At 55.0% G+C, this 230686-nt stretch carries 211 protein-coding genes (2 of these 211 only partly in view); 119 read left to right on the top strand and 92 right to left on the bottom strand.

The window, feature by feature from the left end:
• The 4 genes from ACP7IZ_RS02140 to ACP7IZ_RS02125 all read left to right on the top strand — a co-directional run.
• A protein-coding gene (locus tag ACP7IZ_RS02140) for a shikimate dehydrogenase (RefSeq protein ID WP_426847638.1) crosses the window boundary here: on the top strand, positions 1-100 show its 3' portion. Its footprint begins 767 nt before the window's first position; the window shows 100 of its 867 coding nt (coding positions 768-867); its start codon lies off the left edge, out of view; it ends in the stop codon at positions 98-100.
• 16 nt (positions 101-116) lie between these two features.
• The gene (gene coaE / locus ACP7IZ_RS02135; RefSeq protein ID WP_426847637.1) at positions 117-704 is read left to right on the top strand and encodes a dephospho-CoA kinase; all 588 of its coding nucleotides are present in this window, start codon (positions 117-119) and stop codon (positions 702-704) included.
• The gene (dnaQ, locus tag ACP7IZ_RS02130) at positions 701-1375 is read left to right on the top strand and encodes a DNA polymerase III subunit epsilon (protein ID WP_426847636.1); all 675 of its coding nucleotides are present in this window, start codon (positions 701-703) and stop codon (positions 1373-1375) included. The genes coaE and dnaQ overlap by 4 nt, the downstream gene beginning before the upstream one ends.
• A gap of 159 nt (positions 1376-1534) precedes the next feature.
• Positions 1535-2053, top strand: coding sequence for a hypothetical protein (locus ACP7IZ_RS02125; RefSeq protein WP_426847635.1), 519 nt, complete (start codon positions 1535-1537; stop codon positions 2051-2053).
• A gap of 26 nt (positions 2054-2079) precedes the next feature.
• On the opposite strand, the gene ACP7IZ_RS02120 is transcribed toward ACP7IZ_RS02125, so the two are convergent.
• The 6 genes from ACP7IZ_RS02120 to purM form a co-directional block, all read right to left on the bottom strand.
• Positions 2080-3189: a glycosyltransferase family 4 protein gene (locus tag ACP7IZ_RS02120; RefSeq protein ID WP_426847634.1), complete on the bottom strand. Its 1110-nt coding sequence runs from the start codon at positions 3187-3189 to the stop codon at positions 2080-2082.
• Positions 3190-3198: 9 nt separating this feature from the next.
• Positions 3199-4986 (bottom strand): heparinase II/III family protein, encoded by a 1788-nt coding sequence (locus ACP7IZ_RS02115; protein WP_426847633.1) that lies wholly within the window; start codon positions 4984-4986, stop codon positions 3199-3201.
• A 101-nt stretch (positions 4987-5087) separates the two neighbouring features.
• Positions 5088-5765, bottom strand: coding sequence for a ribulose-phosphate 3-epimerase (rpe, locus tag ACP7IZ_RS02110; protein ID WP_426847632.1), 678 nt, complete (start codon positions 5763-5765; stop codon positions 5088-5090).
• Between the two features lie 73 nt (positions 5766-5838).
• Positions 5839-7161: an RsmB/NOP family class I SAM-dependent RNA methyltransferase gene (locus ACP7IZ_RS02105; protein WP_426847631.1), complete on the bottom strand. Its 1323-nt coding sequence runs from the start codon at positions 7159-7161 to the stop codon at positions 5839-5841.
• Positions 7162-7206: 45 nt separating this feature from the next.
• Positions 7207-7830 carry a phosphoribosylglycinamide formyltransferase gene (purN, locus tag ACP7IZ_RS02100; RefSeq protein WP_426847630.1) on the bottom strand — a complete coding sequence of 208 codons (624 nt, stop codon included), beginning with the start codon at positions 7828-7830 and terminating at the stop codon, positions 7207-7209.
• Entirely contained in the window at positions 7827-8909 is a 1083-nt protein-coding gene (gene purM / locus ACP7IZ_RS02095; RefSeq protein ID WP_426847629.1) for a phosphoribosylformylglycinamidine cyclo-ligase, read from the bottom strand. Before purM ends, purN begins: the two co-directional genes overlap by 4 nt.
• A gap of 111 nt (positions 8910-9020) precedes the next feature.
• On the opposite strand from purM, the gene ACP7IZ_RS02090 reads away from it, so the two are divergent.
• From ACP7IZ_RS02090 to ACP7IZ_RS02045, 10 genes are all read left to right on the top strand, one after another.
• Positions 9021-9788, top strand: a complete 768-nt coding sequence (locus tag ACP7IZ_RS02090; protein ID WP_063353830.1) for a hypothetical protein — start codon at positions 9021-9023, stop codon at positions 9786-9788.
• Positions 9789-9949: 161 nt separating this feature from the next.
• Complete coding sequence (locus ACP7IZ_RS02085; protein WP_426847628.1) at positions 9950-12235, top strand: RNA degradosome polyphosphate kinase; 2286 nt, start codon at positions 9950-9952, stop codon at positions 12233-12235.
• A gap of 97 nt (positions 12236-12332) precedes the next feature.
• On the top strand, positions 12333-13823 hold the full coding sequence (locus ACP7IZ_RS02080) for a Ppx/GppA family phosphatase (protein WP_426847627.1): 1491 nt from the start codon (positions 12333-12335) through the stop codon (positions 13821-13823).
• Positions 13824-13993: 170 nt separating this feature from the next.
• Complete coding sequence (locus ACP7IZ_RS02075; protein WP_426847626.1) at positions 13994-16312, top strand: adenylate/guanylate cyclase domain-containing protein; 2319 nt, start codon at positions 13994-13996, stop codon at positions 16310-16312.
• On the top strand, positions 16309-17205 hold the full coding sequence (locus tag ACP7IZ_RS02070) for an MlaE family ABC transporter permease (RefSeq protein WP_426847625.1): 897 nt from the start codon (positions 16309-16311) through the stop codon (positions 17203-17205). The genes ACP7IZ_RS02075 and ACP7IZ_RS02070 overlap by 4 nt, the downstream gene beginning before the upstream one ends.
• A 1-nt stretch (position 17206) precedes the next feature.
• A complete protein-coding gene (locus tag ACP7IZ_RS02065; protein ID WP_426847624.1) occupies positions 17207-17908 on the top strand; it encodes an ABC transporter ATP-binding protein in 702 nt (233 codons plus the stop codon).
• The gene (locus ACP7IZ_RS02060; protein WP_426847623.1) at positions 17908-18858 is read left to right on the top strand and encodes an MlaD family protein; all 951 of its coding nucleotides are present in this window, start codon (positions 17908-17910) and stop codon (positions 18856-18858) included. The genes ACP7IZ_RS02065 and ACP7IZ_RS02060 overlap by 1 nt, the downstream gene beginning before the upstream one ends.
• On the top strand, positions 18855-19793 hold the full coding sequence (locus ACP7IZ_RS02055) for a hypothetical protein (protein ID WP_426847622.1): 939 nt from the start codon (positions 18855-18857) through the stop codon (positions 19791-19793). The genes ACP7IZ_RS02060 and ACP7IZ_RS02055 overlap by 4 nt, the downstream gene beginning before the upstream one ends.
• Positions 19794-19821: 28 nt before the next feature.
• Positions 19822-21198 carry a discoidin domain-containing protein gene (locus ACP7IZ_RS02050; RefSeq protein WP_426847621.1) on the top strand — a complete coding sequence of 459 codons (1377 nt, stop codon included), beginning with the start codon at positions 19822-19824 and terminating at the stop codon, positions 21196-21198.
• A 122-nt stretch (positions 21199-21320) separates the two neighbouring features.
• Positions 21321-22355: an ion channel gene (locus ACP7IZ_RS02045; protein WP_426847619.1), complete on the top strand. Its 1035-nt coding sequence runs from the start codon at positions 21321-21323 to the stop codon at positions 22353-22355.
• Between the two features lie 5 nt (positions 22356-22360).
• Here ACP7IZ_RS02045 and ACP7IZ_RS02040 read toward each other — a convergent pair whose 3' ends face one another.
• Together ACP7IZ_RS02040 and ACP7IZ_RS02035 are read right to left on the bottom strand one after the other, a co-directional pair.
• The gene (locus ACP7IZ_RS02040; RefSeq protein WP_426847618.1) at positions 22361-24565 is read right to left on the bottom strand and encodes an FUSC family protein; all 2205 of its coding nucleotides are present in this window, start codon (positions 24563-24565) and stop codon (positions 22361-22363) included.
• A 111-nt stretch (positions 24566-24676) separates the two neighbouring features.
• Positions 24677-26863 carry an FUSC family protein gene (locus ACP7IZ_RS02035; RefSeq protein ID WP_426847617.1) on the bottom strand — a complete coding sequence of 729 codons (2187 nt, stop codon included), beginning with the start codon at positions 26861-26863 and terminating at the stop codon, positions 24677-24679.
• A 241-nt stretch (positions 26864-27104) separates the two neighbouring features.
• Here ACP7IZ_RS02035 and ACP7IZ_RS02030 point away from each other — a divergent pair, with 241 nt between their 5' ends.
• Positions 27105-27479 carry a YidB family protein gene (locus tag ACP7IZ_RS02030; protein WP_426847616.1) on the top strand — a complete coding sequence of 125 codons (375 nt, stop codon included), beginning with the start codon at positions 27105-27107 and terminating at the stop codon, positions 27477-27479.
• 73 nt (positions 27480-27552) lie between these two features.
• On the top strand, positions 27553-28080 hold the full coding sequence (locus ACP7IZ_RS02025; RefSeq protein WP_019090011.1) for a hypothetical protein: 528 nt from the start codon (positions 27553-27555) through the stop codon (positions 28078-28080).
• A gap of 27 nt (positions 28081-28107) precedes the next feature.
• On the opposite strand, the gene ccmI is transcribed toward ACP7IZ_RS02025, so the two are convergent.
• The 7 genes from ccmI to ACP7IZ_RS01990 are packed head-to-tail and all read right to left on the bottom strand — an operon-like array spanning position 28108 to position 33382.
• Positions 28108-28839, bottom strand: a complete 732-nt coding sequence (gene ccmI / locus ACP7IZ_RS02020) for a c-type cytochrome biogenesis protein CcmI (RefSeq protein WP_006116090.1) — start codon at positions 28837-28839, stop codon at positions 28108-28110.
• Positions 28836-29327: a cytochrome c-type biogenesis protein gene (locus ACP7IZ_RS02015; protein ID WP_006116089.1), complete on the bottom strand. Its 492-nt coding sequence runs from the start codon at positions 29325-29327 to the stop codon at positions 28836-28838. The genes ccmI and ACP7IZ_RS02015 overlap by 4 nt, the downstream gene beginning before the upstream one ends.
• Positions 29324-29905 (bottom strand): DsbE family thiol:disulfide interchange protein, encoded by a 582-nt coding sequence (locus ACP7IZ_RS02010; protein ID WP_063353840.1) that lies wholly within the window; start codon positions 29903-29905, stop codon positions 29324-29326. The genes ACP7IZ_RS02015 and ACP7IZ_RS02010 overlap by 4 nt, the downstream gene beginning before the upstream one ends.
• Complete coding sequence (locus ACP7IZ_RS02005) at positions 29902-31887, bottom strand: heme lyase CcmF/NrfE family subunit (RefSeq protein WP_426847615.1); 1986 nt, start codon at positions 31885-31887, stop codon at positions 29902-29904. The genes ACP7IZ_RS02010 and ACP7IZ_RS02005 overlap by 4 nt, the downstream gene beginning before the upstream one ends.
• A gap of 36 nt (positions 31888-31923) precedes the next feature.
• Entirely contained in the window at positions 31924-32454 is a 531-nt protein-coding gene (ccmE, locus tag ACP7IZ_RS02000) for a cytochrome c maturation protein CcmE (RefSeq protein ID WP_426847614.1), read from the bottom strand.
• The gene (locus tag ACP7IZ_RS01995) at positions 32451-32612 is read right to left on the bottom strand and encodes a hypothetical protein (RefSeq protein WP_162853386.1); all 162 of its coding nucleotides are present in this window, start codon (positions 32610-32612) and stop codon (positions 32451-32453) included. Before ACP7IZ_RS01995 ends, ccmE begins: the two co-directional genes overlap by 4 nt.
• The gene (locus ACP7IZ_RS01990; protein ID WP_006116085.1) at positions 32609-33382 is read right to left on the bottom strand and encodes a heme ABC transporter permease; all 774 of its coding nucleotides are present in this window, start codon (positions 33380-33382) and stop codon (positions 32609-32611) included. The genes ACP7IZ_RS01995 and ACP7IZ_RS01990 overlap by 4 nt, the downstream gene beginning before the upstream one ends.
• Positions 33383-33553: 171 nt before the next feature.
• Here ACP7IZ_RS01990 and ACP7IZ_RS01985 point away from each other — a divergent pair, with 171 nt between their 5' ends.
• Both ACP7IZ_RS01985 and ACP7IZ_RS01980 read left to right on the top strand, forming a co-directional pair.
• Positions 33554-33847 (top strand): YciI family protein, encoded by a 294-nt coding sequence (locus ACP7IZ_RS01985; RefSeq protein ID WP_035351641.1) that lies wholly within the window; start codon positions 33554-33556, stop codon positions 33845-33847.
• Positions 33848-33849: 2 nt separating this feature from the next.
• Complete coding sequence (locus tag ACP7IZ_RS01980) at positions 33850-34269, top strand: EVE domain-containing protein (protein WP_426847613.1); 420 nt, start codon at positions 33850-33852, stop codon at positions 34267-34269.
• 107 nt (positions 34270-34376) lie between these two features.
• Here ACP7IZ_RS01980 and ACP7IZ_RS01975 read toward each other — a convergent pair whose 3' ends face one another.
• Positions 34377-34712 (bottom strand): TIGR01244 family sulfur transferase, encoded by a 336-nt coding sequence (locus ACP7IZ_RS01975; protein WP_006116082.1) that lies wholly within the window; start codon positions 34710-34712, stop codon positions 34377-34379.
• Positions 34713-34822: 110 nt separating this feature from the next.
• Positions 34823-35500 (bottom strand): hypothetical protein, encoded by a 678-nt coding sequence (locus tag ACP7IZ_RS01970; RefSeq protein ID WP_426847612.1) that lies wholly within the window; start codon positions 35498-35500, stop codon positions 34823-34825.
• 226 nt (positions 35501-35726) lie between these two features.
• Between ACP7IZ_RS01970 and ACP7IZ_RS01965 the strand changes: the two genes are divergently transcribed.
• Positions 35727-36584: an EcsC family protein gene (locus ACP7IZ_RS01965; RefSeq protein WP_426847611.1), complete on the top strand. Its 858-nt coding sequence runs from the start codon at positions 35727-35729 to the stop codon at positions 36582-36584.
• Between the two features lie 69 nt (positions 36585-36653).
• Here the strand turns inward: ACP7IZ_RS01965 and ACP7IZ_RS01960 are convergent, their stop codons facing one another.
• Together ACP7IZ_RS01960 and ACP7IZ_RS01955 are read right to left on the bottom strand one after the other, a co-directional pair.
• A complete protein-coding gene (locus ACP7IZ_RS01960) occupies positions 36654-36830 on the bottom strand; it encodes a hypothetical protein (protein WP_426847610.1) in 177 nt (58 codons plus the stop codon).
• A 15-nt stretch (positions 36831-36845) separates the two neighbouring features.
• Positions 36846-37820 (bottom strand): 2-hydroxyacid dehydrogenase, encoded by a 975-nt coding sequence (locus tag ACP7IZ_RS01955; protein WP_426847609.1) that lies wholly within the window; start codon positions 37818-37820, stop codon positions 36846-36848.
• A gap of 177 nt (positions 37821-37997) precedes the next feature.
• Between ACP7IZ_RS01955 and aat the strand changes: the two genes are divergently transcribed.
• From aat to ACP7IZ_RS01935, 4 genes are all read left to right on the top strand, one after another.
• Positions 37998-38639 (top strand): leucyl/phenylalanyl-tRNA--protein transferase, encoded by a 642-nt coding sequence (gene aat, locus ACP7IZ_RS01950; protein ID WP_426847659.1) that lies wholly within the window; start codon positions 37998-38000, stop codon positions 38637-38639.
• Between the two features lie 92 nt (positions 38640-38731).
• Positions 38732-39547: a DUF4412 domain-containing protein gene (locus tag ACP7IZ_RS01945; protein ID WP_006116074.1), complete on the top strand. Its 816-nt coding sequence runs from the start codon at positions 38732-38734 to the stop codon at positions 39545-39547.
• Between the two features lies 1 nt (position 39548).
• Positions 39549-40178, top strand: a complete 630-nt coding sequence (locus tag ACP7IZ_RS01940; protein ID WP_150177999.1) for a hypothetical protein — start codon at positions 39549-39551, stop codon at positions 40176-40178.
• A gap of 46 nt (positions 40179-40224) precedes the next feature.
• Complete coding sequence (locus ACP7IZ_RS01935) at positions 40225-40776, top strand: hypothetical protein (protein WP_426847608.1); 552 nt, start codon at positions 40225-40227, stop codon at positions 40774-40776.
• Positions 40777-40806: 30 nt separating this feature from the next.
• Here the strand turns inward: ACP7IZ_RS01935 and ACP7IZ_RS01930 are convergent, their stop codons facing one another.
• Positions 40807-43992, bottom strand: a complete 3186-nt coding sequence (locus tag ACP7IZ_RS01930; protein ID WP_426847658.1) for an AsmA-like C-terminal region-containing protein — start codon at positions 43990-43992, stop codon at positions 40807-40809.
• 116 nt (positions 43993-44108) lie between these two features.
• Between ACP7IZ_RS01930 and ACP7IZ_RS01925 the strand changes: the two genes are divergently transcribed.
• On the top strand, positions 44109-47186 hold the full coding sequence (locus tag ACP7IZ_RS01925; protein WP_426847607.1) for a bifunctional [glutamine synthetase] adenylyltransferase/[glutamine synthetase]-adenylyl-L-tyrosine phosphorylase: 3078 nt from the start codon (positions 44109-44111) through the stop codon (positions 47184-47186).
• Positions 47187-47266: 80 nt separating this feature from the next.
• Positions 47267-47755: a thioredoxin-dependent thiol peroxidase gene (gene bcp, locus ACP7IZ_RS01920; RefSeq protein ID WP_063353849.1), complete on the top strand. Its 489-nt coding sequence runs from the start codon at positions 47267-47269 to the stop codon at positions 47753-47755.
• Positions 47756-47782: 27 nt separating this feature from the next.
• Here bcp and ACP7IZ_RS01915 read toward each other — a convergent pair whose 3' ends face one another.
• From ACP7IZ_RS01915 to ACP7IZ_RS01905, 3 genes are all read right to left on the bottom strand, one after another.
• Positions 47783-48187, bottom strand: coding sequence for a hypothetical protein (locus ACP7IZ_RS01915; protein ID WP_426847606.1), 405 nt, complete (start codon positions 48185-48187; stop codon positions 47783-47785).
• Positions 48188-48387: 200 nt separating this feature from the next.
• A complete protein-coding gene (locus ACP7IZ_RS01910) occupies positions 48388-49671 on the bottom strand; it encodes an MFS transporter (protein ID WP_426847605.1) in 1284 nt (427 codons plus the stop codon).
• Between the two features lie 65 nt (positions 49672-49736).
• A complete protein-coding gene (locus ACP7IZ_RS01905) occupies positions 49737-49898 on the bottom strand; it encodes a hypothetical protein (RefSeq protein ID WP_426847604.1) in 162 nt (53 codons plus the stop codon).
• Positions 49899-49906: 8 nt separating this feature from the next.
• Here ACP7IZ_RS01905 and ACP7IZ_RS01900 point away from each other — a divergent pair, with 8 nt between their 5' ends.
• From ACP7IZ_RS01900 to ACP7IZ_RS01670, 47 genes are all read left to right on the top strand, one after another.
• Complete coding sequence (locus ACP7IZ_RS01900; protein WP_426847602.1) at positions 49907-51178, top strand: DNA recombination protein RmuC; 1272 nt, start codon at positions 49907-49909, stop codon at positions 51176-51178.
• A 3-nt stretch (positions 51179-51181) separates the two neighbouring features.
• Positions 51182-51913, top strand: coding sequence for a response regulator transcription factor (locus tag ACP7IZ_RS01895; protein ID WP_019090033.1), 732 nt, complete (start codon positions 51182-51184; stop codon positions 51911-51913).
• Positions 51900-53291: an ATP-binding protein gene (locus ACP7IZ_RS01890; RefSeq protein ID WP_426847600.1), complete on the top strand. Its 1392-nt coding sequence runs from the start codon at positions 51900-51902 to the stop codon at positions 53289-53291. The genes ACP7IZ_RS01895 and ACP7IZ_RS01890 overlap by 14 nt, the downstream gene beginning before the upstream one ends.
• Before the next feature lie 97 nt (positions 53292-53388).
• Entirely contained in the window at positions 53389-56562 is a 3174-nt protein-coding gene (locus ACP7IZ_RS01885; RefSeq protein ID WP_426847599.1) for an efflux RND transporter permease subunit, read from the top strand.
• The gene (locus ACP7IZ_RS01880; RefSeq protein WP_426847598.1) at positions 56559-57911 is read left to right on the top strand and encodes an efflux RND transporter periplasmic adaptor subunit; all 1353 of its coding nucleotides are present in this window, start codon (positions 56559-56561) and stop codon (positions 57909-57911) included. The genes ACP7IZ_RS01885 and ACP7IZ_RS01880 overlap by 4 nt, the downstream gene beginning before the upstream one ends.
• The gene (locus tag ACP7IZ_RS01875) at positions 57908-59518 is read left to right on the top strand and encodes an efflux transporter outer membrane subunit (RefSeq protein WP_426847597.1); all 1611 of its coding nucleotides are present in this window, start codon (positions 57908-57910) and stop codon (positions 59516-59518) included. The genes ACP7IZ_RS01880 and ACP7IZ_RS01875 overlap by 4 nt, the downstream gene beginning before the upstream one ends.
• A 104-nt stretch (positions 59519-59622) precedes the next feature.
• The gene (rplK, locus tag ACP7IZ_RS01870; protein WP_003622680.1) at positions 59623-60057 is read left to right on the top strand and encodes a 50S ribosomal protein L11; all 435 of its coding nucleotides are present in this window, start codon (positions 59623-59625) and stop codon (positions 60055-60057) included.
• Positions 60058-60061: 4 nt separating this feature from the next.
• A complete protein-coding gene (gene rplA, locus ACP7IZ_RS01865; protein ID WP_426847596.1) occupies positions 60062-60754 on the top strand; it encodes a 50S ribosomal protein L1 in 693 nt (230 codons plus the stop codon).
• Between the two features lie 279 nt (positions 60755-61033).
• Positions 61034-61552, top strand: a complete 519-nt coding sequence (gene rplJ / locus ACP7IZ_RS01860) for a 50S ribosomal protein L10 (protein ID WP_003622686.1) — start codon at positions 61034-61036, stop codon at positions 61550-61552.
• A gap of 100 nt (positions 61553-61652) precedes the next feature.
• Positions 61653-62027 carry a 50S ribosomal protein L7/L12 gene (rplL, locus tag ACP7IZ_RS01855; protein WP_070325242.1) on the top strand — a complete coding sequence of 125 codons (375 nt, stop codon included), beginning with the start codon at positions 61653-61655 and terminating at the stop codon, positions 62025-62027.
• Between the two features lie 219 nt (positions 62028-62246).
• Positions 62247-66419: a DNA-directed RNA polymerase subunit beta gene (rpoB, locus tag ACP7IZ_RS01850; protein ID WP_035351617.1), complete on the top strand. Its 4173-nt coding sequence runs from the start codon at positions 62247-62249 to the stop codon at positions 66417-66419.
• A 93-nt stretch (positions 66420-66512) separates the two neighbouring features.
• Positions 66513-70688 (top strand): DNA-directed RNA polymerase subunit beta', encoded by a 4176-nt coding sequence (gene rpoC, locus ACP7IZ_RS01845; protein ID WP_426847595.1) that lies wholly within the window; start codon positions 66513-66515, stop codon positions 70686-70688.
• A gap of 338 nt (positions 70689-71026) precedes the next feature.
• On the top strand, positions 71027-71398 hold the full coding sequence (gene rpsL, locus ACP7IZ_RS01840; RefSeq protein ID WP_003622698.1) for a 30S ribosomal protein S12: 372 nt from the start codon (positions 71027-71029) through the stop codon (positions 71396-71398).
• 14 nt (positions 71399-71412) lie between these two features.
• A complete protein-coding gene (gene rpsG, locus ACP7IZ_RS01835) occupies positions 71413-71889 on the top strand; it encodes a 30S ribosomal protein S7 (protein WP_006116053.1) in 477 nt (158 codons plus the stop codon).
• A 90-nt stretch (positions 71890-71979) separates the two neighbouring features.
• Positions 71980-73170 carry an elongation factor Tu gene (gene tuf, locus ACP7IZ_RS01830; protein ID WP_426847594.1) on the top strand — a complete coding sequence of 397 codons (1191 nt, stop codon included), beginning with the start codon at positions 71980-71982 and terminating at the stop codon, positions 73168-73170.
• Between the two features lie 107 nt (positions 73171-73277).
• A complete protein-coding gene (gene rpsJ / locus ACP7IZ_RS01825) occupies positions 73278-73586 on the top strand; it encodes a 30S ribosomal protein S10 (RefSeq protein WP_007282720.1) in 309 nt (102 codons plus the stop codon).
• Between the two features lie 10 nt (positions 73587-73596).
• Positions 73597-74280 carry a 50S ribosomal protein L3 gene (gene rplC / locus ACP7IZ_RS01820; protein ID WP_003622704.1) on the top strand — a complete coding sequence of 228 codons (684 nt, stop codon included), beginning with the start codon at positions 73597-73599 and terminating at the stop codon, positions 74278-74280.
• 4 nt (positions 74281-74284) lie between these two features.
• The gene (gene rplD / locus ACP7IZ_RS01815) at positions 74285-74899 is read left to right on the top strand and encodes a 50S ribosomal protein L4 (RefSeq protein WP_003622706.1); all 615 of its coding nucleotides are present in this window, start codon (positions 74285-74287) and stop codon (positions 74897-74899) included.
• Entirely contained in the window at positions 74896-75231 is a 336-nt protein-coding gene (locus tag ACP7IZ_RS01810; protein WP_003622708.1) for a 50S ribosomal protein L23, read from the top strand. The genes rplD and ACP7IZ_RS01810 overlap by 4 nt, the downstream gene beginning before the upstream one ends.
• A gap of 16 nt (positions 75232-75247) precedes the next feature.
• Positions 75248-76078, top strand: coding sequence for a 50S ribosomal protein L2 (rplB, locus tag ACP7IZ_RS01805; protein ID WP_003628218.1), 831 nt, complete (start codon positions 75248-75250; stop codon positions 76076-76078).
• Between the two features lie 13 nt (positions 76079-76091).
• Complete coding sequence (gene rpsS, locus ACP7IZ_RS01800) at positions 76092-76370, top strand: 30S ribosomal protein S19 (RefSeq protein ID WP_012812769.1); 279 nt, start codon at positions 76092-76094, stop codon at positions 76368-76370.
• A 6-nt stretch (positions 76371-76376) separates the two neighbouring features.
• Positions 76377-76787, top strand: coding sequence for a 50S ribosomal protein L22 (rplV, locus tag ACP7IZ_RS01795; RefSeq protein ID WP_003622713.1), 411 nt, complete (start codon positions 76377-76379; stop codon positions 76785-76787).
• Positions 76788-76790: 3 nt separating this feature from the next.
• A complete protein-coding gene (rpsC, locus tag ACP7IZ_RS01790; protein ID WP_003622715.1) occupies positions 76791-77468 on the top strand; it encodes a 30S ribosomal protein S3 in 678 nt (225 codons plus the stop codon).
• Between the two features lie 18 nt (positions 77469-77486).
• Positions 77487-77903: a 50S ribosomal protein L16 gene (gene rplP / locus ACP7IZ_RS01785; RefSeq protein WP_035351612.1), complete on the top strand. Its 417-nt coding sequence runs from the start codon at positions 77487-77489 to the stop codon at positions 77901-77903.
• Position 77904: 1 nt separating this feature from the next.
• Positions 77905-78141: a 50S ribosomal protein L29 gene (gene rpmC / locus ACP7IZ_RS01780; protein ID WP_003622719.1), complete on the top strand. Its 237-nt coding sequence runs from the start codon at positions 77905-77907 to the stop codon at positions 78139-78141.
• A 13-nt stretch (positions 78142-78154) separates the two neighbouring features.
• Complete coding sequence (gene rpsQ, locus ACP7IZ_RS01775; protein ID WP_006116046.1) at positions 78155-78424, top strand: 30S ribosomal protein S17; 270 nt, start codon at positions 78155-78157, stop codon at positions 78422-78424.
• Between the two features lie 18 nt (positions 78425-78442).
• Positions 78443-78811 (top strand): 50S ribosomal protein L14, encoded by a 369-nt coding sequence (gene rplN, locus ACP7IZ_RS01770; protein ID WP_012812770.1) that lies wholly within the window; start codon positions 78443-78445, stop codon positions 78809-78811.
• On the top strand, positions 78811-79131 hold the full coding sequence (gene rplX / locus ACP7IZ_RS01765; RefSeq protein WP_003622726.1) for a 50S ribosomal protein L24: 321 nt from the start codon (positions 78811-78813) through the stop codon (positions 79129-79131). Before rplN ends, rplX begins: the two co-directional genes overlap by 1 nt.
• 10 nt (positions 79132-79141) lie before the next feature.
• Entirely contained in the window at positions 79142-79711 is a 570-nt protein-coding gene (rplE, locus tag ACP7IZ_RS01760; RefSeq protein ID WP_003622727.1) for a 50S ribosomal protein L5, read from the top strand.
• A gap of 79 nt (positions 79712-79790) precedes the next feature.
• Complete coding sequence (gene rpsN / locus ACP7IZ_RS01755) at positions 79791-80096, top strand: 30S ribosomal protein S14 (protein WP_003622728.1); 306 nt, start codon at positions 79791-79793, stop codon at positions 80094-80096.
• Positions 80097-80105: 9 nt separating this feature from the next.
• Complete coding sequence (rpsH, locus tag ACP7IZ_RS01750; RefSeq protein WP_003622730.1) at positions 80106-80504, top strand: 30S ribosomal protein S8; 399 nt, start codon at positions 80106-80108, stop codon at positions 80502-80504.
• Between the two features lie 10 nt (positions 80505-80514).
• The gene (gene rplF / locus ACP7IZ_RS01745; protein WP_003622732.1) at positions 80515-81048 is read left to right on the top strand and encodes a 50S ribosomal protein L6; all 534 of its coding nucleotides are present in this window, start codon (positions 80515-80517) and stop codon (positions 81046-81048) included.
• Entirely contained in the window at positions 81048-81410 is a 363-nt protein-coding gene (rplR, locus tag ACP7IZ_RS01740) for a 50S ribosomal protein L18 (protein ID WP_019090051.1), read from the top strand. Before rplF ends, rplR begins: the two co-directional genes overlap by 1 nt.
• 15 nt (positions 81411-81425) lie before the next feature.
• A complete protein-coding gene (gene rpsE, locus ACP7IZ_RS01735) occupies positions 81426-82001 on the top strand; it encodes a 30S ribosomal protein S5 (RefSeq protein WP_006116042.1) in 576 nt (191 codons plus the stop codon).
• Positions 81994-82179 carry a 50S ribosomal protein L30 gene (gene rpmD / locus ACP7IZ_RS01730; RefSeq protein ID WP_003622738.1) on the top strand — a complete coding sequence of 62 codons (186 nt, stop codon included), beginning with the start codon at positions 81994-81996 and terminating at the stop codon, positions 82177-82179. Before rpsE ends, rpmD begins: the two co-directional genes overlap by 8 nt.
• Position 82180: 1 nt before the next feature.
• Positions 82181-82669: a 50S ribosomal protein L15 gene (rplO, locus tag ACP7IZ_RS01725; RefSeq protein WP_006116040.1), complete on the top strand. Its 489-nt coding sequence runs from the start codon at positions 82181-82183 to the stop codon at positions 82667-82669.
• 135 nt (positions 82670-82804) lie between these two features.
• Positions 82805-84163: a preprotein translocase subunit SecY gene (gene secY, locus ACP7IZ_RS01720; RefSeq protein WP_003628215.1), complete on the top strand. Its 1359-nt coding sequence runs from the start codon at positions 82805-82807 to the stop codon at positions 84161-84163.
• The gene (locus tag ACP7IZ_RS01715; protein ID WP_063353862.1) at positions 84160-84828 is read left to right on the top strand and encodes an adenylate kinase; all 669 of its coding nucleotides are present in this window, start codon (positions 84160-84162) and stop codon (positions 84826-84828) included. Before secY ends, ACP7IZ_RS01715 begins: the two co-directional genes overlap by 4 nt.
• A gap of 113 nt (positions 84829-84941) precedes the next feature.
• Positions 84942-85319: a 30S ribosomal protein S13 gene (gene rpsM, locus ACP7IZ_RS01710; RefSeq protein WP_006116037.1), complete on the top strand. Its 378-nt coding sequence runs from the start codon at positions 84942-84944 to the stop codon at positions 85317-85319.
• A 66-nt stretch (positions 85320-85385) separates the two neighbouring features.
• Positions 85386-85778, top strand: a complete 393-nt coding sequence (gene rpsK, locus ACP7IZ_RS01705) for a 30S ribosomal protein S11 (RefSeq protein WP_003622750.1) — start codon at positions 85386-85388, stop codon at positions 85776-85778.
• Positions 85779-85888: 110 nt separating this feature from the next.
• Positions 85889-86908, top strand: coding sequence for a DNA-directed RNA polymerase subunit alpha (locus ACP7IZ_RS01700; protein WP_003622752.1), 1020 nt, complete (start codon positions 85889-85891; stop codon positions 86906-86908).
• A gap of 34 nt (positions 86909-86942) precedes the next feature.
• On the top strand, positions 86943-87368 hold the full coding sequence (rplQ, locus tag ACP7IZ_RS01695; protein WP_006116036.1) for a 50S ribosomal protein L17: 426 nt from the start codon (positions 86943-86945) through the stop codon (positions 87366-87368).
• Between the two features lie 177 nt (positions 87369-87545).
• Positions 87546-88607: an ABC transporter substrate-binding protein gene (locus ACP7IZ_RS01690; RefSeq protein ID WP_426847657.1), complete on the top strand. Its 1062-nt coding sequence runs from the start codon at positions 87546-87548 to the stop codon at positions 88605-88607.
• Positions 88604-89368, top strand: coding sequence for an ABC transporter permease (locus ACP7IZ_RS01685; RefSeq protein WP_426847591.1), 765 nt, complete (start codon positions 88604-88606; stop codon positions 89366-89368). Before ACP7IZ_RS01690 ends, ACP7IZ_RS01685 begins: the two co-directional genes overlap by 4 nt.
• Positions 89356-90174, top strand: a complete 819-nt coding sequence (locus ACP7IZ_RS01680; protein ID WP_124295264.1) for an ABC transporter ATP-binding protein — start codon at positions 89356-89358, stop codon at positions 90172-90174. Before ACP7IZ_RS01685 ends, ACP7IZ_RS01680 begins: the two co-directional genes overlap by 13 nt.
• An 82-nt stretch (positions 90175-90256) precedes the next feature.
• Positions 90257-90490 (top strand): hypothetical protein, encoded by a 234-nt coding sequence (locus tag ACP7IZ_RS01675; RefSeq protein WP_035351594.1) that lies wholly within the window; start codon positions 90257-90259, stop codon positions 90488-90490.
• Positions 90491-90548: 58 nt separating this feature from the next.
• The gene (locus tag ACP7IZ_RS01670) at positions 90549-90725 is read left to right on the top strand and encodes a DUF1328 domain-containing protein (protein WP_006116031.1); all 177 of its coding nucleotides are present in this window, start codon (positions 90549-90551) and stop codon (positions 90723-90725) included.
• A gap of 87 nt (positions 90726-90812) precedes the next feature.
• Here ACP7IZ_RS01670 and ACP7IZ_RS01665 read toward each other — a convergent pair whose 3' ends face one another.
• The 5 genes from ACP7IZ_RS01665 to ACP7IZ_RS01645 form a co-directional block, all read right to left on the bottom strand.
• Positions 90813-92378, bottom strand: a complete 1566-nt coding sequence (locus ACP7IZ_RS01665) for an efflux transporter outer membrane subunit (RefSeq protein WP_019090060.1) — start codon at positions 92376-92378, stop codon at positions 90813-90815.
• Positions 92378-95686, bottom strand: a complete 3309-nt coding sequence (locus ACP7IZ_RS01660) for an efflux RND transporter permease subunit (RefSeq protein ID WP_426847590.1) — start codon at positions 95684-95686, stop codon at positions 92378-92380. Before ACP7IZ_RS01660 ends, ACP7IZ_RS01665 begins: the two co-directional genes overlap by 1 nt.
• The gene (locus ACP7IZ_RS01655; RefSeq protein ID WP_426847588.1) at positions 95683-98874 is read right to left on the bottom strand and encodes an efflux RND transporter permease subunit; all 3192 of its coding nucleotides are present in this window, start codon (positions 98872-98874) and stop codon (positions 95683-95685) included. The genes ACP7IZ_RS01660 and ACP7IZ_RS01655 overlap by 4 nt, the downstream gene beginning before the upstream one ends.
• Complete coding sequence (locus ACP7IZ_RS01650) at positions 98871-100106, bottom strand: efflux RND transporter periplasmic adaptor subunit (RefSeq protein ID WP_426847587.1); 1236 nt, start codon at positions 100104-100106, stop codon at positions 98871-98873. Before ACP7IZ_RS01650 ends, ACP7IZ_RS01655 begins: the two co-directional genes overlap by 4 nt.
• 173 nt (positions 100107-100279) lie before the next feature.
• Entirely contained in the window at positions 100280-101674 is a 1395-nt protein-coding gene (locus tag ACP7IZ_RS01645; protein ID WP_426847586.1) for an MFS transporter, read from the bottom strand.
• A 112-nt stretch (positions 101675-101786) separates the two neighbouring features.
• Here ACP7IZ_RS01645 and ACP7IZ_RS01640 point away from each other — a divergent pair, with 112 nt between their 5' ends.
• The 3 genes from ACP7IZ_RS01640 to ACP7IZ_RS01630 all read left to right on the top strand — a co-directional run bounded on the left by ACP7IZ_RS01640 (position 101787) and on the right by ACP7IZ_RS01630 (position 103950).
• Entirely contained in the window at positions 101787-102092 is a 306-nt protein-coding gene (locus tag ACP7IZ_RS01640; RefSeq protein WP_003628207.1) for a CsbD family protein, read from the top strand.
• A gap of 110 nt (positions 102093-102202) precedes the next feature.
• On the top strand, positions 102203-102850 hold the full coding sequence (locus ACP7IZ_RS01635) for a ribonuclease HII (protein ID WP_006116024.1): 648 nt from the start codon (positions 102203-102205) through the stop codon (positions 102848-102850).
• Complete coding sequence (locus tag ACP7IZ_RS01630; protein ID WP_006116023.1) at positions 102847-103950, top strand: site-specific DNA-methyltransferase; 1104 nt, start codon at positions 102847-102849, stop codon at positions 103948-103950. The genes ACP7IZ_RS01635 and ACP7IZ_RS01630 overlap by 4 nt, the downstream gene beginning before the upstream one ends.
• Positions 103951-104010: 60 nt before the next feature.
• Here the strand turns inward: ACP7IZ_RS01630 and ACP7IZ_RS01625 are convergent, their stop codons facing one another.
• Genes ACP7IZ_RS01625 through ACP7IZ_RS01605 form a run of 5 tightly spaced genes read right to left on the bottom strand, consistent with a single transcriptional unit; the run spans position 104011 to position 111659 of the window.
• Complete coding sequence (locus tag ACP7IZ_RS01625) at positions 104011-104676, bottom strand: ankyrin repeat domain-containing protein (RefSeq protein ID WP_035351775.1); 666 nt, start codon at positions 104674-104676, stop codon at positions 104011-104013.
• Positions 104677-104699: 23 nt separating this feature from the next.
• A complete protein-coding gene (locus ACP7IZ_RS01620; RefSeq protein ID WP_426847584.1) occupies positions 104700-106844 on the bottom strand; it encodes a VWA domain-containing protein in 2145 nt (714 codons plus the stop codon).
• The gene (locus ACP7IZ_RS01615; protein ID WP_426847583.1) at positions 106841-109636 is read right to left on the bottom strand and encodes a DUF4159 domain-containing protein; all 2796 of its coding nucleotides are present in this window, start codon (positions 109634-109636) and stop codon (positions 106841-106843) included. Before ACP7IZ_RS01615 ends, ACP7IZ_RS01620 begins: the two co-directional genes overlap by 4 nt.
• The gene (locus tag ACP7IZ_RS01610; protein WP_426847581.1) at positions 109633-110616 is read right to left on the bottom strand and encodes a DUF58 domain-containing protein; all 984 of its coding nucleotides are present in this window, start codon (positions 110614-110616) and stop codon (positions 109633-109635) included. The genes ACP7IZ_RS01615 and ACP7IZ_RS01610 overlap by 4 nt, the downstream gene beginning before the upstream one ends.
• Before the next feature lie 5 nt (positions 110617-110621).
• Positions 110622-111659, bottom strand: coding sequence for an AAA family ATPase (locus ACP7IZ_RS01605; protein WP_128105143.1), 1038 nt, complete (start codon positions 111657-111659; stop codon positions 110622-110624).
• 82 nt (positions 111660-111741) lie between these two features.
• Between ACP7IZ_RS01605 and ACP7IZ_RS01600 the strand changes: the two genes are divergently transcribed.
• From ACP7IZ_RS01600 to ACP7IZ_RS01580, 5 genes are all read left to right on the top strand, one after another.
• Complete coding sequence (locus ACP7IZ_RS01600; protein ID WP_426847579.1) at positions 111742-112347, top strand: DUF1285 domain-containing protein; 606 nt, start codon at positions 111742-111744, stop codon at positions 112345-112347.
• On the top strand, positions 112344-113537 hold the full coding sequence (locus ACP7IZ_RS01595; protein WP_426847578.1) for a CCA tRNA nucleotidyltransferase: 1194 nt from the start codon (positions 112344-112346) through the stop codon (positions 113535-113537). The genes ACP7IZ_RS01600 and ACP7IZ_RS01595 overlap by 4 nt, the downstream gene beginning before the upstream one ends.
• A gap of 56 nt (positions 113538-113593) precedes the next feature.
• Positions 113594-115387, top strand: coding sequence for an ABC transporter ATP-binding protein (locus tag ACP7IZ_RS01590; RefSeq protein ID WP_426847577.1), 1794 nt, complete (start codon positions 113594-113596; stop codon positions 115385-115387).
• A 172-nt stretch (positions 115388-115559) separates the two neighbouring features.
• Positions 115560-116759, top strand: coding sequence for an HlyD family secretion protein (locus ACP7IZ_RS01585; RefSeq protein ID WP_426847576.1), 1200 nt, complete (start codon positions 115560-115562; stop codon positions 116757-116759).
• Positions 116756-118333, top strand: a complete 1578-nt coding sequence (locus ACP7IZ_RS01580) for a DHA2 family efflux MFS transporter permease subunit (RefSeq protein WP_063353877.1) — start codon at positions 116756-116758, stop codon at positions 118331-118333. The genes ACP7IZ_RS01585 and ACP7IZ_RS01580 overlap by 4 nt, the downstream gene beginning before the upstream one ends.
• Positions 118334-118411: 78 nt before the next feature.
• On the opposite strand, the gene ACP7IZ_RS01575 is transcribed toward ACP7IZ_RS01580, so the two are convergent.
• The 9 genes from ACP7IZ_RS01575 to carA all read right to left on the bottom strand — a co-directional run bounded on the left by ACP7IZ_RS01575 (position 118412) and on the right by carA (position 131316).
• Positions 118412-118924, bottom strand: a complete 513-nt coding sequence (locus ACP7IZ_RS01575) for an RNA pyrophosphohydrolase (protein ID WP_426847575.1) — start codon at positions 118922-118924, stop codon at positions 118412-118414.
• Positions 118921-120012, bottom strand: a complete 1092-nt coding sequence (locus tag ACP7IZ_RS01570; RefSeq protein ID WP_426847573.1) for a divergent polysaccharide deacetylase family protein — start codon at positions 120010-120012, stop codon at positions 118921-118923. Before ACP7IZ_RS01570 ends, ACP7IZ_RS01575 begins: the two co-directional genes overlap by 4 nt.
• Before the next feature lie 20 nt (positions 120013-120032).
• Entirely contained in the window at positions 120033-121478 is a 1446-nt protein-coding gene (locus ACP7IZ_RS01565) for a S41 family peptidase (RefSeq protein WP_035351569.1), read from the bottom strand.
• Between the two features lie 178 nt (positions 121479-121656).
• Entirely contained in the window at positions 121657-123123 is a 1467-nt protein-coding gene (locus ACP7IZ_RS01560) for a murein hydrolase activator EnvC family protein (protein WP_426847572.1), read from the bottom strand.
• Entirely contained in the window at positions 123124-124662 is a 1539-nt protein-coding gene (gene gpmI / locus ACP7IZ_RS01555; protein WP_426847571.1) for a 2,3-bisphosphoglycerate-independent phosphoglycerate mutase, read from the bottom strand.
• Between the two features lie 159 nt (positions 124663-124821).
• Entirely contained in the window at positions 124822-126018 is a 1197-nt protein-coding gene (locus ACP7IZ_RS01550; protein WP_426847570.1) for a threonine ammonia-lyase, read from the bottom strand.
• 1 nt (position 126019) lies between these two features.
• The gene (gene greA, locus ACP7IZ_RS01545; protein WP_006116008.1) at positions 126020-126493 is read right to left on the bottom strand and encodes a transcription elongation factor GreA; all 474 of its coding nucleotides are present in this window, start codon (positions 126491-126493) and stop codon (positions 126020-126022) included.
• A 151-nt stretch (positions 126494-126644) separates the two neighbouring features.
• A complete protein-coding gene (gene carB, locus ACP7IZ_RS01540) occupies positions 126645-129899 on the bottom strand; it encodes a carbamoyl-phosphate synthase large subunit (protein WP_426847569.1) in 3255 nt (1084 codons plus the stop codon).
• A gap of 16 nt (positions 129900-129915) precedes the next feature.
• Complete coding sequence (gene carA, locus ACP7IZ_RS01535) at positions 129916-131316, bottom strand: glutamine-hydrolyzing carbamoyl-phosphate synthase small subunit (RefSeq protein ID WP_006116006.1); 1401 nt, start codon at positions 131314-131316, stop codon at positions 129916-129918.
• 230 nt (positions 131317-131546) lie between these two features.
• Between carA and ACP7IZ_RS01530 the strand changes: the two genes are divergently transcribed.
• The 8 genes from ACP7IZ_RS01530 (at position 131547) to ACP7IZ_RS01495 (ending at position 139481) form a co-directional block, all read left to right on the top strand.
• Positions 131547-132002, top strand: coding sequence for a GatB/YqeY domain-containing protein (locus ACP7IZ_RS01530; RefSeq protein WP_426847568.1), 456 nt, complete (start codon positions 131547-131549; stop codon positions 132000-132002).
• A 97-nt stretch (positions 132003-132099) separates the two neighbouring features.
• Positions 132100-133938 (top strand): DNA primase, encoded by a 1839-nt coding sequence (gene dnaG / locus ACP7IZ_RS01525; protein WP_426847567.1) that lies wholly within the window; start codon positions 132100-132102, stop codon positions 133936-133938.
• A 145-nt stretch (positions 133939-134083) separates the two neighbouring features.
• Complete coding sequence (rpoD, locus tag ACP7IZ_RS01520) at positions 134084-136069, top strand: RNA polymerase sigma factor RpoD (protein ID WP_426847566.1); 1986 nt, start codon at positions 134084-134086, stop codon at positions 136067-136069.
• Positions 136059-136640 (top strand): GNAT family N-acetyltransferase, encoded by a 582-nt coding sequence (locus ACP7IZ_RS01515; RefSeq protein WP_426847565.1) that lies wholly within the window; start codon positions 136059-136061, stop codon positions 136638-136640. Before rpoD ends, ACP7IZ_RS01515 begins: the two co-directional genes overlap by 11 nt.
• 166 nt (positions 136641-136806) lie before the next feature.
• Positions 136807-137271: a 30S ribosomal protein S6 gene (gene rpsF, locus ACP7IZ_RS01510; protein WP_070322901.1), complete on the top strand. Its 465-nt coding sequence runs from the start codon at positions 136807-136809 to the stop codon at positions 137269-137271.
• A 6-nt stretch (positions 137272-137277) separates the two neighbouring features.
• On the top strand, positions 137278-137553 hold the full coding sequence (gene rpsR, locus ACP7IZ_RS01505; RefSeq protein ID WP_003622836.1) for a 30S ribosomal protein S18: 276 nt from the start codon (positions 137278-137280) through the stop codon (positions 137551-137553).
• 11 nt (positions 137554-137564) lie between these two features.
• On the top strand, positions 137565-138170 hold the full coding sequence (gene rplI / locus ACP7IZ_RS01500) for a 50S ribosomal protein L9 (protein WP_003622838.1): 606 nt from the start codon (positions 137565-137567) through the stop codon (positions 138168-138170).
• A 99-nt stretch (positions 138171-138269) separates the two neighbouring features.
• A complete protein-coding gene (locus ACP7IZ_RS01495; RefSeq protein WP_063353885.1) occupies positions 138270-139481 on the top strand; it encodes an SAM-dependent methyltransferase in 1212 nt (403 codons plus the stop codon).
• A 6-nt stretch (positions 139482-139487) separates the two neighbouring features.
• Here the strand turns inward: ACP7IZ_RS01495 and rsmA are convergent, their stop codons facing one another.
• From rsmA to ACP7IZ_RS01465, 6 genes are all read right to left on the bottom strand, one after another.
• Entirely contained in the window at positions 139488-140318 is an 831-nt protein-coding gene (rsmA, locus tag ACP7IZ_RS01490; protein WP_426847656.1) for a 16S rRNA (adenine(1518)-N(6)/adenine(1519)-N(6))-dimethyltransferase RsmA, read from the bottom strand.
• 4 nt (positions 140319-140322) lie between these two features.
• The gene (locus tag ACP7IZ_RS01485) at positions 140323-141687 is read right to left on the bottom strand and encodes a peptidylprolyl isomerase (protein WP_003622844.1); all 1365 of its coding nucleotides are present in this window, start codon (positions 141685-141687) and stop codon (positions 140323-140325) included.
• Positions 141688-141768: 81 nt separating this feature from the next.
• Positions 141769-144096, bottom strand: a complete 2328-nt coding sequence (locus ACP7IZ_RS01480; RefSeq protein ID WP_426847655.1) for an LPS-assembly protein LptD — start codon at positions 144094-144096, stop codon at positions 141769-141771.
• Positions 144097-144102: 6 nt separating this feature from the next.
• The gene (gene lptG, locus ACP7IZ_RS01475; RefSeq protein WP_019090094.1) at positions 144103-145215 is read right to left on the bottom strand and encodes an LPS export ABC transporter permease LptG; all 1113 of its coding nucleotides are present in this window, start codon (positions 145213-145215) and stop codon (positions 144103-144105) included.
• A gap of 16 nt (positions 145216-145231) precedes the next feature.
• A complete protein-coding gene (gene lptF, locus ACP7IZ_RS01470) occupies positions 145232-146437 on the bottom strand; it encodes an LPS export ABC transporter permease LptF (RefSeq protein ID WP_426847563.1) in 1206 nt (401 codons plus the stop codon).
• Positions 146438-146548: 111 nt separating this feature from the next.
• A complete protein-coding gene (locus tag ACP7IZ_RS01465) occupies positions 146549-148207 on the bottom strand; it encodes a porin (protein ID WP_426847562.1) in 1659 nt (552 codons plus the stop codon).
• A 587-nt stretch (positions 148208-148794) separates the two neighbouring features.
• Here ACP7IZ_RS01465 and ACP7IZ_RS01460 point away from each other — a divergent pair.
• Together ACP7IZ_RS01460 and ACP7IZ_RS01455 are read left to right on the top strand one after the other, a co-directional pair.
• Complete coding sequence (locus ACP7IZ_RS01460) at positions 148795-150645, top strand: ABC transporter ATP-binding protein (protein ID WP_426847561.1); 1851 nt, start codon at positions 148795-148797, stop codon at positions 150643-150645.
• The gene (locus tag ACP7IZ_RS01455; protein ID WP_063353889.1) at positions 150645-151364 is read left to right on the top strand and encodes a GntR family transcriptional regulator; all 720 of its coding nucleotides are present in this window, start codon (positions 150645-150647) and stop codon (positions 151362-151364) included. Before ACP7IZ_RS01460 ends, ACP7IZ_RS01455 begins: the two co-directional genes overlap by 1 nt.
• Positions 151365-151458: 94 nt before the next feature.
• Here the strand turns inward: ACP7IZ_RS01455 and minE are convergent, their stop codons facing one another.
• From minE to minC, 3 genes are all read right to left on the bottom strand, one after another.
• Positions 151459-151794 (bottom strand): cell division topological specificity factor MinE, encoded by a 336-nt coding sequence (minE, locus tag ACP7IZ_RS01450; protein ID WP_063353890.1) that lies wholly within the window; start codon positions 151792-151794, stop codon positions 151459-151461.
• The gene (minD, locus tag ACP7IZ_RS01445) at positions 151791-152606 is read right to left on the bottom strand and encodes a septum site-determining protein MinD (RefSeq protein WP_006115989.1); all 816 of its coding nucleotides are present in this window, start codon (positions 152604-152606) and stop codon (positions 151791-151793) included. Before minD ends, minE begins: the two co-directional genes overlap by 4 nt.
• 138 nt (positions 152607-152744) lie before the next feature.
• On the bottom strand, positions 152745-153443 hold the full coding sequence (minC, locus tag ACP7IZ_RS01440; RefSeq protein WP_082823137.1) for a septum site-determining protein MinC: 699 nt from the start codon (positions 153441-153443) through the stop codon (positions 152745-152747).
• Positions 153444-153627: 184 nt separating this feature from the next.
• On the opposite strand from minC, the gene ACP7IZ_RS01435 reads away from it, so the two are divergent.
• Positions 153628-154296, top strand: a complete 669-nt coding sequence (locus ACP7IZ_RS01435; protein ID WP_003628165.1) for a glutathione S-transferase family protein — start codon at positions 153628-153630, stop codon at positions 154294-154296.
• A 4-nt stretch (positions 154297-154300) separates the two neighbouring features.
• Positions 154301-155515, top strand: a complete 1215-nt coding sequence (locus tag ACP7IZ_RS01430; protein ID WP_426847559.1) for an NAD(P)/FAD-dependent oxidoreductase — start codon at positions 154301-154303, stop codon at positions 155513-155515.
• Positions 155516-155518: 3 nt separating this feature from the next.
• Here ACP7IZ_RS01430 and rsmI read toward each other — a convergent pair whose 3' ends face one another.
• The gene (rsmI, locus tag ACP7IZ_RS01425; protein WP_426847558.1) at positions 155519-156487 is read right to left on the bottom strand and encodes a 16S rRNA (cytidine(1402)-2'-O)-methyltransferase; all 969 of its coding nucleotides are present in this window, start codon (positions 156485-156487) and stop codon (positions 155519-155521) included.
• Between rsmI and ACP7IZ_RS01420 the strand changes: the two genes are divergently transcribed.
• Positions 156475-157866: a penicillin-binding protein activator gene (locus ACP7IZ_RS01420; RefSeq protein WP_426847654.1), complete on the top strand. Its 1392-nt coding sequence runs from the start codon at positions 156475-156477 to the stop codon at positions 157864-157866. The genes rsmI and ACP7IZ_RS01420 overlap by 13 nt on opposite strands.
• A gap of 85 nt (positions 157867-157951) precedes the next feature.
• Here the strand turns inward: ACP7IZ_RS01420 and ACP7IZ_RS01415 are convergent, their stop codons facing one another.
• From ACP7IZ_RS01415 to ACP7IZ_RS01405, 3 genes are all read right to left on the bottom strand, one after another.
• On the bottom strand, positions 157952-159556 hold the full coding sequence (locus tag ACP7IZ_RS01415) for a tetratricopeptide repeat protein (RefSeq protein ID WP_426847557.1): 1605 nt from the start codon (positions 159554-159556) through the stop codon (positions 157952-157954).
• Between the two features lie 138 nt (positions 159557-159694).
• Entirely contained in the window at positions 159695-160285 is a 591-nt protein-coding gene (locus tag ACP7IZ_RS01410; RefSeq protein ID WP_006115983.1) for a CarD family transcriptional regulator, read from the bottom strand.
• A 65-nt stretch (positions 160286-160350) separates the two neighbouring features.
• Entirely contained in the window at positions 160351-161226 is an 876-nt protein-coding gene (locus tag ACP7IZ_RS01405) for a bestrophin family protein (protein ID WP_019090105.1), read from the bottom strand.
• 144 nt (positions 161227-161370) lie between these two features.
• Here ACP7IZ_RS01405 and fghA point away from each other — a divergent pair, with 144 nt between their 5' ends.
• Positions 161371-162237, top strand: a complete 867-nt coding sequence (gene fghA / locus ACP7IZ_RS01400) for an S-formylglutathione hydrolase (protein WP_426847556.1) — start codon at positions 161371-161373, stop codon at positions 162235-162237.
• 5 nt (positions 162238-162242) lie between these two features.
• On the opposite strand, the gene ACP7IZ_RS01395 is transcribed toward fghA, so the two are convergent.
• Genes ACP7IZ_RS01395 through ACP7IZ_RS01385 form a run of 3 tightly spaced genes read right to left on the bottom strand, consistent with a single transcriptional unit; the run spans position 162243 to position 164598 of the window.
• Positions 162243-162827 (bottom strand): YdcF family protein, encoded by a 585-nt coding sequence (locus ACP7IZ_RS01395; RefSeq protein WP_426847653.1) that lies wholly within the window; start codon positions 162825-162827, stop codon positions 162243-162245.
• A 44-nt stretch (positions 162828-162871) separates the two neighbouring features.
• Positions 162872-163819 carry a cell division protein FtsX gene (locus ACP7IZ_RS01390; protein WP_426847554.1) on the bottom strand — a complete coding sequence of 316 codons (948 nt, stop codon included), beginning with the start codon at positions 163817-163819 and terminating at the stop codon, positions 162872-162874.
• Positions 163816-164598 carry a cell division ATP-binding protein FtsE gene (locus ACP7IZ_RS01385; protein WP_426847652.1) on the bottom strand — a complete coding sequence of 261 codons (783 nt, stop codon included), beginning with the start codon at positions 164596-164598 and terminating at the stop codon, positions 163816-163818. The genes ACP7IZ_RS01390 and ACP7IZ_RS01385 overlap by 4 nt, the downstream gene beginning before the upstream one ends.
• Positions 164599-164766: 168 nt before the next feature.
• On the opposite strand from ACP7IZ_RS01385, the gene ACP7IZ_RS01380 reads away from it, so the two are divergent.
• Positions 164767-165849, top strand: coding sequence for a zinc-ribbon domain-containing protein (locus tag ACP7IZ_RS01380; RefSeq protein WP_426847553.1), 1083 nt, complete (start codon positions 164767-164769; stop codon positions 165847-165849).
• A gap of 57 nt (positions 165850-165906) precedes the next feature.
• Here the strand turns inward: ACP7IZ_RS01380 and ACP7IZ_RS01375 are convergent, their stop codons facing one another.
• Positions 165907-166302, bottom strand: coding sequence for a hypothetical protein (locus ACP7IZ_RS01375; RefSeq protein WP_426847552.1), 396 nt, complete (start codon positions 166300-166302; stop codon positions 165907-165909).
• Between the two features lie 235 nt (positions 166303-166537).
• Here ACP7IZ_RS01375 and ACP7IZ_RS01370 point away from each other — a divergent pair, with 235 nt between their 5' ends.
• From ACP7IZ_RS01370 to ACP7IZ_RS01350, 5 genes are read left to right on the top strand one after another with little or no spacing between them, the layout of a single operon-like run.
• A complete protein-coding gene (locus ACP7IZ_RS01370) occupies positions 166538-168388 on the top strand; it encodes an ATP-binding protein (protein WP_426847551.1) in 1851 nt (616 codons plus the stop codon).
• On the top strand, positions 168372-170369 hold the full coding sequence (locus tag ACP7IZ_RS01365; RefSeq protein ID WP_426847550.1) for a response regulator: 1998 nt from the start codon (positions 168372-168374) through the stop codon (positions 170367-170369). Before ACP7IZ_RS01370 ends, ACP7IZ_RS01365 begins: the two co-directional genes overlap by 17 nt.
• 46 nt (positions 170370-170415) lie before the next feature.
• A complete protein-coding gene (gene hslV, locus ACP7IZ_RS01360) occupies positions 170416-171015 on the top strand; it encodes an ATP-dependent protease subunit HslV (RefSeq protein WP_006115974.1) in 600 nt (199 codons plus the stop codon).
• The gene (gene hslU / locus ACP7IZ_RS01355) at positions 171015-172328 is read left to right on the top strand and encodes an ATP-dependent protease ATPase subunit HslU (RefSeq protein WP_006115973.1); all 1314 of its coding nucleotides are present in this window, start codon (positions 171015-171017) and stop codon (positions 172326-172328) included. Before hslV ends, hslU begins: the two co-directional genes overlap by 1 nt.
• Complete coding sequence (locus ACP7IZ_RS01350) at positions 172328-172771, top strand: SufE family protein (protein ID WP_006115972.1); 444 nt, start codon at positions 172328-172330, stop codon at positions 172769-172771. The genes hslU and ACP7IZ_RS01350 overlap by 1 nt, the downstream gene beginning before the upstream one ends.
• A 126-nt stretch (positions 172772-172897) precedes the next feature.
• Here the strand turns inward: ACP7IZ_RS01350 and ACP7IZ_RS01345 are convergent, their stop codons facing one another.
• The 4 genes from ACP7IZ_RS01345 to ACP7IZ_RS01330 all read right to left on the bottom strand — a co-directional run bounded on the left by ACP7IZ_RS01345 (position 172898) and on the right by ACP7IZ_RS01330 (position 178920).
• Entirely contained in the window at positions 172898-175225 is a 2328-nt protein-coding gene (locus ACP7IZ_RS01345; protein WP_426847549.1) for a molybdopterin cofactor-binding domain-containing protein, read from the bottom strand.
• Positions 175218-175694 carry a (2Fe-2S)-binding protein gene (locus ACP7IZ_RS01340; protein ID WP_426847548.1) on the bottom strand — a complete coding sequence of 159 codons (477 nt, stop codon included), beginning with the start codon at positions 175692-175694 and terminating at the stop codon, positions 175218-175220. The genes ACP7IZ_RS01345 and ACP7IZ_RS01340 overlap by 8 nt, the downstream gene beginning before the upstream one ends.
• Positions 175695-175714: 20 nt before the next feature.
• Positions 175715-177043, bottom strand: a complete 1329-nt coding sequence (locus ACP7IZ_RS01335; RefSeq protein ID WP_035351529.1) for a c-type cytochrome — start codon at positions 177041-177043, stop codon at positions 175715-175717.
• 404 nt (positions 177044-177447) lie between these two features.
• Positions 177448-178920, bottom strand: coding sequence for a mannitol dehydrogenase family protein (locus ACP7IZ_RS01330; RefSeq protein ID WP_426847546.1), 1473 nt, complete (start codon positions 178918-178920; stop codon positions 177448-177450).
• A gap of 220 nt (positions 178921-179140) precedes the next feature.
• Here ACP7IZ_RS01330 and rpmI point away from each other — a divergent pair, with 220 nt between their 5' ends.
• From rpmI to pstS, 5 genes are all read left to right on the top strand, one after another.
• Positions 179141-179341 carry a 50S ribosomal protein L35 gene (gene rpmI, locus ACP7IZ_RS01325; protein WP_003622898.1) on the top strand — a complete coding sequence of 67 codons (201 nt, stop codon included), beginning with the start codon at positions 179141-179143 and terminating at the stop codon, positions 179339-179341.
• Positions 179342-179355: 14 nt separating this feature from the next.
• Entirely contained in the window at positions 179356-179715 is a 360-nt protein-coding gene (rplT, locus tag ACP7IZ_RS01320) for a 50S ribosomal protein L20 (RefSeq protein WP_003622900.1), read from the top strand.
• A 164-nt stretch (positions 179716-179879) separates the two neighbouring features.
• Positions 179880-180950, top strand: coding sequence for a phenylalanine--tRNA ligase subunit alpha (gene pheS / locus ACP7IZ_RS01315; RefSeq protein WP_063353904.1), 1071 nt, complete (start codon positions 179880-179882; stop codon positions 180948-180950).
• 3 nt (positions 180951-180953) lie between these two features.
• Entirely contained in the window at positions 180954-183413 is a 2460-nt protein-coding gene (gene pheT / locus ACP7IZ_RS01310; RefSeq protein WP_426847545.1) for a phenylalanine--tRNA ligase subunit beta, read from the top strand.
• Between the two features lie 19 nt (positions 183414-183432).
• On the top strand, positions 183433-184479 hold the full coding sequence (gene pstS, locus ACP7IZ_RS01305; RefSeq protein ID WP_426847544.1) for a phosphate ABC transporter substrate-binding protein PstS: 1047 nt from the start codon (positions 183433-183435) through the stop codon (positions 184477-184479).
• Between the two features lie 97 nt (positions 184480-184576).
• Here pstS and ACP7IZ_RS01300 read toward each other — a convergent pair whose 3' ends face one another.
• Together ACP7IZ_RS01300 and ACP7IZ_RS01295 are read right to left on the bottom strand one after the other, a co-directional pair.
• Positions 184577-186286, bottom strand: coding sequence for an ABC transporter substrate-binding protein (locus tag ACP7IZ_RS01300; protein WP_426847651.1), 1710 nt, complete (start codon positions 186284-186286; stop codon positions 184577-184579).
• Positions 186287-186408: 122 nt separating this feature from the next.
• The gene (locus tag ACP7IZ_RS01295; protein ID WP_426847543.1) at positions 186409-186648 is read right to left on the bottom strand and encodes a hypothetical protein; all 240 of its coding nucleotides are present in this window, start codon (positions 186646-186648) and stop codon (positions 186409-186411) included.
• A 268-nt stretch (positions 186649-186916) separates the two neighbouring features.
• On the opposite strand from ACP7IZ_RS01295, the gene ACP7IZ_RS01290 reads away from it, so the two are divergent.
• Positions 186917-189517: a cation:proton antiporter gene (locus ACP7IZ_RS01290; RefSeq protein WP_426847541.1), complete on the top strand. Its 2601-nt coding sequence runs from the start codon at positions 186917-186919 to the stop codon at positions 189515-189517.
• Between the two features lie 75 nt (positions 189518-189592).
• Here ACP7IZ_RS01290 and ACP7IZ_RS01285 read toward each other — a convergent pair whose 3' ends face one another.
• Positions 189593-190144, bottom strand: a complete 552-nt coding sequence (locus ACP7IZ_RS01285) for an HdeD family acid-resistance protein (RefSeq protein WP_193561067.1) — start codon at positions 190142-190144, stop codon at positions 189593-189595.
• Between the two features lie 272 nt (positions 190145-190416).
• On the opposite strand from ACP7IZ_RS01285, the gene rpsD reads away from it, so the two are divergent.
• Entirely contained in the window at positions 190417-191034 is a 618-nt protein-coding gene (rpsD, locus tag ACP7IZ_RS01280) for a 30S ribosomal protein S4 (protein WP_035351514.1), read from the top strand.
• A 99-nt stretch (positions 191035-191133) separates the two neighbouring features.
• Positions 191134-192681: a peptide chain release factor 3 gene (locus tag ACP7IZ_RS01275; protein WP_035351513.1), complete on the top strand. Its 1548-nt coding sequence runs from the start codon at positions 191134-191136 to the stop codon at positions 192679-192681.
• 19 nt (positions 192682-192700) lie between these two features.
• Here the strand turns inward: ACP7IZ_RS01275 and ACP7IZ_RS01270 are convergent, their stop codons facing one another.
• The 5 genes from ACP7IZ_RS01270 to ACP7IZ_RS01250 all read right to left on the bottom strand — a co-directional run bounded on the left by ACP7IZ_RS01270 (position 192701) and on the right by ACP7IZ_RS01250 (position 199640).
• A complete protein-coding gene (locus ACP7IZ_RS01270; RefSeq protein ID WP_426847539.1) occupies positions 192701-193438 on the bottom strand; it encodes an NUDIX hydrolase in 738 nt (245 codons plus the stop codon).
• A gap of 97 nt (positions 193439-193535) precedes the next feature.
• Positions 193536-194567 carry an isocitrate/isopropylmalate dehydrogenase family protein gene (locus ACP7IZ_RS01265; RefSeq protein WP_426847538.1) on the bottom strand — a complete coding sequence of 344 codons (1032 nt, stop codon included), beginning with the start codon at positions 194565-194567 and terminating at the stop codon, positions 193536-193538.
• Between the two features lie 97 nt (positions 194568-194664).
• The gene (locus ACP7IZ_RS01260; RefSeq protein ID WP_426847536.1) at positions 194665-196446 is read right to left on the bottom strand and encodes an aminopeptidase P family protein; all 1782 of its coding nucleotides are present in this window, start codon (positions 196444-196446) and stop codon (positions 194665-194667) included.
• Between the two features lie 42 nt (positions 196447-196488).
• Positions 196489-197409: a 50S ribosomal protein L11 methyltransferase gene (locus ACP7IZ_RS01255; RefSeq protein ID WP_426847535.1), complete on the bottom strand. Its 921-nt coding sequence runs from the start codon at positions 197407-197409 to the stop codon at positions 196489-196491.
• Entirely contained in the window at positions 197409-199640 is a 2232-nt protein-coding gene (locus tag ACP7IZ_RS01250) for an ATP-dependent helicase (RefSeq protein ID WP_426847650.1), read from the bottom strand. Before ACP7IZ_RS01250 ends, ACP7IZ_RS01255 begins: the two co-directional genes overlap by 1 nt.
• A 45-nt stretch (positions 199641-199685) precedes the next feature.
• On the opposite strand from ACP7IZ_RS01250, the gene ACP7IZ_RS01245 reads away from it, so the two are divergent.
• Both ACP7IZ_RS01245 and ACP7IZ_RS01240 read left to right on the top strand, forming a co-directional pair.
• Complete coding sequence (locus ACP7IZ_RS01245) at positions 199686-200510, top strand: JAB domain-containing protein (RefSeq protein WP_426847534.1); 825 nt, start codon at positions 199686-199688, stop codon at positions 200508-200510.
• Positions 200507-201271: a JAB domain-containing protein gene (locus tag ACP7IZ_RS01240; protein ID WP_426847533.1), complete on the top strand. Its 765-nt coding sequence runs from the start codon at positions 200507-200509 to the stop codon at positions 201269-201271. The genes ACP7IZ_RS01245 and ACP7IZ_RS01240 overlap by 4 nt, the downstream gene beginning before the upstream one ends.
• 22 nt (positions 201272-201293) lie before the next feature.
• On the opposite strand, the gene ACP7IZ_RS01235 is transcribed toward ACP7IZ_RS01240, so the two are convergent.
• The 3 genes from ACP7IZ_RS01235 to ACP7IZ_RS01225 are packed head-to-tail and all read right to left on the bottom strand — an operon-like array spanning position 201294 to position 203271.
• Positions 201294-202475 (bottom strand): 5-(carboxyamino)imidazole ribonucleotide synthase, encoded by a 1182-nt coding sequence (locus ACP7IZ_RS01235; RefSeq protein WP_426847532.1) that lies wholly within the window; start codon positions 202473-202475, stop codon positions 201294-201296.
• Positions 202472-203020: a 5-(carboxyamino)imidazole ribonucleotide mutase gene (purE, locus tag ACP7IZ_RS01230; protein WP_006115130.1), complete on the bottom strand. Its 549-nt coding sequence runs from the start codon at positions 203018-203020 to the stop codon at positions 202472-202474. The genes ACP7IZ_RS01235 and purE overlap by 4 nt, the downstream gene beginning before the upstream one ends.
• A 44-nt stretch (positions 203021-203064) precedes the next feature.
• Positions 203065-203271: a YdcH family protein gene (locus tag ACP7IZ_RS01225; RefSeq protein ID WP_006115131.1), complete on the bottom strand. Its 207-nt coding sequence runs from the start codon at positions 203269-203271 to the stop codon at positions 203065-203067.
• Positions 203272-203510: 239 nt separating this feature from the next.
• Here ACP7IZ_RS01225 and ACP7IZ_RS01220 point away from each other — a divergent pair, with 239 nt between their 5' ends.
• Positions 203511-203675 carry a YdcH family protein gene (locus tag ACP7IZ_RS01220; protein ID WP_080585990.1) on the top strand — a complete coding sequence of 55 codons (165 nt, stop codon included), beginning with the start codon at positions 203511-203513 and terminating at the stop codon, positions 203673-203675.
• A gap of 69 nt (positions 203676-203744) precedes the next feature.
• On the opposite strand, the gene ACP7IZ_RS01215 is transcribed toward ACP7IZ_RS01220, so the two are convergent.
• From ACP7IZ_RS01215 to rpmE, 3 genes are all read right to left on the bottom strand, one after another.
• Positions 203745-204335, bottom strand: a complete 591-nt coding sequence (locus tag ACP7IZ_RS01215; RefSeq protein ID WP_035351508.1) for a DUF1013 domain-containing protein — start codon at positions 204333-204335, stop codon at positions 203745-203747.
• A 243-nt stretch (positions 204336-204578) separates the two neighbouring features.
• Positions 204579-205085 (bottom strand): Hsp20 family protein, encoded by a 507-nt coding sequence (locus tag ACP7IZ_RS01210; RefSeq protein ID WP_035351759.1) that lies wholly within the window; start codon positions 205083-205085, stop codon positions 204579-204581.
• Positions 205086-205268: 183 nt separating this feature from the next.
• Positions 205269-205499, bottom strand: coding sequence for a 50S ribosomal protein L31 (gene rpmE / locus ACP7IZ_RS01205; protein WP_006115134.1), 231 nt, complete (start codon positions 205497-205499; stop codon positions 205269-205271).
• Positions 205500-205787: 288 nt separating this feature from the next.
• Between rpmE and mscL the strand changes: the two genes are divergently transcribed.
• Complete coding sequence (gene mscL, locus ACP7IZ_RS01200) at positions 205788-206267, top strand: large conductance mechanosensitive channel protein MscL (protein WP_019090146.1); 480 nt, start codon at positions 205788-205790, stop codon at positions 206265-206267.
• 85 nt (positions 206268-206352) lie between these two features.
• Positions 206353-206757 carry a hypothetical protein gene (locus tag ACP7IZ_RS01195; RefSeq protein ID WP_426847531.1) on the top strand — a complete coding sequence of 135 codons (405 nt, stop codon included), beginning with the start codon at positions 206353-206355 and terminating at the stop codon, positions 206755-206757.
• 72 nt (positions 206758-206829) lie between these two features.
• Here the strand turns inward: ACP7IZ_RS01195 and secF are convergent, their stop codons facing one another.
• On the bottom strand, positions 206830-207780 hold the full coding sequence (gene secF, locus ACP7IZ_RS01190; RefSeq protein ID WP_063353915.1) for a protein translocase subunit SecF: 951 nt from the start codon (positions 207778-207780) through the stop codon (positions 206830-206832).
• A 12-nt stretch (positions 207781-207792) separates the two neighbouring features.
• On the bottom strand, positions 207793-209358 hold the full coding sequence (gene secD, locus ACP7IZ_RS01185) for a protein translocase subunit SecD (RefSeq protein WP_193562048.1): 1566 nt from the start codon (positions 209356-209358) through the stop codon (positions 207793-207795).
• A 234-nt stretch (positions 209359-209592) separates the two neighbouring features.
• Here secD and ACP7IZ_RS01180 point away from each other — a divergent pair, with 234 nt between their 5' ends.
• The 3 genes from ACP7IZ_RS01180 to ACP7IZ_RS01170 all read left to right on the top strand — a co-directional run bounded on the left by ACP7IZ_RS01180 (position 209593) and on the right by ACP7IZ_RS01170 (position 213786).
• Positions 209593-210573 (top strand): Gfo/Idh/MocA family protein, encoded by a 981-nt coding sequence (locus tag ACP7IZ_RS01180; protein WP_426847529.1) that lies wholly within the window; start codon positions 209593-209595, stop codon positions 210571-210573.
• Between the two features lie 188 nt (positions 210574-210761).
• Positions 210762-212693 (top strand): ribonucleoside-diphosphate reductase subunit alpha, encoded by a 1932-nt coding sequence (locus tag ACP7IZ_RS01175; RefSeq protein ID WP_426847528.1) that lies wholly within the window; start codon positions 210762-210764, stop codon positions 212691-212693.
• 73 nt (positions 212694-212766) lie between these two features.
• A complete protein-coding gene (locus ACP7IZ_RS01170; protein ID WP_006115142.1) occupies positions 212767-213786 on the top strand; it encodes a ribonucleotide-diphosphate reductase subunit beta in 1020 nt (339 codons plus the stop codon).
• Between the two features lie 5 nt (positions 213787-213791).
• On the opposite strand, the gene ACP7IZ_RS01165 is transcribed toward ACP7IZ_RS01170, so the two are convergent.
• Complete coding sequence (locus tag ACP7IZ_RS01165; RefSeq protein WP_426847527.1) at positions 213792-214547, bottom strand: tRNA1(Val) (adenine(37)-N6)-methyltransferase; 756 nt, start codon at positions 214545-214547, stop codon at positions 213792-213794.
• Between the two features lie 117 nt (positions 214548-214664).
• On the opposite strand from ACP7IZ_RS01165, the gene ACP7IZ_RS01160 reads away from it, so the two are divergent.
• A complete protein-coding gene (locus ACP7IZ_RS01160; protein ID WP_426847526.1) occupies positions 214665-215735 on the top strand; it encodes a polyprenyl synthetase family protein in 1071 nt (356 codons plus the stop codon).
• A gap of 34 nt (positions 215736-215769) precedes the next feature.
• Here ACP7IZ_RS01160 and ACP7IZ_RS01155 read toward each other — a convergent pair whose 3' ends face one another.
• Positions 215770-216624, bottom strand: coding sequence for a glutamate racemase (locus ACP7IZ_RS01155; protein ID WP_426847525.1), 855 nt, complete (start codon positions 216622-216624; stop codon positions 215770-215772).
• A 4-nt stretch (positions 216625-216628) separates the two neighbouring features.
• Entirely contained in the window at positions 216629-217384 is a 756-nt protein-coding gene (locus tag ACP7IZ_RS01150) for an orotate phosphoribosyltransferase (protein WP_012812827.1), read from the bottom strand.
• Between the two features lie 246 nt (positions 217385-217630).
• On the opposite strand from ACP7IZ_RS01150, the gene ACP7IZ_RS01145 reads away from it, so the two are divergent.
• A complete protein-coding gene (locus tag ACP7IZ_RS01145) occupies positions 217631-217870 on the top strand; it encodes a hypothetical protein (protein ID WP_003622965.1) in 240 nt (79 codons plus the stop codon).
• A gap of 162 nt (positions 217871-218032) precedes the next feature.
• Here ACP7IZ_RS01145 and gltA read toward each other — a convergent pair whose 3' ends face one another.
• From gltA to ACP7IZ_RS01125, 4 genes are all read right to left on the bottom strand, one after another.
• Positions 218033-219343: a citrate synthase gene (gene gltA, locus ACP7IZ_RS01140; protein WP_426847523.1), complete on the bottom strand. Its 1311-nt coding sequence runs from the start codon at positions 219341-219343 to the stop codon at positions 218033-218035.
• Between the two features lie 152 nt (positions 219344-219495).
• A complete protein-coding gene (locus ACP7IZ_RS01135) occupies positions 219496-220020 on the bottom strand; it encodes a SixA phosphatase family protein (protein WP_426847522.1) in 525 nt (174 codons plus the stop codon).
• Positions 220021-220029: 9 nt separating this feature from the next.
• Entirely contained in the window at positions 220030-220359 is a 330-nt protein-coding gene (locus ACP7IZ_RS01130) for a chorismate mutase (protein ID WP_426847521.1), read from the bottom strand.
• A gap of 66 nt (positions 220360-220425) precedes the next feature.
• Positions 220426-221157 (bottom strand): metallophosphoesterase, encoded by a 732-nt coding sequence (locus ACP7IZ_RS01125; protein WP_063353922.1) that lies wholly within the window; start codon positions 221155-221157, stop codon positions 220426-220428.
• A gap of 306 nt (positions 221158-221463) precedes the next feature.
• Between ACP7IZ_RS01125 and ACP7IZ_RS01120 the strand changes: the two genes are divergently transcribed.
• Positions 221464-222981, top strand: coding sequence for an acetyl-CoA hydrolase/transferase family protein (locus ACP7IZ_RS01120; RefSeq protein WP_426847520.1), 1518 nt, complete (start codon positions 221464-221466; stop codon positions 222979-222981).
• Between the two features lie 85 nt (positions 222982-223066).
• Here ACP7IZ_RS01120 and ACP7IZ_RS01115 read toward each other — a convergent pair whose 3' ends face one another.
• The 6 genes from ACP7IZ_RS01115 to ACP7IZ_RS01090 form a co-directional block, all read right to left on the bottom strand.
• A complete protein-coding gene (locus ACP7IZ_RS01115) occupies positions 223067-223825 on the bottom strand; it encodes a hypothetical protein (RefSeq protein ID WP_426847519.1) in 759 nt (252 codons plus the stop codon).
• Positions 223812-228359 (bottom strand): AAA family ATPase, encoded by a 4548-nt coding sequence (locus tag ACP7IZ_RS01110; RefSeq protein ID WP_426847517.1) that lies wholly within the window; start codon positions 228357-228359, stop codon positions 223812-223814. Before ACP7IZ_RS01110 ends, ACP7IZ_RS01115 begins: the two co-directional genes overlap by 14 nt.
• Positions 228360-228398: 39 nt before the next feature.
• Positions 228399-229019, bottom strand: a complete 621-nt coding sequence (locus ACP7IZ_RS01105; RefSeq protein ID WP_426847516.1) for a thioredoxin domain-containing protein — start codon at positions 229017-229019, stop codon at positions 228399-228401.
• A gap of 71 nt (positions 229020-229090) precedes the next feature.
• Entirely contained in the window at positions 229091-230035 is a 945-nt protein-coding gene (locus ACP7IZ_RS01100) for a hemolysin family protein (RefSeq protein WP_426847515.1), read from the bottom strand.
• Positions 230032-230538, bottom strand: a complete 507-nt coding sequence (ybeY, locus tag ACP7IZ_RS01095; RefSeq protein WP_426847649.1) for an rRNA maturation RNase YbeY — start codon at positions 230536-230538, stop codon at positions 230032-230034. The genes ACP7IZ_RS01100 and ybeY overlap by 4 nt, the downstream gene beginning before the upstream one ends.
• A gap of 16 nt (positions 230539-230554) precedes the next feature.
• Positions 230555-230686, bottom strand: partial view of a PhoH family protein gene (locus tag ACP7IZ_RS01090; RefSeq protein ID WP_426847514.1) — the 3' end only. 966 nt of this gene lie beyond the right edge of the window; the window shows 132 of its 1098 coding nt (coding positions 967-1098); the start codon falls outside the window, past its right edge; the stop codon is at positions 230555-230557.

Raw genomic sequence — 230686 nt, 5'->3', positions numbered from 1 at the left:
TATGTTGCTGCATCAGGCGCGGTTGGGTTTTCAGAAATGGTATGGCGTAAACCCGGAAGTGGATGCGGCAACGGAAGCTTTTGTGCAGGAAAGTTTCTAAGGGCTACGGTAAGGGCATGAAAATTCTGGGCCTTACCGGTGGTATGGGCATGGGCAAAAGTACTGTAGCCACGTTGTTGCGGCATGCAGGCTTGCCGGTGTTTGATGCAGATGCTGAAGTACGCCACTTGCAGGCGGATCATGGGGCCGCCTTGCCAGCTATCGCCCAACTGGTGCCGCATGCTGTGCAGAACGGGCATTTGGATAGAGCCGTATTGCGGCAAGCCGTTATAAAAGAACCGGCACTGCTCAAAAAACTGGAACAGATTATTCACCCCATGGTGCGGGCTGCACGGACAAAGTTTTTGCGTGCGCAGCGTTTGCGTGGGGCGCGCTGTGTGGTGCTGGATATTCCACTGCTTTATGAAACAGGCGCTCAGCGGGAATGCGATGATGTTTTGGTGGTGTCCGCCCCACATTGGGTACAAGCGCGCCGTGTGGCCAAAAGGCGCGGGATGCCTCCAGCCGAGGCTTGCAAATTGATTGCTCGGCAAATGCCAGATGCCCAACGCGTGCGCCAAGCGGGCAAGGTTATTCGCACCGGCGGCAGTATGCGAGAAACAGAACGGCAAGTGCGCCAGTTCATCAGGAGCCTGAGGGCATGAAAAGATCCATTCTGTTTGATACAGAAACCACAGGGCTGGACCCGGCAACGGGGGACCGGGTGATTGAAATTGCAGCCCTTGAACTGGTAGGAGACCTGCCAACAGGGCGAACTTTTCATAAGCTTATAGACCCGGAGCGCGATGTGCCGGAGGAGGCTTCCCGCGTGCATGGCTTTACGCGGGCAGATCTGGAAGGCAAACCCAAATTTGCTGAAGTGGCGGATGACTTCCTGGCCTTTGTAGGGGATGACCCGCTTATTGCGCACAATGCCCGGTTTGACTTTGGGTTTATGAATGCGGAACTCAAACGCGCAGGCAAAAAAACGCTGGGTTTGGACCGCATGGTGGATACGCTGGATATGGCGCGTGAGCGCTTTCCCGGCATGCCCAACAGTTTGGATGCCTTGTGCCGCCGTTTTGGCGTAGATCTTTCTGCCCGAACGACCCATAACGCGCTGCTGGACTGCAAACTGCTGGCCGATGTGTATGTGGAGCTTATGGGGGGCCGCCAGCACGGTCTTGGGCTGATGGCGGAAGATGGGCAACTGCCTTCTGTAATGTATGAAGGCCCGGTGAACCGTAAGGTTGTGCGTGTGCAGCCAACACCGCAAGAACTGGCCGCACATGCGGCTTTTGTTGCGGGCCTGAAAGAGCCGATTTGGGAACACTGACCGCACATTGAAACCGTGTAATGAAATCTTGCGAAAAGGGCTTTGCAGGGGCGGGTGGGTATGCCATCCTTGATTCTACAAAACGTGACAAAACGTACAAAAATGTTTTGTCAGCCGTTTCCACCGCTTTTTACGCAACGGAAAAGGTAAGTTGTTTCAATGAATTCGGGGAGCCCTTTGATGCGTTCTGCATCCCGCCATTTTGCTGCTGCCTTGGCGCTGTGCGGAGCATGGTTCATGCCTGCGGGCGCAGAAACCATGCTTGGCCCGGTTACAGCAACAGTTACATTTAATACGCGTTCGGCGGATCTGGGTGTAGGATATACATGGGGCCGGGGTGTGCTGACATATGGCGGCCGCCAGTATCCGTTTGAAATCAAGGGTGCTTCCGCTATTGCTGTTGGGTATTCCTCTGGCCACAGCGTAGGCAAGGTGTACAACCTTCAGCGTATTGAAGACTTTGAAGGCACATTCTGGGCACTTTCGGGCGAGGCCACAGTGGGCCGTGGCATTGGCGGCCTGCTGATGGAAAATAATGATGGCGTGCGCATTCGGTTGGATGAATGCCGTTCTGGGGGCCGTATTGCGGCATCACCCTCGCGTTTGACAATTCATTTGCTGGATAAAACAGGCACACCGGTTACAACAGCGCCGGTTGCCCAGAACTCAGCCCACTAAATACAAGTACACCCACGCCTGATGGCTTAATGTGTCAGCAGGCGTGTGGTGGTTTGTAGAATTGTTTTTTCATCAAATAAGCGTAGGGCACGTTTTAGCCCGGCAACGCCCATGCGCTGGCATAAAGCTGGGTTTTGCACCAGCGTTGTAAGGGCTTCTGCCAGTTCTGCCGTGGTGCCGGGGGGCACAAGTAGCCCTGTTTCATGCGGCACAACCTGCTCGCGCGAGCCCCTAATATTGGTGGCCACAACTGGCAATCCGCACAACATGGCTTCAATAATAGACATAGGCAGGCCCTCAAAATGGCTGGGCAGCACAAAAATATCTGCTGCGGCCAATAAAGCCGGAATATCTGCCCGATAACCAAGGCATTTTAGCCGCGGGCCAAGCGCTGCCCGCGCTTGAGCAAGGTATTCATCCATATTGGCGCCGTGGTCCGATGCCAGTCTTTCCCCCACAATCCATAATTCTGCATCTGGCACTCGCTTCATGGCGGCCAGGAGTTCTGGATACCCTTTGTGGCGCACAAGGCGAGAGACAACAATAATTACGGGCGTTTGCGCGGATGTGCCAAGTTCTGCCCGGATACGGGTTCTGGCTTGCGCATCTGGGTGAAACTGGGCTGGGTCTCGCCCATTCCCAATTGCAACGGGGTGGGGGTGAATATGCAGGCGTTTGGCATCCTGCGCTTCTTCACGGCTGACGGTCAGATAAACATCAGTCATGCGCCCGCACAGAACTTCCAGCACCAATGCCAACCCGCGCCGCAGGCGAGAGCCGGGTTGGTTGAATAAAAAACCGTGGCACGTATAGGCAATGCGCGGCACGCCACACAACTTGGCTGCCGCCCGCGCCAGAATGCCACTAATAGGCATATGCGCATGCACCAAATCCGGCTTTTCTTTTTTTATAAGACGAACAAGTGCCCAAAAGGCCCGAAGTTGCGCGGGCACAGAAAATGAACGGGCAAAGGGCAGCGTTTCAACCCGAAACCCCTCGCTTCTGGGATGTTGAAGCAAAGGACCATCCGCACAAACGCCTATCACTTCATGCCCTTCTGCCCGTAATTCTCGCATAAGAGGCAGTAGAAAATGGGTGAGTGAAAAATCGACGTTTGTGATTTCCAGAATCTTCACGTCAGCCCATTACGCGTTTTTGAGGGAGAGCGACCAACGGATAGGTGGCTTGCTTGGGGCCTGCGGCACCGGAGGCGGTGGTAGCAGTGTGTTTTCCAAGCCATTGGCATCAAGGTCCGAAGGTTCTGCCAGTAAACCGGTTCCCACCTCTGGCACTTCTGGAGTGTGATCTATGGGGGGGGCAGCCTCGGCAGGTAAAGCGGCTTCTTCTGCGGGGTGCGTATCCAAAGGATCGTGTGCTTCTTCCGCAGGCTGTTCTGCTACAGCCGGAGTGAGCACAAATTGCCGTGTAGGCTGGTGCTGTCCTTGCCCCAGATAAATGCTTTCTTCTATTTCAATATCAGCGTCAGACCAGAAGAACCATGTTTCTTCCGGCGTGTGTAGCAAGTAGCCATCTTCTTCCTGCTCAATGCTCACATCAGGGTGCAAGTGGAAGCGGATGCAAAGTGGCACCGGAATGCTGACATCTTCCAGTTTTTCTATGCCCTGTAGAACCGTTCCGTCTTTATCCAGATAAATCTTGCGAGAATACAGGCCACCGCCTTGGGGCTTGTAGCCATCATGCGTCATGCTCAGGCAATGCACACCGTCTTGCACAGACATTTGGCGTGTGACCTGTGGTTTTTGCGAGATACCGCCATTGGCATCAAACCGCATGGGGGTAAGGTCTGCCAGTTCCAGAACAGAATGTGCAGCCGGGTAGCGCAAGGCTTCTGCCCAACCACGTTGGATGCTGCTGCCGCAATTGACAATTAACCGTTGCCTGCCGGATGAAAATTCAAAGGACAACATGCCCGCATGCGCGCTGCTATCATAACCCGCAGGGGCAGCCGTGGCGGCATCGGCAATCAGCAAGGCACGCCCATTGTTCAGGCGGGCAAAGCCAGATTCTGGCAGGCCAGCCGCCACAACACGCGTGCGGGATGCGCGGCTTAGCACGTGTTCAATAAATTGTGGGTTTTGTTCACTGCTGCCATTAAAGAGGGCCAGCCCGCCATCACCATGCCGCATGGCCCGCAAGGCTGGGGCGCTGCGGTTGGCGGCATCTAGTACGCTGGTGGGTAAGGGCACGCGGGCAACCTGTAAAATATACAGCATTTCCGCCAGTTCGCGCACGCACTGCAACAGGTCTTCCGGACAGCGGGTAATGTGGCCGCCATCGGGCAAAATCTGCTGGCTGATGGTGGCGTCAATCAAGCGCAGATAACGTGTAAGAAATTCTGGATAATCAGGTAGGGAAACCGCAACAGCCAACAGCCCTTTAAGGGCCGTAAGGGCGCGCCAGCCTGTGGTTTCCTCTGGCATCAGCGCCATTATGGAGCGTGCTTCCATAATCAGCGACGCCATAAGCTGCTGGCGGAAGGAATCATCTGCCGAGGCCGCAAAAAATTCGTAACACCCAAGCCAAGCCGCCAAGCGGGCGCCGGTTATGGATGGGTCTGAAATAGGGCGTTCTGCTGGGGTTTGCTCCATCCACTGGGCAACCAATGTGCGGGCCTTGATGCGGGCAGATTCTGCCCCCAGCTCGCGCAGATCCTGCAACCACGTAAAGCCCTGCAACCAGCGGCGATAGGCTTCTGGCCATTGGGGGTTATCCCATTCCCCATCAATCAGAGGGCGTTGGGTGCCTTCAAAAAGTGTCTGGTTGCGAACAAGCTGTTCACCCCCAGCAGCGTTTCCAGACCACAGATCCCGCAAAGCAACGGCAGGGGCTGCCGGCACGCGGGCAAACCCTCCCAACGGGTTGCGCATGGCATAGGCAAGGCGGGCTCCGCGGGTCCAGCGACGCAGGGGCATTGGAAGTTTAGAACTCCATCAAGGCAGGTGCAGAAAATAAGGTGTGATCGGTTTATGGCAGAATATTCATGTGAAGAATGATTTATTTGCCGGATGTGGCTTTATTTTGGCTTGGCAACATGTGTGCGCAATGCAGCAATGGCGGCTGCATAATCTTTTTTGCCATATACGGCGCTGCCAGCAATAAGCACATCTGCGCCAGCATCTATGGCCAGAGGAGCGGTTGAGGCATCTATGCCGCCATCTACCGCCAGCCGGATATCACGCCCGCTTTGGGTGATCATTTCCCGAATACGCCGAATTTTGGGAAGCTGGCTGGACAGGAACTTCTGCCCACCAAAGCCGGGGTTAACAGTCATAACCAGAACAATATCCACCAGATCCAGCACTTCACTAATGGCTTCTGGCGGTGTTGCGGGGCACAGCACAATGCCCGGCTTGGCCCCTAAATCCCGAATACGCTGTAAGGAGCGGTGAGTATGCGGCCCGGCTTCAATGTGGATCAGAATCTGGTCTGCCCCGGCTTGTGCAAAAGCTTCCAGATACGGATCTACCGGTGCAATCATCAGGTGCACATCAAAGGGTAGGTCAGAACAGGGGCGGAGTGCCTTAACCACACCAGGCCCGAACGAAATGTTGGGCACAAAATGCCCATCCATGACATCCAGATGCACCCAATCCGCCCCAGCTTGCTTGAGTGCTGAAACTTCTTCTCCCAACCGGGTAAAATCGGCAGCGAGAACACTTGGAGCGATAAGGGGGTAAGATACAGGGCGCATACCCTGTTTATCGGCAATCCTACGCCCGTGCGCAACAGTATGTTTGGTATTTTTTCAAACAGTTTTGCAAATGTTATGCGCGGGTAAAGCGGGCGGCAAAAAATCCATCCATGCTGCCTTTGTCCGCCCACATTCCGGGGTGGGTGCGCAGCCATCCCTCAGGTGTTCTGGCTTCTGGCAGAAAGGCGAGTTCTTCAGGTGTAAACGGGTCTGGCACCAGCCCCATGGCTTCTGCTGCACGGGCACGGTCTGGCCCTTCTTCCTGCTGCAAGGAGCATACGGCGTACACCAGGCGGCCACCGGGGCGAAGCATGTTTTTGGCAGCTTCCAGCAAACGATCCTGCCCAGCCGTTAGCGTTGTGAGATCACGCGGGCGCTTCACCCACAAAACATCTGGGTGGCGGCGTGCTGTACCCGTGGCAGAGCAGGGGGCGTCCAGCAAAATGGCATCAAGGGGGGTATCGGGCTGCCATGTGCCCGCATCTGCTTGCAGGGTGGTAACGTTGGTAAAGCCCAAGCGTGCCAGATTTTCCTTTAGCCGCGCCATACGGTTGGGGTTGTTCTCAATAGCAGAGACATGCGCGTCGGTTGCAGCAAGCTGCGCGGTTTTGCCGCCCGGTGCTGCACACAGGTCTGCCACCTTTTCGCCTGCTTGCACATTGAGCAAACGCGCAGGGAATGTAGCTGCCGCATCCTGCACCCAAAAAGCACCTTCCTCATACCCGGCCAGTTCAGCAACGCGGGTGCCAGCCGGATAACGCACAGATCCATTGGGTAGCACAATACCGCCTTCCGGCGCTGTGGCACCGGGGCGCATGGTAATATCCAGCGGGGCTTCGTGGCTGATGCCTTCAGCTATCGCGCGGGGCACACCACGGCCCAGCACGCTCCATGAACTCCATAGCCATGCAGGAATGTTCAGCCGCGCCTGATCCAGACCTTCCAACACGTTTTGCCCTTCTGCCGCCACCTTGCGCAGCACGGCGTTGGCCAACCCGGCAAATGGGGCCAGCTTACGCCGACGCAGGAGGGAAACGGTGGTGCCAACGGCAGCATGTGGAGGTGTTTCTAAAAACAGAAGTTGCGCGCAGCCAATCATAAGCGCCACGCGTACGGGTTCGGGTGGTTCTTTGCGTAAAAACGGTTCTAGCACAGTGCGCAGTGTGCCCAGATGGCGCAATGTGGCTGCGGCCAAGCGGTGCGCTGCGGCTCTGTCTCGTGGTTCGGCCTTATGGGCTTCGGCAGAGCGAGACAGGCTGTTTTCCAGCATACGCCGGTGTTCCACCACGCCGCACAGAATATCAAAGGCGATATCGCGCGTAGGATCAGGCTGCGGAGGGGCAGGGCGGCCTTTTCCACGCTTTGGGGAACGGGGGGCGCGTGCAGGTGTGTTCATAAGACTGTCAGAACCGTTCAGGAAAACAGAAAAGAAAAAAGCGCCTTAGCCAACAAGCAGGGCGCACTCTGCCGGAGCAGAAACAGGGCGTTGAAGCAGAAAGTGGCGGAGCACTTGCGGGTAAAGCTGGTGTTCCTGCCGCAAAACGCGTGCCCCAAGGGTATCTGCGGTATCATCCGGCAGAACAGGCACAGCAGCTTGGCCTAAAATAGGCCCTTCATCCATACCTTCTGTTACCAGATGCACGGTACACCCATGCACACGCACACCCGCTTGCAGCGCACGTTCATGCGTGTGCAGGCCGGGGAAGACGGGCAGCAGGCTGGGGTGGATGTTCAGCATACGGCCAGCCCATGCGCCGGTTAAAAACGGGGTCAGCAGGCGCATATAGCCAGCAAGGCAGATAGCCTGAGCGCCTGCTTCCGTTAAAGCAGCATGCACGGCGCGTTCATGCGCTTCACGGTCTTTACCAAAATCACGATGGTTGATGGCCAGCGTGCGTAGGCCTGCTTTTTTTGCCATTTCCAGCCCCGGTGCATCCGGATTGTTGCTTAAAACAAGGCAGATGCGGGCAGGAAAGGAAGGATCTTCACACGCACGGATCAAGGCCGTGGCATTGCTGCCCCGGCCACTGATCAAAATGGCAATGGGTGTTTTTTCAACGCTCATGCTGCGCGAAAATCCGGAGTGGCCTGCATTTTCAGATCAGGCTTGGCGGTGGGGGAGGCTGCTTTGGCAATATGCCCAATGCGCACAGCCGGTTCACCCATATCATGCAGGCGGGCCAGAACGGCATCGGGTTCTGGCGTAATCAGGATCATGCCGATACCGCAGTTGAACACGCGCAGCATTTCCTCTGTATCCACATTGCCGGTGCGGGCCAGCCATTTGAACACAGGTGCTACGGGCCATTCCTGATCAATCACCGCATCCAAGCCATCTGGCAGCACGCGGGGCAGATTGCCGGGCAGGCCGCCGCCGGTAATGTGGGCGGCACCATGCAGCAGGCCAGCTTTATGCAGCGCCAGAACCGGGCGCACATACAGGCGTGTAGGTTCTAAAAATGCTTCACCCAGATTTTTGCCCGGCGCAAAGGCTGCCGGGTCTGTCCAGGCCAGATGGGCATCTGCCACAATGCGCCGCACTAAGGAAAAGCCGTTGGAGTGTACGCCAGAAGAAGGCAGCGCAATAAGGGCATCACCTTCTGCAATGCCAGCGGGCAGGAGCGCGCCGCGTTCTGCCGCACCAACGGAAAAACCAGCCAGATCATAATGCCCATCGGCATACATACCGGGCATTTCTGCTGTTTCACCGCCTACAAGCGCGCAGCCAGACTGTTCACACCCGGTGGCAATGCCGCGCACAACCTTGGCCGCACTGTTAACAGACAGGCGGCCCGTGGCGAAGTAATCCAGAAAGAACAGGGGTTCCGCACCCTGCACAATCAGATCGTTCACGCACATGGCTACCAGATCAATCCCCACGGTTTCATGCAGGTCATTATCAATAGCCAGTGTCAGCTTGGTGCCTACGCCATCTGTGCAGGATACAAGCACGGGGTCTTTAAAGCCTGCGGCCTTTAGATCAAACAGTGCGCCAAATCCGCCAAGGCCCCCCATTGTGCCGGGGCGGTCTGTGGCTTTGGCCGCCGGGCGAATGGCGTCAACAAGGGCTTCGCCTGCTTCAATGTCCACGCCGGAATCACGGTAAGTGAGGCCGGAGGAAGGGGTGCTAGGTGAAGACGTCATGCGCGTGCTCTTGGTCCGAATGAGAATAAGGGTCGATGTGCGGGACAGGGTGGGTTAGGATTCCCGCTCGAGCACAGTCTTTACGGCAGGAGAAGCGGCGCGCAAAGCGGCATGACACGGATTGATGAAACAAAAAGCCCTTTAAACGCGCCTTCGGGCGGGCAAAAGCGCCAAAATGAGGCCACCGAGGCAGAACAAATTGCCTTGCCCTTTGCGCATCGCCCCCGATTCGGAAGGTCGGACTTTGTGGCAGCACCCTCTAATGCCGCAGCACGAGCATGGGTGCTGGATGCCGAGGCCGCTGCGCGTTGGCCAGAAGGCCGCATGGCCCTGTGGGGGGAAAGTGGTACGGGCAAAACGCACCTTCTTTCTATTTGGGCGGGCCGTTATGGCGCACCCATTATGGAAGGCAGCCGCCTGAACACGCATGAAGCCGCAATGCTGTTTGAAGATGGCGGGTTTCGGGCCGCTGCATTGGATAATGCCGATAAAGTGCCCAATGAGCGAGACCTTCTGCACCTTATCAATCTGGCGCGGGAACGGCGCGTGGCTTTGCTTATGGCGGCCCGCAGGCCGCCTGCGCGTTGGCCGGTTGTGCTGCCAGATCTGGCAAGCCGGCTACGGGCCACGGCTTCTGTGCCGTTAGGCCCGGCGGAGGAAGGGCTTTTACACCGCCTTTTGCTGCGGCTATTGGCTGAACGCCAGATTGTGGTGGGCGCACAGGTAACGGAGTGGCTGCTGCGCCGCCTGCCGCGCCGGGCAAGCGCCATGCGCGATTGTGTGGCCATGCTGGACCAAGCCGCATTAGAATCGGGGGGGCGTATTACACGCGCCTTGGCCGCCAATGTGCTGGAAAGCCTGCTGGCGCGCGAAGAATAATGAACATATGCGCTATAAGCCTGTTGTGATGTTTCAGTTTTATGACAATCATCACCAGATTGATGAGCTGAACTTTTCGCGCTGCCTACGTTTGCGTAAAGCTTTGCTTGCCCCAAGGCGGGAAACGGGGCGCATGATGCAGCACAAGGAAAGGAAGAAACGTGACGGCGCAGGATAAAAAAGAGCAGGCCCCTGTAAAAGCTCGTTCACCAGCCCGAAAAGCAGCGCCCAGAAAACCTTCTACCCGCCCACCTCGGCAGAGCAGAAAAACGGCAGAGCGGAAGATCACTCTGGAAATGCCGGAACGGTTTATCAACCGCGAACTGTCTTGGCTGGATTTCAACCAGCGCGTGGTGGAAGAGGCCGATAACGCCCGCAACCCCCTGCTGGAACGTCTGCGCTTTTTATCTATCAGCGCCAGCAATCTGGATGAATTCTATTCCGTGCGTGTGGCCGGGCTTGTGGGGCAGGTGCGTGAGGGGTTGACCAAACTTTCCCCCGATGGCCGCACCCCCGCCCAGCAGCTTGAGGCTGTGCGCGAACGCTGCGCCCGCCTCCTGCGTGAACAGCAGCGAATCTGGACAGAACTGCGCGGCCTGTTGGCAGAAGCCGGCGTAGAGCTGTGCGAACCTGACGCGCTGACAGAGGCTGACAAGGAACATCTGGCCAAAATCTTTATGGACAGGGTGTTTCCGGTTCTCACACCTCTTGCGGTGGACCCTGCGCATCCGCTGCCGTTTATCCCCAATATGGGTTTGGCGCTGGGTTTGCGCCTGCTTTACGCAGATACGGGCCTGTTCGCCATGAACGCTCTTATTCTGCTGCCTGCGCAGATAGAGCGTTTTATCCGCCTGCCATCTCCTACCCCGGCAGCAGATGCAACAACCCCGCCAAAGGTGCGCTTCTTCCGTCTGGAAGACCTGATTACCCTGTTTATTGATCGTCTGTTTGATGGTCTGGAAGTGGGTGAAAGCGGTGTGCTGCGCGTGGTGCGCGATACCGACGTGGAATTTGAAGATGAGGCGGAAGACCTTGTCCGCTCCTACGAAACGGCTCTAAAGCGCCGCCGCCGTGGGGTTGTTATCCATCTGGATATGGAAAAGCGGGTGCCGACGGAACTGGCAGAAGCCATTGCCTCGGATCTTGATTTGCCGCCCGATGAAATTGCCGTGCATTCCGGCATGATTGGCGTGGTGGATCTTAAGCAGATGATTGTGGATGACAGGCCAGACCTGTTGTTCCCGCCCTATACCCCGCGCTTTCCTGAGCGTATCCGGGATTTCAACGGTGATTGCTTTGCCGCTATCCGCGCCAAGGACTTGCTGGTGCATCACCCGTTTGAAAGTTTTGATGTGGTGGTGCAGTTCCTGCGGCAGGCAGCGCTGGACCCCAACGTGATTGCTATCAAGCAGACGCTGTATCGCACATCGCGCGATTCACCCATTGTAAAGGCGCTGATTGAGGCGGCGGAGTCCGGTAAATCCGTCACCGCCATGGTGGAATTGCGCGCTCGATTTGATGAGGAAGCCAATATTCGCCTTTCCCGCGCGCTGGAAGCTGCGGGTGTGCAGGTCGTGTTTGGCTTTGCGGATTTAAAAACCCACGCCAAGCTCAGCCTTGTGGTGCGGCGAGAAGGTGGGCTTGTGCGCTCTTACGCGCATTTTGGCACAGGCAACTACCACCCCATTACGGCCCGTATTTATACAGATCTTTCCTTCTTTACGTGTGATCCGGCATTGGCGCGGGATTCTGCGCGCCTGTTCAATTACGTTACAGGCTACGCCATGCCTGCGCAGATGGAGAAAATTGCCTTTTCCCCCATCACCATCCGCAGCACATTGAAGGAACTGATTCAGGAAGAAATTGATCACGTTAAAGCGGGTAAGCCCGGCAGCATCTGGTTGAAGATGAATGCGCTGGTGGACCCGGATCTGATTGATTGCCTGTACAAAGCCTCCTGCGCGGGGGTGAAGATTGTGGGTGTTGTGCGCGGCATTTGCTGCCTGCGGCCTGGAGTTCCCGGTCTTTCAGAAAACATCCGCATTAAATCTATTGTCGGGCGCTTTTTGGAACATTCGCGTATTTTTGTGTTTGGTAACGAACATCGCCTGCCATCGCGCTATGCCAAGGTCTTTATTTCCTCGGCAGACTGGATGACGCGAAATATGGATTGGCGCGTGGAAAGCATGGTGCCCATTACCAACCCCACCGTGCATGCGCAGGTTTTGGGGCAGATCATGGTATCCAACATTCGTGATACCCTACAATCATGGATGCTGGAGCAGAACGGAGAATGGCGGCGCGTAAACCCCGGAAACCGGCCTTTTTCCGCACATGAATGGTTTATGACACATCCTTCACTTTCCGGACGGGGCTCCGCCGCGCATGACACACCTATCCGCGCCCCGGCGTCTTTGACCTCTTCACAGGACTTGCTGATAGATTGATGTCTGAAATCATGAGCTTTTTTCTTGCGTCGGGATTATCCCATCCCCGTTGTTCCAAGCTGTGCAGCCAGTTTTTGCAAACGGGGAGGGGCTTTTGATGGAAGCTGATCAACCGTGCCGTTCCGCAGTGGTGGACCTTGGCTCCAATTCCGTAAGGCTTGTGGTTTTTGAAGGGCGTTCACGCAATCCGCTTCCCATTTTTAACGAAAAAGCCGTGCTGCGTTTGGGGCGCGGGCTGACTGAAACCGGAAAGCTGAATGAAGAAGGCGTGGCAATGGCAAAGGAAGTGCTCAGCCGCTTCCATGCCATTGCCCGCGCCATGAAGGCCGATCCGTTTGAAATTCTGGCAACCGCTGCTGTGCGGGATGCCAGCAATGGGCCTGCTTTTGTGCAAGCCTTGCGTGAAAGCATGCCCGGCGTGCCCATTCGCATTCTTTCTGGCAAGGAAGAAGCCGATCATTCCGCTATTGGCGTTATGTGCGGTATTCCCGGCGCTTCCGGTCTGGTGGCCGATGTGGGCGGTGGGTCTTTAGAGCTCATTCGCCTTACGCCACAAGGGCGGCATGATGCCACAACCCTGCCACTGGGCATGATCCGGCTGGCGGATCGTTCTGGCCGAGATCTGGATAAAGCCAAAACGCTGGCAGATAAGGATATTGGCGGCGTAGAGTGGTTGCCCAAGGTAAAGGGCGGCACACTTTATCTGGTGGGTGGGGCGTTCCGTGCGTTGGCGCGGCTCCAGATTGCGCGCACGCAATATCCGCTCAACATTGTGCATTATTATACGCTGGATGTGCAGGAAGCGCGGGAGATGACGGGCTGGCTGCAAAACAGTTCGCGCCGCAGTTTGGAACGTCTGCCCGGGGCACCACGCAAGCGGTTGGATGATACGCCTTTTGCAGCCATGGTGCTGCGGCGGCTGATGAAAAAGGTGCAGCCGGATAAAATTGTCTTTTGCGTGGATGGCCTGCGTGAGGGCTGGTACATGCTTAAGGTTGCGCCGGATATTCTGGCCCAGAACCCGATGGATGTGGTGGCGCGTGAAATGTGTGCCCGTTTTGGGCGCAGCAATTCACTCCCTTACGCCTTGATGCAGTGGACAGATTTTTTGCGGCCGGAGGAAACGGCAGAAGAAAAATACCTGCGGCATCTGGCCTGTTATCTGTCTGATATCGGCAGCCACGATCACCCCGAATATCGGGCGGAGCAAACGTATTGGCGTATCTTGCGCGTGCAGAGTGGTGGGTTTGACCATCCTTCCCGCGCATGGTTGGCGTTGGCGCTGGCTATTCGTTACGCAGCAGATCAGCAGGCACTTTTCCTGGCAACGTCTCGCGCATTGTTGAGTGAGCAGGACTGGAAAAGCGCCGTGGTGCTGGGGCTGGCCCTGCGGCTGGCTTATTCTCTCTCCGGCGGTGCAGGGCGGTTGCTGGAAGGTACATCCCTTGAATGGGAAGAAGATGCGCTGGTGCTGATCCTGACATCTACCCGTGTGGCTGTAAAAGGCGAGAGCGTGCGCCGCGGGCTGGAACGTCTGGGCCAAGCCTTGGGTGTTGCAACACGTTTCGAGATTGAATTGGTCGGCTGATATGCCCTAAACAGGATACAGGTGCGGGGTGGACAACCCCCATCTATCGGGGCACATTACGGTTTATACATCCTGATATGGTGCAGTGGCACGGTTGGTTAGCCGGCTTGCTGTAACTGTCTGCCAGAATCAGGTTTTGAATAACCGGTAAAGCAGCGGAACCTTATCTCGTGTCTTCTGAAGAGATCATAGATCCCACAGTCCAGCACGATGCTTCTGTCCGAAGGGTTCTGCTGCACCTTGTTCTGCCATTTGTTGTTACGGTTATGGCCGTGCTGGCCATTGCGCTGGTGGGGGTAAATTCCTACCGCACCACCAAGGAAGGCGTTTCCACCCTTACGCACCAGCTTATGGGTGCTGTGCAGCAGTATATTGTGCAGCAGGTTACAGATTATATTCTGCCTGCCGCAACCGGTAATCTGATTGCTTCGGGCATGATAGAGCATGCCCCTGCACAGGTGGAAGACAAGGTTTTTTATTCTTACGGCAGCACCATGTTGCGGAAGATTCCGCAGTTGCAGTCTTTTTATTTGGCGGATGATGATGGGCATTTCATGCTCATCGCCCGTGCAGCGCAAAAAGGTGTGCAGGAGCATGTGCGCCTGATTGAAAAAAACGGCCACACATATTTCCATCACGCATTTTGGGATGATAGCGGGCAGAAAATTTCCGAAACGGAAGAAGATGCCAAGGGGTATGATCCACGTACGCGGGATTGGTATAAAAATACTGCCGGAACAGATAAAGTAACGTGGACAAAGCCACACCTGTTCCCCACCACCAGCCAGTTTGTCATGACCAGTTCTTTGCGGTTCAAGACAGACGCTGGCCATACAATGGTGTTTGCCACCAATATTTCCCTGAACGAACTCAGCTCTTATCTGGATCAGATCAAGGTTGGTAAAACTGGCTCCGCCATGATTGTGGATAGCAAGGGCCTGTTTATTGCCGGTAAAAATCTCACGCAGCAGGCCAAGGCCGCAGGGTGGGACCCAGATAAAATGGTACTGGACCGCAATGCCTACCCGGTTTTTGCGTTGGGGTATGATCATTACCGTGTGCGTGGTGTTGGGCCACGGCATGTTACGTGGGATGGCACGGATTACATTACCATTGCCGCAGCTTTGCCACGCTATTCCGATAGCTGGATTTTGCTGATGGCCGCGCCCGAAAGTGATTTCGGATCCTTTGCACGCCAAAGCAGCCACCAGAGCTTGCAGTTTTTGGCCATTATTACGGTTTTCTCGCTTGTGCTTGCAGGGCTGCTGGTGCGGCAGGTGCGGCGGACAGAATACAGCACGCGCCTTTTGGGAAAACAGAAAGAGCAGATCCAGCGCGAAAGCTCTGCTGTGCAGCAGGTGGCCGTTGCGCCGCGTTTGTTTGACCCCACGGTGGAACCTCTTAGCCTGACAGAACAGTTAACGCTTGTAACAGGTGCCCGGCGTGCCACGCTTTGGCGTTTCCTGCATGATGGCGCAGCTATGGTGTGTGAAGATGCGTATGACCAAACGCAAAACACACATTCCGGCGGTTTTGAAATGGCCCGTACAGAATTGGGGCCGTTCTTTTCCGCGATAGAGGAAGGGAATGCGTTCTCGGTTGAAAATGCAGCCGTGGACCCGCGCACCACGCGGTTTGAACGTTTAACCATGCGTGAACTGGGCACAAAAGCATTGGCTGTATGCCCCGTGCATGGCCCGCATGGGGTGGAGGGTGCGATTATGCTGGAAGATCCGCATCTTCAGCCGCATCTGCTTTACTTCCTTGATCTTATGGCCGGAGTGGCGGCCCTGCGTTTTGCCGCACAGGTGCAACTGCTCAATAACCAGACCAGCCAAATTGTAGATGCCGGGCAGCAGGTTGCTACCTTGGATGCGCCAGCGCCTAAATCTGATAATATACTGATGAAGGCGCCAGAAGCCGCAGCCGTTAATTCTGCCAGTATTTATCCGTCTGTTGCTGTGTTGGTCATCACATTCTCTGACCCCGTAGTGGAAGGGGAAAAAGAAACCGAGGCCCTGATCGCGCTTATCAATCAACTGGCGGCAGATGTGCAGTCTGTCGCGCAGGAAGAAAAACTGTTTGCCGTAGAAGTGGCGGGCCATCGCATGATCTGCATGGCGGGTTGCCTGCCAACGCCAGATGTTACAGCCATTGTTCGTATTGCAGATGCTGCGCTTAAAATGCGTGAAATCTTCATGGCGTCTCTGGCCGCAGCAGATCTGGAGCCAGTGTTTACCATGGGCATTGATTACGGCCCGGCATTTGGTGGCGCGGTTGGGAACGAACCCAAGGTGTTTAACCTGTGGGGGCAAACCGTCTCTTTGGCTGAGCTGATGGCACAGGGGGCGGCAGATCCCGGCACTATTCAGGTTACAGAGCGTGTTTATGGCGTGTTGCGTGACAGGTATCTGTTCCGGAGCCGTGGCTCCTTCTTTGCACCGCATCTGGGGCTGGGGCGTGCCTATACATTGGCGGCAAGGCGATGAGCGGGAGCCAGCAAACAGGCGGCCCCAATCTGCCGTCGGATGATGAACCAGACCTGATTCTGCAAACAGATGCGCATAAACCTGCCAAGCGTGTTCCGCTGCACGAATGGATACGCAGAAAGCTGGCATGGATTGGCCGGCTTGTGCGCAGGCAGGCACGGTTTTTTCTGGTTGTTCTGGGGGCAGGCTGGGGCGTTATTTTTGAGAGCTTTCGTTCTCACGCATGGCGCCGCACGGTAAGGTACGAATTTGTAACCACCATGAACAACATTATCGGCGGCGGTGTAAGTGCATCACTGTTTGCCGGTATGCTTACGGGTGTGGCTGCTGTTTCTCAGGTTATTTACTGGTTGGGTTTGACCGGCCTTGCCAAAATGACAGGCTCCATTCTGGTCAATGTGGTTATCCGTGAAATTGCACCCATTCTGGTGGGCATTCTGCTGCTGGGGCGCAATGGCATGCTGTCCGCCACAGAGCTAGGGCTGCTGACCATTGGCGGGCAGGTGCGGTCTATGCAGTCTGTCGGGATGGACCCGTTCCTGCTGCTGGTTCTGCCGCGCACGCTGGCGTTTACCGTAGCTGGGTTTACGCTGGGCATTCTGTTTTCCATGTCATCATTGATAACCGGGTATGTCATGAGCCGTATTTCCGGCGTGATTACAAACCCGATCTGGACATTTCTGGATGATGTGGCTGCGGCCATGTCTGTAACCGATTATGCCGTTATTCCGCTTAAATTTATCATGGTTGGTTTTGTGGTGGGGCTTGGCGGCTGCCTGACAGGCCTGACCGCCACCAATGAAGATTCACTACGCACCTTGCTGCCACGCGGCTTTTCCCGCGGGATGCTGATTGTGATGATGGTGAGCGTTCTGTTTAGTCTGGATCTGTAAGATGGAGACGTATTCAGCAGGCCCACTTCTGGAATTAAACAAGGCGGTGCCTTCCTTTGAGGATAGCGGCCTGCCGCCAGTGCCCTTCAGCATGAAGCTGATGCCCGGTGAATGTATGATTGTAGAAGCGCGAGACCCAAGCCGCGCCACCATGTTTGCAGATTTGTGCAGCGGTATGGTGGAGCTGGAAAGTGGGCAGGTCAGCTTTATGGGGCTGGATTGGGCCAACCTGCAAGATCGGGAACTGAACGCACTGCGCGGGCGTATCGGGCGCATTACACGCCGGGCCAGTTGGGCGGAGTTTATGCCCACGCACTTGGGTATTATTTTGCAGCAGTTGCACCACACCACTCGCACTTTGGATGATCTGGTGGCAGAGGCTGTGCGGCGTTCAGAAAGTTTTGGCTTGCCGGGAGTGCCTACAATCAGCCCATCCTTGCTTTCTGATACGGATCTTACGCGCGTTTCATGCGTGCGGGCTTTTATGGGGCAGCCACATTTGCTGCTTTTGGAAGACCCGCTGGAGGGTGGCCCGCCCGAACTGTACAACTCTTTCCTATCTTCGGTAACAGAGGCGCGGGATAGAGGGGCAGGCGTAATCTGGCTGGTGCGCAGCAATGCCGTTTGGCAAAGTTACCGGCAGGGTATTACCTCCACATGGCGTCTTGCTGATGATGGCCTAGTAGCAGTACGGATGGCATAATGTTCCAGCTCCGCTTAAGACAGAAAGTGAAACCTCTTATTTCTCTGCGTTATGCAGATGAATGGGTTGGATTTCTTGTTCTTCTCAGCCTTGTTATTTTTGCAGGCGCGGTGATTGAAGCCGGCGTGCTGCGAGATTGGTTAACCCCGCCAGCACGCTTGCGCGTGGTGCTGCCAGCTTCTGGCGTGGGTGGCCTTACGGTTGGGGGCGATGTGCAACTTATGGGTGCGCATGCCGGCACCATTCGTTCCATTAAGCTCAACCCGTCTGGCAACATGTATGCGCTGGTGGATCTGGACCCACAGGCCAAGCCGTTTATCCGGCGTGATAGTTCGGCCATTATCCGCAAACAGTTAATTGTAACAGGTGCCGCTTATCTGGATCTCAGCCGCGGGCATGGGGAGCCAATGGATTGGAGCTACGCAGTTGTAAGCGCAACGCCAGCGCCCAACCCGGCAGACCAGATTACCGCTACGCTCAACAGCATTCAGGCCGAAATCATGCCCGCACTGGCAAGTGCACGGCACATGATGGCACAGCTTGATGGCACCATTAGTGATATGCACGCAGGCAAGGGCACAGTTGGCCAGTTGATGACGAATGATCAGCTGATCAAACAGGCAGAAGCCACTATTGTTTCGCTCAATGGGGTGATTGACCGCCTGAAACCGATTGAAAACCAGATTTCTGGCATCATGAACAAAACCGATGCCACAGTGGCAAACCTGAAAGGGGCCTCGCACGATTTAAAGGGCGCAACACCGCATCTGCCGGGTATTGCGGCTAATCTGGATGCCAGCACCGCAGATCTGCCAGCATTGCTGGCGCAGGCGCAAACCACACTTTACGGGCTGGAAAAACTAACAGACCAGCTACGGGGCATGTGGCTACTGGGGGGACAAAAAGTGATACGGCATAACCGTCTGTCACCTAAGCAGGTGCGGCCATGAGATATTTTTCTCCCGCTGCGGCTGTTTTGTGTTTGCCTCTTTTGTTGGCCGGGTGCGGCGGTGCTGCGCAGGATAAACCCACCGCGCAGGATGATGCCGCATGGGATCAGGCCATGACAGCCGGGCGAGATTCCTTTGAGCTGGGGCGTTATACTGTGGCCGTTACGCAGTATCGCAAAGCCGCAGATCTGGCTTTGCTACGGGATGATGTCAGCGCGATAACAGAGGCAGGGTATGATCTGGCAGTAGCGCAACTGGCAGCAAACACGCCGGATAAAGCTTTGCAAACCGCACAGGCTACACGGCAGGCCGCTGGTGTGCGTGGGCAAACGCAATTGTACTCGCTTGATCTGGTAGAAGCCGCTGCACATTACAGGCTGGGCCATTACAGTTCTGCCATATCATCCGCCACACAGGCTATGCAGTCATCCGATAGCGCTTTGGCGGGCAGGGCAGCTTTGGTGCTGGGGCTTGCTGCAGATGCGCAATCTGATAGCGCAAATCTGCAAAAAGCTGCGGCTTATCTTGCAAGCCTTAAAAAGCCGCTTTCTGCCACACAGCAGGCAGATCAGGCGGAAATTCAGGCCCGTGTGTTACGCCAATCCGCACCACAGCAGGCAGAAGCCTTAGCCGTGCAGGCGGCTGATCTGCGGCGTAATGATGGATCTTACCGTGATATGGCACGGGCACTCGCACTTGCCGCACGTATTGCTTCTGCTCAGGGGGATCAGCAAAAAGCCCGCGCGTTGTGGGAACGTGCAGCGCAAAGCGCGGCAGCGCAGTCTAGCGGCTTGAACCGGATGGATGTGCAAACACTGGCGCATGGTTCCATCACCAAAGGCAATTACGTGCCACCAGAGGATGATGCCGCAGCTTGGGCGCGAGATGCCGGAGGTGTTTCCCTGCGTCCGTTTGAAGAAAAAGACGCACAGTAAAACGTGTAAGGCGTAAGCGGCTGGGGTAATGCAGCGGAATCTGATTATTGCACGCTGTGGTGCTCACTCCCTGCACCCAGAATGGTTGAAAGGGGGCGTGCCGGAATGGGATCTGGTTTTATGCCCGTTTCAGCCAGTGGATATGCAAGGCCTTCCCGGCCAGATAGTGCCGGGCCATAAGTGGGATGGTCTGTATCGTTTTTTAACAGAGTGGGATGGCTGGAAGCAGTACGATTATATCTGTTTTCCGGATGATGATTTGTTAGCTACGGCAGAAACGTGGAACCATTTTTTTGCTGCGTGCAGGCAGTATAAAGCCAAATTGGCGGCTCCGGCACTTACGCCGGGTTCTTTTTGTAGCCACCTTTCCACTTTGCAGAATCAAAATTTTGTGGCGCGCGCCTCTACGTTTGCAGAAATTATGGCGCCATGCATGCAGCGGGATTTTTTGCATCAGGCGCTGCCCACTTTCCGTTTTTCACGCGCAGGCACAGGGTTCGGGCTGGATCTGCTTTGGCCCATGATGCTGGGTTGGCGCGATATATGGGTTATGGATGCCAGCCCAGTAGAGCATACACGCCCAGTGGGGCAGCAGAGATCTTCCGCATTGGGGGAAATCAGCCAGTATGATTTTCGCTTTATTGCAGGTTTGGGCGTAGTAGGGGCCACGTGGTCTTATGGGGGTTACACGCAGCAAGGCACGTATCTGGATTATCAGGACAGCCGCTTTGCAGACCTTTATCGGCAGGGCTACGCCTATGTGCAGCAAAAGTATCCGCAATACTGGCCAGAAGTATGTGCGTTTCAGTCCTGTGCGCCCCCGCAAGCCAGTGCGCAGGTGCTTGATAGGCTGGAACAGGCTCTGTTTCATTTAAACAAGGATACCGGAAACATTCTTTCCCGCCATCGGCCCGCCATGTTGTCCACCGTATCACAATGGTCATGGTCTCATGATGCTGCGCGCGAAGCCTCTGGTGGGAACGATGGGCTGATAAACGGCGGATATGGTTTTCATACAGATTTTGAAGATGATCCGTGGTGGCAGGTCGATCTGGAGCAGATGTGCAGGGTGCAGGACGTTGTGCTGTACAATCGGCTAGATCAAAAAGAATGCTGTGTGCAGTTGAATATTCTTGTCTCTCATAATGGCACAGATTGGCACACGGTTTTTACCAAACGGGATGATACGCATTTTGGCGGCGCGGATTCTGCGCCCTTGCATGTGGTTTTACCCAAACCCGTCATGGCGCGTTTTGTGCGGGTGCAAGCCCTTGGGCACACGGTGCTGCATCTGGATCAGGTAGAAGTGATAGGCACGCCCAGCAGCATGAGGGCGCAAAACGGTTTTTTTGAAAAGATTATCTACAAAACCGCACGTTTTCTAAACGCAGCCCGATCTTCATAAAAACTTAGCGTTTTTATCTATTTTTGGCGGGAGTTTGCAGGGGTTCCATGCAGAATTGTTGAGGCACGCTAAGGCTGTGCCGTGTATCACCGCAACAGAGGGCGCATCCCCATACCGGGCCGGTGCGTGGAGCGGTGATTATGAAAAGACTATTGCGCAAGTACAGGAAGAAAAGCCAGATTGATAAGGAAATTCGCCACACGCCGTTAGAGGATGTGGGTGGGTCTTCTGCAGCGCAGAAAAAGAAGGAAAGCGGGCGTTTTTCTTTAAGCACGCGTGAAGCCGCTAAGCGTTTTAGAGCGCATGCGCTGGTAGAAGAAAAAGGCCACCACGATGTTGTGCGTGTGGGGCTGAAGGATAGCGTATGGACAGATTTGTACCATCACGCCCTTACAGCAAGCTGGCCCGCTTTTACGGCTGTGGCTGTGTTTTCTTACCTGCTTATCAATTTTATATTTGCGCTGCTGTATATGGTGGCACCAAACCAGATTACGAGCGACGGCCAGCATACTTTGCTTTCACTGTTCTTTTTCAGTGTGCAAACGCTTTCCACCGTGGGTTACGGCGGCATGACACCTGTTGGCATTTACGCTAATGCCATTGTCTCGTTGGAAGTGTTTATCGGCATGATGTTAACAGCCGTGGCAACCGGCTTGCTCTTTGCCCGTTTTGCCCGGCCACGTGCCCGTATCATGTTCAGTAATACCGCTGTTGTCAGCAGTGAAAGTGGTATTCCCGCGCTGTGTATTCGTATTGCCAATTTGCGTGTCAGCGTCATTCTTTCTGTGGATGTAGAAGTAGCGCTTTCCCGCTTGGTTATGGGGGAAAATGGGCATCTGGTGCGCAAGTTTGACCAGCTATTACTTGTGCAATCTCATGTGCCGGTGCTGCGGTTTGCCTTTGTAATGGCGCATGTGATCGGGCCGGATAGCCCCTTACACGGTAAAACAATGGCGGAACTGGAAACCGAGGAAGCCGAAATTATTGTAACAGTTACCGGCACGGATGAGGCCTTGGGCCAAACAGTGTTTGCCAGAACGGCTTACAGGTTTGACCGCGTGCGCAATAACCATCGGTTTGTAGATATTGTGGTCTCTCGCCCAGATGGCCGCATTGCGGTGGATTACACGCGCTTCCATGATGTGGAGCAGCACTAAAGGGTTTAGGCCGCCAGTCGCTCCGGGGCATCAGCAAGGTGAAAGCGCTGGGTGATATCCATAAATGCGGCATGGGCTGTAAACTCATGCTGCAACACCTCCAGCGCCCCTATGGCCCGCACAAGGTCTATTTGTTGGGATAGGTTTCGTTCTACCATGGCCGCAGGCAAAAGGGCCTGCATGGCGTGGGCAGAAGCAAGGGCCGGGGCCTGTGTATAGCCTTTGATGTGGCTGATTGTTTCCAGCACATGCGCAATTTGCTGGCCTTGATCGGCAGATAAAAGCTTGTGAGACAGCACATTGTGCAGGCGCAAAATAAGCAAACCAGTTGTCATCGCGCTCATAGCGCCGGTTAGGTAGGCTTCCACCAGGGCATTCGGGTGGGTGCCAGCATGGCGGATAATCTGCGCAAGCCTGTCTCCCGAACGTGCTATCCATTGGGCGGAGGTAAATGTCAGGCGGCCTTTGGCCATCAGGCGTAAATCACGCACCACTTTGCGGCGCAGCCTCCAGCGTTCTCCCGCCGCATCAAATGGCAGCACAAGCCGAAACACCCATATTCCCAACCCAATACCCAGAACAACAGCAGGGGTGGTGTTAAACCATGTCAGCTCATCCATGCGGTTATGGTTGGCTGGCCCCACCATAAAGGGCAGGAAGTTATTATAGGCCGCTGCTGTGCCTGCAATGCTGCCGGGGGCCCGCAAGGCCAGCCCACCGACCAACATGGGGAAAAAGAGTGATGCCAGCAGCGTTTCTATCCCAGACTGCTGCGGCAACACCACAAAACAGAGAACAAAGGAAATAACAGCCGCCCATACCGCGCCACGGAAAAAGCCGCTGGCCGCATGTACCGGATTTTCAAAGGAAGAAAAGCGCGTGCTGGTAACAGCCACAAACATGGCAAGGGTAGAGCCATCCGGCCATGCCGTAATTTCCCATAACAAACCACCCGCGCAAATGGCTGCGGCAGACCGGATGCCGTTATTGGTGGCCAGAAGCACATCTTTTGCAGGATGACGGTCAAACCGGAAGTGATCAGACCTGCTGGGGGTTTGGGTGGCAATAAAGTGCTCCAGAACAAGGTCCAGTTCCATCAGCAATTTGGCCAAAGCGGATTCCAGAATACGCCCTTCAAGCAAATCACGCCGTTGCTGTTGGGTGGTGGGGGCATCTTGCTGTTGCAGAAGCTGGAACCTCACCAGCCGGTCTATGCCACGTTGTTGGCTGCGGGTGCGATAAAGCCGGATTTGGGCGCGCGCCCGTGTTGCCGCCGTTATGGTGGTATCCTGTTGCAGTTCTGCCGGTAATACGGTGAGAAGCGTGCAGATATCATCAATAGCGTGTTGAAAATCTGATGGCACAGGGGCGGCTGCTTGCATGTGAATATGCAGTGTCATCCCGCGGGCCAAAAAGGCGGAAACAGCGTTCAGGCTGGCGCGTGCGTGGTCTCCCGCATGGTTGTGAGGGCCCATTTCAATTTCACTGAACTCTGTCTGATCTGCCAGAGATGGAATGCTGCCCAGCAAAGCGCGAGAGCGTAGTAGCCCATCGGGCTGGTTGCGCAGCAGCCCTTGCACGCCAGAGCATGCCCCCTGCAAGGCACCTAGCAAGCGCTCTCGCATTTCCTGCTGGGCTACGTGCTCAAGGCGTGGGGCAAACAAGGCAGCCAGCAGGCTTTCGCACACAATACCCAGCGTAATGTAGGTGGTGCGGGAAAGCGCGATCATGAACACGTTGTCAGGCTGGTTGGCGGCACTCAGCACAATAATAGTGGTGGTGAAGGACACAAGAACCAGCGCGTAAGACCGAAAATTGCGCAGAAATGTTGCAATGGCACAGCAACCACCAGCCCATATGGCCAGAAAGGGAAAAACAAGCCACGGCTCCTGCGGAAACGCAGCCAAAAACGCAATACCAGCTACAGCGCCAATACAAGTGCCAATCAACCGCCATTTGGCTTTGGAAACACTTTGCCCGCGAGAGTTCTGCGCCACAATCCATGTGGTCATGGCGGCCCATTGGGGGCTGTCCATTTCCATCCACAAAGCCAAGCTAAGAGCAATAAATGCCGCTACGGTGGTGCGCAGGGCAAAGCCCAGATCAGCCGGGGCTGGGGCAATAAGCCATGCCAGGGGGAAGGAAGACCCGCTGTGTATTCTGGCATGCAGGCCGCGATACGATTGGAATGGAAATGAAAATGAAACCACGCAGCCCGATGCCCCAGATTGAAGACGTTGTTATAACAACTTCTTGAGCATCTGACAAAAAAAGAGCCGGAACAAAAGTCCGGCTCTTTAACAGCTTGATTATAGGTGCGTTTATACGGCGCGGTAGGGCTTGGAAGCATCCAAAAATACAGCGTTGGCATCCAACTCGTGCGAGACCACAATCAGGTAGGCAATGGCGCGCGTAAGCTCGATACGGGTAGAAATATTGGGCTCCATTGCTTCCATGCGGCGCAGGGCAGATGTTGCAACCCTTGCTGCGTGTGCCGTGTGGCCATATTTGCCGGTAAAGCGGCTCATACGCTTCATAACAATTTCAATGGCGCGTTTGGCTGCTGGTGGAATCTGGTTGCGTTTAAGCAGCGTGCGCAAACGGATAATATTGAGCCCGATGGTCATGGCAGCCAGCGTGCCCTGCAAGCAGCCTTCAATGGTGGGGGAAGGCGTAGGGCCGGCATGGCGGATCAGGCGGGCAAACCGGTCAATGTTGCGGCCAATCCAGTCTCGCGTTTCAGGCATGGGCTCGGCAGATGCCAATGTGCGCAAATCATGCAGCATAGTGCGGCGCATGCGCCAGCGTTCTGCATTATTGTTAAAGGGCAGCACGGCCCGGAAAATCAGCACGGCAAAAAACACGCCCAACAACACGGCCGCGGTGGAGTTAAACCACGCCACTTCGTTCTGGCGGCCTTGGTTGAGCGGGTGCACAAAGTTTGGCAACAACAGCGTATAAGCGGCAGAATGCAGGGCTGTGCCTGCGTTACGGGCTGCCAGGCCGCCTGCAATCATGGGCAGGGCCAGCGTGCCCACCAGCATTTCGTAATCTGCCTCTGTCGGCAGTACAAGAAATACCAGAAAGAATGAGACAATAGCCGCCCATATGCCACCGATCATGAATTGTGAGGAGGCAACAACCGGGTTTTCTCGCGTTGCAAACAGCCCGCAAACAATGGCCACAAAGGTAATAAAGCCCAAACCTGCGGGCCACGCTGTACATTCCCACACCAGCCCGGCAGCCGTAATGGCCACCATGGCACGCACACCATTATAAACGGCCTCGCGCTTATCTACGTGGGCTTGCAAACGGAAGTGGAAGTGATCCCCACGAATAAAGTGCTGGCTGGCATCATATTCCCGGATGGCCTGTTCCAGTTCACCCAGCAGTTCATCCAGCGCGTTGTGCAGAATGCGGCCATCCAACAGGGCGGGAATGTCCGTATCATTTGCGGGGTTGTCATCAAACGCCGTGTCAATTTCCTGCGAAAGCGCATCGACCACCCGCTGATGGCATTCAGCGCGCAGCAATTGCAGATCATGCAACAGCTCCTGCACGCTTTCATCAGAATCAAGCCGGTTGGGAACGGTGGTCAGAAACTCGCTCACATGGGCTGCTGTCTCACGGAAAGCGGGCTGATCTGTCTGCACATATTGCAGGCGCACAGCCATGCCCAAACCGCGTGAAAGCAGCACGGAAACGGCTGCCAGTGCAGCGCGTGCATGGTCACCTTCATGCCCGTGTGGGCCCATTTCCACTTCGGAAAATTCGATCTGGTCATTAATCGAAATCAGCGGGCCAAACATGGCGCGTGAACGCACCAGCGCTTCCTCATCCCCCGCCAAGAGGCTGGAAACAGAGGTGGACACGTTGGAAAGTGCCGTACGCAGTTTATCACGCATATTGCGGCGGGCTGTTTCGGCCAGATTATGGGCAAACAGGCCTGCCAACGTGCCCTCGCACACAATGCCCAGCACAATATAGGATGCGCGGGACATGGCCGTCATAAACACGTTTTCTGGGTGCGGAATGGCGCCAATGGCAATAATGGCTGTGGTGTAACCGGCCAGCACCAGTGCGTAGGAGCGGAAGTTACGCACCAATGTAGCCATGGTGCAGCATGTGCCAACCCAAATAGACAGAATGGGGAAGAACAGCCACGCATTCTGGTTAAAGGCCGAAATAAGGGTAATGGACATCACCACCCCTATGGCCGTGCCCACCAGACGCCATCTGGCCTTGGAAAGACTTTCCCCGCGAGAGCCCTGCGCCACAATCCATACGGTCATGGCCGCCCATTGCGGGTCATCCAGTTCCATCCACAGCGCAATCACCAACGCAAGCAGGGCTGCGGCAGTGGTGCGCACGGCAAAACCGATGGCGGCAGGTGTAGGAGAGATCAGCCAAGCAAAAGGCAACTTCCCGCGTTCACCCGGCCGGTGCAGGGGGCGGAAATTGCGCAGAGGGCCGATCCGGTCAAGGATAAACATAGGGAGACTGGGCACGGCGACTATTTTATCCTGACAACGAAAAACAGGGAGGAACGCCGCACAGGGTAGCCTGATTCCCTGCTTTTTCCTTGTGGGTTCAGACGCATATCAGCTATCAGTCTTCCGGCGATGAACGCGCGTGGGATCAGAAATTATTTATAAATCTTGCGCATATAAGCTATCATGTTCCCAGATAGAAAAATACTGTGAATATACTATGTTCGCAGTTGCAGTAAGATAAACGAAAGTAGGCGCGATGTCTGATTTCCTTCAAAACATTCTTGGTAAAGTAGAAAGCGCTCTGGGCGTGGATGTGCAGGGGGCATTGCAGCAGCAGTTGCAGTCTTTGCTACAGCCGCAGAATCTGGAGGCGCTGCTTACGCGGGCAGATCAGGCCGGGCTGGGTGATAAAGTGCGTTCATGGGTGAGCCAAGGTGGTAACGTGCCTGCTACTCCGGATGAAATTCAGACCATTCTGGGTAGCGATATGGTGCATAACCTGATCGCAAAAACAGGCCTGCCCGCAGATACGGTGCTGACGGCTTTGGCACATTTTCTGCCTGCCGCAGTGGATAAGCAGACCCCACAGGGCGTGCTGCCAGAAGCCGGAGCAGAAACCAAACAGGCGTAATATTTTCTGCACGCCTGCAATGCGCATGTGTTGAAGGCGTGCATCCTGCGCATGAATCCGGTAGAATTACGCCATGGATTTGGGCGAACGTATTAAACGCATGGATAGCTGGCTGCTGGATGAAGTCTGCCAGCCCTTGGCAGATAAATTGCCAGAACGTCTGACCGCTTTTGAAGTGGGGATGAGCTGCCAGCTCGGCTCTTTGTTGCTATCTGCTGTTTCCATTATTGCCGTGTTTGTTGTGACCGGCATGAACGATTTTGGAAACATGATCTTTAACGTGCTGGTATGGGCGTTGTGCGTTACGTTTTTTATAGGGTTGGGCCGCCTGCGCGTATTGGTGCAGCCGGGCAAGGCCAACCCTTTGCGTTACATGCTGATTAGCGTGCGCATTATCTCTATTCCGTTTACATTTTACGTGATTTATCAAGCCATTACATCGCCGGTAACGTTCAGTTCGGCCATGTGGTTTAATGCGTTTTCTAATATTGTTTTTGTAGTTGGGCTGTATTTTATTTCCTGCCAGCCCCGTCCACCCCAGCGGCGGGCGAAGGAAGAAATCTGGGGCCGTGTTATAGCCCCAGAAGGTAGCGGTCTTTAACGCTTAAAATGATATGACGAACGCCGATCAGGGGTTATCCTGATCGTGCTCTCCTTGTGCAATGCGTGCCTGCACCGCACTGCGCCATGTGGCATCCTGTGGGGCCGCATCCAGCGCCTTGCGGAAAAGTGCGAGTGCTTGCGGCGTAACCTGATGGTTGGTGCGCGTGATGGCTTCTGCCGTACGGGCGGCCAGTTCGGCATCAAAACCCATATCCAGAGCATGGTTCCACGCATCTGCGGCTTCTGCATAATGCTCGCGAGAGGCTTCAACCTGCCCAAGAAGCAGATAGCCTTGGCGTAGCGCAGGGTCACCTGGTGGTAGGGTAGCCAATGTCTGCTTCAGGCGGGCAACCAGCATATCATTTTTTGTGTCCTGCATATGCTCGGCCGCAAGGCGTGGGCCAAGTGGCTGCGCGGGCAGGGAAGGCACGCCATTTGTCAGATACAGGCCTACGGCCAGCACAGGCGCAAGGCCAAGGCCAATCCAGCCTGCTGTGGCGGCACGGGAGTTATCGGCGGAGGATGGCGCTTTATCTGCCGCCAGAATGCGACGCTGAATTTCCAGCCGCGCAATTTCATGCTCAGTTGGGGCAATCAGCCCGATTGTCAGGTCACGGTCCACTTCTGCCAATTGGGCTTCGTGCAGGGCAAGAGCGGCGCTGCGTTCATCCCGCACGGTGCGGGTGCGTTTCCATAATGTGGCGCAGGCGGGGGCCAGAGCCAACAGGCTGAGCAGGGCAATGGAAAGCCAGATCATGGGGCGTTATCCTTATCCTTTGTCAGCTGGGCCAGCCGGGCTTTTTCTTCTTCTGTGAGCGGAGGTGGAGAGGGCGGAGCAGCCGCGCGGCGGCGATAAAAGATAAGGGCCGATACAAGCCCCAGCAGCAGCGCCAGAACTGGCATGCACCATAACAGCAAGGTGCTGAATGAAAATGCAGGTTTCAGGCGGATAAAGTTGCCATAGCGGTTTACCATCCAGTCCATAATTTGCTGGTTGTTTTCACCCTTGGCAACGTGTTCACGCACCACACGGCGCAGGTCTCGCGCTAAGCCAGCACTACTGTCCTCGATAGATTCGTTTTGGCAAACAAGGCAGCGCAGTTGGGAGCCAATGGCTTCAGCCCGCGCTTCATCCTGAGGGTTGGGCAGCATTTCCATGGGGTCATCCACCGCCAGCACCAGTGCAGGTGCCGCAATAAGGGAGAACCCAACGCAGGAGGCTGCCAGAAAACGGCGCATGTTCATGGCGTTTTCAACTTTTCAACCAAAGGCAGAAGTGTCTGGCTCAGAATGTCATCCGTAAGGGGGGCTGCCGTGTGCCAGCGGATAACGCCACCGGGGCCGATTAGGAATGTTTCTGGCACGCCAGAAATACCCCATTCAATACCCACCCTGCCTTCATGGTCACTTCCAAGACGGGAGAACGGGTTGCCGGAATGCTTAAGAAAGTTTTCCGCATTTTCTGGCCTGTCCTTGTAGGCAATGCCCCACATGGTCAGCTTGTCTTTGAGCGTCATCAGGGTTGGCATTTCCGCAAGGCAGGGAATGCACCACGATGCAAAAAAGTTCACCAGCACAGGCTGTGTCAGGTTGCGTAAGTCCTGCGTGTTAAAGCCCTGCATGGGGGGCTGATCTGGCAGCGTGAAATCTGGCACGGGCCGGTTAAGCACTGGCGCATTGATATCATGCGGGTTGAAGGAGCCATGCTCCATACCGGAAAGCATTTTCCAAAACGCAACGCCCACTACGCCAGCCCCTGCCAATGGCAAAGCCATAAGCAGCCGACGGCGGGAAGCATTGGGGGGTGTTTCTGAATTGCTCATGATGCTGCACTCATTTCGGCAGAAGATTTGGCACGCTGCGGCGCACCCACACGGACACGACGGTCAGACAGGGAAAGCGCGCCACCAAAAGCCATAACCAGCGCACCCAGCCACATCCACGGAGCTAACGGATTATAGTGCAAGCGCAGCACGTAAGTTGGGTTGCTATCCGGCCCATGTTTGTCACCCAGCACACCGTACAGATCTGCCAGCAGGTTGGTATGGATGGCCACATCGGTTGTGGTCTGGTTTTGCGTATTAAAGCTGCGTTTGGAAGGGTGCATAACGGTTACAAGGTGCCCGTTGTGTCGCACTTCTAACGTGCCCACCATGGCGGTGTAGTTTGGCCCCGGTTCCTGCTTTACGTTTGTAAGTGTCCAGTCATACCCAGCCAGATGTTCTGTGGTGCCAATGGGCACTTCCACAATTTTATGCTGGGCCTGAGACATGGCGGAAAGCCCAAGCACCGTAATGCCCACGCCAATATGTGCAATGGCGGTGCCAATAATGGCGCGGGGCAACATACGTGCACGCTGAATGCTTGTGGCAAGCGGTGCACGGAACAGGCGCACACGTTCTACAACATCCGTAATGGTGGATGTAATAATCCAGATAGAAGCTGCGGCGCACAGAATTGGCAGAACGCCAGAAAGGCGAAAGGCTGCAACGGCGCAAGCAATGGCGGTGATAACAGCGGCAACCCATAGCTTTTGCAAAATGGGCCAAAGCTGCGCACGCTTCCACGGCAGCATGGGGCCAAACCCCATGAAGATGAAAAGCGGCAGCGCCAGCGGAATGGTGGTGGCATCAAAAAACGGTTTGCCCACAGAAATGGTGCGGTCAAACAGCAGGGACATAAACGGCGGATACATTGTACCCGTTAGCACTACGGCGCAGAGCGAACACAGCAAAATGTTGTTCAGCACCAATGCCCCTTCGCGCGAGACCGGGGCAAACAGCCCGCCGGAGGTAAGCGAAGGTGCGCGATAAGCAAATAGCGCCAGGGAGCCACCAATCACCACAGCCAGCAAGCCCAGAATAAACACACCGCGTGCAGGGTCATTCGCAAAGGCATGCACAGAGTTCAGGATGCCCGAACGCACAAGGAATGTGCCGGAAAGCGAGAACGAGAACGTGCCAATAGCCAGCAGCACTGTCCAGATTTTAAGGGCTTCGCGCTTTTCCACCACAATGGCGGAGTGAATAAGGGCGGTGCCAGTTAGCCACGGAATGAGCGAGGCATTTTCCACCGGATCCCAAAACCAGTAACCGCCCCAACCCAGCACGTAATAAGACCACCAAGACCCCATTGCGATTCCGCAGGTTAGGAAGCACCACGCGGCCACGGCCCACGGGCGCACCCAACGGCCCCATGCGGCATCTACCCGGCCTTCCAGCAAAGCGGCAATGGCAAAGGCAAATGGCACGGCAAAGCCGACATAACCCGTGTAGAGAATAGGTGGGTGGAAAGCCAGGCCGGGGTCTTGCAGCAGGGGGTTCATGCCCTGCCCATCCATAGGCGCAGGCCAGATACGGGCAAATGGATCAGACGTGGTAAGGCAGAACAGCTCAAACCCGGTGGCCACCAGCCCCAGCACGCCAATGACGCGGGCGCGCAGGGCAGAAGGCAGGTTGCGCCCAAAAGCGGCAACAGCCGCGCCGCATAGGCCCAGAATAAGCGCCCACAAAAGAATGGAGCCTTCGTGGTTCCCCCACACGCCGGTAATTTTATACAGCAGCGGTTTGGAAACCGCGCTGTTGGCCGCAATGTTCTGGACAGAAAAATCATCCGTAACAGCGGCATAAACCAGGCAGAGAAAAGAGGTTAGCAGCGCAATAAGCTGGCCAATGGCAAGGCCGGGGGCCAATGCCATCAGCCGCACATCGCGGCGGCGTGCACCCATAAGGGGGAGAATACCTTGTATGGCAGCAAGCACGCAGGCCAGCGCAAGGGCGTAGTGTCCGAGTTCGGGGCTCAGCATGTCAGGGGGTAGGCTCCCGCTTTTTCAGGTCTGTATTTAGTTGGTGGCAGGCTGGGTGGCGGTGTTTTTGCGGGCATCCTGCACCGTCATTTTGTTCCAGCTATCCGCACTGGGGGGCGGGCCAAAACGTGGGTCCCACTTCCCGGCCTTTTTCAGGGCCTCGGCCACTTCCTTGGGCATGTAGGTTTCATCATGCTTGGCCAGCACTTCGGTAGCGGCAAAATCGTGCGAAGGCTGCACGGTGCCAATGGCGACAACGCTCTGCCCTTCACGGAACAGGTCTGGCAAAATGCCCTCGTAATGCACGGTAACAGCGGCCTGACCATCTGTGACGTTAAACGTGGCCACAGGTGTTTCACCCTTGCGTTCACGGTGCACAGAGCCAGCAACCACCATACCGCCCAGCTTAACGGTTCTATCCGCAGGTGGGGGGGAGGCCATAACCTGTGAAGGTGTGACAAAAAACACGATATCGGAAGAAAAAGCCCGCAGGATCAAAGCTGCGGCAGTGCCAAGGCACGCCACGCAGGCAATGACAAGCCAAAGGCGACGGGTTTTGCGGGTCATGATTGTGGAGCGGCTCCTGCCTTGCGGGGGGCTTTTTGTTCAAGGGTGGCCAGCCGGATGCGGTCGCGCTTCAGGCGCAGGGCAGCACCAATAGAAAACACAAGCGCCATAATGGCAAACAGGCCGTAGCTGGCGGCAATATAAGGCAGATGGGTCATGCAGCGTTGCCTCTGCGGCGAGGGGAGGACAGCAGGGCGCGAATACGGCTTTCCATTACGGCGGCACGGGTGCGGGCCACAACAATGGCGGCAAACCCAAGCCCCATACCCAAGGCAGACAAAGCCAAAGGCCACAGCATGGAAGAAGACATGGTGGGCGCACCCGTAAGGGTAATGCTGTCTGGCTGATGCAGGGTATTCCACCACTGCACACTAAACTTGATAATGGGCAGATCCACTGCACCAGCAAGGGCCAAAATAGCGGCGGCTTTGTACCCTCGCTGCGGATCATCAAACGCCCGAATAAGGGCAATATGGCCCAGATACAGGAAAAACAGCACTAAAACGGAGGTCAGCCGTGCATCCCACACCCACCACGTACCCCACATGGGTTTGCCCCAAAGGGAACCCGTAGCAAGGCAAAGCGCGGTGATAGATGCCCCAACAGGCCCAATTTCCACCGCTGCCAAATCAGCCAGCGGGTGCCGCCATACAAGTGAGAGCAGGCCACATATGGCCAGCCCAGCATACCCGGCAGAAGCCAGCATGGCGGCAGGCACATGCACATACATAATGCGCACGGAATCGCCCTGCTGCCAGTCTGCGGGGGAGAAAAACAACCCCCAGCCCAGCCCCGTAAGGGTAAGAATAATGGCAGGCCACGTTAGCCACGGCTGCAGGCGTGCCCCCAGCTTAAGAAACTGGCCGGGATTGGCATACCGATGGAAAAAATTGCCGGTACGCGCGACAAAGGTCGGAGAGGCGCTCAAAAGTCAGTCCGTTCCATCTGTATCTGGTTCAATCCTGTGGTTTTCCTCTTTCACCGCCATTGTGGAAGTGGGAAAAGGACTACCTGTGTCCCCTTTTACAACATTCCGTGCCTCTTGACACGATGCAGTTGTTCATGGGCGTCTTGCCCGCACAACACAACGGAGGAAATTATGCTGTTTGCCATTACCTGTACGGATCGCCCCGGCGCGCTGGAATTGCGCAAGGCCACACGTGCGCAGCATCTGGCATTTTTGGAAGCCCATAAAGACGGTATCCTTTTTGCAGGCCCGCAACTGGATGCCAATAGCGCCCCCTGTGGCAGCCTTGTTCTGCTGGAAGCCCCAGATCGCGCCACGGCAGAAGGTTTTGCTGCGGCAGACCCATACGCAAAGGTTAATCTGTTTGAAAGCGTGATTATTCGCCCGTTGCGGACCGTGTTCCGTGATGGCCAGATGGCAGAATAATCATGGCCTACTGGCTGGTGAAAAGTGAGCCGGATGCCTTTAGCTGGGATGAGCAGGTGGCCAATGGCGTAGAGCCATGGACAGGTGTGCGCAACCATCAGGCCAAAAAGAACCTTGCGGCCATGAAGGCGGGAGACCGCGCTTTTTTCTACCATTCCAACGTGCAACGCGCCATTGTTGGCGTGGTGGAAGTGGTGCGTGAAGGTTACCCAGACCCAACGGCAGAAACAGATAAATGGGTATGTGTGGATGTGAAAGCCATAGCCCCCATGCCTAACCCCGTAACACTGGCGCAGATTAAGGCCGAACCTACGCTGGAAGATCTGGCTTTGGTGCGGCAGTCTCGCTTATCTGTCTGCCCTGTATCGGCAGAACACTGGCAGATTTTGTGTGATATGGGCGGGTGGCAAGAGCCTGCCTGAAACACAGCCTGTGTTCACGATATTTTGTAGTAATGGGCAAAATACATACAAACAAAAAAGGCCGCCCATAAAGGGCGGCCTTTTTTGCAAGCAGTGCAGAGTAAAAATTAGCTCTGTGTTGCCAGTGTCCATGCCTGAGCGGAACGGTTGCCAGAACGGCAATAGGCAAAAATTGGGCCAGGCAGGGTGTTGATAGCTTCCTGCGTTTCAATCACGGCATCGGAAGAAGGTGTGAGCGGTGCAGAAACGGGAATGGCAATAAAGGAAAGGCCCGCTTTGCGTGCGGCTTCACCAATGGTTTCAGCAGATGGCTGGCCAGCTTCTTCACCGTCCGGGCGGTTACAAATAATGGTTTTGAACCCTGCACCATGAATAAGCGGAATATCATCCACTGTAATCTGGGGGGAAACTGCAAAATCGGGGGAAACAGAATGATACTGCATGGGAATAGGTATCCTGAAAGCTAAAAAGAACTGCCGTACAATGCGGCTTTTGGGGCTGAATGCAAGATCAAAGCAGCCAGACCCAAAAGCGGGTATGCCCGGATATTTGTTTAGCGGTGAATAAAGTACATGTCTGAGTACAGGTTTTTCAATGCGGCATGGTCTGCCAGGCAGTGGCGCACCAACACGGCACGCAGGCTGATAGCTGCCTGCTGTACGGCTGGATCTGTGCTGTTTGGGTGCAGGTCTGGGTAATGCCGCATGCAAGCTTTTAGGGTGGGATTGTTCATATCCACGCCAGAGCGGATCTTTTCTTTCAGCTCATTATAGTAGTCGGAAACCTCTTTATCAGAATCCCACAATGGCACGGAGGTATCCACCTTGCCGTTGTGCATAAAGTAAGCCACCGTGAAAAAGCCTGTTTCAGGCGCAGCCGTGCCAGATTGAACTGTCATGCGGCAAGAGCGTTGTGAATAAGGCGGAAAGCTTACATCCGGCATGGCGGAAGAAGCCTGTACCTGTATGGCGGGCGCAGGCGTATTGGGGTTGGGAGAGGCATCCTCTACATCTGCACCACCGGCTTCATGTGCCTTTTCCCATGCTTTTGCCACCAGAACGTGGAAACGGTCAGACTGGCACAGATCTGGTGCAGTGCGCGCTTCAGCCAGCCGGGTTTCATATGTCTGCTGCTGCTGGGTGGCGCAGGCAGCGGTTGCAACAAGGGCAGCCAGCGGCGCCAGCCGCAGAAAGCGCCGCACGGAACGCTGGGTGGGTGAAGGATCGGTCATGTCAGGATACTCCGCAATAAGGTGTGCGCCTGGGTGGAGAACGGTATTTCTGCTTTGGAGTGTGTAAGGGCTTTATGCAAGCCTTACAACGGCGCGGGCCGCGTATGCAGGGTGGATAAGGTGCTGGGTGCTGTTTTTCGTGCCCTGTGCCTGTTATGATTACAACGGAATAGAGAAAAATAAGGCGCCAGAGTGCGTCGCTGCTTCGCTCGCAAACGGGCGTGGCATGCAGCAGGCAGGAGAGGCACGGATGAGCACACAAAAAACAGCAGGGAATGCCCTGGCCCCCATGCTTTTGGAGGGGCACGAACTGGCAGAACTGGAACAGGCTCTGGCTGATGTGGAATCTGGCCGGGGCGTTCTGGTGCGTTTGGCAGACCTTATGGGCGGTGCCGTGGGGCATGCTGCACGTTTGGGCCTGCGTGGTTTGGGCATGGCCCCCAATATGGAAGAAAAAATGCGCGGGCTGGCAGAAACTGCCATTGCACGTGCGTTTGATGTTGCCATTGTGGGCATGAAAGGCCGCGCAGATAGCCAGATGGCAGAAGCCCGTTGGCGTGGCCCGGCACTGCAAGCCGCTGTAGCTGTTTCTGGTGCAGTTGGTGGGTTTAGCGGCTTGGCCGGTTTGGGCCCGGATATTGGTTTTACAACGCTTACAATCATGCGCGAAATTGCACGCGTTGCGCGGGAAGAAGGGGAAGACCTGTCTGACCCCGATGCCCGCCGTGCATGTTTGGAAGTGTTTGCCCTTAAAGCCTTCCCGAACAGCAGAACGGGCGAAGAAAGCGAACTGGGCTATTTTTCGGCCCGTGCCGTGCTACGCGGCCGCCCGGTTGTGATGTTGATTGCTGAAGTGGCCTCGCATTACGGCTTGGCGCTGGGACAGAAAATTTCTCTCCAGCTTATGCCTGTGGCAGGTGCGCTGTGTGGGGCCTCTTTGAATACGGCGTTCTTCAACCATTACCGTGCGCTTGCCCGTGCACATTTCACCATTCGGCGCTTAGAGCGTGAACACGGGCCGGTTGTGCGTGATACCGCTATGTCTATGCGCGAAGATCTGGCCGAACGTGGGGCGGAAGCCTGAACCGCTTTTTGCCAAAGTAAGAGAGATGCAAAAAAGGCCAGCACCTTTATGGGCTGGCCTTTTTGCTGTTTAGGCGGGTTTTTTCGCGACCTTGCGGGGCGGTTCACCCTCCAGAAACGTAGTGAGAATGGCAAATCCAAGCAGCGTGATGCCAATAACCTTGGCCGCCAAATGGTAATGCGGCGCCCACATATTCACGGCAAAGCACACCACAATACCAATCAGGCAAGACAGGCGCATGTTCATGGCAAAGGTTGCTCCTTACGCCGTAACGGGAGAAGGCATGGGCAAGCCTTTTGCCAAAGCCTCAACATTATCTAGCGCCAACATGCACATGGCGGTGCGCGTTTCTATGGTGGCGCTGCCTGCGTGCGGTGTCATGAAGATATTGGGCAAGGCTGTCAGCCTTGGGTTGGGGTTGGGTTCCTGCCGGTAAACGTCCAGCCCAGCCCCAAACAGATGGCCAGATTCCAAAGCCTCTATCAGCGCATCTTCATCCACCAAAGACCCGCGCGCCGCATTTACAAACACACTCCCTTTGGGCAGCAGAGAAAATGTCTGGCTGTTCATGAGGGGGGGCGCAGAAGGTGAACCCGGCATGTGCAATGTTAGCACATCGCAATGGGGCAGCATGTCTTCCAGCTTTTCAAAATAGGTGGCACCGGCTTCTTCCGCGGCGGAAAGGCGGCTGCGGTTGTGGTACAGAATGGTCATGTCAAAGCCACGTGCGCGTTTTGCCACAGCCTGCCCAATACGGCCCATACCCACAATGCCCAGCCGTTTGCCGGTAACGCGGTGGCCCAACATGCCGCCCATACCCATGCCGTGGTGCCAGCCTTTTTTCATGAGCGTATAATATTCGGCAGCGCGGCGGCAGGCGGCCAGAATCAGCATCATGCTTAAATCAGCATTACAATCTGTCAGCACATTTGGGGTGTTGGAAACCGCAATACCACGCGCATGTAGGGCGGGAAGATCCAGATGGTCTAGGCCAACGCTTACGGTAGAAACCAGTTTTACGCATTCTGGCAGAGCTTCTACATCCTTGCCTTTAAGAGGTGCGTTATTGGTAACCATAACAGCAAAAGGCTGAAATTCCTTAGCCAATTCCAGAAGGGCCTGTGTGTTCAGGCTTTTTTCTGGCGGAGGCGGGGCTGTAAATTCTGTTTTAATACGATCTTCCGCAGCATCTAACAGGCGGATGGAGCGGATAAGGCGAGGTGCTTCTGTGCTCACAGGCAACTCCGTAGGCTGGTGAGTCGGTGGCTGTCTGGCACAAGTTTGTGCCCAATGCGGGCTGGCATCAAGCAGGGTCAGACAACATATGGGCTATGACACTCCATAACGGAATGCAAAGCCAGAGGTTGCCTTGGCTTGCGGGATGATGGGTTGCAGGAAAGGAACATGCAGCAGATGACACAGGAACTTACCCCACAGATCATGCTGGGTGCATATGCGGCGGGGCTGTTTCCTATGGCGTCCGATGCAACGGATACGACCCTGCGGTGGTATGACCCCGACCCCCGCGGTATTTTGCCGCTTGATGGTTTTCATCTTCCGCGCCGCTTGCGCCGCACCGTGTTGTCTGGCCAGTTTGATGTGTGTGTGAACAGGGATTTTCCCGCTGTTATGCGCGCATGTGCTGCCCCCGCGCCGGGGCGTGAAACCACATGGATAAATAGCGAGATCTATCGCCTGTTCTGTGCTCTGCATAACATGGGTTTCAGCCACAGTGTGGAGTGTTGGCAGAATGGTAATCTGGTTGGCGGCCTGTACGGCGTAGCCCTTGGTGGTGCTTTTTTTGGAGAAAGCATGTTCAGCCGCACAACGGATGCCTCCAAGGTGGCTTTGGTGCATTTGGTGGCGCGGTTGCGCGTGTGTGGGTTTGTTGTGCTGGACACACAATTTGGCACCGAACACCTGGCCCGCTTTGGGGGTGAGGAAATACCAGCAGCCGCATATAAAGCCATGCTGGAAAAGGCCGTAAGCATGCAGCCGCGTTGGCAGCAGAATATTCCGGCTGATGTGCTGGAAGCAGAAATCCGAAACATGTAAGTAACTGCCATATTCCGGCCCGTGGCATGCCTTAGGCTTGCAGCATGTTGCTTGCGCCCAAGGTGGTAACCAAGTGCGGGCCTGTAATTTGAATGACTGGAATGGATGATATCATGAGCACACGCCTGTATGGTCGTATGCGTTTTTTTTGCCTGATGGGTGTTCTGGGGGCGGCTGTGCCTGTGCTGGGCACGGTGTTTTCTGGGCAGGCACAGGCACAGGTTGCGCTGGATCATCCACGCCTAACGCCCGCGCGTGATGCTATTATTGATTACAGCTTTCAGCCCCAGCCCACAGCGCAGGATTTGGAAAATGGTGTTAAGCCAGACACACCCATAGCAACGCGCCATGTGCAGGTGATGTTCTCTGGCGATGGCGGGTTGATGCGCATTAACTACATGACCAGCATGGAAGGGGATGACAGCCGAGGGGCTGTGATTATCAACCGCGCCTCGCAGGAAGTGTTGGTGCTTTTGAATGATCGGCATATCTACACTCGCCTTGTGCAGCAGGAAGGTATCCGCAACCCGTTTCTGCTTGATCTGTCCATGCAGTTTACACGCAAGGGCAGTGATGTTGTGGCCGGGCAACCCTGCACCGTCTGGGCCGCACAATCTGCCCAAGGGCAGGCTACGGCGTGCGTAACGGATGATGGCTTTATTCTTTCCCAAACCGGTATTGATGTGGATGGGCTAAATGGCCGTATCCGCGCCATGAAAGTATCTTACGAGCCCGTGCCCGATAGCGTATTTCAGCCGCCCGCAGGCTTTCAGGAAGTTAACCCGCATAGTGGCAATAAAAACGGCGGAGGTTCAGCGGGTGGCGCTTCGGCACAACCTGCTGCGCCTTCTGGCGTAGGGCCAATGATATCTACCCCAGCTCCAAATAGCGCGGAAGGAACACCGTAAGATGGTTGCAAAACGCTTTCTTGCTGGTGTGGGGTTTGTGCTGTTGGGGGCTGCGGCTTCTGGCGGTGTCGCCCATGCCCAGATACAGCCGCAAACGCCAGAGCCAACACAAATAAGCCCAACAGATGCGCCGGTGGTAACGCCATCTGTTGATGCAGATGTGTTGTATGAGCTGAACTCCGCCCAAGGGGATGCCCCCACCCAGCAACGTATGCGCTGGCAGGTTAGCTCCTTGCGCCAACGGCTGGACCCGCAGAATTCTGACGTGTTCATGATTACATCATGGACAGATCACACCCTTACAGTGGTGGATACCGCACGCAAGCGGGCCAGTGTGATGCCCGTACCAGGCCCACAGCAGATTACTCCCCCAGGGCAGCCCGCAGCGGCTGGCACCTATGCACGATTGGGGAATTCCGTTGTGGCGGGTGAACAGTGCACATTGTGGCGCACAACGGATGCCGAGGGGCATCCAACAGATGCATGCTATACGCCAGACGGCCTGCTTTTGCAGGTTGCGCAGAAAGGGCAGGTTACGGTGCGCGCAGTAAGTGTAAGCCGTGCCACCCAGCCAGATAGCGTGTTTGCCATTCCGTCCGGGCTGAAGCGGGAAGCCCCTGCACACCCATAAGGTTTGATGTTTCGGGCGGCAGAAAACGGAAAAAGAGAACGTCGCCATGAAAATCCGCCCCAGCTTTGCACTTTTCTATCTGTTTCTTGCTGGGGTAAGCCTGCCTGCTCTTGCGCAGGCGGATGATGGAAGTTCCGGCACGGTTTCCGTATGTTTGCGTGCGGATATTGCGCAACCGCCCCAAGCCATGCAGGTGGTGGCATCTGGCACCGTGTTTACAGCGCAAGCCAAAGCCGGTGGCCGTAAGGCTGGGGAAGAAAACGAAGCCTTGGTTACCACAGAAACTGTCACCCTTACCCATATGCAGCCGTGTATGGATGCAGATGCATCCTCTGTTATCTCGCACACACGGCATTGGCTGGTTTCCCCCATAACCGCGCAATCTGGCGTGGTGTTTCATGCCATAGGGGAAGTCAGCGGCAACGGCCTAGATACCGCTTTTGATGATGAGGGTGCATCTTTTCGGGATATCGTGCGGGCAGGGGGCATTACGGCCACAGTGCGCAGCCCGCTAACAGATGCTGTATCTCTGATGGAAGGGGCGGCTGATCTTCCCCCCAATGCGGATGGAGAAGACCCCGCTATTGATGATAAATAATATGGCCCCTGCAAAGGGGCTGCAACCGGGTTAAAAAATCCGGCGCAAGGCCCCCGGCAGAAAGATGGAATAGGGGTTTACGTGCAGTGAAGGGTTGCTCATTTGCCCGGCCACACCAAAGGTTATGGCCACAAGCCCACCGTCTTTTTCCGGGCTAAACACCCAGCCAATGCCCGGCAGCTTTCCGGGCAGTTTATTAATAGCAAAAATAGGTACCACGGTGCCGTGTAAATCTATGCTGTTCTTATCCAGATTAACGTCGCCTTCAAGTGTTGCGCCCAGTGCATTGTTGCCTGTTCTGCCATCATGAATATTCAGCACGCCATCTTTGAACGTTACGGGCAGCACAAGATGTGTAACGGTAAATTCCGATGTATTATGTGCGGCCAACCAGCCGTAAAATGAGATATTCCGTGCCATACGCAGGGCTGTTGGGGCTTTTTTAAGCACAAATGGCGTTACGGTTATGCGGCCGTTAAACGGGGCGGAAGCCTCCGTATCATCAAAAGATCCGCTTAAAACGGCATGGCCACCTTCTACATCCGGCACAATTTTAAAGTCAGACAGAAACGCGCCCATGTTGGGGATAGAAACGCGCAGGTCTCGCCCCGCACCTTTGGGGGTAAGTGTCATGCTTACGGGGGTTGGCCCGTGCATGGCAAAATACATTTTTTCCAGACGTTGGCCGTTATCCTCAAAATAGGCTTTTACAGCTTTTAAAGATGGTTTGTCCGGATTGTAGCGCAATGTGTTGGCTGTCAGATCAATAGCCCATGCTGTACCCGGAGGGCCGTGTAGCTTGCCTGTTGCTGCCTCTGGCACGTGGTACCCGCTACTGGCGGGCTGTGCGGGTTTGGGGTCTGATGGATCACCCGTCACCAAAGGGGAAAGATCCAGCATGTCTGCATAGACGCCAACATGAATAACCGAGCCTGCCACACCTTTTTGTGGCAGTTCCAGCATGGCATGGCCGGTGGAATGAGCAACCCGGAAGGAAGAGATAAGCAGTTGGGGCGCATGGTTGGGGCGTAGGCGGGCTTTGCCACGTACATCCAGATCCGGCCCGGTAGCCAAAATACGATCCACCGCAACAATCTGGCCGTTTTTTAGCCCCAGCGTAGCGGTGGCCTGTGCAGCCCGCCCCGGTGCCTTATGCCAGAGCGGAATGCGAATTTGGGAGTTTTTGAGGTTGAGGTTGATATCCACCAACCCGTGGTGATCTCCATATTGGCGGTAATCCACCACGGCATCAGCAGAGCCACCAAAATGGTCTCCCGTTGCAAAACCGGCGGCTGTTGCGGTTTGTGGGGTAATGCGGGATGTCAGGTGCGCCTGTTCCAAAAGCCCGGTTGGCGGTACATGCCGGAAATCCGTTGAGTAGGAGATGTTGGAGGGCAGCCCACCCAACACCCCATGCCCGGCAAGAGAAAGGCCATCTGCCGTGGCATCCAGCTTGATATCAGCTCGCCTTACACCGCGCCCGGCAACCACGTTATCAAGCGATGCCTGCGTGATATCGGCATGGCCCTTAATGTCCATGTCATCAATGCTGACATCGTCTTTCAAAGGGAGGCTAAGCATAAGCTGAAGTTTGGCGCGCCCACGTGGGTTGCGAAGATCCAGCGGGTGGCGAGAAAGCAGGTGCAGGCGTGGTTCGGCCAAAAGAGCCATCACATCCTGTAATTTGCCATCTAGTTGTGTGTTGATAATACCGGTCTGGTCTTTTTTGGTCAGGCCCACAATATCCATGCTGCCGGGGCCAGCAGCAATGCGGCCAATACCATTTTGGCCTACGTTCTTTCCGGCGCGATCAACAAGCTGGTAGCCGTGGTCAAACTTGATGCTCAGCTTGTCCAGCCCGTCCACATCCATATGGGCATCCATGCCCCTTAGTGGGGAAATAGGCCGTAGCCAGTAGATGGTCAGCCCCTTGGCATCCAGCCCGCCAGCAATGTTGCTAACATCCACACCATTCCAGCCCGTTTTGCTGGATAAAGAAACAGTGGTGTGCAGGTTGTAGGCCACGCCATCTGTAATATTCTTGGTTACCCATTTTTTACCGCCCTTGGCGGCCTTGTCTGGCCAATAATAAACCAGATCGGGAAAGTACACCTGCGGAATATCGGCAGTAACCTGCCCGGAAACGGTGGTAGGGTTTATCAGATCTGTGGCATCTACTTGCCCGGATACAGCCAGATGAAGCCCTCTGGCCTCATCTTCCGGGTGGTCTGGATTGCGCAGGTTGGCGGTGATGTTGTGCACAATAATATGTGCAGGCGTGCTGCCATCCTTAAGATGGTCAAGCCGCAGGGTAATATTGGCAGAGCCGCCGTTTAAAAAATAGCGTGCCCCAGCGGCAGTAACCTTGCCGCTTTGTGCATCTGCATGCAGGTCCATCGCGCCTGGCATCAGCCACTCCGAACCCGGCGCGGGCAGAAAGCTGACATCGGATGTCACCGTAATAGGTGTTCTGATATGTTGCAGGTCATGCGAGATATGGGAAAAGCTGGCTGGCTTAACGGCATTGGTTGCCAGATGCCACACAATGCCTTTGCCATCTGTATCTGGCAGGCTGTTGGCTTTTACCTCTATGTGGCAATCAGGGTCTTCTTCCCCCGTTACGGCAAATTGCACGGCACCCGTTATGCCCTTTTTGCCTTGGGCTGATGCCATATGCAGTGTGGCATCTAGCGGAGAAGCCACCCAATGCGTGCCGGTGAGCTGATCATTCATACGCACAACAGCGTGCGAGATCACGGCACGGTCCAGTCCGGCAGTATCCACGCTTCCGCTATCACTTGCGCCTACGGTCGGAGGGGTATCAAAATCAAACCCCACAGCACCGTTTTTACCGCGCCGGAGGGCAAGGTTTACGCCTTCCAACTCTACGGCGCGCAGGGCAATGCCACCATGTAGCAGGGCCAGTGTATCCAGCGTAACATGGGCTTCGTGCACGGTATCGACCACTGTACGGTCCGGCCCTTTAACGGCAATATCATGCAGCGCAAGCATGAGCGGAGATGTGAACCCATCGCGCAGGCCGTTCCATTCCAGATAGGCGCGCCTTAACCCCAGCGTAGCGACCGGAGGCTGTTTTTTGCCGCCGGAAATAACGGTAACAGGCAAAAAAGGGCGCACCAACGGCGTAACATTTATTGGCCCAAGCGCCATGCGTGCAAACAGCAAAACTGTGCCCACAACAGGCAGCCCCACCATGGCATAGGCACCATAGACCAGAAATTGCCGGGTTTTTGTGCGCCGTGGGCGCGTGGTGTCTTGACCGTTGGAAGTCAACGCAGCAAGCCTTTATTGTTCACAGCACGGGCCAGATCATGACGCAGGCAGACCATTCCCTTTTTCGAGACGTAAGGCAACCTAGAGGGCACGGTTCCCGCATGTGGCCAGATGCAGACTGGCCCGCCCCAGCAGATACACGTGCGGCTGATCTGTTTACGCAGGACATGCTGGTTCTGGCGCAGGAAGCAGGTGTTGCGCAATCTGTCATGATACAGCCGGGCGCGCGGGAACTGCTGGCGTGTCTTGGGGGCAACAGTCCGTATCTGGCAGATCTGGCGCGAGAAGACGTTCTGGCCTTTGCGGCCCTGCTGGAACAGGGGCCGGATATGTGTGTGCAGGATGCGTTTGCAACATGCGCAAAATTTGACACAACATCGGGGCGAGAGTGTGTCGCGGCTTTTTTGCGGCATACAAAAAAACGCATAGCTTTTATTTGCGCTGTGGCGGATCTGGGTGGCTTCTGGTCTTTGGAGGAAGTAACACATGCCCTGAGCCGCCTGGCTGATACCGCGCTGGATCTGGCTGTCAGGCATTTGTTGTGGTGCGCCTTTCAGGCGGGGCAACTGGCTTTGCCCAACCCGGAACACCCCGCACAGGGCTGCGGCTTTGTAATTCTGGCCATGGGCAAGTTAGGCGCGCGGGAGCTGAATTTTTCATCCGATATAGACCTGATGGTGCTGTATGATCCCACAGCGTACCCTCAGTCGGACACAGTGCGGCGTGTGTTCGTGCGTATGACTAGCGATCTTGTCAGCCTGATGGAAGCACGAGATGCCAACGGATACGTTTTTCGCACAGATTTAAGGCTGCGGCCCGATCCATCTTCCACCCCTCCGGCGGTAACGGTGCAGGCCGCCATCCTGTATTATGAAAGTCTCGGCCAAACGTGGGAACGCGCGGCCATGACAAAAGCGCGCCCTGTGGCGGGGGATCTCACACTGGGGCGGCGTTTTCTGGTGGCTATTCGGCCGTTTATCTGGCGCAGGCATCTGGATTTTGCATTGATTGATGATCTGCATGACATGAAGGCCCGGATAGATCGTTACCGTAAGGCGGGCCGGACAGATTTAAGTAACTTGCCAGATGCCGTGCTGGCAGATCCTTCCGCCAGCATAGAGTGGTTGTTGGGGCATAACCTCAAGCTGGGGCAGGGCGGGATTCGTGAAATTGAATTTATCGCGCAGGCCATGCAGCTTGTTTGGGGTGGGCGTGAGCCTACCCTGCGCGACAAAACCACCTTTGGTGCGCTTAAAAAGCTTGTAGGCTCAGGCCGTCTGCCCCGAGAAGAAGCCGAGGTTCTGGCCCGCACCTATCGTTTTTTGCGTGATGCCGAACACCGTTTGCAAATGCGGGCAGACCACCAAACCCACAGCCTGCCAGACACGCGGGAAGGGTTTGAGGCCTTTGCCATTTTTATGAACTATCCGGATGCCGAGGTTCTGGCGCTGGATATGTTGCCCCGTATGCGTGAGGCACGGCGCATTTTCGAGCGACATTTTGTGCTGCATTCCGCCCAGCCCGAAGAAGTGGAAGGCAGCGTACTGGTGCCGGGGCCGGAAGATGGGCAAACGGCGGAACTGTTGCAAAAGCACGGTTTCCCGCCCGAACAGGTGCAGGAAGCCACACAGGTTCTTACCCGCTGGCGCGGCAACAGCTTGCGGGCTTTGCGGTCTGAGCGCGCACATGCGTTGTTGCGAGTGCTGTTGCCCACATTGCTGGCCAGCTTTGGTGCGCGCAGCAATCCGTTGGCCTGTTTACGTCGGTTTGATGCGTTGCTGGCGCGGCAACATGCTGGAGTGCAGCTTCTTTCTCTGTTTGAACGTAATCCGGCATTAGTAGACCGCATTGCCAATATCTTTGATGCCTCCGTTTTTCTGGCAGATTACTTGGCAGACAAACCCTCTGCGCTGGAAGGGCTTTTGGAATCCGCGCCAGAAGAAGGGCGCACGGTTGTCGCGCGCCTTCAACATCTGGCGGAAGAAATGGCAGATGTTGAAGAGCTGGTAACGGCTTTGCGCCCACTTTTGCGTGGGGAGGAGTTTCGTCTATCAGTTGCCCTGCTGGAAAGCCGCATAACGGAAAACGAGGCCGAAAAGCAGCGCACAGTGTTGGCGGATACCATTATCACCATTGTAAAACACGCGGTGGAAATAGAACACACACGCCGGTATGGGCATGTTCCGGGTGGTGGCATGGCCATTGTGGCACTTGGCAAAGCCGGTTCGCGCGAGATGATGCCGCGGTCTGACCTTGATTTGCTGATGGTGTTTGATCACCCCGAAGATGTGCAGGCCAGTGAGGTGCCGCAGGCGGATACAAAAGCAGAGCGTCCGCTGTTTTCTGCCCCGCGTTCTTTGGGGGTGGCACAATATTACACACGGCTGGCCCACGCCTTTATTGCGGCGCTGACAGCCCCAGGCCCAGAAGGGCCCTTATACGCGGTGGATATGCGGTTGCGTCCTTCTGGTGCGGCGGGGCCGGTTGCTGTCTCTCGCCCCGCTTTTTTGCGTTACCACACAGAATCCGCATGGACATGGGAGTGCATGGCCCTGACCCGTGCCCGTATTGTGGCCGCTCCAGCAGAATTGAAGCATGCTTTAAGGCAGGATCTGGATACCATTCTGGATGGGCGTTTACGGGCCGAACCAGCATCTCGCGCAACGTTGCTCAAAGATGCCAGCGCCATGCGCGCACGCTTGGCGCGTGATCTGCCTGCATCTTCTGTGTGGGATGTAAAGCGGCGGCTGGGTGGGTTGATAGATGTGGAATTTATTGCCCAGATTTATCAGCTAATTGGCGCAAATAGTGCCGTGCGGGATGTAAGCACGCGTTTGGCGCTGGGGCGGCTGGAAAAGGCAGGACTGCTAAGTGCCGAGGATACTCAGTTTTTAAAGCAGGCTGAACTGTTCTGGCGCCAGCTTCAGGCTGTGTTGCGGCTGCTGTGTGGGGCCACGCCACCTGTCGATCTGGCGCGTGATCTGGCCCCGGCATCGTTAAACGTGCTGCTGAAAGCCATGAAGTTGGAAACGCTGCCAGATCTGATTGAAAAGGCGAATATTCTGGCGCGTGATGTGCATGCAGTTTTTGCCCGGCTGGTTGGTCCGGTGGAATAAGGCAGGCTTGGCGCTGGAACAGCTTGCAGATCCTGCACGTTCACTCTGGCGTAAGAGATTTTAAAAGAAGGAAAACAAGCATGACGGAAAAACACACGCTTCAGGTAGGTGATGCTGCGCCTGCGTTTGATATGGAAGCAAGCGGTGGCCGTAAGGTGACGTTGGCAGATTTTAAGGGCAAGCCGTTTGTTCTGTATTTCTACCCCAAGGCAGATACACCCGGATGCACAAAGGAAGCCTGCGGATTTAACGAGGCCCTAAAGGATTTTGATAAAGCCGGATTAACCGTTATTGGCGTTTCGCGCGATCCGGTCAAAAAGCTGGATGCCTTTGCTGCCAAATATGATCTGACATTTCCCTTGGCATCAGATGAATCTGGCAGCGTGACAGAAGCCTATGGCGTGTGGGTGGAAAAAACCAATTATGGCCGCCAGTATATGGGTATTGAGCGCACAACCTTCCTGATTGGGGCGGATGGTAAAATTGCGCATATCTGGCCCAAGGTTAAAGTGCCGGGCCATGTTGAAGCTGTGCTGGAAGCTGCCCGCACACTGGCGGGCAGTGCCTGATTTTTTACTTTCAGGCTTCAGCTTCTTTTACCATGCTTGGTAATACCCGCGCGGGCCGTAATAGCCGTAACCGGGGCCGGGCATAACTGGCACAGCAGGCACCACGTAAGCTGTTGGCGGCGGCGGAGGGGGCAGCGGTGGTCCGTAAGCTACAGGCGGGCCGCCAGCTATTGTGGCGCCAGCCAACGCCCCTACGGCCAAGCCGCCAATAAGGGCACCTGCAATGGCACCGCCACCGGGGCCACGGTGATGGTAATAACCACCTCTGGGGCCACCCCAACCGGGGCCGCCCGGTCCGCCACGTGGGCCGCCGCCCCAACCTGGGCCGCCCATCATATGCGGGCCGGGTTGTGCCTGCGCCATCGGCACGCTTGCCAAGCCAAGGCCCGTAATAACGGGCAGGGCCATAAGAAGTTTGGTAATCTGGCGCATGAAATGAGCCTCCTTGAAACAGGATTACACCTGCGTTCTTTGTCTCATCTCAAATAATGGCGCGTCTTATGGCAAATTAAAGGCGTATCCGCGGCGTTATTTTGCAATCTGATTTTATGAAACAACAAGGCCCGTACTTGGTTACCCGGAATGGGCATGCTGCTTTTTTAACAAAGAGCAACATGCCGCGCACCGAAATATCAGGAGCGTGCAGGTGCACCGGCTGGCGCGGTAATGCGATCTGCCTGTTTCAAACGCAAAACCGTAAACAGGGTAACGGCCGCACAGATGGAAACATATCCGGCAAACCAGTTTTCGTGCCCGATCTGTTTACACCACAGGGCAATATATTCCGTGGTGCCACCAAAAATGGAAACCGTAAGCGCATAAGGCAGGGCCACACCCAAAGCGCGAATACGGGTGGGAAAGAGCTCCGCTTTTACAATAGCGTTAATGGATGTGTAGCCAGAGGCAACAAACAGCGCCGTAACAATCAGGGCAAAAGCCGCCCAAGGGGATGAGGCCCCCGCAAGCACATGCAGCAGCGGAATGGTGCCAAATGTTGCGCCAAAGCCAAAAAACAGCAGCAATGGCTTGCGGCCAATTTTATCTGAAAGAGCCCCAAAAACAGGCTGCATGGCGGCAAACACCACAAGGCTGGCAGTAGAAATAAGGGTTGCTGTTTCCTTAGGAAAACCCAGCGTGTTGGCCAGATATTTCTGCATGTAAATGGTGTAGGTATAAAAGGCCACGGTGCCACCAAGGGTAAGGCCACATACCGTTAATACAGCCCGCCAGTGGTGCAGAAGAACGCGAATGCCGCCTTTTTCTTCTTCTGTATGCGCGTTTTTAAAGCTGTCACTTTCTGTCATCTGGCGGCGTAGCCAGAACACCAGCACAGCCCCCAAAGCACCTATCAGAAACGGCACACGCCAGCCCCAGCTTGCAATCTGCTGGGGGGTAAGCAGCACGTATTGCATGAGCATGAGCAGAACAAGGGCGAGCAGTTGGCCCATAACCAGCGTCACATACAAAAAACCAGACCAGAATCCGCGGTGCTCGGGTGTGGCGACTTCTGCCAGATAGGTGGCGGATGCTCCGTATTCTCCCCCAAGGCTTAGGCCTTGCAACAGGCGGGCAATTAACAGGAGCAGCGGGGCGGCAAGGCCGATCTGGTCATATGTTGGGCATACGGCAATGGCCAAAGACCCTAAACACATTGTGAGCACGGAAATGGTGAGTGCGCTGCGTCGGCCATACCGATCTGCCGCCATACCCAACAGCCACCCACCCACAGGGCGCATAAAAAAGCCCACAGCAAATACCGCAGCCGCATTTAGCAGCTCAACCGTGGGGTTGCCATGCGGGAAAAAGGCATGCGCAAAGTAAATGGTGAAAGAGGAATAAACATACCAATCAAAATATTCCAGCAGGTTGCCTGCGGAACCTGCCACAATGCCGCGGATGCGCTGTGCCGTGTTCACTCTATTGTTCTCCTGTCCGGAAAGGGCACGGTGTTATTTAAATCCGCGGCCTGAATGATGTGTTTTTATTGGCCTGCCACACAGCGCATGTTCTGCACGCAGGGCAGGCTAAGGGGCAGGTCATACCATTGCCAGTGGTCGATTGTCATTACGGTGCCGCGATAAAGCTGTTCTGGCGGGCATTCTATGCGTTTCTGGTGCTTGCTCTTGTTGCGGACATAAGACAAAACGGGGCATGAGTTCTGTAATTGTTCTTTTAAGTGTTGCTGTGTGCGCCTTGTTGCTGGGGGCGGGTCTTGTTGTGGTGCTGCGCCCTAAAGCTGGAGGCGGCACGGATGCAGATCTGCTGGCCCGGCTGTATGTTCTGGTAGAGCATGAGAGTGCGACGGCACGTTCCGAGAGTGCCGCGCAACGCAATGGCATGATGGAAATGGAACGCGCCATGGGTGGGCGTATTGAGCGCATGCGCACGGAGCTGGCGGAACAGCTTGGTGCGTTGGCCGGGGGGCTGGGGCGAGAACAGGCGGAGGCCCGTGCCGCTCAGGCCGAAGCCCTGCGCAATCTGGCGGATACATCTGCCCAGCAGTTGGCCTCTATCCGCCATGCGGTTACGGAGCAACTGCACGAAGCTGTAGAGCAGCAGATGCAAACATCGTTCCAGCGTGTGCTGGAGCAATTTTCCGCCATGCAAAAAGCCATGGGCGAAGTGAGGGCCATGACGGGCCAGATTGGAGACCTCAAGCGCCTGTTCAGCAATGTCAAAACCCGTGGTGGCTGGGGGGAAGCCCAGCTACGCGCCATTTTGGATGATGTGCTGCCACCCGGCACGTATGAAAGCAATGTGCGGATTGGCAACGGAAACGATGTGGTGGAATTTGCCATCCGCATGCCCGTTAAATCCAGCACGCCTCCGCTTTTGCCAGTGGATAGCAAATTTCCCACAGAAGCTTATGAGCGGCTGCTCAACGCTGCGGATGAAGGTGATGCGGCGGCAGAAAAAGCTGCGCGTAAATCTCTAGAAAACACCATGCGGGTGGAAGCGCGCAAGATTTCCAGCAAATATATTCACCCACCCAAAACGGTGGAGTTTGCCGTACTGTATCTGCCCACAGATGGGTTATATACAGAAGTGGCACGTATGCCGGGGCTGATTGATGAGTTGGGGCGGCAGTTTCGGGTTATGGTTATGGGGCCCGCTCTTATGCCAGCCATGTTGCGCACAATCCATCTGGGGTACGTTACACTTGCGCTGGAAGAGCGGACAGAAACCATTGCGCGCCTGCTGGGGGCCACGCGGCAGGAAATGATCAAGATGGATGGCGTGCTGGATAAACTGGCGCGAAATGCACAGGCCATGTCCTTTTCTATCGAGGAAGCCCGTAGGCGCACACGTTCGGTTAGCCGCAAGTTGCGTGAACTGGATGAACCGGAAGACAATGCCGCCGGAACAGAAGAGTCTGAAATTGAATTTACTGGTGTTGATTCAAATGGGGCGGCATCAGTGTAAAAGATGAATGGAACAGCGGATATGCTTAAGGAAGATGCCGATTTTTTCTCACCCAATGGGAAAACGGTGCTTCTGGTAGAAGATGACGGCACCATAGCCGAGGAAATTGCAGCTGAACTGACAGCCCGCGGTTTTAAAGTGCTGCACGAAGCCACAGGTGATGCCGGGCTGGAAGCTGCCTTACGGTTAGAAGCAGACGTCATGGTGGTGGACCGTCTTTTGCCCGGTCTGGATGGTTTGAGCGTTATAGAAACCATGCGCCAGCAGGGCATACGCCTGCCTGTACTGGTGCTTTCTGCCCTTTCTGCGGTGGATGATCGGGTAACAGGCCTTAAGGCTGGGGGCGATGATTATCTGACCAAGCCCTTCGCCATAGAAGAGCTGGTGGCCCGGATAGAAGCCCTGCTGCGTAGGCCGGATGATACGCGCAGCACCAAGCTGCATCTGGGCCCAATTGATATGGACCTGATAGAACGCCGCGTCTGGCGCGATGGGCGGGAAATAGAGCTGCTGCCGCGTGAATTCCGTTTGCTTGAATACCTTATGCGCAGGCCGGGGCAGGTGCTTACACGTTCCATGTTGCTGGAGGATGTGTGGCAATATCGGTTTATCCCGCGCACCAATCTGGTGGATGTGCATATCGGCAAGTTACGGCGCAAAATTGATGGGCCGGGAGAGGAACCGTTGATCGAAAGTATTCGCGGAACGGGATTCCGGCTGCGTGTTCCTGACTGAACTTTTTCGCACAGCTACCTTCCGCATCACCCTTATGGCGCTGGCCGCCATGGCGGGGGTGATGGTCATGCAGTTTGGTCTGGTTTACGCGCAGCTTGAGGCCGTGGAATCGCGCCGTTCCACCGAGTTGCTGAAAGGTGAGGCCGAACTGCTGGCCCAGATGTCTCCCGAGCATCTGGAATACGTTATCCGCCGCCGCGCCACGGATGATCTGCGACTGATCATTAACAGTGCCGGGCTGTTTGATTCCGGCCATGCCCTTATTGCAGGGGATTTGCGCACTTGGCCCAAGGGCCTAAAGGCAGATGGCAAACCCCACAATGTAGAAATTTACCCCGAAGAAGGGGATTCGTACCCCCTGCGTGTGCTGGCGGAAAAACTGCCAGATGGCACCATTCTGGTGTTGGGGCGCAGCTTTCATCTGCTTTCCGAACAAAAGCTCATGCTGCGCCACACCATGTTGGTGGCGGCTATTCCTACCTTTGTGTTTGCGCTGTTTCTGGGCATCGTGCTCAGCCATCGTGCTCTTTCCCGCGTGAAGGAAATGCACGAGGCCATAGACCGCATTATGGCCGGGGATATCCATGAACGTTTGCCCGCTGCCAAGGAACGGGATGATCTGGAACGCTTGGCCGGTAGTGTAAACCGTATGCTGGACCGGCTGGAACGGTTGATGGACGATATGCGGGAAGTGGGGAATGATATTGCGCATGATTTGCGCACCCCGCTTTCTCGCATGCGTGCCAGATTGGAACGCGCTCTTTCTGCTGGCACAGAGCCAGAGGCGCTGGAGGCGGCAGTAGGGCGTGCTGTAGATGATCTGGACCAGTGTCTGGGTATTATCACTGCGTTGCTGCGTATTGCGGAAATAGAAAATAGCCGCAGAAAAGCAGGCTTTGGGCAGGTGCTTTTAGCCGATCTGGTGGCAGACGTATTTGATTTGTATGAACCCATAGCTGAAATGGAAGATAAAGTGCTGGTTACAAAGGAGGGCGAAGCCCCCTGCTTTGTATGGGGGGACCGGCACTTGTTGATCGAGCTTTTGGCCAATCTGGTTGATAATGCCATAAAATTTACACCAGAAGGTGGGCGCATTATCCTTGGCTCGCAACGCATCAACGGTGCGGCATCTCTGTTTGTTACGGATACGGGCGTAGGTATTGCGCCGGCTGAAAGAGAAGCTGTGCTTTCACGCTTTTATCGGTCGGACAAAAGCCGCCACGTACCGGGGAGTGGGCTGGGGCTTAGCCTTGTGTGTGCCATTGCGCATCTGCACGAAGCCCATGTCACCATTGAAACAGGGGCGGAGGGTGTTGGCACCTGTTTCAGAATTACCTTTCCATCCGCTTTTTTACAAAAGGTTGAAGATTGCACGTAATGATGTTGGCGGGCCGCAGATATGTATGTAACGATAAAACCATGCCAAATCTGCCTGTCTGCAATGCAGCGTCTCTAACTGTGCAAGGTTGGAGCGCATGAACGAAATTGTCGTTACCGCGCTTAAAAAGCCGTATACGTTTGTGGTGCTTTCCATCCTGATTCTGGTGTTCGGAATCAGGGGAATATTCAATACGCCTACAGACGTATTTCCCAGCATTCGTATTCCTGTTGTGGCAGTGGTCTGGACCTATACGGGCCTGATGCCAGAGGATATGTCTGGCCGCGTCGTGTATTATTACGAGCGCGCTCTCACCGCGACCGTGAATAATATCGAGCATATCGAGAGCCAATCGTATTATGGCCGCGGGATTGTGAAGATCTACTTCCAGCCCGGTACAGATACATCTGTGGCGCAAACCCAGATTACCTCGGTATCGCAGACAGTTATCAAACAGATGCCCACGGGCTCTACACCGCCGCTGGTGTTGGCTTATAACGCATCCTCTGTGCCGGTTGTGACATTGCAGGTGTCTTCCACCTCCATGACGGCCTCACAAATTTACGACATGTCCTCCAACCTTATCCGTCCGGCGCTTGTTTCCGTGGCGGGGGCTGCCATTCCCAACCCGTACGGGGGGCAGCCGGGTAATATCATGGTGGATCTGGACCCGGTAAAACTGCTGGCGCATCGGCTTTCCCCGGTTGATGTCTCGCGCGCGTTGAACAGCCAGAACATTGTGCTGCCTGCGGGGGATCAGCGCATTGGCCCGTTTGACTGGATGGTGCAGACCAACGCCTCTCCCAAAAATATGGAAGAGCTGAACATGATCCCCATCAAACAGGTGGGGGATGCCGTGGTGCGGTTGCAGGATGTGGCATGGGTGCATGCAGGCGGCCCGCCACAAACCAACCTTGTGCTGGTTAAAGGGCAGCAGGGCGTTCTGATTGTTATTATGAAAAGTGGCGATGCCTCTACGCTGGATGTTGTGGCGGGGGTTAAAAAGCTGCTGCCGGGCATTGTAAAAACCCTGCCAGAGGGCGTGAGCATCAAGATTTTGAATGATGCCTCTACCTTCGTGAAAGAATCCGTGCAGGACGTGGTGCGTGAAATGCTTACCGCTGCGTGCCTCACCGGGCTTGTGGTGCTGCTGTTTCTGGGCTCTTGGCGTTCTACCGTTATTATTGCCACCTCCATTCCGCTGGCCATGCTGTGCTCGGTTATCGGGCTGGGTTGGGCTGGGCAGACCATCAATGTCATGACACTGGGCGGCTTGGCGCTGGCCGTGGGGATTTTGGTGGATGACGCCACGGTGATGATCGAAAACATCGACGCGCATCTTGAGATGGAAAAAGATCTGGAAACGGCCATTATTGATGCCGCAAACCAGATTGTTATCCCCACCTTTGTATCCACCATGTGTATCTGCATTGTGTGGATGCCGTTGTTCCAGCTTACGGGTGTTGCGGGCTGGCTGTTCATGCCCATGGCGGAAGCCATCATTTTTGCCATGATCGCCTCCTTTATCCTGTCCCGAACACTGGTGCCCACCATGGCCAAATACATGCTGGCGGCACAGGTGGCCGCGCATGCACATGGCCCGCAGGAGCCCAAAACCATTTTTGGCCGCTTTCAGCGTGGGTTTGAGCATAAGTTCGAACAGTTCCGGCATCGCTATCACGAGCTGCTGTCTCATCTGGTGGCAACGCGTGGTACGTTTGTGCCGGTGTTTGTGCTGTGCTCGCTTGGCTCCTTGGGGCTGCTGTTCTTTGTGGGGCAGGATTTCTTTCCCGAAGTGAACTCAGATGCCATTGCCCTGCATATGCGTGCGCCCATTGGCACAAGGTTGGAAGAATCCGGCAAGATTTCCCAGCTTGTGAATGATGAGATCGAACGCACATTGCCGGGGCAGGTAGAAGGGTTGGTTGATAACTGCGGCCTGCCCTTTAGCCCGTTGAATCAGGCTTATATTCCAACGCCAACAGTGGGCACGCAGGATTGCGATATTACGGTTTCACTTAAAAATCCGGCATCTCCTGTGGCCGAATATCGGCGGCTTTTGCGCCATAACCTGAACATGAAGTTCCCCGGCACACAGTTTTCCTTCCTGCCGGGGGATCTGACAGCCAAAATCCTGAACTTTGGTTTGCCATCACCTATTGATGTGCAGGTGGTTGGGCGCAATCTGGCGGAAAACTTCCGCTTTGCAAACCGCCTGGCAGAACGTCTGCGCCATGTTACGGGCCTGACAGACGTGTTTGTGCAACAGCCCATGACAACCCCCACACTTATGGTGAATACCCGCCGTACTTACGCGCTGGGAACTGGCATTACAGAATCCGATGTTGCCAATAACGCACTGGTTTCTCTGTCCGGCAGTTCTCAGGTGGGGCAGGTGTACTGGTTGGATACCAAAACCGGTGTTTCGCATCTGATTGATATTCAAACGCCAGCGCCGTTCCTCCAGACCATGAATGATCTGGAAATCACGCCTGTTGATAAAGGGGATGGCAACCCGTCTGGGCAAGATCCGCAAATCTTGGGTGGGTTGAGCAAGATCGATCAGATCGGCACCCCGGCAGAGGTGGCGCATTACAATATCATGCCGGTGTTTGATATTTACGCCACGAATGAGGGGATAGACCTCGGCACGGTCTCACGCGAGGTGTCGCGTATTGTAGATGAAGTGCAGGGTGATCTGCCGCATGGCTCCTCCCTCAGTGTGCTGGGGCAGGCCGTTACCATGAACAGCGCTTACGCCCAGTTGCTAGGTGGCTTGGCCATGTCTGTGCTGTTGGTTTACCTGCTGATTGTGGTGAACTTTCAGTCCTGGTTGGACCCGTTCATCATCATCACCGCGTTGCCCGGTGCGCTGGCTGGTATTTCATGGAGCCTGTTTCTAACGCACACCACGCTTTCCGTGCCGGCCCTTACAGGGGCCATTATGTGCATGGGCACCGCCACGGCCAATGCTATTCTGGTCGTAGCTTTTGCGCGTGAACGTCTGGAAGAACATGGTGATGCCATTCAGGCCGCGCTGGAAGCTGGGTTTGAGCGTATTCGCCCAGTGCTGATGACAGCCTCCGCCATGATTATCGGCATGTTGCCCATGTCTTTAAGTAATTCGCAAAACGCACCCTTGGGTAAGGCAGTTATGGGCGGCCTGATGGTGGCAACAGTTGCCACTCTGCTGTTCGTGCCCTGTGTTTTTGCCATGCTGCACACACGTAAAAAACCGCATGAAACCGAACAAGAGGAAGCTGCCGCATGACCCAAGAGCATCCAGACGCTTCAGGGCCTCAATCTCCCACGCCGGCTGGCAGCACACGTAAACGCAAGATCGGGTTTGTGGCTGTTGGCGGGGTTGCCATCCTGCTGGCAGTGGTGGGTATTGTTCAGCGCCATACGCAGTACGTTAATCTGGCGCACGAAACGGCACATAACGCTATTCCATCCGTGCAGGTTATCTACCCCCAGCCGGGGCCGGATGAACGCACGCTTTCCCTGCCTGCCAATATAGCCGCATGGTATCAGGCGCCCATTTATGCGCAGGTCTCTGGCTACGTGAAAATGTGGTACAAAGATTTCGGCGCCAAGGTGAAGGCGGGCGATGTGCTGGCCGAAATTGATACACCGGGGTTAGATGCCCAATTTGCCGCAGCCAAAGCTAACCTGAATGTGGCGCTGGCGCGGTACAAGCTGGCCCAGATTACAGCAAAACGCTGGAAGGCCCTGCAAGGCACGCAAGCTGTTTCTCAGCAGGAAGTGGATGTGCAGGCAGCCAACGCAGAAGCCCAAAAGGCCGAGGTAGAAGCAGCACAGCATGATGTAGAGCGTTATGCTGCGCTGGAAGCGTTCAAAAAGATTGTTGCGCCTTTTGATGGCGTTGTTACATCGCGCTTGGCGGATGTGGGGGATTACGTCAACGCAGGACGTGGGGATGTAGATGCTCACGGCAATGCCACCGAATTGTTTAGTGTGGCGGATGTGCATGCCATGCGTGTGTTTGTGGCCGTGCCGCAGGATTATGCAGATATTATCTCCCCTCGGTTGGAGGCAGATTTAAGTATTCCGCAATATCCTGAACGCACATTCCGGGCACATTTTCTGGCCACGGCTTCGGCCTTTAATGCATCTACCCGTACCGTTACCACAGAACTTACGCTGGACAATAAATCTGGTGAACTCTGGCCCAATTCCTACGCCACAGCCACGTTCCATGCTCCCGGTGATACGGAAGAGCTGATTCTGCCGCTGGGTGCGATTGTGTTCAGGGCGGAAGGCACGCAGGTTGCGCTGGTGGATGATACCAACCACGTGCATCTGGTGAATGTTACGCTAGGCACCAACTTCGGAACCACGGTGCAGATTCTGCGTGGTGTGAAAAAAACGGATCGGGTGATCAACAATCCGTCTGCTGGGCTGCTGGATGGGCAGGAAGTGCGCATTGTTAAAGGCACACCGGGCTATAACATGCCCAGCACGCCGCCAGCCGTTAAAAAACCAGAACCCAAAAAGCCAGCCCCTCCCACCAAATCATCCCAAGAGGAAGATGGGGATGACACCCGCGCGATGCCTGATGATAGTGCGGATATGTCTGAAGCTGGGGCCCGCCCATGAGGAAGGGGAACATTCTGCCGCGTAAAGTTACACATATTCTGCTGGTAGGGGTGGCAACATCGGCCTTGGTGGGCTGCGATATGGCACCCCGTTATAAGCCTGCACAATTTGTGCTGCCCGATAACTGGAGCGGGCAGGGCGTGATGAAGCCCGCCCACCCATCGGATGATGCCATTCGGCCCGATTGGTGGACAATGCTGGGTGATCCGGAACTCAACTGGCTGGAAGATCAGGCCATGCGCCTGAACCCGGATTTGCAGGCGCAGGCAGAGGCGTTCATGCAATCGCGCGATATGGCAGCGGAAGCCAAATCCCACCTTTACCCGCAGTTAAACGGGGCGGCGAGTGGGGCCAAATATAAAGGCTCCCAACACCGGCTATGGCGTGGGGCCGGGGCAACCGGGCCGATGTATATGTCGTCCGAGCAGTATTCGGCCACCGCAACGTGGGAGCCGGATTTCTGGTCTGCTATCCGCAACCGTATCCGTATGGCCAAGCAGGGTGTGCAGGAAGATGCCGCAAATTATGCCTCTGCACGCTTAAGCCTTCAGGCAGAACTGGCATCGGATTACGTTATTCTGCGTGGGTTGGATGCGCAGGATGCGGTGTATAAGGATTCTATCCGGTATTATCAGACAGCCGTGCAAGTTACGCGCATGCGTCTGGCAGGGGCTATTGCGCCGGGCATGGATGTTTCCCGCGCAGAAGCCCAGCTTTACACCACGCAGGCGCAGGAAACCGATATTCGCACCCAGCGTGATGTGATGGAACACGCCATAGCCGTGCTGGTTAATCAGGCTCCGGCCTCATTCCATATCGCACCGGTTACAAAGCTGACGTTCGAGGAAAAAGAGCCACCCATAGCGCTGCCATCCACTTTGCTGGAACGCAGGCCGGATATTGCCGCAGCAGAACGGCGCATGGCGCAGGCAAACAGGGCCATCGGTGTGTCTCGTGCCGCGTTTTATCCGCACGTTACGTTTAACGCCATGACAGGCTTTATGGATAACGGGTTCGATCTGGCTTCGTTGTACAACGCTATGTATCAGTTTGGGGCACAAGCAGTGCTGCCGTTGTTCCAAGGTGGTTTGCGGCGTGCAGAATTGCAGCGCACGTGGTCGGGTTATCGGCAAACAGAAGATCTTTACCGCAGCACGGTGTTAGATGCCTTTCAGGAAGTGGAAGACAATCTCACGCGCACCAATCGTTTGAAAACGCAGGTTAAGCAGGAAAGCAACGCCGTAGATGCTGCCTTGCGCACGCAGGGTATGACTATGGCGCTCTATACTGGCGGCCTAACCAATTATCTGGATGTTGTGGTGGCGCAGGTGGCAGCGCTGAATGCCCGCATTTCATTAGTGCAGGCGCAAACCCGACAGGTGGATGCACGTGTGCAGCTTGTGCGTGCCCTTGGTGGTGGGTGGTCTCGTAGCCAATTGCCGCATGGTGAGGAAACCATCATGCCTTTCAAGCCCTTGCAGTATGAAAACCTGCGCCATGCAGCGCCTTTGGGTGGCATCAGCACCCAGACAGATCCGGTTTCCAATGATCTGACAGGCGGCATGAAAAATACACAACCACTTGACACGCAGCCAGCGCCCCGGTAAGCGCGGCACTTCTGATCGGAACGCGGGAGATTCTTGTCTGCGCCCTGTGCGTGGTGTGGAATCGAGAGAACCGCGGTCCGGGTTCATTTTGAGGAGTCCCGGATATGGCCAAAAAAGTTGTTGGCTACATCAAACTTCAGATCCCCGCTGGTAAGGCTAATCCTTCCCCGCCGGTTGGTCCGGCATTGGGTCAGCGCGGTCTGAATATCATGGAATTCTGTAAGGCATTTAACGCCAAGACCCAGGGTCTTGAGCCGGGTATGCCGATTCCGGTGGTTATCACCGCATATGCAGACCGTACGTTCAGCTTCATCACCAAAACCCCGCCGAACACCTACTTCCTGCTGAAGGCCGCCAAAATTTCCAAAGGCAGCCAGACAGTTGGTAAGGGTGGTAGCGTTGGTAAAGTGACCATGAGCCAGCTTCGTGAAATTGCTGAACAGAAACAGCAGGACATGAACGCAAACGATCTGGATGGCGCAGTGCGCATGCTGATCGGCTCTGCCCGCTCCATGGGCATTGATGTGGTGGAGGGCTAATATCATGGCAAAGAACAAGCGTATCGCTGCTGCACGTGCCAAGATTGAAGCTGGTAAAGTTTACGGTGTTGATGAAGCTATCGCGCTGGTAAAAGGCAATGCGACAGCTAAATTTGACGAAACCGTTGAAATTGCACTGAACCTGGGTATTGACCCGCGTCATGCAGACCAGATGGTTCGTGGCTTTGTTTCCCTGCCGAACGGCACAGGCAAAACCCTGCGCGTTGCCGTGTTTGCACGTGGCCCGAAAGCTGAAGAAGCTCAGGCTGCTGGTGCAGACATCGTGGGTGCGGAAGACCTGATGGAAAAAGTGCAGGCTGGCGAAATCAACTTCGACCGCTGCATTGCTACGCCTGACATGATGGCTCTGGTGGGCCGTCTGGGTAAGATCCTCGGCCCACGTGGGCTGATGCCGAACCCCAAGCTGGGCACCGTGACCATGAACGTAAAGGGCGCTGTTGAAGCGGCTAAGTCTGGTCAGGTTGAATATCGCGCTGAAAAGAGCGGTATTGTGCATGCTGGCGTTGGCAAGGCTTCCTTCAGCGAAGACAAGCTGGCTGAAAACGTGCGTGCATTTATTGATGCCGTGCAGAAGGCCCGTCCGTCTGGCGCAAAAGGTGCTTACATGAAGAAGGGCGCTCTGTCCTCCACCATGGGCCCTGGCGTTCAGCTGGACCTCTCTGCCTTCGCTGGCTGAGAAAGAATGACGCCGCACTCGCTTTCGGGCTGGTGCGGTGCATGAAGGGGTGGTTGCGGCTGCTCCTTCTTCCTGTCCGAGACCGTGCGCAACTTCGGTTTTAATCAGCCTTCGGGTTGGCGAACGGTAAGACGGGAATGCTGGTTACAGGTCGTATTTACGGCACGCCAGATATTCCGTTTCAAGGACAGGCGAGCGGGTTCCGTTATGTATAGCGGAACCTAAAGGGCAACCCGTTCTGTTGGGCGCAAGCTTAATGGAACAAGACGGAGACGGGATTTGAACCGTACGGAAAAGAAGGCCTTTATCGCCTCTCTGGCCGCCGTTTTCGCCCAGACGTCCATGGTTGTGGTCACCCGTAATGACGGGCTGACTGTGGCTGCTGTGACGGAACTGCGGCGTAAGGTGCGTGCAGCGGGTGCGAACTATAAGGTCGCTAAAAACCGGCTGGCAACTCTCGCCCTGGATGGGACCCAGTTCAACGGCATCGCGCCGCTGCTGCAAGGCCCGACCGCGCTTGCGTGGTCTGAAGACCCTGTGGCTGTGGCTAAGGCTGTCGTTGAGTTCGCCAAAACAAATGACAAGCTTGTGCTGCTTGGTGGTTCTCTTGGTTCTCAGGTGCTTGACGCCGATGGAATCAAGGCTCTGGCCGAGCTGCCGTCTCTTGATGCGCTGCGCGCGCAGCTCGTGGGTCTTATCTCCACGCCAGCTACGCGTATCGCCAGCGTTACTCAGGCGCCGGCAGGCCAGCTTGCACGTGTTTTTGGGGCCTATGCCAAAACGGGTGAAGCTGCCTGATTTCATTCCTTTGCATGAAGGAATGTTAAAGAATTTTGCGCTGCCTTCGTGCTTGAAGGTTGCGTTCTGCTAACCAGTATCTATATTAGGAAGTCAAACTATGGCTGATCTTGCTAAGCTTGTTGACGAACTGTCCGCTCTGACCGTTCTTGAAGCTGCTGAACTTTCCAAGCTGCTCGAAGAAAAATGGGGCGTTTCCGCTGCTGCTCCTGTAGCAGTTGCTGCTGCTGCACCTGGTGCTGCTGCTGCTCCGGCTGAAGAAAAAACCGAATTCACGGTTGTTCTGGCTGGCGCTGGCGACAAGAAGATCAACGTGATTAAGGAAATCCGCGGCATCACCGGTCTGGGCCTGAAAGAAGCCAAGGATCTGGTTGAAGGTGCGCCGAAGACCGTTAAAGAAGGTGTCAGCAAGGACGAAGCTGACAAGATCAAAAAGGCTCTTGAAGGCGCCGGGGCAACCGTCGAAGTCAAGTAAGTTTGCCAAATTTCTGATGCATGGCATCAGGGAAATGGAAAAAAGGTTTTCGGGTAGGGGCGCTGTGCCTCTGCCCGTTTGCCTGTTTCGGGTTGATCTGAAACAGGAGCCGGGTAAAACCCGGTATGGGCTTGAGACCAAAATTAGGTCGGACCATCAGGCTCGCGGGATGACCACGGGCATGATGGTCCGAGATAAATGGGCGGGGCAGGAGCGACGATGAACGCAATCACTAAATCGTTCACAGGACGGAAGCGGATTCGCAAAAGTTTCGGGCGGATTCCCGAAATCGCCCCGATGCCGAACCTGATTGACGTGCAGCGTGCGTCTTACGAGACATTCCTTCAGGCAAATGTATCGCCTGATGCGCGTACTCCAACAGGTTTGCAGGAGGTATTCCGTTCCGTTTTCCCCATCAATGATTTTGCGGGGCGGGGGCGTCTGGAATTCGTCAGTTACGAATTTGAAGAGCCTAAATATGATGTGGAAGAATGCATTCAGCGTGGCCTGACGTATGCCGCGCCGCTGAAGGTTATTCTGCGCTTGATCGTGTGGGATGTGGACGAAGATACGGGGTCTCGTTCCATTCGCGATATTAAGGAACAGCCAGTCTATATGGGCGATATGCCGCTCATGACAGACAATGGCACCTTTATCGTCAACGGTACGGAGCGTGTTATCGTCAGCCAGATGCACCGTTCACCCGGTGTGTTCTTTGATCATGATAAAGGTAAAACGCATTCTTCTGGCAAATATCTGTTTGCTGCGCGTGTTATCCCTTACCGTGGTTCCTGGCTGGACTTCGAGTTTGACGCCAAAGATCTGCTTTACGTTCGTATCGACCGTAAGCGTAAGCTGCCTGTCACCACGCTGCTGTATGCGCTTGAAGGTGCAGCATCTGAAGCTGCGCGCAAAGCTAAAGCGGCTGAAGGCGGTGATGTTGACTCTATGGAAATCAAGGGGATGGATGCCAATGAAATCCTCTCCTACTTCTATAATGCTGTCACATTCATAAAAACAGCCAAAGGCTGGGCTCGTCCGTTTGACGCGGATTCCTTCCGTGGCCTCAAGCTGCTGGCGCCGCTGGTGGATGCAGAAACCGGTGAAGTGGTGGCGGAAGCCGAAACCAAGCTGACAGCCCGCATGGTGCGCAAGATCGCGGAAAAAACGCGTGAAGTGCTGGTGGGTGAGATCGATCTGCTTGGCCGTTACATCGCCCACGATATCGTCAATATGCAGACTGGCGAAATCTATGGCGAAGCTGGTGAAGAAATCACGGAAGCACGTCTTGCTGCTTTGGAAGAAGCCGGAATTACGGAACTTCCCCTGCTGGCAATTGATGCCGCTAACGGGCCGTGGATCCGTGATACGCTTACAGTAGATAAAAACAGCACGCGTGATGAAGCGCTGATTGATATCTACCGCGTAATGCGCCCCGGTGAGCCGCCAACGGCTGAAACAGCCGAAGCCATGCTGAATGGCTTGTTCTTTGATCCCGACCGTTATGATCTTTCCGCCGTTGGGCGCGTGAAGATGAACATGCGTCTGGATATGGACGTGCCAGACACAGTGCGCGTGTTGCGTAAAGAAGATATTCTGCGCACCATTAAAACACTGTGCGACCTGAAGGACGGTCGCGGCCAGATTGACGATATTGATAACCTTGGTAACCGCCGTGTGCGCTCGGTTGGTGAGCTGATGGAAAATCAGTACCGCATTGGCCTGCTGCGGATGGAACGTGCTATCCGTGAGCGTATGGGTTCTGTGGATATTGATACGGTCATGCCGCATGATCTGATCAACGCCAAACCTGCTGCCGCTGCTGTGCGTGAGTTCTTTGGTTCTTCCCAGCTCAGCCAGTTTATGGATCAGACCAATCCGCTGTCTGAAGTGACGCACAAGCGTCGTCTTTCAGCGCTTGGCCCAGGTGGTTTGACCCGTGAGCGCGCAGGCTTTGAAGTGCGTGACGTTCACCCAACGCACTATGGTCGTATCTGCCCAATTGAAACGCCGGAAGGCCCGAACATTGGTCTGATCAACTCTCTGGCAACCTATGCCAAAGTGAACAAATACGGCTTTATTGAAACACCTTACCGTCTGGTAAAGGACGGCGTGCTGCAGGACGGCTGGAAGTACCTCTCCGCTATGGAAGAGGAAAAGCTGGTTGTTGCGCAGGCAGATGCCAAGGTGAATGATCAGGGTGCGCTCACCAGCGATCTGATTTCTGTGCGGCGTAACGGTGATTTCCGTCTGGTTCCGCCAACAGAAGTAACAGCGTGTGACGTTTCCCCCAAGCAGCTCGTTTCCGTTGCTGCGGCGCTCATTCCGTTCCTGGAAAACGATGACGCGAACCGTGCACTGATGGGTTCCAACATGCAGCGTCAGGCTGTGCCGCTGGTGCGTTCCGATGCACCGTTGGTTGGCACAGGCATGGAAGCTGCTGTGGCGCGTGATTCCGGCGCAACAATTGTTGCCAAGCGCGAAGGTATTGTGGACCAGATTGACGGTGCCCGTATCGTAGTGCGCGCAACAAATGCGGCAGGTTCTACGCAGGGTGTAGATATCTACCGTCTGCGTAAGTATTCCCGTTCCAACCAGTCCACCTGTATTAACCAGCGCCCGCTGGTGCATGTTGGTGACAATGTGCGGGCAGGCGATATTATTGCCGATGGTCCTTCCACAGAGCTGGGTGAACTGGCACTGGGCCGTAACGTGCTGGTCGCGTTTATGCCTTGGAATGGTTACAACTTCGAAGACTCCATCCTGATTTCCGAACGGATTGCCAAGGATGACGTTTTCACCTCGATCCATATCGAGGAATTCGAAGTCATGGCCCGTGATACCAAGCTGGGTCAGGAAGAAATCACGCGTGATATTCCGAATGTGGGTGAAGAAGCCCTGCGGAATTTGGATGAAGCCGGCATTGTGTATGTAGGTGCCGAAGTTAATCCGGGCGATATTCTGATCGGTAAGGTAACGCCAAAGGGCGAAAGCCCGATGACACCGGAAGAAAAACTTCTGCGTGCCATCTTTGGTGAAAAAGCCTCCGATGTGCGTGATACGTCTTTGCGTCTGCCACCTGGCACATCTGGCACAATTGTTGATGTGCGTGTGTTCTCCCGCCGTGGTGTGGATAAAGACGAACGCGCCATGGCCATTGAACGTGCGGAAATCGAACGTCTTGCCAAAGACCGTGATGATGAACGCGCTATTCAGGAACGTTCTTTCTATAGCCGTCTGCGTGAAAAACTTCTGGGGCAGGTTGCTGGCGCTGGGTTTAAGGGCATTCGCTCTGGAACCGAGATTACAGATGCCGTTCTGGATGAACATCCGCGTGCCACGTGGCGTCAGATTGTTGTCGCTTCTGACAGCGTTATGGCGGAACTGGAAACTCTGCGGCGTGAATTTGATGCGGCTATTGCACGTATTCAGGCACGTTTTGAAAGCAAGGTTGAAAAACTTCAGCGTGGTGATGAACTGCCACCTGGCGTGATGAAGATGGTCAAGGTTTTCGTGGCTGTTAAGCGTAAGCTGCAGCCAGGGGATAAAATGGCCGGTCGTCATGGTAACAAGGGTGTGGTTTCCCGCGTTGTTCCAGTTGAAGACATGCCGTTCCTGGAAGATGGCACGGCTGTTGATCTGGTGCTGAACCCTCTGGGTGTGCCTTCACGTATGAACGTGGGGCAGATTCTGGAAACGCATCTGGGTTGGGCCTGCGCTAAAATCGGCCGTGGCATTGGTGACATGGTGGATGAATACCAGCGTAATGGCGAAAAACGTCAGGAACTGCTGGACCGCCTGAAAGATGTGTACGGGGATAAAGTTTACAGCGAAGACATTGCCAATATGAGCAATGATGAGCTGATTGAACTGGCCAATAACCTGCGCAAAGGCGTGCCGATTGCAACGCCAGTGTTCGATGGTGCTTCCATTCCGGATATTGAAGCCATGCTTGAAAAAGCTGGTGTTAATAAATCCGGTCAGTCTCAGTTGATTGACGGGCGCACGGGCGAGCCGTTCGAACGTAAAACAACGGTTGGCTACATCTACATGCTCAAGCTGCACCATCTTGTTGATGACAAGATCCATGCACGCTCTATCGGCCCATACTCGCTGGTTACACAGCAGCCTCTGGGTGGTAAGGCGCAGTTTGGTGGTCAGCGCTTTGGGGAAATGGAAGTGTGGGCGCTGGAAGCATATGGCGCAGCTTACACTCTGCAGGAAATGCTGACTGTGAAGTCGGATGACGTTTCCGGCCGAACCAAAGTTTATGAATCCATCGTGCGTGAGCAGGATGATTTTGAGGCCGGTATTCCGGAAAGCTTTAACGTTCTGATCAAAGAGCTGAAGTCTCTGGGTCTGAACGTAGAACTGGAGCAGGGGGCCGAGTGACGGTGAATTTCGCCACCACCATCCGTTCTTATTTCAAAGGGGAGGCCGGGGTAGAAACCTCGGCTCCCCGTTTCCCGCTGGGGGCTTCGGCACATGAATGAGCTCATGAAAATTCTTGGCCAGACCGGCCAGGCGATGACATTTGATCAGATTAAGATTCAGCTGGCATCGCCCGAACAAATCCGTTCCTGGTCTTATGGCGAAATCAAGAAGCCCGAGACCATCAACTATCGTACGTTCAAGCCAGAGCGGGACGGCCTGTTCTGTGCGCGTATTTTTGGTCCGATCAAGGATTATGAATGCCTTTGCGGTAAATACAAGCGGATGAAATTCCGCGGTATTATCTGCGAAAAGTGCGGTGTTGAAGTTACGCTGGCCAAGGTGCGTCGTGAGCGCATGGGCCATATTCAGCTTGCCAGCCCCGTTGCCCATATCTGGTTCCTGAAGTCTCTGCCCAGCCGTATCGGCCTGATGGTTGATATGACGCTGAAAGATCTGGAAAAGGTGCTTTACTTTGAAAGCTACCTGGTTCTGGAACCCGGCACATCTCCGCTGAAGCAGTATTCCTTGCTGACGGAAGAACAGTACCTTGATGCCATGGATGAATATGGCGATGAAGGTGTTGAAGTTGGCATTGGCGCAGAAGCCATTAAAAAGGTTCTGGAACGCATTGACTGCGATGCCGAAAAGGTAGAGCTGCGGCAGGAACTTAAGGAAACCACTTCAGAAGCCAAACGCAAAAAGCTTGTTAAGCGCCTGAAGCTGATTGAAGCGTTTGCAGAAAGCGGTTCCCGCCCAGAATGGATGATTCTGGATCTGGTTCCGGTTATTCCGCCGGATCTGCGTCCGCTGGTGCCGCTGGATGGCGGGCGTTTTGCAACGTCTGATCTGAACGATCTGTATCGGCGTGTTATCAATCGTAATAACCGCCTGAAGCGCCTGATGGAACTGCGTGCGCCTGATATTATCGTGCGTAACGAAAAGCGTATGCTGCAGGAAGCTGTGGATGCGTTGTTCGATAACGGGCGTCGTGGCCGTGCGATCACGGGTGCTAACAAGCGTCCGCTGAAATCCCTTTCCGATATGCTTAAAGGCAAGCAGGGGCGTTTCCGTCAGAACCTGCTTGGTAAGCGCGTCGATTATTCTGGCCGTTCTGTTATTGTGGTGGGTCCGGAGCTTAAGCTCCATCAGTGTGGTCTTCCCAAAAAGATGGCGCTGGAGCTGTTCAAGCCGTTCATTTACGCCAAGCTGGAAAAATACGGCCACGCCACCACCATTAAAGCTGCAAAGCGGATGGTGGAAAAAGAGCGTCCGGAAGTTTGGGATATTCTTGAAGAAGTTATCCGCGAACATCCGGTTATGCTTAACCGTGCGCCTACGCTGCATCGTCTGGGTATTCAGGCGTTTGAACCAGTGCTGGTTGAAGGTAAAGCTATTCAGCTGCATCCGTTGGTCTGCACCGCGTTTAACGCAGACTTTGACGGTGACCAGATGGCCGTGCATGTGCCGCTGAGCCTTGAAGCCCAGCTTGAAGCACGTGTGCTGATGATGTCCACCAACAACATCCTCAGCCCAGCCAATGGTAAGCCGATTATCGTGCCTTCTCAGGATATCGTTTTGGGGCTGTATTATCTCAGCCTCGAAACACCTGAATTCAAGGTTACGCCAGATCGCTGTGAATATGATGAGAACACAGGTGCTCTGACCAAAGAAGGTGCGCCATCTTTCTCTTCTATTGGTGAAGTGGAATACGCACTCAGCGCCGGTGCACTGAAGCTGCATGATAAAATTCGTGCACGCTTCCAGAAGGTCGGCACAGATGGCAAGGTCACCTACGAAACAGCCGTGACCACGCCTGGCCGTGTGTTGATTGCGCAGATCCTGCCGCAGCATGAAGCCGTGCCGTTCTCCCTCATCAACCGTCAGCTCACCAAAAAGGCTGTGTCTGACGTTATTGATACGGTGTATCGTCATTGCGGTCAGAAAGAAGCAGTTATCTTCTGTGACCGTCTGATGGCTCTGGGTTTCCGTCATGCTGCTAAGGCTGGTATTTCCTTTGGTAAGGATGACATGATCATCCCGCCCGAAAAGAAAGAACTGGTTGATCGCACGGCTGCCGAAGTTAAAGAGTTTGAACAGCAGTATCAGGATGGTCTGATCACAGCTGGCGAACGCTACAATAAGGTGGTGGACGCATGGTCTCGTTGCACAGACGAAGTGCAGGCGGCCATGACCAAAGAAATTTCTCGTCAGGAAGTTGGTAAGCAGATCAACTCGGTGTGGATGATGAGCCACTCCGGGGCTCGTGGGTCGCCGGCTCAGATGAAGCAGCTGGCCGGTATGCGTGGTCTGATGGCCAAGCCATCTGGTGAAATTATTGAACAGCCGATTATTGCCAACTTTAAAGAAGGCCTGTCGGTTCTCGATTACTTCACCTCTACCCATGGTGCACGTAAAGGTCTGGCTGATACCGCGCTGAAAACCGCTAACTCCGGGTATCTTACCCGTCGTCTGGTGGACGTGGCGCAGGACAGCATCATTATCGAAGAAGATTGCGGTAGTGAACGCGGCCTGACGGTGCGTGCGGTGATGGATGGCGGGGAAGTTGTAGCTTCTCTGTCCGAACGTATCCTTGGCCGTACGGTTGCTTCCGATGTGGTGGCGCCAGGCACCAACGAAGTGATCGTTCCGCGCAATCATCTGATTGATGAAGCCGATGCCGAACGGATTGAAAAATCTGGTGTGGAAACGGTTCATATCCGTTCTGTGCTGACCTGTGATAGCCGCGTTGGTGTGTGTGGTCACTGCTATGGTCGTGATCTTGCACGCGGCACGCCGGTCAACATCGGTGAAGCTGTGGGTGTTATCGCCGCTCAGTCCATTGGTGAGCCGGGCACACAGCTGACAATGCGTACCTTCCATATCGGTGGTGCGGCGCAGCGTGGTGCGGAACAGTCCATGATCGAAGCCTCTCGTGATGGTCAGGTTGTGATCCGTAACCGCAACGTTGTGCATAACAGTCAGAACGTGCCGATCGTGATGGCGCGTAACTGTGAAATTCTTCTGTCTGACGAAAACGGTGTGGAGAAAGCCCGTTACCGTGTGCCGTATGGTGCCCGTTTGCTGACAGAAGAAGGGGCAAAAGTTGCCCGCGGTCAGAAACTGGCTGAGTGGGATCCGTACACCCTGCCGATTATCACGGAAAAAGCCGGTAAGGTTGAATACCTGGATCTGATTGACTCCATCACGCTTGTTGAGCGTATGGACGAAGTAACAGGCCTGACCTCCAAAGTGGTGGTTGACTATAAGCAGGCAGGTAAAGGTGTGGATCTGCGCCCACGTCTGCAGCTTAAGGATGCCAACGGTGATGTGGTGAAGTTGGATAACGGTGCAGATGCCCGTTACTTCCTCTCTCCCGAAACGCTTCTGTCTGTTGAAAACGGTACGGAAGTAAATGCCGGTGACGTTCTGGCGCGTCTGCCACGTGAAGGGTCTAAAACCCGTGATATTACGGGTGGTCTGCCGCGTGTTGCTGAATTGTTTGAAGCACGTCGGCCAAAAGACCACGCTATTATCGCGGAAATGGAAGGGCGCGTTGAATTCGGGAAGGATTACAAGTCCAAGCGCCGTGTTATCGTGAAGAACGATGAAACGGGCGAGGAACAGGAATACCTGATCCCGAAAGGCAAGCACATTTCCGTTCAGGAAGGTGACTTTGTGGAAAAAGGTGATCCGCTGGTCGATGGTCCGCGGGTGCCCCACGATATCCTGAAGGTGATGGGCGTAGAGGCTCTGTCTGATTACCTGATCAACGAAATTCAGGATGTGTATCGTCTTCAGGGTGTGAAGATTAACGATAAGCATATTGAAGTTATCGTGCGTCAGATGCTTCAGAAGGTAGAAATTCTGGAGCCGGGTGATACGACATATCTGATTGGCGAAACTGTTGATCGTATTGAGTTCGAGGCTGAAAATGCCAAGAGCCTCAAAGCAGGTGAACGGCCAGCTCAGGGTATGCCGGTGCTGCAGGGCATCACCAAGGCATCTCTGCAGACGCAGTCCTTTATCTCTGCTGCATCGTTCCAGGAAACCACACGCGTGCTCACAGAAGCTGCTACGGCAGGGAAAGTGGATAAGCTGATGGGCCTGAAGGAAAACGTGATTGTTGGGCGACTGATCCCAGCAGGCACGGGCAGTGTTATGAAGCGTCTGCGGGCTATTGCGGCAGAGCAGGATCGCCAACGTGTTGGGCGTTCTGCAGCCGAATAAACGTTGCAAATATGCTTCATGAAGGAAGGATCAGGGGAAACCTTGGTCCTTTTTTCATGTACAGCGTACGCAATTCTTTAAGAATCGCAGGGTAAAACTTGACTCCCAGCGGGGGGAGGGTTAGGTAGCAGCCCTCAGCTCTGGATATCCCTGTGGATAGAAAGAGCAATTAGGTTTTCTGTGTGAGTCTAGCATGCGGTTGGCTTCCGGGGTGGAAGCGGGGCCGGATGCCAACATAGCCCCATACAGGCAAATGCCTGATGGGATCTTTTTTAATGAAAGTCGGCAGTCAGAAATCATGGCGGCCGGCCGAACTGTGTAAGGATCGGGAAAGGCGCATGCCGACCATCAACCAGCTCATTGCCAAGGGGCGCAAGCCTGCGGTCAAGCGCAACAAGGTGCCCGCGCTGCAAGGATGCCCCCAAAAGCGCGGTGTTTGCACCCGCGTTTATACCACGACGCCAAAAAAGCCGAACTCCGCACTGCGTAAAGTCGCTAAGGTGCGTCTGACGAACGGCTATGAGGTGGTCAGCTATATTCCGGGTGAAGGTCATAACCTTCAGGAACATAGTGTTGTGCTGATCCGCGGCGGTCGTGTGAAGGATTTGCCGGGTGTGCGTTATCACATCCTTCGTGGTGTTCTGGATACGCAGGGTATTGCCAAGCGGCGTCAGCGTCGTTCGCTGTATGGCGCCAAGCGTCCGAAATAAGAGGAAGAACAGGTATGAGTCGCCGTCATCGCGCAGTAAAGCGCGAGATCCTTCCCGATCCGAAATTCGGAGATATCGTTGTCACGCGTTTCATGAATGCGCTGATGTACGATGGTAAGAAGTCTGCTGCAGAAAGAATCGTATACGGTGCGCTGGATGCCATGGTGCGTCGTAGCGGTAACGGTGCGGATGCAGTGGTGCTGTTCCACAGTGCGCTGGATAACGTAAAGCCGGCTGTTGAAGTGCGTTCTCGCCGTGTTGGTGGGGCAACCTACCAGGTGCCGGTTGAAGTTCGCGCAGACCGCCGTCAGGCGTTGGCGATCCGTTGGGTGATTGATGCTGCGCGCAAGCGTGGCGAAAACACCATGCAGGATCGGCTTTCCAATGAGCTTCTGGATGCCGTCAACAATCGTGGCGCAGCAGTGAAGAAGCGGGAAGATACCCACCGTATGGCGGAAGCTAACAAAGCATTCAGCCACTATCGCTGGTAATGAAAAAAGCTGCTGCATTTCCTCTTGCAGTGAGTTTGCAGGGCTTATAACAACTGCATCCCGAATGGTTTTTGGGGCATGGAGTAAAAAATGGCTAAGGCTAAATTTGAGCGGAATAAACCGCACTGCAACATCGGCACCATTGGTCACGTTGACCATGGTAAGACCTCTCTGACGGCTGCGATCACCAAGACGCTTGCTGCTAAGGGCGGCGCTGAATTTAAGGCGTATGACCAGATCGACGCTGCTCCGGAAGAACGCGCTCGCGGCATCACCATTTCCACAGCTCACGTGGAATATGAAACCGACAAGCGTCACTACGCGCACGTTGACTGCCCCGGACATGCTGACTACGTGAAAAACATGATCACGGGTGCAGCGCAGATGGACGGCGCAATCCTGGTTGTGTCCGCAGCTGACGGCCCGATGCCGCAGACCCGCGAACACATCCTGCTTGCTCGTCAGGTCGGTGTGCCGGCTCTGGTTGTCTTCCTGAACAAGGTTGACCAGGTTGACGATCCGGAACTGCTTGAGCTGGTTGAAATGGAAGTTCGTGAACTTCTGTCTTCCTATCAGTTCCCTGGCGACGATGTGCCGATCATCAAGGGTTCCGCTCTGGTAACTCTGGAAGATGGTGATCCGGAAATCGGTGAAAACCGCGTTCGCGATCTGATGGACGCTGTTGATGCCTACATCCCGCAGCCGGAACGTCCGGTTGACCGTCCGTTCCTGATGCCGATCGAAGATGTGTTCTCCATCTCTGGTCGTGGCACCGTGGTAACGGGTCGTGTGGAACGTGGTGTGATCAATGTTGGTGACGAAATTGAAATCGTTGGTCTGAAGCCGACCACGAAGACAACCGTAACCGGCGTTGAAATGTTCCGTAAGCTGCTTGATCGCGGTGAAGCTGGTGACAACATCGGCGCTCTGCTGCGTGGCACCAAGCGCGAAGATGTGGAACGTGGTCAGGTTCTGGCAAAGCCAGGCTCCATTACGCCGCATAAGAAGTTCAAGGCAGAAGCCTACATCCTGACGAAGGAAGAAGGTGGCCGTCATACGCCATTCTTCACCAACTATCGTCCGCAGTTCTACTTCCGTACGACTGACGTGACGGGTGTTGTGCACCTGCCGGAAGGCACCGAAATGGTGATGCCGGGCGACAACTGCGCCATGGAAGTTGAGCTGATTGCTCCAATCGCCATGGACGAAGGTCTGCGTTTCGCTATTCGCGAAGGTGGCCGCACGGTTGGTGCTGGCGTTGTTTCCTCCATTATCGAGTAATCGATAGAGGATATGAGCCTAAGTGGCCCCGACCGATTGATTTTGGTCGGGGTCTTACTTGGCGGCCGGGATTCCCCGGATAAGTAAAGTGTTGGACTAAAAAACAAATGGACAACCAGAACATCCGCATTCGCCTGAAAGCGTACGATCATCGGGTGCTGGATAACAGCACGAAAGAGATCGTGAATACGGCGAAGCGTACGGGTGCGCGGGTTCGGGGTCCTATCCCGCTGCCTACGCATATCGAACGGTTTACGGTTAACCGTTCTCCTCACGTTGATAAAAAGAGCCGCGAGCAGTTCGAAATTCGAACTCATCGCCGTCTGCTCGACATTGTTGAGCCCACTCCGCAGACCGTGGACGCTCTCATGAAGCTCGACCTCGCCGCTGGCGTTGATGTCGAGATCAAACTCTAAGGTCCAGACGATGCGCACCGGATTGATCGCAAAGAAGTTGGGCATGTCCCGACTGTTCAAGGAAGATGGCACGCATGTGCCTGTTACCGTCCTGCATGTTGATGATGTGCAGGTGGTTGATGTCCGTAACCAGGAGCGGGATGGCTACGTAGCTGTTCAGCTGGGTATGGGTAAAGCCAAGGTGAAAAACGTAACCAAGCCGAATCGTGGGCATTTTGCTCGCACGAAGGTGGAGCCTAAGCAGGCGCTTCGCGAATTTCGTGTAGCTGATGATGCCGCTCTTGAGGTTGGTGCTACCCTTTCAGCTTCTCACTTTGTTGTTGGCCAAAAGGTTGACGTTACAGGTGTAAGCAAAGGTAAGGGATTTGCTGGCGCAATGAAGCGCTGGAATTTTGCTGGTCTTGAAGCCACGCATGGTGTGTCTATTTCGCACCGTTCGCATGGTTCGACTGGTAATCGCCAGGATCCCGGCAAGACCTTTAAGAACAAGAAGATGGCTGGTCATCTCGGTGATGAACGCGTGACCACCTTGAATCTGGAAATCGCAGCGGTCGATCCGGAAAAGAATCTGATCATGGTTCGTGGCTCCGTGCCAGGAGCGAAGAACGGTGTTGTTCTGATCCGTGACGCCATTAAAAAAGCCCGCCATGGTGACGCGCCTTATCCGGCCGGCCTCGTGAAGGCGGAGGGCTGAGGTCATGGAAATCGAAATCAAGACGCTAGATAACAGCAGCGCCGGTTCTGCAACGCTTCCGGACGAAATTTTCGCCGTTGCGCCGCGTGCAGATATCATGGCTCGTGTTGTGCACTGGCAGCTGGCTAAGCGCCGCGCAGGCACGCATAAGGTGAAGGGCATGGGCGAAGTGTCCGGCACCACCAAAAAGCCATACCGCCAGAAAGGCACAGGTAGCGCCCGTCAGGGTTCGTTGCGTGCGCCGCAGTATCGTACCGGTGGGGCAGTACATGGCCCGGTTGTGCGTGACCACGGTTACGATCTGCCGAAAAAAGTGCGCCGCCTTGGTCTGATCTCTGCGCTTTCTCAGAAGGCAAAAGACGGCAAGCTTATTGTGCTGCAGTCTGCTTCTGGCGTTGATAAGACCAGCGAACTGGCAAAGAAACTGAAGTCTCTGGGTTGGACATCTGCGCTGATCGTGGATGCTGCTGTAGATGAGAACTTCGGTCGTGCCGCCCGTAACCTGCCCAAGATCGACATTCTGCCGACCATTGGTGCGAATGTTTACGACATTCTGAACCACGAGGTGCTTGCGATTACGCAGGCCGGCCTTGAAGGACTGAAGGAGCGCCTGGCATGACGAATATTCTTGCCATTCGCAAGAAAGCCGAGCGTCTTTCCCGTGAAGCAATGTACGACATCGTGCGTACACCTGTGATTACGGAAAAAGCTACGGCGCTTTCTGAAAAGAACCAGGTTGTTTTCAAAGTGGCAATGTCCGCTACGAAGCCTGAAATCAAGGTTGCGGTGGAAACGCTGTTCGGGGTCAAGGTTGTTGGTGTCAACACCTTGGTTCAGAAGGGAAAAACCAAGCGCTTTAAAGGGCGTGTTGGGCAGCGTTCTGACGTGAAGAAGGCGTTCGTTCAGCTTGCGGAAGGTCAGTCCATTGATCTTACCGCCAAGCTGGCGTGACCGAAGGTAGAAATTCATGGCTCTGAAGCACTTTAATCCTGTCACGCCAAGCTTGCGTGGTACGGTGCTGGTTGATCGTGCTGACCTTTGGAAAGGTAAGCCGGTCAAACAGTTGACCGAAGGTAAAAACAAGACAGGCGGTCGTAATAATAACGGTCGTATCACTTCCCGTTTCCGTGGGGGTGGTCATAAGCAGTCTTACCGTTACGTAGACTTCAAACGTCGTAAGTTTGATGTTCTGGGTACGGTAGAACGTCTGGAATATGATCCGAACCGCACTGCATTTATTGCGCTGGTGAAGTATGAAGATGGCGAGCTTGCATATATTCTGGCTCCGCAGCGTCTGAAAGTTGGTGACAATGTCATCGCTGGTGCACGCGTGGATATTAAGCCTGGTAATGCTATGCCGTTGGCTTCCATTCCGGTGGGAACGATTATCCATAACATCGAACTGAAGCAGGGTGCAGGCGGTAAGCTCGCACGTTCTGCTGGCACATATGCCCAGCTCGTTGGTAAGGATTCCGGTTACGCCCAGATCAAGCTGCAGTCTGGTGAGCTGCGTGTTGTTCGTGGTGAGTGCATGGCTACCGTTGGTGCCGTGTCCAATCCGGATAACATGAACCAGCATATGGGTAAGGCTGGGCGTTCTCGTTGGTTGGGGCGTCGTCCTCATAACCGTGGTGTGGTGATGAACCCTGTTGATCATCCGCATGGTGGTGGTGAAGGTCGTACCTCTGGTGGCCGTCATCCGGTTACGCCATGGGGCAAGCCAACCAAAGGGTACAAAACTCGGGTCAACAAGCGGACGGACAGTCTGATTATCCGTCGTCGAAAGACCGGCAAGTAAGGGGCAATAGAAGATGGCACGTTCCGTCTGGAAAGGCCCGTTCGTCGACGGGTATCTGCTGAATAAAGCTGAGGTATCCCGCGCGTCGGGTCGTAACGAAGTGATCAAGATCTGGTCTCGTCGTTCTACAATTCTTCCGCAGTTCGTCGGTCTGACGTTCGGTGTTTATAACGGTCAGAAGTTTCTGCCCGTACAGGTTACGGAAAACATGGTCGGACATAAGTTCGGCGAATTTTCTCCGACCCGTACATTCCATGGGCATGGCGCTGACAAGAAGTCTAAGCGGGGCTAAGCAGAGATGAGCAAGCCGAAGCATCCGCGCACACTCGCGGAAACAGAAGCGCAGGCAGTTACGCGCAACATCCGGGTTAGCCCCCGCAAGCTGAACCTTGTGGCCGGCCTGATCCGCAACAAGCCTGCTTCTCAGGCAGTTGCAACGTTGACGTTCTCTAAGCGCCGTATCGCTCAGGAAGTGAAAAAGACGCTGGAAAGCGCAATCGCTAACGCTGAAAACAATCACCAGCTGGACGTTGACCAGCTGGTGGTGAAAACAGCTGAAGTTGGAAAATCCATTGTCATGCGGCGTTTCCATGCCCGTGGTCGTGGGCGTTCTGCTCGTGTTGAAAAGTTTTTCAGTCACCTGAAGATTGTTGTAGCTGAACGGGCTGCTGAGCCTGAAGCAGCTTCTTCCGAACAGAAGGCGGCCTGAGGTATGGGACATAAAGTCAATCCAATCGGGCTGCGGCTCGGTATCAACCGCACATGGGATAGCCGGTGGTATGCCGATTCCGACTATTCAAAGCTGCTTCATGAAGACCTGAAGCTGCGTGCATTCCTGCGTCGCAAGCTGGTTGGCGCTGGTGTGTCTCGTGTCGTTATCGAACGTCCTGCCAAAAAGCCTCGCGTAACCATTTACGCTGCCCGTCCGGGTGTTGTGATTGGTAAGAAGGGTCAGGACATCGATGCGCTCCGTAAGGAGCTGACGCGTATGGCTGGCACGGAAGTTGCGCTGAACATCGTTGAAATCCGTAAGCCAGAAATCGACGCTACACTGGTTGCAGAAAACATTGCTCAGCAGCTGGAACGCCGTGTGGCTTTCCGTCGTGCCATGAAGCGTGCAGTGCAGTCTGCTATGCGTCTGGGCGCACAGGGCATTCGTATTAACTGCTCTGGTCGTCTTGGCGGTGCGGAAATCGCACGTATCGAATGGTATCGTGAAGGTCGTGTGCCTCTGCACACCCTGCGTGCTGATATCGATTATGGCACAGCGACAGCAAAGACCACCTATGGCACTTGCGGTGTAAAAGTCTGGATCTTTAAGGGCGAAATTCTTGCTCATGATCCGATGGCTCAGGATCGCCGGGCGGCCGAACAGGCTCCTCAGCGCTGAGGAGAGGGATAAAACAACATGCTTTCCCCGAAGCGGACAAAATTCCGTAAAGCCCACAAAGGCCGTATCCACGGCCTTGCAAAAAGTGGCACCACGTTGAACTTCGGTACGTTTGGACTGAAGGCTCTTCAGCCGGAACGTATTACGGCACGCCAGATTGAAGCCTCTCGTCGGGCTATCACACGTGCCATGAAACGTGCAGGTCGCGTCTGGATTCGTATTTTTCCTGACCTTCCGGTCTCGACAAAACCTGCAGAAGTGCGTATGGGCTCCGGTAAGGGTTCCCCAGAATACTGGGTGGCCCGTGTGAAGCCAGGTCGCATTCTGTTTGAGATCGAAGGTGTGCCCCCTGAACTGGCGCGTGAAGCGTTGGCTCTGGGTGCAGCAAAACTGCCGATCAAGACCAAGTTTGTGACCCGAATTGGAGATGCGTGAGATGGTAAAGGCAACTAAGCCAGCCGATTTGCGCGCCAAGACTCCAGACGAGCTTGAAGCTCGTCTGGTTGAATTGAAGCGTGAGCAGCTTAATCTGCGTTTCCAGCAGGCCACGGGTCAGACTGAAGCGCAAAGCCGTATGCGTGCGGTGCGCCGTGAGATTGCACGAATCAAGACGATTGCGGTGCAAAATGCAAAGACTGCAGCAGGTGCAAAAACATCTGCTGCCAATGCCTGAGGAGAGTTAGCCGATGCCAAGGCGCGTCCTGACCGGGCGTGTGACCAGCGATAAGATGGACAAAACCATTACGGTTCTTGTTGATCGTCGCGTCATGCATCCGCTCTATAAGAAATTCATTCGTCGCTCTAAAAAATATGCGGCGCATGATGAAGAAAATATCTGCAAGGTTGGTGACTCCGTGCGGATTGTTGAATGTCCGCCTATTTCACGCCGCAAGACGTGGACTGTGATTTCCCGCAACGGCGAAGTCGTTGGTGCGGAAGCCGGTGCATCGGCCTAACGTAAGGATATTTAGGTTATGATCCATCCCGAGACCAACCTTGACGTCGCCGATAATTCCGGCGCACGTCAGGTGCAGTGCATCAAGGTGCTGGGCGGCTCCAAGCGGAAGTCCGCCTCGGTCGGCGACGTGATCGTCGTTTCCGTCAAAGAAGCTATCCCCCGCGGGAAAGTGAAGAAGGGCGACGTTCACCAGGCTGTTATCGTGCGGACTTCCTATCCAGTCCGTCGGCCTGATGGTAGCGCCATCCGTTTCGATAAAAACGCAGCTGTGCTGATTAACAAGCAGCAGGAACCGATTGGTACGCGTATTTTTGGACCGGTTGTGCGCGAATTGCGTGCGAAGAAGTTCATGAAGATCATCTCTCTCGCGCCGGAGGTGTTGTAATGGCTGCCCGTATTAAAAAAGGCGATACGGTTGTCGTCATCAGCGGTTCCTCCAAGGGGACGCAGGGAGAAGTTCTGGAGGTTCGTCCTTCCGAAAACCGTGCTGTTGTGCGTGGTGTGGCGCTAATCAAGCGTCATCAGCGTGCGCGCCGCATGGGTGAAGAAAGCGGGATTATTACCCGTGAAGCACCCATTCACCTTTCTAACCTGAAGCTGATTGATCCAGCCTCTAAAAAGCCGACGCGAGTTGGTTTCCGAGTGCTGGAAAACGGCAAAAAAGTTCGCATCGCTAAGGCGACCGGCGAAGCTATTGAAGGTTGAGGGGCTACGAATGAGTGCGAAACAGGAAGGTCGTTCCCTGCCGCGCTTTCAGCAGCGGTATGAAAGCGAACTGCGTGCCAACCTGCGTAAGCAGTTTGGTTACAAAAATGAAATGCAGGTGCCTCACCTCGAAAAAATCGTCCTGAATATGGGCGTGGGTGAGGCTGCTGGCGATCAGAAGAAGCTAGATGCTGCTGTTGCAGAAATGGCGCTTATTGCTGGTCAGAAGCCTGTTAAAACAGTGGCGAAGAAAGCTATCGCGGGCTTCAAAATCCGTGAAGGTCTGCCGATTGGCTGTAAGGTCACTCTGCGCCGTGCACGGATGTATGAATTCCTTGATCGTCTGGTAACCATTGCTATGCCGCGCATCCGCGATTTCCGTGGTCTGCCGGCTACCAAAGGTTTTGACGGTCGTGGTAACTTTGCTCTGGGCTTGAAAGAACAGATCATCTTCCCCGAAATCGAATACGATAAGGTAGATGAAATCCGCGGCATGGACGTGGTGTTCGTAACCAGTGCAAAGACAGATGCAGAAGCCAAGGCCCTGCTTAAGGCGTTTGATCTTCCCTTCTTGGGATGATACAGACCCTTCTGGGTGTTTTAATGTGTGATCTTGGAAAACCGTCGAAGGTTTTCGAAGGGTTCCGGAGGTAATTTGTATGGCTAAGACTTCTGCCATTCTGCGTAACGCAAAGCGCGCGCGCATGGCGGCACGGGATAAAGAGAAGCGGGTAGCTCTCAAAAATATCGTTATGGATCGTTCTCTTCCCGTGGAGGATCGGTTTGATGCGTCTTTGAAGTTGGCTGAACTGCCGCGCAATGGTTCGCGCGTGCGGGTTCGTCTGCGTTGCAAACTGACAGGTCGTTCTCGCGGTAACTACCGCAAGTTTGAACTGTGCCGTATTGCTTTCCGTGATCTGGCATCTGAAGGCCAGATTCCGGGCGTGGTTAAAGCAAGCTGGTAAGGGCGCGAGATGTCACTTTCTGATCCTTTGGGTGATATGCTCACCCGTATTCGTAATGCTCAGCGTGCGCGTCACAATGCTTGTGTTGCTCCGGCTTCCAAGTTGCGCGTGAGTGTTCTGGAAGCTCTGCAGCGTGAAGGCTACATTCGTGGCTATAAGCGTGAAGACGTCCGTAAGGGTATTGCTCAGCTGCATATTGAGCTGAAATACACTGACGGTGAGCCAGTTATTCGCGAAATTCAGCGCGTTTCACGCCCTGGTCGTCGCGTATATTCCAAAATTAAGGAACTTCCTCGCGTTTGTGCAGGTCTGGGTGTTTCCATCCTTTCCACGCCGCGTGGTGTTCTTTCCGATGTTGAGGCTCGTGCTGCCAATGTTGGCGGTGAAGTCCTCTGCCGTGTTTTCTAAGGAGGGGTAAATGTCACGCGTAGGCAAGTATCCTGTTGAAGTGCCGGCAGGGGTAACCATCGCTATTGCAGATGGTGTTCTGAAGGCCAAAGGGAAATTGGGGGAGCTGGCTCTGCCGCTTTCTTCACATGTTTCCGTTGATGTGCAGGATGGTAAGGTTGTTGTGCAGCCAGTGGGCACTGCTGCTCAGGCTCGCATGATGTGGGGCACAACACGTGCTCTGATCGCAACGGCTGTTAAAGGGGTTTCGGAAGGTTTTTCTAAGGCTCTGGAAATTAACGGCACAGGTTACCGTGCAGCTGTGCAGGGTTCCAATCTGGTGATGAACCTTGGGTTCTCCCATGATGTTGTGTATCCGATTCCTGCAGGCATCAAGATTTCTACGCCGCGTCCGACGGCTATTGTGGTGGAAGGGATCGATAAGCAGCGGGTGGGCCAGGTGGCTCTTGATATCCGCAGCTTCCGTAAGCCTGAACCTTACAAGGGCAAAGGTGTTCGGTACGAAACGGAAACCATTCGTCGTAAGGAAGGCAAGAAGAAATAATGAGCACTCAGCAGGAATTGCGGAACCGCCGTCGGGCGCGTCTCCGTTTTCAGCTGCGCCGCAAGGCAGGTGGGCGTCCGCGTCTGTCTGTTTTCCGGTCTGGCAAGAACATTTATGCTCAGGTGATCGACGATGCGCAGGGCCGTACTTTGGCCTCAGCGTCCTCCTTGGATAAGGAGCTGCAGACGGATCTGAAAAAAGGTTCCACGCAGGAAAGCGCTGGCGCTGTCGGTAAGCTGGTTGCACAGCGCGCCGTTGCTGCAGGTGTATCTCAGGTCGTGTTCGACAGGGGGTCTTATCTTTATCACGGGCGCGTCAAGGCCCTGGCAGAGGCGGCCCGTGAGGGCGGTCTCTCCTTCTGAGGAAAGGATCACGGAATGGCTCGTGAACCAAGAGAAGGCGGTCGAGGCGGCCGTGAGCGTGAACGCGAAGGGGATGAACTGGTCGATAAGCTGGTAACCATCAATCGCGTTGCGAAAGTGGTTAAGGGTGGTCGTCGGTTTGCTTTCGCTGCTCTGGTTGTTGTTGGTGACCAGAAGGGGCGTGTTGGCTACGGTGCAGGTAAGGCGCGCGAAGTTCCTGAAGCAATTCGTAAGGCTACGGAACGCGCCAAACGTGGCATGATCCGTGTCCCGATGAAGGAAGGCCGTACACTGCATCATGATGTTGCTGGTCACTTCGGTGCCGGTAAGGTTGTGCTGCGGTCAGCCGAAGCAGGGACGGGGATCATCGCTGGTGGTCCTATGCGTGCTGTATTCGAAAGCCTTGGTATTAACGATGTGGTTGCGAAGTCTCTGGGCACCCGGAACCCGCACAACATGGTTAAGGCAACTTTTGATGCGCTGGCACGTTGTGCAAGCCCACGTTCTGTAGCTAGCCGTCGCGGTAAGAAGGTTGCTGAAATCTTCGGTAAGCGTGAACAGGCTGTTGCTGCGGAGGCCGCTGATGTCTGATAAGAAAACCTTTAAGGTTGTGCAGATTGCGTCCGGTAACGGACGTAAGCCTGGACAGCAGGCAACTTTGATCGGTCTGGGTCTGAACAAGATTGGCCGTGAACGCGTTCTGGAAGATACTCCGTCTGTCCGGGGTATGGTACGCAAAGTGGCCCACCTGGTGAAGGTGGAGGATTGAAATGAAGCTCAACGAACTTCGTGATAACGAAGGTTCCCGTTACCGGAAAAAGCGTCTTGGGCGCGGTATTGGTTCTGGTAAGGGTAAGACGTCTGGTAGGGGTGTAAAAGGCCAGAAAGCACGTGAAGGGGTTTCCCTGAACGGGTTTGAAGGTGGGCAGCTCCCTATCTATCGTCGTCTGCCTAAGCGTGGCTTCAAAAACATCTTCCGCAAGGTTTATGCTCCTGTAAACCTTGGCGCGGTGGAAAAAGCCTTGGCTGATGGCAAACTGGCAGCAGGCACACCTGTTACTGAAGAAGCTTTGAAAAAAGCAGGTCTGGTTGGCACTGGCAAATATGCTGGCGTGCGCATTCTGGCCGAAGGTGAGCTGACAAAAGCTGTTACGTTTGAAGTCTCTGGTGCATCAGCTTCTGCTGTTGCTGCAGTAGAAAAAGCCGGAGGTAGCGTTAAGCTGCTGCAGCCTAAAGCTGCTGAAGCCAGCGCTTCCTGATGTTGCAAAAAGGAGAGCAGTGTTCGCACTGTTCTCCTTTCTTGTTCCTTCTCAGAATGTTGTCTGAATTTTTCAGGCGATTGTGCCAGCGTCTCCACAGCCGTGGTGGCGCTGTTTGTATGAAAGGACGGATGCATGGCTTCCGCGGCCGAACAACTGGCTGCCAACTTTAATGTAGGCTCTTTTGCCAAAGCGACTGAACTTAAAAAGCGAATCTGGTTTACGCTGGGTGCGCTGATTGTTTACCGCTTGGGCACATACATCCCGGTTCCGGGGGTAGATGCCACAGTTATGGGGCAGCTTCTGGCGCAGCATCAGGGTGGCATTCTGGGCATGTTCAATATGTTCACGGGGGGTGCGCTTGGGCGTATGACCGTGTTCGCGCTGAACATCATGCCATATATCTCTGCGTCTATTATTGTGCAGCTTATGTCTACTGCTGTGCCTTCTCTTGAGGCTCTCAAGAAGGAAGGTGAACAGGGGCGTAAAAAGCTTAATCAGTATACACGTTACCTAACTGTTCTTATCGCGCTGTTTCAGGCGTATGGGATAGCTGTGGGGCTGGAGAACGTGCATAGCGCTGCAGGCGCTGCTGTTGTTCATCCAGGTATGTTCTTTTTGCTTTCATGCGTAACCACGCTTGTTGGCGGAACCATGTTTCTGATGTGGCTGGGTGAGCAAATTACCGCGCGTGGTGTGGGTAATGGGATCTCGCTCATTATCTTTGCTGGTATTGTGGCAAACTTGCCGCATGCATTGGCAAGCCTCTTCCAGCTTGGTTACACGGGCGCGCTTTCGCCGTTCTTTGTGCTGCTTTTCTTGGTTCTTGCAGCGCTTACCATCATGTTCATTGTGTTCATGGAACAGGCGCAGCGTCGGGTTGTTATCCAGTATCCAAAGCGCCAGATGGGGCAGCGGATGTTTGGAGGGGACACAACCCATATGCCGCTGAAAGTGAATACGGCCGGCGTTATACCACCGATCTTTGCCTCTTCAGTGCTCCTGATTCCGGTAACGATTGCTGGTTTTATGAACGGCAAATCACTGCCGGGCTGGCTTTCCTTTCTGGGGCAGGAACTTGGGCAAGGGCAGCCGCTGTATATGCTGTTCTATGCTGCCATGATTGTGTTTTTCTCATATTTTTATGCGGCCGTTACCTTCAATCCGACGGAAACAGCCGATAATTTGAGAAAGCAGGGTGGTTTTATCCCTGGCGTGCGCCCAGGTGCTTCTACAGCATCGTATTTTGATAAAATTCTCACCCGTCTGACCACGATCGGTGCAGCGTATATGGTGGCAGTCTGTCTGTTGCCTCAGATCCTGATCAGTCACTACAACGTACCGTTCTATTTTGGCGGAACGAGTCTGATTATTATTGTGTCTGTAACTATTGATACGGTGACACAAATTCAGTCTCATCTGGTGGCGCATCAATATCAGGGGCTGATGCGTAAATCGCGCGGCGGTAGGAAGCAGAGGATCATCAGACGATGAATATTATTTTTCTGGGCCCTCCCGGCGCGGGAAAAGGTACACAGTCCAAACTTCTTGAAGAGCGGTATGGGCTGATTCAGATTTCTACGGGCGATATGCTGCGCGCAGAAGTGGCCAAGGGATCTGAAACAGGAAAGCAGGCAAAAGCTCTTATGGATGCCGGGAAACTGGTTCCTGATGAGTTGATTATTGCGATGCTGAAAAGCCGGATTGCGCAGGCGGATTGCCAGAATGGTTTCATTCTGGATGGTTTTCCGCGCACGCTGGCGCAGGCTGAAGAGCTGGACAGCATGCTTTCTTCAGACGGGAAGAAAATTGATACTGTCCTCTTCCTGGATGTGGACGAAGAAATTCTGGCAGATCGGATTTCCGGTCGCTTTACTTGTGGCAACTGCGGCAAGACGTACAACGAGGTCTCTAACCCACCCAAGGTGGATGGGGTCTGTGATTCTTGCGGTAGCCATGAGTTCAAGCGCCGGGCGGACGATAAGCGGGAAACCGTTGTTGAACGGCTGAAAGAGTACCGGAAACTGACGGCGCCGATTCTGCCGTTTTATGAAAAAACCGGACGGCTGCACAAAATTAACGGCATGCTGTCGGCCCCTGAAGTGACAGGCGAAATCGAAGATGCGCTTGCCAGCGAGGGGTTGATCACGAAAAAGTGATCCGTTTTCGTTGACTTGTGGCGGTGGCCGGTATATTTCGCGGCCACCAAGTGAAATCTGCCCCAAGGGCTATGAGCGTTCGTGGTTAAGGCGGGCGAACAGGAGTATAAGGCGTGGCACGTATTGCCGGCGTGAATGTCCCGACCAACAAACGGGTTGTTATCGGGCTTCAGTATATTTACGGGATTGGCGCAACTAAGGCTGCTGAAATCTGCAAGGCTCTGGAAATTCCAGAAGCAAAGCGGGTAAACGAGCTGAGCGATGACGAAATCCTGAAGGTGCGTGAACTGATCGACAGCAAGTATCGCGTTGAAGGCGATCTGCGTCGTGAAATCGCAATGAACATCAAGCGTCTGATGGATCTGGGCTGCTACCGCGGTCTGCGCCATCGTCGTGGTCTGCCTGTGCACGGTCAGCGCACACACACCAATGCTCGCACGCGCAAGGGCAAGGCTGTGGCGATTGCAGGCAAGAAAAAAGCAACGCGCTAATCCAACTGGTTAGGATGTCTAACCCTGCTGCGGCAGGCTCTGGGCAGGGACTGAGGTAGAAAAGACATGGCGAAAGCCGCAACTCCGCGTATTCGCAAAAAAGAGCGTAAGAACATTATTTCTGGCGTGGCGCATGTGCTCTCCACGTTCAACAACACCATGATCACCATCTCTGATGCACAGGGGAATGCCATTTCTTGGTCTTCCGCTGGCGCGCAGGGTTTTAAGGGGTCTCGGAAATCTACGCCTTATGCGGCGCAGGTTGCGGCGGAAGACGCAGGTCGCAAGGCTCGCGAACATGGTATGGAAACTCTGGAAATCGAAGTTTCCGGTCCTGGGTCAGGGCGTGAAAGCGCACTGCGTGCTTTGCAGGCTGTTGGTTTCACCATCACCTCCATCCGCGATATGACGCCGGTTCCGCACAATGGTTGCCGCCCGCGTAAGCGTCGCCGCGTCTAAGTCCTGAGCAGGAAGGCAGCTTATCAATTTAAGCTGTCTTCCGGTTGTTGTGTCCACTTCAGAGAAATCGCTGCGATTGCAGTGGTTTTTCGTATTGAAAGGCCGGTACCTTGGTCCTTCAGAAAAACTGGCAATCTCTGATCAAGCCTGAAAAGCTTGAGGTCGAATCCGGTGTGGAGCCAGCACGCATCGCAACCGTGGTTGCAGAACCTCTGGAACGCGGGTTCGGGATGACACTGGGGAATGCGCTGCGGCGTGTTCTGCTGTCCTCGCTTCAGGGTGCGGCTGTTACTGCTGTGCAGATTGACGGCGTGCTGCATGAGTTCTCGTCTGTTGCGGGCGTTCGGGAAGATGTCACGGACATCGTGCTGAACATCAAGCAGCTGGCACTGCGTATGCATGGCGAAGGGCCAAAGCGTATGATGCTGACGGCCACAGGCCCCGGCGAAGTGCGTGCCCGCCAGATCCAGACCGGCCATGATATCGAGATCATGAACCCCGATCTTGTTATCTGCACGCTGGATGATGGCGTTAAGCTGGGCATGGAATTTATTGTTAACATGGGTAAAGGCTATGTGCCTGCCGCGGCTAACCGCCCGGAAGATGCACCAATTGGCCTGATTCCGGTGGATGCAATTTATTCCCCCGTAAAGCGCGTGTCTTATAAAGTTGAGCCTACCCGCGTGGGGCAGGTAACCGACTATGATAAGCTGCTGCTGACGGTTGAAACCAATGGTGCTGTAACACCTGAAGATGCTGTGGCTTTGGCTGCACGTATTCTGCAGGATCAGCTTCAGCTGTTCATTAACTTTGATGAGCCGCGCCCTGTGCAGGCTGAAGAGCCTGAAGATGATCTGCCGTTCAACCGTAATCTGCTGCGTAAGGTGGATGAACTTGAACTGTCTGTTCGTAGTGCAAACTGCCTGAAGAACGACAACATCATCTACATTGGGGATCTGGTGCAGAAGAGCGAGCAGGAAATGCTCCGTACTCCGAACTTTGGCCGGAAATCCCTGAACGAAATCAAGGAAGTTCTCACTTCTATGGGGCTGTCCTTGGGTATGAATGTGCCGGCTTGGCCGCCGGAAAATATTGAAGAGCTGGCAAAGCGGCTTGATGAGCCGTTTTGATCTGACTTTTCACACGATACGTAGGAACTGAACTATGCGTCACGGGATTGCCGGCAGAAAGCTCGGCGTTACTTCTTCTCACCGCGCAGCCATGTTTCGCAATATGGCTGTTGCACTGATCAAACACGAACAGATCACCACCACGCTGCCTAAAGCCAAGGAACTGCGTCCGGTTGTTGAAAAGCTGATTACGCTGGGCAAGCGGGGCGACCTGCATGCGCGCCGTCAGGCTTTTGCCATGCTGCGTGATGATGTGATCGTGAAAAAGCTGTTTGCTGCTATTGCAGAACGCTACAAGGCTCGTAACGGCGGTTATACGCGCGTTCTGCGTGCTGGCGTGCGTTATGGCGATGCCGCACCTATGGCTGTTATCGAACTGGTTGATCGCGATGTGTCTGCCAAAGGGCAGGACAGCGGCCCACGTCCGGAAGCAGAAGAAAAGCAGGATCTGGCTGCATAAGCCACGTATCTGGTTTTTAGAAAAAAGGCTGGCTCAGAAATGGGCTGGCCTTTTTTTTTATGCTCTCATAATTGCATGAGTGATGCGATTTTATATCGTGAAATTGGCTGGAAAATTTACACCATTTCAACATGGTATATTGACAATATAGCCTTCTGGCACGTTAGTAATTGCAAAATGAATGGCGCAAACAAACACGGTGGCATTATGAGGCGAGTTTTTCTGCGGATTATGCTGGTGGTCAGCCTGCTTTTTGTAGGGCTGACACAGCAGGCACGGGCCGGAACCCCGGTGCGTATTGGGTATATTCCTGTTCTGGGTTCATCCGCCCTGTTTGTTCTGGATGGTGAAGGCTGGGCCAAGCAGGCTGGTTTGGATCTGCAACTTGTGCGCTTTGGCTCTGGCCCTCAGGCTATTCAGGCTTTGGTGTCCGGGCGTATTGATGCCTACGTGGCAGGTGTGTTGCCGCTGTTGCAGGCACGTGCGCATGGTGTGGATGTTAAGGTTGTGGCCTCTGGTTCGGTTGAGGAACTGGAGCTGGTGGCCCGCGGCCCGTTGGCGCAGATCGTGCCAGAAGGGCAGGAAGGTGGTCTGTCTGCTCAGATCATTAAGGATGGCTTTGCCAAGTTCAAGCAGGAACAGGGGCATTTGCCGCGTGTTGCCGCACAGCCAGCCGGGTCCGTCCCGGATATCATGCTGCGTTACTGGCTGCAAAAACGCCTCGATATTGCGCAGCCTGCCTCTGTTATCAATATTGCCGGTGTGGATATTGATGCCGCACAGCAGGCTTTTCTAGCTGGTGCGGTAGATGCCGCCGTATTGCGCGAACCTTCTTTAACAGTTGCAAAAATGCGTGTGCCGGAAGCCAGAATTCTGGCCACCGGGCATGATATGCTGCCCGATCAGCCGGGTTCTGTTCTGGCTATTGTAAAGCCAACAGAAGTGCCATGGGCAAAAACGCTTACAGGCCTGTTTGTTAAAGCCAACACGTTGGTGTCTCAGCATCCGGACGAAGCAGCTCCTTTCGTGCGCACAGCACTGGGTGGCGGTATGCTGAAGGAAGAAGTGTTGCAAAAAGCCCTTGCACGTTCTGCCCAGCATTTTGTGAGTGATCCTGCACGCATTGTAGAAGGCGTGCGCCAGTTGCAGGATTTTGAGGTTGAGCAGGGGCTTTTGCGTAAGGCCGAGCCAGTGGATGGCTTGTTCGATCTGGAGATGTGGAAGCAGAGCCAGCAGTGAGGGATAAAGTTTCGTTTTCAACAAAATGGGCGTTAGGTCTTATCGGGCTTATCGTCTTTTTTGGAGGGTGGGAGGCAGCAGTTCGAACAGGATTGCTGCCTTCTGGTATGGTGCCTGCTCCCAGTTCACTAGGGCCAGCCTGGCTGGATGAAGTGCGCGGGGGCTTTTGGCAGCAGGCCATTTTAGATAGTCTGCATCATTATCTGTTGGGCCTGCTTATTGGTTCCGTGCTGGGGGCTGGTTTAGGCATTCTGTGCGGCATGGTGGCGGTTGTGGATGGCTTGCTGGAAGGCATTGTCCGGCTGCTGCGGCCTGTGCCGGGCTTGGCGTGGGTGCCTTTTGCCATTTTGTGGTTTGGCCTGAACACATCGGGCGCCACCTTTGTGATTGCCATTTCAGTTTTCTGGATCAACTTTTACGCGGCCCATAGTGCCGTGCGCGGGGTGGACCCAGAATTGTATGAGCTGGCAGCCGCTTTTGGGCATGGCAGCTTTTTGGGGCGTTTGTTCAAGGTGGTGCTGCCTGCGGCTTCTCCCGGCCTTATGTCTGGCCTGCGCACAGGTTTGGGGCAGGGCTGGATGTCTGTTGTGGCGGCGGAACTGTTTGGCGTTCCCGGTATTGGTGCGCGGATGATGCAGGCATCCAGCTTGTTGGCAACCGATGTTGTGGTTGTTTATATGCTCACCATGGCTTTGCTTTATGCGGTAACTGATTTTCTGTTCGGGTTTGTAAGAAAGCGCGTGCTGAGGTGGCAACCATGAGCGAGAAACACAGCGTTGCCAGCTTGGATAATGTCGGTCTCTCGCACGATGGCGGAGCCAATTTTGTGTTGCGCAATGTGAGCCTCACATTGGAGCAAGGTGAATTTGTTGCGCTTTTAGGCCCATCTGGTGTGGGAAAATCCACGCTTCTGCGCGTGTTTATGGGGCTCATGCAGCCTACGGAAGGCACAGTGGGTGGTTCGGCCTGCACAACAGATGCAGAGGAAACAGGCACCAAACGGCGCAGGCGTGCCTTGGTCTTTCAGGATGCGCGGCTGATGCCGTGGCGCTCTGTGCTGAAAAATGTTGAATTCGGGCTGGAAGGCTTGGGCCTAACGCGTGAAGAAAAGCACACGCGCGCCATGGATGCGCTTAAACTGGTTGGGCTGGAGGAAGCGGCAGATCGGTGGCCCCGCCGTATGTCTGGCGGGCAGCGGCAGCGTGTAGGGGTTGCGCGTGCTTTTACAGTCAATCCTGATCTGCTGTTGATGGATGAGCCTTTTGGCGCGCTAGACCCTATTACACGCAGCAGCCTGCAAGAGGAGCTTCAACGTATCTGGCAACAAACGCATAAAACCGTGCTGTTTGTAACGCATGATATTGAGGAAGCCTTGCGCCTTGCTACCCGTGTAGTGGTGCTTGCGGGCGGCCCACCAGCAGGTATTACGGGTGAAATTGCCATTACGATGGATGAAAGAAACCCCGAAAGCACGGTGTTTAGAACCTATGCGGCCCGTTTGCGCGCCATGATTGCGGGGGAAAAAGACCCCGGTGGTGCTCCGTACTGGCGTTCTGCTGAAATTTAGTTGAAAAGCATATAAATAAAAGTCACACGCATCCTTTCTGGGGTGTCGTGCGTTCACATGCAACAAAATGGGGAGACATCGCATGAGCGATGACAACACAAAGGATTACGCGCTGGAAGAAGGTATTGGCCGTGTTCAGGATGGTGCGGAAGGCTTGTTCAGCCAGCTCCCCAGTTATGATGAAATGAACCCGGCCAAGCGTTGTGCTGCAACGGAAGCTGTTCGGGATGTGGTGATTGACCAGCCATTCCTGATTCTGCCGGTTGTGGGAATTTTCAGCTTTATTGTTGGTGGCCTGCTCCGGCGGCGACGTTAAAATTTTGATAGATTTTCAGTCAGAAAACTCTGCCTGAAGGTGTGAAGGAGATGATTACATGCTGAAGCTGGCACTGTTTTTTCTGGTTATTTCCCTTATTGCGGGACTGTTCGGTTTTGGTGGCATTTCCTCCGCAGCCGCGGGAATGGCAAAAATCCTGTTCTTTATCGCAATTATTCTGTTCGTTGTTTTTCTGGTGGTGGCCCTGTTGGCTGGGCGTGCCATTACAAAATAACCGCTTCTGAATAGCCAGAGCATGAAAAAACCCCCGGTCTGAAAAGGCCGGGGGTTTTTGTTTGTGCAGCTGCAAAAGCAGGACGCCCTAGTTTTTATCCTTTTGGATAAAGGAAGGCAGAAGCGGGTTGTCTGTTTGCATGGAATCCTTGCTCGGCAGCGAGGATGCATCCCACCCACCACCAAGAGCCTCAATAAGCGTGACGGAATCCAGAATACGGCTTTGCTGAATTTGCAGTGCCGTTTCCGCATTGGAAAGGGCTGTTACTTCCGCTGTAATAACCGTGGTGTAAATCTGGGTGCCAGCCATGTACTGGTTGAAGGAAATCTGCACAGCCTTGTTGGCGGCTTCTACAGCAACAGCCTGCTGGTCTGCCTGGTCTGCCAGTACGCGCAGGTTGGCAAGCTGATCTTCTACTTGTTGCAGGGCTGTCAGCACGGTCTGGCGGTAGGCGGCTACGTAGTAATTATAATTGGTGTTGGCTTCACGCACAGCGGCGGTACGTGCGCCCCCCTCAAAGAGGGTTTCCGTAGCGGAAGCACCTAGCGCCCAGATACGGTTGGCTACTTGCACCAGAGCCCCCACCGGGTCACCACTGTAGGAGTAGCTGGCTGTTAATTTTACATCCGGGTAAAACGCAGCAAGTGCTGCACCAATCTGGGCGTTATATTCCTCCATCCTGCGTTCTGCGGCAGAAACATCTGGGCGGCGTTGCAATAGCTCTGAGGGCACGGCAACAGGAATGGCCGGAATATCCCGCGTAAGCGCACCGTGGGGAATGGAAAGATCCGCCGGAGATTTGCCCATCAGAATGGCAATGGCATGTTCATACCCTGCGCGGGCGGCATCTGTTGCAGTGGCTTGGGCGCGTGTTTGCTCAAGCTGGGTTTTGGCCTGCATCAGGGTGGTGGGGTCAGCCGTACCTGCATCATACTGGTTTTTGGTAATCTGGTAGGAGCGTTCGTAAAAATCTACGTTCTTTTGCAGCAGATCGTGCAAGCTATCCTGATACCGCAGGTTAAAATAAGCTGTTGCCAACTGCGCCTGATAGGAGAGTTTGGCATTGGCCAGATCAGCCGCAGAAGCCTGAGCCTCTGTCACCTGAGCCTGAATCTGACGGCGGATATTGCCCCACAAATCCAGATCCCACGAGGCCGAAGCACCCATTGCATAGGTATTTTCTGTGGTGTTGGAGGCAACGGAGGAGGTTGTATCTCCGTAGTTAATAATCGTGCCTGATGAGCGCGAGCCACGGCCAGAACTCTGCCGGTTGAAGGAGAGGGCACCGCTTAATGTAGGATACAGCTCTGCCCGTATGGCGTTAATGGCGGCGCGGGCATTGCGGTATCTGGCCTCATACTGCGCGACGTTCTGGTTGTTAATTTCCACCTGAGATTCAAGCTGGTTCAGCAGCGGATCATTATAAAGCGTCCACCATGCGCCTTTGGGAATGGCCGCCAAGCTGGGCTGTGCATAGTTCCACCCAGCAGCAGGCCGTAGCTCCTTGAACTGCGGAGAGATAATGGCCGAAGGGCGTTTATAATTGGGGCCAACCATGCAGCCCATAAGCGCCAGTGGTGCCATAAGGCTGGCAGCGCGGCGGGACAGTTTTTTGTGTTTGAGCATCATGCTGGAAAAAGAAGGCGAAACCATCAGCTATCCTGCCGGGAGGTGCGAGAAAAGAAAGAGCGCAGGCGTATTTTCTGAACACGCAGCCGCCACGTATCAAGCGTAAGATAAATAACAGGGGTGGTGTAAAGTGTAAGGGCCTGACTGACGAGTAACCCGCCCACAATGGCAATGCCCAACGGGTGGCGCAGTTCTGCCCCATAGCCATTGGTGATCATTAGCGGGGCCGCCCCCAGCGCTGCGGCAGCGGATGTCATGATAATGGGGCGGAAGCGGAGCAGGCAGGCCGTACGGATGGCCTCAAGCGAAGACATGCCATGTTCACGCTCTGCCACAAGGGCAAAGTCCACCAACATGATGGCGTTTTTCTTCACAATGCCAATCAGCAGAATCACCCCGATCATGGCGATAAGCGAGAATTCTTCACCAGCCAGTTGCAGCGCCAACAGGGCTCCCACGCCAGCAGAAGGAAGGGTGGAGAGAATGGTGAGCGGGTGCAGATAGCTTTCGTACAGAATACCCAGAACAATATACACCGCGGCCAAGGCTGCCAGTATCAGCAGGGGTTCATCATTCACGGCTTTCTGGAACTGTGCGGCATTGCCCGCAAAACTGCCGTGGATGGTGGATGGCATATGCAGCGTAACCTGTGCGGCGTTGATAATCTGCGTTGCCGTGCTAAGCGAAACACCCTTGGCCAGATTGAAGGAGATGGTGGAAGCCACAGCCATACCCTGATGGTTGACCGAAAGGGGTGTACGTGTCTGCACAATCTGAGAAACCAGCGTAAGCGGCACCATGCTTTCTGATGATGTGCTGACAGCAGACCCGTTGGAAGCCCCAGCGCCTCCCGCCAATGCGTTGGCAATCTGGTTTTTGAAGGATTCCGAACTGAGGGAAGATGCTGAACTGCTTCCGGCCTCATCCAGCCCGCTGGTGTTGCGCACGCGTATGGTGTTGGATTGTGTGCCACCGCCCGCTGTGCCACCGGCCACACTAACCCACACTTGCATCAGGCTATGGGGGTTGGACCACAGCACTGGGTCAGCTTCCATCACCACGCGATACTGATTGAGCCTGTTGTAGATGACAGAGGCCGCGCGTTGCCCGAAGGCATCGTATAACGTGTTGGAAAGCAACTGCGGCGTGATGCTGACACGTGCGGAGGTATCACGGTCTATATCCACGCTCATGGCGGAACCACCCTGCTGCACGTCGGATGAAAGATCGGTCAACTGTGGGTGGCGGCGTAATTCACTTTGGAGCTTGTCTGTCCATGTATAAAGCTCAGACGCGTTTTCACCTTCCAATGTGTATTGGTAGGAAGCGTTGCTCTGCCGGGCGCCCGCACGTACGGCGCCGGGTTCCATCAGAAAGAAATCAGCCCCCACCAGTTTGCTCAGGCGTTTGCTGATACGGTTGATAAGGTCTGTGGGGGTATCAGAACGCTCGCTTTTGTCCTGCAACTGCAAGAACAGATTGGCTTGGTTGGAAGAGCCGCGGCCACCAATAAAGGAGGAAACACTTTTAACTTCTGATTCCGCCAGAATAGCCTTTTGCACATCAGCCAGTTTTTTGCTGAGAGCGCCAAACGAGATGGATTGATCCCCCTGCAAATGCCCCATCAACAGGCCCGTATCTTCTACCGGGAAGAAGCCCTTGGGCATAAGAATAAACAGCGCGACAATCAGCGCCAGCGTAAAGGGCAGGCTCAGCAACACCAGCTTGCTATGCCGCAGCGCAACATCGAGTGAATACGCATATCCAGCCTGAAGTTTATCTAGCGCACGGGTAATACGTGCCGCCACACGGGCAGAAAACGGTGCGTGTTCCTGCGTTTCAAGCGCGGGCGCACGTGGGGCCAACAGGTAAGCGGCCATCATGGGGGTAAGCGTGAGAGATAGCACCATGGAAATAATGATGGTGATGCTGACCGTCATGGCGAATTCATGGAACAACCGGCCCGCAAGGCCACCCATCAGCAAAATGGGCAGAAAAACCGCAATCAGCGAAATGGAAATGGAGAAAACGGTAAAAGCTACCTCGCCGCTACCTTTTATGGCGGCTTCTCGCGGGGGAAGGCCCTGTTCTATGTAGCGGGCAATATTTTCCACCACCACAATGGCATCATCCACCACAAAGCCGGTGGAAACCGTAAGCGCCATAAGGGACATATTGTCCAGCGAATAGCCAAACAGCGCCATTACCCCAAACGTGGCCACAATAGAAGCTGGCACCACAATGGCGGGAATAAGCGTCATTCTAACAGAGTGCAGAAACAGCAGCACCATCAGCACAACCAGCACCACGGAAATAACCAGTGTAAGCTGTGTATCGGCCAGAGAGGCGCGGATGGTAAGGGAACGATCCAACCCTATGTGCAAATCCACCCCGCCGGGCAGAGCAGCCTTGAGCATGGGCAGCTTAGCGTTGATCTGATCCACTGTATGGATCACGTTGGCCCCAGCCTGCGGGAACACGATGGCAATAACCGAGGGCTGGCCATTGTAATATCCGGCGTTGCGCAGGTCTTCCACGCTATCACGCACTTGGGCAATATCCGCCAGCCGCACGGGCCGATTATTGCGCCATGCGATAATCAGATCCCGATAATCCTGCGCTTTGCTTACCTGATCATTCGTATCCAGCGTAAAGCGCATGCCGCCTTGGTCAATAATACCTTTGGGGGTATGAGCATTGGCCGAGGCCAGAGCTGCGCGCACGTCTTCAAAGCTGATGCCGTAGCGGTAAAGCGGCAGAGGGTTTATTTCTGCACGGATAGCTGGCAGCGCACTCCCGCTGATTTCTACCTGACCAACACCTTCTACAGATGAAAGATGCTGCACCAGTACATTGGTGGCGTAATCATAAAGTTGTGGGCGCGTATGGGTGTCTGATGTCAGGGTTAAAATCAGAATGGGCGCGCCGTTAGGGTTGGCTTTGCGGTACGTCGGGTTTTGCCGCAGGGAGGACGGCATATCCGCATGGGCTGCCTGAAGGGCGGCTTCCACATCTCGCGCAGCGCCGTTGATATCGCGCGAGAGCGAGAATTGCAGCATGATGCGCGTGGTGTTTTGCGAGGATTGTGACGTCATTTCCGTCACATCCGCAATCTGCCCCAAATGCCGTTCCAGCGGGGCCGCTACAGAACTGGCAATTTCTTCCGGGCTGCCGCCGGCCTGCGTGGCCTGCACCATAATCACCGGAAAATCCACATTCGGCAGGTCAGATACCGGCAGAGTGCGGTAGCCTAAAATGCCCCCCAGCAACATGGCCACCGTAAGCAGAATGGTGGCCACGGGCCGGTCAATAAACAGCCGGCTTATGCTCATGGTGTGGAATGTCCATCAGCCGGAGGTGGGGCAGAAGGCTGGCTGTGCCGGTGCCGCATGGCGTTGAACTTGTGGGCCAGCGTATCCAGCGCCAGATAAATAACCGGCGTTGTAAACAGCGTAAGCAACTGGGAAAGTGCCAGCCCGCCAATAATGCTCAGCCCCAGCGGGTAACGCAGCTCGGACCCCGTGCCATGAGAGATCACCATGGGCACAGCACCCAACATGGCGGCAAGGGTTGTCATTAAAATAGGGCGAAAACGCAGCGTGGCGGCAGTGCGGATGGATTGAAGGGAGTCCATGCCATGCACGCGTTCGGCTTCCAGTGCGAAGTCGATCATCATGATGGCGTTTTTCTTAACAATGCCAATCAGCAGCACAATGCCGATAATGCCCATAATATCCAGATCCACGCCTGCAATCATCAGCGTTAACAGCGCTCCAATGGCGGCGGAGGGCAGGGTGGATAGAATGGTAACCGGATGCACAAAGCTTTCGTAAAGAATGCCCAGCACGATGTACACGGCAATCAACGCCGCAGCCACAAGGAACAACTCATTGCTGAGTGAGCCTTCAAACGCGGCCGCCGTGCCTTGGAATGATGTCTGGAAGGTGGAGGGTAGCCCGATTTCTTTTTCCACCTTGCGGATGGCGGCCGTGGCATCTCCCAGCGCATAGCCATCGCTCAGATTAAAGGAAATGGTGGTGGCGGGAAACTGCCCAAAATGTGTGAGCAGCAGGGGCGCTGTTTCCTGCGTAACGGTGGTAACGGCATCTAGCGGCACCATGCCGGAAGTGGGTGAACGCGTAGGGCCAGAAACACTTTCCCCCGAATTGCCGCTGATACCGGGCAGATAAAGTTGGGAGAGTGAGGAAAGGTTGGTCTGGAACTTGGGGTCTGCTTCCAGAATAACGCGATACTGGTTGGACTGCGTATAGATGGTAGAAATCTGCCGCTGGCCAAAGCTATCATACAGCACGTTATCAACGGTTTGCGGCGTGATGGAATAACGTGCCCCGGTGGCTCTATCCAGCGTAACCTTTGCCACCAGCCCAGATGCCTGCAAATCCGATGTGACATCAGAAAGCGCAGGTTCCTGCTTCAGGCGGTCCAGCAGCTTTGGCACCCATGTTTCAAAGGCACCGTATTCCGGGTTTTCAAGCAGGAACTGGTATTGCGTAGCCGTAACTGTTGTATCCAGAGAAAGATCCTGAATAGGCTGCATATACAGCTTGATACCGGCTACCTGTGAGGTTTCATCGGCCAGCCGCCGGGCAATTTGCGCCGCTGTGCTTGTGCGGTCATCATGTGGTTTCAGGTTGATAAGAAACCGGCCCTGATTAAGCGTGGCGTTCTGCCCATCCACCCCAATAAAGGAAGAAAGCGAGACCACATCCGGGTCTTTCAGCAGCACTTTGGCAAGTTCTTGCTGATGCTCTTTCATGCTTTCAAACGAGATGGTTTGTGAGGCAACAGAAATACCCTGGATAACCCCCGTATCCTGCGCGGGAAAGAACCCTTTGGGGATAACCCACGCCAGCACACCTGTAAGCAGCAGTGTACCTACAGCCACGCACAAGGTTAGCACGCGGTGGGCCAGCACCACATCCAGTATGCGGTCATACCCGGCAATCAGCTTTTCCGTGTAGTCTTCCATCCGGGCAGACCAGCGCTGGAATGCTGTTGTGGCAGAACCGGCATCATGCACACGTTCAGAAAGAATACGCGCGCACATCATCGGCACCAGTGTGAGCGAAACCACAGCAGACAGAATGATGGTAACGGCCAGCGTAAGCGCAAATTCATGGAACAGGCGGCCCACAACATCGCCCATGAACAGCAGCGGAATAAGCACCGCAATCAGCGAGATGGTGAGCGAGATAATGGTAAAGCCAATTTCCCCGGCCCCTTTCAGGGCGGCTGTCATACGGTCTTCTCCCGCCTCCACGTAGCGGGAGATGTTCTCGATCATGACAATGGCATCATCCACCACAAAGCCGGTGGCGATGGTTAGCGCCATAAGCGAAAGATTATCCAGCGAGAAATCCAGCAGATACATCACTGCCAGCGTGCCGATAATGGAAAGCGGCACAGACAGGCTGGGAATAATGGTGGCAGGGATATTGCGCAGGAATACAAAAATAACCGCCACAACCAGCGCGAGGGATAAAAACAGTTCGCCCTGCACATCGGACACAGAGGCGCGAATGGTGGTGGTGCGGTCTGTTAGCGGGGTAATATCAATACCCGGAGGCAGCGTTTCCCGCAGGGCAGGCAGGGTGGCTTTTACGTTGTCCACCACGGAAATTACGTTGGCGCCGGGCTGGCGCTGCACGTTCATGATCAGCGCAGGTGTAAGGTTGGACCACGCCGCAAGCTGCGTGTTTTCCGCACCAACAACCACCGTTGCGACATCACGCAGGCGGATAGGGCCGTTGTTCTGATAGGCGATAACCTGATTAAGCAGCACATCTGCACTGGTAATCTGCCCATCCACCTGCAACGTGGCGGCCTTTTGCGGGCCATCAAACGTACCGGTGGGGGAGTTTACGTTCACGTTGCCAATGGTGGTGCGCAACGTGTCCAGATCCATACCGTAGGATGTAAGCTTGGGAATGTTAACCCGCACCCGAATGGCTTTGCGGTTGCCACCAGAAAGCGTTACCAGCCCCACGCCGGAAATCTGGCTGATTTTTTGCGCCAGACGCGTATCCACGTAGTCTTCCACTTCTGGCAGCGGAATGGTGGAGGATGTAATGCCCAGTGTCAGCACAGGCGTATCCGCCGGGTTTACCTTGGCGTAAACCGGAGGGGCTGGCAGATCTGTTGGCAGCAGGGAGTTGGCCTGGTTAATGGCTGCCTGAACTTCCTGCTCCGCCACATCTATGGAAGTATCCAGCGCAAAACGCAGGGTAATAACCGATGCCCCACCAGATGAGCGTGATGTCATCTGGTCCAGCCCCGGCATCTGGCCAAACTGGGTTTCCAGCGGGGCAGTTACAGAGGTGGACATGACATCTGGCCCAGCGCCGGGGTAGAATGTTTCAACCGTAATGGTTGGATAATCTACCTGCGGCAGGGCGGAAACGGGCAGAAAATGGTAGCCCAGCAGGCCAGCCATAAAAATGGCCAGCATAAGCAGAGTAGTGGCAACCGGCCTGCGAATAAAAAGGGCTGAGGGGTTCACTTTGCCGCGGAATCCGATGCTGGAGTGGTTTGTGCAGGAATGGTGACTTTAATGCCGGCACGCAGATGGTCTGTGCCATCTGTTACCACTCTGTCACCATCCTTCAGGCCAGAGGGAACAACAATGTTGGTGCCATCTGATGTGCCCGTGGTAACGGGCCGCACTTCAACGGTGTTATCGGCCTTTACAACGTAAACAAATAGGCCATTGGGGCCAGTTTGCACTGCTGTTGTGGGCAGTAGCAGCACATTGTTAAGTGTTTTAACCAACAGGCGGGCATTTACAAACTGGTTGGGAAACAGATGCTCATCCGTGTTGGGGAAGATGGCACGCAGGCGCACGGTGCCGGTGGAGGTATCTATTTCACTATCCAAGGTGCTGACGGTGCCATCCGCAATTTTTTGCGTATTGGAACTGTTCCATGCCTCTACGGAAAGGGATTTTTGGGTGCGTAGCTCTTCCGCTACTTCGGGAAGCTGATCCTGCGGGAGTGTGAAGATAACAGAGATAGGCTGCATCTGCGTTAGAATAGCCAGCCCGCCAGATTGACCCGCCGTAACGTAATTGCCCTTATCCACAGCACGTATGCCAATACGGCCATCTACGGGTGCAATAATATGGCAGTAAGTGATCTGGAGCTTCTGGTTATCCACCAAAGCCTGATCGGATTTTACCGTGCCTTCCAGTTGCTGCACGATAAACTGCTGATCCTTGGCCGTTTTAGCATCAATACTGTCCTGCCGGATCAGGCGCTGGTAACGCGCGCTATCTACGCGTGCCTGTGCAAGCTGGGCTTTATCTGCAGCAAGTTGGCCTTCATATTGGGCTAGCAGCACCTCATAGGGGCGGGTGTCTATCAGCGCCAGCAGGTCACCTTTGTGTACGTGCTGCCCTTCCGTAAACAGCACGTTCATCAGGTAGCCTTCCACGCGGGTTTGCACGGTCACGTTGGTAATGGGGATAACCGTTCCCAACTCGGTAAACACCACGGGCATGGAGCCACTATGCACCGTTTGCACGGCAACGGGCTGCGCCTGAGATGCATCAGCCGTGTGGTGTTTGCCCTTTTTATGCGTTCCGCTGCTGGTGTCTCCATGCGGGCGCAGGAAGGCAAAGGCCAGCACGCATGCGCCTGCCAGAGCTATGCCTGCAAGTAACATCCGTTTTTTACGGGGAGGGCGCGGAGATGGTGAAGACGGAGAAACGGGAGAGGCTGGCTGATGTTCATCCATGTGGCGCGCTGCGTATTACCTAAAAATAAGGAATATTGGTTCAGACAGGAAAATAAAGGTCAGAATAAGGTTTTATAATCCATCTGAGAGAAGTGATGTGGGCCGGAAAGCAGGAGGTCCTGCTTTCACCGTAAAACGTACCACATGGATATGGGAAGGGCTTGTTACGTTTTTTAACGTTTGTTTCCGCTCATGGAGGCCCCGGCAGAAGGTGCAAGGCTTGCCGCAAATGGCACAGCCAGAAGAGATACAGCCCCGGTTGCCAGAAAACCTGCGGAAAAATCGCCCAAAGTGGGTGTTGTGTGGCCATATATTTGCCCCAGCACGGTAAGCGTGCCCGCAGCAATACATATGCCAGCAGAAAGCATGATCTGCTGCATGGTGGAATACAGGCTGGTTGCAGCGCTCATGTTACTTGCTGGCACATCAGCATAGGCAATGGTGTTGTAAGCGGAAAACTGGATAGCTTGCGCAGCTCCGGCACATGCCAAAATAAGCGAAAAAAGCCACAAGGCATGCGGCAGCCGAAAGCTCGCCACCAGTGTAAAAACGACAGCAGCGGAAACGCCATTGAACATCAGCACTTTACGAAAGCCCCAGCGCCGCAAAATGGCGGGTACAAAGGGCCGCGTTATTAACGCTCCAATGGGGGCTGTAAATGTCACCAGCCCGCTTTGTGCCGCGTTGAGCCCCATGCCGATTTGCAGAAAGGATGGCATGAGAAAGGGCAGCGAACCCACAGCCACGCGTGAGGCCGCGCCCGCAAAAACAGAAATCCGAAATGTGGGAATGCGCATGAGCCGGAAATCTAGCAATGGCGCGGGAATACGAAAGGCATGGATGCAGTAAAGGGCCATCAGAAGGCTGCCTGCGCCCAGCATAACCACGCGCAAAGTTATTGCGCCTTCTGCGTGGCTGAATAGTTCTGCAAAAACAGAAAGCAGCGCCAGCCCACCCCCAGCCAGTACCATGCCCTTTAAATCAAACGGCGCTGGTGAGGGCTCGCGAATTTGTGGAATAAAGCGCCACGTAAGCCCCAGCCCGACCAGCCCGATAGGAATGTTGAGGTAAAAATTCCACCGCCATGAAAACCATGTGGTGATAAATCCACCAACCACCGGGCCAAGCAAAGGGCCAAGCGTTGCGGGCAACATCATCCACGTCATGGTGCGCACAAGCTGATCACGCGGTGTGCTGCGGATAATCACAAGCCGCCCTATGGGCACCATAAGGGCGCCGCCAATACCTTGCAGCGTGCGCATGCAGGCCAGAAAGGGAAGGGAGTTTGCCTGAGCGCAAAACAGAGAGCTGGCGACAAAAATGCAAATGGCCGCCATCAGCACGGAACGGCTGCCCAGCCTGTCTGCCAACGCACCAGAAGCCGGTATGAAAATAGCTAACCCAATAATATACGATGTGAGCGCAACAGAGGTTGCAACTGTATCAACGTGTAAACTGTTAGCAATAGAAGGCAGAGCTGTTGCCAGAATGGTGCCATCAAGCTGTTCCATAAACATCATGGAGGCAACGATCAGGGCGGTGAACTGCGCTTTGGTCGGGCGTGGCATGCCTAGTCAGAAACGTGTTTTTGCGGTCTGATGCAACCTATGATCCTGCAAGCACTGTTTTGTTACGGCAAGCAGGCGGGCAGGATTGCACTCAAAGTTTAAGGAAAAAGTCATGGCTGAAGATAAAATCAAGAATGTTGAAAGCAAGGTTGAAGGCGCAGCAACAGATGCCAAAGGCCATGTTAAAGATGCAGTCGGCGGTTTGACAGGTAATATTGGCATGCAGGCCGAAGGTAAGTTCGATCAGTTTGCTGGCCACATGCAGCAGGATTTTGCAGACCTGTACGAAGAAGGTGAAGGCGTGCTGGAAAAGGCAGCAACCTTTGTGCGGGATAAGCCCCTGCTTTCATTGGGTATTGTATCCGCTATTGGCCTTGTTCTGGGCTGGCTGATCTTCCCCCGTCGCAAGCGTTCTTGAAAATTTAGTTTACCGGGACTCTTGCGCTCCTAGGTAAAAAAATGCTTCTCCTTCCCTGCGGAGTCGCAGTTGATGCGACTCGGTTAATTTAGCCGAGTCGCATCAAATGGATGGAAAGAGAAGCAATGCCGGACTTTACGCGGGAACAGCAGCTGGGTGGCCGAGTGGCCGGGGTGGATGAAGTGGGCCGTGGCCCGCTGGCAGGCCCCGTGGTTGCTGCCGCCGTGGTGTTTGGTGCTGGTGTGCCTGCTGATCTTGCCGCCGTTATTGATGATTCCAAAAAATTAAAACCAGCTGTGCGCGAAGCCATAGCGGAACGCCTGCCGCAGGTGCCGGGTATTGAAATCGGCATTGGGGCAGCTTCCACTGCGGAAATCGATAAGCTGAACATCCATCATGCAGCCCATCTGGCCATGCAAAGGGCGGTAGGCCGCCTGCCGCGCCTGCCAGACCACGTGCTGGTGGATGGCAACAAGCTGCCGGATTTTGGCTGCGCCGCACAGGCTATTGTGGGCGGAGACAGGGTAAGCCTGTCTATTGCTGCGGCATCTATTGTGGCCAAAGTGGTGCGAGACCGCGCCATGGCCCGGCTGGATGCGCGCTGGCCTGATTACGGCTGGGAGAAAAACGCGGGCTACGGCACGGCTGTTCATCGCAAGGCGCTGATCAGCGTGGGCATTACACCGCACCATAGAAAGACGTTCGGCACAGTGCGCCGGCAGCTAGAAGAACATTATTCGGCGGAGAAGCAGGTATGAGCGGCGCAAAATCAGCATCCATGGAACTCCCTATTGATCAGATCCTCCGTGGTGAATGCGTGGAAACCATGCGTTCCCTGCCTTCTGGTTCTGTGGATTGCGTGTTTGCAGATCCGCCATACAACCTCCAGTTGCGGGGGGAGCTACGCCGCCCAGATGATACGCTGGTGGATGGCGTGGATGATGACTGGGACAAATTCTCTGATCTGGAAGAATATGACCGCTTCACCCGTGCATGGTTGGCAGAAGCCCGCCGTGTGCTGCACAAGGATGGCACAATTTGGGTGATTGGCTCCTACCATAACATCTACCGCATTGGCGCCATTTTGCAGGATCTGGGCTTCTGGATTCTCAATGACATTGTGTGGCGTAAATCCAACCCCATGCCCAATTTCCGTGGTCGGCGTTTTACCAACGCACATGAAACCCTTATCTGGGCTGCGCGTGGGCAGGATAGCCGGTACCGCTTTAACTACCAGGCCATGAAGGCGCTGAATGATGATGTGCAGATGCGCTCAGACTGGTATCTGCCCCTGTGCACAGGCAATGAGCGCCTGCGGAATGAGCACGGGTTGAAGCTGCATCCGACCCAAAAACCCGAAAGCCTGCTGCACCGCGTGCTGCTGGCTTCCACCACGGTAAACGATGTTATTCTAGACCCATTTTCCGGCACGGGCACCACGGCTGCCATGGCGCGCCGTTTGCGGCGGCATTTCATTGGTATTGAACGCCACCCGGATTATGTAGAAGCTGCCATGGCGCGTGTGGCCGCTGAAACGCCGCTGGAAGCCGATGCAGTGCAGACCACTCAGGATAAGCGTGAAGCCCCGCGTATTCCTTTCGGCTCATTGGTAGAGCAAGGGGTTATTGCTGCAGGTACGGTGGTGTGTGACAAAAAACGCCGCGTACATGCGACTGTTTCGCCCGATGGCACGTTGGTAAATGGTACCAAGCGTGGTTCCATCCACAAGTTGGGTGCGCAGCTTACAAATGCCCCTTCCTGCAATGGCTGGACATTCTGGTATTTTGAACGGGCAGGGGAATTGTTGCAGCTTGATGTGCTGCGGCAGGAAACGCTCCAGAAAACAGCGCAGGCATAACTGCGCTGTTTTCTAAGGCGTAAGAATATACTTTAAAAACAGATATAAAAAGGCAGCGTTTTAGCTGCCGCCAAAGCCCAAAAAGCCCACAGAAGGTTGTGCGGTGCCGCCTGTGCTATCGTACCGCCGTTCTTGTATTTGCTTCTGTTCGTCCTGCTCATAACGGGCATTGTTGATGCCACCAGAAACAACAGGTTCGGAACCACCATCCATGCTGCCACCGTAAGAACGCGGGTTATCTGCCGGAGTGCGGAGGGATAGCAGAAGGAAGGTAATGGGGTTACGGTTGAGGTCGATAGACATATCCAGTGGTGTCTGACCCAGAATATTATGCCCGTTCAGATCCGCCCCACGGTTAATGGCATCTTTTGCAGCAGAAATGCTGCCACGGTTAATGGCATCAAACAGGGCGGCTGTGGGTTCCACATCCTTGTTGGATTTATCCCCGTCATCTTCATCCAAGCCTGATGCACCAGGAATATTGGTGGGCGGGGCAGCCTGTTTGGCAGCCTGCGCGGCTTCCGCCTTTTTGGCGTCTTCAGCAGCAGCTGCTTCATCGCCCCCTTGTGCCTGCGCCCAGACAGGAGTGGTGGCAAAGCAGGCAAAACTGCCCATAAGCACGGCAGAAGAAGCAAGGCGGCAGAAACGGGTCATTGTCTGTCCATCATTACACGTATGCGTCATGCTATCACACCGCATAATGGTGTGAAAGTGGAGAGACCGCACACCCCACTCTTTCCCTGCTGTTATCAATTCCGGCCTTCACGCCACCATCCTGCAAAAAGGAAGGCGAGGGATACCAGCAGCATGCTCCATGTTGGCAATAAGGGTTCTGCGCTTTTACCCGTTACAATATGCGCGCCACGTTGCGGGAAGGCCAGCCAATTTGCACCGTGCAGGGTGGAGGATTCTGCCATCCGAATGGTGGGTATGGCCAAATGTTCGGGCGTACCCAGCCAGAACACACCACCGCCAGACTGCTGCACAATAGGTGCCAGCTTGGTGGCTGTGGCCCGTAAATCCGTCATTTCACGGATATCGCTTTGCACTGGGGCTGCGTAGGCGGTGTGGGTGCCATCTGTTACCTGCCAGATTCCTGCTTCATTGGCGGGCATGGTTGCTGTCTGGCTGCCATCCTGTGGGGCAGCATGCAGGTGCAGGGTTGTTTGCGTGCCCGAAGGCGCCGTGATGGTAACATCGGGCGGAGTGGCTTCGGTGCTGATACTGTGGCGCGTTACGGTTAACACGCTGTCCGTAATGCTGGCAGCCAGTTGTTCTTCTTCCAGCTCTGGCTCTTTCATCAGCCAATGAGAAATCCGGCGCAGCAATTCCGCCTGCGGTCCGCCACCACCTTCACCGCGAGACCAAAGCCAGATCTGGTCAGAAAGCAGGAGGGCCACACGGCCCTGATCCACCCGGTCCAGTACCAGCAGGGGGGCGGCATCTGGCCCGCTCATCAGCACTTCACCATGCGTGCTGTCTGGTTTGAGGGCGCGGTACCAAGGCCCCCATGCGCCTGCAACGGTTGTGGTGCTATCTGGCACGTTGGCATCGGGCGCGCCAGAAAGAGCCGCCGTAACGGGGTGTTGGCGGCCTTGCGCAGTTAACCGCGGGCGGAACTGGCGCTCAACCATGCCTGTTTCTGGCGGCACATGCGCGGGCAGCACATCGCCTACAGGGGTTTCCTGTAGTGATCCGGGGCCTACAAATTCCGGCCCAGCGGTTAGCAACAGCCCACCACCACGGCGCACAAAGTTGGCAATGTTTTCCAGATAGCTGTGGGGCAGAATGCTGCGGTTTTCAAAACCATCCAGAATAATCAGGTCAAACTGGTTGATCTTGTCCTGAAACAGTTCCTTTACGGGAAAAGCAATAAGCGCCAGATCAGATAGTGGCGTGCCATCATCTTTTTCTGGTGGGCGCAGAATGGTGAAGTGGATCAGATCCACCGCCGGGTCTGCTTTCAGCAACCGGCGCCAGACACGCTCCCCTTGGTTGGGTGTGCCGGAAATCAGCAAAACCCGCAGCCTGTCGCGAATACCCATAATATGGGTGATGCTTTGATTATTCAGTTGTGAGATTTCCCCCGCCAGAGGAGAAACCGAAAGGCTGATAAGCATCTGCCCCGGCCGTGCAACAGGGATGCTGATATCTTGCGGCGTGCCTGTAACAACAGGGATGACCACAGGCTCTTCCCCATTCACGCGCAAGGTAAGTTCCGCTGGTGTGCCAGTATGCGTGCCGGGGCCGGAATCTTCGGTCAATACGCGTAAATGTGCGGGTTGCCCGGCAATGGCGTAAGGCGGTGCTTCTAGTATCTGGAGCTTACGGTCTGTTTCCTCACCTTTGGCGGTCAGCAACACATGTAGGGGCAGGGTGGTTTGTTCCCCCGCAGCAGTGTGCGGGCGCAGGCGATCTGGCAGGCTGGCCGGAATATCAGCAACCTGACCATCTGTAACCATCATGGCGCCAGCAAGCTGATCGGGCGGAATGTCTGCGGCGGCCTGATCCAGGGCTTCAAACAGGCGGGTACCGTCATGCCCGTTCTGGCGCACTGTAACGGTACGAATATTCAGCCCCTCCACCTGCATATGGGCCAATGCATCTGCCGCCTGCCGGGCAATAGCTGCCCGTTGTCCGATAGACATGGAAGGAGATTGATCTACCAGCATAAGGGCGGTTTGGGGCAGGCTATGCCAGCTTTCACGCAGATGTTGCGGGCCTGCCAGCCAGAACAGAAGCGAGGCAAGAGCAGCCAAGCGCAACAAGGCCCCGCGCGCGCCGTTATACAGGCTCCACGCACAAAGTATCAGGCCCCCAATGCCCAGCAGAGCCAGCAGCCATAAAGGCAGAAGCGGCGCAAAACCGATGGATTGCATTAAATTGTTTATCATGGCCGGTCTTCCAGCCGTTTTAGCAGCATGGGCACGTGCACTTGGTCTGCCTTATAACTGCCGGTAAGCGCGTAAATGACAATATTTAGCCCAAAGCGATAAGCCAGTAACCGCTGCTCTGCACCACCAGGAATAACCGCAAAGGGCGTATTGCCAGATGGATCAACCGCCCAAGCATGTGCCCAATCTGCCGAGCCGATAATAATGGGGCTGACTTCATCATTCCCGGCATCGCCTTCCCGTGCCACCCAGATGGGTTGGCCAGCGTAACGGCCCGGAAAGTCATGCAGCAGGTAAAAAGTATGCGCCAGTAGGTGGTGGTCATTCATGGTGACGAGGGGAGGCACCGTTAGCCCTGTTGTAGCGCGGCGCAGGGCGGCGCGTGTGCCCGGAGCATCTCCGGCAAAGCTGGCATCATCTGTGGTGCTGTCTGGCGTGTCCTGCCCTTGGGTATCAATGAGCAAAATGCCACCATGCGCCATAAAGCGGTTGAGTGCGGCTATCATGGCGGGAGAGGTATGGGCATCTGGCGTAATCGGCCAGTATAGCAATGGATAGTAAGCCAGATCATCCGTTTCCGGGTGTACGCCATCAGGGTGGCCCAGCACGGCAGATGTGCGGGCATTCGTAAAATCCGCCAAACCCTGAAGCCCTTGGCGGGAGGCCTCATCTACATCTTCATGCCCGGTCAACACGTAGGCCAGACGTGTTTCAAGTGCTGCTCCGGGCACGGAGGGTGAGGTTTGTTGTGCAGGAGCTGGCGGTTGTGTGTCGGCTGCCTGGGCCGGAGCGGCCATGCCGAACAGCAGCCCGCCTATAAGCAATGCAGCCGTATGAGCGCGCTTGCTAACCAAAAGCCCCTTGCGCATCAGCAAAACCAAAGCGCCATCAAGCAACAGCAGAACAATGGCTGCCAGAAGGCAGAAGCGCCCCAGTGGCACATCCGGCTGTTGGCCTGCCGGATCTGTAATAAGGCCCACGGCGCTTTCAGGATGCAGTGTGGCAACGTGGTCTGCTGCATTTAAGGCGCGGCGGCCAGAACCGGGGCCATACAGGCCCGGTGGGTGCGCGGGGGAAACATCCGTGGTGGCAAAGGCAGAAGCTTTTAGGCCGCGCGCATAAGGTGGCGGAGGGCCAGCAATACCTGCACCATCCAGGGTAAGGGCTGGTTGCAATATGGCATCATCCGCAGGCACACTTACGCCGTTTGCGTGGTCTGTCAGCCTTTGCAGCATAGAGACAAACAACCCGGAAAGCGGCAGGTTAGACCAATCTGTCGTGCTGCTGACATGGAACAGCACAATTTCACCTTTGCCCAGCGCAGCATGTGTAACCAGCGGCGTGCCATCTGCCAGCCGTGCCCATGTATGCTCAGTAAGTGTGGCGGAGGGGCGCGCCAGAACCTGCCGAGAAACCGTGACATCATGAGGAGGCACTAAACCAGCGAATGGGGAGGTGGCATCAAACTTGGCAAGTTTTTGCGGGGTGCCCCATGTCATGGAGCCGCCGAGTTGGCGTGCCCCATCCAGCAAAGCGACGGGAAGCAGATCTTGCGTGGTCTGCTGGGTATTGTCGTTCTCGGTGGTTTCAGTCTCATCATCATGCTGGGCACCGGCAAGGGCTGGTCCTGCAAAGCGGATGAGTGTGCCGCCATTTTTCACCCATTCACGCACTTTTTCCCGTGTTTCCGGGTCTGCCAATGTGCCATCAGGCGCAATTAAAACAGAAAGCGGGCGGCTTAAAAGCGCCAATGGCGTGCCTTCATGCAATTCGGCAGAAGGGGCAAGAGCGCGGCGCAAATAGAACAAAGACCCCACTAAAGGCGTATCCGCCCCGCCGGAAGCCAGAAGCCCTACCGGATGCAGGCGGCTGCTTTCATCCATCAGCACTGTGGTGGCCGCGCTGGCTGTGCCTGCAAGCGTAAGCGTATCTATGCGGTTACGCACGGCGGCAGGCAAGTTCACAGCAATATCGGCGTGCCCAGATTGTGCGGGCAGGGTTGCGGATACAACGGCCAGCGTGCCCCCATCTTGCGTATGCGCAATAACATTAAAACTGCGTGGAGCCGCCGCAGGCATCGCCACCAGCCGTGCCATGACGTTATTGCCTTTATCGACCACCAGAGCCAGAGCCACAGCGTTTTGATGCGGAAAGCGCACTTCCCGCACGCGCCCCAAACTTTGCAGGGTGTGCGTAAACGCGCCATCGCCGGAGGTGGCAACACCATCCGCCAGATACAGAACGCTGCCAAATGTTTGTGCCGCTAGATGTTCCAGTGTGTGGGCGGCAGCTAAGCGATCTACTTGCCAAGGTTCCGGGCGCAACGCGTTCAGATGCTGCCGCACTTGAGCAACAGGCAAGGGGGCAAGGTTTTCTGCCACAGATGTTTCGGCTTCCGGCGCGGTGGTAAGCAACAGCACGGGGCGTTTGGCGCGTTCGGCATCATCCAGAAAATTCTGGGCAGCGGCCAACCGTTCGTTCCAGTCTGCGGCGCTGAACATGCCGTTATCTACAATAAGCAACACCGGGCCAGATCCTTGCTGGGCGGCATTGTGCCCCGGTAGCACTGGCCGCGCCAGGCCAAGAACCAACAAAGCAACAGCAAGCAGACGCAGGAGCAGCAACCACAGCGGAGAGCGTGCAGCCTCGGTCTGGCGTGGTTTCAGGCTGGCCAACAGTTTTACAGGCGGAAACACCTGTTGGCGTGGGCGCGGGGGTATTGCACGCACAAGCCACCACACCAACGGCAGCGTAAGCAAGCCCAGCAGGGCAAGGGGAGCCAGAAAAATCATACCCGGCGGCCCATCAAATTATGCAGGGCCAGCAAGGTGGGCGTGGCTGGAGTATCGGTAACATGGCAAAGATAATCATGCCCAAGGCTTGTAGCCATTTGCTCAATCTGGCTGCTGCGTGCAGATGCCAGATGGGTGTAATCTGCACGCAATGTTTGCACATGGGGCAGCTCAATAGGCGGTTCCTGCTCCAGCCCCGTAAACTCAACGCGCCCTTCATAGGGCAGGGAAAGTTCTGCCGGATCTGCGATATGGAGAATATGCGTGCGCACACCGCGCGCTGCACATTGATGGAGCAGGCCGCGCAGGGCCTCTGTTTCACACAGCAGATCACTGGTCAGCAGTAAATGTGCATGGCGCGGCAGCGCTACAGCGGCGGGCAGCGTATTTTTTTGCGGCGAGGAAGCTTGAAACACCAAAGCCAATGCCAGACGCTCCAGAAGGCTGCCCCCAGAAGGCAGATGCACCATACCGGATGAAGAAAGCAGCCGAATGCGCTCTCCCCCACGAGCAAGAGCGGCGGCCATTGCCAGCGTGAGCAGAATGGCGCTTTCCAGCTTGGTGGGCATGTTGGTGCGTGATTGCCAGTTCATGGAGCCAGAAAGATCACACCACAGCAGAATGGTTTGCGCGCTTTCGGCTTCTGTTTCGCGCACATAAGCGTGGGTGCTGCGGGCGGATTGTCGCCAGTCTATATGCGCAGCGGGCTCTCCCGGCTGGGCTGGGCGATATTGCCAGAAGGTATCTCCCCACCCCGCGCGATGTTGCGGGTGCTGCCCGGCCGCCAGTGTGGCGGCTGTGCGGTTGGCCTGCACAATTAAATCGGGCATGCGTGCCGCCAAGGCCTGCGCCTGCTGAGTAAGCGTGGCAGGTTGCCCGATGGCGGCAGAACTATCTGCCTGCGCGGCAAAATGCGGAGCCTGTGTGGTGCCAGCCTTATTGCGGCGGAATGCGGCGGTAAGAAAGGAGGGGCCGCGCAATGGCTTTAACCCAGTTGTTGCAGAAGGCGAGAGATTACATCCTGAATTTGCACACCTTCAGCACGGGCGGCAAAAGTTAGCGCCATGCGGTGGGCCAGAACAGGCTGGGCCAGTGCTGCAACATCATCCAGGCTGGGGGAAAGTCTGCCATCCAACAAGGCGCGTGCGCGGGTGGCCAGCATAAGCGTTTGTGCGGCACGCGGGCCGGGGCCCCAAGCAATTTGTTCACGCAAGGTGGCATCCTGCGTGGTTTCTGGCCGGGCGTTGCGCACCAGGTTGAGAATGGCATCCAGCACTTTTTCACCTACCGGAATGCGGCGCACCAGTGCCTGTGCTTCCAGCAGGCTTGCAGCATCCATAAGGGTTTGGGGCTGTTCTGTTTGTGCGCCGGTGGTGGCCAGCAGCATCTGCCGTTCCGCAGCTTCATCAGGGAAGGAGAGCGGAATTTGCAGCATAAAGCGGTCAAGCTGCGCTTCTGGCAGCGGGTAGGTGCCTTCCTGCTCCATAGGGTTCTGGGTGGCCAGAACATGAAAAGGGCGTGGCAAAGGGTATTCTGTTCCGGCTACGCTTACGCGGTGTTCCTGCATGGCTTGCAGCAGGGCAGACTGTGTGCGGGGGCTGGCGCGGTTGATTTCATCCGCCATCAGCAACTGGCAGAATACCGGGCCGGGCACAAAGCGGAAGCTGCGGTGGCCAGAGGCATCTTCATCCAGAATTTCACTGCCCGTAATATCGGAGGGCATAAGGTCTGGCGTAAACTGCACGCGGCGCGAATCAAGCCCCAGCACTGTTCCCAAAGTTGTGACCAGCAATGTTTTGCCCAAACCGGGTGCCCCCACCAAAAGCGCGTGGCCACCAGCAAGAATGGTGGCAAGCGTTTGGCGGATAACCTGTTTTTGGCCAAAAACAATGCGAGAGGTTTCCTGCTGCACGGCTTGCAGCCGTTCGCAGATACGGTCTGCCTCCCGCACTTCGGGAGGAGAGGAGGGCTGTTGCGCGGGCTGCGATGCGTCTGATGCGGTCATGGTTCCAGTGTGAAGCACATACGGGGCTTACATCAAGCGGGGTATCATCCCTATATCATCAGGATGACGGTATGGACACGTATTACAGGATGATAGGCCAGTGAAAGGCGAACACGCAGTGAGTGGCGACAGTCTTGCCTGTTCGGGGCATCAGGAAAGCCCGGAAAGAAAAAGGCATGACTTGGGATACCTGCCTTTTCTGGTGCGGCGCGATGGCGTGTGGCTTTATAGGGGCACGCCCATAAAGCGTAAGGCCATGCTGTGCATGTTTGGCTCCATGCTCACGCGGGATGAAAAAGGGGCATACCTGCTGCGCTCTCCTTTTGAGACCGGGTATATTGAAGTGGAAGACGTGCCTTTTCTGGCGGTAGAGCTGGATTGGACAGGTTGCGGCAGAATGCAGCGTCTGTGTTTTCGCACCAATATGGATGAAGTGGTGGTGGCCGGGCCGGAGCACCCGATTCGGACAGATTGGAACATGCCGCCAGAAGCGTGCCCGGATAGTTGCCCGCCCTATATCCGCCTGCGAGAGGGGGATGATAGGCGCTTTCCGTTAGAAGCGCGTCTGTCTCGCCCAGTGTGGTACGAGCTGGCGGCTTTGGCAGAACCAGGCATGTGCCAAGGTATTCCCTGCATGGGCGTGTGGAGCTGCGGGTGCTTTTTTCCGCTTGCCAGGCAATCATCCGGCACAGATTGCGACGCATGACCCGCACTTTATTGCACCGGCTGGCTCCTGCGCGTTTGCATGCGCTGGAGCAGATATGGGCCGTGCTGCCTGAAGCACGGCTTGTTGGCGGTGTGGTGCGTGACCTGATGGTGGGGCGCGCTATTGCAGATGTTGATCTGGCAGTGCCGCAACCGCCTGAAGAGGTTATGCAAGGCCTGAAGGCGCAGGGCATTACAGTTGTGCCTACTGGGTTGGCGCATGGCACAGTTACAGCGGTTATCGATTCCGAGCCCTATGAAATCACCACCCTACGGCGCGATGTGGAAACAGATGGACGGCACGCCGTGGTGTGCTGGACAGACAACTGGCAGGAAGATGCCGCACGCCGAGATTTTACAATCAACGCCATGTCCTGTGACAGCACGGGTGCTGTGCATGATTATTTTGGCGGCCAGCAAGATCTGGCAGATGGAATTGTGCGCTTTGTAGGCGATGCCACGCTGCGGATACAGGAAGATGCCCTGCGTATTTTGCGGTTTTTTCGCTTTTGGGGGCGCTATGGGCGTGGGCGGGCAGATGCACAGGCCATGCAGGCCATTACGGCGCAGGCGGCGTTGCTGAACGGCCTGTCTGTTGAGCGGATATGGTCTGAACTTAAGCGCATTCTGGCTGGGCCGAAAGCGCAGGAGGTTGTGTATCTGATGCAGCAGGCCGGTATTCTGCCTGTTCTGTTGCCAGAAGGTGCAAATGTGCCTTTGTTTGCACAGTTGATGGCGTTTAATCCGCCAGCAGATGCACTGCTGCGGCTTGCTGCTTTGGTGCCGAATAAAAGCGCAGATATGGCACGCCGCCTCAAATTTTCTCGCGCTGAAGCCGCACGCCTCAAAGCCACGCAGGCTGAACCGGTGCCTTTGCCCGAGATGTCCGATGCGCAATTACGCCATTTATTGGCAGATACCCCGCCAGATGTTTTGGCTGCACGCAGTTGGCTGCATCAGGCACGGTATGCTGATGTTTTGGGCGAAGAACTGCGGCAACGTTTAGCGCAGCTTGAAATACCTGTGTTTCCGATAGCAGGGCGAGATTTGCTAGAGGCAGGCTGCCAGCCGGGGCCGCACGTTGGGCAGGTGCTGAAAGATGTGCGCAACTGGTGGCAACAAGGCGGTTGCAGCGCAGATAAACAGGCTTGTCTGGCCTATGCGTTAGAGCTGGCGAAAGCGTTGCCATAATAAAACCATGCGTCAGCCTCTTACGCGAAAGGGGGGGAGGCTGTTAGAGAAGACGCATGACGTCACAAGCATCTGCTTCCTCTACCCGTTCGTCCCGTTCTTCCCGCGATTTATTGCCGGATGATACCCGCGTGCTTCTGAGGCGGTTATGGCGGGAGCAGGTGCGCCATTTTCCCGGTAACCTTACGGCCGTTGTGCTGCTTACGGTACTAACCGCCGGGCTTACCGCATTGTACCCGCTGGTTATTCAGCGTGCGCTGGATATGTTTTCCAGCCATGATTCCCGCATTCTGTATCAGGTGCCGCTGTTGGTGGTGCTGATTACGGTTGCCAAATCCATTTCTCAATACGCGCAAACGCTGGCGTCTCAGGGGTTGGTGCTCAAGGTTATTCGTGGTTTGCAAAGCGAGATGTTTGCGCATCTGATGCAGGCGGATATTACCGATGTAGAGCGTGAAGCTCCGGCCAAACTGGCAGCACGTTTCACCACGGATGCCGTTTCTATCCGTGAAGCCATGATCCGCGCAGTAAACTCGCTGGGTGATGTTGTGACCGTGGTGGGGCTGATTGCCTCCATGTTCTATATGGATTGGGAACTCAGCCTGATAGCCGGTCTGCTTTACCCTATTGCCGCAGTACCTATTCAAAAGCTGGGCAAACGCGTGCGCCGTGCTTCTGGCGGCATGCAGGAACGGATTGGGGAAACCGCTGCTTTTCTCACAGAAAGCTTTAGTCAGGCTCGTACTGTGCGCGTGTATCGGCTTGAACAGCGCGAGGAAGAACGCGCGGCCATTTCCTTCGATCATCTGCATCAGGCCATGCTGCGCATTACGCGCGGTCGTGCACGTGTTGACCCCTTGCTGGAAGCGCTGGGTGGTTCTGCCGTGGCTGCCGTATTAGGTTTTGCAGGGTGGCGGGCCGCTATGGGCGGGGCCACATTGGGGGATTTTTCCGGCTTTGTGGCGGCTTTGTTGCTGGCAGCACGCCCCTTGCGTGCATTAGGGGCCTTGAACGCCGCCTTGCAGGAAGGGTTGGCTGGGCTTGTGCGTATTTTTGAAATTATTGATGAAAAACCCGCCGTGGCAGATAGCCCCAATGCTGTGCTTCTTGGTGCCGGGCAGGGTGATCTGGTTTTTAAAGATGTTGGCTTTGTTTACCCAGATGGTCGTGTTGGTCTTTCTGGCCTGAATTTTGAGGCCAAGCCGGGCTTTACCGTAGCGCTTGTGGGGCCATCTGGTGCGGGTAAATCCACCGCGCTTTCCCTCGTGCCGCGGCTGCATGATGTCACATCAGGCTGTATTTTGTTGGATGGGCAAGATCTGCGGGATCTCACACTGGCCAGCTTGCGAGATGCCATCGCTTATGTCAGCCAAGATCCGCTGCTGTTTGACCTTTCTGTGCGCGACAACATTTTAATAGGCCGTCCCACCGCCACGGAAGAAGAGGTTCAGGCAGCGGCCAAGGCAGCCGCGGCTGAAAAGTTTATTCTGGCCTTGCCCGCAGGGTATGAAACCATAGTGGGGCCGGGTGGGCAGCGCCTTTCTGGCGGCCAAAGGCAACGTGTGGCTCTGGCGCGCGCCCTACTGCGCAACCCACGCCTTCTGCTGTTGGATGAAGCGACAAGCGCGCTGGATAGTGAGAACGAAGCCGCAGTGCAGGACGCTTTGGTAACCCTGCGTAAAGGGCGTACAACGCTTGTGGTGGCGCATCGTCTTTCCACCGTACGGTCAGCAGATCTGGTTGTGGTCATGCAGGAAGGCCATGCTGTGGAATGCGGAAACCATGATGAACTCATGGCGCAAAACGGCCTGTATGCGCGGCTGGTTAGAACACAGGGGCTGGAACGTTAAAGCCAGCGCAGCAGATTGGGCGTGGCAAACTGCGTCTTTTTTACAGCAAAACATTAAAAACCCAGGTTGCATGTGTGCTGAATGCCATGTGCGACTTGATGCCTGCTTGTGAACATGCCACAAAACTGACCGACCAGTTCGGTCAGAGATGGATTGACCGAAAAAGCAGGGTATGCGCCGTGCGTTTGAGATGGCAGGGAACAGTATGACAGACGACCACAACGACCAGTCTTCCGCAAATACCGGCGCACCAGCCAAGCCAGAAGAAAAGAAAAAAGAGAATCCCCGCCGCAAGATCATTCTCACTGGGGTTATTGCCGTGCTGGCTGTGGGGGCCGGTGTGTACTGGTTTATGACTCGCAATGAAGTTGAAACCGATGATGCTTTTACCGCCGGGCGCGCCATTACCATTGCGCCGCATGTTAGCGGGTATGTGACAGAACTGCTGGTGAACGATAACCAGTTTGTACGCAAAGGGCAGCTTCTGGCGCGCATAGACCCGCGAGACTGGAAAGCCGCGCGAGATCAGGCTGCTGCACAGGTTGAAAGCGCGCAGGCATCTAAGAACGCCAGTGACATGATGCACATGGTGGCTATGCTGGAGTTTCCCGGTAAGCTGTTGCAGGCAAAAGGCCAGCTAGAAGCCGCCAAGGCTCAGGAATTTAAGGCGCAAACAGATTTTCGCCGCCAGCATGTGGTAGAACGTGCAGCAACATCGCAGCAGGATATAGATTCAGCCCGCGCTGCGTTGGATGCGGCTAAAGCCCGCGTGATAGCCGCGCAGGGTGCCGTGCAGATGGCCATGCCTGTGCAACCCAATATTCAGAACACCGCTATCCAGATCACTCAGGAAGAGGCCGCAGTTAAAACCGCACAGGCCCGGCTGGAAACGGCAAACCTGAATCTGGAATGGACAGAAATTCGCGCCCCGCATGATGGCTGGATTTCCCAACGTAATCTGGAACAGGGCAACTACGTGCAGCAGGGCCAGAGCGTTATTTCCATTGTAGAGCCAGAAGTGTGGGTGGTGGCCAACTACAAGGAAACCCAGATTACCCGCATGAAGCCCGGCCAAAAGGTGGATATCAAGGTAGATGCCTATCCATCTCTTAAGGTGCATGGGCATATTGATTCACTGCAAAAAGGCACGGGCGCGCAGTTCAGTGCCTTCCCGCCAGAAAACGCAACCGGCAACTACGTAAAAATCGTGCAGCGCGTGCCGGTTAAAATCCTGATTGATGATGGGCTGGACCCCAACCAGCCGCTGGCACTTGGTATGTCCGTGGTGCCCACCGTGCATGTTGATACAGAAGGGCATTCTGATGCGCCGCCGCGTGACGGGGCAGAACCAGCAACCCCGGCTGCGCAATGAGCACACAGGCCGAAGTAGCCCCCGGCGGGTGGAAGCCGAAGCATAATCCGTGGACAGTCGCCTTTGTTGTTACCATGGCGGCGTTCATGGAAATTCTGGATACAACCATTGTGAACGTCTCCCTGCCACATATCGCAGGGAGCCTGTCCAGCACGTATGATGACGCCACGTGGACATTGACCGCCTATCTGGTGGCCAACGGGATTGTGCTGACAATTTCCGGTTGGCTGGGTAAGGTTTTTGGCCGTAAGAACTACTTTCTTATCTGCATTGTTATGTTTACCGTATCGTCGTTTTTGTGCGGTACGGCCACCAGCCTTGCAGAACTGGTTGTTTTCCGTCTGTTACAGGGCTTTTTTGGCGGAGGGCTTCAGCCTAATCAGCAGTCCATTATTTTGGATAGTTTTCCGCCCGAAAAACGTGCCGCAGCGTTTGGCCTTACCGCCATTGCGGCCGTTGTGGGGCCGGTTATTGGCCCAACGCTGGGTGGGTGGATTACCGATAACTTCTCTTGGCGCTGGATTTTCTTCATCAACGTGCCATTCGGGTTTTTAACAACCGTTGGCGTTATGGCGTTGGTGGAGGACCCGCCGTGGGCGCGCAAACAAAAAGCCCCAGTGGATGCCATTGGTATCAGCCTGATTACTATTGGGTTTGCCAGCCTTGAAGTGATGGTGGACCGTGGTGAGGATGCAGACTGGTTTGGCTCCACCTTCATCCGCATTATGGGTGTGCTGGCGTTTTTGGGCATTGGTGGCGCTGTTTTGTGGCTGTTGCACGCCAAAAACCCGGCAGTGGATTTGCGCGTGTTCAAGGATCGTAACTTTGCGGTGGGCACAGCACTTATGGGGGCAATGGGCGCGCTGCTTTATGCATCCGCTATTATTGTTCCGCAGTTTGCCCAGCAGGTTATGGGGTACACGGCCACTATTTCCGGTTTGCTGCTTTCTCCGGGGGGGATTGCCGTTATCTTCCTGATCCCCATAGTGGGTAAGCTCATGACGCTCATGCCTGTGCGCAATGTGATTGCGCTTGGTTTTGGGCTTATGGGCATTGCTCTGTTTTGGTCAGCCCATTTGTTGCCATTGCTGGACTTCCATCACCTCATGCTGTTCCGCATGAGCCAGACGGCCTGTTTGGCTTTTCTGTTCGTGCCGCTTTCCACCATTGCGTATTCCACCATTCCGGAAAAACTGAATGCAGATGCTTCGGCATTATTCAGTATGGCGCGTAACGTGTTGGGGTCTTTGGCTATTTCTGGTGCCACGGCACTGCTTACAGAGCGGCGGCAGGCGCATCAGTCTTACATGGTGCAGTGGATGACGCCGTACCATCAGCCGTATAATGATTATCTGGCGCAGGCCAAGGGTGTTGCCACAGCCCACGGATACGCCCCCGGCGCGGCACAGGCCATTGCACAGCACACCCTGTTTCAGGAATTCACCCGGCAGGTGGCTATGTTGTCTTACAATGAAGTGTTCATGATCTTGGGTATAGGCTCGTTTCTTTGTGTGCCGTTCTGCTTCCTGTTTTCTGCCATTACAGGCAGCGGCAAGACGACTGGCGCACACTAAACAGCGCAGCAAAAAGCCAATACAAAAAAGCTCCCTGACTATAGACGGTCAGGGAGCTTTTTTATTGCGCGTTAATTTTTATGAGCGCGGTTTTGTAAACTGTGCAAAATCCTGCGCCAAACGTTCATAAATTGGTTTTTTAAACCCCACATTCTGCTGGGGCAGGGTGGCCAGATCTATCCATTGCCATGCGTCAAATTCCGCAGGGGTTTGGGCATCCAGCCGGATATCGGCATCTGTGCCTTCAAAAGCCAGAGCAAACCATTTTTGGGTCTGGCCCCGATACTTGCCACCCAATGCGCGCCCTATAAGCTGCTGGGGCAAATCATACGTAATCCATTCGGGATGTTCGGCCAAAATACGCACTTTGTTTGTGCCAATTTCTTCTGCCACTTCGCGCAGCACAGCTTTTTCTGGTGCTTCTCCGGCATCAATACCGCCTTGAGGGCATTGCCATGTGCCTTCATTCAAAGGGCCGCCAGCGCCGGGCATATCCGTACGCCGGGCAATAAAAACGCGCCCATCAGCATGAAAAATCATGGCCCCAACATTGGGGCGATACGGAAGGGACGTGGAGCTTACATCTCTCATTGTTGCGGTTGGCCTTGCTGCTGCACCCGTGGGTTGGTGAGGTTGACATGCATGCTGCCATCTGCGGCGGCTGGGCCATAGGCGGACATATCCGGCGGCAGAACAATCTGGCTAACTGGCACCAAGGCAATGCCCATATCTTTCAGGTGTGGTAACCATGCGCGCAGGCAGGCCATGGCCACTGGCCGTAATGGCCCCAGAATGCCAATGGCGCGCCCATTCTGCCGTGCCAATTGCTGAAGTTTCAGCAACTGGATATCAATATTTACAATATCGGTATCCGTGTTCACCACAACATCAGCGGTAGCAGCACTACTGGCGCCTTCGGTTTGCGTGCCCGGTGTAGCATCCAAGTAAAGCAGGCCGCGCTGATCTATGGCTTTTACCAAAGATTTAAAGCTTTCAGATTGCGGGAAGCTACCACCATTTTGCCCGGCAAAGGCATTGGTAACACCCACATATCCCGCCAGATGAGAAAGCGCCCAGTTCAGATTATCCATGTTCTGTTGGGGGGAAAGCAGCAGCCCAAGTGCTTTGGGCCCGGCATCTGTATTTTTGCTGGCGTTATCCTGAATGGGGAGAGAAAGCAGTGTTTCATGCCGATGTTGGCGTGCTGCGTTCATCAGTTCTTCAGGGTTGGCGGCATAGGGTGAAATACCCAGAGAAACCGGACCGGGTAGGGAGTTTATGGCTTCTGTTGTCAGATCATCTGTCTGATCTATGCCATCAATCAGCAAAGCCACCATGGGGGTGCCGGGCGGCACATCCACAGCAGGAGCGGCATAAACCTTTTTGGGTGTGCGATCATGCGCACCCACTTTGGGAAGCGGAAAGCCCCCCGGACCATTCTTGCTTTCCAGCAGATCAGCTTGCGGGCCGGGAATGGTGGTGCGCTGTATGGGGGAGGATTGTTTGGCAGCGGACTCTGCCGAAACATCAATATCCTGCCCCTCAATGGAAAGGCCGGGCGGCCCCATAACCTCCAACCCTATGGCCAGCGCCACAGCGGCTGTAGCGCACCCGCCCCAAAAGCGAATAAAGGCGCGCCCGTTAGAGGGCAGTTGCTGCCAGAGCGATGGAGTGTGCATGGCCTTTCCCTTTCGCGCCCTTAGTGGTGCGTTGCACTATCCGTTTTAGCGGGTTGCTTGGCAGGCGGCAGAGATGCAGCCGGATCTGGAGAAGGCAGGCCAGCCATAAAGCGCACAATGCGCAGGCCTTCCTGAAGCTGGAAGTCTGTTGCAGGCTTATCGTATTCAAACTCCGGCCAGTTTGCTGGCGGTTCGTTTGGAATATCCTTGGCAATGGCTGGCAGATCCGTGCGCGGCTGTGCCTTGGTCTGGTTGCCGCCCTGATTTTTCAGAATATGTTCCAGATCAGCTTCGCGCAGGCTGAAGGCCGGATCTTCTCGCGTTTCCTTCACCACAATATCCGGCGTGATGCCCAGTGCCTGAATAGAACGGCCAGAAGGCGTATAGTAGCGCGCGGTGGTTAGGCGCACGGCACCATTACCCGGAATGGGGATAATAGACTGCACAGAGCCCTTACCAAAGGAGCGCGTACCAATCAGCACCGCACGGTGATGATCCTGCAATGCGCCAGAAACAATTTCGGAAGCCGAGGCGGAGCCACCGTTAATCAGCACGACCAAAGGCAGGCCATCTGTAATGTCGGTGCCGTGTGCATCCCAACGCTGGCTGTCTTTGGGGTTGCGCGAGCGGGTGGAAACAATCTCACCCGAACGGATGAAGTTGGAAGAAACATCCACAGCCTGATCCAGCAGGCCACCCGGATCGTTCCGCAGATCCAGCACCAGCCCGGCCAGTTTGCCGCCAGCCTGCTGCTTAAGGCTGTTATAAGCTTTCAGCAGCTCTTTTTCCGTGGTTTCGTTAAACTGAGCTACGCGGATATAGCCCACCCGATCATACAGTGCAGATTTCACAACATCGATGTGAATCACTTCACGCGTTAGCGTTACCACAATGGGTTTAGGTGTTTTTTCGCGCACCAGTGTCAGGGTGATTTTGGTGTTGGCCTTGCCACGCATTTTCTTAACGGCTTCATCCAGCGGGGTGCCGTCAATCGGGTGGCCATCTACGGCAATAATGTAATCACCCGGCTTGATGCCAGCCCTAAAGCCCGGCGTGCCATCAATGGGGGAAACAACGCGGATATGCCCATCCTGCTGCTGAAGTTCCAGACCAAGGCCGCCAAATTCGCCCTTCATCTGCACCATCATGTCATCATACTGTTTTTGCGTCATGTAGGAGCTGTGCGGGTCCAGCCCGCTCAGCATACCATTCAGCGCATTGGTAATCAGATCACGGTCTGAAACAGGTTCCACATACTGTTGGCGGATCATGTCCATAACCGTGCCAAACAGCGTTAGCAGCCGGTATGTTTCAGCGTGGTTTGTGGTGGGCGTGGCATCTGGCGCCGTGGCAGCCTGCGCAGGGGCTGCAACAAGGGCGGAGCCAGAAAAATGGCCCGGATGAAAAGCCAGGGCAAGGCCGGTTAAGGCAGTGGCGCCGAACATCAGACCTGTGCGGAACTTCATGCGATCGTCTCTCCTGTCGCAGGGCTGTATGTAGCCCGTGCGTGTTCTTCCTGTCTTTTCAGCCAGCACAATAGGGGTGCGGCCAAGGTTTTACGCGCATAACCAGATGTTCTGGCGCTGGTTGGGCAGAGTAACCTTTGTGATCCTGCTTGGCAAAGTGCCAGCGTGTTTTCTGCCATTACAGAAAAGGCGCGGGATTGATGGTTTTCTGCCCATGGCGTAGCTGAATGAACAGCGTGCCAGAGCCTCCGGAACTGCTCATCTGTCCTATAGGTGCGCCCTTTGTCAAACTCTGGCCCATATCTACGGCCAGTCCGCTTAGGCCCGCCATGATAAAGCGGTAATGGCGGCCGCAATTCAGAATAAGCATTTGCCCATAAGTGCGGAAAGGGGCTGCAAAATCCACCGTGCCAGCACAGGGGGCGCGTACACTGGCACCGGGAGGCGTGCGGTATGTCATGCCCGTAGCGGGGCCAGATTCGGTAGCAGAGCCCCAGGTAGAAATAAGTGTGCCTGCAACGGGCCGCAGGCCAGATCCAGCAGAAGGATGCTCTGTAAGCCCCGGCCCTTGTGTTTTCACCATAGCGGCCATTTTGCGGCGTGCGGCTTCTGCCCGCGCGGCCTCATGCGCGCGTTCTGCGGCAGCTATTTCTTTTTGCAAGGCAGATTCGGCCTGTGCCTGGAGGGCATCCAGTTTAGAAACAGCATCCTGCAAACTGGCAGCCCGTTGTGTTGCTGTTTGCAGTTGGTGGTTGGTGTTTATGGCCGTGGCAGACGCCTGCTTCTGGGCTTCTCGCGCAAGGGCGGCCTGTTGGCGCACGGTATCGCGCTGGTGGCTTTGGGTTTGTTCAAGCTGGTTCAGTTCGGCCAGCTTGTTTGTTAGCGTGGTGTTGAGTGCCGTCAGCCGGGTTTGACGGGCGCGCATGCCTTTGGCTTCCTGCTCCATTTGGCGGGAAAGCCCGCGCAAAACCAAAAAGCCGGTAATGGCATCACCCTGCGGCATGGGTGCAGCCAGTAAGGTATCAGACGGATAAAGAGAAAGACGTTCTGCCAATGGAAGGATAGGGGCAAGCGCGTGAGCATCTTGCACTAAGGCGGCTTGAAGCGAAGCCTGCTCTTTTTTTACATCCGAGATCTGATCTTGCAGATCAGAAAGCTGCTGTTCTGTGCTTTGAAGTTGCGATGTGGCGCTAACTGTTGCTGCAGAAAGCGCAAGGGCACGGTTTTTGGCTTCTGCCGCGGCAGCCTGCGCAGCCTCATTCTGGCTGCGAGATTGTGCAACAGCGGCGGCTTGCCGGGCCTTTTCCTGCTCCATGGCCTCGTGCTGCGCATGGGCTGCGTTGACGGCAGCCTGAGCTTCTCGCACAGAACGATCCGACATCACGGAAGGTTCTGCTGCCTTTTTGCTTTTGCGCGTATGTGTGCTGTGGGGCTTGCTTTCCCGCACAGAGGTTTTGGCCGCAGTTTGCGTGGGATGATGTGCTGTTGCGGCTTTTTTATGATGTGTGGTTGCAGCCTGCAAAGGCATTGCCGGATAGCCCACTAGCAAAGCAGGCGCTGCAACCAGAACCGCCGTGTATCCGGCCAGTTTCCCCCACTGGAAAGACGGGCAGATAGAAGAAGAAAAAGGCCGGATACGTTTCATTCAGCGTTCAAGCAGGGAAGAGCCTGTCATTTCCGCAGGTTTTGGCAAGTTGAGGAGAGCCAGTAGCGTGGGGGCAATATCTGCCAGCCTGCCACCATCACGTAGGGCGGATGCGCCCGAGCCATAGGCAATAAAGGGCACAAGGTTAAGTGTGTGCGATGTATGCGGGCCGCCGGTTTTGGGGTCTTTCATGGTTTCGCAGTTACCATGATCTGCCGTTACCAGCAGCGCACCATGTTGTTCTGCTATGGCCTGTGCAATACGGCCCAAGCCGGTATCTACGGCTTCTACCGCTTTTACGGCCGCATCCAGCTTACCCGTGTGGCCGACCATGTCCGGGTTGGCAAAGTTGAGAACAAGCAAATCATATTCACCACTTTTAATGGCGGCTACGGCTTTGTCTGTTAATTCCGGGGCGGACATTTCGGGTTGCAGATCATAGGTGGCTACTTTGGGGGATGGCACCAGAATACGATCTTCCCCTTCAAACAGTGTTTCGCGTCCACCGTTCATGAAGTAGGTGACGTGCGGATATTTTTCCGTTTCCGCCATGCGCATCTGTTTAAGGCCAGCGCGGGAGACAACCTCGCCCAACAGATTTGTCAGCTCCTCTGGCGGGAACAGAATGGACATGCGTTTGGAAAGCGTATCGCTGTAATGCGTCATGGCCACAGCGGCGGCAAACTGCACAACCTTGCCACGTGCAAAGCCGTTGAAATCAGGCTCCAGCAAGGCATCCATCAGTTGGCGGATACGGTCTGCACGGAAGTTGAAGGAGAGAATGCCATCTCCATCCTTCATGCCGGTGTAACCTTCCAACACAGTGGGGACGATAAATTCATCTGAAATATCGGCCTGATAGGCGTTGTTCACCGCATCTTCTGGCGTTGCAGCCGTTGGGCCTTTTGCGCTTACAATCGCGTTGTAGGCTTTTTCCACCCGGTCCCAGCGTTTATCGCGGTCCATGGCGTAGTAGCGGCCAGAAATGGTGGCGAGCGTTGTGGAAGAAGGCAGATCAGCCCGTAGTTTTTTCAAAAACTCCAGCGCAGAGCGTGGGGCGGTATCGCGCCCATCTGTAAACAGGTGGAACGCCACCGGCACGCCCGCTTGCGCAACAATGTGTGCGAGGGCTGCGGCATGATCCTGATGGGAATGCACGCCACCGGGAGAAACAAGGCCCATCAGGTGGCAGGTGCCGCCGGTTTTTTTCAGCGTGGCAATAAAGTTTTCTATCACCGGGTTGCGGGCAAGGCTACCATCCCGAATGGCGGTGAAAATGCGCGGCAGTTCCTGCATGACCACACGGCCAGCACCAATATTTAAATGGCCAACTTCGGAGTTGCCCATTTGCCCTTCAGGCAGGCCCACATCTTCGCCACTGGTGCGCACAAAGTTGTGCGGGTTGTTCTGCCACAGCTTGTCAAAATTGGGGGTGCGGGCAATCTGCACCGCGTTGTCTGATTGATCCTCTCGCCATCCAAACCCATCAAGGATGACAAGCATAACTGGTCTTTTTTGTGGGTGGGATGTGGAGGCCATAGGTTTAAACCTTTTTATGTTTTTGTTTATGCGTGAATAATGCCACCAAATTGCATGAAGACAAAGAGGGCAAGTGCAGCAGGTGCCCGCATGCCCAAACACAAAGGGCAGCCCCCATACAGAAGCTGCCCTTGTAAAAGCCTTAACGCCTAAAAGTTTTCAGGCGCGGCGCACAATGTAAGATTTACCCAGTTCCTGCGTGATAAGGGCAGCGTGTTCCGGGTCTCGCGCTTCTATCATTACTTCCAGCTGAGCAGCCTGCACGGAAGGTGCAGCAAACAGGCGCTGGTGCGAAACTTCGATAATATTGCCGCCAGCTTCCCCAATGCTTTTGGAAATATCGGCCAGAACGCCCGGGCGGTCTGGAATTTCCATAATCAGGCGCAAAATGCGGCCATCACGCAGCATGGCGCGCAGCAGGGTGTTGGCCAGAATACGGCTATCAATGTTTCCGCCAGAAATAGGCAGGGCAACTTTTTTACCGCGGAACATATCCGGGTAAGTCAGCAGGGCGGCAAGCCCGGCAGCGCCTGCGCCTTCACTTACCTGTTTGGCGCCCTCAGCCAGCAGGGTAATGGCGTTTTCAATAGCGGATTCAGAGACAACCAGAACCTGATCAACCAGCTTGCGGATAACCTCATCCGTTTGGCGGCCAATTTGCAGAACGGCAATACCTTCTGCAATGGTGGCACCACCATTAGGGCGCGTGGCCGGGCCGGGAAAAGCACACAGGGAATCATACTTTTCCACCTGTACGCCAATCAGCTTAATATCCGGGCGCATGGCGCGGGCCGCCACGGCACAGCCAGAAAGCAAGCCACCACCACCAATTGGCACCACCAGCGCATCCAGCGGCCCGGCGTCCTGAAAAAGCTCCAGCGCGCAGGTGCCTTGGCCCGCCATAACTGCGGGATCATCATACGGATGGATAAAGGTGCGGCCTTCACGCGCTTGCAGGTCTTCTGCAAACATCAGGGCTTCTGCAAAGCTTTCGCCTTCCAGAATAACACGGGCCCCCCAATTGCGGGTGCGCACCACTTTGCCTGCCGGTGTAAACTTGGGCATGACAATAACGGCATCAATACCCAGCAGGCTGGCATGGCGGGCCACACCCTGCGCATGGTTGCCAGCAGATACGGCAATGACACCACGGCTGCGCTCTTCGGGAGAAAGCAGCGCCAGCTTGTTGGCGGCGCCACGCTCCTTGAACGACCCAACAGCCTGAAGATTTTCAAGCTTAAGGGTAATATCAGCCCCAGTTGCCTTGGAAAGCGCGTGAGAAGCAATGGTGGGCGTACGGATCACATTGCCGCGGATACGATCTGCCGCGGCTGTGACATCCTCAAACGTGATCATATTAGATGAATTTGACGGAAAGGATTTCGTAAGTCCGATCTCCACCCGGTGCGGGCACAGAAACGGTATCGCCTTCTTCCTTGCCAATCAGTGCCTTGGCAAGTGGGGAGGAAATGGAAATGCGGTGTTGTTTGATGTCTGCTTCGTGCAGGCCAACAATCTGGTACGTAATTTCCTTGTCCGTATCTTCGTCCACAAGGCACACAGTGGCCCCGAACTTGACCTGCTTGCCGGAAAGGGAGGTAGGCTCAATAACTTCTGCGGTGGAAATAAGTTCTTCCAGCTCCAGAATACGGCCTTCAATAAAGGACTGTCGTTCTCGTGCTGCGTGATATTCCGCATTTTCAGAAAGATCGCCGTGGCTACGGGCTTCCGCAATGGCGCGGATAACTGCCGGACGTTCTTCTGCTTTCAGCTTGCGCAGCTCATCTTCTAGCTGCAGCAGGCCCTTGCCCGTCATTGGAGTTTTCTGCAAGACGCATCCCCAGACTTAAAAAAGCAGCCGGAACCAGCGGGTTCCGGCGCAAAAGTTAAACAGTTACACGGGCAAGGCATAACCTGCAAAAGCAGGCTGCCACCCGAACATGGCTAAGGGGGCGCAGGCAGGTTATGCCTGCACCTTTAGCTTAGAATGTTCCACTAAAGTATGACTGAAGTGGCGCAACATCAAGCGGTCCTTCACGCATTGCCGCAATTGCATGAATTGCAGCCCGCGCGCCAGCCATGGTGGTGTAGTGCGGAATACCCAGCACAAGGGCGGAGCGGCGGATATCAAAACTATCCGCTACAGACTGCGCACCCTGCGCCGTGTTGATAACCATCTGCACCTCGCCAGAGCGAATGGCATCCACACAATGTGGGCGTCCTTCCAGCACCTTGTTTACAAGGTTTACCTCAATGCCGGAATCGCGCAGCTTTTTGGCTGTGCCGCGGGTGGCCATAATACGGAAACCCATGGAAGCCAGCAGGCGGCCTAGTGGCGGCAGTTGGGGCTTGTCACTTTCACGCACGGAAAGAAACACCGTGCCGGAGGTTGGCAGCTTAACGCCAGCCCCAAGCTGGGATTTGGCAAAAGCGCGCTCGAAGGATGTATCCAGCCCCATGACTTCACCCGTGGAGCGCATTTCTGGCCCCAGAATGGTGTCTACTTCCGCAAAGCGGTTGAAGGGGAACACGGCTTCCTTTACCGCAACATGCGGCACCACAGCCCGATCATCCAGATTAAAGCCCGAAAGCTTGGCGCCAGCCATAACGCGCGCACCAATTTTAGCCACCGGCACGCCTGTGGCCTTGGCCACAAACGGCACGGTGCGGGATGCACGTGGGTTTACCTCAAGAACAAAGATTTCCTGATCCTTGATGGCGTACTGCACGTTCATCAGGCCCACAATGCCCAGTTCCCGCGCCATGGCTTCTGTTTGGGCTTTCAGCTCAGTTACAATGGCGGGGGAGAGGGTATAGGGCGGCAGAGCGCAGGCGCTATCGCCAGAGTGGATGCCTGCTTCTTCAATGTGTTCCATCACGCCAGCCACATACACATCGGTGCCGTCTGCAATGCAGTCCACATCAGCTTCAATGGCTTCGTTCAGGTAACGATCAAGCAGGATCGGGCCGGAGGAAATATCGTGCCCGGCCATTGTCAGCACATCGCGCATGTAGCGCTGTAGGCCGTTACGGTCGTACACAATTTCCATGGCGCGGCCACCCAGCACGTAGGAAGGGCGCACCACAACCGGATAGCCAACCTTTTCGGCCACGGCTTCGGCTTCTTCCGGCGTACGGGCAATGCCGTTTTCTGGCTGACGCAGGCCAAGCTTGTGCAGCATGGTCTGGAAGCGTTCACGGTCTTCTGCCCGGTCAATGGCATCAGCCGGGGTGCCTAGCAGCGGAATGCCTGCGGCTTCCAGAGCGTGGGAGAGTTTAAGCGGTGTTTGCCCGCCATACTGCACAATGCAGCCCTTAACCGTGCCTTTTTGCTGTTCGCAACGGATAAGGGAGATGACATCCTCAGCCGTAAGCGGTTCAAAATACAGGCGGTCGGAGGTGTCATAGTCGGTAGAAACCGTTTCCGGGTTGCAGTTGACCATGATGGTTTCATAACCGGCTTCACGCAGGGCGTAAGCAGCATGAACGCAGCAGTAATCGAACTCAATACCCTGCCCGATACGGTTGGGGCCACCACCCAGAATAACAATCTTTTCCCGGTCTGTTGGGTTGGATTCACAGGTTGGCGGGGCAAACTGCCCTTCGTAGGTGGAATACATATACGGGGTGGAGGATGCGAACTCACCCGCGCAGGTATCAATACGCTTGTAAACCGGTGTTACACCAGCTTCTGCCCGCAATTTGGCCACTTCTTCAGGCTGCGTGCCAGACAGGCGAGAAAGCTGCACATCTGAAAAGCCAAGGGCTTTCAGGCGGCGCAGGCTTTGGGCATCCTTGGGCAGGCCGTGGTTTTCCACTTCCCGTTCTGCGTGAATGATTTTTTCCATTTCACGCAGGAACCAAGGTTCAAACTTGCAGGCTTCGTGAATGTCTTCCACCGAAAGGCCAGCCCGCAGCGCCTGTGCGGCCATAAGGATACGTTCCGGCTTGGGCTGGGAAAGAGCCGCACGGAAGGCATCTTCTCCACCATCGCCGGGCTGTTCTACAGGGTCCAGCCCATGCAGGCCGGTTTCCATAGAGCGCAGGCCCTTTTGCAGCGCTTCGGGGAAGGAGCGGCCAATGGCCATGGCTTCCCCAACCGATTTCATGGAGGTGGACAACAGAGCCGGTGCGCCGGGGAATTTTTCAAACGTAAAGCGCGGGATCTTCACCACCACGTAGTCAATGGTGGGTTCGAAGGAAGCCGGAGTGGTGCGCGTGATGTCGTTTTTCAGCTCATCCAGCGTATAACCAACGGCCAGTTTGGCAGCCACTTTGGCAATGGGGAAGCCCGTTGCCTTAGAGGCCAGCGCAGAAGAGCGGGACACGCGGGGGTTCATTTCAATAACCACCATGCGGCCATCTTTGGGGTTGATCCCAAACTGCACGTTGGACCCGCCCGTTTCCACGCCAATGGCCCGCAGGCAGGCAATGGAGGCATCACGCATGCGCTGATATTCTTTGTCTGTCAGCGTTAATGCTGGGGCAACGGTGATGGAATCACCCGTATGCACACCCATTGGATCAATGTTTTCAATGGAGCAGATGATAATGCAGTTGTCCGCCTTATCGCGCACAACTTCCATTTCATATTCTTTCCAACCCAGAACAGATTCTTCCACCAGCACTTCCGTAGTGGGGGAGGCATCCAGCCCGGAAAGCACGATCTGGTCGAATTCTTCACGGTTATAGGCAATGCCACCGCCGGAACCGCCCATAGTGAAGGAGGGGCGGATAATGGATGGAAAGCCAATCTGCTTAAGTGCATCGTGCGCTTCTGCCAGCGTGTGGGCAATAAAGCTACGGGGGCTTTCAATGCCAATGGCATCCATGGTTTCACGGAACTTCTGGCGGTCTTCGGCCCGGTCAATCACCTCGGCGTCTGCGCCAATCAGCTCCACATTATGCTTGGTCAAAAAGCCCGATGCATGCAGCGCCATAGCGGTGTTCAGCGCTGTCTGGCCGCCCATGGTGGGCAGCACGGCATCTGGCTTTTCCTTAAGAATAATGCGTTCCACCACTTCCGGCGTAATGGGTTCCACATACGTGGCGTCCGCAAGGCCGGGGTCTGTCATGATGGTGGCCGGGTTGGAGTTTACCAGAATAACCCGGTAGCCTTCTTCCCGCAGGGCCTTACAGGCCTGTGCGCCAGAGTAATCGAACTCGCACGCCTGCCCGATAACAATAGGGCCAGCGCCGATGATGAGGATGGAGCGGATGTCTGTCCGTTTGGGCATGATACGTTCGTTCCCGTTATTTCTTGGCGCTGTTAAGGTCGATCAGGGTGACAAAGCGTTTGAACAGATAGAAGCTGTCAGACGGGCCGGGGCTGGCTTCGGGATGATACTGGACGGAAAACGCCGGATACTTGTCTGATGCCAAGCCTTCGTTTGATTCATCAAACAGGCTGATATGTGTGACGTGCGCATCGGCGGGCAGGGTATCGGCATCCACAGCAAAGCCATGGTTCTGGCTGGTAATTTCCACGCGCTTGGTGGCCAGATCCTGCACCGGCTGGTTGGCCCCGCGGTGGCCGCGTTCCATTTTATAGGTTTTGGCACCCAGCGCACGGGCCAGAAGCTGATGCCCAAGGCAGATGCCAAATAACGGCACGCCAGCATCCAGCACAGCTTTAATGGCGGGCACAGCATATGTGGCCGTAGCTGCCGGATCACCGGGGCCATTGGAGAGAAACACGCCTTCTGGTTTAAGAGCCAGAATTTCTTCACCCGTGGTGGTGGCAGGCACAACGGTTACGTCACACCCGGCAGCAACAAGGCAGCGCAGAATGTTGCGTTTTGCGCCGTAATCTACAGCAACAACCTTGCGCCGGTTTGTGGGGGCTTCCTTGCTGCCATTGGGCCATTCCCACACGCTTTTTGTCCATGCGTAAGGGGCGGCGCATGTTACTTCCTTGGCAAGATCCATGCCTTCAAGGCCCGGCCATGCTTTGGCTTCTGCCAAAATGGCATCCAGATCAAACTTGCCATCCTGCGGGAAAACCAGCGCAGCCGTTTGGGCGCCCTTGTCTCGGATTTTCAGGGTGAGGGAGCGGGTATCCACACCGGCAATACCGGAAACACCGCGTTCCTTCAGCCACGCATCAAAGCTTTCCGTTGCGCGCCAGTTGGCTGGTGCTGTGGGGTCTTCCTTCACCACAAGGCCGCGGGCAAATACTTTTGTAGCTTCATCATCTTCTGCATTCGCACCCACATTGCCGATATGGGGGAAGGTGAAGGTAATAATCTGCCCGGCAAAAGATGGATCAGTAAGTGTTTCCTGATACCCGGTCATGCCGGTTGAAAAGCAGATTTCGCCAATGGAGGGTTTGGAGGTGAAAGCGCCAAAGCCTTTCCCCCACAATACGGTTCCATCTGCGAGAACAAGCGCGGCGGTGGCGCCATCGGGGCGGGCGTCGGGCATGGATGATCCTGTCTTGCTGTCTCCCGCATGGGGGGAGGGTCGGTCTGTCGGAATGGGTTGGAGGTCTTCCAGGGAAAGGCCTGTGGCCTGCGCAATAACTGGCCAGTGGCGGGGCGGAATGGCCTGCGCCTGCCGCCATTTGCGGATGGCTTCTGTGCCAACGCCTGTCAGCTTGGCTGTGGCGTCTGGGCCGCCAATCCGGGCGATAATGGTATCTATGGACAAGGGCATATGCGTGCTTGTGCCTCCCGAAGCCGTCTTCTAGCACTCGATTTCCAAGGTGGGAAGAAATTTCCCACCTGCAAGATGCTGTGTTGTAAGTGGGTGGGAAGTTTTTTCCCGCAGTGTTGCATGCGTGCCGCGCAGGGGGGAGGTTCTTTATTTGCCGTGTGATGTTTTTTTGTGAATCTGGGTGATATGGTGCGCCCGATTGCAGCATAGAAAGAGTGGAGCATATGGAAATGACATTACGTGAACGCCTGATGGCAGACCTGAAAACAGCCATGAAAGCAGGCGAAAGCGCCCGCGTGGCCACAATCCGGATGATTACGGCTAAACTGAAAGACGTGGAAATTGCAGGCCGCGGCAAAGGGCAGGAAGGGTTGAATGAAAACGAAGCCATTGCGGCCCTGCGTGGGATGGTAAAGTCCCGCACGGAATCTGCTGGCATGTACCGAGAAGGCGGCCGCCCCGAGTTGGCGGAAAAGGAAGAAGCCGAAATCGAAGTGATCCGTGGCTATCTGCCGCCAGAAATGGATGAAGCTTCCTTGAAAGCTGCTGTGGATGAAGCTGTTGCCACCGTAAAGGCAGAAAGCCTGAAGGACATGGGCAAGGTGATGGCTGAACTGAAAAACAAGTTTGGCGTGGCGCTGGATATGGGCAAAGCCAGCGCAGCTGTAAAAGCGCGTCTGGGCTAAGCGTTTTTTAAACATCATATTTGCTGAAATAAGTATCAGCCCGATCTGAGGTGGTTTTATGCCGCCCAATCGGGCTGCTTGATGAAACGGACAGTCAATGGCGATTGATTCAGCTTTTCTGGATGAATTGCGGGCCCGCACGCCCATTGCGTCCGTTGTCGGGCGCAGGGTCAAACTGGCCCGCTCCGGGCGGAACTGGAAAGGGTGTTGCCCTTTCCATGGTGAAAAAACGCCTTCCTTTTATGTGTATGATGATCACTTCCACTGCTTTGGCTGCGGTGTGCATGGAGATGTTATCTCCTTTGTCATGCAGATGGAGGGCAAAAACTTCCCCGAAGCTGTAGAGGAGTTAGCCTCCAGCGCAGGCATGGAAGTGCCAAAGGATACGCGCCGCACGCAGGAAGAAGTGGCGCATGTGCGCTCGCTGGAAGATGTGCTGGCGGCTACGCAGGAAATCTGGTCTCACGCCTTATACAAGCCAGAAGGGCGCGCTGGGCTGGATTACCTGCTGGGGCGCGGCCTCACGCGGGAAACGCTGGAAACGTTCGGTTTAGGCTGGGCAAGTGAGAAGCGGGGAGAACTGGTTTCTGCCCTCGCACCCAAAGGCATTACACCGGACATGATGGCCGAAGCAGGTCTGATGCGGGTGGATGAGCAAGGCCACCCCAAGGGTGAGTTGTTCTGGGGGCGTGTCACTTTCCCCATCCGGGATCGCAAAGGGCGTCTGGTTTCCTTTGGTGGGCGTATTCTGGGTGATGGGCAGCCTAAATACCTCAATGGCCCGGAAACCCCAGTTTTTTCCAAACGGCGGCTTTTGTTCGGGTTGGATCGTGCCCGCGCTGCTGTGCGTGCACCACGCCCCAAAGGTGTATTGGCGCCGGATCTGGTGGTGGTGGAAGGGTATATGGATGTTATTGCCCTACATCAGGCCGGTTTTACAGGGGCAGTTGCCCCGCTGGGCACGGCGCTTACGCCCGAGCAGCTAGAGGCGTTGTGGCAGGTCGATCGTGCGCCCATTCTGTGTTTTGATGGTGATGCAGCGGGGCGGAGGGCTGCGGTTAAGGCGGCAGAAACGGGTCTGCCGTTGCTCAAGCAGGATTATTCTCTGCGCATCTGTTTGTTGCCTGATGGAGAAGACCCAGACAGTCTGGTGCGCACACGAGGGCGGCAGGCTGTAGCGGAAATGTTTGCCGCAGCGCAGCCTTTATCCGAAGTGCTGTTTGATTTGCTCAGCGCTGGCGCCAATAATCCGGGGCCAGAAGAACGTGCAGCCTTGCGGCGCAGGCTGACGGAAGTTGCTGGCCTTATCCCGGATAAAACGCTGGCGTCTGAATATCGCTCCACGTTGTTGGATCGGTTTTTTACGACATTCCGGCGCGGTGGCGGCAAATGGAACGGGCCGCAGGGCCGCAAAGCCAACGCGCCTGCCTCTGTGCCCGGTGCCGTGCCAGTAAATATGGATCAAACGCGCGAACGCCAGCGCCTGATGCTGGAGTTGCTGCTGTTGCATCCTGTTCTGGTGCCAGAGGTGGAAGAGGCGCTATGTCGGCTTGATTTGCCAGAAGAATTTGCCGAGGTGCGCGCCCTTTTGCTTGATCTTTCTGCCGAGGGTGAGTTGCCAGATAACGCTGCGGCATTATATGCATGGTTACAGGCGGAAGGGGCGGAGGAAACCATTCGCGCTGTCATGCGTGAAAGCTACTCTGCGATGTCGGAAAGTGATGCAGAAGACCCGGCACACACTGTTGCGGCAAGAACACAGTGGTGGCATTTTTATGGTTTGCTCTACGGGCCGCAATTTATTCAGGAAGTAAATCGTGAGATTGCGCGTTTTGTTGAAAAAGGCGGAGATTCCGCTGAATGGCAACGGTTACAGGCGCGGCTAGAGGCAATGGAACGCCTGAAACGCGGCGGTGTGGACGACACCGAGCTATAAGACAACAAATGTGTTCAGGGCGTGTTCCCCTTGACTTCACGCGCAGGATATCCCACGTCCTGCCCGCCCTGAAAAGAGAGCAGTACATAGTAAACTGGTCGTTCTGCATTCTGTTCGGATGCGGGCGGGGAGGAGCAGGTCTGGCATGGCGACAAAAACGGCATCAACCAACGCAGCGCAGGAACAGGATGGGGATACCACCCTGCTTGATACGCGGTCTTCTGCAGTCAAAAAACTGATTGCCAAAGGGCGTGAGCGCGGGTGCATTACGTTTGATGAGCTGAATGCCGTTCTCCCGCAGGACAAAATGTCTTCTGAACAGATTGAAGACATTATGGCTGTGCTGTCTGAAATGGGTATTCAGGTTGTCGAAAACGAAGATAACGACAACGAAGAAGCCGAACCCAAAAAAGCCGCCGCTGAAAGCGAAGATGCAGAGGAAGAGGCTGAGGCCGAAGCTGAAGCCGAAAGCCCAACCGGCAACGTAAATGCTGAAAGCGTAGGCCGCACGGATGACCCGGTGCGGATGTATCTGCGCGAAATGGGCACGGTGGAACTGCTCTCCCGCGAGGGCGAAATTGCTATTGCCAAGCGGATTGAAGCTGGCCGCGATGAAATGATTGGCGGCTTGTGTGAAAGCCCGCTGACATTCCGCGCCATCATCTCCTGGCATGAGATGATCCGTAACAATGAAATGCTGCTGCGTGACATTGTGGATCTGGAAGCCATGCAAAGTGGGGGCAACCCGCTAGAAGAAGGCGGAGACGGCACGTTTAACGAAGCCGAATCCGATTCGGACTCGGAAGAGGCAGAAGAGCCAGAAACCGAGGGCGAAGGTGATATTGAAAGCGAAGGCAGCGGCCTTTCCCTTTCTGCGCTGGAAGAAAAGCTTAAGCCGGAAATTCTGGCGCATTTTGATGAGATCGAACCGCTTTATGCAGCCCTGCGCAAGTTGCAGGTGCAGCGGATTGAAGCCCTGACATCTGGTGAAGATGTTGATGGTAATTTTGAAGAAAACTACGTTGCCCTGCGTGAAAAACTGGTGGGCAAGGTAGAGCAGGTGCACCTGCACAATAACCGGATTGAAGATCTAGTTGCCCAGCTTAAGCAGATGTTCCAGAAGCTGAACATGCTGGAAGGGCGCATGCTGCGTCTGGCAGAAAGCTGCCGTGTCTCGCGTGAAGATTTCTTGCTGAAATACCGTGGGCGTGAGCTTGATCCGGGCTGGATGGACATGGTTTCCGCCCTGTCTGGCCGTTCATGGAAAAACTTTGTGGCCAAGCACGCCAACACAGTGGTTGGCCTGCGTGATCAGGTTGCGCAACTGGCGCAGGAAACGGGTTTGCCGATTGGTGAATTCCGCCGTGTATATGCAACGGTTGCACGTGGTGAACGTGATTCTGCCCGCGCTAAAAAGGAAATGATCGAAGCCAACCTGCGGCTGGTTATTTCCATTGCCAAAAAATATACCAACCGCGGCCTTCAGTTCCTTGATCTGATTCAGGAAGGCAATATCGGCTTGATGAAGGCGGTGGATAAGTTTGAATACCGCCGTGGCTACAAGTTCTCCACCTATGCAACGTGGTGGATCAGGCAGGCTATTACGCGCTCCATTGCGGATCAGGCTCGTACCATCCGTATTCCGGTGCATATGATCGAAACGATCAACAAACTGGTGCGCACATCCCGCCAGATGCTGCATGAAATCGGGCGTGAACCTGCGCCGGAAGAACTGGCTGAAAAGCTGGGTATGCCGCTAGAAAAAGTGCGCAAGGTGCTAAAAATTGCCAAAGAGCCCATCTCCCTCGAAACCCCGATAGGGGATGAGGAAGATAGCCATCTGGGTGATTTTATCGAGGATAAAACGGCTATTATCCCGCTGGATGCCGCTATCCAGACCAACCTGCGTGAGGCCACAACCCGCGTTCTGGCCTCTCTCACCCCGCGTGAAGAACGCGTGCTGCGTATGCGCTTTGGTATCGGCATGAACACCGATCACACGCTGGAAGAAGTTGGCCAGCAGTTTAACGTGACGCGTGAACGTATCCGCCAGATTGAAGCCAAGGCCCTGCGTAAGCTTAAACATCCAAGCCGTAGCCGTAAGCTGCGTTCCTTCTTGGATGATAACTGATCTAAACTTTAACGCCGAATCCACAACGCGCATGAAGGTGGTTGTTACCTTCATGCGCATGTTTTCTCCGCCACAACACGCACCTCTGGCTTTGCCTGAAGGATGGCACGTGCAGGAGCGTATTCAGCCCGATGTGGCTGGGTATCGGCTTTTGCAAGATCGGGTGGGGCGGGAATATTGTTGGTGGATGCGGCAGGCGGCATCAGATGCCACTCTGGCCCGTTTTTTGGAAACTGCACCCGTAAAAATTGGCCTGCTACGGCAAGAGCAGCAGATCCGTGGTTTTTTTGAGCTGGATCTGGCAGATCCGCAATCTGTAAACCTTTCTTATTTCGGGCTGTTTCCCGAGGCGATTGGCCAAGGGGTAGGGCGCGCTTTTCTGGATAACGTGCTGCGTTTGGCGTGGCGTGGCAGGCCGCATTCTGTGCGCGTCAACACCTGCACGGCAGATCATCCACGCGCGTTGGCTTTGTATCAGCAGGCAGGCTTCAAGGTTATGCGGCGTGTAGAAGAGGTATGGGATGTGCCAGATCGGCTTGGCATTCCCGTTCCACAGCATCTGCGTGTGTGAATCTCTCTTGCTTTTGCCGCGTAAATATGATTGAGACTGCTCTTTCCCTGCCGGGTTCATGGCATTGGCCCGGCTATACCCGCAGCTTCAGATTTTAAAACTCTGTAGCACCGTAGGCCGGAAGGGTTCGGCACGGGTGGGTTGATTGTATCCGAAGGGAGTTAACATGCCACTTTATGAAACCGTGCTGATTGCGCGGAATGATATTTCCCAGCAGCAGGTGGATGCCATTCTTGATGGTATTGCCGCCCAGATTGAAGCCGATGGCGGTGCCGTGCGCAAGCGCGAGTACTGGGGCCTGCGCAGCCTTGCCTATCGTATCAAAAAGAACCGCAAGGGCCACTACGCTCTTCTGGGTCTGGAAGCACGTTCTGAACTGGTGAAAGAAATTGAACGCCAGCTCGCTCTGAACGAAGACGTTCTGCGTCTGCTAACACTGCGCGTTGAAGAAATCGACGAAGCTCCGTCTCCGGTTCTGTCCCGCAAGGGTGATGACCGTGGTGACCGTGGCGGCTTCCGTGGCCCCAAGCAGGCCGGTGGTCGTTTTGAAAGTGGCCGTGGCCGCCGCAGCGGTGGTGAAGACCGCAGCAGCACCGCCGAACAGCCAGCTGACAACGCAGCAGCGGAGTAATCCAGAATGTCTGATACAATGGAAGTCAATCCCGCCGCCCGTCGCCCGGCCGTGGGTGCGCGTCGTCCGTTCTACCGTCGTCGCAAGTCTTGCCCGTTCTCCGGCCCTAACGCGCCGAAGATCGATTACAAAGACGTGCGTCTGCTCAGCCGCTTCCTGTCCGAACGTGGCAAGATCGTGCCGAGCCGTATCACGGCGGTTTCCGCAAAGAAGCAGCGTGAACTGGCACAGGCTATCAAGCGTGCCCGCTTCCTGGCTCTGCTTCCCTACGTTGTAAGCTGAGGGAGCGATCAATGGCTGCTACAGAAGTAATCCTGCTTCAGCGCGTCGAACATCTGGGTCAGATGGGCGATGTGGTGAAGGTACGTCCGGGTTTTGCCCGTAACTATCTGCTGCCACAGGGCAAGGCTATTCGTGCAAACGATGATAACCGTGCCCGTTTTGAGCGTGAACGCGCTCAGCTGGAAGCACAGAACATCAAGCGTCGTGAAGAAGCTGAACGTCTGTCCGAACGGATGGAAGGTCTGGCTGTCATCCTGATCCGTCAGGCTGGTGATAGCGGCAGCCTGTATGGTTCCGTCAGCACGCGCGATGTTGCGCAGGCTGTTACGGAAGCAGGCTTTACCATTTCCCGTCAGCAGGTTTTCCTTGCACACCCCATTAAGTCTTTGGGGCTGTATGAAGTGAAGATTGCGCTGCACCCGGAAGTGGTTGTGCCGGTCATCATCAACGTAGCGCGTTCTGAAGAAGAAGCAGAACGTCAGGCACGTGGTGAAGCTGCTTCTCCTGAAGAAGAAGCTGAAATTGCTGGTGATGATGCCGTTGTTGAAGGCGAACTCATTACCGACCCAGCAGAAATTGCTGAAGCAGAAGCTGCACCGGCAGAAGCTAACGCTTAATTGCTGTTTGCATTTTCATGTGGAAGAAGCCCGGAAAATTCTTTTCCGGGCTTTTTTTTTGCGCGTATGCTGCAATCAATTTTCTGAAGGAGACGCGGGATGAAGCAAGTTCTTGATCGCATTCTGCAACACTTTATCGCAGATGGTCAGTTGCAGGTGCGCTGGCCAGATGGAAGCACAAGCCTCTATAAAGGCCGCAATCCCGGCCCTTCAGCTGGCGTAGTACTGCATAATCAGGCTGCCGTGCGGGCTATGGTGATAAACCCGGGTCTGGGTTTTGGTGAAGCCTATATGGAGTCTCACCTCGATCCGTTGGATTGTACGCTTTACAATCTGCTGGATGTGCTCATGCTTAACGCCATGCGCCCGGGTGGCCATGTGGCGGAACGTCTGGCATCGGCTCTGCGGTATGTGCGCCGTGGGTGGATACAGTTTAACCCAATCAAGCGTGCACAGCAGAATGTGGCGCATCATTATGATTTGGATAACCGCCTGTATTCTTTGTTTTTAGATAAAGATTGGCAATATTCCTGCGCTTATTTCCGGCATGGCACAGAAACGCTGGATGAGGCACAAGCCGCCAAAAAACACCATATTGCCGCCAAGCTGCTGTTAGATCGGCCGGATTTGGAAGTGCTGGATATTGGGTGCGGTTGGGGTGGTATGGCCCTTACACTGGCCAAGGATTACGGCGCTATTGTTACCGGCATTACTCTTTCTCAGGAGCAGTTGGCTTTTGCACGCCAGCGCGCCAAGGATGAAGGGCTGGAAGGGCGCGTGCGGTTTGAGTTGCTGGATTACCGCAACTTACACCGGCGGTTTGACCGCATTGTCTCAGTTGGCATGTTCGAGCATGTCGGTGTGGGGCATTACCGGCAGTTCTTTGATGTCATCAAAAACGCATTGGTGGATGATGGCGTGGCACTTGTGCATTCTATTGGCCGGAGTGATGGGCCAGGCACAACAAACCCGTGGGTTAACAAATACATTTTCCCCGGTGGGTATTCTCCGGCGTTAAGCGAGGTTTTTGCCGCAGTTGAGCCTACAGGCCTGTGGGTGACTGATTGTGAAATCCTGCGTCTGCATTACGCAAAAACAATTGCCATCTGGCGTGAGCGTTTTGCGGCAAAACGTGCAGAAGCTGTTGCGTTGTATGATGAACGCTTTGCCCGGATGTTTGAGTTCTATCTCAACGCCGCAGAACTGGCTTTCCGTGTGCAGGGGCACATGAACTTTCAGCTCCAGCTTTCACGCTCTATTTCTGCCGTGCCGTTTACGCGGGATTATATTGCCGCAGCAGAAAAAGAATAAGGCACTTTATTGAGCCGATAGCGCAAAATGCGCACGTGCCAAGCGGTCAAACTCTGCAATATCCAGAGTTTCCGCGCGGCGCGTGCCATCTATTTCTGCCGCTGCCAAAAGCTTATCACCGTTCAGGCCTTTTAAGGCTCCGCGTAGCATTTTGCGCCGCTGCCCAAAGGCTGCTGCCGTTACGCGTTCCATTGCTTTAAAAAGAGCAGGCGCGGGTTGTTGGGCATGAGGCGTAATGCTGGCAACCGCAGACCATACGGCTGGGGGCGGTGAAAACGCACCCGGTGGCAGCTTCATAACAATCGCACATTCTGCACACCATTGGGCCAGCACCGCCAAGCGTCCGTAATGTTGGCTGTTGGGTGCGGCGCAAATACGTTCAGCCACTTCCCACTGGAACATGAGCGTCAGCCGTTCCCACGCGTTGCCTTGCCGTAGCCAGCCAATAAGCAAAGGTGTGGCCACATTATAGGGCAGATTAGCAATAATCTGCCGTGGCGCGGCGCAAAGCTCTGTAAGGTCACACTTTAGCGCATCGGCTTCCACCACCTTAAGGCGGTTGGGGTAAAAGCCTGCCAGTTCCTGAATAACCAGCACGGCGCGGCTATCCAGTTCCACTGCGGTTACAGATTCCGCAGGTCCGTTCAGTAAAGCGCGTGTTAAGCCACCAGGGCCGGGGCCAACTTCCACAACGTGGCGGCCTTTTAAGTTACCTGCCAGTGTTGCAATGCGTTCTGTAACACCCGGATCAAGCAGAAAGTGCTGGCCGAGGGCTTTGCGTGCATCCAGCCCATGCCGATGGATAACATCGCGCAGGCTTTCCAGAGGGGCAGACAGGGCCTTATACCCCCTTTAGCTTGATGTGCTTGTCAATAATAGCGCGGCGGTGCAGGTCACTATCCAACTGGCGGGCGGCCTGTTCCACACGTTCATTCATCAACTGGTCAGCAATTTCGCTGGGTGAGCGGTTGGAAAAGTTCTTTTCCTTTTTGGTGCAAACCATCAGCAGATCAATCCCATCGCGCGAGACCAGAGGGCGGGAGACCTTGCCTTCGGGCAAATCAGCCAGCAGAGATTGCATCTGTGGGTTCAGGCGTTCCAGCGGCATTTCACCCGGATCTGTGGGGCGCTTTTCGCCTTCGGCCTTGTTAAGGGCCTCCATTTCCGTGCAGCTATGAGTGTTCTGGATAACCTGCATGGCCTTTTGCAGGGTAGATTCCTGCTGCGGCGTAATATGCTGCGGGTCTAGCGGTGTATCAAAGGAAAGGAACACCTGCCGAATGGTAATCAGGTGGCCCATTTCGTGCCCAATAACACGCTTGCCATTAAGGGTGATGATAACATACCCGCCCGGCACTTTGATGGGGTTAGAAATAGCCCCAACGCCCACGGGCATTTGCCGCACCACCTGCACAACGGCCGGGTCAAGCTCATCTTCCTGCACCCAGCCCATGGAGCCACCATCTAGCGCTGTCTGACTTTGGGAAAACTGAGCCGCCACAATGGGGAAGGGCGCACCCTTACGCAGTTCCTGAATAACGGTGTTGGTAAAGTCCAGCTCTTCCTGATCGTGCCGGGGATCTTCCACTTTTACAAAAATTTCGGCCAGTTCGTATTCCGTACGGCCTTCTTCGCGCTTGAGCGCGGCCTGACGTTGGGCAATATCCTGTGCAGATACGCGCGAGCGCGCACCAAGCTCCTGCCGCAGCACCTGAATCCAGCCAATTTGCACCCGGATCTGGTCGATCAATGTGGTAAGAGATACGCCATCTTGTGCCAGATGCTCGCGCAGGGTGCCTTCGGGCATGCCGTTGCGCCGCTCAATATTGGTAATGGCGCCTGCAATCTGTTCGGGCGGCACATTGATATGGCGGCTAAGAATTTCCTGCGTGCGCAGGCGTTCATCAATAAGCTGGCGGATAATCTGGGGCCGCAGCCGCGCCATCAGATCTGGCGTAAGGGGCAGGCCGGTAGAAAGGGCAAACAGTTTGCCGCGGTTATCAACATCGCGCTTGGTAAGCGGAATACTGTTGATAACAGCTAGAATCATATCATCTGGTTCAGGCTGGGCAGGCGTTGCTGTTTGCTGCGTTGCCGCGCTGGAGGTGTGCCGTGTTGCTGCCTGCGCATACGGTGCGCCAGCAATGGCCGGAACGGTAAGCGCGGCAAGGGAGCAACAGGCCAGTGCAAGGGAACGCAGGCGCATACGGAACAGTCTTTCAGCTTTCTGCCAGATCGGGAACTCTGTTCCCTGATACCGGAGCGCGAGGCATTTTTGAAGCAGTTCTTACTTAAGGCCGAAAGACCCAAGCGTTTTCAGGCTAAGGGTGAACAGGAAGGTAGAGTTACGCTGCTGCCCACCAATGGTGGTGTACTGCTTGAGATACATGAAATCGAGGCCGAAGCAGTCATTCGTATATCCAATATCTCCACCCAGAGAGACAAATTCACGGCGGGAGAGGCTGCGGCGCGCAAACCCGGAAAGATGCCAGTTATCCCAGTCGGAGGAGAAACCGCCGCTGATTTCGTTTGTGCGTACAGTGTAAAGCTGGTTCGGGCTATAGGAGCGATAGTTGGTGGCAAAATAGTAATAGGGGGTGACGGGTTCATACACATATCCGCCACGGATACGGAAATGCGGCACCCCGGCGCTGAACAAGGCATCACCAAAGTTGAATTTGCCGGTATAGGGATCAAGCCGCATACGGGCGTTGAAATCAAAATACTCGTTTGGTGCCACACGGGCGCGCGCCACAATGTCTGAGGCATGATGGTCTAGCCCAGAATAGGGCAGGCGATCATGTTCGATATGTTCCTGGAAACTTTCACCGGCCAGAAGGTCCACTTCGTGGCCATCCCATGTCCAGTTGGCATGCACCCCGATATTGCCGCGCAGGCCACCATCCAGCCTGTCTGTGCCCTGATAGCGGTTAAGAGAGAACAGCGTTGAATCCGTAAATTCATAGGACATGCTATCTTCATTCGGAATCATGTCCGTTGCGCCCATGCCAGTATTGGGGGCGTAAATGGCCTGCACAATGGGTTCAATCAACTGCGTGCCGCGGCCGTGCTCAAAGCTCCGCACAAAGGGCCAGTTTGTTTTCAGCGCAATGGTTGGCAGAACCTGCCCGCTTACAACCGTACGAGCAGTTTTGTAGTAGTTAGGCTGCTGGTACAGCTTGGTGGCGCGGTACACCATGGAATCAAGCCGCAATGTTAGCAAAAATTGCTGCCCTTGGCGGGAGCGCCACAACCTATCCCAGTTTAACTGCAATTCACCGCGCTGATCGGCAGAGCCGTTTTTACGATACACGTAAAAATCGGTGGTGTTTACACTTGTGCGGCCGCCCAGTGCATCGGGCTGGCCAACAAAGCTGTAGGTATAACGCGGCAGCGCCCACGGCAGATCGTCATTGTGAATGACACCTTTGTTCAGGCCCTGATAGTACTGCCCATCAATGCGGGAGTAAGAGCCGGTGCCAAAGCCTTCAATATAGGCATTGGAGTTCAGGGTATCAGACCCGTAACCCTGCACGCGGTAATCGCGCATATAGTCAGCCGAGGTGGCTAGGTTAATGTTGGCTCCGGCGCGCCAGTGCTTGTTTATGGAGAACTGGCCTCGGGCAAACAGATAGCCCTGCACACCATGGTTGCCGCCACGGCCTACATCATCACCAAAGCCGTTGGTGTAGCTGTTACTGCGATGCGTATCGTAAGCCAGACCGCCCTGAATGTTGATCTTGCCGAAGTTAAAGAAGTTTCGGTACTGCGCGCTGATCTGTGGCCCTGTTTTGGTGGAGAACAGGCCCTGCACGGTCATGTCGGACTGATCATCAATCACCCAGTAATACGGGATCGTGAAATACGTGCCCAGATAACGGTCATGCGGTGTAATGCCGGGCATAAGGAACCCGCTGTGCCGCTTGGCTGAAGGGTCCGTCATGGAGAAGTAGGGCAGGTAGATGACCGGAATACCCAGAATATCCAGATACGCATCACGGAAGTCGATTTTCTGGTGTTCCAGATCCTGCGTGGCGTCATAAGCGCGGAACTGCCAGAAGGGCGCGCGGGTTTTATCTTTTTCGCAGATTTCACAAGCCGTATAAACGGCGCGGCTCATTACGTTAATCTTGCCTGCTGTACGCCGCAGGCCGTTGGCTGCCAGCTTGGCGTTGTCCTGCATGGTGGCATTCACGTGCATCATGATGCCATCCTTCATGCCGCCCGAAAGCTCGGCATAATGGGTGTACAGTACGGAACCATCTGGCTGAATGGTGGCTACATTTCCGCGTGCGGCCATAACGCCGGTATCGCGGTCATACACAATGCGGTCTGCTCGCAGCACATGGTCGCCCTGCCAGACCTGGACATTGCCAGTCCAGGTAACGGTGTGCTCAACATCGTTGTAGTCAACCTTATCGGCCTGAAAGGTTGCCGGTTCATCGGGAGATGTCGGGCGGCCGGTATCAAGGTGCATCACCTGCGGGCGAAACTGCGCGTGCGCATGCTTGGGCAGGTTGAAAAGAAGGCACGCGGCCATGCTCCCCAATGCGGTGGCCGCACTGAGGGTGGAACGACGGCGCAACAAAGGGCTGCGGAAAGGCCGGCGGGCCACGGTCAATCAGCCATCCTCCAAATGAAGCAGCAACGAAACAGCCAGACACAACCCGGCCAGCGTAGGGGCCCATGCAGCTAGCATCGGCGGAAGTGCCCCCGAATTCCCGAACTGCTCTGCAACCTTGGATACGGTGAAAAGCAGAAAACCCGCCGCAACGCCAGACCCGATCATGCGGGCAACGCCCCCGCGCCGTGATGGACGCATGGAAAACCCTGCCGCAACCAGTGCCATAGTGCCCGCCAGCATAGGCAATGCCAGCAGGGACTGAAAATGAATACGATGTCGAATAGATGAGAAACCAGAGCGATCAAGCAAGGAAATAAAGCCTGGCAGCGCCCAGACAGAAAGCGTTTCGGGGGAAGAAAAACTTTCCTGCACGCGGTTAACCGTTAAATCTGTAGGCAGATCAATCTGGCCCACGTGGTGCAACAAATCATTGGGCCGCACCACAGAGGCATCACTTAAAATCCATTTCAATGTTCCCAGATAGCCTTCGGGGGCTTCGATTCGCATCATCAGCTTGTCCTGATGATCAAGACGGAACACGCTCACATTACGGATACGGAGCAAGCCATCCTTAAGCTGCACGCCACGCGCATGCAGCATGGCAACGCCGTGCGGATCGTACTGACTATCTGATTGCCGTAGCCATAAAGACCCGCTGGACAGGCTGAGCGGCCCACCACCAGTACGCAGATATTGCTGATCCAGCTCTTCCGCCCGGCGGTACATGGATGAAGACACCGGAGAAATCAGGGTGGTGAAAATAGCGCCAATCAGCATGGCGCAGGCTACCGGAGCGGTAAGAAACTGCCATGCGGAAATACCAGCAGCGCGCGCCACAATCAGTTCGGAAGAACGCGTAAGCCGCCAGAAGCAGACAATCCCGCCCAGCAGCATGCCAAAAGGCAGAATTTCCGTAGCAAAATAAGGCACATGAAGCGCTGCAATTTCTGTTACCACATTGGTGGAAACATCTGGCTTGGTGGCGACACGGCGCAACAGGTCAATAAAGTCAAACAGGCAGACAATGCCGGTTAGAGAGGCAATCATCGCCACAACGGAAAACACAAACTGCCGCGCAATATAGCGGGAGAGGGTAACGGCAACAATCATCAGGCCGGAAGCCCCTTCAGTTCTGTGTCAGGCGGGCAGAGGCGCGGTCTGCCAGCATTTCCGGAATGAATAGTATGCCTGCGCATATCAGCCCTGGCAGTAATGCCACAAGCGGAATAAGCGGGATAAGGGCCATGTTTCGGCTGGCCAGGTTTTGCAGCAACAGGTTAATGGCCAACAGCCCCACAACAGTCAGCACTGCAGCAAGGGGCCGCTTGATATTGCCGTAGCGCGAAAAAGCTCCACGCAGCACGGCAACCAGCCCCACCATGGCAAAGGAAAAGCAGGTAAGGGGGGATGTAAGGCGGCGCCAGCCTTCTACCTTGAACTTGCCTGTATCGCGCACAGAAACCTGTTGTGGATCTGGGTGCAGCAGTTCCCCCAAAGACATTTCAGCAGCATCCCGAAAGCGGGCGTCTTCCTGGTGCGCGGAAGACAAATCCATGGAATCCTGCTTGAAAACCAGCATGTTCAGGCGGCCTGTCTTATGGTCGATCACCTGTCTGGAACCATCGTACAGGATCACGCGGGGGGTATCATTCACGATCATCATGGACCCATGATTGGCCAGAATTGTGGCCTGATTCCCCGGTTGCCGATCATCCTCCACCATAATGCCGTGCAGCGTGCCATCGTGGCTGCGTGAACGGATATAGACCGTCATGGCATCCGAAACCTTGGTGAACACGCCCTCTTGCAGCATGAAGGCCGCCATCTTGTTGCGGATATCAAATTCGTATTGCCGGAAGGCGTGGTAGGATGTGGGCACAATCCACAGGTTCAGCAAAAAGCCCATAATGGTGGCCATAAGCGCACAGCCCAGCCCGGCCCTTGCCAGTGCAAACTGTGAAAGCCCCGCCGCCTGCATAACCGTAAGTTCGCGGTCTCCCGCCAGCCGTTGATACACAAACAGGCTGACCACAAAAGTGGTAATGGGCAGCACCACCGCCACAAAGGAAGGAATAAGCAGGCTTGTGAGTTCAATAAACACACGCAGAGAAAGCCCTCTGTCCACCACCAGAGAGACAAAGCGCAAAGACTGCATAAGCCAGATGAGCGCGGCCAACCCCCCGGTGGTTGCCAGCAGTGCCACCAGAAGCTGGTGGAACACATACCTGTCCAGCGTGAGGAAACGCGATTTCAGCCAAGACTGAAGTGAACGGACGGTCATACGTCTGTTATCTACTTCACCTGTGCGGGAGGCAACAGCCTTATCATGCATAAAGCAGGTGCAGGCATGTTGCTCCAGCGTGGTTTTTCTTGAAAACTGACAGTTTTATTGGCGCAAACTCTCAAAATTCCGCAATTTCTTTTTTCGTTTTTCGCGGAATTTCTAGAATAGAAGAATCACACCACCAGCAGCCGTATTGTCGCTTTCCTTGTAAGGGCCGTGGGCGGCAGACGATGTATGCGTGTATTCACCCACCAGATTCAGCCAATCTGTCAGCTTGTAAAAAACAGCCCCAACTTCAGACTGGTTGCGCCGCACAAGGGTAGGGCTGTTTTCTCCCGGAGCCTGATACAGGTTACTTACGCCGTAACTGCCCACCAGCTTAAGCCTTTTGGTAACGTGGTAGGCCCCTTGCACGTAATACCCTTCGGATGCGCGTTTGCGGCCATTTTGCCCCACACCATCAAAGAACAGCCCGGTCGTACCCAAGCCGCTGCCGCGGTAGTAGTAGGCGACACCTTCAAGCGGACCATAAGTAACTTTGGTACCAATATCGCCAGCTTCTGCCATTGCGCCCTTGCGGCTGTCTGTATTCAGCAAAGTGCTTTGCAGGCCCTGCTGATGCTGAATCAGGAAGCTGGCCCAGATGCGTGTTTGCACCTCGCCAACCTTGAAATCATACGTAACCTTGCCCTGCACCATGGGGGAGGAGTGATGCTCGGATGAGGCAGACAGATCGCCCCCGGCAAAATTAAATTCATCCAGCGGTTGGAAGATACCGACAGTGCCTTGAAAACCGTGAATTGTGGGTGAGGCGTAGGAAATCTGCGGAATCCAGTCTGCGTACACATAACCCACACCAATGCGGCCCAGAGATGTGTTGCCCGGAGCTGCGTTGTTGCCAGAAGCACCGACGCTGAGCAGCGTGGCATCGTTCAGGATAGCGTCCGAGCCAAACAGCGCCAGATCACGCCCGACCTTGAATGTGCCGATATTCTTGTTGCCAAACGTAACGTAAACCTGACGCAGATCGATACCGGCAGTGCCAAGCCCAACGGGGCTGCCGCCTGTGTTGGCGTTAAAGGCCCCGTTTTTGGCGTTATCAATACCCGGATACATGCCCAGAACGGCAGAAATATCCATGCCGCGCTGCACGGTGCTAAGCTTGAGCACAAAGCCCGCAGGGAGCAGGCCGTTACGCACGGCAGAAGAATCAAACCCGCTGGAACCGGTGGAAACACCCCCCGCCACGGCTTGCCCGCCAGCGGGGCTGTTGTAGGTGTAAAAGCCGTTTACAAAGCCAGAAAGGTTGATGTTGATGGGGCCTGCCATAAAGGTAAGCCCTTTGCCGGGCACGTATTTTGCCACCCGCACCACATCGTTGCCTTTAAGGGATTTGGCGGCTTCTTCGGCAGAACGGGCGCTGGCTTCTGCGCGTTCTGCGGCACTTTCGGCCCGCATGCCGGAATCTTCTGCGCCGGGGTCAAACTTGATGCCGGGTTCGTATTCATCACCGCCAGCACCATGCCCGGCATGGGCCACCATGCGGTGCCGTGCGCCCGAAGCCGCTGCCGTGCGGCCAGAGCCTGAACCACCTCTGCCGCCTGAAGATGCACGCTCGGTTTGTGCTGGAGCGGCGTGGCGCACGTGTTTGGCGAGCAGCGTATCGTATTCATGCTTGGTTAGGCTGCCTTTGGCGCGCAGCACATCCAGCAGATCGCTATAATCATCAGCCAGAGCAGCTTTTGGCAGCATGGCAGGCGAACCAGCAACCGATGCGGCCATAACCGTGGCAACCAGCGCCTTTTTTCCCGATGCCATAAAACTGTGCTCCCCTAAAAACCTGCTCTCTCTTACTGTGGATCAGACTTCCTGCCGTCAATACGGCGTAAAAAGGCAGCAGCTTTGTGAGCCAAGGGGGTAACGATGCAGCAAAACCGAACGCATTGGTAGAAAAATCCCCATTATACGCTGCCGCGTAAACAGCAAAACGTATTGGTTTCATAATGGAATGGAATAAATATAATTTTTTAATATCAATGAATTAGACGAATTATTTTTGCGTTGGAAACAGAATGGAAAACAGTATGAATTAAAAATGACGTAAGCAGTTTTGACGATAAAATGCTATACACACAGCACAAAAAGTGAAGAAAAGTGCGCTCACAAAAGTTCCACTCATCACGGAATTTTTATTGTTATAACAATAATTTACGTCATTCCTTGAGGCTGTTTTTGATTGGCGACGTAAAAGGGTGCGAAAATTTCCCCGTAATTGCAGTACTTTGCATCATGATTTGCCATTATGCCGCCGTGTTCGCGCCGCACAGCACATTTTGGTGTCTTGAATTTAAACTTAGCCGGGCAGGGCAAGTTGTTCTGCCAAATCAGTAACGAAAGCAAACACAGTGTCGGCGGAAAAAGAAAAACACAGCCAGGCTTGGCCTCATGGCGCTCAGCAGCAAGCTTTTTCTGCTGAGCCCATCATAACGGTGCCGGATGAGGAACTGCCACATTATGCCGGGCGGCCCGTGGCGTTTTTAGTGCGTTACATGCGGCATAGGCCTGTGGGGCATGCGTTGGTATTTGGCTCTGTTGGGTTGGCTATTGGCTGCATTGTGCTTTCATCTAACGGTATCCGCCGCCTGGTGGACCTGATGACAGGCACATCCCCCACAGGGGATGTTATGGCCGTATGGTCTGCCGTTGGGGTGCTGATTGGCCTGATTGTGGCAGACAATATCTCGTGGCGTATTGCCGGGTGGTTTGCCGCCCGCACTTTTGTAGCGGTTACGGGGGATATCCGGCAGGATCTGTTCCGTTTTCTAACAGGCCATTCTCCCGCCTATTTTGCAGACCGTATGCCCACATCGCTTGCTGCACGTATCGCTACCGCTGGCAATGTGAGTTTCACCATAGAAAACTTGCTGGCATGGAGCGTATTGCCCCCTAGCCTGAATGTTCTGCTTTCTGTTGTGCTGATGTTGTCTGTCAGCACCATTATGGGCAGCGTGACAGTAGTGCTGGCCATCGGGCTATGTTTGCTGATGTTCCGTCTGGCCGTAAGAGGTCGCACTCTGCACGGAGATTACGCCGCCGCCGCCGCCGGGCTGGAAGGTGAAACGCTGGATGTTATGGGCAACATTGCACTGGTGCGGGCCTTTGGCATGCGCAACCGTGAGCGTGAGCGTTTTAATGCCCTCACGCAACGGGAAATGGGCGAACGCCTGAAGTCTCTGCGTTACATGGAAAAGCTGCGCATGATCCATGCGTTGCTGACTGCGGTGCTCACTACGGGTTTGCTCATTTGGGCCGTGTTGTTGTGGCAATGGCAGCAGGCAACCGTTGGGCAGGTGGTCATGATTATTACGCTGGGCTTTGCCATTCTGCACGGTACGCGGGATCTGGCTTTGTCTATGGTGGAAACCATCCAGCATAACGCACGGTTGTCCGAAGTGCTTTCCTCGCTACTTGTGCCGCACGATATGCCAGATGCTGAAAATGCCGTGCCGATGAAAGGCCCAGTGTTGGGCGATGTGCAGTTTCGGGATGTGGTGTTTGCGTATCCTGGTGGCGCCCCAGTGCTGGACCACTTCAGCCTGCATATTCAGGCAGGCACCCGCGTAGGGCTGGTGGGGCGTTCGGGTTCTGGCAAAAGCACGGTGCTGGCCCTGTTGCAGCGCATGCGCTTTGTGCAGTCTGGCAGTGTGTTGATCGACGGACAGGATATTCGCGATCTTACAGAAGATGCACTGCGAGCTTGTCTTTCCATTGTGCCGCAGGATGTCTCCTTGTTGCATCGCTCTGTTATGGAAAATATCCGCTACGGCAGGCCAGATGCTACAGATGCAGAAGTGCGTGCCGCAGCAGCCGCTGCCGGGTGTGCGGCATTTATCGAGGAGTTGTCTGAAGGGTTTGCTACCATTGTAGGAGACAGGGGCGTAAAACTGTCTGGCGGGCAGCGCCAGCGTATTGCCATTGCACGCGCCTTTTTACGCAATGCCCCCATTCTTATTTTGGATGAAGCCACAAGTGCGCTGGACACGGAAAGCGAACAACACGTACAGCAAGCACTAGACAGGCTGATGGTTGGGCGCACGGTTATTGCTGTAGCGCACCGGCTTTCCACCTTACAAAACTTTGACAGAATCGTTGTGATGCAGGAAGGCAGGATTATCGAGGATGGTTCTCCTGCGCAGCTTGAACAGCAGGATGGCCCGTATAGGCAGTTTCTTAACAGGCAGATGACACACGCATAATGACAACCATACAAACACCACAGGCGTGGAAAAACCTGCGACCCGAAGGGCGGGGCGAAGCACGAGGTGCCCTTGCAGCCTATGCTTACCAGCAGATACGCGACAGGCTGATTTACTGTCATTATCAAGGTGGTGAGCGCTTGGTTTTGCGCCCGCTTGCGGCTTCATTGGAGTTAAGCCCCACTCCAGTGCGCGAGGCGCTGTTGCGCTTGGTTTCAGAACAGGCGCTGGAACTGGATGAACGCAACACCGCCCGTGTGCCGACCACCACGCGCGCACTGTTTTTAGAAATTCATGGTGTGCGGGGAGATCTGGAAGGCCGTCTTACCCGAGATCTGGTTACGCACATTACCCAAGAACAGATTGCGGTGCTGCGCGAAAAGCATCGGGATTTTATTGTGGCATATGAAAACGCAGACCCGCATAAGACGGCTGTGGCCAATGCTATTTTCCATAGCACGGCAGCAGGTTTTTCCCGCTTGCTGTTTACCGTAGGGATTATTCGCGGGCTGTGGGCACGTATGGGGCCAATTTATGCAGCAGCTAACAGCTTGCCTACAATGAGCCCAGCAGACCCAAACCATCCGCATCTGCAAATTCTGGCCGCGTTTGAAAAGCGCGATGTTGAGGCTGCAACAGATGCATTGCAGCGTGATTTTCTGCAAGCCAGAGAGTGGCTGGAACCTTTGTTGCCAGAAGAACAGCCAGTAACAGTTTGAATTTGAAGTAAAAATACACAAGCCTGCCAGACCGGCAAGGGTCAGGCAGGCTTGTGTATCTGTGCGCGGCGTAAAGCCCCGCAGTCAGGCAGGTTTAGGCTGGTTTGGTTTTGCCACCAGCCGGAGGTTTGCCAGATGCCGCAGCCTTGGCCTTGTTATCTGCTTTGTCTTTGTCTGACAGGCCCGGAACTTCCACATCAATTTCCAGCATGGAACAATGCGCGCCACGGTCCAGCTTGATCTGAACCTTGTCCTGATCAACCGCAACGTGCCGTTTGATAACTTCCATGATCTCGCGGTGTAGCTGAGCCAGCAGGTCATCCTTGCCGTCACCTACACTGATGCGTTCATGCGCCAGCAAAATCTGCAACCGATCCCGCGCAACGGGGGCGGAGGAGCGGCGTTTAAAGAGGTTGGAGAGGAAGGTCATGAGACTCTCCGTTTGAACAGCCAGTCAAACAGGCCTTTGCGTTCAGTTGGAATGGTAACTTCCACTTTTTCACCCAACAAGCGGCGCGCTGCTTCTGCATAGGCGCGGGCTGGAGCGCTTTCCGGTTCGGCAATCGTAACAGGGGCGCCCACGTTGGATGCTTTCAGAACATCCGGGCTTTCTGGAATAATGCCAAGCAGTGGAATGGAAAGAATTTCAAGCACGTCATCCGTAGCCAGCATGTCACCGCGTGCGGCGCGCTGGGGGTCATAACGTGTCAGCAGCAGGTGCTTATCAATTTTCTTGCCGCTTTTGGCCTTTTCCGTTGTGCTATCCAGCATCCCGATCATGCGGTCACTGTCTCGCACAGAGGAAACTTCCGGGTTGGTGACAATAACAGCCATATCAGCATGGTGCATGGCCATTTGTGCGCCACGCTCAATACCGGCGGGGCTATCACAGATGACCCAGTCAAACTTTTTACGAAGTTCTTCAATAACCTTGGCAACGCCCTCTGTGGTCAGGGCATCTTTATCCCGCGTCTGGGAGGCTGGTAGAAGGGAGAGGGTATCAATCCGCTTATCCTTGATAAGCGCCTGCGCCAGATTAGCGTCACCCTGAATAACGTTAATCAGGTCAAACACCACGCGGCGTTCCGCCCCCATAACCAGATCAAGATTACGCAGCCCGACGTCAAAATCTACCAGCACGACTTTCTGGCCGGTTTTGGCCAGTGCGGCTCCCAAGGCTGCGGAGGTTGTGGTTTTACCCACACCACCCTTGCCTGACGTGACGACCAGAACCTTTGCCATCAGTATTCCTTTTTATATCTCTGCGGGGTCATATGGATGAAGCCATGATGACCTTGTATGGCGATAACATGACAAGCTGCACCTAAAAAGAAAACTGCCAATATCTATTTAGTCTTAGTTTTCTTTTTATTTATTTTCTTACGGCAGCGGACGGAACAAAAGTGCTTCCCCCGAAAGCAGAACCTGCGCGGGTTTTTCTGTGCAGGCGGGGTCCATTTCTTCCGCCGTGGCATAGAATCCATCTATGGCCACAAGTTCGGCGGCCAGATTGCGGGTGTAAATCCGGGCATTGCCGTGCCCACCAATACCCGCAATGGCCCGCCCGCGTAAGGCGCCATAAATATGGATAGACCCTCCGGCAGAAACTTCCGCCCCAGAGGCCACAGCCCCCAGAATAACCACATCGCCATCTGGCCAGACAATATGCTGGCCGGAGCGTACGGGGTCTTCTATCAGCAGGGTTGTGGGGGCTGGCGGGCCTTCGGGTTCTTCTTCTGGTGCGGTAATTGGGCCTGAAGAGCGGCCCCCCACCGGGCTTTCAGGCCATTCCCAATCTGCTACGGCAGGCCATGAGCGATCACCGTTTTCTATGCCCAGCACGCGTATGCCGCGTTCTTTGAGCGCAGGCAGCAAAAAGGCAAGGTTGGGCGTATCGGCCTGCATCATGCTCAGATCAAGAATAACAGGTTTGCCAGCAAAAAAGCCAACAGACCGCGTGATCTGATGATCCAGCGCCACCAGCCAATCTTCCAGCGGGGCTTCCGGCGTGAGGGTGAGCGCCAGAAAAGAGCGCCCGGACATACGGATACGGGGGAGTGGGGGATGTGTGCCGGACAAGAACAGCCGCTCTCGAAATAAAGATCAGGAATAACAGATGCACAGGATAATGGCGTTACAGTGCAGTTGGGAAGTGTCTGTTACGCATTGGATGCATGAAGGCAAGGGGATGGTGGGAATTTGATGTACTTTCATGCTGTTTTCCCTCTGGCGTTGGGGCAGGCAATGGCATAAATCATCGGGTATGCGTACCCTCTTTCATTTTCCCCTCTCTCCTGCCAGCCGTACTGTTCGGCTTGTACTGGCGGAAAAGCGCCTGCCGTTTGAGGCCATTATTGAACGGGCATGGGAACACCGGCCCGAATTTTTGGCCATGAACCCAGCAGGTGATGTGCCGGTTCTGGTGGAAGATAATGGGCTGATTGTGCCGGATTCGTATGTGATCTGCGAATATCTGGAAGAAGCATATTCCGATACGCCGCTGCTGGGGCGTACGCTGGCAGAACGTGTGGAAGTGCGCCGCGTAATGGCGTGGTTTGATACGCTGTTTGCGCGCGAAGTTTCTGGCCGGTTTATTGATGAACGGGTGATGAAGCGCCTAAGCGGTCGCGGCAACCCTGATGGCACCGCGCTGCGTGAGGCCTATGCCGCCATGCGCCCGCTTATGAAATACGTGAATGATCTGGCAGAAAACCGGAACTGGCTTGCTGGTAATTTTCTGTCTCTGGCAGATTTTACGGCCGCTGGGCATCTGTCCTGTCTGGATTTTATTGGCGATATTGATTGGAGCAAGGTGCCAGCTGTGCGGGACTGGTACGCACGCATGAAGTCTCGCCCCTGTTTCCGTCCGCTTCTGGCCGACCGGGTTTCTGGCATAACGCCGCCTGAATATTACACCAATCTGGATTTCTGATCTTTTGAAACACCAAACGGCGTGGCACGCGCCAGATGTGCTGGTTATTGGCGGCGGTGCCGCAGGGCTTATGGCTGCCATAACGGCAGGCCAGCGCGGGTGCAGCGTTGTTGTGGTGGAACACGGGCCGGAAGTGGGGCGCAAAATCCTTATTTCCGGTGGTGGGCGCTGTAATTTCACCAATACAGAAATGCGGGCAGACCGGTTTTTGTCTGCCAACCGGCATTTTGTAAAATCAGCACTCAGCCGCTATAAGCCGGAAGATTTTCTGGCCCTGTTGGCCAAACATTCCATTGCATGGCACGAGAAAAAGCTGGGCCAGCTTTTTTGCGATCATTCAGCGCGGGATATTGTTTCCATGCTGTTGGCAGAATGTGCCGCAGCAGGTGTGCGTATTCTTACAGATACACGCATTCGCCACGTCAGCCGCTCTGATGATGCCTTTCGGGTAGAAAGCTCTGCCGGTGAGTTTCAGCCAAAAGCCGTTATCTTGGCCACGGGTGGGCTTTCCATTCCCAAATTGGGGGCCAGCAGCTTTGCGTATGATGTGGCGCGGCAATTTGATGTGCCCGTTATCAAACCAGAACCGGCCCTTGTGCCACTGGTGTTTGATCAGCCGCAGGATGGGTGGTTGAAAACGCTGGCTGGTGTTTCTCTGCCCGTGCGTGTGATGTGTGGCAAAACAGCGTTTGATGAAGCTTTGCTGTTTACGCATCGGGGGCTTTCTGGCCCAGCTTTGTTGCAGATTTCCTCCTATTGGCAGGCGGAGCAGGCTGTAAAGGTGGATATCCTGCCAGAGCAGAATTTGGCGGCATTGCTGATGGGGCTAAAAAAAGCTGGTTCAAAAGCCAAGGCACCAGCAGCTTTGGCCAGATGGCTGCCGCAGCGTTTGGCTGCCGCCTTGGCAGCGCAAAAGGCATCTGAGCGGCCTATGGCGGAATGGGCCGATAAAGATATTCAGGCTTTGGCGCAGCGTGCGCAGAACATGCAACTTTACCCCACAGGCACAGAAGGCTTTGCCAAAGCAGAGGTGACACGTGGCGGGGTGGATACACGCGCACTTTCTTCCCGCACCATGCAGGTAGAAGCTGTGCCCGGCCTGTTTATGGTGGGTGAAGCTGTGGATGTTACGGGCTGGCTGGGTGGCTATAACTTCCACTGGGCATGGGCCAGCGGCCACGCTGCGGGGGAAGCCGCAGCGCAGTTTCGTGCTGTATAGGTTTTAGCTTTTTGCGGCTTTAATTTCGGCGGCCAGTTCCAGAGCGCGCGTATAAACGGTGCGCTTTGGCAAGCCCGCTGCTGTTGCCGCCAGTGCTGCGGCATCCTTAACGGAATGTGTTTCCAACAGGCTGCGCAAGGTGGTGTCCAGATCATCTTCAGATGTCTGTTCCGGCTCGGCTGGGCCAAGGAGCACGGTTATTTCTCCGCGCGGGGGGGTGGTGGCGTAAAAGGCGGCTAGTTCACCCACAGTATCACGCCGCACTTCCTCAAATTTTTTGGTCAGTTCCCGTGCTACGGCACAGGGGCGCGTAGGGCCAAAAATTTCCGCCATATCGGCCAAAGTTTCAGCCAGCCTATGCGGGGCCTCGTGCCAGATTAGGGTTGCGCTCAGGCCCGCACGTTCAGCCGCATGTAGCTTGGCAAAACTTTCCTTGCGGGCAGATGAACGCGGCGGCGGAAAGCCAATAAACATAAACGGATGCGGTGGCAGGCCAGAAAGCACAAGCGCTGTTAACGCAGCGTTCGGGCCGGGCACGACTGTAACTGGCACATTGGCTTCTATGGCAGCGCGCACAAGGCGGAAGCCGGGGTCTGATAACAGGGGCATGCCGGCATCAGAAACCAGCGCAATATTGGCGCCACCTTGCAAGCGGGCAATCAGGCCGGGAATACGCTGGCGTTCATTATGTTCATGCAGTGCTTCTGTGCGGGCAGAAATACTGCGTTCTGTTAGCAACCGGGCGGTGGTGCGCGTATCTTCACACAGAATCAGGTCTGCACTGGCCAGTGCTTCGGCACCACGTGGGCTGAAGTCCCCCAGATTGCCAATGGGTGTGGCAACCAACGTAAGGCCGGGGCAAGAAGGCGCATGACTTGGCGGCTTTCCTTCGCTATGGAGGGGGGAAGTCCGGTCGCGGTGTTCATCAGGCCGGTTGTTTGTGGAGGACGATCTTGATGATGACGCGTGCATGTTCGCTCCTGTCTGGACTTTCCAGCCAAGGTCTGGCGGGAAAACAGACATGGCGCAAGGCCGGTCTGGCTGCTTTGGGCATAACCGGCATGGCTTTGGCTGGCTGTGCAGACCAATCTCCCTCTGCTGGCGGTGGAGTTTCTAAACCTGTTGCCAGCCATAAAATTGGGGTTCTGCTGCCTCTTAGTGGCCCAAATGCCGGGCTGGGGCACGAACTGCTGGCTGGTGCGCAGCTTGCAGTTGGCAACACAGCACCTACTGACCCAACAGGGTTGCAGTTAGATGTGCATGATACAGCCGCAGCCGGTGGGGCATCTGGTGCAGCTACTGCTGCTGTAAGTGCCGGGGATGGCCTGCTGCTTGGCCCGCTTACCAGTGGTGATACCGCAGTTGCGGCACCCGCCGCACAGTCTGCCGGTATTCCGGTTCTGGCGTTCACCAGTGATATTTCTCAGGCTCGTTCTGGTGTGTGGATTATGGGTATCACGCCAGAAGATCAGGTGCAGCGTCTGGTAGAACAGGCACGTCAGGATGGGCGGCGTAAGTTTGCGGCGCTTTTGCCCAACAACCCGCTAGGCCATGCACTGGGGAATGGCTTGCAGTCTGCTTGCCATGATCAGGGTTTGCCAGAACCAACAATTGTGTATCACTCCGGCACGGCGGCCAGTATTTCGCAAAGCCTGCGTGATATTTCCAATTACGATACGCGCTTGCAGGCTGCAAAAGGTAACAGCAGTGAGCCAGCGCCTTACACGCCAGATGCAGCCACAGCAGATGCAGATGCCGCCAAAACGGCAGACAAGTTGCCTTCTAATCTGGCGGCAGCATTGGGCACAGATGGCAGCGCACCAGCAGCGCCAACAGATACGCCCAAGGCAGAAGCTCCCAAGCTAGAAGCGCCACCTTTTGATGCGCTGCTACTGGGTGATACCGGCCTGAATCTGAGAAACGTGATTGTGGCGTTGAACGAAACCCAGATCAGCCTGCCATCTGTACGTATTATGGGGCCGGGCCTGTGGGCTGCCTTTGCCACTAAGCTGGGGGCCATTAAAGGCGCATGGTATGCCGCGCCAGATCCTACGTCTCGCCAGGCTTTTGCCACGCGTTTTATGGCGGTTAACCACCATATGCCCAAGCCACTGGCTGATTTGTCTTACGATGCTGCCAATGTGGCCAAAACCGTGGCGCAGAGTGGTGCTTCTGGGTATCCGGCCAGCGCACTTACGCGGTCTGAAGGATTCTCTGGCGTAAATGGTCCGTTTACGCTGCTGCCTGATGGGCGTGTTCGCCGCGCTTTGGGTGTGTTTGAAGTGATTGGCGGCGGTAGCCCTGCCAAAATGCAGAGTGCTCCAGCAAAGGCCAGCGCAATATCTGGCTAATCTGGTTGTATTTGCAATAAAAGCTAAAAAGGGCTGCCTGATATATTTTCAGGAAGCCCTTTTTATTTGCTGTGCATAAAAGAAATTATTTTTTGTGCTGTGCCAGAATGGTTAAAACCTGCGCAACACGTTCCACCACATCATCCCACTTTCGCGGGGTGGTCTGGCGAATAATCTGCAACGTAGGGTACCACGGGCTATCTGTGCGCCCACTCAGCCAGCGCCAGCAGTTATCATACCGATCCATCAGCAAAACCGGCTTACCCAATCCGCCAGCCAGATGCACCACAGAGGTATCTACCGTGACCACAACATCCAAAGACATGATGAAGGCCGCTGTATCATCCATATTGTGGAGGAGGTGTGTGGGGTCATACAACACCATGTTGGGCGGTGGGTCATTCATCTGCTGGGCATAGGGGCCTTTTTGCAAGCTGATGAGATTAACGCCTTCCACATCTCCTAATGGAGAGAGTGTGTGCAGGTTTATGGAGCGCCTGCGGTCTACAATATGGGCCGAAATTGTATTGGGCCGTGGTGCGCCGCCCCATACCAGCCCCACATTCAGGTTATCATTTTCAGGCAGGAATTTTGCCAGTTCGCGCACTTTTATGGTGTCTGCCCGTAAATAGGGCACGGGCGCACCCATGGCATCTGGCGTGGCAGAAAAAACGCGGGGCAGGCTGATAAACGGGCAATGCCAATCAAACGGTGGGGTGGTGCCACCTACCTGCACAATTTGCGCGCCAACAACCCGATTACAGAGTTCGCCCAGTGTTTCTGGTACCCATAAATGCGGGATGGCCCCCCGGTCTGAAAGTGGCTTGATGTAACGCAGATACATTAAAGTATCTCCAAGCCCTTCTTCCTGCGTAATCAGGATACGCTTGCCCCGGATATCCGTATTCGGCCCAAGCGAAGGTATAAGCGTGCTTGGCGGCAGGCTGGTATGGCCGGGCAGGCGCAAGCGCCATTCATGTTCTGCCCAACCCTGTGCATAACGCCCGGCTTTAAGCAGTGTAATGGAGTGGTTCAGGCGGATTTGCGGTTCCGTAGGACGCAGGGAAATGGCACGCCGATAGTAATCCAGCGCTTCATCCAGCCGCCCTTTGCCTGCCAGCATACATCCGATGTTTGAAAGTGTGCCAGCATGATCTGGCTGCGTTTCCAAAACATTTTGCAGATGTGCCAAGGCTTCATCAAAACAGCCTTGTTCAAGAAGCGCCATGGCCAGCAGGTTGTGGGAGTGCATGCTGTTGGGCCGCAGGTCAACAGCATGGCGTAACAGGCTGATAGCTTCATCAAACTGCCCGCATTGCACCAGCAGATTGCCCAGAATATCATAAATACGGGCATCCTGCGGCGTGCGCTCCAGAGCAGCACGGCATACAGCTTCTGCTAAGGGGCGTTTGTCCAGTTCCGCCAGCAGATCACTCAGTGCCTGTAGCGGATGCTCCGTGCCGGCATGGCGGGATGCAATATCGCATAGAATTTCTGCGGCTTCTTCCGGCTGCTTAGTGCCTGCAAGGCAATATGCATACAGGGTTTTGGCCAGATCATTATCACTAGTGCTGAACGGTTCCAGAACAGCAAGCATTTCGTTGAAGTGGCCCGCAATAATTTCTGTACGCGCGCGCCGCAACGTCAGTTGATCGGGCAGGGTAGGGGCAGAAGCAGCAGGAGTATTCATGATGGCATTAGGTATCGTTTAAAACAGATGAATGAATAACACGGGGTAGGCAATGCGTAGGCAAGAAAAAACCCGACACGATAGTGTATCATGCCGGGCGATGAACCTGAATGTCTAAAGTAACGGAATGTAAAAGGTTCAGGCAGCTTTCATAACTGCTGTCAGGGATTCCAGAACTTCAGTCGGGTCTTTCTTTTCCAAAACGGCCACTTCGGCCACAAAACGTTCCTGCGCGGCTTCAAACAGCTTGCGTTCGCTAAAGCTGCCATCCAAGCTATCTACGTTGCGGCGTAGATCACGCAGTACTTCGGCAATCTGGACCAGATCACCCGAGTTGATTTTTTCCTGATATGCCACGGCACGGCGGGCCCACATGCCTTTGCTAACATGCGGCTTACCCTTGATAATGGCCATGGCCTTATCCACAATCTCGCGCGAGACAATTTTGCGCAAGCCAGCCTTACGGGCTTTGCTGAGCGGGATGCGCAGTGTCATCTGGTTGCCGGGGAAGGAAATCTGGATCACTTCCAGCTTCGTTCCAGCAATTTCATCAACCCCTATCCGGTCTACCCGCCCCACGCCATGGGCGGCATAGACAATGGCATCGCCTTCCTCAAAAGGATCTTCATCCTTTACTTTTGTTTTTGCTTGGGCTGCCGTAGCAGCTGCAGCGGTGCGTGCCATGGCGTCTGTCACGCCGCCTTTAGGAGGTGCTCTGAACGTGTTCATAGCTATAGCTTATAGCATAAAACCGCAGCGTTGTCTTGTAAAAGAGAAAACTGCGGTTCTGCTATTCAGTATTGTACACCGTTTACAGCAACAAGCGGTGGGGCTGTTGGGTCTCCGGTAGGCTGGGTGACGTCAATTTCAATATTTCGTGCCATGGTGGCCATGGGCAGCGCATGCGGTGTGCCAGAAAAAGGTTCCTGCAGATCGTTTGCGCTTTTATCCAGCACCAGAAACAGGCAGCCCACCAGTGATGAACCCAGCGGCGTAATCCATTCCAGCGTCTGCACCATGGAAAGGGGCAGCACGATACAAAAGATATTTACCAATGTGCGCGGCAGGGCTGAAAACTGCATGGGCAATGGCGTGTTGCGGATACGCTCCAAACCACCCTGCGCGTTGGCAATGTCGGACAAAATGCGGTCAATCTGCCCATGCACCGCGCCATCAATGCCCTTTTTATTGACTTCTTCCGTAACGCCCAGCCCAATCTGATACAAAATGGCATTGGGCTTGTTGCGATAATGAACAATTGCATCCTGCATATAAGGCGGAAGCAGGCGCTGGATATCGGCCGAGGCATCTTCCTTCCCCAATGCCATGCGCAGGGCATGGGGGTAGGCGGCAATGGCGTACATCAGATCATGCCGGTCTCCCAGCAATGTGCCGGCCTGTCGGCCAAAGGAGCGGCAGTTATTGGTAATAGCGCCCCACAAGGTGCGGGCCTCCCACCAGCGCGCATAGGCGCTGTTGCTGCGGAAGCCCATGAACAACGCCAGTGCAGAACCAATAAGGGAAACCGGCAGGCTGGGCTGTTCCATCCACTCCTGATGGAACACCTGAAAAAGCACAACTACAATTAAATCCCACCCTGCCATAAGCAGGATAACACCTAGAATTTCTTTTCCGATAATGCGTAGCCCGACCCTCTGGTCAACAATCATTCACAAATCCCCGCGTGTCACAAAAGCGTTCTTGCCTGAACCTATATCAACATGGCACGAAAAAAGGAGTTTCTTAACAATACATATATTTATTTCATATTTTTCAGCATGAGTGCGGATTTTTGAAGGATCAGGAGGGCAGGAATGAATACGCAACCAACCGGCTTACAACTGTGTGAGGAGCATGTATGCCACGGTGGTAAAGTGCAGTTTTATGAGCACTTTTCCCACACTTTGGGGCTTGCTGCCCGGTTTGGTGTGTTTTTGCCGCCTGCTGCATGTAAGGGGCAGAAGGTGCCGGTTGTCTATGCACTGGCTGGGCTAACCTGCACGGAAGAAACATTCCTGATCAAATCCACTGCACTGGCAGAGGCTGCGCGTTTGGGCCTGGCATTGGTGGCTCCGGATACATCACCGCGCGGCGCAGGCGTGCCGGAAGAAGATAAAGATTGGGATTTAGGCACCGGCGCTGGTTTTTATCTGGATGCCACGCAGGCGCCTTGGTGCAAACATTACCGTATGGGCAGTTACATCGCGCAGGAACTGCCAGAAATTGTGGAGCAGGCGTTACCGTTGGATAGCGCGCGGCGTGGCATTATGGGCCATTCCATGGGGGGGCATGGTGCGCTGATACATGGTTTGCGCGCGCCGACCTTCTGGAAATCCATATCCGCTTTTGCGCCTATTGTGCATCCGGCGGCTGTGCCGTGGGGGAAAAAGGTATTTACCGCGTATTTGGGGCCAGATCCGGCCATATGGCGGGCGTATGATGCGGTGTGCTTGTTGGAAGATGGCCACAAACACCCCAATACTATTCTGGTTGATCAGGGTGAGGCAGACCAATTTCTGCAACGCGAACTTCAGCCGTGGCACTTGCAACAGGTAGCGGAACAGGTGGGGCAAAAATTGAACCTACGCCAGCACGCGGGGTACGATCATTCCTACTGGTTTGTACAAAGTTTTGCGGCAGACCATTTGCGCCACCATGCAGAAAACCTGAAAGTGGGTTGAATTTTTCAAGAATGCAGGGTGCGGCTCAGGCTGGGAGAGGTAAATCCCCCCAGTGCGCCCAACCATTTGAGATACTCCAAAGCCAGAAGCCGCAAAGATGAGCGACGTAGAGGATGTTCCATGGCTGGAGGCAACACCGGATAGGGGTACAGGGTGACATCCGGCAATGTGCGGCTGAGTTCCAGCAATGCGCGGCGCATGTGGTAACTGGCTGTAACAACGATGAGCGAAGTAATATGGTTATCAGCAACCCAAACGGCTGTTTCCGTTGCGTTGCCAATGGTGGAACGTGCCTGATAGCCAAGAGTAATACGTTCAGCCAAAGCCGGAGGTGCGGTGGAGGGTAACAGTGCACCCAGCGTGGTTTGGGTGTCCACGCCAGAAATCAGCAGTCTTTCACCCTGATTACGCGCTAGCAGATTAAGCGATGTATCAATGCGGCCCGCGCCACCTGTAAGCGCAACAATGCCATCAGCATGGGGCAAATAGCCCGGGGGGCGCAGGGCATCATTTACAAACCAGCCAAATCCACCAGCAAATGCAAAACAGGCCAGTAATGCCAGCCGAAGTGAAAGCCGTAAAAAAAGCATGATCGGGCCAGAAGGGCGCGGCCCGGATGGTTTGTGGTGAGGGATTAAGGGAGCCGCCGTAGCCATAGGCGCACCATGCTTTGTGTTGTAACCCAGCAGATAAAGGCTGCAACAAATGGCAGTGCTGCAAAGGCAACCAGCATATCTGTTGGAATAACGCTTTGCAGGGTGTGCCAATCTGGCAGCAACAGCGTGTCAGACTGGAGTGAGATATTGGCAAAAGGTGCTGCCATTCTGAACAGAACCAGCAAAGGCACCATAGCCAAAACAGTGCCTGCCAAGCTGCCACCTAGCCCCAACATAGCTGTGCGCCAAGCAAAACGACCTGCAATATAGCCATCGGATGCACCCAGCCCGTGCAGGATTTTAATAATATCGCGCCGGGTTGAAAGGCCTGCCCGTGTTGCAAGGCCGGTTACAAGCGTGGCAATGCCACCAACGGTTAGCAATGCCAAACCCGCACAGGCCAAAAGGCTGTTTGCCAAGGCCTTCAGGCGTTCTCCCCAGCTTGCATTATGCTCAACAATGGTGCCGGGCACATGCGCGGTAAGGGTTTGCTCCAGATCATTAGGTAGTTGTGCATTGTCTGGCAGACGAATGCGGATAATGGCTGGCAGAGGAAGGGCCGAATTATCCGCTTCACCCAACCAAGGTTCTAAAAGCCGGGCCAGTTCCTCTTTATCCAGGCGGTGCATCACCGAGCCGGGGGGCAAGGTGTTGAGGTCTGCCAAAACGGCTTCTGCGCGGGTGGGGCCTGCGGGTTCTTTTTTGCTGGCAGGGGTAAGGGGTTGATCTGGGTCTGGCACCTGCACGGTAACAAGCTGGGCAGCACCTCCGGCCCAGCGGGCAGAAAGCGCACGCGCACCTGTTGCTCCTGCAAGGGTTAAGGCTGCCAAAAAGCTCATCATGGCTACAAGCGCAAACAGGCTGCGGTCTGGCAAAGCTTCGGAAACAGAAAGTCCATCCTTGCGGCCAGAAAAGGGCAAAATCATATATCTGCCCCTTCATCCTGCACCAGTCTTCCACGCTCCAGATAGAGGGCAGGGCGTTGCAGCCTACGTATCAGGGCCTCGTTATGTGTGGCCACAACCATGGTGGTGCCCATGTCGCTGAGTTCCGCAAACATATCCAGCAACCGGTGGGCTTGGCTTTCTTCCAGCGCGTTGGTGGGTTCATCTGCCAAAATCAGGCCGGGGCGGTGGATAATGGCGCGGGCAATGGCTGTGCGCTGTTGCTCCCCGCCAGAAAGGCTGGCTGCGGGGGCATTCAGGCGCTCACCCAATCCTACCCATTTAAGAATGGCTTGAATTTCATCCTGAATTTCATCTTCAGGGCGTTTTTGCAGGCGTAATGGCAGGGCCACATTATCCGCCACGCTCAAGCCGGGGATAAGTTTGTAATCCTGATGCACCATGCCGATTCTCTGCCGCAGGCGTACAAAATGCGCACGCTTTTCCGCCTTGGAAACAGGCTTGCCCAAAAGCAGCATACGCCCTTGCGTGGGCAGTGTTTCAAGGTGCAGTAGGCTGAGCAGGCTGCTTTTGCCTGCGCCCGATGGGCCAAGAAGCCAGCGGAATCCCCCTTGCGGAATAGAGAAGGAAAGATCGGACAATACCAGCGCATTCTGCTTTTTGCCCCGCCGCCATGAAACGTTTTCCAGACGGATCATGCTGGAACCATAAAGGACGGAAGTGGCGTAAAGCGGAGCAATTGTTGCATGTATGTAGTGTAACCGACAGGCGGGGGAAGTGTCGATTGAAAGACACAATATACTGCTTAATAAACGGTCTGTTCCATCTTTTTGGCGCGATGTCTGGCGCGAACGGGCGTTACCTGTGCTAAGGGGGATGCCAAATCTGTTCTTCCGTTCGATGCCTTAGCCTCGCATCTGCGTGCAGCAGGCGCAGGGAGGAAGGCAGCCTTTATCAAGAGAGTGTTCATGAAGATCGTCTGTCCTTCCTGCGGTGTGGCCTATCAGGTTCCAGAGGCTCTTCTTGCCAAAAGGCAAATGCTCAAATGCTCTGCCTGTGGCGTTAAATGGCGGGTTCAGATCCCGCAGCCTCAGCCAGAACCTGTTGCGGAGCCTGTGCCGCATGAACACGCTCAACCCCAATCTGCACAGCCAGAAGCAATAGCACCACACAGCGCGCCAAAAGAAAGCGCGCCACAAGAAAAAGCAGATTCTCCCACGGCGCCTTCGGAAGCTCCCGCTGCCGATAGGCCGGATTCGGAGCTTCCACCACCTGTAACAGAGCCTCCGGCACCGCAGGCACCTGTTCAAGAACCGGTTGCCACGCAAACAGCCGAAGCATCTGCGCCGGTTGAAGACGCGTTGGCGCCTGAGGCCGTTCAGCCCCCGCCGGAACCTCAGCCTGTTCCACCGCAGTATGCCCCGGAAATTCCAAGTGCGCCCGTTGCTGAATCGGAGCCTGTAGCAGAGCCGGAATCTCCTCCTGCGCCAGAGCCAGAAAAGCCAGTTGCGCCGCCGCATGTTTCGGAAGCCCCGCAGCCCACAACTGTGCGGCAGGTGCATGTTAAACAAACACCTCCGCCGTATGCTCAGCCGCATGTGGAGCCAACGTTATCGGCGGCAGCAAAACCTTCTGCTGCGCCTACGCCTGTAGCAGCACCAGAACAGCAGCAGATCAGAGAGCCTGCACCACAAACGGGCCAACGTTATGAGCCTTTGCGCAAGGCATCACCCGCCGCGGAATCTGCCGCACCACGTGTTGCGCCAGAAGTAGGGGCAGCAAACCCGCCGCGGCCTATGGGAATGCCCAAAGTGCGGCCGGAAGTGGCACAGGCCTATGCCCAAAGTGCGGCGGCGCATGTTGCGCAACCTCAAGCACAATTGGCGCGTAAGCTGGATGTGCGTGGGCTGATTTTAACGGAAAAATTCTGGAAAATAGCCTGGATTATCAGCGTTGTTCTGGCTGTTATCGGTTTTGTGGCTATCTGGCATTGGTGGAATGCCATTGTGCATGCATGGCCTGCTGCGGCGCGCCTGCATCGTGCAGGCTAATACCTGATACGAAAAGACGCGCGTGGCTTGCTAGGATAGAGTAGGCTTGCGCAGCTTTTACATGCTGCGCCCGGCCAGTGTTGCCAGAGTGGCACCTGCTGCAGCCAAAGCCATTAGCATAATACCATCCCAGATCAGGCCGCTGGCTGTTAGATCATGCCCAGCAATGGCAAGATGATGCGGAATGGCGGCAGCCACATTGGCAATGGCATCTCGCGCTTGCGGGTCTGCCGATGCAGCAGATTTGGAAAGTGCGCCAACCAGCGCGGGCAGGGCAGCCCATGCCACACCTGCAATCAGCAGCAGTGGGGCAAACAGCTCGGCAACCTGTTGCACAAAATAGAACGCAAAATAACAGACAGACCAAATGGCTGTGCGCACAAGGGCAAAGCCGGAAGTGCCAGAACGGGAGGCAGCAGAAGACTGGGAAGAAAGAGGCATGCGCGTGTCCATTGGTATCGTTCCTTGCCGGCAGTAACAGGGCCGAGTGGTTTTGCTGTATCCAACCCACAGAGCGCGCAGGCGGACTATTCTTGCCCTGTATATACAGGCACAGGGTAAAGCATGCCAATGGATAGCCATATGGCGCACGCAAAGCATGTTTTCATATGGGTAACGCATTCGCGATGAGGGTGTGCGGGAAGATTTTTGTTAGAATACATTTTTTACACTGACCTCTCGGAAGGGCATGTCAGCGGCTTTTATGCCGGTGGCCGGTAAAATTATGGATTTTCTTTCCTGCTCCATCCTGTTTGCTGGGGTGGACGCGGCTTGGCAGGCACATCTCGAAACTCTGCTGCAGGCGCGTGGGTTGCGTGTAAAAAGCGTGGCGGATGGCCGCTCTGCTTTTGCCGGGTTTGATGAAGATCTGCCTGATCTTCTGGTTGTACCAGCACGCTTGCCAGATATGCCCGCCACCCAACTTTGCCAGCGGTTGCGGTTAAACGCGGCCACGCGGGGTATTCCTGTTGTGGTGTTGTTGCCAGAAGCCAACAGCAGGCAGGAAGCCGAAATTCTGGAGCGCGGGGCAGATTGCTGCTTCAGCATGGCGGATAATCCGCTTTTGCTGGTTTTTCGTATCTGCGCATTGCTGCGCGAATATGATGAAGACCTTGCAGGGCGAGAGGGCGTGGTTTTTCGCCAGCCGCGCATTGTTATCATGACAGCGCCGGGCGGCGTGTTGTGGGCGTGGTCTGATAGGCAAAAACCCGCAGATTTTGAACCAGCCAGAGGCGGCCAACCTTATCTGGTGGAGCTTCTGCAACAAAATGGGGAAGATGCTCTGCTGGTGGAAGATCCGGAAAAGCTGGATCTTTCCGGTATTGCCGGCAGCCGCGCCTGCCCGGATTGTGTGGTGGTGGATCTGGCCTGCCCGGCATTTGATGGCTTGGCGCTAGCCCGCACCATAGCGGCTTTTCGCAGGCGCAGCCGCCAGTGCACGCGCATAATGGGCATGGTGGAGCACGGCGGCTTATCTGGTGAGCAAGTGGCCCGTGCATTTCATGCCGGTATAGATGATCTGCTAGATGCCGATACGCCAGTAGAGTTGTTGGTGAGCCGCATTGGCAGCCTTGTGCGGCGCAAGACATTGCAAGATGAAGCCCGGCGGGAAGAGGCGCATATAGAAAGCGCCCGTGCGCGTATGGCGCTGGCCGATGCCCTGCGGCGCGTTAATGCAGATCTGGCAGCCGCCAATCGCAAGCTGATAGAGGCGCAGGCCAAACTGGTGCAGTCCGCCAAAATGGCATCATTGGGGGAACTGGCTGCCGGTATTGCGCACGAATTTAACAACCCACTGGCGTTTGTGCTGGCGCATGAAAACACGGTCAAACGCAGCATGGTTAAGGCCCTGCATGCTGTGAGATCGCAAGATCTGGTAACGGCAGAAACCGCATTGCAAAAGGGGAGCGAGCGCCTGTCTGCCTCTCTTATCGGTCTTTCACGCATGCGGGATCTGGTGGCCAGTTTGCGCCGTTTTTCCCGGTTGGAGGAAGGAGAGTTCCGCCGTCTGGATGTGCCAGAGGCCATAGGCATGGTGCTTACGCTGCTTGCCCCCAAGCTGGGGCAGGATATTGAGGTCACCTGCAAGCTGGAGGCTCCGCCAGAACTGGTGTGTCAGGCGGCGCTGGTAAACCAGGTGGTCATGAATATTGTAAGCAATGCCGCAGATGCCATTTTGGACACACGGCGCGAGACGATTCAAAGCTCCGAGCCTACGCTTCCACGTGCAGATCGTATCCTTATCACCTCGTTTTTGGAGCAAGCCGAAAGCGGCAAAGGTGAAGAATACGTGATCCAGATAAGCGATACCGGCCCGGGTGTGCCCAAAGAGTTGCAGGAACGTGTTTTTGAACCGTTTTTTACCACAAAACCTGTAGGGTCTGGTACGGGGCTTGGGCTGGCCACGGCATACGGTGTTGTGCAGGCCCACGGCGGCAATGTTGTTGTAACCAATGCAAGCACGTTGGGGGGCGCCTGTTTCACCCTCCGCGTGCCATACAGAGCAGGAGAGGAGAGGCGCGGTGATAACGTTGCCTGACCTGAAACAGCGTCCCATCGTGCTTGTGGTGGATGACGAACCGGAGATTCTGGTTGCGCTGACAGACCTGCTGGAAGGGGCCTATCATGTTCTTTCTGCCTCATCGGGAGAACAGGGTTTGGCGTTGCTGCGTGAAAACCCCGATGTAGCGGTTATTATCTCGGACCAGCGCATGCCCGGCATGACGGGTGATGTCTTTTTGGCGCAGGCGCGGGATATTTCCGGCGCAGGGGCTATTTTGCTGACAGGATATGCCGATATCTCTGCCGTGGAAGCCGCGCTGAACCGGGGGCAGATCTCCTTTTTTGCCTACAAACCGTGGGATGATGAAACACTTCTTTCCATGGTAGGGCAGGCGGCTGCGCGCTATTTTCTGGAAAAAGAGTTGGAGTGTGAGCAGCTTTTGCTACGCGGGCTATTGGAAAACCTGCCATTCGGGCTGGCGTTCAAGGATCAGAACGGTTGCTTTATCCGCCTGAACCAGCAGATGGCGCGGGAATTTGGCCGTAGCGTTGCCGAATGCTTGGGCCAGAAAGAAGAAGATCTGGTAAACGGCCCACGGCACGAAAGTCTGGAAGAAGCGCGGCAGGCACTGGAAACATCTGGCCGGGATCAGCAGGTCTTGCAGCTTCCGGGGCCAGATGGACAAAACCGCTGGCATGATCTTACGCGCGTGCGGTTAGACAGCTTGCGCAACGCTCCTGTGCGCTCGGGCTTGTTGTCTGATTATTCCATCCTGATTGATCGGGATGTGACAGACCTGCTGGGGCTGGAACAGCGCTTGCGGCAGGCCCAGAAAATGCAGGCCATCGGCACCTTGGCGGGGGGCATTGCGCATGATTTTAACAATCTGCTTACCGCCATTCAGGGTTCACTGGAGTTGGTGCAGGATCTGGAACCCCCGCGGGAGCCGGGTGTGGCGCGCCTGTACCAGAACGCCATGGAAGCTGCACGCCGAGGGGGCACACTTACACGCAAGTTGCTAGACTTCAGCCGACCACGCCATTTGGTATGCCAGCGTGTGGAGGTGCAGGACGTAATGCAAAACCTCCAAGGCTTCATGAAGCAGGGCAAGGTGCCAGAAGATATTCGGGATGCGCTGGATTCTGCCTTGGTGGAAGGTAGCGGGCGCTTTAGCAGCGTGCAGTTTGCCCTGCCCGAAGAACCTCTGCCACCTGTATGGACAGACCCCGTGCAGCTTGAACTGGCGGTGTTTAGCCTGTGCATTAACGCTATTGATGCACAGCCGGAGGGCGGCAGCACCAGCGTTTCTGTGCGGCAGGTTGCCCGGCTGTTGGGCCGACATGTTGGTAAGGATCATGCTGGCGCATGGGTGGTGGTGCAGGTTTCAGACAGAGGCGTGGGCATGACGGAAGAAATGCGTGCCCGCATTTTTGATCCGTTTTTCACCACCAAGGATATGGGGCAGGGCACAGGGCTGGGCCTGTCCATGATTTACGGCTTTATCAGCCATTGTGGTGGTGAAGTGCGGGTGGAAAGCACACCAGGTGGTGGCACTTCTGTGGAATTGTGGTTCCCGGCCATGGATGCGCAGCTTTCAGCATCTCTCCCGCCCACTGCGGCTTCTGGTAATACCACGACCAACATACGCACACTGGCAGCCACCCCACAGGGCCGCGCTATTCTGGTTGTGGATGATGAACCGGGCGTGCGGGCCGTAACGGCAGGCTTTCTGAGCCGCGCAGGGTATGAGGTTTTAGAATCTGCCAGCGGGGCAGAGGCCGTAGAAACCGTGCGCAACAGGCCAGATATTGCCCTTGTGGTTATGGATGTGATGATGCCGGGTATGAATGGGGGTGAGGCCGCACAGCGTATTCATGCAGAGCGGGCGGAATTGCCGGTGCTGTTTGTAACAGGTTACGCAGATCTGGGCATTTTGCCCGAAGGCGTGGCCGTACTGCACAAACCTTATACGCGTGATGCGCTTTTAGGAGATGTGAAGGCCATGCTGGCTGCATAGGCCAACCCCTTGTTCTGGGCGCAATAAGGCTTATCTGAGGAAGATCATGCATACTCTTCATACAGCTTCCTCATCCCATGATCCCGTCGGCTGGCACGGGACAACCATTCTCTGCGTGCGGCGCGGGGCCGAAGTTGCCATGGCGGGCGATGGTCAGGTCACGCTAGGCAGCACGGTTGTAAAGGGCAATGCCCGCAAGGTGCGCCGCATAGGCCCGCAGGATAATATTCTGGCGGGCTTTGCTGGGGCCACGGCAGATGCCTTTACCCTGCTTGAGCGGCTGGAAGCCAAGCTGGAACGCTACCCTAACCAGCTTGAGCGCGCCTGTGTGGAACTGGCAAAGGATTGGCGGACAGATCGTTATCTGCGCCGGTTAGAAGCCATGATGGCCGTGGCAGATGCCGAACATTCCTTTACCCTCACAGGCAATGGCGATGTTTTGGAACCCGAAGATGGCATTATCGCTATTGGCTCAGGCGGCAATTACGCACTTTCCGCCGCGCGTGCCCTGCTGACAGTTGATGGGTTGGGGGCGGAGGAAATTGTACGGCGATCTATGAAGATTGCCGGTGATATCTGCGTTTACACCAATCATTCTGTCCGGGTGGAAACACTCAAGGCAGCCTCAGATCAGGAGAGCCGGTAATGGATGCTCCTAATTTTTCCCCGCGTGAAATTGTAAGCGAACTGGACCGGTTTATTGTGGGCCAGCAGGATGCCAAACGGGCCGTGGCCATTGCCATGCGCAACCGCTGGCGGCGTGCGCAGCTTTCTGAGGGCATGCGTGAAGAGGTTGTGCCCAAAAATATCCTTATGATTGGCCCCACGGGCTGCGGTAAAACGGAAATTGCCCGCAGGCTGGCAAAACTGGCTCAGGCACCTTTTCTAAAGGTGGAAGCCACCAAGTTTACCGAAGTGGGTTACGTGGGCCGTGATGTAGACAGCATTGTGCGCGATCTGGTGGAAGTATCCATCACCATGCTGAAAACATCGCGCCGCAAGGATGTTGAAGAAAAAGCTCAGCAAGCAGCGGAAGAACGCATTGTAGATGCTCTGGCAGGGGAAGGATCTTCTGCTGATACAAAAAGCAAATTCCGCAGCATGCTGCGCACCGGGCAGCTTGAAGACAAGGAAATTGATATTGCCGTAACCGAGCAAGCCCCTGCCGGAAGCGGTGAAATGCCCGGAGCCATGCCGGGGCAGGCCATCAATGTAGGCGATATGATGAAGGCCTTCATGAACCGTGGCCCCAAGCAGAAGAAACTCAAGGTTTCTGTGGCACGGGAATATCTGAAGCGTGAAGAAGCAGACCGCCTGCTAGATGGTGAGGCCCTCACGCGGGAAGCCGTGGCGAATGCGCAGGAAAACGGCATTGTCTTTCTGGATGAGATAGACAAAGTGTGTGCCCGTGCCTCGGAAAGTGGTGCAAAGGGTGGCGATGTCTCCCGCGAGGGGGTGCAGCGTGATCTGCTACCACTTATTGAAGGTACAACCGTTTCCACCAAATACGGGCCGGTAAACACAGACCATATTCTGTTTATTGCTTCCGGCGCGTTCCATCTGGCCAAGCCGTCTGATCTTTTGCCAGAGCTTCAAGGCCGTTTGCCTATTCGGGTAGAATTGCAGCCTCTGAGCCGCGAAGATTTGCGCCGTATTCTCACAGACCCCGAACATTCTCTGCTCAAGCAGTATATCGCCCTGATGGGAACCGAAGGCGTTACCCTAAACTTTGCAGATGATGCCATAGATGCGCTGGCTGAACTGGCAGCGGATATTAACGACCGTGTTGAAAATATTGGGGCGCGGCGCCTTGCCACAGTGCTGGAAAGATTGTTGGAAGATGTATCTTTCACGGCATCGGACCGTAAGGGTGAAACCGTGGAAGTAAATGCTGCAATGGTGCAGGAAAAAGTCGCGCCACTGGCGCGCAAGGGAGATCTGAGCAGGTTTATTCTGTAATGGAAGCACCATTTGTAACGCCGCAGGAAGATACGGCAGAAGAAGCTATTGAGGCCATCCGCGATGAGCTGGAAATCTTTGATGATTGGATGGAGCGGTATCAGTACATCATAGAAATGGGGCGCAAGCTGCCGCCGTTCCCGCAGGAATGGTGTGATGATGCCCACCGTGTGCCCGGCTGCCAAAGCCAGGTATGGCTGGAAGAAAAGGAAGAAGACGGCAAGCTGTATTTTGCTGGCCTGTCCGATGCCGCCATAGTGTGCGGGTTGGTAGCCTTGCTGCTGCGCGTATATTCCGGCCGATCCAAGGCAGAAATTCAGGCAACAGATCCTAAGTTTTTGCGTGATCTGGGGCTTGTGCAGGCGCTTTCCACCAACCGAGGCAACGGGGTGGAAGCTATGGCGCGGGCTATTCGTTCCGTTGCGGCTTCTGCTGTGGCCTGAACAGAATGTGAATTGCGCTGCCTGCACACAGGTGGTGCAGTTCCAAATAAAAAACCGGCGTGCTGGAAAAATCCAGCCGCCGGTTTTTTTTATGCCTGCTTTAGAAAAAAGCGGAAGCCTGAAAAATCAGGCGTTCCCTTTTTCTTTCAGCGCTTTCAAAATGTCAGCCGGGCGTACGGGCAGGTGCCGCATACGCACGCCAACAGCGTTGAAAATGGCGTTGCCAATAGCTGGCGCAATGGTGGTAACACCCGGTTCACCAAGCCCCATGGGTTTTTCCGTGCTGGGCAGGAACTCAATATCCATATCCGGCACATCTGTAATACGCAGGGGCGTATAGGTGTTCAGGTTGCGGTCACGCACGTTGCCGTTTTCAATTTCCGTGCCTTCAAACAGCGTCATGCTCAGGCCCCACAGCGCGCCGCCTTCGGTCTGGGCCAAAGCGCCGTCTGGGTCAATAATCGTGCCAGCATCCAGCACCAGCCAGATTTTCTGGCAGGTTACAACACCTGTTTCGCGGTCAACATGCACCTGTGCGGCGCCTGCTGTCCATGTTGGCATGTTGCGTTCCTGCCCGAAGGTGGTGGCAATGCCAATGGCCGTATCTTTAGGCAGGCTGACTTTGCCGTAACCGCACTTTTCCACCAGCTTTTTAAGCACATTGGCCTGACGGGATGCGCCACCAACAGAGTTGGGAGAACTCCCTGCGTTGCGGCCTTTGCACGTTAGCAATCCAAGGCGGAAATCAACTGGGTCTTTCCCATAATCATGGGCCAGTTCATCCAGAAAGCTTTCATGCGCCCATGGTGTCCAGCCGGAGCTAACCGAACGCAGCCAGCCGGGGCGGAAGGTGGCATCGGCCAGATCATTATCCAGCGCACGCACCAGAATGGGGCCAACGTCGTACCAATGGTCAGCGCCTGCAATGGCGAACTGATCGTATGGCTTGCCGTCTTCACCTTTTTCCATAAAGGCGGCAGCCATCACACCAGTTGGCCAACCGGCAGAAGCATGGTGTTCCCACCCGTTGATGGAACCATCTTTATTGACGCCCGCGCGCACGGTCTGGATGGACGGTGAGCGGATGGAATCAAACAGCACGTCATCAGACCGGGTGAAGACCAGTTTAACAGGCTTGCCACCCAAGGCTTTGGAAATCAGTGCGGCAGGAACTGCGTAATCCCCGTTCAGGCGGCGGCCAAAACCACCCCCCAGCAGGTAGCTGCGCATCACCACATCGGATTCGGGAACCTGAAGCGCCTTGGCAATAACGGGCAGGAACAGTGTTTGCCACTGGTTGCCACAATGCACTTCCCACTTGCCTTCATGCAGGCGGGCAAGGGCGTTCATGGGTTCTAGCTGATAATGCAGCACGGAAGAGCACGTATAAGTGCGTTCCACCACCTTATCGGCTTTGCCCAGTGCTTCATCCACCCCGGCATCATTGAAGATGCGCGAACCGCCGGTTTTTTCGGCAATCTGCTTGCGGCCGTGCTCAATAATGTCCTGCTCGGTCACGTTGGCGGTTTTACCCGGTGTCCACGTAACTTTCAGGGCATCTGTTGCGCGGATGGCAGCAGGGTAGGAGGAAGCAAGAACCGCAACCCAGCCCGGCACCGTGTTGGAAGGATCATCCAGCACAATGTAGCGGATATAGCCCTTAACCTTTTTGGCTTCCGTATCATCAACAGAAACCACTTTGGAGCCATACCGCGTGGGCGGCATTTTGGGGCGTGCGTACACCATGCCTTCCAGCTTGGCATCAATACCATAAATGGCTGAGCCGTCTGTTTTGGAAGGAATATCCAGCGCCTTGACTTCACGCCCGATCAACCGGTGTTCAGATGCAGGCTTCAGCGGCAGCTTGGCCATTTCATCTGGCGTAAAGGTGCGGGTGGGGTGCGCACGGCTTACAATGTCACCGTAGGAAATGGAGCGCTTGCCCGCAATAACCTGCCCATTACGTGCGATACAGGCAGAAGGTGCCACACCCAACAGGCGTGCGCCTTCTTCCACCATAACGGTACGGGCTGCGGCACCAGCTTGGCGGAACTGATCCCATGTCAACCAGACAGACCAGGAACCACCTGTAATCATCAGGCCCCATTTGGGGTCTGTATCTACATAGGTGATCCGAACCTTGTTCCAGTCCGCTTCCATTTCATCGGCAATAATCCGGGCAAGGGCTGTGCCAACATGCTGGCCCATTTCCGCACGGATAACGTTTACGTTCACCCAGCCATCTGGCGCAATGGAGCACCAGATTGTGGGTTCAAACGCACCACCAGCGGGCAGATTGCCTGCGGCTTGCGGATAAACCTGCGCAGCGTTACCCTGCCGCGCAAAGCCGAACATAAAGGCCGAGCCCATGGCCGTAAGCAGAAAACCGCGGCGCGTAGGCCCACGGCCTGCGGCCCGATCCTGCCGGGCTGCAATGCGTTCCAGCTTACCCATGAGATGCCTCCTCCTTCTGCATGGCGGCGGCGGCTTTTTTAATCGCCTTGCGGATGCGCACATATGTCATGCACCGGCACAGGCTACCGCCCATTACGCCGTCAATCTGCTCATCCGTTGGGTCGGGATAATCTTTTAGAAGGCTGACGGCCTGCATGATCTGGCCGGACTGACAGTACCCACACTGCGGAACCTGAATATCCTTCCAGGCTTCCTGCACAGGGTGCTTGCCTTCTGGGTGCAGGCCTTCAATCGTGGTTACATCAGCGCCTTCTATGGAGCTAACGGGCGTAATGCAGGAGCGGGTGGCGCGGCCACCCACCAGCACGGTGCATGCACCGCACTGGCCTACGCCACAACCAAACTTTGTGCCTGTCTGGTCCAGATCATCACGCAGGGCCCACAACAAAGGGGTATCTTCTGGCACATCGACGGAAACGTCACGGCCATTGAGTTTGAATTTTATCATCTCTTGCTCCGTGTTCCGTCTTAGTGCGAAGAATTGACAGGAACTGGCTGGACGGTCTTGCGCACTTCGGCGGCCTTTTTCTCAAGGTTTGTCCACGGTGGCAGTGTGGTGCGGGTGCGGCGCAGATAGGCTGCAATGCGGGCCATATCCTTGTCAGACAGCGCATTGTAGAAGCTGGGCATGGCTACGCCAGATTGCCCTTCTTCCGCTGTAAGCCCACGCAGCATAACCTGATACAGGTTTGTGGGCTCATCCAGCCACAGTGCGTTGTTCAGCGCCAGATCCGGGCGGCCAAGAACAGGCGTAGGCGCTGCATTGTAATGGCAGGCCGCACAAGCACCCTGATACAGCTTTGCGTCTGGATCCACATTCGGGCCGATCAGATCGGTTTTGGATTCTTCCATGGCGCGAGCCAAGGCTGCCTTATCGTTCTTTTCACGCTCGGCAGCGTGATCCACATCCGCAAAGTAATGCGCAATGGCATGCACATCTTCTTCCGGCACGGTGGAAAGGAAGCGATGCGGCACGGGGGACATAGGCCCACCAGCCGGGCCGTGCAGTGGTGCTACGCCAAAGCGCAGATACTGGAACAGCTCGTCTTCCGTCCATGTGGTGGGAGTTGGGTTGTGCTCGTTAAGGGCGGGCGCAATCCAGTTGTCCACCACAGCGCCATCGTAGGCAGAGCCTTTCTTTTCGGCTCCCATAAGGTCACGCGGGGTATGGCATGCGCCGCAATGGGCGTTGCCTTCGGCCAGATAGGCGCCACGGTTCCACAGGGCATCATGCCGAGGATCGGGCTTGTACACGCCGGGGCGCAGATACAGCAGCTTCCAACCCGCCTGAAGAATACGCAGGCTGAGCGGGAAGGGTAGCTCGTTCGGGCGGCGAGACATATGCACGGCTGGGCGTGTCATGATGTAGGCATACAGATCGGAAATATCCTGATCCGTCATCTTGGTGAAATGATCGTACGGGAAAGCCGGGATCAGATGCACACCCTTGCGGGACACACCAAGATGCATGGCGCGGCGGAAGGCTTCTTCCGACCAGGCACCAATGCCCATTTCAACATCTGGTGTGATGTTGGAAGAATAGATAGCCCCAAACGGGGTATCCATTTTATAGTCACCAGCCAGTTCCGGGCCACCGCCGTTATCTGTGCGGGTGTGACATTCAGCGCAATACCCTTCGGCAGCAACAATCCGCCCGCGTTCTATCTGCTCGGCAGAAAAACTGGCGGGATTTGGCCGCTCAATTGGTGCAATCGGTGGATACCACGCATAATATAAGAACCCGAGCCCCCCAAGGACCCCGGCCGCGGCTACTCCCGCTAGAAGACGTTTGATCACTCTACCCCCAATCCCGTGAAAAACGTACCATCTGGCGGGCAACACGTAAGCCTACGCGCCATGAGCCGATGGATCAGCGTCTGAGGTTCGTTTCTTGATTCAGGACAATTCTTATCTGGATTTGCGATGTAAATAAACGCATAGGTTCCACTGTATTACAGTGAAATCTGAATAAGATTTATTTGCCTGCTGAGAATATTGCAGAAAAACAGGGGTTTGGTCTTTATCTATATTTTAACGTATATAGTTAAGCGTTGATTTTGCATGTATGCCATGCGCCCAGTTCTTGAAAGAAATCATATTTTTGCGATGAAAGGGGCCGTTGCGCTCTCTGGTCTGGTTGTATTTGGTAGGCAGGGTAGGGAGCGCAACGGTAATTTAAGGCATATAAAGCCTAAGGTTGGTTAGCCAGCGTGCTGGGCAAGGGTTTTGTGTGTGCCTTGTGCACGAATGCTCTGGCGTAGCTTTACAACATCAGTTGCAAAGTTGGGGTGATCTTTCAGGTTCCAGCCAGCAAAAACAGTCATCTGCAATCCTGCGGCCAGATCTTCCGCGCGTGCTAGCGCCAGTTGCTCTGCGTTGATGGCAGGCTCTGTAATGGTATAGGGCGTGCCCTTATCCGTAGTGCCGCGCAGATATTCTAAAAAACAAGCCGTGCCAAACGCCAGCCGCCAATGATCGCGCCCAGAGCCGAGAACACCATTGACAGTATCTGTCAGGAACACAGGCAGTTTGGAGCCGCTATCGGAGGCAATGCGTAAAAGCTGATCCCCAACCGCCGGGTTGCGGAAGCGGTGCAGCACCTGCTGAGCATATTGCGCCAGAGAAACACCTTTGGGCGGTGTAATGAACGGTGAGGCATCTTCGGCCAGAAAACGTTCCAGATGCCCCAGCAACAAGGTGTCTGCTATGGCATGAGGCACGGTGTCATATCCCATCAGCACGCCGGGAAGCGCCAGCATGGAGTGGGAGGCGTTGAGCATACGCAGTTTCACCTGCTCATAAGGCCCAACATCATCCGTAAACTGCACGCCCACAGTTTCCAGTTCCGGACGGCCCGCGCAGAAATTATCTTCGATAACCCATTGTGTGAAGTCTTCTGCAAAAATGGGCATCTGGTCGGCAACGCCTGTTAGAGCATCCAGCCGTGTTATATCGGCTTCGCCAACGGAAGGTGTAATCCGGTCCACCATGCTGGATGGAAAGCTAACGTTTTCTTTCATCCATGCGCCCAAAATGGGATCACGCGCTGTGGCGTAGGTGCAAAAAGCTGTGCGGGCAACCTTGCCGTTGTGGCGCAGATTATCGCAGCTGAGCACCGTAAAGGGGCCGGTGCCGCTTTCGCGCCGCTGGCGTAGGGCTTCACATACCAGCCCGAATGCTGTTTCGGGTACATCGCGCGCCAAATCTGCTTTAATATCAGGGTGATCCAGCGTGAAGTTGCCTTGGGCATCCAAGTAGTAGCCACCTTCTGTAATGGTCAGGGTGACAATTTTAATATCCGGATCTGTCAGGCGTTTAATGGCGGCGGCGCGATCTTTGGCGGCATGCACATATTCTATAATGCTGCCGATAACACTGGTTTCATGGGAGCTATCGGGCGCAAAGGTGGTGAGGGTGTACAGGTTATCCTGTTCCGCCATAATGGCTGCGCGCTTGTCTTCCCGCGCGGAGTTGCGCAACCCCACGCCAACAATGGCCCAGCCTTGCTGGCCCTCACGCTCCAGAACTTTGTTGATATACATGGCCTGATGGGCGCGATGAAAATTGCCCACGCCAAGATGTGCAATGCCTGCTGTGGTTTTCTGCCGATTATAACGCGGCGTTGTGACCTGAACAGGAAGCTGATGCAGTGTGGCGTTGGAAAGAGGGATCATGAAAACTGTGTACCTCGCTTTAAAATATCTGTTGGTGAATAATGTTGGGGCAAAACGCAGCATAAGCAAGAAAGCTGCGTATGTGAGGCTTGAAAGTGATGGGGCTTTCCGTTAAGGGAGCGCATTCGCACACGCGTCCGGGCTTGTAGGGCATGCCCGGCCGTGGTTGGTTACCTTTTAATTAAGGTAACGTTATCCAGAGTTTTTCAGGAGTGTTGAAATGCCCAAGATGAAGACCAAGTCGTCGGTCAAAAAGCGGTTTAAAATCACCGCAACCGGCAAGGTGCTCTCTGGTCCGTGCGGTAAACGCCACGGCCTTATCAAGCGCACACAGAAAATGAAGCGCTCCGCACGCGGCACGCAGACCATGACCCCGCAGGACGGTCGTACCGTCAAGCAGTGGGCCCCCTACGGGCTATAAGGAGCATCTGATTCATGGCACGTGTAAAACGGGGTGTTACCACCCTTGCTCGTCATAAAAAGGTTCTGGAACTGGCCAAGGGTTATCGCGGCCGCTCCTCCACCAACTATCGCATTGCGCTGGAACGTGTTGAAAAGGCACTGCGCTATGCTTACCGTGACCGCCGCAACAAAAAGCGTGAATTCCGCGCTCTGTGGATTCAGCGTATCAACGCTGCGGTGCGCGAACATGGCCTGACCTATAGCCGTTTCATTAACGGTCTGGACAAGGCTGGTATCGAAATCGATCGTAAGGTGCTGGCCGCCATTGCGTTTGATGATGCCGCAACCTTTGCTGAAATCGTAAAGAAGGCTCAGGCTGCTCTGGCTGCCTGATCTGCCTGTCTGATACGATAAGGTTGAAGAAAAGGCCGTCCCACGTGGGCGGCCTTTTTGCTTGGTGCCGGTGAGGGAGGATGTGGTTTTCCCTCTTGGGGCTTTTCTCCCGCTGCGGGAGATTGTATCCGCCCGGTAAGCATTTTCTCCTCGCGTGAGGTTTCATGAGCAACGATCTTGAGATTCTGCGGCAGGAAGTCCTGTCCGAACTGGCTGGCGCCACAGACCTGAAAGCATGGGATGCTGTGCGTGTCAGCACCTTGGGAAAATCTGGCAGGCTGACGGCTTTGCTCAAAGCGCTGGGGAAAATGCAGCCCGATGAACGCAAAGCCCGTGGTGTAGCGCTCAACCGCCTGCGTGATGAACTTACCCGTGCGATTGAAGCGCGCGGTAAAGAGCTGGAAGCCGCAGCGCTGGAAGCCCGTTTGGTTGCCGAGCGGGTGGATGTTACCTTGCCACCACCACCGGTGGAACGGGGTTACCTGCACCCCATCAGCCGCACGATTGAAGAAATGACCGCCATTTTTGGCGCCATGGGCTTTAAGGTGGCAGAAGGGCCGGATATCGAAACAGACTGGCACAACTTTTCCGCCCTCAACACGCCTGATCATCATCCTGCACGTACGGATCATGATACGTTTTATCTGCCGCCACAGCCGGGGCTGGATGTTACGCGTGTGCTGCGTACCCAGACATCTGGCGTGCAAATCCGTACCATGCTGGCGCAAAAGCCGCCTATCCGCGTGATTGTGCCGGGCCGTACCTACCGGGCCGATCATGATGCCACGCATTCCCCCATGTTCCACCAGTGCGAAGGCTTGGTTGTGGGCAAGGGCATTACGCTGGGGCATCTGAAAGGCTGCCTGATCGAATTTTTGCGGGCGTTCTTCGGTAAGCCGGAATTGCCGGTGCGCTTCCGTTCCTCCTACTTCCCGTTTACCGAACCTTCCTTGGAAGTGGATATCGGCTGGTCTCGTAAAACAGGTGAGATCGGCGGTGGGGAAGATTGGTTGGAAGTGTTGGGCGCAGGCATGGTGCATGCCCGTGTGCTGGCCAACTGTGGGTTGGACCCGCGAGAATGGCAGGGCTTTGCCTTTGGTATGGGCATTGAGCGGCTGGCTATGCTGAAGAACGGTATTCCCGATCTGCGTTCGTTTTATGAAAGTGATATCCGCTGGCTGCGCTATTATGGGTCGGACCCACTTGCGCCCGCGCTACTGCATGAGGGGGTGTGAGGAATGAAGTTCACGCTATCTTGGTTGTATGACCATCTGGATACGCAGGCCACGCTGGAAGAAATCTGCGCAAAGCTGAACCAGATTGGGCTTGAGGTTGAAAGCGTTGAAAACCGTGGCGCGGCGATTGAGCCATTTTTAACCGCCCGTATTCTGGATGCCCAACCGCACCCTAATGCAGACCGCCTTCAGGTGTGCCGGGTAGATGCGGGCCCCGGTTTTCAGGATGTGCAGGTGGTATGTGGTGCACCTAACGCGCGCAAAGGCTTGGCCGTTATTTTTGCCAAGCCGGGCACCTATGTGCCGGGGTTGGATATTACCATCAAAGCCGGCAAGATCCGTGGTGAAGCCAGCGGCGGTATGCTGTGCTCTCTGCGTGAACTGGGTCTTGGTGAAGAAAGCAACGGCATTGCAGAACTGCCGGAAGATACGCTGCCCGGCCAGTCCTATGCTGATTTTGCTGGCCTTGATGATGTGGTGATCGACATTGCCATTACCCCCAACCGGGGTGATGCGCTGGGCGTACGCGGTATTGCGCGGGATCTGGCCGCTGCAGGGCTTGGCACGTTGCGCCCGTGGCTGGCAGAAACGGTGGAAGGCAAATTTGAATCCCCCGTTGTGTGGGATATCTCCTACCCAGAAGCCTGCCCGTGGGTGTTGGGCCGCACTATTCGTGGTGTGAAAAACGGCCCTAGCCCGGAATGGCTTCAGCGCAAGCTGGAAAGCATTGGTCTGCGCCCGATTTCCGCACTGGTGGATATCACCAACTATTTCTGTTTCGATCTCGGCCGCCCGCTGCACGTGTTTGATGCTGCCAAAATTGCCGGTGGCAAGCTGACAATCTGCCGCGGTGAGGGGGAGCAGTTCCGTGCGCTGGATGGGCAGGATTATACAGTTGGCCCGGAAGACTGCGTGATTGCAGATCAGGCTGGCGTACAGTCTTTGGCCGGAATTATGGGCGGTGAGGCCACAGGTGCAACAGCAGAAACCACAGATGTATTTGTGGAATGTGCCCTGTTTGATGCCGTAAAAATTGCTCTGAGCGCCCGCCGTGTGGGGGTTTCCTCGGATTCCAGCTATCGGTTTGAGCGTGGGGTAGATCCAGCCCTGCCAGTTTCAGCGTTGGAAGCGGCAACACGCCTGATTATTGAACTCTGTGGTGGTGAGGCCAGCGAAGTTGTTTCTGCTGGTGCGCAGCCTGCTTGGCAGCGCGATGCCACGTTGCGTTTTGCCCGCGTGCGTGATCTGGGTGGGCTGGATGTGCCTGCTGATGAAAGCGTGGACCTGCTGGAAAAACTGGGTTTTGAGGTGCAGGACCGTAACAATACGCAGGTGCGTGTAAGCGTGCCATCATGGCGGAATGATATTGCCCAAAAGCCTGTTCTGGCACAGGGCGAGGGTATTCCGGCTGATGTTGCCGCCAAGGCTGCGGAAGGTGTTGCCGCCATAGAATCAGAAAGCGATCTGGTTGAAGAAGTGCTGCGCCTTAAAGGGCTGGATGCCGTGCCTGCGGTGCCGCTGCCATCTGTGGTGGTTGTGCCAGAAGCTGCACTTACGCCTCGTCAGGCGCGTCTGGCACTTGCGCGGCGCTTTTTGGCTGCGCGCGGGCTTACAGAAACAGTCGGTTTCTCCTTCGTCTCGCACGAGGAGGCTGAACGGTTTGGTGGTGCGCCGGAATCCCTGCGTTTGCTCAACCCCATTGCGTCTGATCTGGACCAGATGCGCCCCACACCCATGATCAATCTGTTGGCTGCGGTTAAGCATAACAGCGCACGTGGCTGGGGTGATCTGGGGCTGTTTGAAGTTGGCCCAGCCTTTGCAGAAAATGGCCAGCAACCTGTGGTAGCCGGTGTGCGCTCTGGCCACACACCGCGTTATCCGGGGCAGGCGGGGCAGCCTGTTTCTCTGTGGGCGGTTAAGGCAGATGCGCTGGAACTGCTCCAGCAGCTTGGTGTAAACCCAGATGCCATAAGCACCACCACAGATGCGCCGGGCTGGTATCATCCCGGTCGTTCTGGCGTGTTGCGGCAGGGGCCAAAAAACGTGCTGGCCTATTTTGGTGAATTGCATCCATCTCTGCTTCAGGCCGAAGGTATTGATGTGCCGGTTGTAGGGTTTGAATTGCTGCCAGATATGGTGCCAGACCCCAAACGCAAAAAGAAAGCCGCACCGCGTCTTTCTGCGTTCCAGCCCGTGCGGCGTGATTTTGCATTTGTTGTAGCGCGCGATGTACCGGGTGAAAAACTGCTGCGTGCCGTGCGTGGGGCAGAGCGTCAGCTTGTTGCAGATGTAAGCCTGTTTGATGTGTACGAAGGCCCGCACGTGCCAGAAGGGCATCGCTCTATTGGTGTGGAAGTTACGCTTCAGCCAATGGATAAAAGCCTGACAGATGCGGAACTGGAAGCTGTATCTGAAAAAATTGTTGCCGCTGTTACCAAGGCAACGGGTGCAACCCTGCGTTAAGCAGAAGGAGCTGGGTTGTATGAAGGAAAAGCGCATCATGGCAGGCAGGGCTGAAAACATGAGTTGGAAGAAAACTGTTTTCCTGTCTGCCTTGTTGTGTGGCTTGGCGGGTGGCGTTTTGCCACAGGCGCGGGCCGAACAAATTACAGGGGCCGGTTCCAGCTTTGCCGCGCCCTTGTATCAGTCATGGTCTGCTCATTCTGCAGCGCAAACAGGTGTGCAGCTTAATTATCAGACCATTGGTTCTGGCGCTGGGCAGAATCAGGTTTTGGCTGGCACAGTGGATTTTGGTGCATCCGATGCCCCAATGTCTCATGCGCGGCTGGAGGCTGGGCATTTGCTCCAGTTTCCGACCGCTATTGGTGGCATTGTTGTTATTGCCAATGTGCCAGGTGTGCCAGAAGGTGCTTTGCGTCTTACTGGCCCCGTTCTGGCGGCTATTTATGATGGTTCCATCACGCAATGGAATGATCCGCAGATTGTTGCGCTCAACCCCGGTGTCACGTTGCCGGATCTGCCTGTGGCTCCGCTACACCGGGCAGACGGATCTGGCACAACCTATGTGTTTACAGAATATCTCGGCCGGGTTTCCCCCACGTGGGGGCAGCAGGTGGGGCGCGGCACGTCTGTTGCATGGCCTGTTGGCGCAGGCGCGCGTGGGAATGATGGCATTGCCTCTTACGTAAAAAATACAGAAGGCAGTGTGGGGTATGCGGAATACGCTTATGCAGAACGCAACCACCTTTCCACCGTTATTCTGCAAAACCGGGCAGGGGAATTTGTGGTGCCATCTGTTAACAGTTTTACGCGGGCGGCAGAAAACGCCACGTGGGACCAAGCAGACATGACAGCTTCGCTTTGTGATGCAGACGGAGCCGGAAGCTGGCCGATTGTAACCACCACCTATGCATTGGTGCCGCGTGAAGCGAATGAGGCAAACCACGGAAACGCTGTAAGAACGTTCTTCCGTTGGGGCGTGAAGGATGGAGAGGCCGCCAGCCGGGAACTAGACTACGTGCCATTGCCCGCATCTGTGCGAGATGCCGTTCTGGAGCGGCTGAAATAGGCGGATAACCGGGTTATTCGGTTCTTCCCGCGTTCATCCTGCGGTTGTCCCACGTTTCATCCACAGATTCTGTGGATAACGTATGAACCGGGATAAATTACTGCACCCATGCCTGTGAGAACAAAAGCTGGTTTACGGTTGTAAACAGCAGGTTTTTCAGGCGTGGGGATGTTAAAATCACAGCATCTTTTTCAATGGCTGGGGCCACGGGGGCTTGTTCCATAACCAGTTTGTCGGCCTCTTGCCACAAGGCGTTTTGTGCTTGGGCTGTCAGGCTAACATCCGTTTTGGCTTTATCCATCAGGCTTTGCACATTGTGGTTGCAAAAGCCGGGAATATTGATGGAACTGTCTGAACCGGGATGAATATTTTCACACCCCAATAAAGCATCTAAAAAATTGGAAGCCGATGGATAATCGGCAGACCAAGACGCCACGCCAATCTGCACATGGTTATCTGAATTCTGCATGTAGGAAAAAGCCAGCGCACTGCTAAGTGGGCGTAGGTTGGCGCGGTAGCCAAGGTTTTGCAGCATATCTCGCACCCATGCGCCCATAGCCAGATCAACACTGGTATTGGCAGCAATTACGGTGACTTTCTGGCCATATGTTCCGCTTTCACGCACCAGATTGCGGGCTTTTTCCATATCCACGCCACGCCACATAGGGGCTGGGGATTCGGGAGAGGCATCTTTAGTATAAAAACACTGCGTAGAGGGTGCAGGCAAAGTAGAAGGCAACATCCCGCAGAGTGGGCGGGCAATGCCGGGGCCGCCATAAAGAATGGTCATGGCCTTGCGGTTGAGTGCGTAATTGACGGCCTGCCGCGCCTTGAGGGAAGAAAAAGGCGCTTCTCGCATGTTCATGGGTAGGAAATACATGGCCGGGTGGCGCAACACATGCGTCTGGCCAGCAAAGCGGCTGCCTAATTCCCCAAGTCGGTCTAGGGGGATGGGGTCTGCCATCCAGTCATACTGTCCGTTTTCTACAGCGGTTACGGCAGCTTCATCCGGTATGCCAAAGGTGTATTCTATGTCATCAGGGTAGCCGAGAGGCTGTGCCTGCGCACTCCATTCCTTAAAATATGGATTGCGTGCCAGTTTTAAAAACCGGTTCGGGTCATACACTGTAAGCTGATAGGGGCCGGTGCTTGGCAAAGGCACGTTGCCGGTATCATGGTCTGGCGTATTGGCCGGTAAAATCACGGCGTGCGTAAATGCCAGTTTATGCAGGAATTCTGTATCAGGCGTTGTAAGATGAAATGTAATGCTGCGCGTGGCAGGGTTTTCTACAACCCCTTCAAGCTTGCAGTCTGTTGGGCTGCGTAGGCAGGCATCGGCCCCTTTGATAGCCCCGTAAAAAGCCCCTGCCGTTGGGCTGCCAACACGAAAAATCCGTCGGAAGGATGCCACAACATCAGCCGTGGTGACGGGCTGCCCAGTGGAAAAAATAATGCCTTCACGCAGGCGGAAAGTGTAGGTCAGGCCGCCATCTTCTGGGTGTGGAAGGTCTTCAGCCAGATCTGGCACCACGTCTGCCCCAGCCAGACCATCTGCTTTGCGGAAGGTGGTTAACCCATCATACACATTGGCAAACAGGTTAATGTATTTGCCGGAGTAATTGATCTGGGGGTCCAATGTGCCGCCAGAAGAGGCCGCAACCAAGCGTAAAGTGCCCCCCATATGTGGGGTGGATGCGGTAGAAACATCTAAAACAGGCGCGGCCATACCTGCTTTTGTTGTGCTGGCTGTAAGCAGCAAACAAAAACAGGCACAGCGAAACAGCTTGCCAGACTTACTGGCCAGAATTCTGCTCCATAGCCGCTTCAGGGGATGGGGATGTCATCAACGCGCTAAGGTTTTTGTAAAGGGACGACACCATCATTATGCCCACAACTATTGTGGCGATAATAATGCAGATTCGTACAAATTTACTGGTCATAGCGTATTGAGCCGCCACCATAGTTGGTGGTGGAGTGCTTATAGGGGTTAGTACCCTGCTGCGGTGTAAGAGGGGGGCGGTACCAGCCAGGCGCAGCACGCCCATGGTTTGAGCCGGGGTGATAATAGTGCCGGTGCGGATCATGCGCACAGGCAGCAAGCCCAAATCCGGCCAGCAACATAAGGGCGACCTTGTAAGTGCGCCGCAATGAAGAAAACTGTTTCATCATACCTCCAACATAGCGTTGTTTGGGTCTGTTCGCCAAGAACAAAGCAGGTAGGCGCTGATATGTGGCGTGCAAGCCCGATACGTTCACATAATGGCAAGAAAATGCGTGAATAATGAGGCCAATGCCTTGGGGAATATGGCTAGGGCAGTGCATGCCATGTTAGGGATAACGCGTATATAATGCGGAAGCTGCCATTTCCTTGCCTTATCATGATGATAACGGCTCAGGCAGTATGGATGTTGGTGTTGGATATAGGGAATAGCGTGGCATGGCGGTAACGGGTCTGGCAGCGGTACTGCTTGTTATTGCGCTGCTTTTGGTGGTGGTGAGCACCGTGCAGCCCATTGCGCGCAAGCTGGAACTGTCTGAAACGGTTCTGCTGGCTATTGTGGGTATTATCATCGGGTCTTTGGCAGATGTGGCTCTGCGCAGTTCTCACACCTCGGCCTTCAATGGCATTGCAGAGGCGCTGCTTGATTTCCCGCTGAACAGTGAAGAATTTCTGCTCATCTTTCTGCCCGCGCTGGTGTTTCAGGGCGCGTTGGCCATTGATGTACGGCGCCTTGCGCATGAAACAGGTACTGTTTTGCTTCTGGCTGTGGTGGCGGTTGTTATTGCCACGGCCACTATTGGCTTTGCGTTGTATCCCTTTGCCCAGATGCCGCTGGTGGTGTGCCTGCTGCTTGGATCTATTGTGGCCACAACTGATCCTTCCGCCGTGGCCGGGATTTTCCGAGATATCGGGGCCGCAACACGCCTAACACGGCTGGTGGAGGGCGAGGCGCTGCTGAATGATGCGGCGGCTATTTCCATCTTTTCCATTCTGCTGCCCTCCGTCACGCTGCATAAAGCCATCCATCTGGGTGATGCGTTGATCTCCTTCGTGGTCTCCTTTGTGGGGGCGCTTATTGTTGGGGTGGTTGTCGGGCGTCTCACATTGGTCATGATGTCCGCCATTGCTAGTTCGGCAGCGGAAATTACGCTAACAGTGGCGCTGCCTTACGTGGTGTACATCCTCTCAGACGAAATTCTGGGGGTTTCCGGCGTGGTGGCTACGGCGGCCGCAGGGCTTACGCTATCTGTGTACGGGCCATCCACCATTCGGCCGCAAACGTGGCTATTTCTCAACCAGCTTTGGCAGCAATTGGTCTTTTGGGCGGGGTCCTTGGTGTTTGTGCTGGCCTCCATGCTGGTGCCGCGCCTGCTGGTGGGCATGACCCGGTGGGACTGGGTGCTTATCCTTATTGCCAGCGTGGCGGGGTTGGCTGCACGTGCTGCTGTGGTGTTTGGCATGTTGCCGCTATTGGCATGGACACGTCTTTCCCCACCCGTGCCCACACCATTCAAGGTGACAATGGTGTGGGGTGGCTTGCGTGGGGCCATTACATTGGCGCTGGCGCTGGCCGTTACGGAAAACGAACACGTTTCCACGCCGGTTGCGCATTTTATCGGTATTATCGCCACTGGGTTTGTGTTGATTACGCTGCTTGTTAACGGCACCACGCTGCGTTCCCTCGTGCTGTTTCTCAAGCTGGATCGTCTGTCCCCCATTGATGAAGCCATGCGCCATCAGGTGCTGAGCATCGGGCTGGGCAATGTATGCAATCGCGCCAAGGAACTGGGGGATGAACTTGGTTTCAGCGCAGATGCCACGCGCTCGGTTGTTGATCACCTAGAACGCCGGGCAGAGGAAGAGCAGGCAGCTAATGAGTTTGACCGCGCACTGTCTGATATCCAGCGCGTTAATCTGGCGCTGATTACCATTGCCAGTCAGGAACGCTCCATGCTGCTGGATCTGTTCCGTATGCAGGGGCTTTCTCGCCGGGTGATGGAAACATTGCTACGTTCTTCCGAAGCAGCAATTGATGGTGCACGGCTGGAAGGGCGTTTGGGTTATGTGCGCGCGCTGCGTAAACGGCTAAGCCCATCCTTGCGTTTCAAGGCGGCGCAATGGGTGCATAATCATTTGCGTCTGGATCGGCCGCTGATGCTGTGCATGGCGGAACGGTTTGAAATGCTGATGGTGGCGCATTTCATTTCCATCTCTCTCACACGTTTCATGCACGAGCGGCTAGAGCCCACATTGGGCAGCCGTATTGGGGAAATTGTGGCCGAGGTGCTCTCTCGCCAGCGCAAGTTGCTGGATGAGGCGCTGGAAACCTTGCGCTTGCATTATCATGGCTATGCCGAGGCGCTGGAAAACCGGATTTTCCGCCAGATTGCCCTGCGCCTGGAAAGCGAAGAATACACAACCCTGCTTTCAGAATCCCTCATCAGTGATGAACTGAGCCGTGAACTGCTGAAAGAGCTGGAACGTCGCAGGCATCGTCTGATCAAGCGGATGAGTTTTGATCTGCGCAGTGGCATAGAAGACCGGCTGAAGCATGCAGCCATCTTTAAGGGGTTGCCGGGGGCAGAACTGCATGATCTGGCCACGACCACATCCTTGCGTTTTGTGGCCCCGCAGGAGGTAATCTGCCGGAAAGGGCGCAAGATGGGCGCCATCTATTTTATTAGCGCCGGTTTGGCAGAAAGCCACGTTGCAGGGGCCGATGTGCTGTATGGCGCAGGGGATCTGATAGGCGCGCAGGAGGCTTTGCATGGCTGGCGTTGCCCCGGCACCATCCGCGCCGTGCAGTTTGGGCATTTCATGGTGATTACGGCCAGCCGCTTCCAGCGCTTGATTGAAGATTACCCCGTGGTGCTGGAAAACATTCAGAACATCCTGCGCAAGCGTGAAGCAGGCGAGCGGCCTATTGCTCTTTTGCCCGGCGCAAACCGTAAGGTGGAGGATGATGCTGGTAAGGATGCGCTTATGCTGTTGGCCCCCAAAAGCCAGGTACCGCCTCCATCCGAACCAAAAGAATGAACAGCCTTATTATGCGGGCATAAAAAACGGCGCGGAGCCAACAGGCCCGCGCCGTTTATATATACGCCGTAAATTTTACAGGCGGGTAATGGGTGGCGGCACAGAATTGCTCTGGCGCAGGGCAAGGCCAATTTGCAGCCAGCTTATGCCGCTTACAATCAGTTCTGCACCCACAAACGTACCAATCAACCACAGGCCAGACCACGGCAAGGTAAAGTACAGGCAAAGTCCAACAAGCAGGCTGATAAGCCCGCTACCCAGAATAATCACCCAGCCCGGCATACCGCGTGCTTGCAGGGCCAGAACGCAGCGCAGCACGCCTACAACCACAAAGCAGGCAGATACAAAAATGGTAATGGCAACAGAGCCCGTGGCAGGTTCTTCTATAAGAAGGTAACCGCCAGCGGCGTAGAGAAGCCCGCATAGCAGGGAAAAAATAAAGCCGCCCCAATCGCGCACAGCAAAGGCATGCACTATCTGCATAATGCCAGCAGCAATTAGCAGTGCGCCAATGAATATGGTGCTGGCAAGGGTTACGGAAACCGCATCAATACAGGCAATAAAGCCCAATATAATAAGGGCGAGACCCAACGCCACAAATAGCCCCCATTTTTTAGCAAATGGCATGCTGAGTAATCCTTTCTTTTCAATTTTATGTGTCGATTGCACGACTATGCACTGCAGAATGGAAGAAAGCGCAACGGAAAAAGTTGACACTGCGCCCGGGGTTTCGTAATTCCTGCCTCCATTGCCGGGAATGTGGACAAATCGGCCAGAAGGGGAACATTCCCCGCTGGTAATACGGTTTGCGCCCGCTCCGATCCGTGGTGGACGGGGACTACCGGTGTAACGACGGACATCTGCCCGATGTTCCGCCTGTTAAGAGAGAAGAGCGCACTATGAGCAAGCGCCTTGAGAGCAAGTATAAAATTAACCGTCGCCTTGGTGTAAACCTGTGGGGTCGCGCCAAATCTCCGGTTAACCGTCGCGAATATGGTCCGGGCCAGCATGGCCAGCGCCGTAAGGGCAAGCCGTCTGACTTCTCCGTTCAGCTGATGGCTAAGCAGAAGCTGAAGGGTTACTACGGTAACATTACAGAAAAGCAGTTCCGCCGCTATTATCAGGAAGCCGTGCGCCGCAAGGGTGATACGTCTGAAAACCTGATCAACCTGCTGGAACGCCGTCTGGATGCCGTTGTGTACCGGATGAAGTTTGCAATCACGCCGTTTGCATCCCGTCAGTTCATCAGCCATGGCCACATTCTGGTTAACGGCAAAAAGATGAACATTCCTTCCTACCTCGTGAAGGATGGTGACGTTATCGAAGTGCGTGAAAAATCCAAGCAGCTGGCTATCGTTCTGGATGCCGCGCAGTCTGCCGAACGCGATGTGCCGGAATACATGGAAGTGGATCATCGCCAGATGAAGGGCACGTACCTGCGTGGCCCGCAGCTTTCCGATGTGCCGTATCCGGTGCAGATGGAACCGAATCTGGTGGTCGAATACTACTCCCGTTAATCGGCGTTTAGGTTCGTTTTATGCCGCGCCGGGTGGAGGGATTTCTCTCCATCCGGCGTTTGCCGTTTTTACTCATGTTTGTTTCGGAACAGAGCCCTTATGTCTGATACCGCATCCGCCCCTCTTAGCAGTGACATTACCCGCCGCCGGACCTTTGCTATTATCTCGCATCCGGATGCTGGTAAAACCACGCTGACAGAACGGATATTGCGGGCAGGTGGGGCTATTCAGATGGCGGGCAACGTGCGCGCCAAGGGCGAACGCCGCCGCACACGGTCTGACTGGATGGGCATTGAGCGTGACCGTGGGATTTCCGTTGTCAGTTCGGTCATGACGTTCGATTACGGCGGCTGCGTCTTCAACCTGCTGGATACACCCGGACATGAAGACTTCTCCGAAGATACCTACCGTACCTTAACAGCCGTAGATTCCGCCGTAATGGTAATTGACGCTGCTAAGGGGATTGAAGATCGCACACGCAAGCTGTTCGAGATTTGCCGCCTGCGCGATATTCCGATTGTTACCTTCATCAACAAGATGGACCGTGAGGCGCAGGACCCATTTGCCCTGCTGGATGAAATTGCATCATCCCTTGCGCTAGATACATCTCCCGCCACATGGCCGGTGGGGCGCGCGGCCACGTTTGTTGGTACTTACGATATTCTTACCAAAAAACTGCATACAACGGTTGATCTGCCAGAAGATGATGCCCGCCTTGTGCAGATGCGTGAGGAACTGGAGCTGGTAGAAGCCGCGCTGCCGGAGTTTGATAAAGAATCCTTCGATGCCGGGCACCTTACCCCCGTGTTCTTCGGGAGTGCGATCAAGGAAATTGGGGTGACCGATCTGCTGGATGCACTGGTGGCTTTTGGCCCCCCCCCGCGCGATCAGGCTGCAGAAACCCGTGTGGTAAAGGCCACGGAGCCGAACATGACGGCGCTGGTGTTTAAAATTCAGGCGAATATGGACCCCAACCATCGTGACCGTATTGCCTTTGCCCGTATCTGTTCTGGCAAGCTAAGCCGTGGCATGCGCCTTAAACACACGCGCACAGGCAAAAGCTTTGCAGTGCATACGCCACAGTTCTTTTTTGCGCAGGATAGACATCTGGCAGAAGAAGCCTTTGCTGGGGATGTGGTGGGTATTCCCAACCACGGCACCTTGCGCATTGGCGATACGCTAACAGAGGGTGAAGATATCCAGTTTACCGGTGTGCCGCATTTTGCCCCGGAAATTCTGCGCCGCGTGCGGCTGGATGACGCCATGAAGGCCAAAAAGCTCAAACAGGCGCTGGTGCAGTTGGCGGAAGAAGGGGTGGTGCAGTTGTTCCGCCCGCAAGATGGCGCACAGCCGATTGTTGGCGTTGTGGGTACTTTGCAGCTTGATGTGCTGCAATCTCGCCTGAAAGCAGAATACGGCGTAGCCATTGGTTTTGATTCCACGCCGTATTCTTTGGCCCGCTGGATTACCGGCCCGCGTGAAAAAATTGAGGCCTTTGCCGCTGCACATCGCTCCGCCATGGCGGATGATCTGGATGATGATCCGGTGTTTCTGGCCACGTCAGCATTTATGATGCGCCGTACGGAAGAACAGAACCCGGATATCAACTTCCATGATATCAAGCAGATTGGTGTGGAAATTAAATAAGCAATTTAACGCTGGCGCATCATACGGTGCGCAGTGTTTTGCTTTTTTGCTCATGTTGCAGAAGGTACTGGCTGGTTGGCAGAATAGCGTTTTGCTCCAGCCATGTTGCTACGTTTTTGGCAGGCACGCAGGCCAGCATGTCGTATTCTTTATTGGCATGTTGCCTCCAACTTTCTTCTACTTTTTTAAAAGTTAGCTGGGTTTCCAACACAAGCCCAATATCCAACACGCGGGTATGAGGGTGCCGTACTGCCATAAGTGGCTGTTCAACCTGTAGGTTTTTGGCATCCAGCCCCAATTCTTCTGTGGCTTCTGCTAAAATCTGCTCGGCCAGATTGATACTTTCGGCATCTGTGCGTTTTTCAATGCTACCAGCAGGCGGACTTTGCCAAAAATTTCCCTGATAGATAGATGATGGGTTGCGGCGGCCTAACACATATCCATCTGGCGTACGCACCAACCCGACCACAGCCAATGGTTGCAGCCGCAAAAATGGAAAAAGCGCAGGGTTCTTCATTTGCGCGAATACGCGACGATACTCTGTCCAGTAACCTTTAATAACGGTACGCGTTACGCAGGAGGCCGAAAAGACGCAGCCATTAAATAAGGCAGGCGTTGTTGCACAGGCTTGCTGCCAGAGATGCGTAATTTCCTGCTCGATATCTGCCGGAACAGCCGGAGGTGATGGTTCTACATCAATGCGGAATGAAGCAGAAAGGGGGAGGGCAGGCCATGGGCCACCAAAAGAACGGGTCATACCTTACCCTAATGTGAGATGCGGTTAAAAGAAAAGGGAGCCACAAGGGCTCCCTTTCCATCGCAATCGGTTTTTTGAACAGCCGTAATGCTGAGTATCAGGCAACTGCCTGTTTCAGAGCTGCTGTCAGATCCTTTGTGGTGGCATTGCCGCCCAGATCTTTCGTGCGCACTGTACCGTTGGTGATAACCTTTTTGATGCCGGCATCAATACGGTCAGCCAGATCATCACGGTTTACGTGGCGCAGCATCATAACAGCAGCCAGAAGCAGAGCCAGTGGGTTGGCAATGCCTTTGCCTGCGATATCTGGTGCAGAACCATGCACGGCTTCAAACACAGCGGCTTTTTCACCAATGTTTGCGCCCGGTGCCATACCCAGACCACCAACCAGACCGGCCGTAAGGTCAGAAAGGATGTCACCAAACAGGTTGGAGGTTACAATCACATCAAACTGCCACGGGTTGATGACAAGCTGCATAGCGCAGGCATCTACAATCCGTTCATTGAATTCGATGCGGCCTTTATATTCTTCTGCAACCTTGCGGCCTTCTTCAAGGAACAGGCCTGTCAGCAGTTTGAGGATATTGGCCTTGTGAACAATGGTAACCGTTTTGCGGTTATTCTTGACTGCATATTCAAAGGCAAACTTTACAATCCGGCGGCATTCTGCGCGGGAGTTAAAGCCAGAGCTTAGCGCAATGCCCTTGGGGTCATCCCCCACCGGAATGTAATGTTCCATTGCTGCGTAATAACCTTCAAGGTTTTCACGGAACAGAACAAGGTCGATATCATCAAACCGACCACCGGGAATGATGGTTTTGGTTGGGCGCAGGTTGGCAAACAGGCCAAATTCCTGACGCAGGGTTACGTTGATGGATTTAAACCCACCACCAACTGGAGTTGTCAGCGGGCCTTTCAGGGCCAGGCCAGTGCGCCGGATGCTTTCAATTGTCTGCTTGGGCAGCGGGTCATTTACCGCGTCCACACCCGCCATGCCGGCCAGTTGGCGATCCCATACAAATGGGGCCCCAACGGTATCCAGAATTTCGGTAACTGATTCAACAATTTCAGGGCCGATGCCATCACCTGCAATAAGAGTGGCTGGAATGGTCTTGCTGTCTGTCGTCATTCTGAGAAGCTCCCTTCAACTTCGTAGCCTGTTTTGCGCCCGTTTTACGGTGCATGCGATTCTCAATTTCGTGACCAGAGAGGAAAGACTCCGTCTCTCACGGCCTCTTGAGAGGTGCGCATGCTGTTTTCAGCCATTTCTGTGCATCAGATGGCAGGTGAGGGCCTACCTGATCCAAGATTTGAGCATGGTACGCGTCCAGCACGGCGGTATCTTCCGGGCCTAACAGGGCGAGGTCAATCAGCCGTCTGTCAAAAGGAGCCAATGTAAGGGTTTCAAATGCCAGAAAAGCTCGATCGGAATGCGGCATGTCATTCGGGCGGATCATTACCAGTGTTTCCAGACGGATGCCGTAGGCGCCGGGTTTGTAAAAGCCCGGTTCGTTGGAAATCACCATGCCTTCTTCCAGCGTAATGGGAGAAGGCATTTTAGAAATACGCGCAGGCCCTTCATGCACGGAAAGAAAGCTGCCGACACCGTGGCCGGTGCCGTGATCATAATCCAACCCAGCCTGCCACAGGTCAAACCGAGCCAGTGCATCTAGCGCGTGGCCTTTGGTGCCAACAGGAAACCGCGCACGGCCCAAACGCAAATTACCTTTGAGCACGCGGGTAAATACGTCTTTCAAGCTGGCTGGTGGCGTATCGGGGCCGGTCCAGACAGTGCGGGTAACATCGGTTGTGCCTTCGGGGTACTGGCCGCCGCTATCAATCAGATAAACTTCGTTATCCTGTAGTTTTCGGTCACTTTCCGGCGTAACGCGGTAATGGATAATGGCTCCATTGGGGCCAGAACCGGAAATGGCGGGAAAGGATTCCTCCCGGTAATCCTTCCCTTCGGCACGAAAGGCATCAAGCTGCGTGGCGGCTTCAAGCTCTGTGCAGTTGCGGCCCTTTGTATCCAGCCAATGCAGGAAACGGCAAAGTGCTACACCATCACGCAGATGGGCTGTGCGCATGCCCATCTGTTCCACTTTGTTTTTGCGGGCCTTGGGCAGCAGGCACGGGTCTGGTGTTTCCTGCACTGTTGCGCCGTGGTGGGTGAGCGTTTGGCCAAACCAGACGGCATTGCTGGCGGGATCTACACCAACGGTTTTGCCTTTCAGGGTTGCCAGAACCTGCGCCATCTCTTGCGGTGCATGCACGCGCACGGAAGAGCCGAGCCATTCCTTAACGTTTGCCGGGATTTTTTCTGGCTTTATAAACAGATCGACCGAGTTGTTTGCATGCACCAGCGCAAATGCCAAAGCTACGGGTGTGCAGGGAATATCGGAGCCACGAATATTCAGTAGCCACGCAATAGAGGCGGAATCGCTCAGAACCGCAGCATCCTGACCATTCTGGGTAAGAATTGCAGAAATTTCCTGCCGTTTTTCGGCAGAACTGCGGCCAGCAAAGGCCAGCGGGTGCATACAGGCTGGAGCAGAGGGAAAAGCCGGGCGGTCTGCCCAGATATCATCCACCAGATTGCGGGATGTTGGCACCAGTATCACGCCGCTTTGGGCTACAAACGGGCGTAGCTCCGCTGCACTCATCACACGCGGATCATACCCTACACGGGTTTCTGGTTTGGCTTGCTCCTTCAGCCACATGGCCGGAGGTGTCTGGCTGATATGCAGGCATTGCCAGCACGTGCCGTCCACCTGTTGATCCATCTGCGTAATGTAACGACCATCAGAAAACACAGCGGCTGTATGGGGCAGCACAATGGCTATGCCTGCGCTGCCCGTAAAACCAGTTAACCATGCCAGACGTTCTGCACAGGCTGGTGTGTATTCCCCCAAAAACTCATCGCTATGGGGCACAATCAGGCCATCCAAACCCTCGTTTTGCAAAAGGGTGCGCAGCGCAGCCAACCGGGCGGAAGATGCAGACGTCATGAAAACTGTGTCCTGAAATAACGTAGGGAAAGAAAAGGCTGATCAGGCTGTTTTTCGAACAGGAAGAACCGGGCGGCGTAGAATAAGGGTGGCCCATTCTCCTTCTGTCAGTTCCTGCTCAAGAACCAGCCCCTGCCGCCGATGCGCGGCCAACACCATACGTACCTGTGTGCGCAACAACCCTGCCAGAATAACCGTGCCGCCGGGGGCCAGATACCGTGCCAGATCTTTGGCCATCAGGCACAAGGGGCGGGCCAGAATATTGGCAAAAACCAGATCAAACGGTGCGGCCTTCCAGATAGCAGGCGTTTGCCACCCATTGCCCAAGCGGCATGTAAGCACGCGCCCAAGCTGGTTACGCTTGGCATTTTGTGCCGCTACGCGCACAGACCACGGCTCAATATCCACTGCCAGCACCTTTTGGTGCAGCAATGCCGCAGCAGCCATGGCCAGAATACCGGTGCCGCAGCCCAGATCCAAAATCCGGCGAGGGCGACGGTAAGCCACACGCTCCAGCGCGCGCAGGCACCCGCGGGTGGAGCCATGCTCGCCTGATCCAAAAGCTACGCCCGCATCCAGCGTGAGCACAATTCGGGTGGCATTTTTAGAATCGGGCAAATGCGTGCCGCGCACCACAAAACGGCGGCCCACTTCCTGTTCGGGAAAAGCCTCATACGTGCGGGCCAACCAGCCTTCTGCTTCCGTGCTGGCGCGTTCCAGTGGGGCGGCAACACCACTTGTCAGTTCGGCCAGCACAAGGCCGGCGGTTAGTTCATCTTCCCGGTGTCCGGTATCTTTCACGCCTTCTACCCGCCACAGGGTACCTTCCGGGTTGGCTTCAAAAATACCAACCGTGGCGCATACGCTGCCAATGGCGTTTTCGTAAGCTTCCACCGCCGCTTCCGGCACAGTGACAGAAATGGTTTCAAGGCTGGTGGCATGACGGCGGGTAGGAGGGGCCATTAGATTTTCTCGATAAAGGATGAAAGAAGACGTTTGGTGCCGACAGATTCAAAAGACACTTCAACATGGTGCCGATCTGCCGAAATAACGATGCCTTCCCCAAAGCGGGGGTGGCGCACATGGTCACCCAGTTGCAGGGCCGGTGCGGCTTCCAGCATGGGGTCTTTTCTGCGGCGGGCAATAATGGGGCCGTTATCAAACACGGATTCGGAAAGGTTAAGGCCCTGCCGCTGGAACGCACCGCCTTCATCATGGCGGACGATGTGTTCATCCGGCAGTTCGTCTAAAAAGCGGCTGGGCATGGAGGGCTGCCAGTTGGCGTAAATACGCCGGCGGCCTGCGTGAAAGATAATGGCTTCCTGCCGTGCGCGTGTAATGCCCACGTAAGCTAGCCTACGTTCTTCCTCCAGCCCTTTCAGGCCGCCTTCATCCAACGTGCGTTGAGAGGGAAAAACGCCTTCCTCCCACCCGGGCAGAAAGACTGTATCGAATTCAAGCCCTTTGGCACCATGCAGAGTCATGATGGACAGGTAATCGTCCTGCCCGTTTTCATCATGATCCATCACAAGGGCAACATGTTCTAAAAACTCGCCCAGCGTTCCAAAATCAGCCAGTGCACGTGTCAGCTCTTTCAGGTTTTCCAGCCGCCCCGGCGCATCGGGGGAGCGGTCCTGCCGCCACATGTCCAGATACCCGCTTTCTTCCAGCAGGTGTTCAACAGCCACCACATGGCCTTCACGCGCTAAAATATCGCGCGTGCTGGCAAAGGCTTCCATCAACTGGCGCAAATGAGCGGCGGATTTTCCTTTAAGCGCGTTATCTTCCAGCAGCTTTTCCGTGCCGCCGGTAAGGGGCAGGCTGTTGGCGCGGGCAGCAGCATGCAGCTTTTGCAACCCGGCAGGGCCAACGCCGCGTTTGGGTACATTGATAATGCGCTCAAACGCCAGATCATCCGCCGGTTGGCTAAGCACGCGCATATAGGCCAGTGCATCACGTATTTCTGCACGTTCATAAAAACGCAGGCCACCTACAATGCGATAGGGAAGGCCTGTTTGCATAAGCCGTTCTTCAAACGCGCGGGTTTGAAAGCCCGCACGCACCAGAATGGCTATTTCTTTTAGAGCGTGGCCTTGTGCGCGTAGTTTTTCTGCCTGTTCGCATACCATGCGGGCTTCTGTATCCGAATCCCACACACCAAGAACGCTAACTTTTTTACCTTCTGCATCTTCTCTGCCAGGGCGAAGTGTCTTGCCTAACCGTTCGCTATTATGGGCGATAAGCCCTGCGGCAGCGCCCAGAATATGTCGGGTCGAGCGATAATTGCGTTCCAGCCGCACAACCTTGGCGGAGGGAAAATCTTTTTCAAACCGCAGAATGTTTTCAACTTCTGCACCACGCCATGAGTAGATGGATTGGTCATCATCCCCCACGCAGCAGATATTGGCCGGGCCTTCTGCGTGTTTGGCTAACAGACGCAGCCAGAGATATTGAATGGTGTTGGTATCCTGATACTCATCCACCAGAATGTAACGGAACAGGCGATGATACTGTGCCAGCACATCAGGCCGTGTGCGCAAAATTTCGGTCACATGCAGCATCAGATCACCAAAATCGCAGGCGTTCAGTTGCTTCAGGCGGGCCTGATACGCGGTGTAAATGGCGCGGGCGTGGCCGTTGGCAAAGTCCGAATCCTCGGTGGGGGTAATGCGCTCTGGTGTAAGCCCGCGGTCTTTCCAGCGCTGGATAACCCCTAAAAGGCCAGGAGCAGGCCAGCGTTTGATATCAATCTGCCACGGGGCCATAACCTGTTTGAGCAGGCGTATCTGGTCATCCGTATCCAGAATGGTAAAGCTTTGTGTGAGCCCCACATATTCGGCATGGCGGCGGAGCATACGCGCACATAGAGCATGAAATGTGCCTAGCCATAGCCCTTCTGCCGGACTGCCCAAAAGCAGGCCAATACGCTCACGCATTTCTCGCGCAGCTTTATTGGTAAAGGTTACTGTCAGGATCTGCCATGGCTTGGCGCGGCCTGTAAGCAGGATATGCGCAAAGCGGGTGGTTAAAACCCGTGTTTTGCCTGTGCCAGCACCAGCCAGCACCAGCAAAGGGCCATCCGTTGTTTCAATAGCAGCGCGCTGTTCGGGGTTAAGACGAGCCAGATAACTGTCACCCGAGGCAGACGGAGATGAAAAAAGCGGGGCGGAGGGGTGTTCGGACGTATTCACCATGCCTTTATATAAGCATGTGCGCTTCAGGCCAAACGGAGCAATGGAATGGGGAGACAGTCGGCTGAGCAGAAAAGGCAAAAAAAGCCCAGCAGCTTTGCAGTAAAGGCTGACACAACCCACGGTTGTTTAAATGCGCCACAAGGTGCCATGCCTGTTTTTGAAAGCACCGGCCCTACAGGGCATCGCAAACGTATGCGCCAACGCGTGTTGGCCCAGGGCGCAGCTTCCTTGGCTGATTACGAATTGCTGGAAATGCTGTTGTATGTCGGGATTCCACGTAAAGATACAAAGCCCTTGGCAAAAAGCCTTATCAATACATTTGGTTCTTTGCAGGCTGTGCTGGAAGCAGGAGAAGAAAATCTGCGCCAGATCAGTGGTGTTACACGGGCAAGTGCCGCAGTATTGCAAGATGTAGCCTGCGTGGCAGACCGGTTGCCAGAAAGTGGTGAGGAATCACGCCAGTTTTTGGGAAACTGGGACAGTATTTTAGAATATGCAGATGTTTATCTGGCAAACGCGCCCAGAGGGCAGGTGCGTGCCTTGTTTCTGGATAGCCGCAACCAGTTAATTGCCGATGAAACTGTGCCAGCGTTTTTGCATGAAGGTAGCAGCCATGAGGCTATGGCCTGTATTCGGCAGGCTGTGGCGCTGGTTTTGCAACGTGCATTGGCTTTGCATGCCTGTGCGTTGGTAACTGTGGATTTGGTGGCAGAAGATCAAACGCTGGATCAGAGCCTTGCGCAAAATGCGCCTTTCGTAAGGGAATTGCAGCGTAGCGCACCGTTGTTGGCGGTGGAGGTGCATGATCATATTGCCATTGGGTGCGGTGAATGGCGTAGCTTTAACCACCACGCAGGGCCGAAATTTTGACGCGCCCACCTACAAAACCCGAAAAAAAAGCGACAAGCCAATTTGCTGATGCCACGCATTTTCGGCTGAATGTTTCAACTGCGGAAGCTATTGCGTTTCCAGCCGAAATTTATGGCGGCACAGTGCCGGAAGCTCCTGGGGCGGAAGAAACGGATATTTCTCTGCTATGCAGGCTTATAGTACAGGCACAGCCGCGCAATGCTAAAGCACAGGAACAGGCGCAGAATTTATTACATGAATATGGAAACCTATCCGCAGTAATGGCAGCTATAAGCTGGCAGGAGCCAAGTAAAAGCATAAAGGCATTGCCAGAAGCTGCACGTGTTTTGCTGATGTTGGCGCGTGAAACTGGGTTGCGTATCCAACGCGCAAGATTACGCCGTTCCGGCATACTGGCTAATAGCACACAACTTTATGCGTATTTACGGGCTGTTATGGGGCCTGAAAAGCGCGAACAGGTGCGCGTATTGTTTCTAAATGAAAAGCACCAGCTTCTGGTTGATGATGTTATGGGGCAGGGCACGGTGGACCATACGCCTGTTTACCCGCGGGAAATTGTATCACGCGCTTTGCAGCTCAAAGCCACCATGCTGGTGTTGGTGCATAATCACCCAAGCGGAGACCCAACACCTTCAGCCGATGATGTGGTGATGACAACGCAAATTTGTGGTGCGGCAAAAATTATGAATATCCACGTATGGGATCATATTATTGTTGCCGGAGAAAAGCTGTTGAGCATGCGTGAAGCAGGGCTTTTGTAAATATCCTGCTTCACGCAATGTCTTAACTGGCGGCTGCGTCTTCTTTTGGTTCCGGGGCAGCGGTTTTGGTGGCCAGTGGCCCCAAAGCATCCTGAATACCCAAATTGCCGGGGAGTGCGCCGTAGGGGAACAAAATATTCACATGTCCCATTTTACGGCCAACGCGGGCTTCTTTCTTGCCGTATAAGTGCGGAATAAAGCCTTGAGTAGCCATAATCTGTGGCAACAGGGCCATATCTTCCGGCCCGACTAGATTTTTCATGATGGCATCAGAATGGCGCGCAGCATGGGGCAAAGGCAGCCCCGCAACCGCACGGATGTGCATGTCAAACTGATCCTGCGGGCAGGCGTTCATGGTCCAGTGGCCCGAATTATGGGGGCGGGGGGCCATTTCGTTCACCAACAGGTTGCCGGTGCGATCAACAAACATCTCAACGCCCAGAATGCCCACCAATTCCAGTTTTTCTGCAATCGTGGTGGCCAGTTTTACGGCCTGCGCGGCAATGTTTGGATCAATAGGGGCCGGAGCCAGCGTAAGGTCTAGAATACCATTCCAGTGCCGGTTGAGCGCTGGATCAAAACACCGCACCGTACCATCTGCACTGCGCACCACCATAACGCTAATTTCGCAGGCAAAATCTACCATACCTTCTGCAACCAGAGGATGTGGTGCCAAGGCGTTAAAAGCGTCTTCCAGATCATGGATATGGTGCACGCGGCGCTGGCCTTTGCCATCATATCCATTGCGGGTGGTTTTGAGAATCAGCGGTAAGCGAACTTTTTCTGCGGCTTCATGTAGGGTTTTTACATCTGTGACCGCATGCCACGGCGCTAATGGGATGCCCGCAGAAGCAAAAAAAGTTTTTTCAGCCAGTCTATCTTGGCTGATGCGCAAAATATGGCCCGAAGGATGCACAGGGCAGTGTGTGGCCAAAAGGTCCAACGCATCTGCGCTGATGTTTTCAAACTCAAAAGTTACAACATCAACCGCGCTGGCAAATGCATCCAGTGCTGCCGGATCATCATACTTGCCGCATGTTACAGCGTGAGAAACCTGAGCCGCCGGGCCATTGGCCTCGGTTGTCAGAATATGTGTGCGAAACCCAAGGCGTGCAGCTGCAATGGCAGACATACGGCCAAGCTGGCCACCACCCACAATGCCGATTACGGCATTGGGCTTAAGCGGAGAATGTGAGGAGGTCATTTATCTTCGGTAATGGGGGAGTTGGGGACAGAGGCTGTCTGCAATGCGCGCCATGTTTCAAGCCGCGCAGCAAGGGCCGGATTGTGCAGCGCCAGAATGGAGGCTGCCAGCAAGGCTGCATTTTTTGCCCCGGATGCACCAATAGCCAAAGTGCCTACGGGCACGCCACCGGGCATCTGCACAATAGAAAGCAGGCTATCCATGCCTTTAAGTGCGCGGGATTCTACCGGAACACCTAAAACGGGCAGGCGTGTCCATGCCGCGCACATACCCGGCAGATGCGCAGCCCCGCCAGCACCAGCAATAATAACGTTTAGCCCGCGTTCGGCTGCCGTGCGTGCATAATCCGCCAGCCGATCTGGTGTGCGATGGGCTGAAACAATCAGGGTTTCGTGCGGGATTTCCAGCTCGGTCAGCAATCCATCAGCATGGCGCATGGTTTCCCAATCTGACTGGCTGCCCATGATAATCCCCACAACTGGGGCAGAGGCTGCTTTGTCATCTAAAGCATCGGAAGCGGAGGGCAGGGGGGCGGTTTCGCTCACGGTAGGTATCTATCCGGGTTTTCTAAAGTCTGTAACGGGGTGGTTTAGGCGATATCATCAGGGATCAGAAGGCTTTCAACCTTGGTGATCTGATCTTTTAACAGGAGTTTACGCTTTTTAAGCCGCTGGAGATACAGTTGATCAATAAAGGTGGTTTCATGCCCCATTCGGCTGATAACTGTATCCAGATCTCTGTGTTCACTACGCAGTTCATGCAGTTGGGCAAGCAGTAAATCGCGATCTCGCAGCATGATGTCCTGTCTCCTTCACCACTGATGCGGAATCGTGCGCCGGGTCTGGCGGCCCGCAGAGTGAATAGCATGCCCGAAGCAGTGTTTACCATGTAAGAGCCGGACGCCAGCCAGGATTACAAAAAAACTTCTATGCTCAGCCCCCATACCAGCAGGGCGTGATATATGAAATTAACATGAACTTTCTTATCCTCGGTACGTTAGCGTTTGTGGGTCATCAATCGAGTGGAGGCACCCAAATGACACGCCTTTCAAGGATCGAGAGTCTTAAATCGCGCCATTTCCGTATTGATCAGAAAATTATGAGCGAAGGCGGACGCCCCAGACCGGACGAGCGCGTGCTGATGTGCTTAAAATTACAAAAGCTACGAATAAAGGAAGAAATAGAGCGCCTTTCGGTTTAACGCCGTATTTGGCAGCTTAAATGCTTCTGAGGCAGAAAGAATGATCTTCTGCCTCAGGGCATCATTCCATTAGTTTTCGGAAGAGCTAAAGCTTTCCATATCTGTTACGGGTGCAGGAATTTCCTGCCCATCACGTTCCAGACGCATATTGGCTTCGTGCACGGCAGCGTTCAGATCTGTCTGGCTGCACAGCCCCACGGTTACCGGATCACGCGGTTTGATGTTGGGGGTGTTCCAATGCTGCTTGTTGCGCACTTTGGCAATGGTATCTTTGGTGGTGCCAAGCAGCTTAACAACCTGCTGATCGCTCAGTTGCGGATAGTTGCGCAGCAGGAATGCAATGCCATCCGGACGATCATGACGTTTAGCAACAGGCGTATAACGCGCCCCCTTGGAGCGACGGCGCACAGGGTTGTTAGAAGGCAGAATTTTCAGCCGTGCGTTGGGGTCTTTTTCACAACGCTGGATTTCTTCCTGCTTGAGCTGGTGATTCGCAACCGGATCATACCCGACAATACCATGTGCCACTTCGCCATCAGCAATGGCCTGCACTTCCAGCGGGTGCATACCGCAAAAAGCGGCAATCTGTTCAAAACTGAGAGCAGTTTTTTCAATCAGCCACACAGCAGTTGCTTTGGGCATTAACGGTAGGGTCGTCATGTTTTTGTATTCCTGTCGTCGGGCGGCGCTTGCGCAGGCACCGGGAACTTGACGGCCCGGAACGTGTTCCGCAGGCCTGCGTGCCTGCCGGCGCGCATCTGTGCCACGATATGGGGGGAGTGGCTGCTTCAGGTCAAGCCGCAATACACATAACGGCCCAATATTCTACACATTAAATAAGGGGGAAACCGCAGTTTCCCCCTTGCTGGGCCTATATGGAATGTATTGGTAAAACTTCAGCAATCAGGCGGCTGTGGCAATAGATTGCTGAGGTTGCTGCGACACCTGATTTTTCTGCTCGGTTGTAACGGCACGTTCTTCTGGCGTGGTGCTGACAGTTTTAACAGGAATACGGCGCGGCTTAAGCGCTTCAGGAATAATCTGCTGCACCGTAATGCGCAAAAGCCCGTTATTCATTTCTGCGCCTGTTACTTCAACATGGTCTGCCAGTGCAAAGCGGCGTTCAAACGCACGGCGGGCAATGCCACGGTGCAGGATTTCTCCTTCATCCTGCGGAGCATTAACACGGCCAGATACAACAAGCGTGTTATCCTGCACCACCAGTTCTATATCTTCCGGCCCAAAACCGGCTATGGCCATGGTAAGCGTGTAGCTATCACTTCCCGTTTTGGCGATATCGTAGGGCGGAAAACTGGAGTTGCCCGGTGAGCGGGCCGCAGAATCCATAACCTGTGCAAGGCGGTCAAAGCCAATTGCCGTGCGAAATAGCGGTGTAAAATCGTAACTCATGTAAGAACCTCCTCGTTCAGCAAGGTTCTGCCGGTTTTGCCAAGACCCCCGAAGGCAATCGTGCCCGGCAGCGTTTTTTGGCGGAAACCCCATATGCGGGCATTTCCTTACCCCTGAACGTGGAAAGCCCCGCGCTCTTTTTCAAGAGGCGGGGCTTTTCTGCATACGCAAAGAACTGAAAAATCAGCCTTTTTTGCGGGTGCCAATACCAGCAAAACGCTTGTTGAACTTGGCAACCTGGCCCCCGGTATCCAGCATACGCTGCACGCCTGTCCAAGCTGGGTGAGACTTGGGGTCAACGTCCAGACGGAGCGTGTCGCCAGCCTTGCCATAGCAGGAGTTCGTCTTGAATTCCGTGCCGTCAGTCATGACAACATTGATTTCGTGATAATCGGGGTGAATGCCGGGTTTCATGAAACTGGTTCTTTCGTTACAGCAGAAAGGGCCCGATACCGACCGGGCCAAGATTGCCGTGCATATAAACGAAATGCGTATGCTGGATCAACCGTTCATTTGCCTTGTTGGGCATGATAATGAAGTGAAGCATATAAGGGGCAAATAACAGCGTTTGTGCAGCATTTGTGCTACAGAATACCTCAAATATTAAGAAAAATGTGTCAATCTTGATACAGGGGCTTGAGGAAAAAGCAGTAAAACGGCTACCTCTGGGCGGATTTTTCAGTATTAAACAGGAATTTTTGTATGGCTGACCTTAAATCTCACGTCCATGCCCCAGGCTGGGTGGGCGAGTTCCGGGCATTCATCATGCGCGGCAACGTTGTTGATCTGGCTGTTGGTGTTATTATTGGTGCTGCGTTTACATCCATTGTGAACAGCCTGGTAAAAGACATCTTCAACCCATTGATTGGTCTGCTTATCGGCGGGATTGATTTTTCCAACCTGTTCATCACGCTTAAGGGCCCGCATCTGGCAACTCTGGCAGAAGCCCAGAAAGCAGGTGCCGTTACACTGAACATTGGCCTGTTCCTGAACGCCGTTATCCAGTTCCTGATTGTGGCCATGGCTATTTTCTGGATGGTTAAGGCCCTGACACGCCTGCATGTGCGTGAAGATGAAGAACCCAAGGCACCGCCGCCGCCATCCAAAACCGAAGTTCTGCTTGAGCAGATTCGTGATGAACTGGCAGCCAACAATAAAGATCAGGCACCGCATCAGGGCTAATACGCCTTATGCCAGCCACCATTGGCTTAAAATGGTGGCTGTGTGATCTGTTCCCGGAAAGTGGGATATGGGATATGCTTCTTATATGAAGCGCTCCCGATCCGGCTTTCCGGTTTTTTTTCGTTCAGCAATAGGTGTTCTGGCTATTTTAGGGCTGGCAGGGTGCCAAAGCTCACGCGGGCTGAAGGTGCAGGAAACACCGCGTACATTGCTGTACAGTTACGTTATAGCCAATGGCATGGCGCGCGGGCGGATAATGACAGAAGATCTGCCACCTACCCAAGTCTTCAATATTATTACAACAGACAGAAACGCGCTTCTGGCTATTCTGGCGTTTCGGGATAAACCAACCCGGCGCAGGCTGCGGAAGGCGGGCCAGAAGGTGGAAGATTTTATTGGTGCGGTGGAACAACCCACGCAGCCTCTTTCTCCGGCGTTGTCTGGCGCCATTCTTTTACCACCACCGCCAACATCCGGTTTCATGCGCTAGGCATAAAAAAACGGAGCAGGGTGCATAACCTGCTCCGTTTTTTGTTGGCTTATTGTTGCAAGGAAAAGCGTATCAGCTTTTCTGCTGCGCTGGGGCTGGGCCAGCTTTGGCGCCACGTTTTAGTCTGCCTTCTCCCATAAACAGCAGCAGCGGCGCTGCAATGAAGATGGAGGAGGAGGTACCCACCACAATGCCGAACAACATGGTCCATGCAAAACCGGAAAGCGTAGCGCCGCCCCATAGTGCCAGCGGAAGAGCCGCCAAAAACACGGTGGAGGATGTGCCCAAAGTACGGTTCAGCGTTTCGTTAATGGAAAGGTTGATCAACTCCATCAGAGGCATGGTGCGATATTTGCGCAGGTTTTCACGCACGCGGTCATACACCACCACCTTATCATTGGTGGAATAGCCCAGAATGGTCAGAATGGCGGCCACCATCACAAGGTCGAATTCAAAACCCGTGATAACCAGAAAGCCCATGGTTTTGGTCAGGTCCAGAACCAGCGTGATCACGGCGCTAAGGGCAAATTCCCACTCAAAGCGGAACCAGATGTAAACCAGAATCATGGCTAAGCTGAGCCCAAGGGCCAGCATACCATTGCGGAACAGCTCGGCCGAAACAGAAGCGCCAACCGCATCGGCCCGCAAAATGGTGGTGCCGGGCTGTGCATCTGTAACTGCGCGGCGCACAGTGTCCACCACGGCATCTGTATTCTGGTCATCTCCGGCATCCAGGCGGATCAACACATCATCGGGCGCGCCAAATGCCTGTAGCGATGCGTGGGAGATATGCTGTGCCGCCAGCGCCGTACGCAGCTTGGCAAAATCTGCTGGGCCGCTGGTTTTGGCTTCCACCACAATGCCGCCTCTAAAATCCAGCCCCAGCGTAAGGCCGGGGTGGAAGAACAGAATAATAGAGGCAATGGAAAGCACGGCCGAGACAATAAGCCCCATGTACCGGCCACGCATGAAGTTGATATGCGTGTCTTTGCGCACAAAACGCAGAAGAGGACGTCCGAACATAATGGCCTCGCTTCAGACAGGCAGGCTGGCAGGGCGCGTACGCGCATACCAGCGGGCCATAAGCATGCGGGAAAGCAGCAGGGTGGTGAACAGCGTGGTGGCAATACCAATGGTAATGGTTAGCGCAAAGCCACGCACCGGCCCGGTGCCAAATACAAACAGCATGACATGGGCCAAAAAGGCCGTGGCATTACTATCTACAATGGTGGAGGTGGCGCGTTCAAACCCGGTTTGCATGGCGGCCAAAGGGGTGCGGCCACGGGCTACTTCTTCGCGTATGCGTTCGTTAATCAGAATATTGGCGTCCACCGCCATACCCAAGGTTAGCAACATACCCGCCATACCCGGCAGTGTAAGTGTGGCTTCGAACAGAGAGAGAATGGCAACCATCAGCACAAGGTTGGCCAGCAGGGCGATATCTGCGTACCAGCCAAAGCGGCCATAAAACAGCACCATAAAAACCACAACCAGCAGGAAGCCAACGCCAAGGCTGAGAATACCGGCCCGAATGGAATCGGCCCCAAGAGATGGCCCGATGCTGCGCTGTTCCACCACACTTAAAGGCGCGGGCAGCGCGCCAGCACGGAGCATAAGTGCCAGATCCGTGGCTTTCTGGGCATCAAACCCGCCCGTAATCTGCCCGTTACCGCCCGTAATGGGGGTGCGGATAACGGGGGCTTCAATCACCTTGTTATCCAGAACAATGGCAAAGCGTTTGCCAACATTGGTTTGCGTAACAGATGAGAAAGCGCGCGTGCCGACTGAATCGAACGAGAAGCTGACAGCCCATTCGCCTGTTTGCTGGTCAATCACAGCGCCTGCGTTTGTCAGGTCTGTGCCATCCACATCCACATGGTCAAAAACAGGCAGGGGGCCGCCTTCCGCCGGGTTAGCCATAGGCACAAGGCTGACACCCGGGGGCGCATAGGTGGCGTGCAGTGGGTTGGAATCTACCAGCCGGAAGGTCATTTTGGCTGTGGTGCCAAGCAGCGCTTTAATCCGTTCTGGATCACTGATGCCGGGCAGCTCTACCACAATCCGATCATCGCCCTGACGGGTGATTTCGGGGTCAACCGCGCCCGTGCCATCAATACGCCGGCGCACAATCTCGATAGACTGTGTAACAGCCTCCCGCGCGCGGGCCTTAATGGCATCTGCAGAAAGCACCAGAGCAATTGTGCCGTCATCCTGCTTTTTAACGCTGAATTCATTGGGCACAACGCGGGGCAGCTTGTCCAGCGTAGCAACATCCCTATCTGCTTCAGCCGCATCACGCGGTTGGAAGGAGACGGTGTTTTTGTCGGCATTCACGTTGATGTTCTGATAACCGAGCTGAGATTTCAGCAGGGCATCACGCGTGTTTTCTGCCAGGGTCTGGAGCCTGTCGTGCGTGAGGCTTTTAAGGTCAACCTGCATCAGCAGGTAAGACCCACCCCGCAAATCTAACCCCAGATGGATTTGACGCCATGGTATGGAAGGGAAAGGCTTGCGCATACCGTTGGGTAGGCACAGCAGCAGGCCCAACAGGCACACGCCCAGCACCGAGGCCAGTTTGAGGCGGCTGTAATACATTCTCACCTGATCGCTTGCAGTTTTCTTGCCGGGAACATGCCGCCCCGGCAGGCGGGATGCAACCGTTGTGCTGCATTATTCGCGTTTCATACCTGTTGTATGGCCGCCACACCAAGATGTACGTGGCCAAACTGCATCAGTTTGCGGCAAGGCTGCCTGTTGTTGGGAGCGCTTGCATTCGGCTACGGGGGTGCTACGCCTGCATGCAGTCTTGTAGGGCACAAATAGAAGGCGGATTTCATGGCTGAAACACTTAAGGTTGGCGTAATTGGAGCCGGACATTTCGGACGTTTTCATGCCTTGAAAGTGCGCCACGTTGCGCGGGAAACGCTGGTGGGGCTGTTTGACCCCGATAGCAAGCGCGCGGCCTTGGTCGCAAAGGAAGCCGGATGCCCCGTTATGCAGGATGTAGATACCCTACTGGCGGCGTGTGATGCCGTGGTTGTGGCTGCTCCAGCAGAATTTCATTTTGAACTGGCAGTGCAAGCGCTGCGTGCGGGTAAGCATGTGCTGGTGGAAAAGCCCATAGCCGCCACGCTGGAACAGGCAGATTTTCTGGTTACTCTGGCGCATGAAAGCGGGCTGGTCTGTCAGGTTGGGCACCTGCTGCGTTATTCTGCCGAGCACGATGCCATTACCCAGCGCATCACCCGCCCTCTTTATATAGAGGCCACACGCATTGCCCCCTACAAGCCGCGCGGCACGGATGTATCCGTTATTCTGGATCTGATGATCCATGATCTGGATCTGGTTCTGGCTATTGTAGATAGCCCCATTGCGCAGGTGGATGCTTTGGGTGCGGCGGTAAGCTCTGCTCATGAAGATATTGCCAATGCGCGTGTGCGGTTTGAAAACGGCTGTGTGGCCACCATAACCGCCAGCCGCATCTCGCTGAAAACGGAACGGCGCATGCGCCTGTTTTCTGAGGAAGGCTACTTGTCCGCCGATTTTGTAAAACGGGAACTGACAATGATTGGCCGTGATCGGGGCCTTCCCTTACCGGGCACAGGCGGATTCCGGCGCGAGCACATCACGTGGAAAGAACATGATTCGCTTATGGCTGAACACGAAGCTTTTGTTGCTGCGTGTCTGGATGGTGCCCCTGTGGTGGTGGACGCAAATGCCGGTCGGCGCGCTCTGGCGGCGGCTCTGGCCGTGGCAGATGGTATTGCCGAATCTCGCCGCCGGATGGAGCTTTCCGGACTGATTCAGGCCGAATAAAAAAGCACCCCACAGAAGCGGGAGAAAACCGCCACTTTCAAAATTTCAAGCCCCTTTTTCTGGCTTCCTGTGCAAAATTTCACTAGATATAGGGGGCGAGATAGAGCACAAGCACGAGATATGGTGCGGAGGCAAAGCCCCCCATCCGACCCCAAAATTGACGCAGAAAATAGCGGAGTAACCCAGCCATGACCCTGATTGACGTACAGGAAAATGACATTCGTCGTTCCTCGTCCGGGGGCGCAGAAGCCGGGGAACCCGATCTGTTCAATGCTGGCAAGATGGAAGATATGGTGCAGTTGCCCGGCCACCACCAAGTGCGGGTAGATCGCTCCCGTGATGCGTTGCTAACACCTTTTGGTAAGGCCACGCTGGATAACCGTTACCTTTTGCCGGATGAAGGGTATCAGGATCTGTTTGGCCGTGTGGCCTCGTATTACGGGGCGGATGCAGCCCATGCCCAGCGTATTTATGATTACATCAGTAAGCACTGGTTCATGCCAGCAACGCCTGTTCTGTCTAACGGCGGAACATCACGCGGGCTGCCTATTTCGTGCTTTCTGAACGAAGCCAGCGATAGCCTGAAGGGCATTGTTGACCTGTGGAATGAGAACGTGTGGCTAGCCAGTAAGGGCGGCGGCATTGGCTCCTATTGGGGCAACCTGCGCTCCATTGGTGAAAATGTTGGCCGCAACGGCAAAACATCCGGCGTTATTCCGTTCATCCGCGTGATGGATAGCCTCACACTGGCTATTTCTCAGGGCTCTTTGCGCCGTGGGTCTGCTGCGGTGTATCTGCCAGTCTGGCACCCAGAAATTGAAGAATTTATCGAACTGCGTCGCCCCACTGGGGGAGATCCCAACCGTAAGGCGCTAAACCTGCATCATGGTGTGCTGGTGTCAGACGCCTTTATGCGGGCCGTGGAAAGCGATGATGAATGGGCGCTGATCTCCCCTAAGGATAGCAGTGTTATCCGCAAGATTTCTGCCCGTGGGTTGTGGATACGTATTCTTACGGCCCGCATGGAGCAGGGTGAGCCCTACATTGTTTACTCCGACCATGTGAACAATGCGCGGCCGGAACACCACAAGCTGGCCGGGTTGGAAGTAAAAACCTCCAACCTGTGTTCCGAAATTACGCTGCCAACCGGGATCGATCATCACGGCAAGGCACGTACGGCTGTATGCTGTCTTTCTTCCCTCAATCTGGAAACATGGGATGAGTGGAAGGATAACCCGCAGTTTATTGAGGACGTGATGCTGTTCCTTGATAACGTGCTGCAGGACTTCATCGACCGTGCGCCAGAAGATATGCACCGCGCCAAATATGCGGCCATGCGTGAACGCTCTGTTGGGCTTGGTGTTATGGGCTTCCACACCTTCCTGCAAAGCCGCAACGTGCCGTTTGAAAGCGTGATAGCAAAAGTCTGGAACCGTAAGATTTTCAAGCATATTCGTGAGCAGGCGGATGCAGCATCCCGCAAGTTGGCGGAACTGCGCGGCCCATGCCCGGATGCTGAAGAATACGGCGTTATGGAACGCTTTTCTAACAAGATGGCCATTGCGCCCACGGCGTCCATTTCCATTATTGCGGGGAACGCCAGCCCGGGCATTGAGCCAATTGCGGCCAATGTGTTCTTGCAGAAAACGCTTTCCGGCTCCTTTACCGTACGTAACCGGCACTTGCAGAAGCTGCTGGAGGAAAAAGGGCAGGATACGCCGGAGGTGTGGTCTTCCATCACCACCAGCAAAGGCAGTGTGCAGCATCTGGACTTTTTGACCCAGCAGGAAAAGGACGTGTTTAAAACCGCGTTCGAACTGGATCAGCGCTGGATCGTGGAGCATGCGGCAGATCGCCAGCCGTTTATCTGTCAGGCACAGTCCGTCAATCTGTTCCTTCCGGCCGATGTGCATAAGCGGGATCTGCACCAGATCCACTACATGGCTTGGAAGAAGGGCCTGAAATCTTTGTATTATTGCCGCAGCCTGTCTATCCAGCGTGCAGATACAGTGAGCAATGTTCTGGCCAAGAATGATGTGATGAATGTGGATTCATCCCAAGCAGCGTCAGGTTCTGCATCAAGCGGGAATGACTACGAAGAATGCTTGGCCTGTCAGTAAGCATTGGCTACTAACAATTTGTTTATAAAAGAAATATGACGGCATCCTGCGTGTTGCCGTTAAGGGAGGCAGCATGAGCGAGCATATGTCTGGTCAGGAGCCGCAGCAGGAACAGAAGTTTGACCTGCTGACAGCCAACCCGGTTTACAAGCCGTTCCGCTACCCGTGGGCGTATGATGCGTGGCTGACGCAGCAGCGCCTGCACTGGCTGCCAGAAGAAGTGCCTCTGGCCGATGATGTAAAAGACTGGCACCGCGTTCTGAACGAAGGTGAACAGCATCTGGTGACGCAGATTTTCCGCTTCTTCACCCAGTCCGATGTGGAAGTGAACAACTGCTACATGAAGCACTACAGCCGTGTGTTTAAACCCACGGAAGTGCTGATGATGCTTTCAGCGTTCTCTAACATCGAAACCATTCATATTGCAGCGTACAGCTACCTTCTGGATACACTCGGTATGCCCGAAACCGAGTATTCCGCTTTCCTTAAGTATAAGGAAATGAAGGATAAATACGATTACATGCAAACGTTCACGGTGGACAGTAAGCATGAAATCGCCAAAACGCTTGCAGCCTTTGGGGCCTTTACGGAAGGGCTTCAGCTTTTTGCATCCTTCGCCATTCTGCTAAACTTCCCGCGCTTCAACAAACTTAAGGGCATGGGGCAGATTGTGTCATGGTCTGTGCGGGATGAAACACTGCACTGCCTGTCCATTATCCGGTTGTTCCGCGTGTTCATTCAGGAAAACCCTGAGCTGTGGACAGAGCAGCTGCGCACGGAACTAACAGATATTTGCCGCACCATTGTAGAGCATGAAGAGGCCTTTATTGATCTGGCCTTTGAAATGGGTGCTGTAGAAGGGCTGAATGCGGAGCAGGTGAAAACCTATATCCACTTTATTGCAGACCGTCGCCTTACCCAGCTTGGGCTGGAGCCAATTTACAACACCACAACCAACCCGCTGCCGTGGTTGGATGATATGTTGAATGCCGTAGAACACACCAACTTCTTTGAAAACCGCTCCACGGAATACAGCCGCGCTTCCACAGCCGGTACGTGGGAAGAGGCTTTTGAAAACTCCGTGTTCGAATAAACAGCTTATAGCCCCGGTAACGGGGCGCCTTCTTCCAGCACTGTGCGAGCCGATGGCGTGAAAGCTCCATCGGCTTCGTGCAGCACCAGCCCAGCCAAAACACGGGCTGGGCTTTTAACGCCTTTGCGGGCCTGCACCAAGACAATGCGCGATTCTCGTCCGGCCTTTGGCCAGAACGGATAAAGCGTAACACCCCCAAATCCGGATTTGCTCAGGCAGAAAATGGCTTGGTCTGCCAGTGCCGCGGGCAAAGCAAGCGTAAGGCTGCCCTTATGGCGCAGGATTCGGGCAGCGCCTGCAATCCATGTGGGTAAAGTATCTGCCCCCATACGCCGGGCCAGATCACGACGCGGGTGCGCCGAGGCTGTGCCTAAAGGGGCATGCCACGGTGGATTCGCCATGCAGTGGTCAAAATATTGTTCGGGCAGCGGGTTATCTTCCAGAAAAACATCGGGAAATGTGGCGTTTAGAATCCTGATATTTTGCTGGTGGTTGGCGGCCATGTTTTGTTGGGCCAGAGTTGCTGTATCACTTTCTTTTTCCACGCCCGTGCCCTGAAGGGTGGGGGCGCGGTGGAGCAGGCAAAGCAGCCCGGCCCCAGCGCCACAGCCAATTTCCAGCACATGCTGGCCTTTACGGGCCGGTACAGCGGCAGCCATAAGCACGGGTTCCAACCCGGTGCGATAGCCTTGCAGAAACTGGCTATAGGAGATACGGCCACGCAAAAGCGTTCCGGGAGTAATGGCAAAACGAGCTGGCATGGTTTCCGATGGGAGCTATGTGTCTGGCTGGCTTGAATTCGTAGGCGCTTGACCGTTTTTCAGGTGCCTCGCATATAGAAGAACGTCAACTCATCCCATGGCTGGGGGATAAAACGTTTGGGTGTTGCAATCAGTCTGTCAGAAACAGGCAGAACCACAAGCCAGGATGGATCTGGAGTTTCAGTGAGTAAACCAGGAGAAGCAGGCCTGAAAGCGCTGGCCGATTATCTTGCGTCGGACATGCTTGCCTGCAATCAGGTCATTGTAGACCGTATGCAAAGCCCCGTGGCACTTATACCGCAGCTTGCGGCCCATTTAGTGGCGGCTGGCGGAAAGCGGCTGAGGCCCTTGCTCACTCTGGCTGCGGCCAGAATGTGCGGCTACAATAATCAGGATGGGCGCATGCGGCATGTAGAAATTGCCGCGTGTGTAGAATTCATTCACACAGCCACGCTGCTGCATGATGATGTGGTGGATGACAGCCAGCTTCGCCGTGGGCTGGCAAGTGCCAATGCCATTTTTGGCAACAAGGCTTCTGTGCTGGTGGGGGACTTCCTGTTTGCGCGGTCTTTCCAGATTCTAACAGCCGATGCCTCACTGGGTGTTATGGCGATTCTGTCTGCGGCTTCTGCCACGCTGGCGGAAGGTGAGGTCATGCAGATGACCACGCAGAATGATCTTTCCACATCGGTGGATCAGTATTTGCAGGTTATCTACGGCAAAACAGCAGCGCTGTTTGCTGCTGCGTGCGAATCTGGCGCTGTCATTGGTGAAGCTACGCCAGAACAGCGTGAAGCATTGCGCATGTATGGTGCCAATTTGGGCATGGCTTTCCAGCTTGTGGATGATGCGCTGGATTATGCGGCAGATCAGGCCACACTGGGCAAGGAAGTAGGGGATGATTTCCGTGAAGGAAAAGTCACCCTGCCTGTTCTGGCAGCTTACGAAGCCGGGAATGAGGAAGACCGGATTTTCTGGCGCCGGGTGATTGAGGAATGTGATCAGCACCCCGGAGATCTGGAAGCCGCGTTGGCCCGTATTGCAGAAACAAATGCAATTGGGATTACCCTAAAGTGTGCGGAAGATTACGCGGCTAAAGCACGTGAAAATCTTTCCATGTTCCCAGATGACACATTGAAAAACCTGCTGCTGGAAACGGCCAGTTATTCTGCCAGCCGCGAGCGTTAAGAGCAGCTGTGTATTGGGGGCTGGCTATTACGGGTTAATAGCTGGCTTCTACCTCATTAATATCTTCCCATAATGTCACAGCACTGAACCTGTAAGGCTTTAAGTGTGTGAGCAGGGCTTGATCGTTCTGAGTATCAGGTAGGGCCGTAAACCATGCGCAGGGGTGTGCGTGGGTTTTGTGTGGTAAATGAGCCAGCAGGTTGCAGGTATGCCGCGCTACGGCTGGTGCGGGGTCTAGCCACGTCAGGCCGGGTGGAGAGAGCGCACGCAGGCGGTCCAGCACAAAGGTATAATGTGTGCAGCCAAGGCCTACAGCATCCAGTCTGTTAGAATCCGGGTGAACAAACAGCCCTTCTATTTCTTGTAAAATCGTAGAATCAGGCACATCCTGCCCACGGAAGGCTAATTCCGCACACCCAGCCAAGCCGGGGGCGGCGTGGGCAATAAGTGTGCATTCTGGCGCGTAAAGCGCATGGAGCCGAGAAAGGTAGGGCCGCCGCACGGTGGCGCGTGTGGCCAGCAACCCGATAACCTTGGTTTGGGTGATACGCGCAGCCCAGCGTATGGGCGGAACACATCCTACAAAGGGCATATCTGGCCATGCGGTCCGCAGGGCTTCCAGCGCTAATGTGCTGGCCGTATTGCAGGCCACCACCACAGCCTGAGGCTGAAGCCGCCGAATAGCCTGAGAAAGCAAGGAGACGATTCGCTCAATAAGAAAATCGTCATCCTGTTCGCCATACGGAAAAATGGCGGTGTCGGCCAAATAATCTATGCAGACATCTGGCGCCAGCGCTTGAATGGCCCTGACAATACCCAAGCCCCCAATTCCGGAATCAAATGCCAGAATATGCCGGGGGCCAAAAAGGGCAGGGCCATCTATCTGCACCGTTTTATTTATCCTTGTTGGCTTTAAATGCAGCGGCTTCTTCCAAAGTGCCAACGCCACCGTGGCGAGCAGACCAAGCGCAAGGATCTTCCAGAAAACGCCGCACTTCTGATGCAGCTTCTTCAGAAAAGTATGGCCGTGTAGAGCATGCTTCTAGCACATCCCACCATGTGCACAGGGCATGCAAAGATACGTTCATTTCTGCAAGCGTGTTCTGCGCACCGGGGAAAACGCCGTAATAGAATACAACAAATGCGTGGTTGATAATGGCGCCAGCATTACGTAGCGCGTTGGCAAACTGCACTTTGGAGCCACCATCGGTGGTCAGATCTTCCACCAGCAGGGTGCGCATGTTTTCGGGCACATCGCCTTCAATCTGGGCATTGCGGCCAAAGCCTTTGGGTTTTTTACGCACATAAGCCATCGGCAGCATCATGCGGTCTGCCATCCATGCGGCAAACGGAATGCCTGCGGTTTCACCACCCACAACGGCATCCAGGCTTTCATACCCAACGTGGCGGCCAATTTTTTCCACCCCAAGTTCCATAATTTTGGCACGGGCGCGGGGGAAAAAGATAATGCGGCGGCAATCAATATAGACGGGAGATTTCCAGCCAGAAGTCAGGGTGTAAGGATCTTCCGGGCGGAAATTTACGGCTTTGATTTCCAGCAGCAGGCGTGCGGTGGTCAGGGCCGCGTCGCGGTCCCAGTCGCTGGTCTCAGCGGGGTGGGCAGAGGCCACGCCTGAGGGTGATGTCATGTGCGCATGTCCTTGAATTTGGCGGTTGTCTATATATGTTTGGAATAACGCCGCAGGCGTGGAAAATCTATGCCTGATATGGCAGTTTTCCTGCATATGCATGCCAGATAAATAGGTGTGCGGCGTATGAGTGAAAAACTTGTGATGTTCAAAAGCCCCAGAATTGATTTTTGCACCTTGCTTATATGGTGGATGTAGCGTTTAATCATTCCCAGTTAAGATTGATTATCAGTTAAGGAATATGCCGTGGCCGCCGAAGCTAATCGTATCGCGCGCAAGTGTGAGCGGGCCGTTATAACGGCTTACAAGGAACTGCGCGAAGTTGGGACAGCGGATGTTACGGCATTTAATGCCTGCACCACCTTGTACCGTATTCATCACCCCGAAGCATCAGTGAATGAGGCGCGCCGCCTTGTGTCCGAATGGATTGATCATCACGTTGTCCGCATGGATTCCGGGCCAACCAAAGGGTGTGATTGCAACTAACGCACCTAAGGCGTACAGCCCTATGTAATCAGACGCATGTTCCGTTAGGGCATGCGTTTTTTTATGCCCAAGTGGTGGCTTGTGTCTTTGTGACGCTGAAGAACAGTACAAACAAAAAGCCGGTCTTCCATAAGGAAAACCGGCTTTTTGGGTTAGCCTCTCTTACCGTTTGGCAAGAGGCACATAGTCGCGCTGTGGTGCGCCAATATAAAGCTGGCGGGGGCGGCTGATGCGCTGGCCCGGTTCTTCAATCATTTCCTTCCACTGGCTGACCCAGCCGGTGGTGCGGGCTACGGCAAACAGCACGGTGAACATGCTGGTGGGAATGCCCATGGCCTTGAGAATGATGCCGGAATAGAAATCCACATTCGGGTAGAGCTTGCGCTGCACGAAGTAATCATCGCTCAGGGCAATTTTTTCCAGCTCAACAGCCAGATCAAGCAGCGGATCGTCCTTAATGCCCAGTTCTGTCAGCACTTCGTGGCAGGTCTGCTGCATGATCTTCGCACGTGGGTCGAAGTTTTTGTAAACGCGGTGGCCAAAGCCCATCAGCTTCACGCCGCTGTTCTTGTCCTTCACCTGCGCAATAAAGGCAGGGATGTTTTCTTTTTTGCCAATGCGAGCCAGCATTTTCAGCACGGCTTCGTTAGCGCCACCATGTGCAGGCCCCCACAGGGCGGCAATGCCCGCAGCAATACAGGCAAACGGATTGGCACCTGTAGAACCCGCCAGACGCACGGTAGAGGTAGAAGCATTCTGCTCATGATCGGCATGCAGGATCAGAATCCGGTTCATGGCGCGGGCCAGAACAGGGTTAACCTTGTAGGGTTCGGACATGCGCGCGAACATCATGGACAGGAAGTTTTCTGCGTAGTTCAGATCATTCCGCGGATAGATGAAGGCTTCACCCTGCGTGTATTTGTATGCCCATGCTGCAATGGTTGGGATTTTGGCAATCAGGCGCATGGCGGCCAGATCCCGGTTGGCGGGAATGGCAATATCGTTGGCATCTGGGTAGAAGGCAGACAAAGCCCCAACCGTGCCGCACAGAATGGCCATGGGGTGGGCATCACGCCGGAAGCCGTTAAAGAAGTTGCGGATCTGCTCGTGCAGCAGGGTGTGGTTTGTAAGGGTGTTGGTGAAGGTATCGTACTGTGCCTTATTCGGCAGTTCACCATTCAGAAGCAGATAGATAACTTCCTCATAGGAAGCATTTTCCGCTAGCTGGGCAATGGGGTAACCACGGTGCAGCAGAACACCCTTGTCGCCATCAATAAAGGTGATTTTGCTGTTGCAGGCGGCTGTTTCCCCGTAACCGGGGTCAAACGTGAAAACGCCCAGTTGCGCCGGAAGTTTGCGGATGTCGACAACATCCGGTCCCAGAGTGCCTGAAAGTACAGGCATTTCGGCGGACTTCCCACCAACCGAAATGGTAGCGGTAGATAGCTTACCTTCTTTCTGCGACGCGCTCATTAGTGTTTCCTTTTGCATGTTTGGGCCACGGTCGCTGCTGCGGCCTGCTCGTTCCACTTTGTCACCTATTCAAAAGGAAACCGGAAGATTGCCGGCGATAAACGAAGCGTTATCGGAACGGAGTATGCTTGGAAAACCACAGTTTTTTGGGATTAGGGTCGCGCGAATGTGTGCAAATGCATGCTTTGGCCATCGCACATTTGCCAGCGTGTCATATCCGGCAATGTGTTGCTTCCGTACATTTCAAAAATGGCAACAGCCCCCGGGGCGAATCCCTGGTCCAGTTCACTGGCCTGCATATCTAAGTGGTGGGCCAATAAGGAAATACCTGGATTATGCCCAACCATCAGCACGGTAAGGGCTGCATCAGGCACCTGCTGAATTTGTGCCAACAAAGCCTCGGGCGTGGCTTCGTAAATATCCGCACAATAATCCGGCGGAGGGAGAGTGGGCGGAAGAGCCATGACTGCCCCTGCCAACGTCTGCCGTGTGCGTAAGGCCGGGCTGCATATAATACTATCAGGAACAATGCTGTGCGCTGCCAGCCAATGCCCGCAGCGCCGTGCCGCCTCTTGCCCCGCAGGTGTAAGGGGACGGTTCATATCAGCTTCAGGGCTGAAATCTCCTAACGGGGCGGAAGCTGCTTCAGCATGGCGAAGCAGAACAAGGCGGCGCATGCGTAGGCCTTATGCCTTGGGGGATTCGGCTGTTTGCCGTGCGATGGCCTCATGGTGCCGGATAACTTCATGGATAATGAAGTTCAGGAACTTTTCAGCAAAATCCGGGTCCAGATGCGCATCCTCTGCCAGTTTGCGCAGGCGGGCAATCTGCTGGGCCTCACGCGCTGGGTCTGCTGGCGGCATGTTGTAGCGTGCTTTAAGTGCCCCCACAGCCTTGGTGCAACGGAAGCGTTCCGCCAGCATGGAAACCAAGGCGGAATCGATGTTGTCTATGCTGCAGCGCAGGTCCTGAAGGGCCTGAGTGGGGGAGATGGACTGGTCGTCTGTCACGGTCATGCTGTTCCGGTTCTGTCAGAATATGCACCAGCGCCTGTAAAATGCGCTGTGGTTGGTAAAGTCTGCTCAGGCTTTTTCCACAAAAGGTGGGGGCAGGTCTAGCCATGCCAGATGTCCCCCTTTGCCTGCACCCGTATCTACAAAAATGGCCTGCCCGCCAGAACGGCCCGGAATGGCCAGCGGGCAGCCATTGGTGGAGCGCTGATCATGCCCGCAATAAATGGTGTACCCTGCGGGAATGGTGTTTACCCAATTTAGCGTGCGTTCGGGGTATCCATCTGGCTGCATGCGATTTGTTGTTTCTCCAAACAATGCGCGAGAAAGCAGATAGGTAACGCGGCCCAACGGCGGTGGCGGTGGTTCCATCAGCATACGTGGGTCAAATGCGCCGTGTACAAAAACGGTCTGGCCCATAACCAACCATGCCGGGGCGTTTTCCAGCACGGGCAAAAGGGCATGCAGCACATCGGTGTTTTCTGGCTGGTAAAGCTGTGCCAGCGTTTCTTCTAAATGAGGGGTAGAGCGCAAACGCTTGCCCATAAGGGCGCGGCCAAGTTTGCGATCATGGTTGCCAATTAAAAACAGCCCCCGTTTTTCGTGCATGACCTGCAACATCAGCCGCAATACGCCTGCGCTGTCTGGCCCGTAATCTACGAGATCACCTAGCTGAATCACAAAGCGGTCTGTGGCAACGGCATGGCGGAAAGCGTCCAGATCTCCATGCACGTCCCCCACAATGCGGAGTCCGTTTCGCATTGCATCTTTCACGTTTCCGTCAGGGGGAAGCAGTTCAAGCATGGTGTTTTAATCCGTTATTTCCTTACTTCCATGTAGGCTTTTCGAGATCAAACAGGAACTGGAACAGCAAGTTTTTTTTCATTTGCCCCCAGATCGTGCACAAGTATGTGACGCGCCAGCACGATCTGTTTGCGCTTACGTTATACGGGCAATCGGGTTTTTGAAAAACAGCCTGAAACGGAAGGATAACATGCCACAGGTAGAAGAATGTGCTGGAACGGCTTCAAACAGTTGCAGCCGCGCCTTCTTGGTGGTCTGTGCTTTCGGGAATTCGGAACAGCTTGAAAAAGAACAGGAAGCCCTCTCATGACAGAGCGCATTCGGAACGTCGCGCTGCGCAGTAAAGTATGTCCGGCAGAAACCGCATCCGAGTTGATTAAACACGGTGATGTGGTGGGCACCAGTGGTTTTACTGGTGCAGGCTACCCCAAGGAAGTACCCAAGGCGCTGGCCCGCCGAATGGAGGCTGCGCATGATCGGGGTGAGAAATACCAGATCAGCCTGATTACGGGTGCCTCTACCGGCCCACAGTTGGATGGTGAACTGGCAAAGGCCAACGGGGTTTATTTCCGCTCACCGTTCAATACGGATGCCACCATGCGCAACCGTATTAATTCGGGCGAGACAGAATATTTTGATAACCATCTGGGGCAGGTAGCTGGCCGCGCCATTCAGGGCAATTACGGCAAGTTCAACATTGCTCTGGTGGAAGCTACAGCCATTACGGAAGATGGCGGTATTGTGCCTACATCTTCTGTCGGCAACTCCCAGACATTCCTCAATCTGGCTGACAAAGTCATTATTGAAGTGAATGAATGGCAGAATCCGGCGCTGGAAGGCATTCATGATATCTGGGATGGCAACGTAAGCGGTGCGCCAACGCGTGATATTGTGCCGATTGTACGGGCAGACCAGCGCGTGGGTGGTACGGTTTTACGTGTAAACCCAGACAAAATTGCTGCCATTGTGCGCACGAATGATAGGGACAGAAACGCCCCATTTGCTGCGCCGGATGAAACAGCCAAGGCCATTGCAGGCTACCTGCTTGATTTCTTTGGGCATGAAGTCAAACAGAACCGGCTGCCGCCATCACTTCTGCCGCTTCAGTCTGGCGTGGGCAATGTGGCCAATGCCGTGCTGGAAGGGCTGAAGGAAGGCCCGTTTGAAAATTTGGTCGGGTATAGTGAGGTCATTCAGGATGGCATGTTGGCCATGCTGGATTCAGGCCGTATGCGTATTGCTTCTGCCACATCTTTCTCACTCAGCCCGGAAGCGGCGGAAGAAATCAATAACCGTATGGATTTCTTCCGGAACAAGATCATTCTGCGCCAGCAGGATGTGAGCAACAGCCCCGGCATTATCCGCCGTTTGGGCTGTATTGCCATGAACGGCATGATTGAGGCAGATATTTACGGCAACGTAAATTCTACCCGCGTGATGGGTTCCAAGATGATGAATGGTATTGGGGGTTCGGGGGATTTTGCCCGCAGTTCCTATCTATCCATCTTCCTGTCTCCCTCCACGGCCAAAGGTGGCAAGATTTCTGCCATTGTGCCTATGGCTGCGCATGTGGACCACATCATGCAGGATGCGCAGATATTTGTAACCGAGCAGGGTCTGGCAGATTTGCGTGGGCTTTCACCCGTGCAGCGTGCGCGTGAAATTATTTCCAAGTGCGCACACCCAGATTACCGGCCCATGTTGCAGGATTACTTTGACCGTGCGCTCAAGAACTCCTTTGGCAAGCATACACCACACTTGCTGACGGAAGCTCTTTCCTGGCATCAGCGGTTTATTGAAACAGGCACCATGATGCCTGCATAAAAAGAAGAAGGGGTAGGTTTTCTACCTCTTTTTTCTGGCTTCTTCCTGCATCTTTAACAGAGGTGGGAAGAAGCCTTTTTTATGCTTAGCTTTTATTGGTGGTTGTATCAGCTATTTGTGTGGGCTGTTGAGTAATCATGATATCCACAGGGCGTTCAGCCAGAAACTCACTGGTGGAGCTTTTGGGTGTGTCCGGATTATCCGTAATAATGGCTTCGGCATCGCGGTGTGTCAGGGCAAACAAATGCGGTGCGGCAGAGGGTGAAAGATAGGCGGCATAAGGATGGTGGCCTGCCAGTTTATGGGCTGCATAGGCATCGTGCTCGGAATGCACGGGAATGGCTACCATAATTTTGGAATCGGCATGCAGAACGGTTTCTGTGTCCTTATGGTCTGCAGGTACCAGAATAACCCTATCCCGCATCCGGGTTTTGCGTACCAGCTTTACCACATTATCGGCACTGGCGCTGTTGATATCCAGCATCAGCAGCGTGTTGGAGTGGTGGGCAGAGGCCAGCACGCCTTCTAGCTCGTTAGAGCCGGGTTCCACCATAATCCGGCCATCCGGCCCATTGGCAAGTTCCAGCCGTAGCATGGAGGGCACGCCATCATGAGGTGAGGAGGTGGAAACCGGGGTGGTTACAAGCCCTGTGCCCGGTGTGCAAACAATCAGCCCATGATGGATGCGCGCCATAATGCCATAGGCCTTGGAGTGTTGCACAACCAGTGTTGTGCCCACGGCCACGCACAGCCCAACGGCCAGAGCGATCTTTTTAAAGCAGCCACGAGAAGACTTGCTGCTCTGTTGCGCAGAGATGTCAGCCGCCTTTTCAGGATGCGACATTCGGTTCTTCCTTATCATTCTGGCCAGCCATGGAAGCAGCCCGTGCCAGATCAACTGAAAGCACGCGGCTTACGCCTCGCTCCTGCATGGTGACACCAAACAGGTGATCCATATGGGCCATAGTTAACTGATGGTGGGTTACCACCAGAAAACGGGTTCCCGCTTCGGTTACCATATCACCAAGTAGGGCGCTAAAGCGGCCTACATTGGCATCATCCAGCGGTGCGTCCACTTCGTCAAGAACGCATACAGGTGCAGGGTTACAGCGGAAAACCGCGAAAATCAATGACAATGCGGTTAAAGCTTGTTCACCCCCAGAGAGAAGGGAAAGTGTAGCAAGCTTTTTACCTGGTGGCTGGGCGTAAATTTCCAGCCCTGCTTCCAGCGGATCATCACTACCCACCAGCCCCAAATGCGCACGCCCACCGCCAAACATGCGGGTGAACAAAGACTGGAAGTGGTGATCCACCTGCGTAAACACGGCCATCAGCCGTTCACGCCCTTCTTTATTTAGTGTGCCGATGGAACCACGCAAGCGGCTAATGGCAGCTTCTAGATCTGCAATCTCATCTGCCAGCGTGCGCGCTTGGGTAGATGCCTCTTCGGCTTCAATTTCTGCACGCAGGTTAACTGGCCCCATATCCTCGCGTTCACGCGTGAGACGAGAGATTTTGCGGCGTAGGGAGCTTTCAGCCGCTTCTGTCAGATCTCCCGTGGGTTGACGCGGCGGGGCAGGGGTATCGGCCAAAAGTTGATCCAGAATGGCCTGTGCCTGCTCACTTTTAGCATCGGCTTTCAGCAGGTTTTCACGCGCAGTGTTTAGCTCAGCTTCTGTGCGGCGGCGTTGTTCATTGGCGGCGTTTAATGCGGATTCGGCTTCAGCGCGTATTTTATCAGCCTGTGCATAGGCTTCTTCGGCTTCTTCCAGTGCTGAAAGGGTTTGCTGTTTCTGGCGTTGTGCTTCAGCCGGAAGTTCTGAAACCTTGGTGTGCTCATTACGTGCTGTTTTTACGCGTTGGGCTGCGTTTTCAGCTTCTGTGCGCGCTGTGGTGGCGCGTTGGCCCCATTCTTCTGCGGCGGCCACAAGAGATGTCAGGCGTGTTTCCAGCGTTGAAGCTTCGGCCTGAAGAGTGGCGCGCAGTTCACGCGTTGCTTCTAGCTGGCTGGTAAGAGCCGCGCGTTGCGTGTGCAACTGGGCGAGTGTTTCCTCGGCATCCTGTGGCAGGTCTGCGGCTGTTTGGGCTTCTGTTTGTGTGGCGGCTGTAAGTTTATCTTGGGAGTCCTGCTGTTCTTGCTGCAATTCTTCTAGCCGAGGGGTTAGGGCGGCAATTCGGCTGCGCAGCGTAAGGGCCTGCTCCTGCATTTTTTGCTGCTGTTGGATGGTGTCTTGAGCAGTTTTTTCGGCTTGGGCAAAGGTGGATGTGGCTGTTTGAAAGGCCTGTTGCGCCTGTTCCAGATTGTTTTGTGCGTCTTTCAGGGCCGCTGCTGTGGCGTTTTCTGTTTGGGCAGATGTTAACCGCTGCTCAAGTTCAAGAACGTTGGCTTCTTCGGCTTCCAGATTCTGGCGTAGGCGCTGGCGTTCTGGCGCAAGTGTTTCCAGCCGCGTTGTGGCGGCTGTGTGCTGGTTTTCTGTTTGGGTCTGCTTTTGCTGCGCCCGTTGGAAGGTTTGTTCTGCCAGTTTAAGGGCTGTGCGGCAGTCCTGCTCCGCTTTTTGTGCGGCTGCATGCTGTTCCCGCGCGGTGGCGAGGGCTTGTTGAAAGCTTTGAGCTGGAGGCAGATCCTGTTGTGCTGCTGTGGCCGTTGCCAAGGCAGATTCGGCTTCTGTTTTGGCGGCAAGCGCGCGTTCCTGCTGTGGACGCAGCGCATCTAACCGTGCCCGGAACGATGTGTGCTGGCGTTCCAGCTCAGATTCCTGCGTACGGGCTTTTTGCAGGTTTTGTTCTAGCTTGCTGCGTTCTATGCGCTGCTCCTGCGCCAGCTTTTCCCCGGCCTGCACATTGGTGCGGGCGGCTACAGCTTTTTGCTCAGTTTGCGGAACATGCTGTTCCATTTCCGCAATGCGGGCCGAGGTTTCGCGCAGAATACGGCGTTGGGCCAGCCTGCGGGCAGAGGAATCGGGTTCACCCGCGCGGGTGTAAAAACCATCCCACCGCCATAAATCTCCGGCGCGAGAGACCAAGCATTGCCCTGGCAAAAGTTGTGCCTGCAAGCTGGCGCCATCTGTGCCATCGGGCACAACGCCAGTATATGCCAGCACTCTGTTCAGTTCTGGCGGGGCCGTAATAACGGATTTAAGCGCAACAGCTTTGCCGGGCAAAGGTGCGGCAGTAGCATCTTTTAGCAAATGCCAGCCGCGCGGGGCATTGTCTGCTGCGGGGGCGTCCAACCCATCTGTAAGCGCTACAGCCAGCGCAACTTCGTATTCCTCGGGAACGGTGATCTGAGCAGATATGGGCTCAGCCGAGGCTTCTTTCTCATTCCCCAGTGCTTCGGCCAAGCCTTCAGCTTGCGCACGCAGGCGGGTGAGTTCGGCTTGCAGGGTGGTAAGCTGTTGCTGAGTTTGCGTTTGTTCCTGCCGATGGTGTTGCAGGTTGTGCTCTGTTGTTTCAAGCGCCTGCACAACTGTTTGCAGGGCCTGTTCTTGTGTGGCGCGTTGTTCCCGCGCTTGCTTGAGCGCATCTTCAGGCGGGGCGTCTGCCTGTGCTTTTTCCAGCGCTTGCGTAAGGGTTTGGGCTTCCTGCGTTGCGCGTTTGAAAGAGGATTCGGCAGCCCGCAGGGTGTTTTCTGCATTGCGGCGCTGGGCTTCAGCTTCCTGCGCGGCGCGGCTGGCATCAGTTAGGGTTGTATTGGTGGTTAGCCGTTCTGTTTCAGCTTTTTCCAGCGCTTCACGGGCAGCTTGCACGGCTTGAGAGGCCGCTTCGGTTTCCTGCTTAAGCTGGGTTCGGATGCTTTCTTCAACCAAAGCGGCCAGCGTATCGGCATGACGTTTTTCCGCTTGGGCGAGATCAGCCTTGAGAGAATCCAGCCGAGAGCGCGCTTGTTCCAGAGTGCGGCGCAGTTCGGTAAGTGCTTGTTCTGCTGCCTGTGCATTATTGCGCGCAACGGAAAGCGCCACATTGCATTCAGACCGCGTGCGCTCCGCCGCATCCAATGTGGTTTTGGCGGTCTGGAAAGTGGTTTGGGCTTCTTCGACAGCTTTTTGTGTAGCTTGAATGGCCTCAGAATCCGGCAGTTGCTGCTCTAGGGATGCCAATTCTGCCTGTAATGCGGTGTATGCAGCCGCAATACGGGCATGGTGATTTTGTGCGGCTGTTAGATTTTCTGCTGCGCGTTCATGGGCGGCGCGTGCGGTGTTCAGATCTGCGGTTAACTGGGTGAGCTTCTGCTCTGTTTCTGCCAGTTCTTTTGTAAGAGCCTGTTGCTTTGCCTCTGCCTCTGCCGTGCGGGCAGGGAGTGAGATAATGTTGGCTTCTGTTTCTACTTTTTCAGCTTGCAGGCGTTCAAGTGTTGCAGTGGCATCATCCAGCCGGGTTTTGGCTGCGTCTGCGTCTGCTTCATGCTGTTTTAGGCGTTCTGCTGCATCATTAGCCTGTGTGGCGGCGCGTTCTTCTTCCCGCGCAACGCCTTCGGCCAGCACACGGCACCGTTCCAGCGCGGTGCGGGCGGCATCGGCTTTTTCTCTGGCTCCGGGCAAAACCTTATTGGCTTCAAACTCGGCAACCACCGCGCTTTCTGCGGCTTCTTCATGTTCGGTTAGGGCTTTACGGGCGCGGGCGGCGTTATCAATCGCGCGTTCTACAGCCAACCGGGCACGTGCATGCAATACGGCCAGAAGTTCTGTTTCGGCTTCTCGCAACGCAGCAGAAAGTTCTCGGTAGCGGCTGGCATCGCGCGATTGTTCGGCCAGCCCATCCAGCCTGTCTGAGAGTTGCTGGCGGCGGTCTTCTGCGCGTGTCAGGTTGGATTCTGTGGCGCGTAGCTTGAGTTCTGCTTCATGCCTGCGGGCGTGCAGGCCGGTAATGCCTGCGGCTTCTTCCAAAATGGTGCGGCGTTCTTCTGGCCGAGCGCCCACCAGCATGGCTACGCGGCCTTGGCTCACCATGGCGGAAGAACGTGCGCCAGATGCCAGATCGGCAAACAGGGTTTGCACATCTCGCGCACGTACGGGGCGACCATTTATGCGGTAATCACTGCCAGACCCGCGTTCTGCCCGGCGGGTAATTTGCAGTTCGTCCATATCTGCAAAGGCGGCAGGGCCAAAACCCTTGGTGCCTTCCAGCGTAACAGTTACTTCGGCTAAAGATCGGGCAGGGCGGCCTGTGGTGCCTGCAAAAATAAGATCATCCATTTCCCCCCCACGGAGGGAACGGGCAGAAGATTCGCCCATAACCCAGCGCAGGGCTTCCACCACATTGGATTTGCCACACCCATTGGGGCCGACAATACCTGTCAGCCCGGGCAGGATTTCTACCGTTACCGGATCCGCAAAGCTTTTGAATCCGACAATGCGCAGACGAACAAAACGAACTGTCATGCAGGTAAGGGGCGCGGGCTTAGGAGAACATGCGTAAGCTTAGCTGGCTTTTGCCAAATATTTGGTAAAGTCATCGTAAGTTAGCGCGCTGGACACCTGCTCTTTATTGTTGAAGCGGAAGGTGGGGGTGGAATCAAAATGGAATTTGTCCTGCGCTTCGGTCTGCTGGTTTAAAATGAACTGCATGAGTTGTTGATCAGCAATGGCTTTTTCAAACGTATCGCCCGGCATACCGGCAAAGGCGGCCATTTTCTTGAGCTCATCCTTCGGGTTGCCTTCCTTGGTGTAGGCCCAGCGGTCCAGACTGGAAAGCAGGGAGGAGCAGAAAGGCTCATACCGTTCTGGTGGCAGGGTGCGGGCTACCATGGCGGCAACTGTTGCAAGCTGATCTGTGGGGAAATCATGAAAAACGTAGCGGATTTTCCCGGTATCAATCAGTTCTTTCTGCACCTGCGGAAAGGTGTTTTCTGCAAAATGCGCACAATGAATGCAGGTAAGGGAGAACCATTCTTCTACAACAATTTTGGCGTTCGGGTTGCCCAGTTCACGCGGGGTGAAGCGTGTATCTGTGGCATCTGCCGCTACAGAGATACCGCGCAGGGCAGTGGAGGCAACGGCCAGACTTCCGGCAGCTAAAATGGAACGGCGGGTGAAAGACATGGAAATCCGGTCTCCCTTAATGGGTGCAAATCATAAGCGGTTAAAGGCATGACGGCAGATTTGCTCCGCCGTCAACCCACAGATTTATCCGTAGTAGCAGATGCTTCGGCCTGAGCAGGTGTTGCAGACTGTTCGGCCAGCTTGCGCACGCGCACGCGGCGGATGTGCCGGGCATCTGCATCTAGCACGCGAAAGAGATAGCCATTTTCATGCGTCAGCACTTCACCACGGGTAGGGACATGCCCTGCCATGCGGAACACAAGCCCGCCAATGGTTTCAATTTCGGCTTCTCTTTCACTCTCGGTCAGAATGGGGCCGATGGTTTTTTCAAACTCTTCAATCGGGCAGCGTGCATCTATATCGAAAGACCCATCAGGCCGTGGGGTGATCATGACAATGGCAGGTTCATCATGCTCATCCGAAATGTCACCCACAATGGTTTCAATCAGATCTTCAATGGTTACCAAACCATCAATGCCGCCGTATTCATCAATCACAAGCGCCATGTGGGTCTGGCGCTGGCGCATCTGTAACAGCAGATCCAGCACCGGAATTTGGGGGGCAATCATCAGCGGTTGGCGCAAAAGTACTTCCAGATTAAAGGCCTCGCTGGTGCCAACATAGGCAATCAGATCCTTCACATGGATCATGCCTACAATATCATCCAACTGATCCCGATAAACTGGCATGCGGGAATGGTTTTCCCGCCGCATCATGGCCAATGCTTCGTCCAGACTGATGGAAACCGGCATGGCTACAATATCGGCGCGCGGTACCATCACATCATCGGCGGAAATGTTGCGCAGGCGCAGCACGTTGGCAATAAGTGCGCGTTCTTGCCTGTCTAGCTCCGGTTTTTCACCCGTTGCAGAGTCTTCTGGTTCATCCGCAGCCTGCTGCACAAGCGCGGCAATGGAGCTGCGCAGGTCTGTTTGATGTTTTTTGCGGTGGAAAAAGGAAAACAGGCCGCGACTATTGGCTTCCTGCTTGTCTGAAGAGGAATCGTGTTCGCTCATGATCGGGGTTTCCAAGGGTTGGGAACCCTGAGCCGCGAAAGCAGGCGGGATTCCAGCATCTCCATTTCGCGCGCTTCACCAGGATGGTGGTGGTCATACCCAGCCAGATGAAGGCTGCCGTGGATGACCAAATGCGCAAGATGGTCTGCAACAGGTTTGCCAGCTTTGCGGGCTTCACGCACCACGGTTTCCAGCGCCAGAATAATGTCTCCGCCGTTAATGCCGGGCGGAGGTTCAAATGTTAGCACATTGGTCGGGCGGTGTTTGCCACGGTGGCGGCCATTCAGTTCTCGCACCTCCCGATCTGTTGCCAAAACAACAGTATCGGGCAGGCCGCCGTATTCTGAGCAAGCGGCCAAGGCGCGCCATACCAACTGTTCCGGGTTATGCACATAAGAGCGCCAGCGCCTATCCCGGATAAGGATTTCAGGGCCTTCGTTCTGCTCATCGGAAAAAACAGCCTGAAAAGGCAGGCTTTTTTCTGGGGCATCCATATCCTGCATAGGGATATGGGCGGGGCTACTTGGCGGTTCCATTTTTCTCCTGACGGCCCTTGCTATGGGAGGGGTCCCTTACAGCCGTCGCCTTTGCATCATAGGCTTCAATAATGCGGGCGACTAGCTTATGCCGCACCACATCTGTTGAATCAAA

The sequence above is a fragment of the Acetobacter sp. AAB5 genome (assembly GCF_050106715.1).
Lineage (GTDB): Bacteria > Pseudomonadota > Alphaproteobacteria > Acetobacterales > Acetobacteraceae > Acetobacter > Acetobacter oryzifermentans.
Note: the sequence above shows the minus strand (reverse complement) of the source record. Positions and strands in the feature narration are given on the sequence as shown.

Bases quoted from the DNA above. Each gene is read 5' to 3' on its own strand.
- ACP7IZ_RS01180 (WP_426847529.1), top strand. From the start codon at position 209,593: ATGGCTGAAACACTTAAGGTTGGCGTAATTGGAGCCGGACATTTCGGA.
- ACP7IZ_RS01120 (WP_426847520.1), top strand. From the start codon at position 221,464: ATGACAGAGCGCATTCGGAACGTCGCGCTGCGCAGTAAAGTATGTCCG.
- ACP7IZ_RS02115 (WP_426847633.1), bottom strand. From the start codon at position 4,986: ATGCCCCTGCGTCGCTGGACCCGCGGAGCCCGCCTTGCCTATGCCATG.
- ACP7IZ_RS01410 (WP_006115983.1), bottom strand. From the start codon at position 160,285: ATGAACACGTTCAGAGCACCTCCTAAAGGCGGCGTGACAGACGCCATG.
- secY (WP_003628215.1), top strand. From the start codon at position 82,805: ATGGCTTCCGCGGCCGAACAACTGGCTGCCAACTTTAATGTAGGCTCT.
- ACP7IZ_RS01945 (WP_006116074.1), top strand. From the start codon at position 38,732: ATGACTGGAATGGATGATATCATGAGCACACGCCTGTATGGTCGTATG.
- ACP7IZ_RS01810 (WP_003622708.1), top strand. From the start codon at position 74,896: ATGACGAATATTCTTGCCATTCGCAAGAAAGCCGAGCGTCTTTCCCGT.
- rplN (WP_012812770.1), top strand. From the start codon at position 78,443: ATGATCCATCCCGAGACCAACCTTGACGTCGCCGATAATTCCGGCGCA.
- ACP7IZ_RS01875 (WP_426847597.1), top strand. From the start codon at position 57,908: ATGAGGAAGGGGAACATTCTGCCGCGTAAAGTTACACATATTCTGCTG.
- gpmI (WP_426847571.1), bottom strand. From the start codon at position 124,662: ATGGCCTCCACATCCCACCCACAAAAAAGACCAGTTATGCTTGTCATC.
- ACP7IZ_RS01690 (WP_426847657.1), top strand. From the start codon at position 87,546: ATGAATGGCGCAAACAAACACGGTGGCATTATGAGGCGAGTTTTTCTG.
- rpe (WP_426847632.1), bottom strand. From the start codon at position 5,765: ATGCGCCCTGTATCTTACCCCCTTATCGCTCCAAGTGTTCTCGCTGCC.
- ACP7IZ_RS02065 (WP_426847624.1), top strand. From the start codon at position 17,207: ATGGAGACGTATTCAGCAGGCCCACTTCTGGAATTAAACAAGGCGGTG.
- rpsE (WP_006116042.1), top strand. From the start codon at position 81,426: ATGGCTCGTGAACCAAGAGAAGGCGGTCGAGGCGGCCGTGAGCGTGAA.
- rplT (WP_003622900.1), top strand. From the start codon at position 179,356: ATGGCACGTGTAAAACGGGGTGTTACCACCCTTGCTCGTCATAAAAAG.
- carA (WP_006116006.1), bottom strand. From the start codon at position 131,316: ATGCCCTTGTCCATAGATACCATTATCGCCCGGATTGGCGGCCCAGAC.
- minD (WP_006115989.1), bottom strand. From the start codon at position 152,606: ATGGCAAAGGTTCTGGTCGTCACGTCAGGCAAGGGTGGTGTGGGTAAA.
- ACP7IZ_RS01660 (WP_426847590.1), bottom strand. From the start codon at position 95,686: ATGAGCATAAGCCGGCTGTTTATTGACCGGCCCGTGGCCACCATTCTG.
- secF (WP_063353915.1), bottom strand. From the start codon at position 207,780: ATGTTCGGACGTCCTCTTCTGCGTTTTGTGCGCAAAGACACGCATATC.
- hslV (WP_006115974.1), top strand. From the start codon at position 170,416: ATGCATACTCTTCATACAGCTTCCTCATCCCATGATCCCGTCGGCTGG.
- fghA (WP_426847556.1), top strand. From the start codon at position 161,371: ATGAATACGCAACCAACCGGCTTACAACTGTGTGAGGAGCATGTATGC.
- rplB (WP_003628218.1), top strand. From the start codon at position 75,248: ATGGCTCTGAAGCACTTTAATCCTGTCACGCCAAGCTTGCGTGGTACG.
- hslU (WP_006115973.1), top strand. From the start codon at position 171,015: ATGGATGCTCCTAATTTTTCCCCGCGTGAAATTGTAAGCGAACTGGAC.
- ACP7IZ_RS01255 (WP_426847535.1), bottom strand. From the start codon at position 197,409: ATGGCCCCTCCTACCCGCCGTCATGCCACCAGCCTTGAAACCATTTCT.
- ACP7IZ_RS01995 (WP_162853386.1), bottom strand. From the start codon at position 32,612: ATGACCCATCTGCCTTATATTGCCGCCAGCTACGGCCTGTTTGCCATT.
- ACP7IZ_RS02090 (WP_063353830.1), top strand. From the start codon at position 9,021: ATGACACGGATTGATGAAACAAAAAGCCCTTTAAACGCGCCTTCGGGC.
- ACP7IZ_RS01980 (WP_426847613.1), top strand. From the start codon at position 33,850: ATGGCCTACTGGCTGGTGAAAAGTGAGCCGGATGCCTTTAGCTGGGAT.
- rpsR (WP_003622836.1), top strand. From the start codon at position 137,278: ATGTCTGATACAATGGAAGTCAATCCCGCCGCCCGTCGCCCGGCCGTG.
- ACP7IZ_RS01395 (WP_426847653.1), bottom strand. From the start codon at position 162,827: ATGCTTTTTTTACGGCTTTCACTTCGGCTGGCATTACTGGCCTGTTTT.
- ACP7IZ_RS01150 (WP_012812827.1), bottom strand. From the start codon at position 217,384: ATGACATCACCCTCAGGCGTGGCCTCTGCCCACCCCGCTGAGACCAGC.
- ACP7IZ_RS01560 (WP_426847572.1), bottom strand. From the start codon at position 123,123: ATGAAACGTATCCGGCCTTTTTCTTCTTCTATCTGCCCGTCTTTCCAG.
- ACP7IZ_RS01275 (WP_035351513.1), top strand. From the start codon at position 191,134: ATGTCTGATACCGCATCCGCCCCTCTTAGCAGTGACATTACCCGCCGC.
- rpmE (WP_006115134.1), bottom strand. From the start codon at position 205,499: ATGAAACCCGGCATTCACCCCGATTATCACGAAATCAATGTTGTCATG.
- ACP7IZ_RS01115 (WP_426847519.1), bottom strand. From the start codon at position 223,825: ATGTCGCATCCTGAAAAGGCGGCTGACATCTCTGCGCAACAGAGCAGC.
- rpmD (WP_003622738.1), top strand. From the start codon at position 81,994: ATGTCTGATAAGAAAACCTTTAAGGTTGTGCAGATTGCGTCCGGTAAC.
- rplO (WP_006116040.1), top strand. From the start codon at position 82,181: ATGAAGCTCAACGAACTTCGTGATAACGAAGGTTCCCGTTACCGGAAA.
- gltA (WP_426847523.1), bottom strand. From the start codon at position 219,343: ATGAGCGCGTCGCAGAAAGAAGGTAAGCTATCTACCGCTACCATTTCG.
- bcp (WP_063353849.1), top strand. From the start codon at position 47,267: ATGACGGAAAAACACACGCTTCAGGTAGGTGATGCTGCGCCTGCGTTT.
- ACP7IZ_RS01550 (WP_426847570.1), bottom strand. From the start codon at position 126,018: ATGATCACGTTTGAGGATGTCACAGCCGCGGCAGATCGTATCCGCGGC.
- rpsJ (WP_007282720.1), top strand. From the start codon at position 73,278: ATGGACAACCAGAACATCCGCATTCGCCTGAAAGCGTACGATCATCGG.
- rpoC (WP_426847595.1), top strand. From the start codon at position 66,513: ATGAATGAGCTCATGAAAATTCTTGGCCAGACCGGCCAGGCGATGACA.
- ACP7IZ_RS01615 (WP_426847583.1), bottom strand. From the start codon at position 109,636: ATGATTTTTCTGGCTCCCCTTGCCCTGCTGGGCTTGCTTACGCTGCCG.
- rpsL (WP_003622698.1), top strand. From the start codon at position 71,027: ATGCCGACCATCAACCAGCTCATTGCCAAGGGGCGCAAGCCTGCGGTC.
- ACP7IZ_RS01130 (WP_426847521.1), bottom strand. From the start codon at position 220,359: ATGACCGTGACAGACGACCAGTCCATCTCCCCCACTCAGGCCCTTCAG.
- rplC (WP_003622704.1), top strand. From the start codon at position 73,597: ATGCGCACCGGATTGATCGCAAAGAAGTTGGGCATGTCCCGACTGTTC.
- ACP7IZ_RS01390 (WP_426847554.1), bottom strand. From the start codon at position 163,819: ATGATTTTGCCCTTTTCTGGCCGCAAGGATGGACTTTCTGTTTCCGAA.
- ACP7IZ_RS01285 (WP_193561067.1), bottom strand. From the start codon at position 190,144: ATGCCATTTGCTAAAAAATGGGGGCTATTTGTGGCGTTGGGTCTCGCC.
- purM (WP_426847629.1), bottom strand. From the start codon at position 8,909: ATGACGTCTTCACCTAGCACCCCTTCCTCCGGCCTCACTTACCGTGAT.
- rpmI (WP_003622898.1), top strand. From the start codon at position 179,141: ATGCCCAAGATGAAGACCAAGTCGTCGGTCAAAAAGCGGTTTAAAATC.
- ACP7IZ_RS01565 (WP_035351569.1), bottom strand. From the start codon at position 121,478: ATGAAGTTCCGCACAGGTCTGATGTTCGGCGCCACTGCCTTAACCGGC.
- rplP (WP_035351612.1), top strand. From the start codon at position 77,487: ATGCTTTCCCCGAAGCGGACAAAATTCCGTAAAGCCCACAAAGGCCGT.
- ACP7IZ_RS02070 (WP_426847625.1), top strand. From the start codon at position 16,309: ATGAGCGGGAGCCAGCAAACAGGCGGCCCCAATCTGCCGTCGGATGAT.
- dnaG (WP_426847567.1), top strand. From the start codon at position 132,100: ATGGCGATTGATTCAGCTTTTCTGGATGAATTGCGGGCCCGCACGCCC.
- ACP7IZ_RS01925 (WP_426847607.1), top strand. From the start codon at position 44,109: ATGACGCAGGCAGACCATTCCCTTTTTCGAGACGTAAGGCAACCTAGA.
- ACP7IZ_RS01295 (WP_426847543.1), bottom strand. From the start codon at position 186,648: ATGATGAAACAGTTTTCTTCATTGCGGCGCACTTACAAGGTCGCCCTT.
- rpsN (WP_003622728.1), top strand. From the start codon at position 79,791: ATGGCTAAGACTTCTGCCATTCTGCGTAACGCAAAGCGCGCGCGCATG.
- ACP7IZ_RS01585 (WP_426847576.1), top strand. From the start codon at position 115,560: ATGCGCCGTGCGTTTGAGATGGCAGGGAACAGTATGACAGACGACCAC.
- purN (WP_426847630.1), bottom strand. From the start codon at position 7,830: ATGAGCGTTGAAAAAACACCCATTGCCATTTTGATCAGTGGCCGGGGC.
- ACP7IZ_RS02050 (WP_426847621.1), top strand. From the start codon at position 19,822: ATGCAGCGGAATCTGATTATTGCACGCTGTGGTGCTCACTCCCTGCAC.
- ACP7IZ_RS01125 (WP_063353922.1), bottom strand. From the start codon at position 221,157: ATGCTTGAACTGCTTCCCCCTGACGGAAACGTGAAAGATGCAATGCGA.
- rplX (WP_003622726.1), top strand. From the start codon at position 78,811: ATGGCTGCCCGTATTAAAAAAGGCGATACGGTTGTCGTCATCAGCGGT.
- ACP7IZ_RS01630 (WP_006116023.1), top strand. From the start codon at position 102,847: ATGAGCGGCGCAAAATCAGCATCCATGGAACTCCCTATTGATCAGATC.
- ACP7IZ_RS01165 (WP_426847527.1), bottom strand. From the start codon at position 214,547: ATGCCAGCTCGTTTTGCCATTACTCCCGGAACGCTTTTGCGTGGCCGT.
- ACP7IZ_RS01620 (WP_426847584.1), bottom strand. From the start codon at position 106,844: ATGATAAACAATTTAATGCAATCCATCGGTTTTGCGCCGCTTCTGCCT.
- ACP7IZ_RS01465 (WP_426847562.1), bottom strand. From the start codon at position 148,207: ATGGCATCGGGAAAAAAGGCGCTGGTTGCCACGGTTATGGCCGCATCG.
- ACP7IZ_RS01370 (WP_426847551.1), top strand. From the start codon at position 166,538: ATGTCAGCGGCTTTTATGCCGGTGGCCGGTAAAATTATGGATTTTCTT.
- rplL (WP_070325242.1), top strand. From the start codon at position 61,653: ATGGCTGATCTTGCTAAGCTTGTTGACGAACTGTCCGCTCTGACCGTT.
- ACP7IZ_RS01665 (WP_019090060.1), bottom strand. From the start codon at position 92,378: ATGGTTTCGCCTTCTTTTTCCAGCATGATGCTCAAACACAAAAAACTG.
- ACP7IZ_RS01935 (WP_426847608.1), top strand. From the start codon at position 40,225: ATGAAAATCCGCCCCAGCTTTGCACTTTTCTATCTGTTTCTTGCTGGG.
- ACP7IZ_RS01895 (WP_019090033.1), top strand. From the start codon at position 51,182: ATGAATGGAACAGCGGATATGCTTAAGGAAGATGCCGATTTTTTCTCA.
- ACP7IZ_RS01675 (WP_035351594.1), top strand. From the start codon at position 90,257: ATGAGCGATGACAACACAAAGGATTACGCGCTGGAAGAAGGTATTGGC.
- rsmI (WP_426847558.1), bottom strand. From the start codon at position 156,487: ATGCACGCGTCATCATCAAGATCGTCCTCCACAAACAACCGGCCTGAT.
- ccmE (WP_426847614.1), bottom strand. From the start codon at position 32,454: ATGACCCGCAAAACCCGTCGCCTTTGGCTTGTCATTGCCTGCGTGGCG.
- rpsS (WP_012812769.1), top strand. From the start codon at position 76,092: ATGGCACGTTCCGTCTGGAAAGGCCCGTTCGTCGACGGGTATCTGCTG.
- ACP7IZ_RS01235 (WP_426847532.1), bottom strand. From the start codon at position 202,475: ATGACCTCCTCACATTCTCCGCTTAAGCCCAATGCCGTAATCGGCATT.
- ACP7IZ_RS01455 (WP_063353889.1), top strand. From the start codon at position 150,645: ATGACAACCATACAAACACCACAGGCGTGGAAAAACCTGCGACCCGAA.
- ACP7IZ_RS02030 (WP_426847616.1), top strand. From the start codon at position 27,105: ATGTCTGATTTCCTTCAAAACATTCTTGGTAAAGTAGAAAGCGCTCTG.
- ACP7IZ_RS01595 (WP_426847578.1), top strand. From the start codon at position 112,344: ATGACCCGCACTTTATTGCACCGGCTGGCTCCTGCGCGTTTGCATGCG.
- ACP7IZ_RS01110 (WP_426847517.1), bottom strand. From the start codon at position 228,359: ATGACAGTTCGTTTTGTTCGTCTGCGCATTGTCGGATTCAAAAGCTTT.
- rplI (WP_003622838.1), top strand. From the start codon at position 137,565: ATGGCTGCTACAGAAGTAATCCTGCTTCAGCGCGTCGAACATCTGGGT.
- ACP7IZ_RS02010 (WP_063353840.1), bottom strand. From the start codon at position 29,905: ATGAGCAATTCAGAAACACCCCCCAATGCTTCCCGCCGTCGGCTGCTT.
- ACP7IZ_RS01225 (WP_006115131.1), bottom strand. From the start codon at position 203,271: ATGCTGCGAGATCGCGATTTACTGCTTGCCCAACTGCATGAACTGCGT.
- rplK (WP_003622680.1), top strand. From the start codon at position 59,623: ATGGCCAAAAAAGTTGTTGGCTACATCAAACTTCAGATCCCCGCTGGT.
- aat (WP_426847659.1), top strand. From the start codon at position 37,998: ATGACACAGGAACTTACCCCACAGATCATGCTGGGTGCATATGCGGCG.
- ACP7IZ_RS01960 (WP_426847610.1), bottom strand. From the start codon at position 36,830: ATGAACATGCGCCTGTCTTGCCTGATTGGTATTGTGGTGTGCTTTGCC.
- ACP7IZ_RS02105 (WP_426847631.1), bottom strand. From the start codon at position 7,161: ATGAACACACCTGCACGCGCCCCCCGTTCCCCAAAGCGTGGAAAAGGC.
- ACP7IZ_RS02055 (WP_426847622.1), top strand. From the start codon at position 18,855: ATGAGATATTTTTCTCCCGCTGCGGCTGTTTTGTGTTTGCCTCTTTTG.
- ACP7IZ_RS01635 (WP_006116024.1), top strand. From the start codon at position 102,203: ATGGAAAGAGAAGCAATGCCGGACTTTACGCGGGAACAGCAGCTGGGT.
- pheT (WP_426847545.1), top strand. From the start codon at position 180,954: ATGAAGTTCACGCTATCTTGGTTGTATGACCATCTGGATACGCAGGCC.
- ACP7IZ_RS01930 (WP_426847658.1), bottom strand. From the start codon at position 43,992: ATGGTGGGGCTGCCTGTTGTGGGCACAGTTTTGCTGTTTGCACGCATG.
- rplD (WP_003622706.1), top strand. From the start codon at position 74,285: ATGGAAATCGAAATCAAGACGCTAGATAACAGCAGCGCCGGTTCTGCA.
- ACP7IZ_RS01515 (WP_426847565.1), top strand. From the start codon at position 136,059: ATGATAACTGATCTAAACTTTAACGCCGAATCCACAACGCGCATGAAG.
- ACP7IZ_RS01100 (WP_426847515.1), bottom strand. From the start codon at position 230,035: ATGAGCGAACACGATTCCTCTTCAGACAAGCAGGAAGCCAATAGTCGC.
- ACP7IZ_RS01570 (WP_426847573.1), bottom strand. From the start codon at position 120,012: ATGCACACTCCATCGCTCTGGCAGCAACTGCCCTCTAACGGGCGCGCC.
- tuf (WP_426847594.1), top strand. From the start codon at position 71,980: ATGGCTAAGGCTAAATTTGAGCGGAATAAACCGCACTGCAACATCGGC.
- ACP7IZ_RS01970 (WP_426847612.1), bottom strand. From the start codon at position 35,500: ATGACCGATCCTTCACCCACCCAGCGTTCCGTGCGGCGCTTTCTGCGG.
- coaE (WP_426847637.1), top strand. From the start codon at position 117: ATGAAAATTCTGGGCCTTACCGGTGGTATGGGCATGGGCAAAAGTACT.
- ACP7IZ_RS01985 (WP_035351641.1), top strand. From the start codon at position 33,554: ATGCTGTTTGCCATTACCTGTACGGATCGCCCCGGCGCGCTGGAATTG.
- ACP7IZ_RS02025 (WP_019090011.1), top strand. From the start codon at position 27,553: ATGGATTTGGGCGAACGTATTAAACGCATGGATAGCTGGCTGCTGGAT.
- rplR (WP_019090051.1), top strand. From the start codon at position 81,048: ATGAGCACTCAGCAGGAATTGCGGAACCGCCGTCGGGCGCGTCTCCGT.
- ACP7IZ_RS02015 (WP_006116089.1), bottom strand. From the start codon at position 29,327: ATGAACATGCGCCGTTTTCTGGCAGCCTCCTGCGTTGGGTTCTCCCTT.
- ACP7IZ_RS01435 (WP_003628165.1), top strand. From the start codon at position 153,628: ATGCGTACCCTCTTTCATTTTCCCCTCTCTCCTGCCAGCCGTACTGTT.
- ACP7IZ_RS01340 (WP_426847548.1), bottom strand. From the start codon at position 175,694: ATGATAAAATTCAAACTCAATGGCCGTGACGTTTCCGTCGATGTGCCA.
- ACP7IZ_RS01485 (WP_003622844.1), bottom strand. From the start codon at position 141,687: ATGCGCCTGCGTTCCCTTGCACTGGCCTGTTGCTCCCTTGCCGCGCTT.
- ACP7IZ_RS01270 (WP_426847539.1), bottom strand. From the start codon at position 193,438: ATGACCCGTTCTTTTGGTGGCCCATGGCCTGCCCTCCCCCTTTCTGCT.
- ACP7IZ_RS01590 (WP_426847577.1), top strand. From the start codon at position 113,594: ATGACGTCACAAGCATCTGCTTCCTCTACCCGTTCGTCCCGTTCTTCC.
- rpoB (WP_035351617.1), top strand. From the start codon at position 62,247: ATGAACGCAATCACTAAATCGTTCACAGGACGGAAGCGGATTCGCAAA.
- rpsF (WP_070322901.1), top strand. From the start codon at position 136,807: ATGCCACTTTATGAAACCGTGCTGATTGCGCGGAATGATATTTCCCAG.
- ACP7IZ_RS01975 (WP_006116082.1), bottom strand. From the start codon at position 34,712: ATGCAGTATCATTCTGTTTCCCCCGATTTTGCAGTTTCCCCCCAGATT.
- ACP7IZ_RS01645 (WP_426847586.1), bottom strand. From the start codon at position 101,674: ATGCCACGCCCGACCAAAGCGCAGTTCACCGCCCTGATCGTTGCCTCC.
- rplV (WP_003622713.1), top strand. From the start codon at position 76,377: ATGAGCAAGCCGAAGCATCCGCGCACACTCGCGGAAACAGAAGCGCAG.
- rpsQ (WP_006116046.1), top strand. From the start codon at position 78,155: ATGCCAAGGCGCGTCCTGACCGGGCGTGTGACCAGCGATAAGATGGAC.
- ccmI (WP_006116090.1), bottom strand. From the start codon at position 28,839: ATGATCTGGCTTTCCATTGCCCTGCTCAGCCTGTTGGCTCTGGCCCCC.
- rplA (WP_426847596.1), top strand. From the start codon at position 60,062: ATGGCAAAGAACAAGCGTATCGCTGCTGCACGTGCCAAGATTGAAGCT.
- ACP7IZ_RS01415 (WP_426847557.1), bottom strand. From the start codon at position 159,556: ATGAATACTCCTGCTGCTTCTGCCCCTACCCTGCCCGATCAACTGACG.
- ACP7IZ_RS01965 (WP_426847611.1), top strand. From the start codon at position 35,727: ATGCAGCAGGCAGGAGAGGCACGGATGAGCACACAAAAAACAGCAGGG.
- rpsK (WP_003622750.1), top strand. From the start codon at position 85,386: ATGGCGAAAGCCGCAACTCCGCGTATTCGCAAAAAAGAGCGTAAGAAC.
- ACP7IZ_RS01715 (WP_063353862.1), top strand. From the start codon at position 84,160: ATGAATATTATTTTTCTGGGCCCTCCCGGCGCGGGAAAAGGTACACAG.
- rpoD (WP_426847566.1), top strand. From the start codon at position 134,084: ATGGCGACAAAAACGGCATCAACCAACGCAGCGCAGGAACAGGATGGG.
- rplQ (WP_006116036.1), top strand. From the start codon at position 86,943: ATGCGTCACGGGATTGCCGGCAGAAAGCTCGGCGTTACTTCTTCTCAC.
- ACP7IZ_RS01245 (WP_426847534.1), top strand. From the start codon at position 199,686: ATGGGGAGACAGTCGGCTGAGCAGAAAAGGCAAAAAAAGCCCAGCAGC.
- ACP7IZ_RS01215 (WP_035351508.1), bottom strand. From the start codon at position 204,335: ATGACGACCCTACCGTTAATGCCCAAAGCAACTGCTGTGTGGCTGATT.
- ACP7IZ_RS01290 (WP_426847541.1), top strand. From the start codon at position 186,917: ATGGCGGTAACGGGTCTGGCAGCGGTACTGCTTGTTATTGCGCTGCTT.
- dnaQ (WP_426847636.1), top strand. From the start codon at position 701: ATGAAAAGATCCATTCTGTTTGATACAGAAACCACAGGGCTGGACCCG.
- ACP7IZ_RS01640 (WP_003628207.1), top strand. From the start codon at position 101,787: ATGGCTGAAGATAAAATCAAGAATGTTGAAAGCAAGGTTGAAGGCGCA.
- ACP7IZ_RS01880 (WP_426847598.1), top strand. From the start codon at position 56,559: ATGACCCAAGAGCATCCAGACGCTTCAGGGCCTCAATCTCCCACGCCG.
- ACP7IZ_RS01135 (WP_426847522.1), bottom strand. From the start codon at position 220,020: ATGCGCCGCCTTGTTCTGCTTCGCCATGCTGAAGCAGCTTCCGCCCCG.
- ACP7IZ_RS01885 (WP_426847599.1), top strand. From the start codon at position 53,389: ATGAACGAAATTGTCGTTACCGCGCTTAAAAAGCCGTATACGTTTGTG.
- ACP7IZ_RS01405 (WP_019090105.1), bottom strand. From the start codon at position 161,226: ATGATTGTTGACCAGAGGGTCGGGCTACGCATTATCGGAAAAGAAATT.
- ACP7IZ_RS02060 (WP_426847623.1), top strand. From the start codon at position 17,908: ATGTTCCAGCTCCGCTTAAGACAGAAAGTGAAACCTCTTATTTCTCTG.
- ACP7IZ_RS01380 (WP_426847553.1), top strand. From the start codon at position 164,767: ATGAAGATCGTCTGTCCTTCCTGCGGTGTGGCCTATCAGGTTCCAGAG.
- ACP7IZ_RS02005 (WP_426847615.1), bottom strand. From the start codon at position 31,887: ATGCTGAGCCCCGAACTCGGACACTACGCCCTTGCGCTGGCCTGCGTG.
- rpsH (WP_003622730.1), top strand. From the start codon at position 80,106: ATGTCACTTTCTGATCCTTTGGGTGATATGCTCACCCGTATTCGTAAT.
- ACP7IZ_RS01915 (WP_426847606.1), bottom strand. From the start codon at position 48,187: ATGCGCCAGATTACCAAACTTCTTATGGCCCTGCCCGTTATTACGGGC.
- lptF (WP_426847563.1), bottom strand. From the start codon at position 146,437: ATGCATGATAAGGCTGTTGCCTCCCGCACAGGTGAAGTAGATAACAGA.
- rplF (WP_003622732.1), top strand. From the start codon at position 80,515: ATGTCACGCGTAGGCAAGTATCCTGTTGAAGTGCCGGCAGGGGTAACC.
- ACP7IZ_RS01345 (WP_426847549.1), bottom strand. From the start codon at position 175,225: ATGGGTAAGCTGGAACGCATTGCAGCCCGGCAGGATCGGGCCGCAGGC.
- ACP7IZ_RS01375 (WP_426847552.1), bottom strand. From the start codon at position 166,302: ATGGACACGCGCATGCCTCTTTCTTCCCAGTCTTCTGCTGCCTCCCGT.
- ACP7IZ_RS01260 (WP_426847536.1), bottom strand. From the start codon at position 196,446: ATGACGTCTGCATCTTCCGCCCGGTTGGCTGCGCTGCGCACCCTTTTG.
- minE (WP_063353890.1), bottom strand. From the start codon at position 151,794: ATGACCTTCCTCTCCAACCTCTTTAAACGCCGCTCCTCCGCCCCCGTT.
- ACP7IZ_RS01575 (WP_426847575.1), bottom strand. From the start codon at position 118,924: ATGAGAGATGTAAGCTCCACGTCCCTTCCGTATCGCCCCAATGTTGGG.
- ACP7IZ_RS01170 (WP_006115142.1), top strand. From the start codon at position 212,767: ATGAGCGAGCATATGTCTGGTCAGGAGCCGCAGCAGGAACAGAAGTTT.
- rpmC (WP_003622719.1), top strand. From the start codon at position 77,905: ATGGTAAAGGCAACTAAGCCAGCCGATTTGCGCGCCAAGACTCCAGAC.
- ybeY (WP_426847649.1), bottom strand. From the start codon at position 230,538: ATGCAGGATATGGATGCCCCAGAAAAAAGCCTGCCTTTTCAGGCTGTT.
- ACP7IZ_RS02080 (WP_426847627.1), top strand. From the start codon at position 12,333: ATGGAAGCTGATCAACCGTGCCGTTCCGCAGTGGTGGACCTTGGCTCC.
- carB (WP_426847569.1), bottom strand. From the start codon at position 129,899: ATGCCCAAACGGACAGACATCCGCTCCATCCTCATCATCGGCGCTGGC.
- ACP7IZ_RS01210 (WP_035351759.1), bottom strand. From the start codon at position 205,085: ATGAGTTACGATTTTACACCGCTATTTCGCACGGCAATTGGCTTTGAC.
- ACP7IZ_RS01420 (WP_426847654.1), top strand. From the start codon at position 156,475: ATGACGCGTGCATGTTCGCTCCTGTCTGGACTTTCCAGCCAAGGTCTG.
- ACP7IZ_RS01580 (WP_063353877.1), top strand. From the start codon at position 116,756: ATGAGCACACAGGCCGAAGTAGCCCCCGGCGGGTGGAAGCCGAAGCAT.
- pheS (WP_063353904.1), top strand. From the start codon at position 179,880: ATGAGCAACGATCTTGAGATTCTGCGGCAGGAAGTCCTGTCCGAACTG.
- ACP7IZ_RS02125 (WP_426847635.1), top strand. From the start codon at position 1,535: ATGAATTCGGGGAGCCCTTTGATGCGTTCTGCATCCCGCCATTTTGCT.
- ACP7IZ_RS01195 (WP_426847531.1), top strand. From the start codon at position 206,353: ATGAAGCGCTCCCGATCCGGCTTTCCGGTTTTTTTTCGTTCAGCAATA.
- mscL (WP_019090146.1), top strand. From the start codon at position 205,788: ATGGCTGACCTTAAATCTCACGTCCATGCCCCAGGCTGGGTGGGCGAG.
- ACP7IZ_RS01900 (WP_426847602.1), top strand. From the start codon at position 49,907: ATGAGTTCTGTAATTGTTCTTTTAAGTGTTGCTGTGTGCGCCTTGTTG.
- ACP7IZ_RS01105 (WP_426847516.1), bottom strand. From the start codon at position 229,019: ATGTCTTTCACCCGCCGTTCCATTTTAGCTGCCGGAAGTCTGGCCGTT.
- ACP7IZ_RS01250 (WP_426847650.1), bottom strand. From the start codon at position 199,640: ATGGTGAATACGTCCGAACACCCCTCCGCCCCGCTTTTTTCATCTCCG.
- ACP7IZ_RS01350 (WP_006115972.1), top strand. From the start codon at position 172,328: ATGGAAGCACCATTTGTAACGCCGCAGGAAGATACGGCAGAAGAAGCT.
- rpsG (WP_006116053.1), top strand. From the start codon at position 71,413: ATGAGTCGCCGTCATCGCGCAGTAAAGCGCGAGATCCTTCCCGATCCG.
- ACP7IZ_RS01940 (WP_150177999.1), top strand. From the start codon at position 39,549: ATGGTTGCAAAACGCTTTCTTGCTGGTGTGGGGTTTGTGCTGTTGGGG.
- pstS (WP_426847544.1), top strand. From the start codon at position 183,433: ATGAAGGAAAAGCGCATCATGGCAGGCAGGGCTGAAAACATGAGTTGG.
- ACP7IZ_RS01175 (WP_426847528.1), top strand. From the start codon at position 210,762: ATGACCCTGATTGACGTACAGGAAAATGACATTCGTCGTTCCTCGTCC.
- rplE (WP_003622727.1), top strand. From the start codon at position 79,142: ATGAGTGCGAAACAGGAAGGTCGTTCCCTGCCGCGCTTTCAGCAGCGG.
- ACP7IZ_RS01330 (WP_426847546.1), bottom strand. From the start codon at position 178,920: ATGATCCCTCTTTCCAACGCCACACTGCATCAGCTTCCTGTTCAGGTC.
- ACP7IZ_RS01530 (WP_426847568.1), top strand. From the start codon at position 131,547: ATGACATTACGTGAACGCCTGATGGCAGACCTGAAAACAGCCATGAAA.
- ACP7IZ_RS01220 (WP_080585990.1), top strand. From the start codon at position 203,511: ATGACACGCCTTTCAAGGATCGAGAGTCTTAAATCGCGCCATTTCCGT.
- ACP7IZ_RS01650 (WP_426847587.1), bottom strand. From the start codon at position 100,106: ATGGATGAACATCAGCCAGCCTCTCCCGTTTCTCCGTCTTCACCATCT.
- lptG (WP_019090094.1), bottom strand. From the start codon at position 145,215: ATGATTGTTGCCGTTACCCTCTCCCGCTATATTGCGCGGCAGTTTGTG.
- rpsD (WP_035351514.1), top strand. From the start codon at position 190,417: ATGAGCAAGCGCCTTGAGAGCAAGTATAAAATTAACCGTCGCCTTGGT.
- rpsC (WP_003622715.1), top strand. From the start codon at position 76,791: ATGGGACATAAAGTCAATCCAATCGGGCTGCGGCTCGGTATCAACCGC.
- ACP7IZ_RS01670 (WP_006116031.1), top strand. From the start codon at position 90,549: ATGCTGAAGCTGGCACTGTTTTTTCTGGTTATTTCCCTTATTGCGGGA.
- ACP7IZ_RS01495 (WP_063353885.1), top strand. From the start codon at position 138,270: ATGAAGCAAGTTCTTGATCGCATTCTGCAACACTTTATCGCAGATGGT.
- ACP7IZ_RS01265 (WP_426847538.1), bottom strand. From the start codon at position 194,567: ATGACGACAGACAGCAAGACCATTCCAGCCACTCTTATTGCAGGTGAT.